195 protein-coding genes and 2 pseudogenes are annotated in these 230,686 nt (G+C 44.7%); 93 read left to right on the top strand and 104 right to left on the bottom strand.

Going from position 1 to position 230,686, the window contains the following annotated elements:
* Window positions 1–60: 60 nt before the first annotated feature.
* From fhuB to R7Z10_RS00970, 4 genes are read right to left on the bottom strand one after another with little or no spacing between them, the layout of a single operon-like run.
* Complete coding sequence (gene fhuB, locus R7Z10_RS00985) at window positions 61–2,028, bottom strand: Fe(3+)-hydroxamate ABC transporter permease FhuB (RefSeq protein ID WP_206959023.1); 1,968 nt, start codon at window positions 2,026–2,028, stop codon at window positions 61–63.
* Window positions 2,025–2,954: an iron-siderophore ABC transporter substrate-binding protein gene (locus tag R7Z10_RS00980; protein WP_206959020.1), complete on the bottom strand. Its 930-nt coding sequence runs from the start codon at window positions 2,952–2,954 to the stop codon at window positions 2,025–2,027. Before R7Z10_RS00980 ends, fhuB begins: the two co-directional genes overlap by 4 nt.
* Window positions 2,945–3,730 (bottom strand): ABC transporter ATP-binding protein, encoded by a 786-nt coding sequence (locus R7Z10_RS00975; RefSeq protein WP_206953489.1) that lies wholly within the window; start codon window positions 3,728–3,730, stop codon window positions 2,945–2,947. Before R7Z10_RS00975 ends, R7Z10_RS00980 begins: the two co-directional genes overlap by 10 nt.
* 51 nt (window positions 3,731–3,781) lie before the next feature.
* Window positions 3,782–5,884, bottom strand: coding sequence for a TonB-dependent siderophore receptor (locus R7Z10_RS00970; RefSeq protein WP_213871244.1), 2,103 nt, complete (start codon window positions 5,882–5,884; stop codon window positions 3,782–3,784).
* Window positions 5,885–6,029: 145 nt separating this feature from the next.
* Here R7Z10_RS00970 and R7Z10_RS00965 point away from each other — a divergent pair, with 145 nt between their 5' ends.
* The 6 genes from R7Z10_RS00965 to R7Z10_RS00940 all read left to right on the top strand — a co-directional run bounded on the left by R7Z10_RS00965 (window position 6,030) and on the right by R7Z10_RS00940 (window position 13,195).
* Window positions 6,030–7,883, top strand: coding sequence for an ABC transporter ATP-binding protein (locus R7Z10_RS00965; protein ID WP_033906862.1), 1,854 nt, complete (start codon window positions 6,030–6,032; stop codon window positions 7,881–7,883).
* Window positions 7,884–8,120: 237 nt separating this feature from the next.
* Window positions 8,121–9,155, top strand: a complete 1,035-nt coding sequence (locus R7Z10_RS00960; protein WP_169628842.1) for a DUF4118 domain-containing protein — start codon at window positions 8,121–8,123, stop codon at window positions 9,153–9,155.
* Entirely contained in the window at window positions 9,152–9,850 is a 699-nt protein-coding gene (locus R7Z10_RS00955) for a response regulator transcription factor (RefSeq protein WP_169628843.1), read from the top strand. The genes R7Z10_RS00960 and R7Z10_RS00955 overlap by 4 nt, the downstream gene beginning before the upstream one ends.
* Window positions 9,851–10,001: 151 nt before the next feature.
* Window positions 10,002–10,655, top strand: a complete 654-nt coding sequence (locus R7Z10_RS00950; protein ID WP_169628844.1) for a TrkA family potassium uptake protein — start codon at window positions 10,002–10,004, stop codon at window positions 10,653–10,655.
* 1 nt (window position 10,656) lies between these two features.
* Window positions 10,657–12,021, top strand: a complete 1,365-nt coding sequence (locus tag R7Z10_RS00945; protein WP_005375181.1) for a TrkH family potassium uptake protein — start codon at window positions 10,657–10,659, stop codon at window positions 12,019–12,021.
* A 247-nt stretch (window positions 12,022–12,268) separates the two neighbouring features.
* Window positions 12,269–13,195, top strand: a complete 927-nt coding sequence (locus tag R7Z10_RS00940) for a LysR substrate-binding domain-containing protein (RefSeq protein ID WP_115386780.1) — start codon at window positions 12,269–12,271, stop codon at window positions 13,193–13,195.
* 94 nt (window positions 13,196–13,289) lie between these two features.
* Here R7Z10_RS00940 and R7Z10_RS00935 read toward each other — a convergent pair whose 3' ends face one another.
* Window positions 13,290–15,026 carry a BCCT family transporter gene (locus tag R7Z10_RS00935; RefSeq protein ID WP_138939664.1) on the bottom strand — a complete coding sequence of 579 codons (1,737 nt, stop codon included), beginning with the start codon at window positions 15,024–15,026 and terminating at the stop codon, window positions 13,290–13,292.
* Between the two features lie 319 nt (window positions 15,027–15,345).
* Between R7Z10_RS00935 and R7Z10_RS00930 the strand changes: the two genes are divergently transcribed.
* The 6 genes and pseudogenes from R7Z10_RS00930 to R7Z10_RS00905 all read left to right on the top strand — a co-directional run bounded on the left by R7Z10_RS00930 (window position 15,346) and on the right by R7Z10_RS00905 (window position 21,223).
* Window positions 15,346–16,533 (top strand): aromatic ring-hydroxylating dioxygenase subunit alpha, encoded by a 1,188-nt coding sequence (locus R7Z10_RS00930; RefSeq protein WP_318103681.1) that lies wholly within the window; start codon window positions 15,346–15,348, stop codon window positions 16,531–16,533.
* A gap of 1 nt (window position 16,534) precedes the next feature.
* Window positions 16,535–17,971, top strand: coding sequence for an aldehyde dehydrogenase family protein (locus R7Z10_RS00925; RefSeq protein ID WP_104980126.1), 1,437 nt, complete (start codon window positions 16,535–16,537; stop codon window positions 17,969–17,971).
* A gap of 142 nt (window positions 17,972–18,113) precedes the next feature.
* A pseudogene (locus R7Z10_RS00920) lies at window positions 18,114–18,275 on the top strand (rubredoxin); the annotation flags it as partial.
* Complete coding sequence (locus R7Z10_RS00915) at window positions 18,264–19,547, top strand: NAD(P)/FAD-dependent oxidoreductase (RefSeq protein WP_239932691.1); 1,284 nt, start codon at window positions 18,264–18,266, stop codon at window positions 19,545–19,547. The pseudogene R7Z10_RS00920 and the gene R7Z10_RS00915, both read left to right, overlap by 12 nt.
* A gap of 12 nt (window positions 19,548–19,559) precedes the next feature.
* The gene (locus R7Z10_RS00910) at window positions 19,560–20,876 is read left to right on the top strand and encodes an FAD-binding oxidoreductase (RefSeq protein ID WP_193837289.1); all 1,317 of its coding nucleotides are present in this window, start codon (window positions 19,560–19,562) and stop codon (window positions 20,874–20,876) included.
* Entirely contained in the window at window positions 20,873–21,223 is a 351-nt protein-coding gene (locus R7Z10_RS00905) for an ethanolamine utilization protein EutQ (RefSeq protein ID WP_149191620.1), read from the top strand. Before R7Z10_RS00910 ends, R7Z10_RS00905 begins: the two co-directional genes overlap by 4 nt.
* 226 nt (window positions 21,224–21,449) lie before the next feature.
* Here the strand turns inward: R7Z10_RS00905 and azu are convergent, their stop codons facing one another.
* The 4 genes from azu to norR all read right to left on the bottom strand — a co-directional run bounded on the left by azu (window position 21,450) and on the right by norR (window position 25,606).
* On the bottom strand, window positions 21,450–21,902 hold the full coding sequence (azu, locus tag R7Z10_RS00900) for an azurin (protein WP_005375211.1): 453 nt from the start codon (window positions 21,900–21,902) through the stop codon (window positions 21,450–21,452).
* 335 nt (window positions 21,903–22,237) lie between these two features.
* Window positions 22,238–22,888: an HAD family phosphatase gene (locus R7Z10_RS00895; RefSeq protein ID WP_149191619.1), complete on the bottom strand. Its 651-nt coding sequence runs from the start codon at window positions 22,886–22,888 to the stop codon at window positions 22,238–22,240.
* 269 nt (window positions 22,889–23,157) lie between these two features.
* Window positions 23,158–23,676, bottom strand: a complete 519-nt coding sequence (locus R7Z10_RS00890) for a hypothetical protein (protein ID WP_053307894.1) — start codon at window positions 23,674–23,676, stop codon at window positions 23,158–23,160.
* 397 nt (window positions 23,677–24,073) lie between these two features.
* Window positions 24,074–25,606: a nitric oxide reductase transcriptional regulator NorR gene (gene norR, locus R7Z10_RS00885; protein WP_005375220.1), complete on the bottom strand. Its 1,533-nt coding sequence runs from the start codon at window positions 25,604–25,606 to the stop codon at window positions 24,074–24,076.
* 190 nt (window positions 25,607–25,796) lie between these two features.
* On the opposite strand from norR, the pseudogene norV reads away from it, so the two are divergent.
* The 4 genes and pseudogenes from norV to R7Z10_RS00865 all read left to right on the top strand — a co-directional run bounded on the left by norV (window position 25,797) and on the right by R7Z10_RS00865 (window position 29,900).
* Window positions 25,797–27,336, top strand: a pseudogene (norV, locus tag R7Z10_RS00880) (anaerobic nitric oxide reductase flavorubredoxin).
* Entirely contained in the window at window positions 27,308–28,456 is a 1,149-nt protein-coding gene (norW, locus tag R7Z10_RS00875; RefSeq protein ID WP_213906021.1) for an NADH:flavorubredoxin reductase NorW, read from the top strand. Before norV ends, norW begins: the two are co-directional and overlap by 29 nt.
* A gap of 42 nt (window positions 28,457–28,498) precedes the next feature.
* Window positions 28,499–28,837, top strand: a complete 339-nt coding sequence (locus R7Z10_RS00870; protein ID WP_318103678.1) for a DUF1971 domain-containing protein — start codon at window positions 28,499–28,501, stop codon at window positions 28,835–28,837.
* A 184-nt stretch (window positions 28,838–29,021) separates the two neighbouring features.
* Window positions 29,022–29,900, top strand: coding sequence for an NAD(P)-dependent oxidoreductase (locus R7Z10_RS00865; protein WP_318103676.1), 879 nt, complete (start codon window positions 29,022–29,024; stop codon window positions 29,898–29,900).
* 195 nt (window positions 29,901–30,095) lie between these two features.
* Here the strand turns inward: R7Z10_RS00865 and R7Z10_RS00860 are convergent, their stop codons facing one another.
* The 17 genes from R7Z10_RS00860 to malK form a co-directional block, all read right to left on the bottom strand.
* Complete coding sequence (locus R7Z10_RS00860; RefSeq protein WP_033906756.1) at window positions 30,096–31,535, bottom strand: catalase; 1,440 nt, start codon at window positions 31,533–31,535, stop codon at window positions 30,096–30,098.
* 290 nt (window positions 31,536–31,825) lie between these two features.
* Window positions 31,826–32,443, bottom strand: a complete 618-nt coding sequence (locus tag R7Z10_RS00855; RefSeq protein WP_005375238.1) for a glutathione S-transferase family protein — start codon at window positions 32,441–32,443, stop codon at window positions 31,826–31,828.
* A 14-nt stretch (window positions 32,444–32,457) separates the two neighbouring features.
* The gene (locus R7Z10_RS00850) at window positions 32,458–33,492 is read right to left on the bottom strand and encodes an NADP-dependent oxidoreductase (protein WP_213873852.1); all 1,035 of its coding nucleotides are present in this window, start codon (window positions 33,490–33,492) and stop codon (window positions 32,458–32,460) included.
* 151 nt (window positions 33,493–33,643) lie between these two features.
* Window positions 33,644–34,243 (bottom strand): TetR/AcrR family transcriptional regulator, encoded by a 600-nt coding sequence (locus R7Z10_RS00845; protein ID WP_318103674.1) that lies wholly within the window; start codon window positions 34,241–34,243, stop codon window positions 33,644–33,646.
* Between the two features lie 50 nt (window positions 34,244–34,293).
* Window positions 34,294–34,614, bottom strand: coding sequence for a N(4)-acetylcytidine aminohydrolase (yqfB, locus tag R7Z10_RS00840; protein WP_005385855.1), 321 nt, complete (start codon window positions 34,612–34,614; stop codon window positions 34,294–34,296).
* Window positions 34,615–34,681: 67 nt separating this feature from the next.
* Window positions 34,682–35,077, bottom strand: coding sequence for a VanZ family protein (locus R7Z10_RS00835; RefSeq protein WP_053350073.1), 396 nt, complete (start codon window positions 35,075–35,077; stop codon window positions 34,682–34,684).
* Between the two features lie 2 nt (window positions 35,078–35,079).
* Window positions 35,080–36,387: an oligosaccharide flippase family protein gene (locus R7Z10_RS00830; protein ID WP_021707644.1), complete on the bottom strand. Its 1,308-nt coding sequence runs from the start codon at window positions 36,385–36,387 to the stop codon at window positions 35,080–35,082.
* Window positions 36,388–36,395: 8 nt separating this feature from the next.
* A complete protein-coding gene (locus R7Z10_RS00825; protein ID WP_213870336.1) occupies window positions 36,396–37,427 on the bottom strand; it encodes a glycosyltransferase in 1,032 nt (343 codons plus the stop codon).
* Window positions 37,424–38,257, bottom strand: a complete 834-nt coding sequence (locus R7Z10_RS00820) for a putative capsular polysaccharide synthesis family protein (protein ID WP_017821256.1) — start codon at window positions 38,255–38,257, stop codon at window positions 37,424–37,426. The genes R7Z10_RS00825 and R7Z10_RS00820 overlap by 4 nt, the downstream gene beginning before the upstream one ends.
* Window positions 38,258–38,272: 15 nt before the next feature.
* Complete coding sequence (locus tag R7Z10_RS00815) at window positions 38,273–39,490, bottom strand: O-antigen ligase family protein (RefSeq protein ID WP_318103832.1); 1,218 nt, start codon at window positions 39,488–39,490, stop codon at window positions 38,273–38,275.
* Window positions 39,468–40,514: a glycosyltransferase gene (locus tag R7Z10_RS00810; RefSeq protein ID WP_318103671.1), complete on the bottom strand. Its 1,047-nt coding sequence runs from the start codon at window positions 40,512–40,514 to the stop codon at window positions 39,468–39,470. The genes R7Z10_RS00815 and R7Z10_RS00810 overlap by 23 nt, the downstream gene beginning before the upstream one ends.
* Window positions 40,489–41,316: a putative capsular polysaccharide synthesis family protein gene (locus R7Z10_RS00805; protein WP_206958994.1), complete on the bottom strand. Its 828-nt coding sequence runs from the start codon at window positions 41,314–41,316 to the stop codon at window positions 40,489–40,491. Before R7Z10_RS00805 ends, R7Z10_RS00810 begins: the two co-directional genes overlap by 26 nt.
* Window positions 41,294–43,474 (bottom strand): polysaccharide biosynthesis tyrosine autokinase, encoded by a 2,181-nt coding sequence (locus R7Z10_RS00800; RefSeq protein ID WP_005385847.1) that lies wholly within the window; start codon window positions 43,472–43,474, stop codon window positions 41,294–41,296. Before R7Z10_RS00800 ends, R7Z10_RS00805 begins: the two co-directional genes overlap by 23 nt.
* Window positions 43,475–43,489: 15 nt before the next feature.
* On the bottom strand, window positions 43,490–44,002 hold the full coding sequence (locus tag R7Z10_RS00795; RefSeq protein ID WP_005385846.1) for a polysaccharide biosynthesis/export family protein: 513 nt from the start codon (window positions 44,000–44,002) through the stop codon (window positions 43,490–43,492).
* 33 nt (window positions 44,003–44,035) lie between these two features.
* Window positions 44,036–45,241: an outer membrane beta-barrel protein gene (locus R7Z10_RS00790; RefSeq protein WP_017821252.1), complete on the bottom strand. Its 1,206-nt coding sequence runs from the start codon at window positions 45,239–45,241 to the stop codon at window positions 44,036–44,038.
* Window positions 45,242–45,251: 10 nt separating this feature from the next.
* Window positions 45,252–46,652: an undecaprenyl-phosphate glucose phosphotransferase gene (locus tag R7Z10_RS00785; RefSeq protein WP_170897546.1), complete on the bottom strand. Its 1,401-nt coding sequence runs from the start codon at window positions 46,650–46,652 to the stop codon at window positions 45,252–45,254.
* Window positions 46,653–47,074: 422 nt separating this feature from the next.
* Window positions 47,075–48,193, bottom strand: a complete 1,119-nt coding sequence (gene malK, locus R7Z10_RS00780) for a maltose/maltodextrin ABC transporter ATP-binding protein MalK (protein ID WP_005375271.1) — start codon at window positions 48,191–48,193, stop codon at window positions 47,075–47,077.
* Between the two features lie 672 nt (window positions 48,194–48,865).
* On the opposite strand from malK, the gene malE reads away from it, so the two are divergent.
* From malE to malG, 3 genes are all read left to right on the top strand, one after another.
* Entirely contained in the window at window positions 48,866–50,044 is a 1,179-nt protein-coding gene (malE, locus tag R7Z10_RS00775; RefSeq protein ID WP_005375272.1) for a maltose/maltodextrin ABC transporter substrate-binding protein MalE, read from the top strand.
* A 79-nt stretch (window positions 50,045–50,123) separates the two neighbouring features.
* On the top strand, window positions 50,124–51,698 hold the full coding sequence (malF, locus tag R7Z10_RS00770) for a maltose ABC transporter permease MalF (protein ID WP_005375273.1): 1,575 nt from the start codon (window positions 50,124–50,126) through the stop codon (window positions 51,696–51,698).
* Between the two features lie 12 nt (window positions 51,699–51,710).
* Window positions 51,711–52,601 (top strand): maltose ABC transporter permease MalG, encoded by an 891-nt coding sequence (malG, locus tag R7Z10_RS00765; RefSeq protein WP_005375275.1) that lies wholly within the window; start codon window positions 51,711–51,713, stop codon window positions 52,599–52,601.
* A 367-nt stretch (window positions 52,602–52,968) separates the two neighbouring features.
* Here malG and R7Z10_RS00760 read toward each other — a convergent pair whose 3' ends face one another.
* The 3 genes from R7Z10_RS00760 to R7Z10_RS00750 form a co-directional block, all read right to left on the bottom strand.
* Window positions 52,969–53,214, bottom strand: coding sequence for a hypothetical protein (locus R7Z10_RS00760; protein WP_005375277.1), 246 nt, complete (start codon window positions 53,212–53,214; stop codon window positions 52,969–52,971).
* A gap of 171 nt (window positions 53,215–53,385) precedes the next feature.
* On the bottom strand, window positions 53,386–53,871 hold the full coding sequence (locus R7Z10_RS00755) for an acyl-CoA thioesterase (RefSeq protein ID WP_005375279.1): 486 nt from the start codon (window positions 53,869–53,871) through the stop codon (window positions 53,386–53,388).
* A 145-nt stretch (window positions 53,872–54,016) separates the two neighbouring features.
* Window positions 54,017–54,922 (bottom strand): DMT family transporter, encoded by a 906-nt coding sequence (locus tag R7Z10_RS00750; protein ID WP_017821248.1) that lies wholly within the window; start codon window positions 54,920–54,922, stop codon window positions 54,017–54,019.
* A gap of 98 nt (window positions 54,923–55,020) precedes the next feature.
* Between R7Z10_RS00750 and R7Z10_RS00745 the strand changes: the two genes are divergently transcribed.
* Entirely contained in the window at window positions 55,021–55,809 is a 789-nt protein-coding gene (locus R7Z10_RS00745; protein ID WP_025768515.1) for a helix-turn-helix domain-containing protein, read from the top strand.
* Between the two features lie 203 nt (window positions 55,810–56,012).
* Here R7Z10_RS00745 and R7Z10_RS00740 read toward each other — a convergent pair whose 3' ends face one another.
* The 7 genes from R7Z10_RS00740 to R7Z10_RS00710 form a co-directional block, all read right to left on the bottom strand.
* On the bottom strand, window positions 56,013–57,704 hold the full coding sequence (locus tag R7Z10_RS00740; protein WP_318103666.1) for an ATP-binding cassette domain-containing protein: 1,692 nt from the start codon (window positions 57,702–57,704) through the stop codon (window positions 56,013–56,015).
* Window positions 57,701–59,311: an ABC transporter ATP-binding protein gene (locus R7Z10_RS00735; RefSeq protein ID WP_318103663.1), complete on the bottom strand. Its 1,611-nt coding sequence runs from the start codon at window positions 59,309–59,311 to the stop codon at window positions 57,701–57,703. Before R7Z10_RS00735 ends, R7Z10_RS00740 begins: the two co-directional genes overlap by 4 nt.
* A gap of 264 nt (window positions 59,312–59,575) precedes the next feature.
* Complete coding sequence (locus R7Z10_RS00730) at window positions 59,576–61,756, bottom strand: TonB-dependent receptor (RefSeq protein WP_318103661.1); 2,181 nt, start codon at window positions 61,754–61,756, stop codon at window positions 59,576–59,578.
* Between the two features lie 94 nt (window positions 61,757–61,850).
* Window positions 61,851–62,819 (bottom strand): siderophore ABC transporter substrate-binding protein, encoded by a 969-nt coding sequence (locus R7Z10_RS00725; protein WP_054701806.1) that lies wholly within the window; start codon window positions 62,817–62,819, stop codon window positions 61,851–61,853.
* Window positions 62,820–62,872: 53 nt separating this feature from the next.
* Window positions 62,873–63,826 carry an iron chelate uptake ABC transporter family permease subunit gene (locus tag R7Z10_RS00720; RefSeq protein WP_053307879.1) on the bottom strand — a complete coding sequence of 318 codons (954 nt, stop codon included), beginning with the start codon at window positions 63,824–63,826 and terminating at the stop codon, window positions 62,873–62,875.
* Window positions 63,823–64,767, bottom strand: coding sequence for an ABC transporter permease (locus R7Z10_RS00715; RefSeq protein WP_033906772.1), 945 nt, complete (start codon window positions 64,765–64,767; stop codon window positions 63,823–63,825). Before R7Z10_RS00715 ends, R7Z10_RS00720 begins: the two co-directional genes overlap by 4 nt.
* 760 nt (window positions 64,768–65,527) lie before the next feature.
* Window positions 65,528–66,448, bottom strand: coding sequence for a M14 family metallocarboxypeptidase (locus tag R7Z10_RS00710; protein WP_054578652.1), 921 nt, complete (start codon window positions 66,446–66,448; stop codon window positions 65,528–65,530).
* A gap of 172 nt (window positions 66,449–66,620) precedes the next feature.
* Between R7Z10_RS00710 and R7Z10_RS00705 the strand changes: the two genes are divergently transcribed.
* Window positions 66,621–67,526 (top strand): DUF808 domain-containing protein, encoded by a 906-nt coding sequence (locus R7Z10_RS00705; RefSeq protein WP_017821242.1) that lies wholly within the window; start codon window positions 66,621–66,623, stop codon window positions 67,524–67,526.
* A gap of 95 nt (window positions 67,527–67,621) precedes the next feature.
* On the opposite strand, the gene pyrC is transcribed toward R7Z10_RS00705, so the two are convergent.
* The gene (gene pyrC, locus R7Z10_RS00700; RefSeq protein ID WP_005385019.1) at window positions 67,622–68,650 is read right to left on the bottom strand and encodes a dihydroorotase; all 1,029 of its coding nucleotides are present in this window, start codon (window positions 68,648–68,650) and stop codon (window positions 67,622–67,624) included.
* 155 nt (window positions 68,651–68,805) lie between these two features.
* A complete protein-coding gene (locus tag R7Z10_RS00695; protein WP_005375297.1) occupies window positions 68,806–68,970 on the bottom strand; it encodes a YqaE/Pmp3 family membrane protein in 165 nt (54 codons plus the stop codon).
* A 267-nt stretch (window positions 68,971–69,237) separates the two neighbouring features.
* Between R7Z10_RS00695 and R7Z10_RS00690 the strand changes: the two genes are divergently transcribed.
* Complete coding sequence (locus R7Z10_RS00690; RefSeq protein ID WP_318103658.1) at window positions 69,238–71,055, top strand: hybrid-cluster NAD(P)-dependent oxidoreductase; 1,818 nt, start codon at window positions 69,238–69,240, stop codon at window positions 71,053–71,055.
* Window positions 71,056–71,155: 100 nt separating this feature from the next.
* On the opposite strand, the gene nadE is transcribed toward R7Z10_RS00690, so the two are convergent.
* Entirely contained in the window at window positions 71,156–71,986 is an 831-nt protein-coding gene (gene nadE / locus R7Z10_RS00685; protein WP_005375299.1) for an ammonia-dependent NAD(+) synthetase, read from the bottom strand.
* A 178-nt stretch (window positions 71,987–72,164) separates the two neighbouring features.
* Here nadE and R7Z10_RS00680 point away from each other — a divergent pair, with 178 nt between their 5' ends.
* Window positions 72,165–72,698, top strand: coding sequence for a nicotinate-nicotinamide nucleotide adenylyltransferase (locus tag R7Z10_RS00680; RefSeq protein WP_053307875.1), 534 nt, complete (start codon window positions 72,165–72,167; stop codon window positions 72,696–72,698).
* Window positions 72,699–72,712: 14 nt separating this feature from the next.
* Window positions 72,713–73,195, top strand: a complete 483-nt coding sequence (locus R7Z10_RS00675) for a hypothetical protein (RefSeq protein WP_017635276.1) — start codon at window positions 72,713–72,715, stop codon at window positions 73,193–73,195.
* 119 nt (window positions 73,196–73,314) lie between these two features.
* On the opposite strand, the gene R7Z10_RS00670 is transcribed toward R7Z10_RS00675, so the two are convergent.
* Window positions 73,315–73,923: an AraC family transcriptional regulator gene (locus R7Z10_RS00670; protein WP_170890005.1), complete on the bottom strand. Its 609-nt coding sequence runs from the start codon at window positions 73,921–73,923 to the stop codon at window positions 73,315–73,317.
* 191 nt (window positions 73,924–74,114) lie between these two features.
* Between R7Z10_RS00670 and R7Z10_RS00665 the strand changes: the two genes are divergently transcribed.
* Window positions 74,115–75,224 (top strand): 1-acyl-sn-glycerol-3-phosphate acyltransferase, encoded by a 1,110-nt coding sequence (locus R7Z10_RS00665; protein WP_005385027.1) that lies wholly within the window; start codon window positions 74,115–74,117, stop codon window positions 75,222–75,224.
* Window positions 75,225–75,297: 73 nt separating this feature from the next.
* Here R7Z10_RS00665 and R7Z10_RS00660 read toward each other — a convergent pair whose 3' ends face one another.
* Window positions 75,298–75,897, bottom strand: a complete 600-nt coding sequence (locus R7Z10_RS00660; RefSeq protein ID WP_042521566.1) for a hypothetical protein — start codon at window positions 75,895–75,897, stop codon at window positions 75,298–75,300.
* Window positions 75,898–76,214: 317 nt separating this feature from the next.
* Here R7Z10_RS00660 and R7Z10_RS00655 point away from each other — a divergent pair, with 317 nt between their 5' ends.
* The gene (locus R7Z10_RS00655) at window positions 76,215–76,487 is read left to right on the top strand and encodes a YnjH family protein (RefSeq protein WP_053307874.1); all 273 of its coding nucleotides are present in this window, start codon (window positions 76,215–76,217) and stop codon (window positions 76,485–76,487) included.
* Window positions 76,488–76,575: 88 nt separating this feature from the next.
* Here R7Z10_RS00655 and R7Z10_RS00650 read toward each other — a convergent pair whose 3' ends face one another.
* Window positions 76,576–76,875, bottom strand: coding sequence for a YfcZ/YiiS family protein (locus tag R7Z10_RS00650; RefSeq protein WP_005375307.1), 300 nt, complete (start codon window positions 76,873–76,875; stop codon window positions 76,576–76,578).
* 607 nt (window positions 76,876–77,482) lie between these two features.
* Here R7Z10_RS00650 and R7Z10_RS00645 point away from each other — a divergent pair.
* Window positions 77,483–77,944: a TetR/AcrR family transcriptional regulator gene (locus tag R7Z10_RS00645; RefSeq protein WP_005385033.1), complete on the top strand. Its 462-nt coding sequence runs from the start codon at window positions 77,483–77,485 to the stop codon at window positions 77,942–77,944.
* A gap of 112 nt (window positions 77,945–78,056) precedes the next feature.
* Here the strand turns inward: R7Z10_RS00645 and R7Z10_RS00640 are convergent, their stop codons facing one another.
* From R7Z10_RS00640 to R7Z10_RS00615, 6 genes are read right to left on the bottom strand one after another with little or no spacing between them, the layout of a single operon-like run.
* On the bottom strand, window positions 78,057–78,839 hold the full coding sequence (locus tag R7Z10_RS00640; protein ID WP_318103654.1) for a heme ABC transporter ATP-binding protein: 783 nt from the start codon (window positions 78,837–78,839) through the stop codon (window positions 78,057–78,059).
* Window positions 78,839–79,876, bottom strand: a complete 1,038-nt coding sequence (locus R7Z10_RS00635) for an iron ABC transporter permease (RefSeq protein WP_053350537.1) — start codon at window positions 79,874–79,876, stop codon at window positions 78,839–78,841. Before R7Z10_RS00635 ends, R7Z10_RS00640 begins: the two co-directional genes overlap by 1 nt.
* A gap of 9 nt (window positions 79,877–79,885) precedes the next feature.
* Window positions 79,886–80,755 carry a hemin ABC transporter substrate-binding protein gene (locus R7Z10_RS00630; RefSeq protein ID WP_005375320.1) on the bottom strand — a complete coding sequence of 290 codons (870 nt, stop codon included), beginning with the start codon at window positions 80,753–80,755 and terminating at the stop codon, window positions 79,886–79,888.
* A 28-nt stretch (window positions 80,756–80,783) separates the two neighbouring features.
* A complete protein-coding gene (locus R7Z10_RS00625; protein WP_005375322.1) occupies window positions 80,784–81,197 on the bottom strand; it encodes a biopolymer transporter ExbD in 414 nt (137 codons plus the stop codon).
* Complete coding sequence (locus tag R7Z10_RS00620) at window positions 81,194–81,892, bottom strand: MotA/TolQ/ExbB proton channel family protein (protein ID WP_005375324.1); 699 nt, start codon at window positions 81,890–81,892, stop codon at window positions 81,194–81,196. Before R7Z10_RS00620 ends, R7Z10_RS00625 begins: the two co-directional genes overlap by 4 nt.
* Entirely contained in the window at window positions 81,892–82,638 is a 747-nt protein-coding gene (locus tag R7Z10_RS00615) for an energy transducer TonB (RefSeq protein ID WP_104980097.1), read from the bottom strand. The genes R7Z10_RS00620 and R7Z10_RS00615 overlap by 1 nt, the downstream gene beginning before the upstream one ends.
* A gap of 160 nt (window positions 82,639–82,798) precedes the next feature.
* On the opposite strand from R7Z10_RS00615, the gene hutW reads away from it, so the two are divergent.
* From hutW to R7Z10_RS00595, 4 genes are all read left to right on the top strand, one after another.
* Entirely contained in the window at window positions 82,799–84,169 is a 1,371-nt protein-coding gene (hutW, locus tag R7Z10_RS00610) for a heme anaerobic degradation radical SAM methyltransferase ChuW/HutW (RefSeq protein WP_318103652.1), read from the top strand.
* A gap of 32 nt (window positions 84,170–84,201) precedes the next feature.
* Window positions 84,202–84,705, top strand: a complete 504-nt coding sequence (hutX, locus tag R7Z10_RS00605; RefSeq protein WP_005385051.1) for a heme utilization cystosolic carrier protein HutX — start codon at window positions 84,202–84,204, stop codon at window positions 84,703–84,705.
* Window positions 84,706–84,761: 56 nt separating this feature from the next.
* Window positions 84,762–85,292, top strand: a complete 531-nt coding sequence (hutZ, locus tag R7Z10_RS00600; RefSeq protein ID WP_017635270.1) for a heme utilization protein HutZ — start codon at window positions 84,762–84,764, stop codon at window positions 85,290–85,292.
* Between the two features lie 97 nt (window positions 85,293–85,389).
* Window positions 85,390–85,926: an ATP:cob(I)alamin adenosyltransferase gene (locus R7Z10_RS00595; protein WP_005375333.1), complete on the top strand. Its 537-nt coding sequence runs from the start codon at window positions 85,390–85,392 to the stop codon at window positions 85,924–85,926.
* An 80-nt stretch (window positions 85,927–86,006) separates the two neighbouring features.
* On the opposite strand, the gene R7Z10_RS00590 is transcribed toward R7Z10_RS00595, so the two are convergent.
* Entirely contained in the window at window positions 86,007–86,921 is a 915-nt protein-coding gene (locus tag R7Z10_RS00590) for a chemotaxis protein (RefSeq protein WP_005385059.1), read from the bottom strand.
* Window positions 86,922–87,136: 215 nt separating this feature from the next.
* Between R7Z10_RS00590 and ppiC the strand changes: the two genes are divergently transcribed.
* The 6 genes from ppiC (at window position 87,137) to R7Z10_RS00560 (ending at window position 94,191) form a co-directional block, all read left to right on the top strand.
* Window positions 87,137–87,478, top strand: a complete 342-nt coding sequence (gene ppiC, locus R7Z10_RS00585) for a peptidylprolyl isomerase PpiC (protein ID WP_081007916.1) — start codon at window positions 87,137–87,139, stop codon at window positions 87,476–87,478.
* 343 nt (window positions 87,479–87,821) lie between these two features.
* Window positions 87,822–89,126 (top strand): MATE family efflux transporter, encoded by a 1,305-nt coding sequence (locus tag R7Z10_RS00580; RefSeq protein ID WP_225491762.1) that lies wholly within the window; start codon window positions 87,822–87,824, stop codon window positions 89,124–89,126.
* 171 nt (window positions 89,127–89,297) lie between these two features.
* Window positions 89,298–90,059 (top strand): ATP-binding cassette domain-containing protein, encoded by a 762-nt coding sequence (locus R7Z10_RS00575; RefSeq protein WP_225491761.1) that lies wholly within the window; start codon window positions 89,298–89,300, stop codon window positions 90,057–90,059.
* Window positions 90,060–90,079: 20 nt separating this feature from the next.
* On the top strand, window positions 90,080–90,928 hold the full coding sequence (locus tag R7Z10_RS00570) for a dipeptide/oligopeptide/nickel ABC transporter ATP-binding protein (RefSeq protein WP_318103650.1): 849 nt from the start codon (window positions 90,080–90,082) through the stop codon (window positions 90,926–90,928).
* A complete protein-coding gene (locus tag R7Z10_RS00565) occupies window positions 90,918–92,432 on the top strand; it encodes an ABC transporter substrate-binding protein (RefSeq protein ID WP_025768505.1) in 1,515 nt (504 codons plus the stop codon). Before R7Z10_RS00570 ends, R7Z10_RS00565 begins: the two co-directional genes overlap by 11 nt.
* 46 nt (window positions 92,433–92,478) lie before the next feature.
* Window positions 92,479–94,191, top strand: coding sequence for an ABC transporter permease subunit (locus R7Z10_RS00560; protein ID WP_318103831.1), 1,713 nt, complete (start codon window positions 92,479–92,481; stop codon window positions 94,189–94,191).
* Between the two features lie 177 nt (window positions 94,192–94,368).
* Here the strand turns inward: R7Z10_RS00560 and R7Z10_RS00555 are convergent, their stop codons facing one another.
* Window positions 94,369–95,127, bottom strand: coding sequence for a DeoR/GlpR family DNA-binding transcription regulator (locus R7Z10_RS00555; RefSeq protein WP_005375354.1), 759 nt, complete (start codon window positions 95,125–95,127; stop codon window positions 94,369–94,371).
* 274 nt (window positions 95,128–95,401) lie between these two features.
* On the opposite strand from R7Z10_RS00555, the gene ltnD reads away from it, so the two are divergent.
* The 6 genes from ltnD (at window position 95,402) to R7Z10_RS00525 (ending at window position 101,541) form a co-directional block, all read left to right on the top strand.
* Entirely contained in the window at window positions 95,402–96,310 is a 909-nt protein-coding gene (ltnD, locus tag R7Z10_RS00550; protein WP_005375356.1) for an L-threonate dehydrogenase, read from the top strand.
* A gap of 25 nt (window positions 96,311–96,335) precedes the next feature.
* Complete coding sequence (otnK, locus tag R7Z10_RS00545) at window positions 96,336–97,592, top strand: 3-oxo-tetronate kinase (protein ID WP_318103829.1); 1,257 nt, start codon at window positions 96,336–96,338, stop codon at window positions 97,590–97,592.
* Between the two features lie 11 nt (window positions 97,593–97,603).
* A complete protein-coding gene (locus R7Z10_RS00540; RefSeq protein ID WP_005385078.1) occupies window positions 97,604–98,251 on the top strand; it encodes an aldolase in 648 nt (215 codons plus the stop codon).
* The gene (gene otnI / locus R7Z10_RS00535) at window positions 98,251–99,027 is read left to right on the top strand and encodes a 2-oxo-tetronate isomerase (protein WP_033906789.1); all 777 of its coding nucleotides are present in this window, start codon (window positions 98,251–98,253) and stop codon (window positions 99,025–99,027) included. The genes R7Z10_RS00540 and otnI overlap by 1 nt, the downstream gene beginning before the upstream one ends.
* A gap of 61 nt (window positions 99,028–99,088) precedes the next feature.
* On the top strand, window positions 99,089–100,048 hold the full coding sequence (denD, locus tag R7Z10_RS00530) for a D-erythronate dehydrogenase (protein WP_318103647.1): 960 nt from the start codon (window positions 99,089–99,091) through the stop codon (window positions 100,046–100,048).
* The gene (locus R7Z10_RS00525) at window positions 100,048–101,541 is read left to right on the top strand and encodes a GntP family permease (protein ID WP_005375369.1); all 1,494 of its coding nucleotides are present in this window, start codon (window positions 100,048–100,050) and stop codon (window positions 101,539–101,541) included. The genes denD and R7Z10_RS00525 overlap by 1 nt, the downstream gene beginning before the upstream one ends.
* Before the next feature lie 266 nt (window positions 101,542–101,807).
* Here R7Z10_RS00525 and rcnR read toward each other — a convergent pair whose 3' ends face one another.
* Complete coding sequence (gene rcnR / locus R7Z10_RS00520; RefSeq protein ID WP_005375370.1) at window positions 101,808–102,080, bottom strand: Ni(II)/Co(II)-binding transcriptional repressor RcnR; 273 nt, start codon at window positions 102,078–102,080, stop codon at window positions 101,808–101,810.
* Window positions 102,081–102,215: 135 nt separating this feature from the next.
* Between rcnR and R7Z10_RS00515 the strand changes: the two genes are divergently transcribed.
* Both R7Z10_RS00515 and R7Z10_RS00510 read left to right on the top strand, forming a co-directional pair.
* On the top strand, window positions 102,216–103,292 hold the full coding sequence (locus R7Z10_RS00515) for a nickel/cobalt efflux protein RcnA (protein WP_318103644.1): 1,077 nt from the start codon (window positions 102,216–102,218) through the stop codon (window positions 103,290–103,292).
* Window positions 103,293–103,842: 550 nt separating this feature from the next.
* Window positions 103,843–105,402 carry a methyl-accepting chemotaxis protein gene (locus R7Z10_RS00510; protein WP_031778895.1) on the top strand — a complete coding sequence of 520 codons (1,560 nt, stop codon included), beginning with the start codon at window positions 103,843–103,845 and terminating at the stop codon, window positions 105,400–105,402.
* Between the two features lie 148 nt (window positions 105,403–105,550).
* On the opposite strand, the gene R7Z10_RS00505 is transcribed toward R7Z10_RS00510, so the two are convergent.
* On the bottom strand, window positions 105,551–106,450 hold the full coding sequence (locus R7Z10_RS00505; protein WP_318103642.1) for a LysR family transcriptional regulator: 900 nt from the start codon (window positions 106,448–106,450) through the stop codon (window positions 105,551–105,553).
* A 141-nt stretch (window positions 106,451–106,591) separates the two neighbouring features.
* Between R7Z10_RS00505 and accD the strand changes: the two genes are divergently transcribed.
* Window positions 106,592–107,455, top strand: a complete 864-nt coding sequence (gene accD / locus R7Z10_RS00500) for an acetyl-CoA carboxylase, carboxyltransferase subunit beta (protein WP_017821534.1) — start codon at window positions 106,592–106,594, stop codon at window positions 107,453–107,455.
* Between the two features lie 31 nt (window positions 107,456–107,486).
* Here the strand turns inward: accD and R7Z10_RS00495 are convergent, their stop codons facing one another.
* The gene (locus R7Z10_RS00495) at window positions 107,487–108,464 is read right to left on the bottom strand and encodes a hypothetical protein (protein ID WP_065275418.1); all 978 of its coding nucleotides are present in this window, start codon (window positions 108,462–108,464) and stop codon (window positions 107,487–107,489) included.
* Window positions 108,465–108,912: 448 nt separating this feature from the next.
* Here R7Z10_RS00495 and R7Z10_RS00490 point away from each other — a divergent pair, with 448 nt between their 5' ends.
* Window positions 108,913–111,339: a M9 family metallopeptidase gene (locus R7Z10_RS00490; RefSeq protein ID WP_318103640.1), complete on the top strand. Its 2,427-nt coding sequence runs from the start codon at window positions 108,913–108,915 to the stop codon at window positions 111,337–111,339.
* A gap of 282 nt (window positions 111,340–111,621) precedes the next feature.
* Window positions 111,622–111,852 carry a PAS factor family protein gene (locus tag R7Z10_RS00485; RefSeq protein WP_005375384.1) on the top strand — a complete coding sequence of 77 codons (231 nt, stop codon included), beginning with the start codon at window positions 111,622–111,624 and terminating at the stop codon, window positions 111,850–111,852.
* Window positions 111,853–111,929: 77 nt separating this feature from the next.
* Here R7Z10_RS00485 and R7Z10_RS00480 read toward each other — a convergent pair whose 3' ends face one another.
* Both R7Z10_RS00480 and R7Z10_RS00475 read right to left on the bottom strand, forming a co-directional pair.
* A complete protein-coding gene (locus R7Z10_RS00480) occupies window positions 111,930–112,307 on the bottom strand; it encodes a carboxymuconolactone decarboxylase family protein (RefSeq protein WP_005375385.1) in 378 nt (125 codons plus the stop codon).
* 58 nt (window positions 112,308–112,365) lie between these two features.
* Window positions 112,366–112,722, bottom strand: coding sequence for a MerR family transcriptional regulator (locus R7Z10_RS00475; protein WP_005375386.1), 357 nt, complete (start codon window positions 112,720–112,722; stop codon window positions 112,366–112,368).
* Window positions 112,723–113,242: 520 nt separating this feature from the next.
* On the opposite strand from R7Z10_RS00475, the gene R7Z10_RS00470 reads away from it, so the two are divergent.
* Window positions 113,243–114,592: an alpha-amylase family protein gene (locus tag R7Z10_RS00470; RefSeq protein ID WP_017635250.1), complete on the top strand. Its 1,350-nt coding sequence runs from the start codon at window positions 113,243–113,245 to the stop codon at window positions 114,590–114,592.
* 108 nt (window positions 114,593–114,700) lie between these two features.
* On the opposite strand, the gene R7Z10_RS00465 is transcribed toward R7Z10_RS00470, so the two are convergent.
* Complete coding sequence (locus R7Z10_RS00465; protein ID WP_005375388.1) at window positions 114,701–114,994, bottom strand: helix-turn-helix transcriptional regulator; 294 nt, start codon at window positions 114,992–114,994, stop codon at window positions 114,701–114,703.
* A 245-nt stretch (window positions 114,995–115,239) separates the two neighbouring features.
* Here R7Z10_RS00465 and R7Z10_RS00460 point away from each other — a divergent pair, with 245 nt between their 5' ends.
* A complete protein-coding gene (locus tag R7Z10_RS00460) occupies window positions 115,240–115,533 on the top strand; it encodes a hypothetical protein (protein ID WP_005375389.1) in 294 nt (97 codons plus the stop codon).
* 92 nt (window positions 115,534–115,625) lie between these two features.
* Here R7Z10_RS00460 and R7Z10_RS00455 read toward each other — a convergent pair whose 3' ends face one another.
* The 3 genes from R7Z10_RS00455 to R7Z10_RS00445 form a co-directional block, all read right to left on the bottom strand.
* Window positions 115,626–117,590: a monovalent cation:proton antiporter-2 (CPA2) family protein gene (locus R7Z10_RS00455; RefSeq protein WP_206958965.1), complete on the bottom strand. Its 1,965-nt coding sequence runs from the start codon at window positions 117,588–117,590 to the stop codon at window positions 115,626–115,628.
* Window positions 117,587–118,204: an NAD(P)H-dependent oxidoreductase gene (locus tag R7Z10_RS00450; protein ID WP_005375391.1), complete on the bottom strand. Its 618-nt coding sequence runs from the start codon at window positions 118,202–118,204 to the stop codon at window positions 117,587–117,589. Before R7Z10_RS00450 ends, R7Z10_RS00455 begins: the two co-directional genes overlap by 4 nt.
* Before the next feature lie 166 nt (window positions 118,205–118,370).
* Window positions 118,371–118,796 (bottom strand): universal stress protein, encoded by a 426-nt coding sequence (locus tag R7Z10_RS00445; RefSeq protein WP_005375398.1) that lies wholly within the window; start codon window positions 118,794–118,796, stop codon window positions 118,371–118,373.
* A 445-nt stretch (window positions 118,797–119,241) separates the two neighbouring features.
* On the opposite strand from R7Z10_RS00445, the gene R7Z10_RS00440 reads away from it, so the two are divergent.
* The 7 genes from R7Z10_RS00440 (at window position 119,242) to R7Z10_RS00410 (ending at window position 131,062) form a co-directional block, all read left to right on the top strand.
* A complete protein-coding gene (locus R7Z10_RS00440) occupies window positions 119,242–120,813 on the top strand; it encodes an ATP-binding cassette domain-containing protein (protein WP_318103637.1) in 1,572 nt (523 codons plus the stop codon).
* A gap of 206 nt (window positions 120,814–121,019) precedes the next feature.
* On the top strand, window positions 121,020–123,179 hold the full coding sequence (locus R7Z10_RS00435; protein WP_234499273.1) for a prolyl oligopeptidase family protein: 2,160 nt from the start codon (window positions 121,020–121,022) through the stop codon (window positions 123,177–123,179).
* A gap of 527 nt (window positions 123,180–123,706) precedes the next feature.
* The gene (locus R7Z10_RS00430) at window positions 123,707–124,498 is read left to right on the top strand and encodes a hypothetical protein (RefSeq protein ID WP_213873891.1); all 792 of its coding nucleotides are present in this window, start codon (window positions 123,707–123,709) and stop codon (window positions 124,496–124,498) included.
* 90 nt (window positions 124,499–124,588) lie between these two features.
* Entirely contained in the window at window positions 124,589–125,731 is a 1,143-nt protein-coding gene (vmeP, locus tag R7Z10_RS00425; RefSeq protein WP_269334221.1) for an efflux RND transporter periplasmic adaptor subunit VmeP, read from the top strand.
* Between the two features lie 10 nt (window positions 125,732–125,741).
* Window positions 125,742–128,882: an efflux RND transporter permease subunit VmeQ gene (gene vmeQ, locus R7Z10_RS00420; protein ID WP_262659561.1), complete on the top strand. Its 3,141-nt coding sequence runs from the start codon at window positions 125,742–125,744 to the stop codon at window positions 128,880–128,882.
* Between the two features lie 120 nt (window positions 128,883–129,002).
* Window positions 129,003–130,088, top strand: coding sequence for an outer membrane protein transport protein (locus R7Z10_RS00415; RefSeq protein ID WP_318103634.1), 1,086 nt, complete (start codon window positions 129,003–129,005; stop codon window positions 130,086–130,088).
* 176 nt (window positions 130,089–130,264) lie between these two features.
* Complete coding sequence (locus R7Z10_RS00410; protein ID WP_318103632.1) at window positions 130,265–131,062, top strand: hypothetical protein; 798 nt, start codon at window positions 130,265–130,267, stop codon at window positions 131,060–131,062.
* Window positions 131,063–131,109: 47 nt separating this feature from the next.
* On the opposite strand, the gene speG is transcribed toward R7Z10_RS00410, so the two are convergent.
* Complete coding sequence (gene speG, locus R7Z10_RS00405) at window positions 131,110–131,649, bottom strand: spermidine N1-acetyltransferase (RefSeq protein WP_005375417.1); 540 nt, start codon at window positions 131,647–131,649, stop codon at window positions 131,110–131,112.
* Between the two features lie 246 nt (window positions 131,650–131,895).
* Here speG and R7Z10_RS00400 point away from each other — a divergent pair, with 246 nt between their 5' ends.
* A complete protein-coding gene (locus tag R7Z10_RS00400; protein ID WP_005375418.1) occupies window positions 131,896–132,048 on the top strand; it encodes a hypothetical protein in 153 nt (50 codons plus the stop codon).
* Window positions 132,049–132,160: 112 nt separating this feature from the next.
* Here the strand turns inward: R7Z10_RS00400 and R7Z10_RS00395 are convergent, their stop codons facing one another.
* The 7 genes from R7Z10_RS00395 to R7Z10_RS00365 all read right to left on the bottom strand — a co-directional run bounded on the left by R7Z10_RS00395 (window position 132,161) and on the right by R7Z10_RS00365 (window position 142,309).
* Window positions 132,161–133,210 (bottom strand): sensor domain-containing diguanylate cyclase, encoded by a 1,050-nt coding sequence (locus tag R7Z10_RS00395; RefSeq protein WP_025998663.1) that lies wholly within the window; start codon window positions 133,208–133,210, stop codon window positions 132,161–132,163.
* 282 nt (window positions 133,211–133,492) lie between these two features.
* On the bottom strand, window positions 133,493–134,344 hold the full coding sequence (locus tag R7Z10_RS00390) for a carbenicillin-hydrolyzing class A beta-lactamase CARB-42 (protein ID WP_005375420.1): 852 nt from the start codon (window positions 134,342–134,344) through the stop codon (window positions 133,493–133,495).
* A 324-nt stretch (window positions 134,345–134,668) separates the two neighbouring features.
* Entirely contained in the window at window positions 134,669–135,235 is a 567-nt protein-coding gene (locus R7Z10_RS00385; RefSeq protein ID WP_262659560.1) for a copper-binding protein, read from the bottom strand.
* Between the two features lie 77 nt (window positions 135,236–135,312).
* A complete protein-coding gene (locus R7Z10_RS00380; protein ID WP_318103629.1) occupies window positions 135,313–138,492 on the bottom strand; it encodes an efflux RND transporter permease subunit in 3,180 nt (1,059 codons plus the stop codon).
* Window positions 138,493–138,494: 2 nt separating this feature from the next.
* The gene (locus R7Z10_RS00375; protein ID WP_318103627.1) at window positions 138,495–140,213 is read right to left on the bottom strand and encodes an efflux RND transporter periplasmic adaptor subunit; all 1,719 of its coding nucleotides are present in this window, start codon (window positions 140,211–140,213) and stop codon (window positions 138,495–138,497) included.
* A 146-nt stretch (window positions 140,214–140,359) separates the two neighbouring features.
* A complete protein-coding gene (locus tag R7Z10_RS00370) occupies window positions 140,360–141,751 on the bottom strand; it encodes a TolC family protein (protein WP_269334226.1) in 1,392 nt (463 codons plus the stop codon).
* Window positions 141,752–141,886: 135 nt separating this feature from the next.
* Window positions 141,887–142,309, bottom strand: coding sequence for a hypothetical protein (locus R7Z10_RS00365; protein WP_262659554.1), 423 nt, complete (start codon window positions 142,307–142,309; stop codon window positions 141,887–141,889).
* 315 nt (window positions 142,310–142,624) lie between these two features.
* On the opposite strand from R7Z10_RS00365, the gene fdhF reads away from it, so the two are divergent.
* Both fdhF and R7Z10_RS00355 read left to right on the top strand, forming a co-directional pair.
* Window positions 142,625–146,863, top strand: a complete 4,239-nt coding sequence (gene fdhF, locus R7Z10_RS00360) for a formate dehydrogenase subunit alpha (protein WP_318103621.1) — start codon at window positions 142,625–142,627, stop codon at window positions 146,861–146,863.
* 370 nt (window positions 146,864–147,233) lie between these two features.
* Window positions 147,234–147,605 (top strand): hypothetical protein, encoded by a 372-nt coding sequence (locus tag R7Z10_RS00355; protein ID WP_017635234.1) that lies wholly within the window; start codon window positions 147,234–147,236, stop codon window positions 147,603–147,605.
* Window positions 147,606–147,714: 109 nt separating this feature from the next.
* Here the strand turns inward: R7Z10_RS00355 and R7Z10_RS00350 are convergent, their stop codons facing one another.
* The 4 genes from R7Z10_RS00350 to R7Z10_RS00335 form a co-directional block, all read right to left on the bottom strand.
* Window positions 147,715–148,812 (bottom strand): ABC transporter permease, encoded by a 1,098-nt coding sequence (locus R7Z10_RS00350; RefSeq protein WP_053303790.1) that lies wholly within the window; start codon window positions 148,810–148,812, stop codon window positions 147,715–147,717.
* On the bottom strand, window positions 148,812–149,738 hold the full coding sequence (locus R7Z10_RS00345) for an ABC transporter ATP-binding protein (RefSeq protein WP_203345636.1): 927 nt from the start codon (window positions 149,736–149,738) through the stop codon (window positions 148,812–148,814). The genes R7Z10_RS00350 and R7Z10_RS00345 overlap by 1 nt, the downstream gene beginning before the upstream one ends.
* Window positions 149,739–149,742: 4 nt before the next feature.
* Entirely contained in the window at window positions 149,743–150,690 is a 948-nt protein-coding gene (locus R7Z10_RS00340; protein ID WP_064354663.1) for an HlyD family secretion protein, read from the bottom strand.
* Window positions 150,691–150,900: 210 nt separating this feature from the next.
* Window positions 150,901–151,692: a PhzF family phenazine biosynthesis protein gene (locus R7Z10_RS00335; RefSeq protein ID WP_206225730.1), complete on the bottom strand. Its 792-nt coding sequence runs from the start codon at window positions 151,690–151,692 to the stop codon at window positions 150,901–150,903.
* Window positions 151,693–151,879: 187 nt separating this feature from the next.
* Here R7Z10_RS00335 and R7Z10_RS00330 point away from each other — a divergent pair, with 187 nt between their 5' ends.
* Together R7Z10_RS00330 and R7Z10_RS00325 are read left to right on the top strand one after the other, a co-directional pair.
* Window positions 151,880–152,413 carry a YbhB/YbcL family Raf kinase inhibitor-like protein gene (locus tag R7Z10_RS00330; RefSeq protein ID WP_318103618.1) on the top strand — a complete coding sequence of 178 codons (534 nt, stop codon included), beginning with the start codon at window positions 151,880–151,882 and terminating at the stop codon, window positions 152,411–152,413.
* A gap of 19 nt (window positions 152,414–152,432) precedes the next feature.
* A complete protein-coding gene (locus tag R7Z10_RS00325; protein ID WP_136976486.1) occupies window positions 152,433–153,212 on the top strand; it encodes an AraC family transcriptional regulator in 780 nt (259 codons plus the stop codon).
* 36 nt (window positions 153,213–153,248) lie between these two features.
* Here R7Z10_RS00325 and arsB read toward each other — a convergent pair whose 3' ends face one another.
* The gene (arsB, locus tag R7Z10_RS00320; RefSeq protein WP_005375449.1) at window positions 153,249–154,304 is read right to left on the bottom strand and encodes an ACR3 family arsenite efflux transporter; all 1,056 of its coding nucleotides are present in this window, start codon (window positions 154,302–154,304) and stop codon (window positions 153,249–153,251) included.
* An 85-nt stretch (window positions 154,305–154,389) separates the two neighbouring features.
* A complete protein-coding gene (locus tag R7Z10_RS00315) occupies window positions 154,390–154,731 on the bottom strand; it encodes a helix-turn-helix transcriptional regulator (RefSeq protein ID WP_005375451.1) in 342 nt (113 codons plus the stop codon).
* 270 nt (window positions 154,732–155,001) lie between these two features.
* Between R7Z10_RS00315 and R7Z10_RS00310 the strand changes: the two genes are divergently transcribed.
* Window positions 155,002–155,586, top strand: a complete 585-nt coding sequence (locus R7Z10_RS00310; protein WP_054730289.1) for an NAD(P)H-dependent oxidoreductase — start codon at window positions 155,002–155,004, stop codon at window positions 155,584–155,586.
* A gap of 167 nt (window positions 155,587–155,753) precedes the next feature.
* On the top strand, window positions 155,754–156,119 hold the full coding sequence (locus R7Z10_RS00305) for a helix-turn-helix domain-containing protein (RefSeq protein WP_005375456.1): 366 nt from the start codon (window positions 155,754–155,756) through the stop codon (window positions 156,117–156,119).
* 195 nt (window positions 156,120–156,314) lie between these two features.
* On the opposite strand, the gene R7Z10_RS00300 is transcribed toward R7Z10_RS00305, so the two are convergent.
* Together R7Z10_RS00300 and R7Z10_RS00295 are read right to left on the bottom strand one after the other, a co-directional pair.
* Window positions 156,315–156,998: a hypothetical protein gene (locus tag R7Z10_RS00300; RefSeq protein ID WP_017821619.1), complete on the bottom strand. Its 684-nt coding sequence runs from the start codon at window positions 156,996–156,998 to the stop codon at window positions 156,315–156,317.
* A 512-nt stretch (window positions 156,999–157,510) separates the two neighbouring features.
* Window positions 157,511–158,050 carry a redoxin domain-containing protein gene (locus R7Z10_RS00295; protein WP_318103615.1) on the bottom strand — a complete coding sequence of 180 codons (540 nt, stop codon included), beginning with the start codon at window positions 158,048–158,050 and terminating at the stop codon, window positions 157,511–157,513.
* 564 nt (window positions 158,051–158,614) lie between these two features.
* Here R7Z10_RS00295 and R7Z10_RS00290 point away from each other — a divergent pair.
* Window positions 158,615–160,372 (top strand): SgrR family transcriptional regulator, encoded by a 1,758-nt coding sequence (locus R7Z10_RS00290; protein WP_017635839.1) that lies wholly within the window; start codon window positions 158,615–158,617, stop codon window positions 160,370–160,372.
* 9 nt (window positions 160,373–160,381) lie between these two features.
* On the opposite strand, the gene R7Z10_RS00285 is transcribed toward R7Z10_RS00290, so the two are convergent.
* A complete protein-coding gene (locus R7Z10_RS00285) occupies window positions 160,382–161,257 on the bottom strand; it encodes a LysR family transcriptional regulator (protein WP_017635840.1) in 876 nt (291 codons plus the stop codon).
* Between the two features lie 154 nt (window positions 161,258–161,411).
* Here R7Z10_RS00285 and R7Z10_RS00280 point away from each other — a divergent pair, with 154 nt between their 5' ends.
* The 3 genes from R7Z10_RS00280 (at window position 161,412) to R7Z10_RS00270 (ending at window position 163,324) form a co-directional block, all read left to right on the top strand.
* The gene (locus tag R7Z10_RS00280) at window positions 161,412–162,380 is read left to right on the top strand and encodes an aldo/keto reductase (RefSeq protein ID WP_318103613.1); all 969 of its coding nucleotides are present in this window, start codon (window positions 161,412–161,414) and stop codon (window positions 162,378–162,380) included.
* 9 nt (window positions 162,381–162,389) lie between these two features.
* Entirely contained in the window at window positions 162,390–162,776 is a 387-nt protein-coding gene (locus tag R7Z10_RS00275; protein WP_042521512.1) for a heme-binding protein, read from the top strand.
* 167 nt (window positions 162,777–162,943) lie between these two features.
* A complete protein-coding gene (locus tag R7Z10_RS00270; protein ID WP_005375467.1) occupies window positions 162,944–163,324 on the top strand; it encodes a hypothetical protein in 381 nt (126 codons plus the stop codon).
* Window positions 163,325–163,435: 111 nt separating this feature from the next.
* Here R7Z10_RS00270 and R7Z10_RS00265 read toward each other — a convergent pair whose 3' ends face one another.
* Window positions 163,436–163,768 carry a helix-turn-helix transcriptional regulator gene (locus tag R7Z10_RS00265; protein ID WP_005375470.1) on the bottom strand — a complete coding sequence of 111 codons (333 nt, stop codon included), beginning with the start codon at window positions 163,766–163,768 and terminating at the stop codon, window positions 163,436–163,438.
* Between the two features lie 140 nt (window positions 163,769–163,908).
* Here R7Z10_RS00265 and R7Z10_RS00260 point away from each other — a divergent pair, with 140 nt between their 5' ends.
* From R7Z10_RS00260 to R7Z10_RS00250, 3 genes are all read left to right on the top strand, one after another.
* On the top strand, window positions 163,909–164,220 hold the full coding sequence (locus R7Z10_RS00260; protein ID WP_005375472.1) for a hypothetical protein: 312 nt from the start codon (window positions 163,909–163,911) through the stop codon (window positions 164,218–164,220).
* 723 nt (window positions 164,221–164,943) lie between these two features.
* A complete protein-coding gene (locus tag R7Z10_RS00255; RefSeq protein ID WP_054577106.1) occupies window positions 164,944–166,101 on the top strand; it encodes an amino acid permease in 1,158 nt (385 codons plus the stop codon).
* Window positions 166,102–166,333: 232 nt separating this feature from the next.
* On the top strand, window positions 166,334–166,669 hold the full coding sequence (locus R7Z10_RS00250) for a hypothetical protein (protein WP_080996217.1): 336 nt from the start codon (window positions 166,334–166,336) through the stop codon (window positions 166,667–166,669).
* 144 nt (window positions 166,670–166,813) lie between these two features.
* On the opposite strand, the gene R7Z10_RS00245 is transcribed toward R7Z10_RS00250, so the two are convergent.
* The 4 genes from R7Z10_RS00245 to R7Z10_RS00230 all read right to left on the bottom strand — a co-directional run bounded on the left by R7Z10_RS00245 (window position 166,814) and on the right by R7Z10_RS00230 (window position 172,168).
* The gene (locus R7Z10_RS00245; RefSeq protein WP_017821611.1) at window positions 166,814–168,685 is read right to left on the bottom strand and encodes a methyl-accepting chemotaxis protein; all 1,872 of its coding nucleotides are present in this window, start codon (window positions 168,683–168,685) and stop codon (window positions 166,814–166,816) included.
* Window positions 168,686–169,121: 436 nt separating this feature from the next.
* Window positions 169,122–170,486, bottom strand: coding sequence for a YjiH family protein (locus R7Z10_RS00240; RefSeq protein ID WP_017635848.1), 1,365 nt, complete (start codon window positions 170,484–170,486; stop codon window positions 169,122–169,124).
* A gap of 455 nt (window positions 170,487–170,941) precedes the next feature.
* Complete coding sequence (locus tag R7Z10_RS00235; RefSeq protein ID WP_047101645.1) at window positions 170,942–171,613, bottom strand: YoaK family protein; 672 nt, start codon at window positions 171,611–171,613, stop codon at window positions 170,942–170,944.
* Between the two features lie 153 nt (window positions 171,614–171,766).
* Window positions 171,767–172,168, bottom strand: coding sequence for a GFA family protein (locus R7Z10_RS00230; RefSeq protein ID WP_053350495.1), 402 nt, complete (start codon window positions 172,166–172,168; stop codon window positions 171,767–171,769).
* Window positions 172,169–172,368: 200 nt separating this feature from the next.
* Between R7Z10_RS00230 and R7Z10_RS00225 the strand changes: the two genes are divergently transcribed.
* Window positions 172,369–172,998, top strand: a complete 630-nt coding sequence (locus tag R7Z10_RS00225) for a hypothetical protein (protein ID WP_130545860.1) — start codon at window positions 172,369–172,371, stop codon at window positions 172,996–172,998.
* A 124-nt stretch (window positions 172,999–173,122) separates the two neighbouring features.
* Window positions 173,123–174,406, top strand: a complete 1,284-nt coding sequence (locus R7Z10_RS00220; RefSeq protein ID WP_318103609.1) for a peptidoglycan DD-metalloendopeptidase family protein — start codon at window positions 173,123–173,125, stop codon at window positions 174,404–174,406.
* A 106-nt stretch (window positions 174,407–174,512) separates the two neighbouring features.
* Here the strand turns inward: R7Z10_RS00220 and R7Z10_RS00215 are convergent, their stop codons facing one another.
* Together R7Z10_RS00215 and R7Z10_RS00210 are read right to left on the bottom strand one after the other, a co-directional pair.
* Entirely contained in the window at window positions 174,513–176,333 is a 1,821-nt protein-coding gene (locus R7Z10_RS00215) for a bifunctional diguanylate cyclase/phosphodiesterase (RefSeq protein WP_054577108.1), read from the bottom strand.
* A gap of 183 nt (window positions 176,334–176,516) precedes the next feature.
* Entirely contained in the window at window positions 176,517–177,404 is an 888-nt protein-coding gene (locus tag R7Z10_RS00210) for a LysR family transcriptional regulator (protein WP_318103606.1), read from the bottom strand.
* Window positions 177,405–177,509: 105 nt separating this feature from the next.
* On the opposite strand from R7Z10_RS00210, the gene R7Z10_RS00205 reads away from it, so the two are divergent.
* The 3 genes from R7Z10_RS00205 to R7Z10_RS00195 all read left to right on the top strand — a co-directional run bounded on the left by R7Z10_RS00205 (window position 177,510) and on the right by R7Z10_RS00195 (window position 179,495).
* Window positions 177,510–178,703, top strand: coding sequence for a multidrug effflux MFS transporter (locus R7Z10_RS00205; RefSeq protein WP_318103603.1), 1,194 nt, complete (start codon window positions 177,510–177,512; stop codon window positions 178,701–178,703).
* Between the two features lie 176 nt (window positions 178,704–178,879).
* Window positions 178,880–179,227, top strand: a complete 348-nt coding sequence (locus R7Z10_RS00200; protein ID WP_005375501.1) for a hypothetical protein — start codon at window positions 178,880–178,882, stop codon at window positions 179,225–179,227.
* 133 nt (window positions 179,228–179,360) lie between these two features.
* Window positions 179,361–179,495 carry a hypothetical protein gene (locus tag R7Z10_RS00195; RefSeq protein WP_017635854.1) on the top strand — a complete coding sequence of 45 codons (135 nt, stop codon included), beginning with the start codon at window positions 179,361–179,363 and terminating at the stop codon, window positions 179,493–179,495.
* A 127-nt stretch (window positions 179,496–179,622) separates the two neighbouring features.
* On the opposite strand, the gene R7Z10_RS00190 is transcribed toward R7Z10_RS00195, so the two are convergent.
* From R7Z10_RS00190 to R7Z10_RS00180, 3 genes are all read right to left on the bottom strand, one after another.
* The gene (locus R7Z10_RS00190) at window positions 179,623–180,237 is read right to left on the bottom strand and encodes a glutaredoxin (protein WP_258480905.1); all 615 of its coding nucleotides are present in this window, start codon (window positions 180,235–180,237) and stop codon (window positions 179,623–179,625) included.
* A gap of 43 nt (window positions 180,238–180,280) precedes the next feature.
* Entirely contained in the window at window positions 180,281–181,138 is an 858-nt protein-coding gene (locus R7Z10_RS00185) for a DMT family transporter (RefSeq protein WP_005375542.1), read from the bottom strand.
* 463 nt (window positions 181,139–181,601) lie between these two features.
* The gene (locus R7Z10_RS00180; protein ID WP_136976480.1) at window positions 181,602–182,573 is read right to left on the bottom strand and encodes a porin; all 972 of its coding nucleotides are present in this window, start codon (window positions 182,571–182,573) and stop codon (window positions 181,602–181,604) included.
* Between the two features lie 609 nt (window positions 182,574–183,182).
* Here R7Z10_RS00180 and R7Z10_RS00175 point away from each other — a divergent pair.
* Both R7Z10_RS00175 and R7Z10_RS00170 read left to right on the top strand, forming a co-directional pair.
* Entirely contained in the window at window positions 183,183–184,241 is a 1,059-nt protein-coding gene (locus tag R7Z10_RS00175; protein WP_017821605.1) for a porin, read from the top strand.
* Window positions 184,242–184,462: 221 nt separating this feature from the next.
* Complete coding sequence (locus R7Z10_RS00170) at window positions 184,463–185,077, top strand: fumarylacetoacetate hydrolase family protein (RefSeq protein ID WP_017635857.1); 615 nt, start codon at window positions 184,463–184,465, stop codon at window positions 185,075–185,077.
* On the opposite strand, the gene R7Z10_RS00165 is transcribed toward R7Z10_RS00170, so the two are convergent.
* From R7Z10_RS00165 to R7Z10_RS00155, 3 genes are all read right to left on the bottom strand, one after another.
* Window positions 185,074–185,385: an AzlD domain-containing protein gene (locus R7Z10_RS00165; protein ID WP_005385193.1), complete on the bottom strand. Its 312-nt coding sequence runs from the start codon at window positions 185,383–185,385 to the stop codon at window positions 185,074–185,076. The two genes, R7Z10_RS00170 and R7Z10_RS00165, sit on opposite strands and share 4 nt — an antisense overlap.
* Window positions 185,385–186,095, bottom strand: coding sequence for an AzlC family ABC transporter permease (locus tag R7Z10_RS00160; RefSeq protein ID WP_054574397.1), 711 nt, complete (start codon window positions 186,093–186,095; stop codon window positions 185,385–185,387). The genes R7Z10_RS00165 and R7Z10_RS00160 overlap by 1 nt, the downstream gene beginning before the upstream one ends.
* 79 nt (window positions 186,096–186,174) lie before the next feature.
* Complete coding sequence (locus R7Z10_RS00155) at window positions 186,175–187,002, bottom strand: AraC family transcriptional regulator (RefSeq protein WP_005385198.1); 828 nt, start codon at window positions 187,000–187,002, stop codon at window positions 186,175–186,177.
* A 229-nt stretch (window positions 187,003–187,231) separates the two neighbouring features.
* On the opposite strand from R7Z10_RS00155, the gene R7Z10_RS00150 reads away from it, so the two are divergent.
* Together R7Z10_RS00150 and R7Z10_RS00145 are read left to right on the top strand one after the other, a co-directional pair.
* Window positions 187,232–187,864 (top strand): LysE family translocator, encoded by a 633-nt coding sequence (locus R7Z10_RS00150; RefSeq protein WP_005375522.1) that lies wholly within the window; start codon window positions 187,232–187,234, stop codon window positions 187,862–187,864.
* Window positions 187,865–187,943: 79 nt separating this feature from the next.
* Window positions 187,944–188,366, top strand: coding sequence for a GNAT family N-acetyltransferase (locus R7Z10_RS00145; RefSeq protein WP_005375519.1), 423 nt, complete (start codon window positions 187,944–187,946; stop codon window positions 188,364–188,366).
* Between the two features lie 98 nt (window positions 188,367–188,464).
* Here the strand turns inward: R7Z10_RS00145 and R7Z10_RS00140 are convergent, their stop codons facing one another.
* The gene (locus R7Z10_RS00140; protein ID WP_017821603.1) at window positions 188,465–190,159 is read right to left on the bottom strand and encodes a phospho-sugar mutase; all 1,695 of its coding nucleotides are present in this window, start codon (window positions 190,157–190,159) and stop codon (window positions 188,465–188,467) included.
* A gap of 330 nt (window positions 190,160–190,489) precedes the next feature.
* Between R7Z10_RS00140 and coxB the strand changes: the two genes are divergently transcribed.
* Genes coxB through R7Z10_RS00120 form a run of 4 tightly spaced genes read left to right on the top strand, consistent with a single transcriptional unit; the run spans window position 190,490 to window position 194,777 of the window.
* A complete protein-coding gene (coxB, locus tag R7Z10_RS00135; protein WP_005385208.1) occupies window positions 190,490–191,653 on the top strand; it encodes a cytochrome c oxidase subunit II in 1,164 nt (387 codons plus the stop codon).
* Window positions 191,650–193,281, top strand: coding sequence for a cytochrome c oxidase subunit I (gene ctaD, locus R7Z10_RS00130; RefSeq protein ID WP_005375510.1), 1,632 nt, complete (start codon window positions 191,650–191,652; stop codon window positions 193,279–193,281). The genes coxB and ctaD overlap by 4 nt, the downstream gene beginning before the upstream one ends.
* Window positions 193,282–193,301: 20 nt before the next feature.
* Window positions 193,302–193,841, top strand: coding sequence for a cytochrome c oxidase assembly protein (locus tag R7Z10_RS00125; RefSeq protein WP_318103600.1), 540 nt, complete (start codon window positions 193,302–193,304; stop codon window positions 193,839–193,841).
* A 51-nt stretch (window positions 193,842–193,892) separates the two neighbouring features.
* A complete protein-coding gene (locus R7Z10_RS00120) occupies window positions 193,893–194,777 on the top strand; it encodes a cytochrome c oxidase subunit 3 (RefSeq protein ID WP_005385214.1) in 885 nt (294 codons plus the stop codon).
* Between the two features lie 24 nt (window positions 194,778–194,801).
* Here R7Z10_RS00120 and R7Z10_RS00115 read toward each other — a convergent pair whose 3' ends face one another.
* Complete coding sequence (locus R7Z10_RS00115; RefSeq protein WP_005375504.1) at window positions 194,802–195,038, bottom strand: DUF2909 domain-containing protein; 237 nt, start codon at window positions 195,036–195,038, stop codon at window positions 194,802–194,804.
* Between R7Z10_RS00115 and R7Z10_RS00110 the strand changes: the two genes are divergently transcribed.
* Genes R7Z10_RS00110 through cyoE form a run of 4 tightly spaced genes read left to right on the top strand, consistent with a single transcriptional unit; the run spans window position 195,037 to window position 198,278 of the window.
* On the top strand, window positions 195,037–195,822 hold the full coding sequence (locus R7Z10_RS00110) for an SURF1 family protein (protein ID WP_053303768.1): 786 nt from the start codon (window positions 195,037–195,039) through the stop codon (window positions 195,820–195,822). The genes R7Z10_RS00115 and R7Z10_RS00110 overlap by 2 nt on opposite strands.
* The gene (locus R7Z10_RS00105; protein WP_053350483.1) at window positions 195,819–196,355 is read left to right on the top strand and encodes a hypothetical protein; all 537 of its coding nucleotides are present in this window, start codon (window positions 195,819–195,821) and stop codon (window positions 196,353–196,355) included. The genes R7Z10_RS00110 and R7Z10_RS00105 overlap by 4 nt, the downstream gene beginning before the upstream one ends.
* A gap of 11 nt (window positions 196,356–196,366) precedes the next feature.
* Complete coding sequence (locus R7Z10_RS00100) at window positions 196,367–197,386, top strand: heme A synthase (protein WP_017635865.1); 1,020 nt, start codon at window positions 196,367–196,369, stop codon at window positions 197,384–197,386.
* Window positions 197,379–198,278 (top strand): heme o synthase, encoded by a 900-nt coding sequence (gene cyoE / locus R7Z10_RS00095; protein ID WP_042521489.1) that lies wholly within the window; start codon window positions 197,379–197,381, stop codon window positions 198,276–198,278. The genes R7Z10_RS00100 and cyoE overlap by 8 nt, the downstream gene beginning before the upstream one ends.
* 82 nt (window positions 198,279–198,360) lie before the next feature.
* On the opposite strand, the gene R7Z10_RS00090 is transcribed toward cyoE, so the two are convergent.
* Window positions 198,361–198,834 carry an FKBP-type peptidyl-prolyl cis-trans isomerase gene (locus tag R7Z10_RS00090; protein WP_005375638.1) on the bottom strand — a complete coding sequence of 158 codons (474 nt, stop codon included), beginning with the start codon at window positions 198,832–198,834 and terminating at the stop codon, window positions 198,361–198,363.
* 13 nt (window positions 198,835–198,847) lie between these two features.
* The gene (locus R7Z10_RS00085) at window positions 198,848–199,480 is read right to left on the bottom strand and encodes a thiol:disulfide interchange protein DsbA/DsbL (RefSeq protein ID WP_042521488.1); all 633 of its coding nucleotides are present in this window, start codon (window positions 199,478–199,480) and stop codon (window positions 198,848–198,850) included.
* A 282-nt stretch (window positions 199,481–199,762) separates the two neighbouring features.
* Here R7Z10_RS00085 and R7Z10_RS00080 point away from each other — a divergent pair, with 282 nt between their 5' ends.
* Window positions 199,763–200,389: an OmpA family protein gene (locus R7Z10_RS00080; protein ID WP_025768460.1), complete on the top strand. Its 627-nt coding sequence runs from the start codon at window positions 199,763–199,765 to the stop codon at window positions 200,387–200,389.
* 191 nt (window positions 200,390–200,580) lie between these two features.
* Here R7Z10_RS00080 and R7Z10_RS00075 read toward each other — a convergent pair whose 3' ends face one another.
* From R7Z10_RS00075 to R7Z10_RS00060, 4 genes are all read right to left on the bottom strand, one after another.
* Window positions 200,581–200,940 carry a glutaredoxin gene (locus tag R7Z10_RS00075; protein WP_005375631.1) on the bottom strand — a complete coding sequence of 120 codons (360 nt, stop codon included), beginning with the start codon at window positions 200,938–200,940 and terminating at the stop codon, window positions 200,581–200,583.
* A gap of 111 nt (window positions 200,941–201,051) precedes the next feature.
* The gene (locus R7Z10_RS00070) at window positions 201,052–201,594 is read right to left on the bottom strand and encodes a hypothetical protein (RefSeq protein ID WP_053303766.1); all 543 of its coding nucleotides are present in this window, start codon (window positions 201,592–201,594) and stop codon (window positions 201,052–201,054) included.
* Window positions 201,581–202,126, bottom strand: coding sequence for a YaeQ family protein (locus R7Z10_RS00065; protein ID WP_005375627.1), 546 nt, complete (start codon window positions 202,124–202,126; stop codon window positions 201,581–201,583). The genes R7Z10_RS00070 and R7Z10_RS00065 overlap by 14 nt, the downstream gene beginning before the upstream one ends.
* Window positions 202,127–202,215: 89 nt before the next feature.
* Entirely contained in the window at window positions 202,216–202,425 is a 210-nt protein-coding gene (locus R7Z10_RS00060) for a cold-shock protein (RefSeq protein ID WP_005375625.1), read from the bottom strand.
* A 365-nt stretch (window positions 202,426–202,790) separates the two neighbouring features.
* On the opposite strand from R7Z10_RS00060, the gene R7Z10_RS00055 reads away from it, so the two are divergent.
* The 3 genes from R7Z10_RS00055 (at window position 202,791) to R7Z10_RS00045 (ending at window position 205,947) form a co-directional block, all read left to right on the top strand.
* Window positions 202,791–203,087 carry an alternative ribosome-rescue factor A gene (locus R7Z10_RS00055; protein WP_042521482.1) on the top strand — a complete coding sequence of 99 codons (297 nt, stop codon included), beginning with the start codon at window positions 202,791–202,793 and terminating at the stop codon, window positions 203,085–203,087.
* A gap of 193 nt (window positions 203,088–203,280) precedes the next feature.
* Window positions 203,281–204,723 (top strand): diguanylate cyclase, encoded by a 1,443-nt coding sequence (locus R7Z10_RS00050; protein WP_042521481.1) that lies wholly within the window; start codon window positions 203,281–203,283, stop codon window positions 204,721–204,723.
* 333 nt (window positions 204,724–205,056) lie between these two features.
* Complete coding sequence (locus R7Z10_RS00045) at window positions 205,057–205,947, top strand: RNA polymerase sigma factor RpoD/SigA (protein WP_017635872.1); 891 nt, start codon at window positions 205,057–205,059, stop codon at window positions 205,945–205,947.
* A gap of 26 nt (window positions 205,948–205,973) precedes the next feature.
* Here the strand turns inward: R7Z10_RS00045 and R7Z10_RS00040 are convergent, their stop codons facing one another.
* The 7 genes from R7Z10_RS00040 to R7Z10_RS00010 all read right to left on the bottom strand — a co-directional run bounded on the left by R7Z10_RS00040 (window position 205,974) and on the right by R7Z10_RS00010 (window position 215,526).
* On the bottom strand, window positions 205,974–206,348 hold the full coding sequence (locus tag R7Z10_RS00040; protein ID WP_025768457.1) for a hypothetical protein: 375 nt from the start codon (window positions 206,346–206,348) through the stop codon (window positions 205,974–205,976).
* A 105-nt stretch (window positions 206,349–206,453) separates the two neighbouring features.
* The gene (locus R7Z10_RS00035; protein WP_053303764.1) at window positions 206,454–208,592 is read right to left on the bottom strand and encodes an ATP-binding cassette domain-containing protein; all 2,139 of its coding nucleotides are present in this window, start codon (window positions 208,590–208,592) and stop codon (window positions 206,454–206,456) included.
* Entirely contained in the window at window positions 208,589–210,175 is a 1,587-nt protein-coding gene (locus tag R7Z10_RS00030; RefSeq protein WP_053303763.1) for an ATP-binding cassette domain-containing protein, read from the bottom strand. The genes R7Z10_RS00035 and R7Z10_RS00030 overlap by 4 nt, the downstream gene beginning before the upstream one ends.
* Window positions 210,165–211,589 carry a TolC family protein gene (locus tag R7Z10_RS00025; protein ID WP_017821589.1) on the bottom strand — a complete coding sequence of 475 codons (1,425 nt, stop codon included), beginning with the start codon at window positions 211,587–211,589 and terminating at the stop codon, window positions 210,165–210,167. Before R7Z10_RS00025 ends, R7Z10_RS00030 begins: the two co-directional genes overlap by 11 nt.
* Window positions 211,564–213,795, bottom strand: a complete 2,232-nt coding sequence (locus R7Z10_RS00020; RefSeq protein WP_053303762.1) for a response regulator — start codon at window positions 213,793–213,795, stop codon at window positions 211,564–211,566. The genes R7Z10_RS00025 and R7Z10_RS00020 overlap by 26 nt, the downstream gene beginning before the upstream one ends.
* Before the next feature lie 3 nt (window positions 213,796–213,798).
* Complete coding sequence (locus R7Z10_RS00015; protein WP_017821587.1) at window positions 213,799–215,148, bottom strand: HlyD family type I secretion periplasmic adaptor subunit; 1,350 nt, start codon at window positions 215,146–215,148, stop codon at window positions 213,799–213,801.
* Window positions 215,149–215,157: 9 nt separating this feature from the next.
* Complete coding sequence (locus tag R7Z10_RS00010) at window positions 215,158–215,526, bottom strand: hypothetical protein (protein ID WP_053303761.1); 369 nt, start codon at window positions 215,524–215,526, stop codon at window positions 215,158–215,160.
* 182 nt (window positions 215,527–215,708) lie between these two features.
* On the opposite strand from R7Z10_RS00010, the gene R7Z10_RS00005 reads away from it, so the two are divergent.
* The coding region (locus tag R7Z10_RS00005) for a tandem-95 repeat protein (RefSeq protein WP_318103592.1) at window positions 215,709–230,686 on the top strand (14,978 nt) is incomplete at its 3' end.

Raw genomic sequence — 230,686 nt, 5'->3', positions numbered from 1 at the left:
ATCAAAATAGCGGGGTTTGTTTTTCTTAGCGTATTTTTAGGCTGTAACAATATTCCCAACTTAGCTGAATTTACTCTTCAGCATTAAAAATAGGAAGTAAGTGCTGCCTATAATAGCGACCAACGTGCCAGCTGCGACCTGACTTGGATAAATAGCGATTTGTCCTAGCCAATCTGCCCACAACATTAGGGTTGCGCCAATTAAGGCACCGACACACAGTTGCTCTTTCACTTTTCTTGCTCCTAACATCATCGCCATATGGGGAGCGACCAAGCCAACAAAAGATATTGGACCAACTGTAGCGGTAGAAAAGGCGCATAACAAAGCAACGATGGTGAGCATAAGCGTATTGGCTACGGTAGGGTTAAGCCCTCGTGCATTTGAGAATTGTCGCCCGATGGAAATTAGTGTTAGCCAACGAGAAATCGAGAATACAGCGGCAACCAGAACTATTATGGCCAAACATAGCATCAGTGCGGTGTCGGCTGTGACTCGATAAATAGAACCAGTTAGCCACAATAAAATTTTGTAACTGTCACCTGAGCCTTGAGCTAGCGAAAATTGAACGAGGGCTTCTAATAGTGCCGTTAGTGCGATGCCGGACAACACGAAGTTAGATGGATTAAAATGGCTTCGTTTACCGATAATCAGCAATAACATCAATACGGACATACTTCCGAAAAAAGCGATACCCCAGCTAAATGCGGAGAGAAGCGACCCAGCGATGACTCCTGTCGTAATAATGGCAAACGTGGCTCCGGAAGACACACCGAGAATATCGGGACTTGCCAGAGGGTTATAAACAATGCGTTGCAAAATGATTCCGGCAACGGATAGCGCAATACCGACAGAAAGTGCGGTTAACATTCGCGGCCAACGCAATTGCCATTGGAACTCACCTGGCACAGACCATTGAATTCCGTTTATACCATGGGTAACGAATGAGTAAGCTAGAATCCCAACCAGACTGAATAGCGCAATGCTGCATACCGCGCGTTTAGAAAGCGCCGTTTTTCCTTGGCTCATTGAAAGGTTAAGTTGATCGGTTGCCGTCAGCTTTTTACGAGTAAACCAAATTAAAGCGGGAGCGCCAATAGCTGCAGCCGCTACGCCGCTAGGAATGGTTTCCTCTAACCATAAGCTCAGCGAGATAGCGGCAGAGTCTGTGATGATTAGTAGCATTGCGCCCAAAAGCATGCTGCTGATCAATTCGTCGCGCGGTGTTCTTGCCCCCATCGCTCTGGCAATATTGGGTGTCAGTAATCCGATGAAGCTGATAATACCAACTGCGGTGATGGAGGCGGATACCAGCCAAATACCCATCACCATTAACGCACCAAACGCGGGTAATACCGCTAAGCCTCGGGCTGCTGCGCCTTCTTGTCCTAGTTTCATTAAGGTCAGAATACGTGGTGCGACGATCAAAATTACGATTGCGATAGCGCAGCGAGGCAATAACCACTCAAACCAATCCCAGCTGTATTGAGAGAGGTCTCCTGCTCCCCACATAAAAATATTCTGTGCGAACTGGGCGTTTAAAATAATAATGGCTGTGGCGATAGAACCGAGCAAGATATTGATCACCATCCCCGAAACGACCAACGGCAAACCTGTCATATTACGCACACCGGCAATTGATACGATCAGGCCAAACGCCACTAAAGCCCCAAACATTGCGGCTAATGCAGAGTAATCGGCGACCCAATCGACGAACCAAATGTTTACCACTACTAATGCAAGCCAAGCACCAGAAGAGGTGCCAAGAGTCAACGGCGAGGTGAGGTTATTCTGCGTTAATTGCTGCATTAAGCTGCCGGTGAGACCAAGCATGGCACCAACAAGCAGGGTCATACTTAACCTAGGAAGCTGCGCTTGCGTAAAGAATACATCACGAAACTCGGTTGCTACCTCTGGTTTTGTTAATAATTGCCATTGTTCGAAAAGTGATAAATTAGTATCAATTTGTAGGCTAAAGACGCTAAGTAACGTAATCAGCGCCAGATAACCAATATAATGTTTCGTTCTCATTGTTCTGGTGCCAACTCTATTAGACTGTCGGTAATCGCTTCAGCGGTGTATTGCAAAGACATGGCACCGCCATACGCCCACACTGCTCTGACTGAATTTACCCGCTGCTTTTTCACAAACGGCATCGCTTGCCAAAGTGGCGACTCTTTCAGTTTTCGTTCTTCTGGGAAAGGTTGTACGTAGAGAACGTAGCTGTTTTGAAGGCCCTGAAGCCGATTGATTCGATCTTGCTTTACTCCCCACGCTCGTGGGTCCTCTTTAATTGGAGCCTGTAATCCCAGTTTTCTAACCACGTAGTCAGTGGTGGAGTTTTCGGTTGCAAGTAATACAGTATTCGGAGTTGAAAATCGCATCACAAGAACGCTGAGTGGAGAAGAGTAATAGTGGCGAATTCGCTGGCGCATCTGCGCAAATGAAGCATCTAATTCTGCCAGTTTCTGTTCAGCAAGTGCCTCTTTATTGAATAGCTTGCTGAGCGTACGAAAGTGACGAATGGCCGTTTCAGCTGCGGCCTCATTTTCAGAAAAATTAGGTAAATAGATTACCGGAGCAATTTGTTTGAGTAACGGAATCAAGTCTTGCTGTGGAGACGCAGCAAGGATGACATCTGGTTTCAAACTGGCTATTTTTTCTAAGTTGGGTTCTGCTCGGGTTCCAATATCTTCAATTGACTCTGGTGCAGTTGGATTGACGACCCATTGGCGGTAGCCTGGTAAATTTGGGGCTGCGATTGGTTCTACGTTTAGCGCCAAAACTTGTTCTAAGATGTCCCAGTTTAAGGCTACAACGCGTTGAGGCGCTTGCTCAAAACTATGCTCGCCATATTCATCGGTAACGGTGATGACTGCATGTGCATTGGTCATAAAAAATGCGAGGAGAAAAGCAGATTGTGTAACCACGGTAAGTAAACGAGCCATTATGCGCATACAACAGCCACCTTTTGGCTCGCTAATGTGTTAGCCGGGCTTGGGTGCTCAATCAGCTTAATTGGTGACTCATATAGTTTAGAAAGGCGTGCCTCGTCTAACAACATGTCGGCGTTGCCTTCAAAGGCAATTTTACCTTTTTTGAGCGCAACAATGTGGGTGGCGTAGCGCAGGGCTAAGTTCAGATCGTGCAGGATCACGATAATGCCTACGTTCTCGGTTCGATTCAGTTCTGCCAGCAGCGCCATTAGTTGAAACTGATGGTGAACATCGAGCGCCGAGGTTGGCTCATCGAGAATTAAAATTGGCGATTGTTGAGCCAGTAGCATAGACACCCAAGCGCGTTGGCGCTCGCCGCCCGATAAGTCATCCGCCAAAGCTTGAGCAAAAGGTGTAACTCCTGTTCGTTCCATAGCCTGCGTGATGATTTGTTTGTCTTCAGTTTTCCAACGACCAAGTGCCCCACGCCACGGAAAGCGACCTAAGCGCACTAGCTCTTCTACCGTTAAACCAGCTGAAGAGGGCAGCTTTTGTGGCAAATAGGCGATCTGTTTTGCCAACTCTTTGGTTTTGAGTGATGAAAGGGAAGTATCGTTTAGTGTTACCATGCCTTTATCTGGTGGCATTTGACCAGAAAGCAGGTTCACCAGTGTCGACTTACCTGAACCGTTATGGCCTAAAACGACCGTTAGCTCATTTGTTGGGATGTTAAGTTGTTCGATGCCGAGGATCTGACGTCCACCTCGCACGATCTCAATATTAGACAGTTGAAACATGGATGGCTCTTAGGAGAAAACTCCCCTCAATAGAGGGGAGTAGAAGTACAATTACCAGCGGTAGTTTGCGTTTAGCATAACAGAGCGAGACTGGCCGTAGTAACACCAGTAATCGCAACCTGAAACAAACTCTTTATCTAGGATGTTGTTCACGTTTAGCTGTGCTTGCCACTGTGAAGTGATGTCGTAAGTGACTGACGCATCCCAAAGAGTGACTGAAGGAACCGTTAGGTTCGAGCTCTTAGGGTTATCTTTTGACTCACCTACGTAGCGCACACCAGTACCGATATTGAGGCCTGGAATCAGGCTGTAGGCGCTGTAGTCTACCCATGCAGAAGCTTGGTGCTCAGGAATAAGTGCGGCTTGTTTTTTACCTTGGCCAAAGCTCTCATCTGTTTTCGCTTTAGTGTAGGTGTAGCTTGCCATCAGTTTTAGATCGTCGGTTAGCTGCGCCGTGCTTTCTAGCTCAACACCTTGAGATGTCACTTCACCTGTTTGTGTCGCAATCCATGTTGATGGGTTTGTGACCAATGCATTCTTTTGCGTGATGTCGAACCATGCAAGGTTGATAAAGCCATCCATAAAGCTTGGCTCATACTTCACCCCCACTTCTACTTGCTCGCCTTCCAGCGGTTTGTAAAGTTCATTGGTTGCCGTATCAATAGTGCTGATCACTTCAAACGACTGAGAGTAGTTTGCGTAAGGTGACAGGCCATTGTTTGCAAGGTACATCACACCCGCACTTAGAGATAGCTGACCATCATCACGAGATTCACTTTGATCAACGGTAGCGCCTTTGCCAGAGTTTTCTGTTTTCACCCAGTCGTAACGAGCACCGATGTTACCAATCCACTGTTCATGCAGTTTCAATTGGTATTGTGAATAGAGACTTGCTTGAGATTTCTCAATCTCACGTTTCACGTTGTCGGCAGGATCAAGAGGGGTGAAGTTGCCGTAAACTGGGTTCCACGGGTTGATAGTGCCAAATGCATAGTTGTCTTGCTCGTCGCCATCGGTTTTGTGGAATTGCAGATCCATACCGATAAGCACTGTGTGCTCTGCGTTGTCTGTCATCCAGTTGCCGACAGCATTGTTATCGAACGTGATGCTCTGGTTTTTTCCGTCACGGAATACGATGCCTTGCGTTAACTCTTCTTTCGCTGGATCGTTGTTTGAGAACGCGTAAGAGCTGCGCAAGTACAACTCATTCGAACCGTAGTTGAGGTTTTGCGAGAGTGACCACGTGTCATTGATGTCGTGCTCTAGTAAGTAACCCAGAGAAAACTGCGTGCGTTCGTATTTATCGTAGTTTGGCTGACCAAGGTTAGTCGAAGGATCGATTTTGCCAAAGTTAGAACCAATCAGAGTACCTGCTGCTGGGAAGAATGGGTTAGTTGGTACACCGTCATCACGAAGGTAAGTTGCCAAAACGGTCAGCATTGTACGGTCAGAAATGTCGAACTCGACACTTGGCGCTAGGTAGAAACGCTCGTTGTTTGTGCCGTCCAGTTCACCATCTTGGCTTGTCATCAAGCCAACCAAACGATAGCGCACAGTGCCTGCGTCGTTTGCTTCGTCAGCAATGTCAAAACCTACGGATTGGTGTTGGTTGTTGCCAACTTCGACTTTTACTTCGCCTTGAGGCGTAAACGTTGGTTTTTTCTGCACCGCATTCACGATACCGCCTGGTGCCGATTCACCAAACAGAATAGCCGATGGACCTTTAACGACTTCTACACTTTCTAGGCCGTAAGGTTCGACCAACCATGTGTAGTAACCATCGCGGAATAGGCGGTTGCCGTTTAGGTAAGTCGCTGCATCAAATCCACGAACTTTGAACCAATCAGTGTCGTTGTCTGCGCCATAAGGCTGAGCGGTTACACCAGACGTGTAGCGTAACGCTTCATCTAGTTTTTTCGGTGCACGAACACGAAGTTCATCTTCAGAAATGATAGATACGCTGCGCGGCGTTTCTGCTGCCGGGGTTTCTACTTTAAGTGCTTGCGCGGTGACCGTTATGGTCTCCATGGCAATCACGTCACCTTGTACGACGTCTTCTTGAGCTTGTGCTGTGAATGCAACCACTGCAGTAGGTGCTAAAGCACAAACCAACGCGTTGCGGATCGCGATGGTCAGTGAGTTATTCTTTTGCATAAATCTATTCCTGATAATTATGATTAACACTAAGCTTAATTGTAATTATTATCATTTGAGCTTTTGTTTCGGTATTTTACTGACTTTTGTATCAAAAGATAGTAAAACGTTCGCAAATTCATTCGCGGTACCTAAAGTCATTGTTATGTTCAATTGGTTTGAAAAACTGACCCAACCCTTTCCCCAGATGGAAACCGAAAAGCCACCGAAGACGCTATTTGGCTTTTGTCGTTTTTACACTCGTGGCTTTGAAGCCCCTTTACTCGTTATGGCTGTGTTCAGTGCGCTTATTGCCATTACTGAGGTGACGCTGTTGCGTTATATGGGTGAGCTCGTCGATATTCTCTCTAATCAAGATCGCGCAACATTCTGGCAAGACCAGGGTGATCGCATGCTAATGATGCTGTTCTTAGTGGCGGTTGTGATGCCAGCTCTCGGTTTTGTCCACTCAATGGTGATGCACCAAACGTTATTGGGTAACTACCCGATGTCTATCCGTTGGTTGATTCACCGTTACTTGCTAAAACAAGCGGTTGGATTTTTCCAGCGTGACTTTGCAGGCCGAGTTGCGACCAAAGTGATGCAAAGTGCGTTAGCGGTACGAGAAACGGTCATGAAGCTGGTGGATGTACTGGTTTATATCAGCGTTTATTTTCTTTCGATGCTTTGGATGATGGGCGAAGCCGATGGTTTGCTAATGCTACCTATTGTGATTTGGATAGGAATGTACGCGGTTATCCAGTTCTACTTTATCCCTAAAATGAAACAAGTAGCGACAGAGCAAGCGGATGCTCGTTCTGTAATGACTGGGCGCATTGTCGATTCTTACACCAACATATCTACCGTAAAGCTATTCGCGCACTCGCAACGAGAGTTGGAATACGCAGAAAGCAGCATGAAGCAATTTTTGGTGACGGTTTACCGCCAAATGCGCATGGTGACTTGTTTACTGTTTAGTGTGGATGCCATCAACTATTTGCTGCTGATGTCTATTAGTGCCATTTCGGTTTATCTATGGCTAGATCACGCTGTAACAATTGGTGCTATTGCGATTGCCATCAGTATTGCATTGCGCGTACAAGGTATGTCGAAGTGGATCATGTGGGAAGTTAGCGCACTGTTTGAAAACATCGGTACAGTAGTAGACGGTATTAATACGATTTCAAACGATGTTGAAGTGAAAGACGTACCAAATGCTAAGCCTTTGCAAATCTCCCAAGGTGAGATCTGCTTTGATCACGTAGGTTTTAACTACAGTGACGAGAAGGCGGTATTTGAGAACTTGAACCTGACTATCAAACCGGGCGAAAAAGTCGGCATTGTCGGTCGTTCTGGGGCAGGTAAATCCACGTTGGTCAACTTGTTGCTGCGTTTTTACGACGTAAATACCGGTAAGATTTGTATTGATGGACAGGACATTTCTCAAGTCGAACAAGAGTCGCTTCGCCAACACATCGGTATGATCACGCAAGACACCTCTTTGCTGCATCGTTCAATTAAAGAGAACATTCTTTACGGTGATCCAGATGCTTCAATGGATGCCGTTATCGCAGCTGCTGAGAAAGCACATGCTCATGATTTCATTCAATCTCTACGAGACGAGCAAGGTAACGTTGGCTATGACGTTGAAGTGGGTGAACGCGGTGTGAAGCTGTCTGGTGGTCAGCGTCAACGTGTGGCGATTGCTCGCGTTCTGCTGAAAAACGCGCCAATTTTGATCATGGATGAAGCAACGTCTGCACTTGATTCAGAAGTAGAATCGGCAATTCAAGAAAACCTTGAAGTTCTGATGGAAGGAAAAACAGTGATTGCGATTGCTCACCGTTTATCAACGATTGCCGCGATGGATCGTTTGATTGTAATGGATGACGGCAAAATCATTGAGCAAGGCTCGCATTACGAGCTGCTGCAATTGGGTGGTGTTTACGCTCAGTTGTGGAAGCATCAAACCGGCGGATTTTTGTCTGAGCAAGGTGATGCTCAACTGCAAGTCATCTAATATGACGCTACACGAAAGAGGAGCAAATGCTCCTCTTTTTTGTGTCTGTCGTTTATACCGAGTAAGTAGGCGTTAATGGGCAACGTTAACTTGTGATTATTCATTGAGTTAGGCCAACTTAATGATGATTATGTTTATAACTCACTGTCGTTATTGAATTTTTTACGCTTTTTTTACGCGAACTCCGAATGGGCTTTTGCTAAAGTTTTCTACATCGAATTTTGGTTGATGTATTTTATGTTTGTTCAATGGCGAGATAACACCTTTCTCTTTTCTACTACCGTGATTGTTGGTGCGGTTGTCGTCTCATGGCTGTTAGACCAACTGTTTGGCTCTACAGCCGCAGTCCTGCTGATTTTACAGTTAGCGGTCGTGGTAGTGGCGTTTCAATGCAACTCGCGATTCGCTTATGCAGCGGCGGTGATCGAAGCGTTGAGCTTCAACTTCTTTTTCACGACGCCTCGTTACTCTTTGCAGATGTTTCGTCCGGAAGACATTTTTAATTTAGTCGTGTTTATGGTGGTGGCATTTATCACCAGCACCTTTGCGGATCTTTATCGTCGCCAGCAGGGAGAGTTAAAACAAACCAAGCTGCAAAACAGCATCCTGCTATCGGTGTCCCATGACCTACGCACGCCGCTGGCAACCATTATTGGAACATTGACCACACTCAACGAGTACATGCCCAAGCTCAATGACTTAGAGCGCAAAGAATTGCTCGACAGTGCGACTTCAGAAAGCCACCGTTTGCACCAATATATCGAGAACCTTTTACAGGCGACTAAGCTCCAGCATGGCACATTAAAAATTACCAAAAAAGATGAGCTGATTGCAGATATTGTGCGGGATGCGGTTTCTCGTTTGCCGAATTACACCGAGAAAGTTTCCATGAATATGGATGATTCCGTTGGTTATTTATCAGTAAGTCGTTCGCTAATCGAACAAGCGATTTTTAATGTGTTGGATAATGCCATGCGATTTTCACCAGAGAATGAATCTGTTGAGGTTTCACTTTCTAAGCAGGGTTCGTCGTGCGTGATTGATGTTCGGGACATGGGGATTGGCATCAAAGCTGAAGATGCGGAAAAAATATTCAGCCTTTTCTATTCCGGTGTGAACAACAAATCGGCCGATTCAGGCACCGGAATGGGACTCGCGGTTGCCAAAGGCATCATCACCGCACACCAAGGATATATTCAATCTATGCCAGTATCAGAAGGGACGCTGATCCGCATTCGACTTCCACTCAATCAAGGAGCAGAGCAGGCGTGAGTTACAAAGTTTTAGTCGTGGACGATGAGCCTCGCATTCATACCTTTATTCGAATTTCGCTGTCTGCTGAAGGGTTTGATTACATTGGCGCGAGTACCATTTCAGAAGCCAAAGCGTGTTTCGAAGCGCATTCGCCGCACGTCATTCTGCTAGATTTAGGCTTGCCCGACGGCGATGGGGCGGAGTTTCTCACTACGCTTCGTCAGACCTATAAAACGCCAGTGCTAGTGCTGACAGCTCGCGATCAAGAAGAGGAAAAAATCCGCCTTTTAGAAGCGGGCGCGAATGATTACTTGAGCAAGCCTTTTGGCGTAAAAGAGCTCATCGCGCGCATCAAAGTGCTGGTTCGAGATTTGGTGGATGAGCAAACCGTCGCTGATGAGCTGGTGGCTGGCCGAGTCAAAATCATCAAAAGTACTCACCAATTTTGGTTGGATCAGAGGGAAATTCCACTCACCAAGAAAGAGTTTTCTTTCATTGAACAGTTGATTCTCAAGCCGGGAAAACTCATTGAGCAAACTCATTTGCTAGCGGTGATTTGGGGAAAAAGTCATGTCGAAGACACTCACTACTTACGTGTGTTAGTGAGTCAACTACGCAAAAAACTGAACGATAGTGCTGACGAACAGCGGCTATTAAAAACCGAGCCGGGGCTGGGTTATCGTTTAGTGCTTGAGACGTCCAAGCACTACTAAATTCCAAATTTAATCAACGTTAATGCCAAGGTTTAGTGCTGGTTATCGGCACTCGAACAGGATTCGTGTTGCCTATTTTCCGTGACGGAAAATCAGTCTAGCCCTTAACGCATTAGCATGTTCTATACATAAAACACAGTTAGGTATTGATATGGCTCACTTTACAGTAATTGGTCTAGGGCGATTTGGCGTTGCCGCCAGCTTAGAACTTATTCATCTTGGACACACCGTAACGGGGGTGGATAGCGACCCGAAAATCGTCGAAAAATACGTCGAAGAGTTAACGCAAGCGGTCATATGTGACGCAACAGACGAAGGTGCACTCAGAGAGTTAGCGCTAGCGAACAGTGATGTGGTGTTGGTGGCGATTGGCGAAGACATGCAAGCCAGTTTGTTGTGTACGCTGGCGCTGAAAAATCTGGGTGTGAAATCCATTTGGGTCAAAGCGAGCACCAAAGCGCACCACACCATCGTGTCTAAGCTTGGCGTACAACGCATTATTCATCCGGAAGAGGAGATGGGCGTAAGAGTCGCGCAGGCACTCAACTATCCGATGGTGAACAACTATTTGGAAATGGGTCATGGTTTGTATGTGGTGGAAATCCACGTTAAATCCAATCTGCACGATATGCCGCTTTCTAAGTTGATCAGCCGAGGCAGTTACAACATTCAGCCTATCTTGGTGAAGCGCGAAGAAGCCGTCTACACCAATATCAATGATGAGTTTGTGCTTAATGAGTTCGACACGCTGTTGCTTTGTGGTAGTCGCGCTGAGCTGAAATACGTCGCTCCAAGGTTGGTGTAACATGGTTTTGTGGCATCCCTCTATTATCCCCATCGAGCGAAAACCCAAAGCGGGCAAAAAATTGTTGGGCGCACCGCCATTAATACTTAGCCTCAGCTTTGCGTGCTTGATCATGCTCGGCACGGTCTTACTCAAACTGCCGATTGCCACCACAGAGCCCATCACTTGGATTCAAAGCCTGTTTACAGCAACATCGGCCATTACGGTGACGGGATTAGTTGTGGTGGACACGGGCACGGCGTTTACGCCTTTTGGGCAAGTGGTTATTGCTTTCCTGATTCAATGTGGTGGCCTAGGTTTAATGACGTTTGCCATCGTGACCTTGCTGGCTCTGGGCGGAAAAATTGGCTTTTTGGAGCGAGCCGTCGCGAGAGAGGCGTTCAACCAAACTGACTCATCGACACTCATTGCCACTGCTAAATCTGTATTGATGTTCGCTCTGCTCGTTGAACTTATTGGTTTCACTATTTTGAGCGTTTATTGGAGTGAAGAGCTGGGTTGGAAAACCAGTTTGTTCCATGGTTTCTTCTACACCATCAGTGCGTTTAACAATGCAGGTTTTGCGTTGAGTGCCGATAGCTTAATGCCTTACGTGGACGACCCGGTCGTTAACTTCACCATTACCAGTTTGTTCATTATTGGTGGTTTAGGCTTCTCGGTTTGGATTGACTTAAAACGCAATCGCCGTTGGCACCGACTCACCGTTTACAGTCGAATGATGATCTTAGGCACGGTGATCATTAACGTGGTGGCACTTATCGCCATTTACCTGATTGAATATGATAACCCCAACACGCTTGGCCCTTTGAGCGAAGCAGGGAAATGGTGGGCATCGTGGTTTCAAGCGGTGACGCCAAGAACGGCAGGGTTCAACACTTTAGCTATCGATCAGTTGGAAGATGCCACAACGGCGATCATTCTGGTGTTGATGTTTATCGGCGGTGGATCATTGAGTACGGCAAGTGGCATTAAAGTTGTGACATTTATAGTGTTAGTCTTGGCGACTTACAGCTATTTGCGTCGCGATGAAGCAACCTATGCCTTTCAACGCAAGATTCCCAAAGAGACCATCAGCAAGGCATTGGCGCTGACTCTGATCTCGGTGGGCGTGACTTGGTTTGCCATATTCACGCTGTTACTGACAGAGAAAGCGTCTATGTTAGATATTATGTTCGAAGCGGTCTCGGCACTGGGTACGGTTGGTTTGTCGCGAGGCTTAACGGGCAGTTTGTCCGAACCGGGTGAGTTAGTGATCATCTTCATGATGTTTATGGGACGATTAGGGCCTCTTACATTAGCGTACTTCTTAGCCAGTCCAAGAAAGAAAAAAGCGCGTTACGCGAGTACTAAACTGGCAATAGGGTAGATGGGCTAACTCGAAGAAAGTGAGCAAAAGGCTAGGCAAAAGAGGAGTAACTGCTCCTCTTTTTGTGCTCGTTGTAGCCACGAAACTGTATACGGCAGTCTCTCTCACAACAATTTATGATTCATCTCTATTTTTTATCATTTATAAATTGTCGTTTTTGAGGTGTTGTCCAGAATGGCATTATCCACGTGCAACATAAGATTGCCGGGAATAAAAATAATTACAATACTGCCTTACTGGAAGATACATGAAAATCAAACCCCTCCCTCCTTTAAATAGCCTCGTTGCGTTTGAAGCGTCGGCGCGGCACTTGAGTTTTACGTTAGCCGCTGACGAGCTAAACGTGACCCAAGGTGCTATCAGTCGCCAAATTAGACAATTAGAAGAATACTTAGGCAAGGCTATGTTCACGCGAGCCAATCGAAGCATTAATTTAACGCCTACAGGTCTTCAATATTATCAAGCTGTCAGCCAATCTTTGCTCGATATTGCTCAAATCACGGGTGAAGTGAAGAAGTGGCAGGGCGAACAAAAGATCACGGTTGCGACGACAAATGCAATGGCAGCCTTGTGGTTGTTGCCTAAGGTTGCTCAATTTCAAAATGAACATGATGACATCGATATAAGAATATTGGCCTCAGATAATGTGTTGGACTTACGCCGATTAGATTGCGATCTCGCCTTGTTTTATTGTCGCACTCCACCTGCGGAAATGGATGTGACAACGCTATTTTCAGAAGAAGTATTCCCTGTGTGTAGCCCGCTTTATTTAGAGAAAATCGGCCAGCCTAGTAAGCCAGAAGAAATCTTCAATAAAACGTTACTCTATCTGGAGGAGTCTCAAAGAGATTGGGTGAATTGGGAGCAGTGGTTTGCGAGTGTAGGATTGCCAAATATTTCGCCTCGTAATCGCATGAACATCAATAACTATCCAATGCTGTTACAAGCGGCAATTAATGGTCAGGGAATCGCGTTAGCCTGGGGATCATTAGTGGACGACTATTTACAAAGCGGTGCTTTAGTTAGGCCAGTCGAACACGTGCTTTCAACACCTTCCAATTTCTCTATGCTTGAACCTAAAAATAGAGGTTTAATCCCAGCAAGCGTCAAGCGTTTTAGAGAGTGGCTTTTGCAACAGTTGCCAGATGAGGTGGGTGATCGAGGTTTAGCCTAAATCAATAAGCAGAGAAAATAACAGAGTTTGGTCATGTTAAAAAAGCGGGAGTACCAGTTCCCGCTTTGTTTTAATTGATTGATGAAACGACGCACTAACTTAGTACTGGTCCCTGATTGAGTGTGGAATCACTTTTTTGTGAGGATCTTGAAGCGATAGGCTCGGAAGCCACTGTTTTGCTTTCAACAAGCGGTTCAACAGGACCATCAAGTTTCTCTTGCTCTGGGTGAACATGCTCAGGAAGCATTGCCCATGGCTTAGGTTCGCGTCGAATACTATGGAACAGCGTTAAGCTCATCACCGCGATAAAAATCGCGATAGGGAAACCGGCAATAATGGAGGCCGTTTGCATTGCTTTTAACCCTCCGGCGTATAGAAGCACTCCCGCAATGGCGGCGATCATGATCCCCCACAATACGCGTATAGAGGTAGGAGGCTCACTGTGTCCAGCGGCATCGAGGGTACATAGAACTAAGGTACCTGAGTCAGCGGAGGTAATGAAATAAGTACCGAGTAATAAACACGCAAGCACGCTAAGGAGTTTACCAAACATACCTGTATCTAGGTTGTCGAATAGCGTAAACAAAGCGCGTGTCGTATCAGCTTTAGTCGCTTCAAGAATCGGGCCGCCAGAAAAATCCGCAGGTGGTGTCTGTTTGGCTTCTTGTGCCGCAGTGACTTGCTCTTGATGAGCAACACGAGCGTCTTGCTCTACCTTCAACGCTGCACCACCAAATACTGAAATCCATAAAAACGTGATCAGCGTGGGTACGATGAGAGCACCGCCGATAAGTTCACGTATTGTGCGTCCTTTAGAGATACGAGCCACAAACATGCCAACGAAAGGTGCCCAAGTCATCCACCAAGGCCAGTAATAAGCCGTCCACCAGTTTTGCCAGCCAGAGTCATTCTGTGCATCGCTCCATAAGCTCATACCGACAATGTTTTGTGCATAAAGCCCCGTACTTTCGAGTAGCGTATTTAAGATATAGCGAGTTGGACCAATGTAAAGTACGACTAGCACGAGTGCGAGTGAGAGCAGCATGTTCCATTCTGATAAACGGCGAATACCTTTTCCTACACCAGATAGCACCGACGCAACCGCACAAGTACAAAGGGAAACGATAATAAAGAGTTGAATCCCCAAACTAATATCTAGACCAAAGGCTTGATTCAAACCAGAGTTTATTTGGATAACTCCCATCCCCAAGGTTTGAGAGATACCGAAAGCAGTCACCGCGACTGTTAGGATATCAACCGTGTGTCCGATAGGCCCATAAATACGATCACCAATCAAAGGGTACAAGATAGAGCGTAGGGTAAAAGGCAGATCTTTACGGTAGGAAAAGTAAGCTAATGCGAGTGCAACAATGATAAAGACAGACCAAGGATGTAGACCCCAGTGAAAGAATGTCAGTTTCATTGATGTTGTTGCGGCTTCATTGGTCAGGCCTTGAGTAAATGGGTTGTCAGCGTAATGCCACATCGGTTCGGCGACCGACCAGAAAATTAAGCCTATCCCCATGCCTCCGGAAAAAAGCATGGATACCCAAGACAAATAACTAAACTCTGGTTTTTCGTCATCTTTACTCAAACGAATATGCCCATATCGACTAACCATAAGGTAAAGAAGAAAACCGACAACGAGTGAAACAAGTCCGATGTAAAACCACTTCATATTCTGTAGCAAAATGCCGGAAATCGTTTCGAAGTATTGGCCCGCTTGATTGGCGAGAATGGCGCAGAAAAGTACAAAACCGATAACGACGATCTTTGATGCGATAGTCACAGTCGGATTGAGTCCTTTCAATATCCCAGATGTTGCTCTCATAGGCATCCCTCACAGTGCGTTTGTTTTAGCGTTATTGTTTGTTGCGTTATTGTTAATTTTTGAAAGAGAGTAGAGAGAGGGCTTTTGTGTTTCAACTGATTAATACTCATCGGTTAATGAGTATTAATCATGACAAGAAGATCATTGTTAATTAAAAGGTTATTTTTTTGTTCGAGATCAATGCATGAATGACAAAAACTCATCCAAGCCCGGCGAAAAAGTCGTTTGTTTGTTGCCGGGTTGTTAATCAAAATCATCTCCACTAACACAACACGATGTTGTACGCACTGGATGCAACTCGACTCTCGGAGATAAGAATATGAGCAATGTCAACCAAACCATTATTCCTGTTGAACTTGTTGATAATGTACTGAACCCAATCAGTGAAGCAACAGGAATGCCGAATCAGGCCTACACCAGCGAAGAGTATTTTACTTTTGAGCGTGATCAGGTGTTTGGTAACACTTGGGTATGCATTGGTTTTGCATCAGACCTGCTTAAAAATGGCTATGTGATGCCACTTGATTTCATGCATCTTCCACTACTCATGATGAGAAATCGTCAAGGTGAAGTCCAAGTTTTCCACAACGTATGTAGTCATCGTGGTATGAAGCTGGTTCATGAGGCAGGCGAAGTTCAAGGAATGATTCGCTGTCCTTACCATTCATGGACGTACGATCTTGACGGCAATCTAAAAGGCACACCACACATTGGTGGTATCGCAAAACACAAAGATGATCGATTTAAGTGTGAAAAGCACGGCCTTAAGCCACTTCGTTCAGCCGTTTGGATGGACATGGTATTCGTCAACTTATCGGGCAATGCAGAAAGCTTTGAAGACCATATCGCGCCGCTAGAGCAACGTTGGCAGCAATTCTTAGGTGAAGAAGGATTAGGGCTTCTTCGCCGCGTGAACATGGGTGGCAACTTAGAGATAGAAGTGAAAAGTAACTGGAAGCTTGCCGTAGAAAACTACTGTGAAGCTTACCACTTACCTTGGGTGCATCCGAGTTTGAACAGTTATTCTCGCCTAGAGGATCACTACAACATCATGTTTGCAGAGCGTTTTTCTGGCCAAGGTAGTCTCGCATACAACCTCTCTGATACTGCAGGAACACACTTACCTAAATTTCCAAGCTGGCCAGAAGATAAACTGCGTCATGCAGAATATGTTGCACTCTTTCCAAACGTGTTGCTTGGTATTCAAGCCGATCATGCCTTTGCGATGATGATTGAACCAATCACTGCGAATAAGAGTGTTGAGCACCTACGTGTTTTCTATGTGGGTGATGAAGCAACGAAAGATGAGTTCGCTGCGTGCCGTACTGCTACCGTTGAGTCATGGCGAGTCGTATTCGGCGAAGATATTGGAGCGGTCGAGGGCATGCAGGAAGGTCGTTACTCACCTGGCTTTGGTGGTGGTGTGTTCTCACCAGAAATGGATGTTCCGACGCATTTCTTCCAAACCTGGTTGGCAAAGCAAGTGAAAGCGGCACTGGAGCAGTAATATGATGCATTACCTTAATTATATTGATGGTGAGTGGTGCGATTCAGAGCAAGCGCTGACCGTCATGAACCCTGGCACAGCCGAAGCGTATGCGACGATTGCAGAAGCCACTATCACCGATGCAGATCGCGCAATGGCAGCGGCACGCCGAGTGGTCAATCAAGGCCTTCTTTCGGACGTTCGTCCAGCCGTCAGAACCGAGTGGATGTTAAAAGCCGCCGCAGCTATTCGTGAAATGGTTGATGAAGGTGGGTTAGTTGCCTGTCGTGAAAATGGGAAATCTTTGCAAGATGCCAAAGATGAGTTTTTAGAGTCGGCACGTTACTTTGAATACTACGCAGGCATGGCCGACAAGCTGGAAGGCACGTCAATTCCGTTGGGTAAAGACTATGTCGACTTCACTCAATATGTGCCGTTTGGCGTGTCGGTGCAGATTGTGCCGTGGAATTTCCCTGTCTCTATTTGTGCACGCTCATTGGCACCTGCATTAGCCGCAGGTAACGCAGTGGTGATCAAATCGCCAGAGATTTCCCCACTTGCCATGACTCTGTTGATTCAAGCGATTGAAAAAGCGGGCTTCCCGAAAGGTACGATTAACCTTCTATGCGGTAAAGGCTCAGTCGTTGGCAGTCATTTGGTGCAGCACCAAGAGGTCGATCAAATTGTCTTTACGGGTTCCGTTCCAACCGGCCAACACATCCTGCAAGATTCAGCGCAACGCGCTACTCCATCGGTGATGGAGCTGGGTGGTAAATCGGCTGCTATCGCGCTGAAAGATGCGAACCTCGAAACACTTTTGAAAAGCGTTCAGGTCGGTATTTTCTTTAACGCTGGTCAAGTGTGTTCGGCAATGTCTCGTTTGCTGATTCAAAAAGAGCGTTATGAAGAAGTAAAAGCGGCAGTAGTGGAAATGGCAAAAAGCCTAACCATTGGCCAAGGCGAAAGCCAGCCGGACATCACACCGTTGGTATCTGCTGATCAACAAGCACGCGTGCTTGAAATGATAGAACAAGCAAAAGCCGACGGCGCGAACATCCTAACGGGTGGCTACGCACCTGATCTATCGGGTTACTTTGTGGCACCAACAGTGATTGAAGCCACGCCAGATATGCGCATTGCACAAGAAGAAGTGTTTGGTCCTGTATTGGTGATTACACCGTTTGAAACTGAGCAAGAAGCAATCGAGATCGCGAATGGCACCGATTTTGGCCTGGTCGCTGGTGTTTTTGGTGAAAGCCTAAACCAAACATTACATGTGGCACAGCAACTGCGTGGTGGACAAGTGTTCATCAATGAATGGTTTGCTGGTGGCATCGAAACACCATTTGGTGGCGTGGGCTTGTCCGGTTTTGGGCGAGAAAAAGGACAAGAAGCGATTTATAGCTATGTCCAGACACGCAATATTGCCATTCGTTTGCAGCAAGACAGCAACGTATAGCTACCGTGTAACTGTATTTTCATCACCTCGTACCGGCTTGGATTTCAGACCACAAGCTAGGGCGAGGTTGATGGAATCACAACAAATCTGACAGCGGTTTGTAAACACGGAAATTCTGAACAAGGTAGTTGGAGTATAAGTGATGAGAAAGTGGCTCTGTATTATTTGCGGCTTAATCTATGATGAAGCACAAGGTTGGCCATCCGATGGCATTGCACCAGGAACAGCATGGGAAGATGTGCCGGATGATTGGTTATGCCCCGATTGTTTAGTGGGTAAGGCCGATTTTGAAATGATCGAAATCACCGACGATGCGCCAGTAGAAGAGGTCGTGGCAGTGTCTTCGGTATCGGTAGGATCGTCTGTTCAGCCAAATACGGCTCAGCCACTTCCATCTGAAGTCACTCAACCTATATTTTCAGCTGACCCTATCGTTATCATCGGTAGTGGCCACAGTGGTTACCAGTTGGCGGCGGCACTTAGAGCGCAATCTGAGACGGTTCCGATCACTGTCTTTACCGCTGATGATGGCGCTTTGTACAGCAAACCAGCATTGTCTAATGCACTGGTCATGAATAAAGACGGCGACGCGCTACAAAGTGAGAGCGCGTTGGAGTGGGAAAGCCGTCTCAATATCCGAGTTTACCCGCATACCCGTGTTGAACAGATCGATCGTGCCAATTCAACGTTACATACCTCCATCGGTAAATACGCCTACAGCCGCTTGGTACTGGCAACAGGTGCATCACCGATTGAAATCCCAATTGAGGGCGATCGCTCTTGGGTTATGAGTGTGAACGACTTAGTTGATTACCGCCGTTTCAGAGCGGAGCTGCAAGACAAAAAGCGCATCGCGATCCTAGGTGATGGCTTAATTGGCTGTGAGTTCGCAAATGATCTGATCGAAAGCGGTTATGAAGTAACAGTTATCGGGTTGGGTCAATGGCCAATGGAGCGTTTGATCCCGCAACAGTTGGGTGAATCATTACAAAGCGCACTTGCCGATCGAGGCGTGCAATGGGCTCTACAAGACAGTATCACCAGAATCGAACCAAGGTCGGAATCTAGTGCGGTTTTACATCTAAACAGTGGCAAGCAGATTGAAGCAGATCTAGTGCTGAGCGCGGTTGGACTCAAGCCAAATGTTTCTCTGGCTGAGCAAGCAGGGCTCGAAGTGGGCCGTGGCATTAAAGTGAATCAATTCGGCCAGACGAGTGATGAGAATATTTACTCGCTAGGTGACTGTGTTGAAACTGAGCAAGGTTGGCAGCCCTATATTGCACCGATTAATCAAATGATCCCTTCTGTAGCGAAAAGCTTGCTAGGCGATGTCGCCCCTATCTCGTTAACACCAACTCCAGTGATTGTAAAAACGCCGATTCTTCCACTCACGATTTTCCCGGTAGCCGCTGAAGAACAGGGACAATGGTACATCGAGAACCAAGCAGATGAATTGACCGCTGCGTTTTATTCACCAGAAGGAGCAATGCTCGGTTTTGCGTTGCTAGGAAGAAAAGTACAGTCATTACGCGGCCCTTGGCTAGATCAATTGTCATTGAAACTGTCAGCAGCGTAGCGGAGAAAAAAGATGATTCATTTACCCAATGATGACGTGACGTGTGGTTGGTACCATGCGTTGCCAAGTATTCCAGAAAAATCGGCGTTAAAAGGTAAACAAAGTGCTGACTATGCCGTGTTAGGTGCCGGTTTCGCAGGCCTAGCTATGGCAAGACGTTTAGCTGAACTTATGCCTAATGCACGAATTATACTGATTGATGCGCAACGTATCGGCCAAGGGGCTTCAGGAAGAAATTCGGGCTTTGTTATCGATTTGCCTCATAAGTTTTCACTTGAGCATCCCGACCCTGAGCACAAGCAAAAGTTATTATCACTCAACCGTTCTGCGATTGCTCAGCTAAACACTTTAGTGTCGAAGCACAGTATTTCTTGTCAGTGGTCAGCAAAGGGCAAATATCAAGGAGCCGTAGGGGCGCGCGGTGAAGCGTATCTCGATCACTTTGAGCACCTAATGAAAGACCTTGGCGAACCATACTTCCATGTTAATGGCAGTGAGCTGGCGAGAGTCTTGGGAACAAACTACTACAGCCGCGCAATTTACACGCCAGGTGGTTATTTAATGCAACCTGCTGCTTTGGTGCGTGGGCTAGGGGAAAGCCTTCCAGAGAACGTCGAGGTGTTAGAGAACTCGCCAATCCGCAAGCTCAGTAAAGAAAACGGTTGCTGGGTATTACATGGAGATAGAGGCTCTGTTGAAGCCCCTGAACTGCTGCTTGGGACCAGCATTTTTACTCGGGAGTTTGGTTATCTTAAAAACAGACTACTTCCAGTGATGACGTTTGCAAGCTGGACGCGTCCATTAACCGACGCAGAAATGCAGCGATACGGAGGTGAGCTGAATTGGGGGTTAACTCCAGCTGATCATGCGGGAACGACGTTACGTATGACCGCCGATCGACGTATTTTGATCCGCAATACTTACAAACACGTGCCGAAATATGGCTCAAGCATGAACGATAAAGTCAGAGAACAAATTCGCGACGATCATCGTCAGGTCTTTCTGGCGCGTTATCCCGAGCTGGCCGACGTACCATTTACTCACACATGGGGTGGGGTGTATGCCATCTCTCGTAACTTTACTAACTTTTTCGGTCAATTAGATGAAGGTGTTTATGCCAGCGCTTGTGACAATGGTGTTGGTGCTGCGTGGGGAACCATTTCTGGAACACTGTTAGCTGACTATGTCGTTGGTGCGACATCTAAATCATTGGATGACATACAGCAAGTGACAGGAATGCCTTGTTTGAATCCGCCAGAGCCTTTTTTAGGTTTGGGAGTAAAAACGCGTATCCAATTAGCAAAATGGCAAAGCCGGAGTGAATTATGAAGCCAGTCAAACTTGTTGATAGTAAAAGTCTAGATTTCAATGTTCGTGGTGATACGCCAGGAATGGCGTATGTTGCCAGGGCGTTAAGCCCAGAAATTTCACCAAACATAGGCGTAGGCTTTGCTAAATGGGAAGGCGCTCAAGTGGCTTGGACAGTGCTTTATGATGAGGTTATTTTCGTGATTGAAGGCTGTTTCGAGCTGACCGCAAATGGTGAAACACATTTTGTGCACCCAGGTCAGATGCTGTGGATACCGGAAGGGACTGAATTGGTTTATGGTGGGCATGCTCTGTTCGGCTATGTGGTTCATCCAGGAAACTGGAAAGAGTTACATGGTATTGAATGACTTTTATCATTTAGTTGTGTTTCGGAAAGACAAAATAAAAATCTGATTTTTAACCATAACTTTTCGCAAAAGAACTTAATCTCAATGGAGCAAGGGTTTCATACTTGCTATGTTTCTTGGTCACGTTTCCAGACGTGTTAGACCTTTCTCAATTGCTATTTTATCTATCAAAAAGGGAAGCCTTGGCTTCCCTATAATGAGTCTTCTTTTGGCTTGGCTAAAGCTTTTATTTTAGCTCAAATTTACCCTGCATGATTGCCCAGTGACCCGGGAACGAACAGAAGAATGAATAGTCACCGCCGGCTTTCATTTTCTCAGTACTGAACGTAATGCTGGTGCTTTCACCGCCACCAATTACTTTTGTGTGAGCGTAGACGCGATCATCATTTGGTTTTACGTAGTTATTTTCTGCTCCAGCTGCCATGCCATCAGTACCGACTGCTTGTAGGTTGGCTGTGTCAGAGATGACCACGTTGTGACCCATCGATTGCGCTGGCATCTTACCTGTGTGATTCAGCGTTAGTTTTACCTCTTTACAAGTGGCTGGTACGCTCAATGTTTTAGTAGAAAACTGCATCATATCGTTAGCATCTAATGACACTTCACACTCGGCACTGGCTTGGGCACCAAAGCTCATTCCTACTAATGCGAAGGTTGTTGCTAATAAACGTAAAGACATATAACACTCTCCATTTTGTATTTTAGGCTGACTTGGATTGATCTTATCCAATAGTTCTCATTATCAGCCAATTTTCACTCCAAAAACGTGCTTCAATCGGTATATTGACGTTTTGTTGCAAGCTTGTACTGGTCAGTTCCGCTATTTGATCACTCAAATGCCTTATTTCATGCGATTGCGTGAGTTAAATCAAAAGTCGTGATTAGCCAGAGTTAAGGTGAAAATAATCTCTCTAAACGGGTGGCAGAATTGTTTGGTTTTACGGTATTGGAGAGGTTTCGAGAAAGAAGCTCAGCTAAATTGCTGAGCTTCTAGAGAACAGATGACAAGTAAACCTAGCGAGTTTGTTTTAACGTGTGCAACACATCATGCAGTGAAGGTGCGACGGTATGGCCTAATTGTTTTATTTCGTTGCAAGGCTCAACCAAATCAGGAATTTGATAAGTGATCATGTTCGCTGCTACCGCAGCACGTACGCCATTATTTGAATCTTCAAAAGCGAGACATTTGGTTGGATCTACGCTTAGACGACTTGCTGCAAGCAGGTAGATCTCTGGATCAGGTTTGCCGTGTGACACTTCACAGCCTGTCGTTAAGTTGTCGAAATACTTGCTTAGGCCCGCTAACTCCAACTTCTTCTGTGCCACTTCTTTTGCTGTAGAAGTGGCGACTGCAATTGGCAACCCTTGGCCTTTCAACCACTCAAGCAGCTCAATCACCCCTTCTTTTACCGGTATCGCTTGGTGCTTAACCACAGCGTCGTAACGGTCGCGCCACTCTTGGTGTAAGCGGTCAAGATCATCCCCATAAGCTTTACGAAAAATCACTTCAATGCCCGCTGCATTGCGACCAATGATTGAAAGGTAAACATCTTTATAGAAGGGTAGGTTCTGGGCTTCACATGCTTCTTGGAAAATATGCATACAGACGCGCTCAGTATCAAGGAGCAAACCATCCATATCAAAAATAGCAGCTTGGTAGTTCATTACATTAAGACTTTTTGGTTGGGATGGCGCATTTTGACACAAGCAGATCGTTTTTTCTTCTAAAAATTAGAACTTGATTTTGATCCTATGAGTTCACATTGCCTCTGAACACACTATACACAGAGTCTATAAATTAGGTGTGAAATATAATATTTTTAAAATTATAAAAATTTCAGTTAAATAGATAAAACTCTATCTTAATATAAGCTAGAGTTTTATTAATATTCTATTGTTATTTTAACTATTGGATAATTTATTAATAGTTAAAATTAATAATAAAATAATACCAAGTCACGATTGTTTACGACTGCATGAGTGTACCAGCTCTTGACTTCAGATATTTGTTGCTCTGATAAGCCTCCGAAGTCAACGTTATCTTGGTGAATATCTTGATTTTTTATCATAAAAACAACAGGGAAATCGTCAGGGAGTGGGAATTTTATGGGATAATCGGTATTAGTGAATGGAATATCGCAGAAATCGTTTACATCGCAAGGATACCAAGAGTTATTGGATAAGTAATAACCAGTGATCTTACATATAGCTTCAAGCAAGTAAGCATAGGCGTAACCCAAGTGACTGTATTTTATCTCTTCAGACAGCATCTGCATAAGAAGCTCTTCAGCTCGGATGCTTTCGCCACTACTTTCCAGCATTTCATTAATCACTTTAAAGGAGTCTTGACACCTTTCCATGATGGCTTTTTCTAGCTCTGGATTACGCTCATTCTTTAGTACGTTAAAAACCTTTTCAGTATCTAATGAATATACTGTCGCCCCATATCCCATATTTTATTCTCCTCACTTTTATACAGTTAAATTCATTTAAGTGTTTTTATCGCAGGGATTATATTTTGATGTTTTTTGAAGGTAAAGTGTATACATAGAGGTTGTATTTATTATGATGAACTTTGAAAGTTTAGATTCTTAAAATAAATACTATATATTTAATTTTATTAGATCTGGCTCATAAAAATACCTTAACTATTATTGTGTTTATTGTTAAGGGTTATTAAATCTGTGAGGTGGTTCAAGACAATAAAATTTAGAAGAAAATACCGTCAAACTTAGGTGGCTATTCTATCTGAGCACTCAGCTCACTACTTATAGTGGGCTGAGTGAGCGGTTGGGCATCGGCTCTTTATTTGGCGATGAATATGCCATATTAGGTGATATTCGTTAGTGTCTATTTTATCCCTAGCCGTTTTGCTAATCGGTGCAAATTGCCGTTATCTAATTCAAGCTGACGTGCCGTTGCTGCCCAGTTACCTTGGTTCTCTTCCAGAACTCGAACAATCATCGCTTTTTGGAAGGCGTCTGTGGCAGGCTTTAATCCGCCTTCTGGTAGCTCAAGCCGAGATTTTTGTTCCGTTTCTTCAACGTTCTTGATGTTCTGATTCGGCGTTCGGATGTCAAAATCTTGCTCAACTAACTCAATGTCCATGGCGTGGGTACGCGCTTTTGCCAAAACACCAGCACGTTTAATGACATGTTCAAGCTCTCGCACGTTGCCTGGCCATGAATAGTCTTTGAGTGCCTGCACCAAAGTGGGGGACAAACGAATGCTGTTCAATCCCAATTTGCTTCTTAAACGTTCGGCAAAAAAGCCTGCGAGTAACACCACATCGTCTTCACGTTCACGAAGAGGTGGAACATGAAGCGGGAAGACGCTTAGGCGGTGATATAAGTCGGCTCGGAAGCGACCAGCAGTCACTTCTTCATGCAATATACGGTTGGTGGCGGCGACAATGCGTGTATTGACTCGAATATGGCGGTCATCACCCACACGTTGAATGTCTCCATATTGTAGAGCTCGAAGTAACTTGGCTTGCAGCTCTAACGACAGTTCGCCGACTTCATCTAAAAACAGTGTGCCGCCATCGGCTTGTTCGAACTTACCCTTGCGATTGCTGATTGCGCCTGTAAATGCGCCTTTGATATGGCCGAACAACTCGCTTTCCGCGACTGATTCTGGCAGCGCCGCACAGTTGAGGTAAACCAAAGTATTGCTAGAGCGGCTAGAGCGATGGTGAATAGCGCTGGCAACCAACTCTTTACCTACGCCCGTTTCTCCCATGACCAATACAGACAACTCCGTATCGGCGACTGCATCAATCTGCTCTTGAAGATTCTTCATACCCTGAGAGTTGCCAATGATTTCATTACTTAAGGTGCGCTTCTCGGCGTAAGAATCACGTGGCAGGCTCGCTTGTGTCTCTAGTTGTTCTAGTAGGAGTGCTGTGTGTAGGCCACCTGCTGCCAACGCGCTGACAAAACGTAACTCTTGGTTGCGTAGCCCATCAAATTGGTTGGGGTCGAAGGCGTCAATAGTAATGGCACCAATCAGTTGATCGTCGATCAGCAAAGGTAAACCAATGCAGGAATGGACATGCAGTTTGTCATCGTGGTTTGGAATCAAGCCATCGTATGGATCAGGTAAGTCGCTGTCGGAGGGAAAGCGCACGATGTCGCCTGCTCGGGCAATGGCTTCTAATCTTGGGTGCTGCTCAATAGAGAAACGGCGTCCAAGCACTTCTTTCGCCAATCCATTGATTGCTAAAGGTTTAAAGTGCTGGTCTTCATATAAAAGAAGGGCAGAAGAGTCACACTTCAATACCTCTCGAATCGTGGTTAATAACGTATCGAAGCGAGCCTGTTGAGTGAGCGCCGAGTTAAGATCTTGCGTGATGTGTAGCCATTGCGCGATTAAAGAAGTCATAGCCAATACCGATTGTGTCAATATGACTATTGTAGTGTCTAAATGACTATTTTCAACTGTGTCTAAATGACAGTCATTAAAGTTGGGTTTTAATTAAGACATTGAAATATATAGCAATTAAAAGTTGGCACGCCCAGTGCAATACAAGAAGAAATTATTTTTGTTTATCCCGTCATTCAAGGTAGTAATTATGACAATTCACGTAAAAAACAACATCCACTGGGTAGGTCAACGCGATTGGGAAGTTCAAGACTTCCACGGTACAGAATACAAAATGACAAAAGGTACCAGCTACAACAGTTATTTAATTCGTGAAGAGAAAACCGTATTGATTGATACGGTCGATCATCGATTCAGTCAACAATTCATCCAAAATTTAGAGATGGAAATCGACCTTAAGTCTATCGACTTTATCGTAGTAAACCATGCTGAAGAAGATCACTCGGGCGCATTGTCGGCATTGATGGAGAAGATTCCGAACACGCCAATTTACTGTACAGAAGCGGCGATTGATTCGATTGTGGGTCATCACCACCATCCTGAGTGGAACTTCAAAACCGTAAAAACAGGCGACAGCATTGATATTGGCAACGGTAAGCAATTGGTGTTCGTGGAAGCGCCGATGCTACATTGGCCAGACAGCATGATGACTTACCTAACTGGCGATGCAGTGTTATTCAGCAATGACGCATTTGGTCAGCACTACTGCGATGAACGCTTATTCAATGATGAAGTGGATCAAAATGAGTTGATGGAACAGTGTTTGCGTTACTACTCAAACATCCTAACGCCATTCAGCAGCTTGGTAACCGCAAAAATCAAAGAAGTGCTGAGCTTTAATTTGCCTGTCGACATGATCGCAACGTCACACGGTATTGTATGGCGCGATAATCCAGTTCAAATCATCGAGCAATACTTGGCGTGGGCAGACAATTATCAAGAAGATCGCATTACGATTTTCTACGATTCTATGTCAAACAACACCCGAATGATGGCCGATGCAATCGCGCAGGGTATTCACGATGTCGATCCTGGCGTGGCGGTCAAAGTCTTTAATGTCTCTAAGCATGATAAGAATGAAATTCTCGCTAATGTATTCCGCTCAAAAGGCATCTTGGTTGGCTCTTCTACGATGAATAACGTCATGATGCCGAAGATCGCAGGCATGCTAGAAGAAATTACCGGTCTGCGCTTCAAAGCGAAGAAAGCCGCTGCGTTTGGTAGCTACGGTTGGAACGGTGGTGCGGTAGATCGTATCCATGCTCGATTGACTGACGCAGGCTTTGAAACCGCAGTGAGTTTGAAAACCAAATGGCGACCAGATGGTAAAGCGATGCGTGAATGTCGCGAACATGGTCAAAACATCGCGAAATTATGGGCAAAGCATGACCTGACAAGTCCTGTTATTTCTCCGGCAATTGCTGCGTCTGCACCACAAGTTCAATCACAACCTGCTGCGCCAGCTACAACACAGGCGGTAGTAGATGCTGCTCCTAGTAACCCTAGTACCGAGGCACATCCCGCAGATTGTCAATGCATGGTTTGTACGGTTTGCAATTGGGTGTACGACCCAGCTAAAGGTGAGCCTAACCAAGGTGTTGAACCGGGTACAGCTTGGTCGGAAGTGCCAGATTACTTCTTGTGCCCAGAATGTCACTTGGGTAAAGACGTTTTCGTTGAATACAACGGTTAGGAGGGAATATGCAAGCACCTATTGTGATTATTGGTAGCGGCTTTGCGGCTTACCAATTGGTGAAAACAGTGCGTCGAATGGACGCACATATTCCGCTGCAAGTGTTTACTGCTGATGATGGCGCGGAATACAACAAGCCCGATTTGAGTCATGTATTCAGTAACAAGCAAACTGCCCGAGACTTGGTAGTTAAAAGTGGTGAGGCGTTTGCACAGGAACACAACATCGAACTGTTCGCCCATACCAAGGTTGAGCATGTCGACGTGCAAGCTCAGCAAGTGGTCGCCAACGGCCAAACCTATCCTTATTCCAAACTGGTGTTTGCGACAGGCGCGAAAGCCTTTGTGCCGCCAATATCTGGTGGTGCAGCACCTGAGGTGATAACGCTGAACTCGCTACAAGAGTATCAATTAGCGGAAGAGCAAATTAGCCGCGCGGAACGAATTCTAGTAATGGGTGGTGGTTTGATCGGCGTCGAGATCGCCATGGATCTTGCAACCAGTGGTAAAGCCGTTACGGTGGTTGAGCCAAATCCCCGTTTGCTCGCTAACTTGATTCCTGAATTTGTTGCATTGCCGCTGGAGAATCAACTTAAGCAGCAAGGTATTCAACTTGCCTTAGAGACTGGAGTTGTCGCGATCAATCACTCGGATGATTCGCTGGTGGCAAGCTTGAGCAAAGGTAAGGAAATCGAAGCCGATGTAGTGATTTCAGCTGCGGGTTTACGTGCTAACACTTGGTTAGCGAAGGCTTGTGGGTTGAGTGTCAATAAAGGCATCGAGGTGGATGCTCGATTACAGGCATCAGCAGCCAATGTGTTCGCATTAGGCGATTGTGCTGAGATCCAAGGTCGAATGATGCCGTACCTCCAACCGATCGTGCTAAGTGCCAATGCTTTGGGCAAACAACTACTGGGGCAAGAAGCAGAGTTGAAACTACCGCCTATGATGGTAAAGGTCAAAACGCCGAGCTACCCAATTCAATTGGCAGGCGATTTTAGTTCGGTGACGAACTGGAGCGTGCAAATTTCTCAAACTGGCATTGCCGCGAAAGCAGAAGATGAAAATAGCCGACTCATGGGCTTCGTCGTGACGGGAGAACAAGTTACGCAAGCATTTCCATTGCTTCGAGAGTTGTCTCAAGCCGGTCAGGCTTAACCGATTTAAACGAAAAGAATTGTAATTAGAGAGGGTATTATTATGTCGCATCTACGAATTCCTAAAGACTGGACTGCTCAACGTTCAACGCCTTTCTTCACTAAAGACAATGTGCCACCAGCGCTACTGACTCATCACAATACCGCTGAGGGTGTGTTTGGGCAGCTGTGCGTCATGGAAGGGCAAGTGACTTACTACGGCTTTGCTGATGAAAATGCCACAGAAGCAGAAGTAGTGGTGGTGATTAATGCAGGCCAGTTTGCTACCAGTCCACCGCAGTACTGGCACCGCATTGAGATGAGCGATGATGCTCAGTTCAACATCAATTTCTGGTCGAACAAGGACAAGAGTGGGCAAGCGATGTTCCACGCTAAGCAGTAGTGAACCTTTGTAAGTGCTTTGACTGTTACGCTAATCGTCAAGTAAAGGGGGGTAGAAGGCGCAATAAACGGACTGCAATGCAGGATCATCGAGACCGAGGAAAGAGAAATCACGAGTAATGATTTCAATTCTTTAGTAGCATGTTACGAAACATTTCAGTCAGGTGAACTAAGGGAAGCGTGCAATGGAAAAACAACGAGTAGCATTTATTGGTCTGGGTGTGATGGGATACCCAATGGCTGGTTACCTAAGTAAAGCGGGCTTTGAAACCAAAGTATACAACCGCACAAAAGCGAAAGCCGACAAATGGGCTGAAGAATACCAAGGCATAGCTTGTGAAACACCACGTGAAGCGGCAGAAGGCTGTGACATCGTTTTTACCTGTGTGGGTAATGATGATGACGTTCGTAGCGTTGTTTACGGTGAAGAGGGCATTCTGGTCGGCTTGAAAGCGGACGCAGTGCTAGTCGATCACACGACCACTTCTGCAGACCTAGCGGTTGAGCTGGCTGAAGCGTGTGTTAAGTACGGTAATCACTTTATTGATGCGCCAGTTTCTGGTGGTCAAGCGGGCGCAGAAAATGGTGTTCTAACCATCATGTGTGGTGGTGAACAAAGCATTTTTGACCGTGTGTCTCCGGCGATGGATGTGTACGCGAAGCAGATGACGCTACTGGGTGAAAACGGTCAGGGTCAACGCTGTAAGATGGTAAACCAAATCTGTATTGGAGGCGTTTTACAAGGTCTGAGTGAAGCTTTGTTGCTAGCACAAAAATCAGGCTTGGACATTGCTCAAGTTGTAGAAACACTCAAGCATGGCGCTGCAGGTTCTTGGCAGATGGAAAACCGCGCAAATACGATGGCTGAAGACAAGTTCGATTTTGGCTTTGCTATTGATTGGATGCGCAAAGACTTAGGTTTCTGTCTGCAAGAAGCTGAGCGAGTGGGTCTAGAACTTCCACTGACTAAGAAAGTGGATGAGCAATACGCAGACCTTCAACGTGATGGTTTAGGTCGCATGGATACATCAGTACTGATCAAAGCGGTCGCTAAAAATCAGTAGTTGATGAATCAGTAATAGATAAACAGTTCTTTGGTATCAAAGAGCTTAAAGAAATCTAAGTTAATCATAATGAACCTCCTTGAGCATGGTTTATGACTTTTGATTAAGGATTAGTGATTTGAAATCAGGAGGTGCTGTAGAGCACCTCCTTTTTTATGTCTTTTAATCACACAGCGTGACGATCACAGCGTTCGCTTACTTGTTTAAGCCTAGTGCAATTTCAAGACCTTTGCCGTACGCTTCGTCCGCTTGGTATGCGTGTTGAACGTGGCGCTGTTGGATGAACTCTGGTACACCGTCCATTGCGCGAGCTGTGTTATCGAGCAGAGTTTGACGTTGCTCTTCGCTCATCAGACGGAATAGGTCACCCGCTTGGCTGAAGTAGTCTTCGTCTACACGATGATCGTAGTGATCAGCGTTGCCATTGATGCGTAGAGGTGGCTCAGAGTAATCTGGTTGCTCTGCCCATTCTTGTTTGTAGTTTGGCTCGTAACCCAGTGTTGAACCAAAGTTGCCATCAACGCGCATTGCGCCATCGCGGTGGTAGCTGTGAACAGGGCAACGAGGTGCGTTCACTGGGATTTGATGATGGTTCACACCTAGACGGTAACGCTGAGCATCGCCGTAAGCGAACAGACGACCTTGTAGCATTTTATCTGGAGAGAAGCCGATACCAGGTACGACTGCAGCTGGGTTGAACGCTGATTGCTCAACTTCTGCGTAGAAGTTTTCTGGGTTACGGTTCAGTTCGAACTCACCAACTGGGATCAGTGGGTAATCTTTTTGAGACCATACACGTGTTAGGTCGAATGGGTTGAAGTTGACTTCATCCGCTTCTAGCTCAGGCATGATCTGTACGTACATCTTCCATTTAGGGAAGTCTTGGCGCTCAATCGCTTCGTAAAGGTCACGGTGATGGCTTTCGCGGTCTTTACCTACGATCGCTTCTGCTTCTTGGTCAGTCAGGTTCTTGATGCCTTGCTGAGTTTTGAAGTGGAATTTCACCCAGTAACGCTCGTTTTCTGCGTTGATGAAGCTGAATGTGTGGCTACCAAACCCATGCATATGACGGTAAGAAGCTGGGATACCACGGTCACTCATTACGATAGTCACTTGGTGGAATGCTTCTGGTAGTGATGTCCAGAAATCCCAGTTGTTGGTAGAGCTACGCATGTTAGTGCGAGGGTCGCGTTTTACTGCGTGGTTTAGGTCTGGGAATTTTAGTGGGTCACGTAGGAAGAATACTGGTGTGTTGTTACCAACCAAGTCCCAGTTACCTTCTTCAGTATAGAATTTTAGTGCGAAACCACGGATGTCACGTTCTGCGTCTGCTGCACCGCGCTCACCAGCTACAGTAGTGAAGCGAGCGAATAGTTCTGTTTTTTTGCCGATGTCAGAGAAGATCTTAGCGCGAGTGTATTTTGTGATGTCGTGCGTTACTGTGAACGTACCGTAAGCACCAGAACCTTTTGCGTGCATACGACGCTCAGGGATCACTTCGCGGTCAAAGTGTGCCAATTTTTCAAGGAACCAAACGTCTTGTAATAGTTGAGGGCCACGAGGACCTGCAGTCATAACGTTTTGGTTATGTGCGACAGGGCAGCCTGCTGCTGTAGTCAATTTCTTGTTTGTCATTTTTCTTCCCCCTCCAGGGTTCAATACCTTAGAAACTGTAGAGGAGGTTATTACGGAAAAGCTGGGGGAGAAAACTGATATTGCTTATCAATTCAATAGATGGTGACTATGGTCGAAACTATATTAGAATCAGAAATTTACTACATTAGCTTGATTGACATAACAATCGGCGTTCTCGAAAGCGATTGACTGGGGGGAGCGCTATCCAGTTAGCGTGTCTGCGATGCTAGTAATATCGCCCCTTAAATGAAGTTTTACGTGTGATCAAAGGGGCGAAAGGGGGGAAGTAATTAAGAGTACTTCACTTCAAGTTGTTCAGCTTTTGCAAATGCTGGGTGTGTCGCGAGCTGTTTCCCATAACGTTCAATATTAGGGAAGTGATTAACTAAACCAAACTTTTGAACCAATTCGACAATGAAAGACATCATGATGTCAGCGCCAGTCAGACGCTCTTCTACTAGGTAAGTTTTGCCTTCTAAGGATTGCTCGAAGTAGCCTAGTACATTCATTGCTTCCTTGTCGGCATAGCCTGATAAAAACTGAGTTTCATTTGGCTCTTTGCTTACGAAGATTTTTAGCAGCATAGGTAAAATTGCAGAGCTTTCTGCAAAGTGCATCCATTGCAAATATTCTGTGTGTGCTTTTGTACCACGCTCAGGAGCAAAGGCTCCGTCACTGTATTTCTCAATCAAATATTCGGTCATTGCACCTGACTCAATGATAATCTCGCCGTTATCTTCAAGAACAGGTGACTTTCCTAATGGGTGAACACTTTTTAGTTCTGGCGGTGCCATGAAGGTCACGGAATCACGGACATAGGGTACAATCTCGTAATTTACATCTAGCTCTTCAAGTAACCAAATGATGCGCTTTGAACGAGACTGATTGAGGTGGTGAAGTTTAATCATTTACATATCCCTTTTTATAATGGGTCGTTAATCTGTACTACAAGCTTGCCGAAATTCTTACCTTCCAACAGACCGATGAATGCTTCTGGCGCATTATCCAGTCCTTGTACTAGATGTTCGCGGTATTGGATCTTTCCTTCTGCCAACCATTGATTAATATCTTGCGCAAATTCACCGTAACGATGTCCGTAATCATCAAAAATGATGAAGCCTTGCACCTTGATTCGTTTGGTCAGGAGCTTACCCATTAGTAATGGAAGATGGTCGGTACCTTCAGGCAGCTCTGTCGCGTTGTACTGAGAAATCAAACCACAAAGTGGGATACGCGCATTTGTATTCAGAAGTGGCATTACAGCCTCGAATACTTTGCCACCTACGTTTTCGAAGTAAACATCGATACCTTTGTCACAGGCATTTTTCAGTTGTTCTGCAAAGTCTTCAGCTCTGTGATCAATACACTCATCGAAACCAAGCACCTCTTTAGCGTAACGGCATTTTTCTTCTCCGCCTGCTATACCAACAACTCGACAACCTTTGATTTTACCAATTTGACCAACTGTTGCGCCTACAGGCCCCGTAGCAGCTGCTACCACGATGGTTTCCCCTGGTTTGGGCTGACCAATGTCGAGTAAACCCATGTACGCGGTAAATCCTGGCATACCTGCAACGCCCAACGCGTAAGAAGGGTTTTGCGGTTCTTTACCAAGTTTAATGACCATCTCACCAGTTGAGATAGCGTAGTCTTGCCAGCCAACAGTGTAAGCAAGAACCCATTCACCCGCTTCGTAATCTGGGTGGTTTGATGTTTCTACCTGACAAACTGTACCACCGACCATTACGTCATCAATTGCAACAGGGTCAGCGTATGATTCGGCATCACTCATGCGACCACGCATGTATGGATCTAGAGATAAATAAACCGTTCTCAATAGCATTTCACCCTCTCTCGGAGTCGGTTTCGTTACCTCTTCTAAACGAAAGTTTTCTTGTGTCGGTGCACCATGGGGACGTGACGCGAGTACGATTCTGCGATTTGTTGCGTTAGTCATATCTATCTCACTTGTTAATTAGACCGGTCGTCTAGTATTTGTTTCAAAATATCCCGCTTATTTAAAGCGGGAAGGTTTACTGTGTTAACACTGACGCTTTTTCTGACAGTGAAACGTGTGTAGGGTGTTCATTCTGCTTCCACGCCGCCTGTTATGGACAAGTGCGCGTATTCTGCAGTAAGTGTTGAGTATAGGTCAGACTTTGCGTCAATGCTGCCTGATCTTGATAAAGTTTGTTCAGCAAGCTAGCGCCATTCCAAAGGTAGTATATCTGCCTTGCTAATAACGCACTGTCACCATTGGGGATTGAGCCATCTTGAACGCCGATGTCTATGCAATCCGCTATCGCTTGAATGGTTTTGTCTGCTCCTTGGCGTAATGCCAAGCGCATTGACTCAGAGAGATCGGAGACTTCTGCACTTAACTTGACCAATAAACATTTGTTCGCATTACACACGTCGTCTTCTACTTTGACCATTTCTTCGAAATAGCTCATTAGGCGTTGGTAGCCACTCAATTCAGTATTGGTAAAGCGTGCGTTTAAACGCTCAAAATACTTAGTAAAGTAGTCTTGAATCATCGCTTCACCAAATTGTTCTTTGGACTTGAAGTAATGATAAAACGAGCCTTTTGGCACTGCGGCCTTTTTTAACAGCTCTGAAAGACCAACACTCGTGAACCCTCGGTTTACGATCAACTCGTATCCGACGTCGAGAATATGTTGGCGTGTGTCATTCGTCTTTGCGTTCATGGAGTGTACTATAGAATGAATTAGACCAGTCGTCTAGTATTTGTTGTGGGTTATTTAATCAGCTCATACTCAATAACAAAGAGCGTGTCGGTATTTGGGTAGATTTCTCGAATTAACTGCTTGAGTTTTGGTAGTTCGATGGCTTCTTGTTCTGCATGAAACTCATTAATATCTTCAAAGTGAAGTGGTTCTACAGAACGTATCTTGATATCGCAGACTTTACGATCCGTTTCTAAGGTAAAAACTTCGACTTCTGTATTGGGAACGTAATGGCTTTCTGATTCATCTCGAATCGTTATCGTCTTTTTGCCTGACGTGATCAACGGGGTTAAGAATTCAAAAAAAGTAATCTTGGTTGGATGAGATGGCATGATGTACTCGTTAGTCTGGTTGTTTGGCGTAATTATATACCCAAATCCCCCAGAGATTCCTGTATTACTAGAACGATCGAGTGCGGATGAAGCGAATTAACTTGGCACTAAAGTAACCTGAGATAACGCCTATCCAGTTGGTGCTGAGATCATCAAAACTAAATGATCGATTTGGAATAAAAAGTTGGCTTATTTCTTCCATTGAAACGATAGCCAACAGCAGTAGCAAAAGACGAATCCCAAAAACGTCGGTTTTATTCGAGCTCACCAGAGAAGGGAACGTGAAGACCGATAAAAAGCCGATCAATAAACTGAAAGTAAAGTGAAGCGTACTTGATCCGCCTAAGTAGGTTTCCATTTGCAGGTAAGCAGTATGGTGTAGGTCAGAGCTTTTCCACAAAGAGAGTGAAGCGGTTAGCATCAGGACTAAAACAAAACTCGTGCGTGCCAGTATTAAAGCCATAATTAACCTATTGGAAAGAAGCCTAAGTAACGTTTTACAAAGTACAGTGCAGCTAAATTCTGGATAGCCATGCCAATTGCCATTGCCCACGCTGCACCAATCACCCCAAACATTTGGCAAAGCGTAACAAGTAGGCAGATGGACACCGTGCCGGAGGAAATTGTAATGTATTTCATGGTTCTCTCATGACCACTCATTAATAATAAAAAACCTACTGAACCAGTCGCAACATTGACTAACTGCCCCAGAGAAAGGACGACTAATAGTGGCGCCGCGGCGAGAAACTCCTCACCAAAAAACTGCATTACAAACTCGGGGAAGAGGGTGCAAATAATTACGGGTACAATCGCTAAACCAACATTAGCTCGGCACGCCAAGCGGCTCAGGTTCTGCAGTTTGCGCATTTGACGCTCTTTGTAGAGAGAGGCAAACATCGGGGCGACCACAAAGTTAATGGTAATCAGCACGAAGCCAATCAGTAGTGATGTACGTTGGGCTGCGGCTAACAAACCGAGTTCCGCTGTTGAGATAAAAAAGCCCGTAATAACAAGGCTTCCCCATTGAAGAACATTCGTGAAGATACTGCCAACCCAGACTTGCTTGGCAGAAGAGACCATTTTTTTGTTTGGTACGAAAGCCGATGTTTGATATTGATCTGAGCCAAGCCAATTGGCACTAGATATGACCGCGACACCTATGCTCGCTAAAAGCAGTGCGGTCATTAGATTGTTGATATTTTGCTGACCGATATAGTCTAGGGCAAAGACAAAAATGACCATCAACATGCTTACCCCAAGCTGCAACGCAAACAGAGATGATACAACTTTTCTACATGCTTGAAGCACCCGACTGTTGGTTTGCGCAAGCACCAAGAAAGGTATGCAAAGCAAGCATAAAGTAATCGCATACATTGGTGATTGAGTCTGGTTTAGCTGTTCTGGAAACAGATTAAACCCTGCCAACAAAACGCCTATGGCGAGCAAGCAAAATGCCATACTTCGATAAAGTGCGGTTTTATAGTTTTGGCTTTGTTCAAGCTTCTCTTTGTTATTAAAAGCGATCGCATTGTAACGAACTAACGAGACATCAAAACCTAGCTGAGAAACGATAGCGAGTAGCGAGACTAGGTTGAATAAAAAGAAGAATTGACCGGCCGTCGAAGCGTCACTGGTCTTCGATACAATCAGAGTCAGTAAAAAAGCAAATAGCGCACTCAACACACGCGTGATTGCGGTTTTTAATCCGGTAGATAACAAGCTTTTTTTACCGCTGGGCATCAACAGTAATTTTTGTTGAACAGTGTGAAACATAGGGGCATTTAACCGTAAAGTTTATTGAGTGCGAGGCGCTGTTTTTCTTCACTGAAGGCATCGTTTAATTCTGCTGTATATTGGCGAAAATCGATGTCTTCATAATGATTGACACTATGCGCGATCTGCTTGGCCATTTCTTCAGGTGTGAGCGCTAAAAACGGGTAGTTGAGATCTTTGGTTGCGCCGATGCTCCGAATAACCATAGGAAGATGTAACTTGGATGCTTCTAGAATGGTTAACGGCATCCCTTCCCATGCTGCAGTGTGTAGATAAAGGTCTGAACCCTTGAGCTTTTCAACTACCTCATCGCGAGGCAGCATACCCGTTACATCCACATTTTCAGTACGTAATTTCTGTTCGAGTACGTGGTCACCGCCACCTATCCATGTGATCTCTATCGGGCGGTTAAGTGCATACCGATTAAGGAACTGCAATGTGCTGATAAGAAACTGAGGATCTTTTTGGGGCGCGACACGACCAAGTACAACGAGCTTCAGCGCTTCTTGCTTGTTTCGCTCTATACGATCTTCACTTTGATAAGACACGTAGTTGTTGAGCAGTTCGGCACGTTTCGCACCAATGCTAATGGCTAGGTCACACTCTCGTTGGCTACAGCCTGCAACCACATCAATTTTGCTCAGTTTTACTTTCTCTAGTGCTTTATAGATCTGGCGTGCAAGCTCTGAGATATCTTCACGTTCGAAGGCATAACAGTGCGGTGTGTAAACCAAGCGTGCCTTGCCAAGCTTTAGAAATCGGCCGAGAAATCCCGCTTTACTCGAGTGCAAATGCACGACGTCGGGAGCAAGTGATGCAATCATGTGGTTTGCATCGCGAATAAATTGAAGCAAGCCGCCTTCTACCCACTTTGTCTGTACGAAAATGTGGTGGTTGTTCTCATTGGTCAAGTCGTTTTCTCGGGCTCTGGCTAGCAAGAAATGTTGATATGGCTCGTCTCTGGATGAGTGAACATAACTATAGAGGGCGGTTTGAACGCCACCTCCAAACGCTTCTGTAACATGGAGTACTTTCTTCATGATGATTTTGTCCCTGGTGTTTGCATCCATTTGTGTTTAAAAGCATCACGCTCTTGCTCTGAATAAACGTGGCGATACAAGGGAAGATCGTACATATAGAACAGTTTTGAGAAGTCGTAGTGATTCTTAAAGTGTTGGTGGATATTGGAGTACCACTTGTTTTTCGCTTCGTTGCTGTTTTTTAGCACGAAGTCTTGCAACTCAAGAAACTCACCGATTTCTTTATCAAGAGAACTGAGCTGTTCGCATTTGATTAGCATGACGTTGGCCTGAGCGTTCTGGAATGTGAAGAAAGGTTGAGTGTTGTCCAGCTCTTGGCGCATCACATCGATATTGAAATTACGCTTTAACTCGTTGTCGAACCAGTCCGCAAAATAGTTGAGATTGATATAGTTATCAAAGCAATGCTCGAGGTGCTGATACGTGACTTCCATATCTCGGTGAATTGCATCGTTCTTTTTGCCTTCGATAAATTGCAAATGGAGATCTTGAAAGAAGCGAGAAAAGACAGTTGCGATTGGATCGCGGACCAGCGTAACGATTTTAATCTGCTCGCGTTTTTGTAAGATACGTTTTCGCTGCTTGAGCACTAAGCGATAGAGTGCGCGGTTTCGGAAGTCGAAGAATTTACTCACGTCTTTTTTATTGTGATACATGTGAAATTCTTCGTGATCATCAAAGGTGTGGATGTGATAGCTCGGGATATTTTTCTCCCCTAGCGTGTGCTCAATTGATGAGGAGCCAACTTTGCCCATTTGGTAAACTAAAACAAAATTATCAGCTTGGAGTTCTCGGTTCTTTTCAAATTGTCGAGAGATTGAATACTTCATCTATCCTATCCTTGATTATTCATATTCGTGGTGATGGTTTACCGGAAAAGTATGAGCAATGGCCCTTGAGTCGTTGCTCATGCTGATCATGACGGGTAATAAGAGTATTAAAATTATGGTGGTGTTTACCGCAACGAAAAACACCATGATGAGGGCGTATATCGCAAGTAATAGGCTTTTTCTGTTTTCATTAAGACTACGGAAGCAAAAGCGAATAAAAAGAAAATAACCACCAAACAGCAGACCGATACCAAGCAATCCGTATTCAATTGCGGTATCTAACACAAAGTTGTGGGTGTAGATCGCCAGCTCATCATAGTTAAAGTAACTGATCATAAAGTTGGGTAACATTTTCGCGCCGACACCTAACACCGGGTGTTGAAGTAAAATATCTAGCCCATTGGCAAGTAAAAGTTTTCTATGAAGATTCGATACCCAGCGCGCTTCACTTTGGTTGGCAAATAAGACGTCTTCTTGGGTTATTTCCAATGTGTCTGCTAGAGTTTCAAACCCAACGTAGAGTGTGGTTGTGACGGCAGTAAACACAATGAAGCTCAAGGCTAATAAAATCGCCCACGTGTACGTTTCGCTGAGCGATTTTCTCATTAAGTTTTTTACGAGCAGTTGGTCAAAGAAGAAAAGCAGACAAAAACCAAGTAGCGCTTTTCTTTCTTGTGATAACACCAGTAATACTAAAGCTACGAGCATCAAAAGGTGGAAAGCGCGAATTTTATCTCGATAAAGGTACAGTAGTGAGCACAGTACACCGAACCCGTATTTACTTACCCCGAGTAACTTAAACCCGCTTTGATAGCCCTGAGCAAAGTGCCATAAGGCAACGAGCGTACAGATGAAAAACAACAGATACGTGAAATAAACCATTACCCGTTCGTCATCAAACACGCCATAGGCGTACATTAGGCTCAGTAGGCACAAAATCGCTAACCATTGCACAGTTTCTATAACTAGCGGCATTAAAGGGACGCGATTTAGCAGACCATTTATGAACACATACCCAGTGAACAATAGGAGGAACCCCATACAGGGATGCATGAGTTTTTCAGCTTTTCCTTCCAATACCACTAATGCAGTAAAACCAATGGACAAAAGGCTTGCGATGTCAGAAGGGGCTAGCGCTATTCCTCCAGCACGAAACTTCATAGGAATAAAGAACAATGTTAGTAAGCACGCAGCTATTATCGGAGTTTGGTTATTTATCGGTACAAAGTTCATCATAAATTTTGTAATAGCTGTTCCTAAAGTTATTCAAAGTAAACTGGTTACAACGTTCGACAAAAAAACAGGAAGCAGCTTCATAGGAGCTTTTACTACCCACTATGTGAAGTATTTTTGTTATTAAGTCATCGGATTGACCTTGTTTAAATAAATAAGTTTTATCTCCGATTACTTCATTTAGTCCGGGGACGTCCGAGCCTAGAACTGGTAACCCTTCAGCCATAGCCTCTACAGCCGCAAGACCAAAACCTTCTACTTTTGAAGATTGCACATACAGATCGAGACTAGATAAGAATCGAGGAATGTCAGATGTGATACCATACCAATGTATACGATGATCGCAGTTCAAATCTTTTGCTTTTTTTCTAAGAACTTGTTTTTTTTCTCCGTCTCCAGCTAGATGGAGGTGGTAGTTTTCTGGTAATTTAGCTATTGCACATATTAATGTATCGTGGTCCTTATAGTGATGAAGCCTACCAACCATTCCTATGTTTATAACTCCTTTTTTTTCTAGCGCCTTATATAATTTAGGTTGTCTAGAGAATCGATGAAGATCTACACCATTGAATATTACTTCATAGCGGTCTTTGTATGCTGGTATGAATTTAACTAATGCTTCTTGAACCTTGTGAGTGATGCAAATAGTTTTGTCATTGCTCATATAAAGAAGGTGCTCCATAAACTTAAATAATGGATAGTCCCTGCGTCGATTAGTTGTGTTATGTTCTGTTTGTATTTTCCTTTTTCCAAAGGAAAATAGAGCGAGGTATATAGAAGGAAATAAATGACTATGTACCAAATCTGGCCATTGGAGTATTTTCCATTTTTCAATTAGAGACAGTGACTTCCAAACATAGCACGTCACTTCACTTTCTTTCAGTTTTTCCTCGAAATCATTGTCTGGATTAAGAATGAGAACTCGTATTTTATATTGAGGCATATGCTGGACTACTAGATCTACAAGAAAGCGCTGTGCTCCATCATTGCTAGATAAGTCATTGATTATGTGTAGTATTTTCATTTAAATACTTTTCCTTGAGTGATAGGATTTCAGAGTTTGAAAAGAAACGTTGTGCTAATTTTGATGAGAACATTTCTTCAACGTACTCGGGTGTAGGTTGAAATTGCGTTTTGAATTCTTTCATTAGTGGCGAGTACCATTTGTTGTCTGATTGATTTTCATAAACAACATCCACGGGGTAACCTAAAAAGTCTTCAACTGCGGAGTTAGCCTTCGTTAGCTTGTCACTTCGAATGACCAACAGTGAGAAGTTATTGTTATGGTATGTTTGATAGCCTACTTCGTGATTAAAAGACTCGTTAAACACATCAATCCCTGTTAGTTGTTTGATCTCGTTGTCAAACCACTGCAGCGCATATTGATGATTCATGTGCTTATCAAATGCTTCTTGGAGTAATTGCGGTCGTTCGGTACGTATTGCGCTGTCATCCTTTAGATATTTGTCCGCCATCCAAAAAGGAAGTGCTTGAAAGAACATTGAGACATTTCGTCCGATCGGTTCACGCACCAGCGAGATAATTCGAACTTTTTTCTTACGCTTTAACATGCGGCTCATCGTTATGCGCTTTAGTCGTCGCTTTAACGCATTGATCTGAGGCTTATGCAATTGCGCTCTAACGGGGGATATTTGTTTTTGCGCATCGACGGTCATAAGGTCGTGCAAGTGAATCGAGTCAGGAATGGAATGCTCTAATGCACTCGAACCTACTTTGCCCATTTGATAGATCAATACCGGTTGTTCTTGGCTTTTCAAGGTTTGGTACCAAGATAGGTTTACGTTAGTAGGCGTATTTCTGGACATAAAGCGTCTCTCCTTCCTTGGCCTTGGCTTGTGTGATTAAGACGCCAAGAGATGGAACTGAGTGTTGTATTTGTTTAGATAACGCAAGGTTAACCAGTGATGATTTTGTTGATTCTGAGCGAATGACGGTGATCAGACCATTGGCATACTGACCAAGAATAAGTGCGTCACTCACTGACAGTAGGGGCGGCGTATCGATAATGATCCGGTCATACTTATTTTGAAAATGTTCGAGCAACTTTTTAAAGCGATCAGAAGCCAGTAATTCCTGTGGGTTTGGCGGAATTAGGCCGGCCGATAATACATCTAAGTTGGCTTCTTTTATATGTGTAACACAATCTTTGATTGGCGTATCCATCGTCAGGATATGCGTTAAGCCAGGGCTTGATTCAGCAATACCGAATCGCTTTGCGATGGAAGGTCGACGTAAATCGCAGTCGATGATCAACACCTTTTCCATTTTTGAAAACGACACCGCCATATTGATACTGGTCGATGTTTTTCCTTCTTCTGGAATAGCAGAGGTAAAGGGCAATATCTTTTGCTTCGTGTTGGTTAATCTGAGCAGAAGCGAGGTTCTGACGGAGCGGCAAGCTTCACTAAATAGCTTTTCTTCATCATCTAAATACGCGGTATAACTGACGCCGTTTTTACGCAAATTGCGTTTTTTGACCATAGGAATCACACCTAAACACGTAACACCAAGTTTTTCCTGCACATCGGCTGTGCTTCGGATAACTTCTCGCATCGTTTCTAAGATGATGACCAGAGCGCAAGCAATGGCAAAGCCAAAAAAGGTGGCAATTAGTACCAGTTTGATTCGTTGTGGTGCCACCGGGAATAGAGGGATGATGGCTTTATCAGTAAAGCGAGCAGTGACATTCTTGTAGTCGCTGGTGGCGTTGGTCTCTTTCTCACGATTTAAGAACGCTTCATAGAGTGCCTTATTGGATTCAACCTCGCGTTTTAACTGTTCGTAACGCGCTTTTTGTGACCCTAACGATTGGAAGTCTGACTTTTTGTTATCGAGCTCTGCTCGAAGCATGTCCTCTTGCGCTTTTGCAGCAAGAAGGTCTTGTTGCTTACTGAAGGAAATGTCACGAATGAGTTGCTGGGTTCTTGATTGAATTTCAGCAAGCTGTGCTTTCGCCTGAATCATTCGATCATGCTTAGGTCCGTAGCGCTGTGCCAGTTCAGAGAGATTTTTGGCTGCCTGTGCTTCCGACAATTTTAGATCGCGGATTTGCGCTTGATTAGCGAATTCATCAATTGACAACAAGCTGTCTAAACTTTGCGAAGATTTACGTCGTAACAGTTGGATTAACGTCTGCGCTTCAATACGCTTATTAACAGCGATATTCAGCTTGCGAGTGAGTTCTTCTAGCTCATTTGCGTAAATTTCATCAATACCGTTGATATCGATCAACCCTTCTTTTAACAAGAATTCTTGCAGCGCTTGCTCCGAGTTACGTAATCGCTCCTCCAATTTTTGAGAGTTATTTGTCAACCAAGTAGCCGCATTTTGTGTAACGACCAATTTGGCTTCAAAATTTGCGTCAATGTAGGCTTGGCCGACCGCGTTGGCGATTGTCGTCGCAAGCTTAGGATCGGTAGAACGAAAGCGAATTCTGACTAATTGGGTGTTACGTACTGGCTCAATATCGAGTTTACTTCTGAAAGCTTGAAGTGCCTGATAATAGGACTCTGAAAACTGGGCGGTTTCTTTTGGGCTTGGTGCCACATTCAGTAGGTCTTGAACAAAAGGAATCGACTTTATTTGGTCGATTTTTTTATTTAACCCCCCTGAGCTTGTGAATTCAGGTAATTGGGTGAGGTTCAGCTCTCTAATGACCTTATCTGCAATATGATTCGATTTTAAAATGGCGATTTGCGTTTGAAAGTACTCTTTTTTTGTCGTGTCGACGCCATATACTTCCTCGATTGAAAGGGCGCTTTTTTGCTCCTCTTGGATGAGTAGCGTAGCTGTAGCTTGGTATATCGATGCTTTGGAGTAGATATACCAAGTACAAGTTAATGAGAACAGAAGCGTGAATGCTGCGATGCTTAGCCAATTCTTTTTAATCGCTTTGAAGTGATGGCCAAAACGAATCAGTTCTACTTTGTTCATCTGGAGATTATTTGGATGAGTCCCGTTCATTTGATTCCCTGTCACTTAAAAGAAGCTCTGGTCAATAAATACAATGTCACCAGGTTCAACGTTGCGGTGCATACTGACCCCTTCCATCGTTTGACCTGTTTTATGCTTGGTGAGGTTAATGCCTTTGCGTGAGGCTCTGTCGGTCAAGCCACCTGCTAGAGCGATGGCCTTCTCTATGGTTAACCCTGGACGGTACTCAAATCCACCAGGTTTCCTGACTTCGCCATTAACGTAAAACAGACGAAAGTTATTGATGGTGACCATCACTTTTGGATTGATGAGATAATCGCCTTTTAAGCCCGTTTCTATTTCGTACTTGAGTTGTTTTGGTGTTTTTTTGATTGCTTTGATTCGGCCAAGGTAGGGGTAATCAAAATAGCCATCTGACGTTATTAGAATATTTTTAATCGTAAGATCTTCTTCACCATAGACCTGCACGGAAATGGTATCGCCAGTATCGAGTAAGTAATCTTCCTCGTTTGAGTCAGCGTTGACCAAAGTGCTAAATAGCAACAACGCTACACTCATGAATTTGATGAATGCCTTCATTAATAATCCTTTTTACAGAGAAAACTGTGCGCTTAAAGTCCAAATGTTTTGTTCGAAGCTATAACCCGATCGGCTAGAGTTTTTATCTTGGTATTGCCAATCGGCTTGCAGCTGTATCCAACGTTTGATCTGATAATCGATACCAAAAGATAGAGTGTACCGATCGTCGTTTCTGGAGATTCCCGTGTAATCATCTTGTTGATAAACAGCACCTAAGCGAGTTGCAAGGTAACTATTCCAATCGTGCTTGAGGTTCAGTCGGTAACGAGTTTGTAGGTTGTAATCGCCATCTTGATCGGGGTTAACCGCCGCCTGAGTGGTTTTCACGCTGACTAGAGTTTGTTCTTGAGGCAACCATTCAAAGCCGATATCCCAACTAAAGCCTTTAAATGTCTCTCGTTGAGCGCTGTCAAAATCTTTGATTTGATAACCGAGTCGAGCGATGCCTTTGGTTTTTCCTGTGACTTCCCATTCGGCACCGGTGTAATAGAAACTGGTGTTGTTATCTTTCGATGGCTGCGCAGAATTTCGGTGCTGATACTCGGTTACGATTTGGTTTGTTCCGACTAACCAATAGGTTCTTGGCGTCGCTCTTAAATAGAACTCCAAATGTGCATTGGGAGCTCGAAAATCGTTGTATTTAGTTTTAGCGTTTGGGCGACCAGGCAAGCCGTCACGATAGTTTTGATAGGTTTTATCACTATAGCCTAAACCGAATTCGAGTCTGCCTTTGGCACCGTTAGATCCAAAGACATAATTGGTTTTTACATCGTTACGGTTGAACTCTATTGGTGAGTCGATTGCGCTACCATTACCTTCGGTAATATCTTCTCCTCGAACTTCATGCTGGGCGCGAAAACGGTAATCAACCACTAAACGATGACGATGATTAAATTCGAAAAAGTTGGAAAACTGAAAAGTGTGGTCGTCGAAGTCGTTGCGATCGTCAGATGAAAAGCCAGCTTTTAACTTATATAAAATATCTGCGCGATAGCGATTCCGTTCTATACGTGCTAGTAAGCTTGGTTCTATACCCCAAATATTGACTGACTCTACATTGCCGGATTTTTCCGCTTTATTGATGTTGTCATCTCCCTCGTAGAAAGTTTTTACGAGGGGAATCAACTCTATACCAGACTCGGTTTGGTAAGCCATCGGTTCTGCGAGCAAGTCAGTAGAAAACAGACTCAATGCTATTGCCATTGTCAGTTTCTTCATAATCTCAACCTTAGTAAGCGTTAGCACCAGTGAAGCCTTTGAAAACGGTCATAAAGATGATTTTGATGTCCATCCAAACCGACCAATGGTGGATGTAATCCAAATCAAACTCGACTCTCTTTTCCATTTTTTCTAAGGTGTCGGTTTCGCCGCGATAACCATTAATCTGCGCCCAGCCAGTAATGCCTGGTTTTACTTTGTGACGTAGCATGTAGCGATCCACGATCTGACGGTATTCTTCATTGTGTGCCACGGCATGAGGGCGTGGGCCGACAATAGACATGGTCCCTTGCAGTACATTGATAAATTGAGGTAGTTCGTCCAAAGAGGTGCGACGTAGAAATCCGCCAAAAGGCGTAATACGAGGATCGTTCTTTGTCGCCTGTTTCACGTTGGAACCTTGATCCATGGTTGTCATTGAACGGAACTTCCAGACTTCAATCTTGCGTCCATCAAGACCGTACCGATGTTGTTTAAAGATGACAGGGCCTTTAGACGTTGCCTTAATGCCAATCGCAATGACGAATAGAATAGGGGCGATTAAGACCAAAATAATGCTCGAAAACAAGATGTCTTCAAACCGTTTTACCCAAGAAGAAATTCCAGCAAAAGGTGTATCAAAGACACTTAGTGTTTGAACTTGGCCGATCTGCGCCCAACGAGAATGTAAAAGGTTATAAGTGAAGAAGTCGGGAATCAGATACGTATTTGCGGTGGTATCTGAGAATTGGTTAAGAAGTGACGCAATGCGCTCTTTTGCGTGCATTGGCATCGCGATATAGACGTAATCTACTTCCCCTTTTTTAGCTCGCTCAAGGGCGTGGTCAACAGCTCCTTTAATAGGATAATCAGAATTTGGCAATCTGTCGGAAGATCGTTCGTCGTAAAAGCCATCAAAAAGCACGCCGTGTTCTGTGTGGTTTTGAATTTCGTTAGCTAGGGTAATGCCGTGAGGAGTTTGGCCGATGATGATCGCAGTGCGAGTGTTGAATCCTTTTTTTCTCAAATAGGCTAATCCGGTACGGAATGTTACTCGCCATGCTAAGAGCAGAGCGGGCGTAATCGCAAACCACAGCACTAAAATTGTGTTATCAAATAAGGTATGGACTTCAGAAAAATACAGCACAATAAAGATAAGTGCAGAAGTCACCGCCCAAGAAACACAGACAATAAACATCTGCTCTTTAAACGAACTGGTTCGCCAAGAGCGATACAGATTGCCGCTTTCTGCCATAAATAGAAAAGAGATGCCTCCAACGAAAGCCAATATGACGTAATCTTTCCCCATCGCAGTATTCATGTCTTTGAACACTAAAAGCAGCATAAAAGAGACGATGACAGCAAGATCTGAGATGCGATATAAAAAAGCGAACTCCATCTCATGAGAGCGGATAAGTCCTTTTTGTTTCATGACTCAGTTTCCCTTCTGACACGCTACCGCCCTTGGGTGTCTTCCCCAATTGCCGTGTCGTGAACGTTATTAGTAGTTAGTGCACAGAGCATTCTGTAGAATGCTGCTGAGTTTTTTGTCACGTGTAATTTCGTTGATAAGTGTAAAAATTTGCTTTGTTGAGGTAAGTGGAAATAAGAATGATATTTAGCCCTTTGGCTAAGTTTGGCGGGTTAGGAAAAAGCTGGTACTTACTTATGAGGAATGAGGAAAAGTATTAAAAATGAAGTATCAGTACAAAGACAATGGTTTATGTGAGGGTAGAAGAAACGGGTGATTTGATTCGTTCACGATTAATGATTTAGTATCGAATTGCTGATATTTATTAAGATAAAAAAATCCCTCTCACTTGAGAGGGATTTTTTTGAGTAAGGACGAATGAATTATTCGACTTCTACGCCGTTTTCTTTGTATAGGCGGCGGCATGCGCGACCATCACTGTGGAACAGGTGACAACGATGAGCTGGAATACCGATCTCGATTTTATCGCCAGTGTCGACTGCAAGCGTGTCAGGCTGACGGAAAATAACGTCGGCGTCCGCACCTTCTAGGTTTAGGTATACTTGAGTTTCGTTACCTAGCTTCTCAACAATCATCACTTCACCGTGAATACTTGCATCAGCTTCAGAAGCGGATAATAGGTGCTCAGGGCGAATGCCTAAAGACATTCGGTCGCCGCGGTTAACTGTTGTACCATCCACCGGAATCCAGAAAGATACGCCGTTAGATAGTTGAACTTTGACGCGCTCTGCTTCTACTTCATCAATGAATACGCTCATGAAGTTCATTTTCGGAGAACCGATAAAGCCAGCTACAAAGCGGTTTTGTGGGTAATGGTAAAGCTCAAGCGGCTTACCAACTTGCGATACATAACCGCCGTCTAGTACAACGATTTTATCTGCCATTGTCATCGCTTCTACCTGATCGTGCGTTACGTAGATCATGGTACAACCAAGTTGGCGTTGTAGCTTAGTAATTTGTGCACGCATGTTTACACGCAGTGCCGCATCCAAGTTTGATAGTGGCTCGTCTAGAAGGAATACATTTGGCTGCGATACCAATGTTCGGCCAATCGCCACACGTTGACGCTGTCCACCAGAAAGTGCTTTTGGTTGGCGCTCAAGCAAGTGGCCTAGTTGTAGGATTTCTGCTGCTTGTTCAACACGCTTGTCGATTTCTGCTTTGTCTGCTTTTGCTAGTTTCAAGCCAAATGACATGTTGTCATATAAGTTAAGGTGCGGGTAAAGAGCGTAAGACTGGAATACCATACCAACACCACGTTTGGATGGTTCGACGTCATTCATGCGCTGGTCACCAATATACAAATCACCTGAAGTAATGTCTTCAAGACCGGCAATACAACGTAAAAGGGTAGATTTACCACAACCTGATGGACCTACAAAAACAACAAATTCACCTTCGTTGATTGTTAGGTCTACGTTCTTAGAAATCAGTACGTCGCCATACGCTTTACAAACATTTTTTAACGTGACACTCGCCATGTAGCTCGTCCTCGATCAATTTTTTATTATTCACCGCTCATCATTATATGAATTATCTAGCGAGCAGTAACAGTAGGAATCGGTAAGTTCTTGCGGTTGGTAAGAAAAGTAGGGTAGCACTTCAATAAAATGTCCTGAATAGAAGTGCTACCCATCATAGCCAAGTACGAGTTTCTCTCCCCCACATTATTCGTATTGTCTCCCCCGTGAAATAATTACCACAAACAACACTAATAATGACATTCCACTCGTCTGGCAATGCAAAACCAGCAAATCTTTTTCCTAATACGTAGGCACTGCTGGGAAAGGGTTCTTACCATCCACTCTTGGATGACTGCAGTTTCTAAGATTGTGCGTAGTGCGACATCCTCCTAATAGAAATAATTGTAGGGGGAGTAGAAAGGGAGGAGTAAAAAAGGAGGAGGAAGAAAGCAGTTGGTCGGAAATCACATTATTGCACCACCTAAAGTTGAAACCGATCACAGGAACTATCCATTTTGTGATTTGAGTCTCTTACCCTTGGCGATTTAGATCACGAAAATACGTCATAATTGTAAGGGCGTAGGGATTAGGAGGATGAGACATATTGGATTATTTCAGATGATATATGTCGAAATACGGCTGAACCTCAATGGACTAGCCCTACATCAAAAATATAAAAAGGATACGAACATGAAAAAGTTAAGCGCTGTAGCACTAGGTACTCTTGTTGCTTTGGGTTCTTTTGGTGCTAATGCTGCCATCGAAGAAGGACAACTTACTATCTGGATCAACGGTGATAAAGGCTACAACGGCCTTGCTGAAGTTGGTAAGAAATTTGAAGAAGACACAGGCATTAAAGTGACTGTGGCTCACCCAGATGGCCTTCAAGACAAATTCCCTCAAACTGCAGCGACTGGCGACGGTCCTGATATCGTATTCTGGGCTCACGACCGTTTCGGTGGTTACGCAGAAGCTGGCCTGCTAGCAGAAATTAAACCTTCTAAGAATATTCAAGAAGGTATCGTTGATTTCGCTTGGGATGCAGTACGTTACGACGGCAAATTGATCGGCTATCCAGTTGCGGTTGAGTCTCTATCTCTAATCTACAACAAAGACCTAGTTCCAAACCCACCAAAGTCTTGGGAAGAGGTTGCAGCATTAGATGCAAAACTTAAAAAAGACGGCAAGTCTGCAATCATGTGGAACCTAAAAGAACCGTACTTCACTTGGCCACTAATGGCGGCTGATGGCGGCTACGCGTTCAAATACACTTCTGAAGGTTACGATGTTAAAGACGCTGGTATCGCGAAAGAAGGCGTTAAAGACGCAATGAGCTTCGTAAAAGGCTTAGTTGATAAAGGCGTAATCTCTGCGGATATGGATTACTCAGTGTCTGAGTCTGCGTTCAACCAAGGCAAAACAGCGATGACGATCAACGGTCCATGGTCTTGGGGCAACATTGAGAAGTCTGGCGTTAACTACGGCGTGACTACGCTACCTAAGTTCCAAGGTCAATCTTCTAAGCCATTCGTTGGTGTTCTAACTGCTGGTATCAGCACTGCGTCTCCAAACAAAGATCTAGCAGTTGAGTTCATTGAGAACTACCTACTAACAAACGATGGCCTACGTATGGTTAACAACGATAAGCCTCTAGGTGCGGTAGCACTTAACTCGTTCCAACGTGAGCTAGATTCAGATACTCGTATCGCAGCAACAATGGACAATGCGATGAACGGCGAAATCATGCCAAATATCCCTCAAATGAACGCATTCTGGGGTGCGGCTAAGAACGCAATCATCAACGTAGTTGACGGTCGTCAAACTGTCGATGCAGCTCTTGCAGATGCAGAAAAACAAATGACTAAATAATTAAGTAAGACCTTTTTAAGGAGGAGGCAACTCCTCCTTACTTTTCTATATTTATTCTATATTCGCTAGCAGGTTCCCTATGCAGTCAGTTCAAGGTACAAATGCTATGACAGCACCAGAAGCCAGCCTTCCGAGCAGCAAAAAAGTGTTCATGAAATGGTCACTTTTAGGCACAGTCGGCATCATCAATGGCTACGCAACAATCCTTATGTATTCTCGCGGTGAGATTGCGTTTGCACTACTTACGCTCATTCTTACCGCTTTAGCGTTGTTCATCTTTGGTAGCAAAAAGACGTACGCACACCGTTACATCTACCCTGGTATAGCAGGGATGATCCTTTTCATTCTTTTTCCTTTGGCGTACACCATAGGTTTGGCGTTTACCAACTATAGCGCGAAGAACCAACTCTCTTTTGATCGCGCTCAGAACGTACTTTTGGACCGAACTTACCAAAGTGGTGATAGCTACCCGTTCACTTTGTATAAAACGGAGCAAGGCCATCAACTTGTGGTTGAAAAAGATGGTGAGCTACTTGCAAGCCCGACTTTTCAGCTTGATAACCTTTCAGCATCGGAGTTTGATCTTTCACCAATTGAAGAAGTGACGGGTGAAAAAGAATCAATCAAGGCGATTGTTAAGAACCGCAGTGCGTTGAGCAGTGTCGATTTACATTTGCCAAGCGGTGATGATATCCGTATGAGTGGGCTGCGCAAATTTGCTGCAGTTGTGCCTTTGTACACATTACAAGAAGATGGTGAAACGCTTTACAACAACCGGACTGAAGAAACGCTACGTCCAAATATGGAAGTAGGTTACTACCAGCCTGTCGATGAAAACGGTCAATTTGTTGGCAGCACAGTGTCACCAGGTTTCGTGGTGAACATTGGTACCCACAACTTTGAGCGTGTTTGGAAAGATGATGGTATCAAAGAGCCGTTTATCAGTATCTTTATCTGGACCATTGTTTTCTCTGCGCTAACCGTATTGTTTACGCTTGTTATTGGTCTTGTCCTTGCCAGTGTGGTTCAGTGGGAAGCACTTAAAGGTCGCTCAGTTTACCGTTTGTTGCTAATCCTGCCTTATGCAGTTCCGGCGTTTATTTCTATCTTGATCTTTAAAGGTTTGTTTAACCAAAGCTTTGGTGAGATCAACATGTTGTTGGAAGGCTTATTCGGCATTAGCCCGGCTTGGTTCTCTGATCCGTTCATGGCGAAAACCATGATCTTAATTGTTAACACTTGGCTTGGTTTCCCTTACATGATGATTTTGTGTATGGGCTTACTAAAAGCGATTCCAGACGATTTATATGAAGCATCAGCCATTGATGGTGCGAACTTTGTCACGAACTTCACACGTATCACACTACCAATGATGTTGAAGCCGTTAACACCATTGTTGATCGCGAGTTTTGCATTTAACTTCAACAACTTCGTACTTATCCAGTTGTTGACTGGCGGTGGTCCAAATATGATTGGTACATCAGAGCCTGCGGGTTACACCGACCTACTAGTAAGTTACACCTACCGAATCGCATTCGAAGGTGCTGGCGGTCAAGACTTCGGCCTAGCAAGTGCGGTAGCAACGCTTATCTTCCTATTGGTTGGCGCATTGGCACTTATCAACCTACGCGTAACTAAAGTAGCTCAGGACTAAGGAGAAATTACAATGGCAATGGTACAAGGTAAGTCATTAAAGTATCGTGTTTGGGCTACTCATATTGCAATGTGGGCATTCTTGGCACTGATTATTTTCCCTTTACTGATGATCATCGCGATTTCATTCCGTGAAGGTAACTTTGCAACGGGTAGCCTGATCCCAGACAACCCAACACTTGATCACTGGAAATTGGCATTAGGTTTCTCGGTGACTAATCCAGACGGTACAGTTACACCGCCACCATTCCCAGTAATGACATGGTTGTGGAACTCGGTAAAAGTGGGTGGTATTTCTGCAATCCTAATCGTGGCGCTATCAACCACATCGGCTTACGCGTTTGCTCGTATGAAGTTCAAAGGTAAGAACACCATTCTTAAAGCGATGATGATCTTCCAGATGTTCCCTGCGGTGTTGGCACTGGTTGCTCTGTACGCGTTGTTCGACAAACTGGGTCAGTACATTCCTTTCCTTGGTCTGAACACGCATGGCGGTCTGATCTTCGCTTACTTAGGCGGTATCGCACTGCACGTTTGGACCATTAAAGGCTACTTCGAAAGTATTGACTCGTCTCTAGAAGAAGCAGCGGCTCTTGATGGTGCTACACCATGGCAAGCATTCCGTTTGGTATTGCTGCCACTGTCTGTGCCAATCCTAGCGGTAGTCTTCATATTGTCGTTCATCATGGTAATTGGTGAAGTTCCTGTAGCGTCACTACTGCTTTCTGATGTAGACTCGTACACACTTGCAGTGGGTATGCAGCAATACCTATATCCACAAAACTACTTGTGGGGTGACTTTGCCGCAGCTGCTGTACTTTCAGCAGTGCCAATCACTGCCGTATTCTTACTTGCGCAGCGCTGGTTGGTTGGTGGTCTAACCGCTGGTGGTGTGAAAGGATAATCTCTTGTGGTCTGAGATTGATAAGAATAACTAGAAAAGGGCGACCACATGGTCGCCCTTATACTTAGCACGGATATTACACTTTTGGTTTGGCCGCCGATCAGTAATATCTTGGCTTTTATTGGCGTTACGCATAGCTGGCTGTTAGCTTAGTTCCTTACGATTCAATCACTAACAGTTTTTGTAACCATAACCTGAGTTTAGACTCAGGTTTTTTTATGCCTGTTAAAGGCAATTTTGCAATAAGTAGACAGAGACTAGCGGCTTTGCAATGGATTACACAGGGCTTGAATAATGCCCTGCGTAGCACTTCACATAAATAACTAGAGCTTAGTAAAAAGCTAAATTGAGGTAGGGAAGGAAGAGATTAAAACTCTCGGCTGGAAGGTGCGCATCCAACGTATTGAAGCAGCGTGTACAAACTTTCTTGCTGCAGTGCGACGCGACGAAATAGATTAGCAAAGGTAACGTCACCGCCAAAGCAAGTTTGAATGTAATGATTAATTTCTGTTTCGTTATACCCCTCGACGTACATGGTTCTCACCCACTGGTACTCGACCGCTTTTAAATTGGTCAACGTCTCTTCACTTAAGGTCGTTTCTTTTAGTCTCAAGATCCAAACTCTATCCAACTCTAAAATAATGGATGGATTTAAGCAAAGCTAGGTGAAGGATTTATGACAGAGAAGGGCGAGCGTGAAACAAATGGCAAAACCATGATGTTGCTCCACACTCTGGGTCTAGGTAACGTTGAGGTACTTAATAGCGTTCTTAACGGATGCCAGTTACTTGAGATATTTAACGTGTGCTTCCATTTCTTCCCCAATCTCTTTACGCATGTTCATAAGACGGATAGCGGATTGCTCTAAGGCTTTGTCTTCATCTGACTCTGGAATCCATTTCGGTACATCGGTTGGTTTTCCGTTTTCATCTACAGCAACCATGATAACGATACAGTGAGTGGTGAGTCTGTTTTTCATTTGCTTTGGATCACTAGCTTGCACGTCAATCGCAATGTGCATTGAGCTTCGTCCGGTATAAATGACTTTCGCGCTAACTTCGACTAAGTTGCCGACATGAATCGGCGCAACAAACCGAATGCCGCCAGCATATGCGGTAATGCAATATTTACCACTCCACGCTGCAGAGCAGGCGTACGCTGCCAAGTCGATCCATTTCATTACGGCGCCGCCGTGCACTTTTCCGCCAAAATTTACATCGCTGGGTTCTGCTAAAAAGCGAAGGGTAATGTCTCTTTGACCACTGCTCATCTGTCTTTCCTTGATGGGTTATTGTTTTCCCAATTTAGCAGCAAGATGAATTTTCGGGAATAGCGAATGAAACAAAATATTAACTTTTATTCGAACGCTGGAAGTGACAAGCCACAGCGTAGTTCTGTGGCTTGGGGTGTAGATGTTAATTGGCGGTAGAGGCAATCTCAGAATTGGATAATGGTTTTCTCTGTCTTACTTTTATTTGCGACAAGATAACGCCAGAGATGACTAACAACCCACCAATAATGTGGTAAGCGTAAATTTTCTCACCAATTAGTGTTGAAGCAAGTATGACGGAAACCACAGGCATTAGGTTCATGAACATAGCACTTGAATCAGCACCAATTGAATCAATCGCTTTGACCCACATCAGCGGCGCGAAAATGGAAGCAGCAATACCAGCATAAGCGATTAATGGTAGCGCGTCTTGGCTTGGTAACAGTTGCTCACTAGAGAGCCAAAGTGGTGTGAGCATCAAAACAGAAAAGAAGCCCTGCATGTAAACCAGAGTCAAACTACTGAATGGCATTTTCCAGCGTTTTAGCAGAACACAATAAGCCGCGTATACCATGGCAGCAACGAGCATTAAGCTGTCACCTTGCGTTAAGTCTTGATGTAAAAAGTAAGTGATATCACCGTGACCAAGCATAAATGCCAAGCCGCCGAGCGAAATGACACCACCGACGATACTTAACATTGATATAGATTTACCGAGCAATGGGACACTTAAAAACACACTGATCAAAGGAACTAAAGAGGTGATCAGGGCCATATTAGAGGCCGTTGTTGTTAAACCGGCATAGTATCCAAGTGACTGGTTGAGAACCATACCAAGTAACGCAAGAAACGCCAACTTAGCTAAGTAAGGTCGAATAATGTGTCGTTGTTTGATGATTGCAGGCAGGCAAAATGGCGTTAGGAGTACCATTGCGACAAACCAACGGTAGAAACTCATCGCACTTGGTTCAATGGCGCTCGCAGCCATCTTGTTCACAATTGAGTTACCACCCCAAATCATAACGGTGAAAAACGGAAGTAAATAAATCATGAGAACCCTATAGCACAATTATTGATGGCGCTAGTCTGGCAGGTCTTTATAATAAAAAGTATCTCTTAAAAGACATCGTAAGCGATAGGAAGACAATTTTGAAAAAGAGCGCCAGAAATCTTCACCCCTCCTTATCAATCGATCGTGCGCCATCAGATGTATTTATGAATTTCGAAGCGTTTCTCTCTAATACAGAAACACGAATTCATAGCCACCCTTGGGGGCAAGTGCAACTGATCAGCGGTGGGATTCTGGAGATGGATGCAGAAGACACAAGATTTCTAGCACCTCCACATCTTGCTATTTGGGTTCCCGCCGGAGTTCGTCACACTAGCTACAACCGTAAGCCAATCGAATATTGTTCTTTGAACATTGCCCCTGAATTGACGGCGCATTTTCCAACCAAAACCAGTTTAATCAAAGTCACCCCCATCGTTTCTGCCATCATTGAGGACTTTCGTCAGCGTGACATTAACGTCGCGCAGAGCGATGAAGACAAACGCTTGGTGCGAGTGTTGTTGGATCAACTGGCGAAACAAGAAGTGGAACATCACTTTTTACCGACAACCGACAACAAATATCTTCAGCCAATCTTAAAAGCAGTAGAAGAATCGCCAACCGATGAAATTAGTTTGGCGGAGTGGGCGGCAAAAGTGCATACTACAGAACGCACGTTAGCGAGACATTGCCAGAGTGAGTTGGGCATGAGCTTTACTGAGTGGCGCTTACGTGTGCGATATTTACATTCTATGGAGTTGCTGCGTAAAGGGCAGACCGTAAAAGAAGTCGCTCTGACGTTAGGTTATAACCAAGCTAGCCCTTTTATCGCGATGTTCAAGAAATACTCCGGCATGACACCGGAGCAATACAAGAATCGATTGTTGTAAAAGTGTAGAGTCTATTTTAAAAAAATTGACAATGCGCTGTATGATGACCGACTCGAAAAGCTGATGGTATTGGAAAGACTTACGTCTATCTTGTGTCAGATTGAGTCAGAATTATAACCTTGAGAATTCGCTTTATTATTATTGCTTTACAACATGCCTGTAAGATTCTTTAGATGATACAATGTGCTAAAGTGACAAAAAACTCAATTGACACCGCTTAGATTTAAGTATTGATTGTTATTAGTTTCTTCAGCCGCCAATTTGTCCCTACTTTTCAAGGAAGTAGAGTTGTACTGTGCAACTATAACTCTTCTACCCTCAATCGTGAGTTCCAATGTGGGTGACCATATATTCTGATCGCGATGCGTCACAATAATCACGGTCGAGTTCAATGTTTGAATATGTTGAGCAATACTTTTTTCGGTTGCTTCGTCTAATGCTGCCGTCGCTTCGTCGAAAATGAGGATTGGCGCCTTTTTAATGAGAGCTCGCGCAATTGCGACTCTCTGTCTTTCACCTCCTGACAACCCTGAGCCTCTTTGTCCTACTGTTTGATGTATTCCTTTAGGAGATGAGTCAATAAGTTTGTCCAATTGTGCGTGTCTTGCAAAGCTCTCAACTTCATAATCACTTGCATTGGGATTACCTAACCGAATGTTATCCGCCAATGTGCCAGTAAAAATGACCGGTTCTTGAGCAACATAGGCTATGTGCTGGGTGAGCACGTCATAAGGGATATTCTTTAGATCTATCCCTCCGAGCGAAATAAGACCTTGGTCAGGATCATCAAACCTTAGAAACAGGCCCAGTAAAGTGCTTTTGCCACTGCCACTGACTCCATTGATGACGACGGTATCACCTTGTTTGATCTCCGTGCTAGCATCTTCAAAGAGATCTAAATGGCCCACAAGGTTCAGTTCGAACTTATGGTTTTTGGGGGAGGTTGCAAATTGAGGATTAGGCTCAGGCAGAACAGGGACATTCGTTAACTGAGCGTAATTTTTATTTGAGGATTTTACGTCGTTAATCGCAAAGCCTGCCAACGCGAGTTCACCCAAAGGTGCAGCTGCACGGGTAATCAATATCAATAAAGCCAAGACTAATAAGGGTTGAGTAATCGGCTCTAAGACGAGATAGATGGCGATACCTGCAAGGGGTAAAATCGTTGCCAATCCTGATACTAAGGTTGCGATAGAAGCGTTACGATTAATAGTTGAATGAGCTTCTTCTTGTGCGTGCCAACTCTGTTCAATACGCTCGATTGAGCGCTCAGGCCCCGCTGTTGAGCGAAGTAACTCAAGGTGATCTATGAGCTCAAGTGTTGATTTAGTCGCTTGAAGCTCTGCGTCATGTCGGTCGCTATCTGAGCGACTTAGGTATCTTTGCGCCTTGTACTGAACGAGCAGTGCAACTAGTAACAGTACGGCACTGAGTAGTGCAATTTCACCTCCTCCAACGACCCCAATACCGATAATTAAAAATATGGGTAACATTGGAGCGTGTAAAAATGTTTGTAGCTGATGAGCAGGAATGGCCATAAAGCCAGGTATTCCTCGTTCTGCTAGTTGAGTGAGCTGAGTTCTATGCTGATCATTAAACCAAGCTAACTTTGCTTTACTGAGCGAATGACCTACTGATGAATAAAGATCCCCAGCCAGTTTCGCACCAGAGAGAAATCCAGAACGAGTTACAATAACGGTAACTATCACAGTTAGAACAGCAGCTATTATGACGTTCAATGGTGAAGCTTGTTCGACAATAGATATTGCAAGAAATGTGTAAGCCGTTGCCTCAAATAATGCAACTAGTCCCCAACCTATAGCGACTCGATATAGACGGTGCTTTGCACTTTGTGGAATTGTCGAATTGGAATAGAGGGTATTGTGAGCCGTCATACTTCTTCATCCTGTCGTTGAGCCTTTCTGTTGAGCATCAATGTAGTGTCTGCAAGTTTCGCGAGTTCTGAGTCGTGAGTAATTATGATCAATATCTTGTCTTGTGTTTTCGCAAACTTCGCGAGATTTCTGATCACAGTGAAGGCCGTATTTTTATCGAGAGCACTGGTTGGTTCATCCAGTAATAGAACGTTGGCTTGAGTTAGAAATGTGTTAGCTATTGCGACACGTTGTTGCTCGCCTCCTGAAAGCACGCTTGCATCAGAATTGAGGTCAATCTTTAATTGAGCTTGTTGCAAAGCTTGGTTCAGCTCGTCGTCACTTGAACTTGGCGTTGATAGTTTCAAATTCTGCCTAATGGTAGTTTTGAGTACACCGATATCTTGGGGTACATAGCGTATGGCGGAGTATCGGGATATCTCAGAGAGTTTAGACAGTTGATTGCCTCCTAAGGTAACGAAGCCTGAAAGAGGTGTTTCTTGACCTGCTAATAGACGTAGTAACGTACTTTTGCCTGCTCCGCTAGGCCCCATGATGGCTGTAAATGAACCCCGTGGGAAGTAGTGGGAGAAGTTATCAATAATATTAACAGTTCCATTAGCCACTACGATATTTGATGCTTGTAGTGATAGCGGTTTTTCTCCCGCGCTCAAACTGCCACTTTCTATTTGTGGTTGCTGTAAAAAGTCGCTGATGTTCTTTGCAGCATTCTTTCCTGCGTTAACGTAGTCCAATCCATGGTCAAGCTTCAGTGCGGGTGATACGACGGCCAAACCAAAAAAGAATAGCGACGCCATTGCCACGGGACTTAATTCATAGCCAATGGTATAGGCCATTGCGAAAGTCGAAACCGCTTGAAGTAATGCGGTAGCAATTGCTGCTGGAAGGGCAACGCTACCAACCCATTTCACTATGCCGTGAGTAAAGCGTCTTGTGGCATCATTATAGCTGTCGAGTGCTCCTGCTTGCGTGCCGTAAATTCGATTTACTCGGATACCTCTTGTGTAGTCGTTTACTGCGGTAACGATATCACCCATTATTGTCATGCGCTCTTTGCCATGTTTAGCGGCGAACCTAGGTAAAAAGAGTAGGTAGTACAATGATGCAATTAGACCAGGGAGCAGAGTAAGCATCGCTACCGGACCTGTGAGATTCAACATGATAAAAATAGAAGTTGCGGGTACGACAATGAATGTCACGAGTTCTGAAGGCAAATGCGCAACCATGTGGTGAAGCGTGCTGATGTCTTCGGAAACTATGCGACGCAGTTGATTATCACCATATTGAGAGATGGTCTTGCTTGGCAAGCGCGTCAAGTGCTGAGCAACTTGGCGACGTAATCGAGTGGAAAACTGCGACTCGGCATCATGAACTAACCACGAGCCCACTGATGAGGCAAGTGCGCTAGCCGCCCAAAGTCCTATGGCACCGTAAATCCATTGGTTTGCAAATTTATCGATAAGGTTTATCAAGCATAGCAGTGCACCAACTTTTGCCACAGCGGCAAGTGCTTCACAAAACGTTCCCAAAGCAAGCTTCTTAATCGATGGCTTTAAGGCTGGCATTAAGCTAGGCGTAACGTAATGTTGGCTGATTTTACTTATCATATTGTCACCTTATCTAGCCTATCAAGCGAAAATAAGGAGAACGTGGTAGAGCATATTGAGCTCTTATCGTTTTTCATATAAAGCCTATGGAAGTGGACGTTGATGGATTATGTTTTGAATTAACTTTGGCCGTAGGTGTTGCGAGCTCTTTGTCTGCTTGAATGTTGAAGATGAGTACTTCCTTTGATTTGTTGTGAATTTTCATGAACAGCCAAATGGGAGTAAGTCCCCCTTAGAAGGCAGGCTAAAGGGGAGGTGGAGGGATTAGAAATCCGCAGTAGCTGACAGCATCACTGTACGTGATGCGCCAAGAGCTAGGTCCGCATAGTGGGTGGTTGTCCAGTAATCTTCATCCAGTACATTGTTTACGCTAAGGCGCCAAACCACGCTTGTTTCAGCAATTTTTGAGTTGTAGCGTGCGCCAAGATCAAGAATAGTCTGTGCAGGTAATGCCTGAGTGTTTTGTGCATCAATGTATTGTTCAGACATATAGTTCGCTTGGCCGATAAGCGTGAGATCACGCATCGCAGGGAGGTTCCATTCTAATGCGAGTTTAGCTTGTAAATCGGGTAGCTTAGTTGCTTGTTTCCCCTCCTCTGTCACATCTGTTGCTTTTGTAATCTCTGCATCTGTATAGGCGATACCACCGATGAGTGTATAGTCCTTTGATAGTGTGCCGTAGAACCCCCATTCAATACCGCGATTGCGCTGTTCACCACCGAAAGAAAAAATGTTGGTATCCGGATCTTGGTACCCATTTGGCTTTTTAATCTCAAATAAACTGAACGTATGAGCAAAGCCGTCCAGGTCAAGCTTCACGCCTGCTTCAGTCTGTTTGGTTTTTTGGGGTTCAAAAGCCTCTCCTGCGTTTGCAGCGCTAGAGCCTACTGTTTTCCCATTCGTTAAGCCTTCGGTGTAGTTACCATAAAGCGAAACTGAGCTCGAAACTTTGTATAATGCTGCAAGTGCGGGAGTGTAAGTACTTTCCTTAAACTTGGTGGTAGGAAGCGACATTCCGTTCATTATTATTCCAGATTCATAATCAATGCTCTGGTAACGCAAGCCGAGCGTGATTTGGTATTTCCCATCAACAAAAGATAACGTATCGGCAATGCCATAGCTGACCTGAGTTGAATCGATAGGTAAACCATAGTAGTTGTCGTAAACTGAATTTTCTGGTCCCCAAACAGGATCATAAATATTCGAGTTCCAAGGGGCTGGATTATTATTACCTGTTGGAGAATCATTTTTATCTTCTCTAAAGTAAGTACTATTCAGTACAAGGTGGTGTTCTACTGGGCCAGTGTCAAAGTTGCTACGAACACCTATCTCACCTGAAGTCCGTTTGTTCTCAAGCTTAACTGATCCGAGAGATACCTCTAGGTTACCCTCGTTATCGATGATTTTGATTCGTTGCGGTACATTTGAATGAAAATCTGTACGGCTACCACCCAATGCGCTGTATACAGTTACAGAGTCACTAACGCTTAGCTCCCCGCGAATCATCATCCCTTTATCTTCGCTATCATTGTAGGCCCAACTTGGCGTCAATAATGTGTCAGATGGAGGAGGTGATGGGATTTTGAGACCAGAAGCGATGCTTAACCCACGGTTTGCACCTTCAACTCGCTCTGTACTGTAGTAAAAATCTGCTTCAAGGAAAGCAATGTCATTACGCCAATCAAGGCTTAATGATGCAAGTTGAGTTTTGTTGCTTTGGTTGTTTATCGCGGTGTCTCCATCTTTAAATGCACCGTTGAAACGAATACCAAATTCTTCATTTGTACCAAAGCGACGTCCAATATCGATATGTCCTCCGAATTGAGTGTCCGATAAGTAGCTGCCGGTGAAAGATGTGATTGGTGTTTCTTGTGCTCTTTTTGTCACTAAGTTGATGGTGCCACCAACAGATCCATTCGGTGGCATACCGTTGAGCAAAGAAGCAGGACCTTTAAGTACATCAATACGTTGATACATTTCAGGAGAGGTTCGGTAATAAGGAGCGATACCATACAATCCATTAAGCATAACGTCGCTAATGTCTGAGTTGAAACCTCTTATTTTGAAACTTTCTTTGTTTAAGCCGGTTTCACCGCTGGTGAAAACAGAGGGATCAGAAGCTGAGATTACATCTGAGATATCGCGTGCTTGTTGGTCTTGAATGTGTTTTTCTGTGTATCCAATCGTATTGAAAGGCGTTTCCATGAAGTTTTTGTCGCCAAGCATTCCTATATTACTCGCGTGAGAAACTTTGCCAGCGGCATAAACTCTGTTTGCTTCACCATAAACTGTCATTGATTCATCTACGACTTCTTCAGCTTGAGCGATACTAATTGGTACGACAAAAGTACTAAATTGAAGTGAAATAAAGAGGGCGATATGACATGGGCTTGGTTTGTTTTTCTGTGAAGAGTCCATCGCTATCTGATGATAGTCATGAGTCATTATAGATTCCTTTTCTTTGTTTGGGCTAGCTCACATCCGTTCTGACGTCGATTGAGTGTTGAATTACTTAAGATCCAACTCATTGTTATTAGATTTAGCTTTGGTAACCTTTTAGGATGTCTTCAATTATGATTTTCAGAGATGTGATGCTTGCTGAAGTGATGTACCAAGCATCGGCATCAACAAAAACGACGTTGTCGTTTTTCCATGCTTTGGTTTGACGGAGTAGTGGGTTTGCTAAGTGTTCCGCATCAATGACAGGCTTTCCTTCCATTACTGCTGTTCGATCAATGATGTAAAGAATGTCTGGATCAGCTTGGCTAATGAACTCGCTAGAAATTGGCTGACCATGCAAACCTGTCTCCACTTTTTCACTCGCTGGTTTTACCCCCAGAACATCGAAAACGAAGCCATAACGAGACTCAACGCCAAATGAGCTGAAAGCACCATTGTTATGCATGACAACCAAAGCTTTTTCAGAACGCTCTTTCGTAACAGCGCGCACTTCTGCGACTTTTGCATCGATTTCGGCAACTTTCTGTTGGGCTAGCTCCTGCTTTTCAAAGATCTCACCAAGCTCTACAAGGTGTTTCTTAATGGTATCGACGTGATGGTCACGACTATTACGGTAGTTGATGTCAAAATGTAAAGTCGGAGCGAGTTGAGAGAGTTCTTCATACTGATTAGCATGTAGCGGAGTCATCAATACGAGATCTGGTTTTAGGGCATAGATCTTTTCCATATTAGGCTGAACTATCGCACCAAGATCCGCTATCTCAGGTGTGTCTTTGTATTTCGCTAGAAAGTGAGGAACAAAGTCTTTCACCATTCCTGAGATTGGAACATTTAGCTGATCTAAAAAGTCCACTTCGTTCATATCTAATGCTGCCACTCGTTGAGGGCGATGAGAAATAGTAGTTGCTCCGAGATTGTGTTCAATCACGATGAGCTTTTCTAATGGCTGAGTATCTTCAATTTTAGTTATTTCCGGCTCGCAACCTGATAAGGTTCCTAGAGCGCAGCAAGCAAGCGCGATACTCAAACGTAGGGGGCTCTTAAACATGGGGTATTTCCTTTTTGTCAGTGAGTTGTCTTTAAACAGGCGAGTAACAGTTTTCATATTTGGCTTCTTGTTCTTATCGTGATGGCTAGGAAATATCCCCCACAAAGGACATTCACCAAAATAGAGACGGTGGTTTTAAAGTTAAATAAGTGCTCTACCAGAAGTTGACCAGACAAGAACATGACAATTGCAATAGCACAAGCAACGAGCAATATGTGTCTGTAGTTCGGTGCGCTAGTAACGGAATAAGCAATATTGGCAATAAAAATTCCCATAAAAGCCGTTGGGCCAATCAAGCTCGTCGAAATTGCTACTAAAATGGCGATTACAGCAAAGAACTTTGGTACATATTGCTTATCATTTAGTCCTAATGACATCGCTTGGTCTCGACCTAGACCTATCACATCTAGCTCGCGTGACCATCTGTTAGCAAAGAGTGCCAAAACGCTTAACGCAATACTGGAAAAAAGTAACGTAGAAGGTTTCGCTCGCTCAAACGAGGTATAGCTGAGCCCTTGAAGGATAGAGAATTCTCCAGGGCTTATTCTGAGCTGGATAAATTGAGCAAGAGTTGTCAGCACCATTGTCAAAACAAAGCCAATCAGCAGAACTTGGTGCATGTCATGTTTAAATCTATTGAGTACCCAAGATTGAATCGCTAAGGAATACAACAGAATGAGTATTGCAGAGACAGCGAAATTACCGACAACACCTAATGTAGCAATGCCAGAAGTGCCCCCTAGTAATAAGAGTAGGGTTTGCCAAACCAGATAAACCGACTCATATCCCATAATGGATGGCGTAAGAATACGATTACCAGCTAAAGCTTGGAAAATAACAGCAGAGATGGCCACGCAGCTGCCCCCAATAACTATGGCACCAAGTTTAATCAGCCTCTTAGGGATGACGTAATCAAAATCCCACCCAGAGCTTGTAAAGATAAAGGCGATAGACAGTATGCAAACGAGTATAATGCTCACTCGCATGTTTGAGTAATGTGATCTCATACTCGTGCTCCTTTCAAAAGAAACACAAGAAACATGACTCCCCCGATAGCACTGGCTGTTAATCCAATTGGGACTTCAAAAGGAAAGGCAACAACTCTGCCTATGACATCGCAAAAAATAAGTAACGAAGCGCCGCCTAGTGCAACGATTGGTAGGGTGTTTTTAAGGTGATCGCCATATTTTAGTGCGACTAGGTTAGGTATGACTAAACCGATAAAATGAATGGCACCTACGGTCACCACTGTTATAGCAACTGTCACGGAAACTAGCATTAGACCCAAGGCGGCAGTGAACGCAATATTAATTCCTAAGTTGGACGCAACATCTTCGCCCATTCCCATCACAGTAAACTTATGTGCATATAAGTAAGTCAGTAGGGTGATAGGTAAAATCAAGAAAATTATTTCATAGTGTTCTTGGACCACTTTGGAGAAATCTCCCATTAACCAACCGGACATACTCTGTAAGATGTTGTTTTGATAAGCATAAAACTCCGCTATAGCACTTAGTACACTACCAAACATAAGCCCAATCACAGGTATTAACGCAGAGTTACTGAATTTAATTTTTCGTACGATGGCAATGTAGATAAGGCCAGCGGCGAAGCAAAATAGTACGGCGAAGAGCATACGTTCAAGCTTGTCTGAGGATGGAAGCATGACGATAGATACCAAAATACCGAGCTTTGCCGCATCGATACCGCCTGTGGTGCCCGGCTCAACAAAACGATTTCTAACAATATGTTGAAGAATAACACCACATATTGCGAGACCAGATCCGGTAAGAATTAGTGCGATTAGCCTTGGTAATCTGCTAGCAGTAATCGGTAGCCAAGCTTTGTCATCCATGGTCAGCAATAACGACCAATCTAGTTGGTTTGCGCCGACGAAAATTGAAGTTAAGCACAGTATAAAAAACAGGCTTACTACGTGAATACTCATACAGAATCTGCCCCAAAATAAAGTGAGTTTCTCTTAACTTATGACTTGGGGATGGAATACGAATAATGAATATCTATTCGCATATAGGTTCTAAATTCCAACAAAACATAACCAAGTTATTTTTTATAAACATTAAGGTCACAATCCAGCCCTCAAAGTATCACTAGGCCATACCTAAAAATTCAACGTGCTGATTTGGCTTTAAAACTGGATTAACTAGCAAAAGAAAAGTGCCGCTTTCAATGCAAAGAGAAAGAGGTTCTCGATTTAAAATTAAAATGCAAATGATAATTATTTTCATTATATCTTTGTTTTTTCGGTTAAGCAATGAGGTTCATATGTGTTTCTCTAAAAAGATCAATCGCGTATAAAAACAAGGCAATGGCTAATGCATGTGCTTTTGGGTAAGTGATTAAAAAATAAAGCCAAAGAGCATTAAGCTTTCTTATTGTTTAAGGATGTTTTTCGCTTCAGAAGCTCGTTGGTTGAGGTTTGATTTAAATGGTATGACGATAGTTTGTTCAGGAAGAGGAGTTAGTAGTGACGATGATGTCTAGATGTCGTTTGTATTTTAGGATTTATTAGATACCGCATTAAAATAGCGTCATAAAGTCGTGATGCTTCGCATCTTCAGTGTTAGCGATGTTAATGCGGTAATTTCTAATAAACTAGCGGATTAATGTCTCAACTTGCTTTTGGAGCAAAGTAAAGCTGATTCACAATTCAAAGACATCGTCAGTTGCTTTATTGTTAACCTGTGTTATTCGAGCTTACTTAGTACGTAATTCAAACCACCAACTACGGCTGCAACTTGCGCATCGTTGCATTCTTCGTCGGTCACCGTTGGGCTGTCTGGGTACACTTCCGTTGTCGTGCCGTAAACGCAATTTGTTACGCCGCCACACAGGCCCAGTTTTACCATTGGGTAGTTGATAACGCCAAACTGTACGACGGGTGAACCAATGATTTCGCCGTTTTCATCTGCTGGTGCAATGTGAGTCACTTTTGCAACTGACTCAATGACCGCTTTTTGGAAGTCAGGCTGAGGGTTTTCACTATCTCCCACCGTGTAAAAGCCATCTGGGATCATACCTTCAATGTACTCAATACCATCACGAGCAGCTAAGGCTGGACGGAACTCAGTTTCGTCAGAATCTGTCGTTTCATGTAGATCAATGTGCATTAACACATCGCCTAAAGTTGCAACTAGCTTTATGAGGTTAGCGGATTCTTCGGCAGGACTATCCTTATAGAAAGAGCGGTTTGGATCAATCGCGTTTGGATTCCAGCGGTTGATCACCTCGTAACCCCAAGGGCTTACGCAGGGGGCAACGACAATATTGAAATGCTCTGCATAGCGCTCTGCTTCCGTTTCTACAAACTTTAATGCGCCATGTACACCGCTGGTTTCGTAACCGTGCACGCCGCCTGTGACCAACACAACAGGTTTAGTTGAATCCCAATTGCGTGTTTTGATACAAAACAGAGGGAAGCGTGCCTCGTTGTATGAGAGCGCACCATATTGTTCAACATCAAAATGCCCGCGTAGGGCATCGATTTTACTGACGACTTCATCTTGGTAGCTACGTTTTACTTCTTGCGTTGCTAACCAAGCTTTACGTTCTTCTTCGGTCCAAGGTTGGCCAGGAGTACCGATCGGGTAAATGTATCCACTTTTCATCTATACTTTTTCTTTTGACTGCTGAAAGGTATCACAAGACTAGACCTGTCTTATCTTTACGGCAATATAAAACACCATTTGGGGTGGTATTCTTTGCAAAATCATCACTTTGATGAGTGATTCATTGGTGTTACATTTTGTTACTTACTCAATTTCATATAAGAGACAAAAAATGGCTGGAGCAAGTTTACTCACACTGTTGGACGATATTGCCACGGTGCTTGATGATGTCGCCTTAATGTCAAAAATGGCGGCAAAGAAAACCGCAGGTGTATTGGGAGATGATCTAGCGTTAAACGCTCAACAAGTGTCTGGTGTTGCATCTGAGCGAGAGATTCCAGTGGTTTGGGCGGTTGCAAAAGGCTCATTCAAAAATAAATTGATTTTAGTTCCTTCAGCTTTACTTATTAGCGCGATTATTCCATGGCTTATTATGCCATTATTGCTAATTGGCGGCTTATTTCTCTGCTTTGAAGGGGCAGAGAAAGTACTTGAGAAAGTGTTTCCTCACTCGCATCCGCACGAAGAAAAAGAGGAGCTAGTTAATACTGGCGAGTCGATAGAAGAGTATGAAAAGCGTAAAGTTTCTGGTGCGATTCGAACAGACTTTATCCTTTCAGCAGAGATCATCGTGATTGCGTTAGGTACCGTGACAGGAGCCAGTCTTGTTACGCAAATTTTAGTTGTCAGTTTAATTGCAGTGATTATGACGGTTGGAGTTTATGGACTAGTCGCTGGGATTGTGAAGCTAGATGATTTAGGCCTTTACCTTGAAAGTCGCTCAAACGGTAAAGGTTGGGTAGCGAAAGTCGGAGGGGCCTTGGTCGCTTTTGCACCAAAGTTGATGAAGTTGTTAACCATTGTAGGAACTGCTGCGATGTTTTTGGTGGGTGGAGGAATTGTGGTGCACAACGTGCCAGCCATTCATCACTTTGTAGAGCCGATTATTATGAACTTTAGTGGTCATTCGGTTGCTACAGCCATTTTGCCTATTTTACTGAACGGTATTATCGGCTTTGTGGCGGGGTTGGTTGTGGTTGCGGTATGGACGATGGTTGAAAAGCTTCGTGGTCAATAATCACATCTAAAACATGAGACGATAATAACAAGGGTCATGACTTCTTTTTACAAAAAGCATGACCCTGTTTTATGGGTGAAACGTCAGTAAAGTACTTACTTCACTTTCCACTCGATCTGTTCATTTGCTCGAATAGGCACAACGATATCATTGCCAAATGGCATCGTTTCTGGCACATCCCAAGCGGATTTTTCTAACGTTACTGTATCTGTGTTACGTGCAATGCCGTAAAAATCAGGACCGTTGAAGCTTGCGAAAGCTTCCAAGTTTTCCAACTTGCCTTCTTTTTCGAAGACTTCTGCATAAAGCTCTAGCGCAGCGTGTGCAGTGTAAGAACCAGCACAACCGCAAGCCGATTCTTTTGCCCCTTTCGCATGTGGCGCTGAGTCTGTACCTAGGAAAAACTTCTTGCTACCACTAGTTGCTGCTTCGATCAGCGCTTGCTGGTGGGTTCCGCGCTTAAGAATTGGCAAACAGTAGAAATGAGGTTTAATACCACCCACAAGCATGTGGTTACGGTTGAAAAGAAGGTGGTGGGCAGTGATGGTAGCCGCTACGTTGTCTGAGGCATTGTTAACGAAGTTTGCTGCGTCGGCGGTGGTGATATGTTCTAGTACGATTTTAAGATTAGGGAAATCATTGACGATAGGAGCGAGGACGGTATCAAGGAATTCTTTTTCTCGGTCGAATATATCAACATCGTGATGTGTTACCTCCCCATGAACCAAAAGTAACATTCCTACTTCTTCCATTGCTTCTAAAACGTGATAAATGTTTTTCGCATTGGTCACACCGGAATCTGAGTTTGTTGTGGCGCCAGCAGGATAGAGCTTGGCAGCAACAATGTGTCCGGTTGCTTTAGCCTTACGTATTTCGTCTGGTGTCGTGTTATCTGTAAGGTAAAGCGCCATTAAAGGCTCAAACTGTTCGCCATGTTGCTCTTTGAGAATTCGGTCACGGTAGGCTAGGGCGAGCTCAGTTGTAGTAACAGGTGGGACGGTATTTGGCATAATCAGCGCACGGCCATTGTAGCGGCTGATGTCGCGAACGGTGTCTTTAAGAACTTCCCCATCGCGTAAGTGAACGTGCCAGTCGTCAGGACGAGTGATAGTCAGTGTTGTCATTAATTGCTCCCACCATTGAAAAGTTGTCTGATTGGAGCCTAAGCGCCGTATTTGCTTTTGAGCAAACGCTTGCGCTTAGGCGACAGGATGATAGAGGAATTGCCCTCATATTTCATCCCATTTTTCAATTTTATAAAGAGTGAGAGTGTAAGTGGTTACTTCATTGTTAACCAAAGCGCGTGGATCGTACCTGGTAGAAAGAAGAAACACGTCAATATTAGATTAATCAAAAAGTCTTTATTTAGACCTTTCTCCATAAACACCGCGACAGGCGGAAGAAAGATACATAACAAAATCAGAACCAGTTTTCTTGTATCCATAATTAAGCTCCAAATCGATAAATGGGAGTAGTGATAACTTGGGTGAATTATGTGTGTCGTATCACACTTTATCAAACGGTATTTGGTCAGAACGGTGTTAAAAAACGCGAATATTGAGTGTAGTAAATACTTGTCACTAAAACCAAATTTATAAGAATATGGTTTCGAGAAAGTTGCGATGGATGAAGAGGCAGTAGACTCTGCAACTTAATGTGATTTGAGTATACAATACCGCAACAAATAAAAAACACCCGTAGGAAGAAGGCCATGTCGCAACCCGTTTTATCCCAAATTAATGTTTTTCCGGTTAAGTCAGTTGGCGGATTATCGCTGTCGTCCGTATGGGTTGAGAAGCAAGGATTGAGCTTCGATCGTCGCTTTATGATTGCGAAAGCTGATGGCTCGATGATCACTGCGCGAAAGTATCCGCAAATGGTAACCATTAAGTCTGCCCTATTGTCCGATGGAGTGGTGTTTAGTAGTTTGGGTATGGAGCCACTTAAAATCCGTTACCAAGATTTCAAAATGCAGGAGACACCTGCAACGGTTTGGAAAGATACATTTACTGCCTATACCACGACAGATGATGCAGATGACTGGTTTAGTCGTGTGTTGGGGCTGCGCGTTGAGTTGTTATTTAGTGGTGAGCAATCGAATCGTGTCCGTGAAAAGCTAGGTCAAAACGTCAGTTTTGCTGATGGTTATCCGGTTTTAGTGATCAGTCAAGCTTCACTTGATGAGCTGAACCGAAGAAGTTCAGAACTACACTCAATGGATCAGTTTCGTACTAACTTAGTTGTCTCTGATACTAAACCATTTGAAGAAGATTCATGGAAGCGCATACGAATCGGTGAGGTAGAGTTTGAGTCTCTCAAACCTTGCGAGCGCTGTATCCTGACTACGGTGAATACCCAAAGAGGCACATTCCGTGAGAGCAAAGAGCCGCTCAAAACCTTGCAACAGTTCCGTGCAAACGATGTCGGTGGTGTGTTCTTTGGCCAGAATCTTGTCGCGCGAAATGAAGGCATTATTCGTCAAGGCGATAAAGTTGAAGTATTGGAGTACAAAGAGCCGGAGTTTTACGCAGATAACTCGCCAGTGCGCATGAAGCTTACATGTGTTGAGCGTGAAGAAATTGCCCAAGACTTTGTGACCTTATGGTTAGAGCCAAACAAAGGCTCGTTGCCTAATTACTTGCCAGGACAACACCTGCCAATAGAGGTGAATATTGATGGTAAGAAAGTGGGTCGACGCTATACCTTATCATCCAGTCCTTCTCGCCCGGGTCGTTATGCTATTTCTGTAAAGCGTATCGCGGGTGGAAGAGTCTCTAACTCACTCTTAGACAACTTACAAGTCGGTGATGTTTTAGAGGCAGAACAACCTGACGGTCAGTTCCACCTTAAAACGCATGAAGCGCAGCCTCTGCTGTTACTCTCTGCGGGTAGCGGAGTAACACCAATGTTATCAATGGTGCGTTACTTAGCGGATCACAATCAGTTGGATAACGTGGTTTTCTACCATCAATGTCGCACCGAGAATGCTATTCCTTGTCGCTCAGAGTTGGAGCAGTTAAAGCGTGAGCACCCAGGGCTAGAAGTAAAAGTCTGTTTAACGCAACCTGCTGTTGATTGGTTTGGTTTGAAAGGGCGTTTAAGTTTGTCACACATTAAGCAAATCAAAGATGTTGAACAGCGCCAAGTGTTTGTGTGTGGTCCTGATGGTTTTATGGAGAAAGCGAAAAATCTCCTGCTAAGAAAAGGCCTGCCAGAAGAAAACTACCATCAAGAAGCGTTTGGCGTATCTTCAGTCACTTCAAGACCAGAGAAGAGCATAGCGATCGATTTCAATGGGACGAAAGTTGTAGGGAATAATCAGAAAACGTTGTTAGATCAGCTTGAAGACGCAGGGAAGGTTGTTAGCAATAGCTGTCGTGCTGGCTTATGCGGCGCGTGTAAGGTTCAGCTTACGTCGGGTCAAGTACATCATCCGGACGTGCCTGCGTTGACAGATGAGGAACGTGCAATGGGAACCGTATTGGCGTGTTGTGCTGTGCCAGAGACGGACGTAACAGTAACCAACTAGGCGAGAACGTCTTTGTCCTTCGACAAAAACTGTTCCTAGACAAAAAAACGCTGCTATTTTTAGCAGCGTTTTGAGTTTTAAAGAGAGCTGAAAATATCGCTTAGTCGTAAATCGTCGGGATTGGCTGGCGTTTGTGCTGCGTTGCTTTGTAAATCGCTACCAGACGGTCACTTACTTGCTGTGGAACGGGTTTGCCCTCTAAGAAATCGTCGATTTGCTCGTAAGTTAAGCTTAGGGCATCTTCATCTGCTTTTTGTGGAGCAAGCTCTTCTAAGTCTGCTGTTGGCACTTTCTTCACTAGTTGCTCAGGTGCACCCAATGTAGCAGCCACTTCACGAACTTGGCGTTTACTTAATCCGAACAATGGTGCCATGTCACAAGCGCCATCACCAAATTTAGTGTAGAAACCAGTGATGTTTTCTGCTGAGTGATCAGTACCAAGAACAAGGCCGCCTACGTAGCCCGCGATCTCGTATTGAGCAACCATGCGAGCACGCGCTTTTACATTGCCTTTTACGAAGTCGACTTTTGCTGCATCAGTTGGTAGAAGGTCTGTGCCTTCTAATGCAACGTGAGAAGCCGAATGAAGCCCGTCAACACCTGCTTTGATGTTCACCGATACAGAATGGGTTGGCTGGATAAAAGACAGAGCGAGCTGAGCCTCATCTTCATCTTTTTGCTCCCCGTAAGGCAGACGAACTGCGATAAATTGGTAGCTATTGTTGCCCGCTTCTTCGTTTAGTTGGTCTACAGCCAACTGAGCTAAACGACCACATGTCGTTGAGTCAACGCCACCGCTGATGCCAAGAACAAGAGACTTACAGCCCGCTTCTTGCAATTTACGCTTAATAAAAGCGACACGGCGTTCAATTTCAAAATGCGGATCAATTGAAGGGAGTACGCGCATTTCGTCACGGATGGATTGTTCCATTTAGGGTTCCTTTTCCTGCAAATATTTCAGACTCTAAAGCACATTTGCTCAAATGGTGATAAACCATACAGTTGAGGCTCATTAAACGCGACTTTAGGGTCAAAAGCTGTAAAGATTAGTAGTATCATACCGAAATCATCAGATTAGAAAACTCTCTTCAACCAGGTAATCACCGGATATGAAAAAAATCGCCATTTTTGGTAGTGCATTTAACCCACCTAGTTTAGGGCATAAAAGTGTTATTGAGTCTTTGAGCCACTTTGATCTTGTGCTACTTGAGCCAAGCATTGCACACGCTTGGGGCAAGAACATGCTTGATTACCCAACTCGGTGCAAAATGGTTGATGTGTTCATCAAGGATATGGGGCTTTCTAATGTTCAGCGTTCTGATGCAGAGCAAGCTTTATACCAACCTGGACAAAGTGTGACGACCTATGCGTTGTTAGAAAAAATTCAAGAAATCTACCCAACTGCCGATATAACTTTTGTCATTGGTCCTGATAATTTCTTCAAATTTGCTAAATTTAGTAGAGCTGAAGAGATTACGGAACGTTGGACTGTTATGGCATGTCCTGAAAAAGTAAAAGTCAGAAGCACAGATATTCGCAAAGCATTGGCCGAGGGTGAAGATATCGGCGCCTATACAACACCTTCCGTACGTGATTTATTACTTAGTAAAGGCTTATACAGAGAAACATTGTCTGGGAACTGAGAGGTCAGATTTTCATGGTCAGAGTCGTTTTATTTAGTGCATGTGCGCTGCTTGTGGTGACACAAGCTCATTCCGCGTGTAACTATTTTTCTGATCGTTCCGTGGTGTTTGAAGATAACACTCTTCCTATCTGTGAAGAAATTTTAGATTCCATCGGCGTGTTAAGTACTGAAGCATTGATTTGGTATGCAGCGGAAGCGAAGCTTGAAGGACCAACAGAAAACTATTGGGAGGAGTGGGCGATTAAGCCGGAAGACACCCCACTTCTAACTCAAAACTTAGAAAAGAATTACTTTGGTCTTGGTTTTTGGATGCCGGAAGAGCTTCGAGACGAAGAGAGTAAAATGGATACAGAAGAGTGGCTTCGTAGTCACGGGTTGATGTTCAGCGTTGGTTTTGGTGATAAATCCGACGGACAGCCAAGAATGCGGTTTGATTATCGTTGGCACGAATATTATGACGCTGACTGGATGATGCAGATAGAGGTACCTTTCTAGACACCTCAAGCAAATGAAAAAAGGGCGTACATTATCAATGTACGCCCTTTTTGTTTTAATCTACTTTCTGTGTCCGTAATTCTACGTAATGCTGAACACGTAGCTTGTTAAAGAGCAAGTTATAGCACTTCTCCAAAGACTAAAAAGCAAAGCTGTTCATATTCTTCGGTGTTACCAGCAAAAAGAGAGTCAACAATTTGCTCTTCCTTCTTCCCCGACAGTTTCATTTTTCTTGCTTCACGTAGTGTTAGTACCAAGCAAAGCTCTTTAGAAATATTCATGTCACAGCCAGGAGTCCATTGATTGATGGTTCTCGTTAACGTTGAGTGCGCTAGTTTAGGAGACAGCGTCAATACTTCATGTCTTACTACTGTCAGTAGATCGGTTTGCAGATCCGAGCGTTCGGCAGTTGTTGCTAGCTTCTCGACGAGCGCTTTTAGTAGCGGTGAAGGCTTCACAAAGCCCGCCTGTTGTGAGAAGTCGTCATTTAAACGCACAGAAAAATCACAACGATATACACGAGAATTAGGTAAAAAGGTGAGGGAGCTCAAACATCCTTGAGGAATCCAAAAATATTGGCCTGGTTCAATGGCATACTCCTGCTTACCCAATTTAATGACGGCTAACCCTTCGATGACAGATAGTAGACTGTGCTTCAGTGCTTTTTTACGCGCAGCTACATCAAGAAAGGGGTATTTAGCGTCGTGAAATTCAATTGCGTAGTTCATTATGAGTACCAGTGTTTTTTGGCGCTAAGGGTAACGTTAAACCCATACGATTCCAACCGGCTGAGAGAATTTTTTAGCATGATAAATGGTGGCTTAACTGGTATGACCATGTTAAAAGTATGGGTTGAAATGCTGCTTGTCAGCAAAACTATGCGTAAAATGTGCCAGCTTTTTTTGATATGTAATGAACAATGACAGCCAATACCGATCCTTATATTGAAATTCGTCCTTACAACGACGAAGAAATTCCAGCAGCGCTGGATCGTCTAATCCAAGATGATGAATTTATCACTGCTATCCTAGAACATCGCTTTGCTAATAAAGCAGCATGGTTCAAAACGCTAATGAGCCCGATCCTGCGCATCTACCTGAAAGCCAAGTGGAGCAAGCTTGATTCTGTCGAAGCAATTCAGATTGAAGTGAAGAAGTATCTGAAAGATACATTGAATAAGACAACGGATGGCGTCACTTTTTCTGGTTTGGATAAGCTGGATAAAAACACGTCATACCTATTCGTTTCTAACCACCGTGATATTGCGATGGACCCTGCGCTCGTAAATTATGGCTTGTACCAAAGTGGGCACCGTACAGTTCGTATAGCGATTGGCGATAACCTGCTGAAGAAGCCATGTGCGACAGAATTGATGCGACTCAATAAGAGCTTCATCGTTAAGCGCTCTGCTAAAGCGCCTAGAGAAATGATGAAAGCATTGGGACAACTGTCAAGCTATATCAAACATTCGCTTGATACTGGCAATTCAATTTGGATTGCCCAAAAGGAAGGTCGTGCTAAAGATGGAAACGACTTTACTGATCCTGCGATTTTAAAAATGTTCCATGTTGAAGGTCGTAAACAAAAGATCAGCTTTGGTGAGTACACGCGTTCTCTGAAAATCGTTCCTGTCTCGATTGCCTATGAAAATGATCCATGTGACATTGCCAAAGCAAAAGAGCTGTACGAAAAAGCAGAAAATGGCCGCTATGAAAAAGGCGAATTTGAAGATATCGAAAGCATCATTCAAGGTATCGTTGGCTATAAAGGCCGTGTACATGTTGCGTTTGGTGATGTGATTGAGCAAGAGTTTGAAACGCCGGAATCTCTTGCTGGTGAAATCGACCGCCAAATTCACAACAACTACAAATTGTACCCAATCAACTTGTTAGCTGCTGGGCATGAAGATTCGAGCATCATTACGGAAGCGGTTAAGCGTCATCTCGCGGATAAGTTGGATCAGCTACCTGAAGGCGCAAGACCTTATTTGGTGGCGAGCTATGCTAATCCTGTGAATAACCAAGAGTAATCTTCGTCACTGAACTCGTTGATTCAGAATGCCTTAAAGCCTCGGTCTGACGGGGCTTTTGTTTATCTGCTCTTTAAGGTGCGACGGCGCCACCAAGGGTTAAATTGCTAGGCCATTTGGTGATCCTGTTACCACCTAAATAGATATTCCTTTTCACCGTCATTGTGTCTGGAAATACTTTCAGCGCTGATCCTCCAATATAAAGATTACCATCAACCACCAATCCTTCAGGAAGTTCAGAAATGGGAGTGCGAATAACACTTAGATCACCTTTTACTCGAAGTTTAGCTGGAAGCGCTTTTAACGGTGTATCTGTCAGATTTAGGTAACCGCCTAGTTTGATGCCTTTAGGCCAGTTTTCGATCTTACTACCTAGTAGGTTTGCATAGCCTTTTATCTTTGTTCCTGAGCGAATAACTTTGAGTGCGCTGTTAGTTGCTTCCAGACTGCCTTCAACATCAAGCCCTTTAGGCAAGGTTTTGATAGGGGTTTGTGAGATGTTTAAGTTGCCCTTTACCACTAGGCCAGAGGGTAGTTGGGTGTAAGGCTTGTTTCTAAGATCAAGATTGCCGTAATTATCGATGTGACCAAACTTAGAATAGTAATCTAGCTCATATGCCAAAGGAGACGAGCAGAGTAGGATTGAAGTAAGGCATAGGGAAACAAAACGCATAGTCAAAGAGTTAGTTAAATACCGAGATCAACAGGTGCTTATCTTATACTTAAATAAACCTATTATGCATTTTTTGCTCACAGTTTTTGATTCATAACTTAAATATTCAAATTAGAGATACACGTTAAAAGTGCGCTTCTTTACTGAGCTAAGTAACTTCAAGCTTACTAAAATGAGATAAATTAAATGATTGAATGTGAAGCAGACCCAAGTGTAGAGGTGAGAAAAATATCAGTAGATATTTGAATAATATGAGATTCTTCCAAGAACTTCACAAGGGTCCTTGTTAGTATTATTGAGGTTTGAGGGAGATTTTCATGAAGTTAAAAAGTGTATCTATTTTTACCGCTGGTGTTTTTGCAGTACTGCTGTCGGGTTCCGTTTTTGCTAAATCATACAGTACACCAGAAAACAAAGCGCTAATAGTTGCTGACGGTAAGGTAGGTCAGCGTATCTGTTACTACGATGATAAAGCCTACACCACAGGGGCCGTGATTAATGTTGAAGGCGTATTACTGATGTGTACCGCTGAGAACGATTTTGAAACCAATGGCTCGTTAAAGTGGGCCGTGTTCAAAAAAGATAAATAAACGCGCCGAAGTTGTCTGTTTCATTTAGAGCGGTTTAAGATTAAGAGATTGGAAAAATAAAAAGCGAGCATCATGCTCGCTTTTTTCATTAACGCGCGAGTGAGCGAGTTTTTAATTCAAAGATAAGTTTTTCAGCACTTACTTCAAATTTGAATCGAGCCGTCGCTTGGTTAGATTCTTCGGTTATTTCTGAAACATTGTATTCAACATCAGCACATACTGATTTAGCGAGCTCGATGTATTTTTGTAGTTCAGACTCTAGCTCTGTTTTTGTCTGTGCGAAAACCGTTACGTCGGCAACTTCGTCACCTTCTTTGATGATAAAGCCTATCTCGCCAGCACAGCCGCAGGCCTCACATACTTGGTTTTTTTCTAATTCGACACTCATAACGAATCCTCTTGTAAATACTAAGGGTATTCTATCAGGTATTTGATCTGTATCTACAAAAATGACGACTTTTGCGTAAAAAAGGAACAGAGTAGGCACTTGTTAAGTAAGGGTTAAAGATTGGATTACTAAATCATCAAGAACGTTAATGTGATATATATCAACATTTAAAATCAATTAACGAACATAGTGACGAGATTTTGCTCAGTCCAGTTGAACTAATGGTTAATTTATAAGACTATTTCTTGATTGATTATTTTTAATAATTATCATTCTTGGTCTTTGAATAGTTTCGATGAATAATTGGCGCAAGGTTTTGATGAGACTAACTTTTCGCCTTATTTTGAGTAGCATGTATTGACAAAAACATAACTGAAAATTACACATTACGCAGTGTAAAGACGTTATGGTTTGGAACTCGACATGATATTAAATAGTCGCAATACATATACCCAAAGCGCTTTCAAGTGCAGTGCTTAGCAACCTGATTTCTAGGTTTTCGCTAATCGAACCGCATCGGCGAGCCGGGTATAATGCTAAGAATGATTTCATTCTGGCCTCATTTAATAGTGAGTTAGATGGATTTACAAAGAGAAGAGCTTAAAATATGCCAAAGCGTAGTAAAGAAGATACCGAAATCACTATCCAAAAGATCATGGATGCCGTTATTGATCAGCTACTCAGATTAGGTTACGACAAAATGTCGTACACGACGCTAAGCCAGCAGACAGGTATATCGCGTACCGGTATTAGCCATCACTTCCCTAAGAAAACGGACTTCACCGCCGCACTGGATGGCCGTATCTTTAAAATGTTTATTGAACACTTAGAGTTTGATAAAGGATTAAATGCATTTTCACAAAGTTGGATTAAAGCGCTGGAAGATGCTGAGTTCCTCGCGATTTTACGACTGCTATTCCATCACATTGTCACCGCTGAAAATGCGCAAGAATTTGCTGCTAATGGTATTGACCGCTTATACAAAATGGTTGAAAGCCAGTTTGGTGCGGGTGGTGACAAAGAGCTTGAGTGGTTGATTGGTCGTTCATTGATCCAAATGAGCAAGTAATAGCTTTTAAAGCAACAAATTCTGCCAATATAAAAGCAAAGGCCCGCAACTCTCATATTGCGGGCCTTTGTCGTATCAAAGTGTTTTCGAGACGGCTTAGAGGAGATACGCTTTATGCTGCGGCATGCACTTGAGGGAAGTCTAGCGTCGGATGTTTTGTCACAATAGAGCGATAGCCATAAACTTGCTCAATGAGCTCTGACGTTAGTGCATTCCATGGCGTGTCATCACAAACTAGTTTCCCGTTATGCAAGAGTACAAGGCGGTCTGCGTACTGAGAGGCTAGATTCAAGTCATGTAACACCACAACCACCGCAGCGTTCTGTGCTTTTGCCGTTTCACGAGCAATTTTTAACGTGTTGTGTTGATGGGCGAGATCCAACGCTGAGGTAGGTTCATCAAGCATTAAGATTCGTTTTTCGCCAGATTGATGTAGTTGTGTCATCACTCGTGCTAGATGCAGTCGTTGCTTTTCTCCACCAGATAAAGACGGGTACAGGCTTTCTGCTAAATGCAATACGTCGGTTTGTTCCATGTAATGTAAAGCCAGTTTAGTGGTTTCTTTATTGGATAGTGATAGCGGTATTGCCCCCAGCTCTACTACTTCTCTGGCTAGAAATGGGAAGGTTAAGGTGCTGTGCTGCGGGAGCATTGCAATATGTTTGGCGCTTTTTTCAGGCTCCCAATCATGCTTTTGTTTACCGAAGTAGGTGATGTGATGATTCGAAGAGATCTCACCGCATAGAAGCTTGAGCAAAGTACTTTTACCTGCGCCATTGGGGCCGAGTAGGGCGGTCACTTCACCAGCTCGGATATCAATGTTGATGTCATCGAGCACCACACGGTTGCCATACGTCATCGAAATGTTTTTCCCCGATAAAACGATCTGGTTCATTACAAAATCTTCCCTTTTTGCTGGAACAATAAGTAGATGAAAAAGGGCGCGCCAATTAATGCGGTCACGATTCCAACTGGTAATTCAGCTGGTGCCACGGCAACACGAGCAAACATATCTGCGGCAGTAAGAAGCAGTGCTCCCATTAAGGCAGATATTGGTAATAGCGTTCGATGGTCAGGCCCAGCGAGCATGCGCCCTAAGTGAGGAATCACGAGCCCAATAAAGCCAATTGCACCACTGATGCTCACCGTAATACCAACACCCAGTGCAGAAAGTAAAATAAGCTGACGTTTGAGTTTTTGAACCGGAACTCCTAAGTGTCTTGCTTCTGATTCCCCTAACAACAGAGCATTCAGCGCCATCGACTTCTTCTGAAACCAGAGCAATAGGATGACGAGTGTTATAGCAGATAGAGCAATCCCTGACCAATTTGCACCAGCTAATGAGCCCATCGACCAAAGCGTCAAATCTCGCAGCATCTGATCATCTGCGATAAAGTTCATGTAGCCAATCGCAGCACCCGAGAGCGCACTGATGGCAACGCCGGCTAACAACATAATTGTAACTGAGGTACCAAACTTACTTGTGCCGAGTTTATAAACGAGAATAGTCGTTAGTGCACCGCCAAGGAAAGCAAAAAGAGGCAGAGCCGCTAAGTTCATTAGTTGCGGATAGTTTTGGCTAAATTCAGCAAATACAACAATAGCGAATGCACCACCAAGAGCAGCGCCAGCAGACACACCAATGATACCTGGCTCGGCTAATGGGTTACGGAACAAGCCCTGCATAACCACACCACAAATTGCCAAAATGGCGCCGATGAACATACACAAAATGGTGCGAGGCAATCGGATTTCGTTAATGACCAACTGAATGTGAGGAGCGAGATCAGAACTGCCTCCCGTTAGGCTACGCAAACTGTCAGCAAAGCTAATGTTCATTGGGCCAACGGTAATAGAGGCGATAGCAATAAATGCTAAAAATCCACTAAGCACTGATAACGTCGTTGAAAGGGGGATGCGTCTTAACAACATGTCATGTCTCTATGGGTAAAGCAGTGCATTCAAGCGTTTAGCTTCTGCAAGGCTTTTAAGGCCCAAACCACCTACCAGAGCATGGCCATCAATCGTTATGATGTCTTTGTTCTTCCCAGCGGGTGTTGCAGCAAGAAGCGGCATTGCTTTTAAAATTGCATCGGCACCACCCAACGTTTCATAGCTGCGACCACTAACAAGAATCACGTCAGGCTGCATCTCTACCATCGCTTCTGTGGATAGAGGCTTGTAAGACGAGAGTTGTGTAGCGGCTGGGTTTTGTCCGCCGGCGAGTTGAATAATTGCATCGGGTGTCGTTTGTGAGCCCGCAACATTTGCAGGTCGCCCTTCATGGATCAGCAGAAAGAGCACTTTCTTTTTCTTCGCTTGATCAGGTTGGTTTGCATTGAGTGCTTGTACTTGCGCCTGGACATCTTGCTTTAAGCTTTCAGCTTGAGCTTTGCGATCCATAAGGTTCGCAATTTGATCAATACGTTGATAAAGGCCCTCGACATTTGCATCAGTATTAACGATTTCTACATCTACGCCAGCCGATTTCAATTGGCTCAATGTTGTTTTCGGCCCCATCTCATCAGAACCAATGACTTTTGTCGGACGTAAGGCGAGCAACCCCTCCGCTGAAAGACGACGATGGTAGCCCACTTTAGGCAGTTCCATTCCTTTTGGTAATTGACTGGTGACGTCGATAGCAACCAAGCTATCTTTAGCGTCGAGTTCAAGCAAGAGTTCAGTGACGGCGCTGCCTGCGCTAACAACGCGCTCTGAGGATGGCGTTTCATTGGCAAAAAGTTGACTACTCGCAAGTAGGGAAATAGCTGCCGTGACAACAGCATGAATAGTGATGCGTGTGTTCTTCATTTTGAAAGGATCTCTATCTTACTTATTTTTATGATGGCTCTTCAGTGAGTAACTGAGTTGCTTGAATTCCGTTTTCTTGTAAAAAGCCGAGAAGTTGTACTAGCGACTGAATATTCGCGGTTTTTTCTGCTCCAATTACAATCGGTTTATCGCTTGACTTACTCTCTTCTAACAGCGCGAGGGTAAAGTTGTCCCAATCGATATATGTCTTGCCGTTAATAGCCCAGTAAGGCTCGTCTTTAAGAATATTTACCGTGATGGATTGCTTATCGACATCTGCAACAGCCTGAGATTCTGTGCTCGGTAAATTGACGTCTAATGAATCGAGTTTGACCGCTGCGGTTAACATCAGGAAAACCATGACGATAAAAATGATGTCTAACAGCGGTGTTAAATCGGGGGTTAAACCGTTACGACTATTTTCTTGTGGTGTTTTAATCATTTAGTTGCTGCCTCAATCTTCTCAGAAGAGCGCAGTGTTACTTTTGAGTGGTCTGGCGAGACATGCTGTAACGAGATACCTTCAAGCCATAAGTTGACGTAGTTTAAAGTGTGCTCAAGCTTGGCGATTACACGATCCGCCCACAAACCAATGATCTGCGCTCCTGAAATGGCAGGAAGTGCGATAATGAGACCCGCGGCAGTGGTGCGCATAGCAAGACCTAGGCCGTCAGCCAAATCATTCGGAGTGATATTCCCCGTTGAAACCGCGATGCCTTTAAACATGTCAATTAAGCCAAGTACCGTACCAAGCAAGCCAATTAAAGGGCTGATGACGCCAATCAGCGTCAGCAAACGAAGGCCGGAATGCAGCTGATGGCGTTTTTCTTGCAGCCAAATACCTGCGGCATCCTCTCTTAAAGATTTCGAGAAAGAATGATGAGCAAGCAACATCGCAACACCACGGTACAGAAGCGGCCGCTTATTCGACAACTCTTCAGCAAGTGCTTCAAGCTCGCTCCCATTTGTTGGGTCTAATCCTGTGAGCTTTTGGCGAATGGCTCGCTTTCCTACACCAAGGCTAATTAACACATGGAATAATCGCTCGGCGATGATCATCACCGTTAGAGCTGAGCAAATGATCAAAGGCCATGTCATCAGCCCAAATTGAGTTTGTAATTCTTGTAGTTGTTCCATTATCCATCCAACTTAAAACGAACAGGTACTTGTACTCGGTGAGCGACTTTTAGCCCACCTGAAATATGTGGTGTAAATTGCCACTGTTTGATCGCACGAAGTGCTGAGGCATCTAGCGACTCTGTGCCGGAAGACTCAATCAAAACCTGTTTAATCTGGTGACCATTCTCATCTAGCCATATCTCATACAAGGCTACACCCTCAATACCGCGTCTCTGTGCAGATCTTGGGTAACGGGGTTGTGTTGGTTGACTCACAAACGTTGGTTTGTCGACCAAGACAGGCTGAGACGTTGCCCCTTTGGATTGGCTCGCAGGTGCGGATTGTTGAGCTACCGTCTCTTTCTTCACTGGTTCCGTTTTTTTCTTTGGTTTCGCTTCGGGCTGAACCTTTTGCTTTGTTACGGTTTTGGTGGGCTCGACCGCTTTAGGTTTAGATTGTTTAACCGGTTCAGGTTTTTTCTCTACTACCTTCTTCTTAACAGCGTCTTTCTTGACGACCTGTTTTTTTACAATCTTCTTTTCTGGTTCAGGTTGGTCTTGAGGCTGCTGCTCTTTTGGTGGCGCTACATTTTCTGGTGTAGATTTTTCGACAGCGGGAGGAGCAGACACAAGATTTAGACTTACCGAACTTGCTGGGTTTCCAGCCGGCATCGCGAACACCTTTGTCTCTTGAGAAACAAAAAGAAGTGCGGCATGGATGGCAAGGGAAGCACCTCCTGCAATGACATATCTTTGTACGTTCACGGAATATCTCGGGAAACTATGAAAACTTGGGCAGATTATTACTTACAATGGAAATAAGATCAATTATCAATTGCATTATCATTACGCTCAAATTATGATTCTTGCAGAATTTTTAAGATCAGCTTCCATCCCTTACATGATGGGAGTTAAGCGAGTATATATGAGCGTCGATATCGATAAGCTTGATGAATCAGTGTTGGGCAGTGATAGTCCTGATCCATTGCGATTTGCTTTTGTTAAGAAGCATTCTGCACATGCCGGGGGAGCGAGCGTACCTGTGCCCTCGTCTCAACAACAGGCGATTTTTTCGAGTATTACGGCTAACTCAATTAAAGCGACCAATAAGCGCTGTCTTTATATTCATGTTCCGTTTTGTCGCGTTCGTTGCACTTTTTGTAACTTCTTTCAAAATGCTGCAAGTCGCACACTGGTTGATGAGTACTTTGAAGCATTAATGCAGGAGCTTAGAGAGAAAGCGGCATTACCTTGGACACAAAATGGTATTTTTCACGCCGTATATATCGGGGGCGGAACGCCAACGGATTTATCTCCAATACAGGTTCGTGTGTTAGGCCAGGCTATCCGAGACCACTTTCCTTTGGCCGCAGACTGCGAAATCACCTTAGAAGGTCGCATCAATCGTTTTTCTGATGAGTTGTATCAAGGCGCTTTAGACGGTGGGTTTAATCGTTTCTCTTTTGGTGTGCAAAGTTTTAATACACAAGTGCGCCGCAGCGCAAAACGTTTAGATGATAGAGAAGATGTCCTCAAACGGGTGAGCGAGATCGCCAAAGAAGACAAAATTCCGGTCATTATCGATTTACTCTATGGCTTACCTTATCAAACCAAAGAAGTGTTAGAGCAAGATTTAAATGATTTCCTCTCGACTGGCGCACACGGACTGGACTTGTATCAGTTAGTGGTTGGTGGGTCAGCTCCCATGCTCAACCTCGTAGAAAAGGGAAAAATCCCGCCACCTGCGACCACACCAGAAAAAGCGGGAATGTATGAGCTCGGTGTGAACTTTATGGCCAAACACCATATGAAGCAACTGAGTGTGAACCATTGGGCAATCGATAACCGCGAGCGTAGTTTATACAATAGTTTAGCCAAGACTTATGCAGAGGTATTGCCAATTGGCTGTGGTGCTGGAAGTAATATCGGTGGCTACGGGATGATGCAACACCGCACACTAGAGACCTATATTAAAGCGGTCAAAGAAGGTCAAAGCACCATCGCGATGATGATGAAGCAAAGCCCTCTAGAACCACTTTTTTCTGCACTCAAATCTGCGTTTGACCGTGGCATTGTTCAAGCAAATCAACTTCCATCATTTATGGGAGAGGACGCGTTCGGGTTTTTATTGCCTCTATTTAAAGTGTGGCAAGCGAAAGGCTTAGTACAACTACATGAACGTAGCGCAGTCCTTACTCTTGCAGGCAGCTTCTGGGCAGTGTCACTGGCTCAAAGTTGTATTCAGGTACTCACGTCAGAGATGCACGAAACCGTACCGAAAGCATCCAATAATTAATGAAAACAAATTGAACAAAAACGGAAGACACAATGGAATCAATCAAGCAACAAGTTGAAGTATTACTAGAGCAAGAACCACAATTATTGCCAGCTGCGATGGCAGAGCGTCTTGGCATTTCCGAGTTTGAGGTTGTTGCGGCTCTACCTCAGGAAATGGTGGCTATTGCACCAGGAGAGCAAGCGCAAAGCATCCTAGAAAGTTTGGTTGGTTTTGGCCCGGTGACGACCATCGTCCACTCTTTTGGTTCTATCTTTGAAGTTAAAGCGCCGTTTCCAAAAGGAAAAGTGGCGCGTGGCTATTACAATTTAATGGGTAGAGAAGGTGAACTGCACGGCCACCTTAAATTAGATAACGTTAAAAATGTCGCATTAGTCAGTAAACCGTTTATGGGTAGAGAGAGTCACTATTTTGGTTTTTTCTCGGAGTGCGGAAGCAATATTTTCAAGGTTTATTTAGGCCGTAACGAAAAGCGCGAGTTGATTGAAGAACAAGTAACCGCATTTCGCGCCCTACAAGCCGAATTAAAAAAGTAATCACAAACATAATCGAGGCTTAACTCGAATACTAATTAGTAAAGTCAGGTATCAATATGGATCAACAAGTTAAACAAGAGCGTTTGCAAGGTCGTTTAGGGCCAGAGATCAAAGAGTTTCGTCAGGAGCGCCGTACACTTCAGCTTGCAACTGTCGATGCAGAAGGTCGCCCGAATGTAAGCTACGCGCCTTATGTCCAAAACCAGGAAGGTTATTTCGTTCTCATTTCTAAAATCGCTCGTCATGCCCGTAACCTTTTAGAAAATCCAAATGTTTCATTGATGATGATCGAAGATGAAGAGTCTTCAAAGCAGCTGTTTGCTCGTAAGCGCTTAACTTTTGATGCGGTAGCAAATGTAGTTGAGCGAGACACAGAGATGTGGCAACAAGTTGTTGAACAAATGAAAGAGCGTTTTGGTGAGATTATTGATGGTCTAAGCCAGCTAGAGGATTTCGTTTTGTTTAACTTAAAGCCAGAATCGGGGCTATTTGTTAAAGGTTTTGGTCAGGCGTATCAAGTGTCTGGTGATGATTTAGTAGATTTTGTTCACCTTCAAGAAGGTCACAAGAAAGTCGAAAGTGCCTGATTGTAAACCGATCATATGAATGTCGATCATTTGGCATAATGAACGTTTAAAGGGAGTTAGGTTATACTGACTCCCTTTTTTATATTGGAACAAAAGCATGAAACCTGTAAGCAAGGAATTGAGCGAGATTTGCTATCCGTTTATTTACGAGGACAGTCCGGTTTGTGACTTTGAAATTACAGCAGATGAACTTTGTAGTCGTATTGGCCTTGTTCTCGCTATGGAGTTGGACGAGTTTAGCCGCGATATACTGACAAGAATGCAGCCTAATGTTTATCATCTAAATGGTTCGGTTCGCGGAAAATTAGCGATTACAGAGACGGAAGTTGAAGAGTTAAAGGCCGATTATGCTTTGCTCAAGCAACGCATTGATGGTGGCTTCAAAGGCTTTGTTCTACCCGGAGGACACCCGGCAGCCAGTCAATTGCATTTGTGCCGTTGCCAAGCGAAAAAAACGGTACGAGCATTAGTTGCCGTTGAACATACAGGTAAGAAGCAGCCCGCACCTATTTTGTTTCGTTACGCGAACTTATTAGCGAATGTACTTTACAGCCTAGCTTCTTATATTAATCATGCTCACCAAGTCAAAGAGACGGAATTCGTTTCTCGTAGTTACGCGATGCCAAAGAAGTGAGCTGAGAAATTAGCGGATGTGAGCATCAGGGATAGGACAAGTACTGCATTATATTCTCAAATCAACTCGTCCAATAAGAGTTAAGAAGTCATAGCTTTGGCTTCTAGCTCTTTTGCTCCGCGAAGCATCGCTTCGATTAGTTCTCCTGCATTGAATTTCTCAAGTGCCTCATGCGCGCCAACTTGGTGAGCTCTGTCTACACAGATTTCGCTCGATAACGATGTATGTAAAATGCGGTATGAATGGTTCAGAGAGGAATTATTCTGAACTTCAAATGCTAATTCATAACCGTCTAATCCGGGCATTTCAATATCGCTGACCAGAATATCAATTGGGCGATGAGCCGCAGCGTCACTTTTCATCAGTTCCAATGCATCTAAACCATTTTTACAGATTTGATACCCAATATTGATGCTATCGAGTGCGTCACACAGCTGTTTACGAGCGATGGAAGAGTCATCCACCAATAGAATACTGAGTGCTTTTAGGCGTTCTCGCTCAATATCTGTCAGCATTGGGATCTTTGAATTCTCGTACTGCGGATAAATTTTGGAAAGTAGCAGCTCCACATCCAGCATTTGAACAGTTTTGTCCTCGTAGCGAGTAATTCCAGTCACGAAAATATTTTTTCCAGCGCTCGGAGGTGGTGTTTCAATAGCTTTCCAATCGCACTCAATGATCTTCTCTATACTACGAACCATAAACGCAACCACGGTTCGCAAGCAATCTGTCACGATCAAGTAGCAGCTTTTATATTCTTCTTCACTAATAGGACGAAAGCCAACAGCCGCTGACATATCGATCACTGGTACTGTTAAGTTACGTATCGTAACGGTTCCAATGACGTGATGATGCGAGTAAGGGATCTTTGTCGTTGGCATGTACGGGACGATTTCACGGACTTTTAGCGTACCGATAGCGAAACTCTGTTGCAGGGTGAGCTTAAACATCAACATGCCCTGAGATTGATTCGCTTTGCTAACGACTTTTGCCATGAAAATAACCTTATAAACACCACCGAATTGTGTCTAATCTAATATTATCAGACGAAGGCTTCAACCATCGGAGAGACAAATGTGAGCTTTTTAGACAATCTTTTAGAGACATAGTGATTAACTGAGCAAAACTTGTTTGTATTTTAAACTCATTATGTAGACGATTTTATATTCCTCGTGTATTGGGGCCTTTACCGCTGAGCTATTATTAAGAAATGTTTGGTCTGTTAAAAAGGATTGGGTACACTTGCGCGACCAGAATAGTGAGAGATAGAACAATGGCAAATACAGCAGCCGCATTACATATTCTTGTGAAGCACAAAGAGCAAGCGGAAGACATAATCAAGCAACTGAAAAAAGGCGCAAAGTTTCAGACATTAGCGAAGAAGTATTCAACTTGCCCGTCAGGCAAACGCGGTGGTGACCTTGGTGAATTCCGCCGTGGTCAAATGGTACCTCAATTCGACAAAGTGTGCTTTTCTGGCGAAGTGTTAACGCCGCATTTAGTTAAAACCAAGTTCGGTTGGCATGTTGTGAAGGTGCTTTACAGAACATAAGGCTTGGTATCGACCTAAACATTGTCAGATGAAACCCACAAGCATTAAATATCATCTGTACGGTCTCTTTTCACCAATCACTACCGTTATGACATGGCAGATACATTCTGATTTGCCATGCTCCACCAAACGCTAATCTTTCCAAACTAGAAACTCATTTATATGCAGTTAACTTGGCTTTTCTCATAAGTCGTTATCCTATTTCAAGCTTTGGTATGAGAATACGTTTGCTGGTTGTATCAATTATCAATGCTATTCCTTGCTGGCGAACTTTGGTTCATGTTCGGGCGCCATTCGCATATGATAGCGACCTTATAAAAATTAACCCCGTTCATAATTTAAGATGTCCCTGACTCATAAAGACTATTTTAAAATCGCATTTCCTTTCATTGTTTCTACTGTTACCCAACCATTGTTGGGGGCGGTGGACACCGCGGTGATCGGTAAACTCGGTGTGGCTGAGATGATTGGTGGTGTGGCGATCGGCACCGTCATCATGAACACCTTGTATTGGTTGTTTGGCTTTTTCCGCGTAAGTACTACGGGGCAAAGTGCAATCGCATTAGGTAAAAATAGCCCAGAAGATCAAGCGAGCAGCTTATTTCGTCCTTTCGTGCTTTCGCTTTGCCTTGGCTTGATTTTCATTGCGTTGCAGTCCGTGATTTGGATGGGGGCAGAGCTGATTATCTCCCCTGATGCAGTCGTGGCCGAAAACGCGAAGATTTACTTCGATATCATGATCTTTGGTGCACCGTTTGTACTGCTGAACTACACCGTGATTGGTTGGCTGATGGGGCAGGCGAAAGCCAAAGAAACCTTGCTCACGCAAGTGTTTGGTAACGTGCTGAACATCGTGCTGGATATCGTCTTTGTGTTGTACTTCGATATGGGCATTGCTGGTGTTGCGGTGGCGACACTTATCGCGCAAATCTCGACGTTTGTTATTGGTGCGGTACTGGTGCTGAAAACTTGTCGCTTCCCGCTGTTTGATTACATTCAAACAGCAAAAATGACGCGTAAAGATCTCAAAGTTATCGCGTCTTCCAATATGGATCTGTTGCTTCGAACAGTGTGTCTATTGGTGTTCTTCAACATGATGGCGCGTGTGGGCTCTCAGCTAGGCTCTGATGTGCTCGCTGCGAACGCAATCTTGATGCAAGTGACCTTTATCGTCAGCTACATGTTCGACGGTGTGGCGAATGCGTCGAGCGTCTTCGCAGGTAAAGCCGTAGGGCAGAAGAATCCTACATTGCTTGATAACGTGATTAAGCTAAACACGCAATGGACCGCGGCGTTCGTTGTTGTCTTGACCTTGCTGCTGGTGCTGTTCAAACATCAAGTGGTGTCGTTATTTACCACTTTGCCAAACCTTGTTGAGCTGTATCTAGACATGAGCCCTTGGTTATTGGCATTCCCGTTGGTTGCTGGTTTTGGTCTTACGTTTTACGGCATCTTTACCGGTACAGGGACGACGCGACCAGTGCGTAACTCTACCTTTCTAACCATGGTGTTGTTCTTAGTGACCCAATTTATTGCGGTGCAATATTGGGGCAATCACGGTTTGTGGCTGGCATTCACTTTGTTCTACGTTGGGCGTTTTGTCTTCTTGTTCCCATACCTCGGTCAAGTTAAACAAAAGTGTCTTTAATTCACACTGTCACAAACGACCTAATTTAGATGTTCTTAAAACAAGGGTGGAGCCATCTGCCCTTGCTGATAAATCTGAAAAAGGTGATGAAATAACCTTTCCGACTGGTTTCCTTGCTTTAACCCGCATGATATTATCTGTGATGTTATATTATTACATTTAGTTTATGCCGTGATTTCTCAACCAATACTCTCCGTTAATAATCTCAGCCTTACAGACTCAGAACGCACACTCTTCAAAGACATTTCTTTTGAGCTGTTTCAAGGTGAAGTTCTTGCCATTATGGGACCTTCCGGCATTGGTAAATCCATGTTGTCGAAAGCCGTCGCAGGTTTTTTGCCGTCTGATATTTGGGTCGACGGAAGTATCCAGCTTAACAGCAGTGAAGTCGCACAAACTGCCATACTGCAACGTAGTCAACCGCAGCGCCCCGCGGTCATTTTCCAAGATGCACTTAAAGCACTGAATCCATTGGCCTCTGTCGAGCAACAACTGTGTTTGGCATGGACAGGCAACAAAACACGCTTGTCTTCAGCAAACCGAGAAACGGTGACGACCTTGTTGTCTCAACTCGGATTTACGGATCCAAAAGCAGCATTAGCGCAGCATCCAAGCCAGTTATCTGGTGGTCAGCGTCAGCGTATTTGTATTGCGATTGCGTTGCTTGGTAGTGCCAACTTGATCATCGCAGATGAGCCCACCAGTGCGCTCGATCCAATCACCGAAGCGGAGATCCTTGAGTTGTTCCGCAGCAGTGTTCAGCAACGCAACATCAGTGGTTTGTTGATCACGCACGATCTATCTGCGGCTTTGGCGTGTGACAAAGTCTTGGTGATTGCGGACAACACCATGGTGGCTTATGGCGCACCATGGCAAGCCATTCAGCAAAGTTCGCATCCTTTCTGTCAACAACTTGCGCAACTGCTGCCTTAACCTCATCTCTGGAGCCTATTTTGACTAAGCACAACTTGAGCGGGCACATGCAGCCTAAATCGGCGGAAGTTCGCTTTGCGCAAGCCAGTGTTCACTATTACTCCAAATCAAGTTGGTTAGGGGGCAAACCGTTTAAGGCGCTCGAACAATTGGATCTTGCCATTGATACACAGAACATTGCGATTGTTGGTCCTTCTGGTGCGGGTAAATCGACCTTGATTGAGCTTCTATTCGGTCTTCGTAAACCCACATCTGGTGAAGTGTATGTGTGTGGTTATCCGCTATCGCGTAGCTCGGCTAAGCAGCGCCAAGAGTTGTGTCAGCACATTCAATTGATTCCGCAAGAGCCGCAATCGAGCTTGAATCCTTATTACACCGTTCGCCAGATCTTACTGGAGCCTTTGAGCAACATTGGTTTAACGCAAGAACTTAACGAGAAGGTGGAAAAGGTCTTGGCGGATGTCGGTTTGGATCTCACATTGCTGGATCGTAACCCGCAGCAACTATCAGTTGGGCAAGCGCAACGTGTGGCTATCGCCAGAGCTTTAATTGTTGAGCCTTGTGTGTTGGTTGCCGATGAGCCAACCAGCAGCCTAGACCCCGTCAGTCGTAAACAGATTCTCGACTTGTTGGCAGGCATTCAAAAGAGTCGTCAGATGCGCCTGATTTTGGTGACACATGACCTCGATGCGGCACAAACCCTATGCGATGAAATCCTAGTGTTAGACAAAGGACGCGTTGTCGAGCACGGCACGGCACAAAACGTGACAAATAACCCATCACACTTGATCACGAGAGCCTTGATGAGCGCTCAACACAAAAGTAATGAATTCACAAAAACCATTGGAGAGGTTTCTTATGCACCTTAGTACTCCCAAGTTAGCTTTGTCGCTGGCTTTAAGCGCACTGCTGACCGGTTGTTTTGACTCTGGCGAAAGCAAGCCAGAAGCGGAAAAAGCAGCTGCACCGCAAGCAACGGAAATTCGCGTTGCCATGATGCAACCACCACGCACAGGTTTGTCACCACTTTCAGATGACGCGTTCAAACTGTCACGTTGGAGCACGGCAGAAACGCTAGTGAACCTAAACGATCAGTCGGTAGCAGAGCCTATGCTGGCAACAGAGTGGGAACAAGTTGACCCAATGACGTGGCAATTTAAGGTACGTAAAGGCGTGAAATTCCACGATGGTTCTGAGCTTGATGCCAACGCGGTTGTGAACTCTCTACAAAAAGCATTAGATGCCGCACCTAAACCACGCATCTTGGACGGTATCGAATGGCAAGTTCGCGCATTGGACGACTTCACTGTTGAAATCAAAACGACCTTTAACGATCCACTGTTGCCAAGCCGTCTTTCTAGCCCACAGCTAGCGATCCTTTCTGGTGCTGCATATCAAGAAAACGGTCGTGTTGTGCCAATCAAAGCAGGTACGGGCCCATTCGTTCTGACAGAAATCAACGGGACAACCAGCGCAAAACTGAAGCGTTTTGACGGTTACTGGGGTGAAAAAGCAAAAGTAGACAGTATCTTTGCTGAATACGTACCAAACGGTTTTGCTCGTGCTGCAGCACTGCGTACTGGTGAGGCGGATGTAGTGGAAGCCGTTCCTGTTTCGCAAATCGCGATGATGGAATCTTCACAGCTGCACGAAGTCGCAATGCCGCGTACCAACACGCTTTACCTAAACAATAAATCAGATGTGTTTAGCCAGTTCGGTTTGCGTAAAGCAGCGGCTCAAGCGGTTAACCGTGAGCAAATCATCAAAACGGTTTACGAGAACCACGCCGATTCAGCGAAAGGTCTGTTAGGTCCAGCATTGGCATGGGCTCAACCAATTCGTGACGCGAACCCTCGTATGGAAACCATGGAAATGCGCCACGCGAATGGGGAGAAGATCACCATTGGTACGTTTACCGACCGTGCTGAGTTGCCAGAAGTGGCGGTGCTGCTAAAGCAACAACTTGAAGCGGCTGGCTTTGTGGTTGAACTAGACGTTCGTGAATATGCACAAATCGAAAACGATGCACTAGCAGGTAAGTTCGATGCGTTCTTGTTGTCACGTGCAACGGTGCTGGATTCTGGTGACCCAGTGGCGTACATGCAAAGTGACTTTAGCTGTAAAGGTTCTTACAACCTAGGGCAGTTCTGCTCTGAAGAGGTGGACGCAGCATTGAAACACGCTGATCGTCAGCCATTGGGTGAGAAACGCCAACAAGCGATCATCGAAGCAGAAAGCAAAATCCTTGAGCAATACGCTGTGATTCCACTGCTTCACGAGCGTGTAATCCAAGGTGAGAGTGACCGCGTGAAGAACGCACAACGTGATCCACGTGAGCGTCGCCTGATCGACCAGTTTACTGAGGTGAACTAACTCGATGTCGTCTGTTGCCAACATGCGCTCTCGTTGGAGCGCTTGTATGCCTGAATGGTTTACGCGTTTTTTGTCACGCTTCCTGTCACTCGGGGTAGTGGTTGTGCTGGTGGGTTTGATGCCGGATATTGCAGGTATCGACCCAAGCCAATCAATCCTCCGTGCCCGTGCGGGTGCTCAACAATTGCTGACAGCAGAAGCTCTGCAAGCCATTCGAGAAGATCTTCAACTTGACCGCAGCGCTGCTGAGCGACTGTGGGATTGGTTGACGCTTGCCATGCAAGGTGACTTAGGTGTCTCTTGGGTGAGCGGGGCATCCGTCATGGAGAGCGTTCAACAAACCGCAAAAACGTCACTATTACTGATGCTTACAGCGTTAGGCATGGCATTTGTAATGTGCATGGCGAGTGTGCTTTACACCGTGCGTCGTTGGCAACAGAATCGTTTAGACAAGCATCATGACACGCTCAGTTCGGTGTTGGTTTCATTGCCTGAATACGTGATTGCTTCATTGCTGATCATGGTATTTTCCATCTGGTTGGGTTGGTTCCCACCTTATGGTTGGCAAGGCGTGCAAAACCTCTGGTTACCCAGTTTGGCAATGGCATTGCCTGCTGCTGGTTTGTTCGGTCGTTTGCTCAATGACAGCCTCAAGCGTGTATTAGATGAACCTTGGGTGATCACTTGGCTATCGGCGAACGTCAGTAAGTTTCAAATCTTACGCTTTGCCTTGTGGCGTGCCGTTAGTAACTTGATTCCTCAAATCGCAATGACGGTGATTGGTTTAACCGGCGGTGCGGTTGCTGTGGAGCAAGTGTTCTCCATTCCGGGTATCGGACGACTAATCTTAGGCGCAGCGAAATCACAAGATCTGCCGATGCTGCAAGGTGGCTTGTTGGTGTTGCTGGTGTTCTCGATGTTGATCAGCAGTGCGAGCATCTTATTGCAACGCTGGTTACTCGGGCACAGTGTCACAAGTGGCAAGCTGATCAGCAGTCACAGTACGTTCCGTTTTACCCAAAGCACCACCAAACGCATCGTCAGTGCGACAATCTTTGCCTTGCTGATTGGTTGTGCGGGATGGGCGTTAATGCGCGATCCTTACACCATCCAATTTACTCGCCTTGAATCGCCAAGCTTAGCAGCCCCGTTTGGTGCCGATGCGGTCGGGCGAGATCTGCTTGCTCGTGTTGGCGGGGGTATGATGTCGACAATCAAAATGGGCATCATCGCGACGTTCCTAAGTTTGGTGATTGGTTTGCTGCTCGGCTTTGTGACTCGTTATAGCCAAGGCTTAATTGAGATCACCAAAGGTGTGCCATACATTGTGGCGGGTCTGCTGATTGCGGGTCTAACGGGAATGAACCCAAACAGTGCCTTGATTGCGATTGTTATAGTGTCATGGGCACCATTAGCGGCGCACTGTGCGAGCTTGTTGATGGAAGCCAAAGCGCAGCCTTATACGCATCTTGCGCCCATTTGGGGAACCAATCAGTGGAGAGTACTCCGCTACTACTTGTTGCCTTATGTGCTGCCGCCATTGATTCGTCACGCGTTTCTGCGTTTGCCGTACATTACGCTCAGTCTGACGTCTCTGAGTTTTATCGGACTTGGCGTTAAGCCGCCAGAACCTGAGTGGGGCTTATTGATTGCGGAAAACTTGCCTTACATAGAGCGCTCACCATTAGGTGTCTTGCTGCCAATCTCAGGCTTAGTTTTGATGGCAATTGCGGTGAATTTGATTTTTGATGACAAGTGACGAGCAGCGATAAAGCGAAGTGAGCTTCCATATCCAGATGTAATCAGTAATTTGGTAATTTAGAAAACAAAAGGATGTGTTTTCTGCCAGAAAGTACACAGCACGGTCTATGTATATTGGAAGCACCTATAAATTAACGAGTATAAAAGTTACGCGAACTCAGATGTTTAGGTAGTGTTACTCTTTATACACACGTAATCCTTTATCCGTTAACTCTTGAGTGACCACTTCGGATAGGTTTCGATCGGTAATAATTCCGTCCAATTGCTCGATGTCTAATGCATGAAAGCTCGCTATCTGACCGTATTTAGTTGAGTCTGAGATCAGATAATTGGTTTGTGCCGCCTTGATGATTGCTTTTTTAACGAGAACTTTATTTTCATTAGGTGTTGATAAGCCTTTCAAGCTCCAAGATGAAGTCGAAATAAAGGCGATATCAATATTTAGCCCATTCAAGAACTCTGCGACTTTTCCTCCAATGGTGGATTGGTTCTCGCGGTCAATTTTTCCCCCTGTGTGGTAAAGCTCACATTCACTGTGCGTCATAAGGAAAGCAGCAATAGAGAAGTCATTGGTGATCACTAAAAGATCATTACGATTTGCTATTTGATGGGCGATTTCTAGAGAGGTTGTTCCCGCATCCAAGTAAATCGTAGCGTCTTGACCAATTAACGTAGCCGCCAGCTTACCAATTTGAATTTTTTCATCCGCTTGTTGCTCGACCTTCGCATCATGGGAAAGTTCGGAATGTAGAGCTTGAGCGAGTTGCACTCCACCAGAAACAGAAACGACTTTACCTGAGGATTCAAGCTTCACGATATCACGACGAATGGTCATATGTGATACGCCAAGGTGGTCGGTTAAATCTGAAATGCTTAACACTTCTTGATGTGATAACAGGGATAATATGGTTCTTTGACGTTCTGCTGGGATCATAGTTTTACTTCTATATTCTTGTTTTTCAGTATCCTACCAATCTTTTCATTTGTTGTGAATATCTGTGAATTATGTTCTCAACGTTGTAAGAACAGCCTTCGCTTGTGTTAACTGCTCGGATTATCTCTGCCCATAAAGAGGTATATATCACGACATTGTTAATTTGTGTGAAAAAATGTGATTCAAAGCGAGGTCTTAGTATTAATCTTCACATATAATCACATCAACCAAACAAGAATTAACAAAGTTTAATAGACCAGAAGGCATTGTTTTTATGAGTGAAGTTCAATCTGTAGGTGTTATCGGTTTAGGCTCTATGGGAATGGGCGCCGCAAAGTCATGTGTGCGTGCAGGCCTCGATGTCTATGGTTTCGATTTAAATTCTCAAGCGCTTGAAGAGTTAGGTTCATTCGGTGCAAAAGCTGTTTCTACAAATGCAGTTGAGTTTGCAGATAAGCTTGATTCGGTTCTAGTTCTTGTTGTGAACGCAGCTCAAGTTAACACGGTCTTGTTCAAAACCGGTCTTGCTACAGCGCTTAAGCCGAATACGCCAGTAATGGTTTCAGCAACCATCTCAGCAGAAGACGCAAAACAAATTGAAGCGAAATTGGCAGAACACAATCTTGTGATGCTTGATGCACCGGTATCTGGTGGTGCTGCAAAAGCAGAATTAGGTGAGATGACTATTATGGCGTCGGGAGCGCAAAGCACATTTGATGCACTTGAACCAGTACTCAACGCAACGGCAGCTAAAGTCTACAACATCGGTGAAGCGATTGGCCTAGGCGCAACTGTGAAGATTATCCACCAATTGCTAGCAGGTGTTCATATCGCAGCTGGTGCTGAAGCAATGGCATTAGCGGCACGTGCAAACATTCCTCTTGACCTGATGTACGACGTGGTGACGAATGCAGCGGGTAACTCTTGGATGTTTGAGAACCGCATGAAGCATGTAGTTGATGGTGATTACTCCCCTAAATCTATGGTCGACATCTTTGTGAAAGATTTAAACCTCGTATCGGACACAGCAAAAGATCTCAAATTTCCACTTCCTCTATCAAGCACAGCACTAAACATGTTTTTGAGTGCAAGCAATGCTGGTTTTGGCCAGGAGGACGACAGTGCCGTTATCAAGATTTTTGATGGTATTGAGCTTCCAGGTGTAGAAAACAAACAGAAGTAAGCGCACGTAAAACGGAGAAAAAATGATGTTATTAGGCGTTATCGCAGACGACTTTACTGGCGCAACAGACATCGCAGGTTTTCTTGTAGAAAACGGCATGCGCACAGTTCAGCTTAACGGTATTCCAAAAGAAGAGATTGATGTAAACGCAGATGCGGTCGTGATCAGTCTTAAATCTCGCTCCTGTCCTGTAGATGAGGCAATCGAGGATTCAGTAGCTGCGCTTAAGTGGCTGCAAGCAAATGGCTGTCAGCAGTTTTACTTCAAGTACTGCTCAACGTTTGACAGCACAGCAGAAGGTAACATTGGTCCTGTAACGGATGCACTGCTTGCAGAGCTAGGTGAAGCGTTCACCATTGTATGCCCATCATTACCAGTGAATGGTCGCACAGTTTACAACGGCCATCTATTTGTATTCCAAGACTTGCTAAGCGACTCAGGTATGCGTAATCACCCTGTGACACCAATGACTGATTCAAGCCTAGTTCGTATGATGGATGCTCAATCTCAAGGCAAATCTTGCCTGGTAAACTTCCAAATAATTGAACAAGGTCCAAAAGCGGTAATTGAGCGCTTTGAAGAGCTAAAAGTACAAGGCAACCGCTATGCAGTGGTTGATGCATTCAATGCAGAGCATCTTGTCACACTTGGCCAAGCGGCGAAGTCTCTAAAACTGGTAACTGGTGGTTCTGGTTTGGCTGCGGGTATTGCTAAGAACTGGATAGAGAGCCTTGAAGATCAAAGTGATGCGAAGCAAGAGGGGAACCCTAAAAAGGCACCAACCGTTGTGTTATCTGGATCTTGTTCTGTCATGACCAACCAACAGGTCGCTGTTTACAAAGAAAAAGCGCCACACTTTGCTATTGATGTGAAGGCGTGTCTGACGGAAGAAGATTACTCAAATCAAGTGTTTGATTGGGTCATGACCAACATCGAAAGCGAGTTCGCACCACTGGTTTACGCAACCGCAGATGCAGCGGCGTTAAAAGCGATTCAACAAGAGTTTGGCGCGCATGCTTCAAGTCACGCGGTTGAACAGTTCTTTAGCCAACTTGCAGTTAAACTTCAGCAGCACGGTGTGAAAAATTTCATCGTTGCGGGTGGGGAAACCTCAGGGGTTGTAACCCAAAGCCTAGCCGTAAAAGGTTTTCATATCGGTCCTCAAATCGCACCAGGTGTACCTTGGGTGAAGTCACTTGAAGGCGAGCTTTCTTTGGCTCTGAAATCGGGCAACTTCGGCGATGAACACTTCTTTGCCAAAGCACAGTCGTTTTTTGAATAGGTGACGTTGTGATGAATAAAGAATTGATGACAGAACAACAACTGCGAGAGCAAATGGTCACTATGGCTCGCTCTATGTTTGAACGTGGCTATGCGACTGGCGGCGCTGGCAATCTTTCTCTAAAACTGCCTAATGGACACTTTCTGGCAACGCCAACTGGTTCTTCGTTCGGCCGCTTGATTGCTGAAGAGCTTTCGGTTGTAGATATTGATGGCAACCATATCTCTGGTGAAAAGCCATCAAAAGAAGTGGCTTTTCATCTGGCGATTTATCGAAATAACTCAAAGTGTAATGCGATTGTGCATCTGCATTCTACTTACTTGACGGCGCTTTCTTGTCTTGAAGGTCTAGATCGCGAGAATGCCATCAAAGCTTTTACACCTTACTTTGTAATGCGCATTGGCGAACTGCCAGTGATTCCGTACCTGCGCCCGGGCGACCCTCAGATTGCTGAAGAACTTGCGCAACGGGCTAGTGACTACCGAGCTTTCCTCCTGGCGAACCATGGTCCAGTGATCACGGGTACGGACTTTGAAGATGCAGTGGATAACGCAGAAGAGCTAGAAGAGACAGCGAAGCTAGCGTTCATTCTTAAAGATAGCAACATCCGCTACTTAACGGATACTGAGATTCAAGACCTAAAAGGGAGAGGTAAGTAATGGCTAAATTTGCGGCAAATCTGACAATGTTATTCACAGAAGTTCCTTTTCTAGATCGTTTCGAAAAAGCACACCAAGCGGGCTTCAAAGCGGTGGAATACCTTTTTCCATACGCATTCGAAGCGCAAGAACTAGCAAGCAAGATACAGCAGTTTGGTTTTGAGCAAGCGTTATTCAACATGCCTCCAGGTGATTGGGATGCAGGTGAACGAGGTTTTGCAGCTATTCCGGGGCGTGAGGATGAATTTAAAACGAGCGTCGAGACTGCGCTGATGTACGCCAAGGCACTGAACTGTAAAAAGGTTCACGCTATGTCTGGCATTGTTGATTCACGCTTCACTCGTGATCAGCATATTGAAACCTTTATCTCAAACATTCGTTATGCAGCGGATAAGTTTGCCGAACAAGGTGTTGAGCTGATGATTGAGCCACTCAACAATCGCGATGTACCGAACTACTTTGTTGCACATCAACGTGAAGCGGTGGAACTCATCAAACAAGTGGCTCGTCCAAACGTGAAATTGCAGCTCGATCTCTATCACGCACAAGTTATGGACGGTGATCTGAGTACGTTGATTCGCGATGTGGCGCCATACACAGGCCATATTCAAATTGCTTCTGTGCCTGAAAGGCACGAACCATCGGAAGGCGAACTGAATTACCCACACCTATTCAATGTTTTGGATGACTCTGGTTACCAAGGCTGGATCGGTTGTGAATACAACCCAAGGCATAGCACGCAGCTGGGCCTTAGTTGGGTTAAACCATACCTATAACAATTTTAATTTCTATCCATAAATAACTTGAAACCAATTACAAAAACAAAGGGTCGTGACTATGAATATTATCATAACTGGAGGGGCGGGTTTTCTCGGAACCCTACTTGCCAAATCACTACTAAAAGAAAACAAAGCTGAAAGTATTACTATTGTCGACATTCAAAAGTCGCGCTTAGAGGGCATTGATGACCGAGTCGTTTCTTTAGTCATGGATATGACAAAGCGAGAAAATATAGACCAAGTTATTACTGCCGAAACGACACACATTTTTCATTTAGCGGCAATTGTATCGAGCCATGCTGAGCAAGATTTTGATTTAGGCGTAGCTGTAAATCTGACGACCACACAGTTATTGCTTGAGCGTTGCCGTAAAGTAAACCCTAATATTCGTTTTACGTTTGCTTCATCTTTAGCTGTATTTGGTGGTGATCTTCCGGAAACGATTACACCAATAACAGCACTTCATCCTCAGTCATCCTACGGGACGCAAAAAGCTATAGGTGAGTTATTGGTGAACGACTATGCCCGTAAAGGCTTTGTTAAAGCTGTATCCGTACGTTTACCGACTATTTGTATTCGCCCTGGGAAACCAAACCTTGCCGCTAGCTCTTTCGTAAGCGGAATTATTCGTGAGCCTTTGAATGCTCAAGAATCAAATTGTCCTGTAGACCCTACGCTAAAACTTTGGATATCGAGCCCGTCTAGAGTGGTGGACAATATTCAATATGCAGGGCTAATGCCTTATGAGCAGTTAAATAATCTGACCTATAGAACGCTTAATTTACCTGGTATTCAAACTACACCAGCTGAGATGATTCAAACAATGGACACTCTAATGGGTAAACAACTTTCTAATTATATTACCTATGAGCATGATGCGGGTATTGATCGTATTGTGAGTAGTTGGCCACAAAAAATTGATTGTACTAAAGAACTGGAGCTTGGATTTAAAGCAGACAGTAATTTCAAGGATGTATTACAACAATTTATTTCTGTTAACAATATGGAGATTGTCTAATGTTACCAACCTCAGTAATTGGACTAATAGTAGCCGTATCAGTCCTTGTTTTTCTTGTATTACGTACAAAAGTACATGTGTTAATTGCGATGTTAATTGCGGCATGTATCGCAGGTATTATTGGTGGGTTAAGTGTTGACGACACGATTGCGACCGTTAGCAAAGGATTTGGTGGAACATTAGGCGGTATAGGGATTGTCATCGGTCTCGGCGTTATGATGGGGGCTATTTTAGAGGCTTCTGGAGCAGGAGAAAGTATTGCCTATAATTTTATAAAGTGGTTAGGAAAAAAGAAAGAAGAGGCCGCTCTTGCTGTAACTGGCTATATTGTTAGCATCCCAATCTTTGTGGATAGCGCGCTTATCATTCTTTATCCAATAGCGAAGTCTTTGTCAAAAACGTCCAATCGCTCGATTTTAACGCTTACGGTTGCTCTGGCGGGCGGCTTGGTCGTAGCGCATCACGCTATTCCGCCGACTCCAGGGCCTTTGGGAGTTGCTGGTATCTTTGGTGTCGATCTTGCCAGCATGTTAGGTTTTGGTTTGATGATCGCAGCGCCTTGTGTCATGGGTATTGTTTGGTATGCAAGATGGTTAGAAAAGCAGTTTCCTGAATTCATTCCAACCGAACATTTCTCGAAGTCTAGTGAGCAACTGATTAATGATCACAAAGAGTACATTGCAAGTAAAGAAGCGAAAGACCTACCATCTTTAAGTAAATCTATCGCTCCAATTATTATCCCAATTTTACTTATACTTGCGAAATCAGTGATGGGTTTATTAGAGGGGACTTTCGGTTTCGAAGGGCTGACTGCAACAACATTTGGTCAATTTATCGCTTTTATCGGCAGCCCTACTATTGCACTATCAATAGCGACGTTATTAGCGGTTTACACATTGGGTAATAACCTTACCAAAGAAGAAGCGAATGAAAAGATGGAACAAGGAATCTCCACTTGTGGCATCATTTTGTTAGTAACAGGAGCTGGTGGCGCGTTAGGTGCCGTATTGCGTGAAACGGGTGCGGGCGCAGAGATTGCTAACCAAGTTGCAGGGCTTCCTATTTCTGCGGTTATGATTCCATTTATTATTGCGACGTTAGTTCGTATTATTCAGGGCTCTGGTACAGTCTCCATGATAACCGCTGCTTCTATATCTGCCCCAGTTTTAGTGAATATTCCTGACGTTAACCTTTTATTCGCAGCGACGGCAGCTACGATGGGATCTCTATTTGCTGGCTACTTTAATGACTCGCTATTCCATATTGTTAATCGATTAATGGGGGTGACTGAGGTTAAGAAACAACTCATTATTTGGACTATTCCAACAACAATTGCTTGGGCTATTGGTGGTTCATTAGTCATGATTCTTAACTTATTCTTCGGATCTCATGGTTCAATCTTTGATCCTGTGTTACCACTTGCTGTACTTTTGGGGTGTGTTGCATTTACAAAATCTTACAGCGCTAAGCACGTCGAATTACAAGAGGTATAAAGGTTTACTTGTACTCTTCCATAAAGTAAAAATCTATCACAATATGTATTTTTATCAGATAGTTTAGAGTTTTTTAATAATATGAACGGCCCTATGTTTGGGCCGTTTTAGTTCTTATAAATAAACTATTTAACTTGAACCGATATAGGTTCCATTTTCAACTTAATCAATATGAAATGGAATTGTTATTTCCCGCTTAGTAAGCGATTACATATAAAGGATATATTCGAGTGTAACCCTAGTGACTTTACTCTAGCGAAGTAGGGTTACTTTATATAAGAGTCCAGTACTTTTAATACGACTTCCATATCTTTTTCACGTTGAGTTTTGTCTTCCTCAAGTACAACGTGCTCAAGTAAGTGACCTTTAATTACTTCTCGCATCAAACCATTTACTGCTCCCCGAATAGCGGCAATCTGCTGCAACACATCTTGGCATTCATGCTCTTCTTCCAGCATTTTTTTAAGTCCATTCACCTGACCCTGTATTTTACTGACTCGAGTGTTGAGCTTCTTTTGATCTCTGGTTGTATGCGACATGTCTTATCTTCTTTAAGTTACGGGCCGAGTTATTCTAACTGATAATGTAGCACTCAATTTATACTGGGGGGTAGTATTTAATACTAGGGGGGAGTATAGTTTGCGATAAATTAGAATCAACAACAGAGAACAACAATGGATTTTGTCGCGTTACTACAACAAGGTAATGGGTGGTTCTTTATTCCCAGTGCCATTTTGCTTGGCGCTTTGCATGGTTTAGAACCTGGGCACTCTAAAACGATGATGGCGGCGTTCATTGTCGCTGTGAAAGGAACGGTCAAACAAGCCGTGATGCTGGGTTTAGCTGCCACACTTTCTCACACTGCAATTGTATGGTTAATCGCTGTTGGCGGGATGTATATTAGCCAGAAATTCACCGCTGAAGCGGCTGAACCATGGATGCAACTTATCTCTGGGGTCATTATCGTGACAACCGGCGTATGGATGTTTTGGCGGACATGGAGCGATGAGCGAGCTTGGAACAAAGCTCAGGATCATGCTCGCGATTGGACGACGCAAGTTGTGGATACAGGACATGGGCATGTTTCGCTTTCGATTACAGAGGAAGGGGAGCATCACCGTTTCCAGTTGCGAACACTCAGCGGTAAACCTTTAACTGCTGAAGGTATCAAGGTTTCGGTATTGAGTGATGGTTATCAACCTGCTGATATCTATCACTTTATAGAGCGTGATGGATACTTGGAATCGGCGTCTTGCATTGAAGTCTTTAATGGACTTTCTGTCACTTTGATCATCGGGCACCATGATCATACCCATGACTTTGATGTACATTTTCGTCCTGGTTCTCATTTAGAAAGCGAAGATAAGGAATATCAAGATGCTCACGAACGCGCTCACGCTTTAGACATTCAAAAACGCTTTGAGAATCGAGACGTGACGAATGGGCAAATTCTGCTGTTTGGATTAACGGGCGGTTTGATTCCATGCCCTGCTGCGGTAACGGTTTTGCTTATCTGTTTGCAGCTTAAGGCAATGACTCTTGGTGCGACTTTAGTTGTGTCATTCAGTATTGGCTTAGCCTTGACTCTGGTTGCTGTTGGCGTTGTGGCAGCAGTGGGCGTGCAAAAAGCGACATCTAAATGGAGCGGTTTGAATGATGTTGCACGTCGAGCTCCTTACTTATCGGGCGTCTTGATCAGTGCAGTTGGTTTATACATGGGTATGCATGGATACATATCGCTGACGAGTTAAACTCTGTGGTAAAGATTCTTTTTCTTTCTTTTTGCATTGGTAATGGCTTAATGCCTTGGTTTGCCTATTTTTCTGCCGATTTTTGATTGATAATCACTCGATCTGACATCGCTGCCATATCTACAAACCAAGTCATTCTCGCTTCATCAAGCATCTCGTATTACAACCGCTGCGATTGTGGCTCTAATATTCGAATCTGAGATACTAAATGATAAAACGGGAGCACTGACCAAAGCGATCCCGATAGTCAAAACGCTAATTAGAAGTCTTTTCTTTAATGTTCGATACCAATTTGGTCGCATAGTTAAATTTAACTATGCAAACGTTTCCTTTTGCGTACTCGTCCCTTCGCCAAACCTCGTAGAAATGTGACGTTTTGAAGACTTTTTTTCCTTCTGTCTAAAGTAATCGGGAACCAAGCAGATACATAGTTATAAAGTTATGTCTTGCTCTGCCAAACAGACCCAAAATGCAGTTTGGTTGGTTTTGGAGAAGAAAGGCTTAGCGCTCGATTAATGAGCATCAATTGAATTGTATTGAGACAATTATAATGAAAAGAATCATCTTATTAGCAGTCTGCGCCATGTTTGGTATTGCTGTCGTGGCGAGTATGGCATCAACGTACCTAATTTCGAGTCAGAAAATCGATGACATCATCTTAAACAAATCCCAAGTTCAAGCTGAGTTTCTAGCGGGAAATGCGAGTTATATTTTGGAGAACTCAGCCAATCCAATGCAAGATTTACAATCGCTTGTTGAGGGGCTGAAACAACGTTCAGACGTGAGTTATGCCGTTGTAATTGACCGTAACGTAACGGCAGTAGCCCACAGTGATAAGCACAAGCTGAACAAAACCTATAATGATGAATATACTGTTGAAGGCGCGACGAGAGGTGTTCAACAGTACTCAAAGTGGTATGCCGATGTCCAGAAAGTATGGGTGTTTGACATCATGGCACCAATTTATGTAGATGGTCAGTTATACGGTACTTTTGATATTGGTATTCCTATTACCGAAGTGAGCCAAGCGACGAATGGAATTATTACTTACCAGTTGATCTCTATGGTGGCGATCTTCGTTATGTGTGTTTTGATTCTGTCACTTCTGCTAAATAAGCTGATGAGACCGCTTTCTGCGCTTAAAGACGCTCTACAAGACATCTCAAAAGGAGACGGAGACTTAACCGTTCGTTTGCCAGCGAAAGGTAATGACGAAGTCGCGCAAATTTCTTCTGCTTTCAACGTTTTTGTTGGGAAAGTACATGAGATTATTACACAAGTTGTAAATACTGGTGTGGAGCTTAATAGTTCAGCTGTCGCTTTGCGTGGGCAATCTCAGCAAGCGCTCACAAGAGGGCAAGAGCAGAACGAGCAAACCATGCTGGTTGTCACATCCATGAACGAAATGATTGCGACGGTCAATGAAATTGCCTCCAATGCTGCCGGGGCGGCAAATGCTGCGAGTGCAGCAAGTAATGAAGCGCAAGATGGCTACACGACGCTAGAAAGAACCAAAACGGCGATGACTAATCTTGAAAACGAGATGAACAGCACTTCCAACATTATCGTGAGTCTTGCTGAAAATACTCAGTCGATTGGTAGTATTCTAGAGGTGATTAGAGGTATTTCGGAGCAAACCAATCTATTGGCTCTCAATGCGGCTATCGAAGCTGCACGCGCTGGTGATGCCGGCCGAGGTTTTGCAGTCGTAGCTGATGAAGTTCGCAACCTAGCGACTAAAACGGCTCATTCTACCGATGAAATTGACAACATGATTCACCAGCTACAAACTGAAGCTCAAAGTGCGGTGAATTCAATGAGCAATAGTAAGACTCTTATTGAAGAAGGAACGGCAGAAACCGAGTTAGCTCGACAGGCTTTAGAAGCAATAGCTGCACAAGTGACGACTATTTCAGATATCAATACTCAAGTAGCAACCGCAACAGAACAGCAATCAACGGTAGCAAACGAAATTAATATGAACATGGATACCGTCAGCCACTCAGTGAAAAGTGCGCTAACGGCGAGTGAGCAACTAGAAGCATCAAGTCAACAACTCGCGGAGCTATCGCGAACACTCGATCGTCACGTGGGAGCGTTTAGAATCTAAACGCCAACTGACCCTCTTTAATAAAAAGCCAGTAAATGTTAATTGCTGGCTTTTTTATTTGAAAAAATCGAGTCTCAAATCGCTTAGCGGTGTCTGTCCTTTCTAGACGATAAAACAAAATATGATAAATTAGTTGAGTAAAGCTTAGCTAAGCGTTAAGTTTCGCATTTTGCTTTAAATGTTCAACAAACATAGATATTTTCTTAGCTACATGTTTTCTAGACGAGTAAAAGGCGTAAAGCACTAAATCCTCAGGTTCGTACTCTAGAGTGACGATTTCTAGCTCACCATTTTTGATCTCATTTTGGCATGACTCAATTGGCAATATTGCGTACCCAAGCCCTGATAACGCGCCATATCTGGCGAGATGACCGCTGTTTACTTTGAATGAAGATTGCACAGTTTGAGTAATATGGCCCCCAGCAGGGCTTCTGAATACCCATGGTGCACCATTTACTGCGGTAAGCGTCGTGATGCAGGGAACATGACTTAGATCCGTAATTTTGTAAGGGGTGGCGTATTTCTCAATTAGTTGAGGCGCGGCTAAAATGGCACTGGGCCAGCGTTTTATCTCTCTCGCCACCCAGTTACTGTCTGACAAAGTCCCTCTATGAAAACTCAAAATGACATCAAAGCTGTCAATAACATCATCTTTAGGGTTTAGCGTTGTATCGCAAGACAAAGAGATTGACGGGTATTGCGTGCAAAAGGTGACAACCGCTTTGGCGAGTACAGGTGTGTCTGGCATAAGAATTCGCAGTTCCCCTGTTACCGTGTGTGAGTGGCGCGTTACCGTTTCTAGTGCGGCGTTGAGTTGATCCAATAACGGACGAGTGCTGCTATAGAGCTCTTCTCCAGCCTCGGTAGGCGTCATTCGCCTTGTTGTTCTATTGAACAACCTAATGTTTAACTTTTCTTCAAGCAGGGCAATGTGTCGGCTGATATTTGATGTTGGTATATTCAAACACTCAGCGGCTCGCTTAAAGCTGTTGTTCTCATAAACACAGTGAAAACTTTTTAACCAGATTTGGTCAACGTTATCAAACATTTCATTATCCCACTTTATTGGATTATCAAGCCAGCATATCGCACTTTATCCCTGTACTAAGTTACATACAATTTTATTTACAAGTTTAAGCGAACAAACAACGAGATATCGCGCTAGGACGTAATCAATAGTGGTGAATTTATGAGCTGGTTAGAACGGTTATTTGAGAATAAAAATATAATAGGTTCGCGCAAAGCGTCTATCCCTGAGGGCGTTTGGACAAAGTGTCCTGAGTGTGAACAAATACTTTATCGTGCCGCGTTAAAAGAAAATTTGGAAGTATGCCCTAAATGCTCATATCACATGAGAATGGCTGCGCGTCAAAGGTTGATCTCTTTTCTGGACCATGGAACACAACAAGAGTTGGCAAGTGAGTTGGAGCCACAAGATATTTTGGGTTTTAAAGACTTAAAGCGATATAAAGAGCGAATTGCTTTAGCACAGAAAACGACTGGAGAAAAAGATGCGTTGGTGGTGATGGAGGGCAAGTTATTGGGGCTGCCTGTTGTTGCGTGTGCATTCGAATTCTCTTTCATGGCAGGCTCGATGGGCGCAGTGGTTGGCGAGAAGTTTGTCCGAGCAGTTGAAAGCGCAATTAATACAAAATCTGGGTTAGTATGTTTTTCCGCTTGCGGAGGGGCGCGCATGCAAGAGTCTTTGGTGGCACTAATGCAAATGTCAAAAACCAGCGCCGCGTTAAACCACTTATCTGAGCACAGATTACCCTATATCTCAGTATTGACGGACCAAACTTATGGTGGCGTCTCGGCGAGTTTAGCCATGTTAGGAGACATCAATATTGGTGAACCTAAAGCAAGTATTGGCTTTGCGGGAAGACGTGTCATTGAGCAAACGGTACGTGAAAAGTTACCAGACGAGTTTCAGCGAAGTGAATTTTTACTAGCGCATGGTGCGCTAGATATGATTGTCGATAGACGTGAAATGCGCGATCGCGTTGGCCGCTTACTGGCTAAGTTAACCAACGCGAGGGTGGTCTCAGAATAGGTTGTATTAAAATTAGACTTAGTACTTGCGTTTATTGAGCCGTAATCATTACAAACCGTTCATTTTGCCCCCATCTTGGTTCCGCATTCATTAGGCTGAGATCCAACGCCGTTTGGTATGGGTCAACAGCAAAATGGTTGCTTACTAACCCCCAGAGCATCCAGTTGATTGCGGTTTCATTCTCGGTAAGCTCTTCGAGTGGCGCTTGGAGGAAAAAGTACTCATCTTCGCCATCGTAACCGAGCCGATCATAGATAATGTTGCGTAGCTCTCGATCCAAATCATGTTGGAGGTTGATTGAGTCGTACAGTTGCTCTTCTGTTGGGCCATTCTCATGGTGATAAACATTGCGTTTTGACTCTTTGTGTAAAGTACCTGCGCCAGTTTCAATGCTTACTTTCTTTTGCGAGTGTTGCTCAAGAACTTGAATGATTTCATCCTCTAGTTGATCGAGTTTACTCAGCAAAACTTGATTGTTTATGTCACCAGCGGGGGAGGCCATCGTTTGGAAGGCTTTCACTCTCTCGTAGACTGCTTTCCCGTGAGGAAGGGCTGCAAAACACTGTTCTTGGAGCGCTTCATTGGCTTGCCAAATGCCCGAGTAGAGCTCGTAATCATGTGTATATGGTGGAAGCTCTTCAGTATCTTCCCCTAATAATTCTCGCCAGTGCTTTTGCCACTGTTCTTCTTTTGCGTGTTTTACACGCGCGTATTGCTTAACCCAGCGGTTACGAAGTTTTACCCCAAAAATGGCAAGTCCCCATGGAGCGAGCAAATAAAAATAATAGTGAGAAGAGTTATCCCAAAAGTAACCGTAAACGTAAACACCAAAAGCAAGCACCCAAGTTCCAATAGTACAAGCAATAACCCCGGACATTATTGATGATTGGCGCTTTGTTTCTCTTAATGTATTACCTTCAGAACATAACCAAAAAATGCCGCCAAAAACAAAGGCAAACGTTGTCATGAAGTAGGCAATCCCCGCTCCCCAAAATCCCCAAAGTGACATGTATTATCCCTAGCCAAATATCTGCTTTATTCACTCATCAATGACTGGAGGAGTAAATGTGTTTGATTTAGCGGAGAATTTACCATTAATGCCAACCTTTTGATATGCACTCTATGACTCATTGGGTATGAGTCACAAATAAAAATAGATGGTATCAAGCATCAAAATTTAATTTAGAACCTTTGATTGTCGTGAACTCTATCTGGAAGAGTTAAGGGGGGCGTTTAAGGGCAATTTTCCTCATAAAGTCGTTATTTAGAAAAAGGTAAATTAATGTTTTTATTGATAATTGTGAGTTTTTTTGGAGTGGGATTGCTCCCATTTAATTAGAGTAAAAAACCTATTTTTGGGAGCGGTTTCATAAATTTTATGACACTGATTTCACTGTTTGAGCTGTAAAGAATATAAACCCCCACTCAATGTATGTTAATAATCAATGAGTGTTGTTATGTCTCATATCCGTTTTTTCCCGCGCCATCGTTTGGCGCTTGCTTGTATGCTAGCGAGTGTGTCTGGCTTCTCTTTTGCACAAAATCAGTGTGCTGTTGCTGATTTACAACAATCGCGAGATCTGGCTACTGCCGTTTCTGGTGCTGAGTATGATTGCTACCACGCATGGTTTTCAGCACCTTCAGAAACGCTGAATGATATCTATAGTGAAGCGAGCCTAAGCCGTATCCAAGTCGCGCTGGATCAAGAAATCGCTCGCTATCGTGGTGAAGCAGATCAAGCTCGTATTCTAGAGAACCTAGGCGAATTTATTCGAGCGGCCTACTACGTTCGCTACAACGCTGGTACTGGTACACCTGAGTTTTCGCAAGCGTTGAGTCAGCGTTTTGCTCAGTCGACGAACCTATTCCTAAACAACCCTCATGCTTTGGATCAAGGTCGTGAACAAGTTGGTGTAATGAAGAGCCTGACTTTGATGGTTGATAACGTTAAGCAGTTGCCGCTGACCATGGATAGCATGATGGCCGCGTTGATGCACTTTAATCGTGAAACCGCACAGGACACGCAATGGGTCGATGGTTTAAACAACTTGTTCCGCTCTATGGCAGGCCATGCGGCGAACGATGCGTTCTACCGATACATGGCAAACAATACACACCATATTGATACGTTGGTGAAATTCGCATCTGATAATGCTTGGGCATTAGATACGGATGCAAGCTTTATCGTTTTCAATGCATTACGTGAAACTGGTCGTTTGCTCGCGAGCCCAGATCAGGAGACCAAACGCAAAGCATTGGCAGTAATGCAACAGGTGATGCAGCGTTATCCACTGGGTAGTGAGCATGACAAACTATGGCTTGCTGCCGTTGAAATGATGAGCTACTACGCACCAGAAGGCCTAAATGGTCTGAATATTGAGCAAGCCAAGCAAGATTTAGCTGCACGTGTAATGCCAAATCGTTTTGAATGTCAGGGACCTGCCATTATTCGCTCTGAAGATCTGACCGATGCTCAAGCAGCGAAAGCGTGTGAAGTGCTAGCGGCAAAAGAAGCCGACTTCCATCGAGTTGCGAATACGGGTAATCAACCTGTCGCTGATGATTTGAATGATCGTGTTGAAGTGGCGGTATTCGCGAGTAACGCTAGTTACGTTGATTACTCTTCATTCCTATTTGGTAATACAACGGACAACGGTGGTCAGTACCTAGAAGGTGACCCTTCAAAAGCGGACAATACTGCGCGTTTCGTCGCTTATCGCTACGCGAATGGTGAAGATCTCTCTATCTTGAACCTAGAACATGAATACACGCACTATTTAGATGCACGATTTAACCAATACGGTTCGTTCAGCGATAACTTGGCTCATGGTCATATTGTTTGGTGGCTAGAAGGTTTTGCTGAATACATGCATTACAAGCAAGGTTACCAAGCTGCGATTGAGCTGATTGCAGATGGTAAACTGAGCCTTTCCACTGTGTTTGATACCACGTACTCTCACGATACCAATCGTATCTATCGTTGGGGTTATCTAGCTGTTCGATTCATGTTAGAAAATCATCCACAAGACGTCGAAAGCTTGTTGGCATTGTCGCGCTCTGGCCAGTTCGAACAATGGGCACAGCAGGTGACGTCTTTAGGTCAACAATACGATGCTGAGTTTGAACGTTGGTTGGACACATTAAAAGTGGAACCTGAGCAACCTGATACAGACCCAGAAGAACCAACAGAACCAACAAGCCCTGAAGCAAAAGTGACTGAATTGACGGCGAACCAAAGCCTTCAGCTCAGTGGCGAAGCATACAGCGAAAAACTGTTCTACGTTGATGTTCCAGCCAACACCGTTAACTTCAATGTATCTATTGAGGGTGCGGGTGATGCGGATCTTTACATGAGCTACAACAAAGTCGCGCATTACTATGATTTCGAAATGAGTCAATATGCTGATGGCAGCAATGAAGAGATTGTGTTTGAACCAAAGCAAGATGGTTACGTTAAAGCGGGTCGTTACTACATCAGCTTAACTGGACGTGATAGCTATGACTCAGTGAATCTTGTGGCTGCGTTAGAAGTGGAAGCGCAAACACCGCCAACCCAAGTGCAAGATGATTTAGCACCTGTGGTATTAGAGTCTGGTGAAGCCAAAATGCTTACCGTTCACAAGCAGCGTTATGCAGCAGTTTATGTGCCTGAAGGTGTTGAAGAGGTTCGTGTATGGCTAACGGCTCACTCTCAAACTGGTAATGTCGATCTATACGCGAGTAGGGAACATTGGCCTACAGTAGAGCAGCACGAGTATGCGTCCAACTATGCAGGCAGCAATGAATACCTTGCGATTCCTGTTACTGAAGCAGGGTACGTGTACTTCGCTCTTCAGGCTCCAGAGCAAGGTGATGACGTTGAAATGCTAGTGCACTTCAACTAAACAGGTTCGATTAGCTAAAGTCGAGATAAAACGTCGCTGATACAGCGACGTTTTTGTTTATATCGGACACGATTATAAACAAACAGCGGCGAATGCTAGTTAATCGGCTGATCTATCGAGTTATCAGTTGCCCTTTTTCTAAACGGCTTTAGGTTTGTATTGCAATTTACCGCGCACATAAACTTTTTTAGCGACGCGTTCTGTGACCTAGCTTCTGATTTGTGATTCCCAAATGGATACAATATATATGCACCCCGTGCAATAAAGTGAAAAGGGAAAGACATGAAAACGCTTATTTATGAAACGTTGATTAGCCTTGCTAACCAAGAACCAGAACAACATGCAAGAATCCGACAAAATCTCTATGAACAGTTGGATCTGCCGTTCGATAAGCAGCTGGCTTTGTATTCTTGTGCCCTTGGTCCTGCAAGTTCAGGCAAGTTGGAGAGCAGTCAAGGCATTAACAACGCGGTAGATTGCGCGGTTAAACTGCTTGAAACTCCTGAGCGCTAATTCACTCGTTGTTTTAATCACGGCCCGAACCCCAAGGGCCGTTTTTAACTGCGGTTAAATTGATTTCAACGTTGTTATTACTCTGCTCTTTCCGCTAACACTTCTTTGAATGCAAACATGCCGTTTAATGCCGCGGGAAACCCTGCGTAGACGGACATCTGCAAAATGATCTCTTTAATCTCATCCTCGCTACAGCCTACATTCAGCGCTGCATTTAAGTGCACTTTTAGTTGCGGCGCGCAATTCCCCATTGCCGTTAGCGCGGCGACGGTTGCGATTTCTCTCGATTTTAGGTCTAAGCCCGGGCGAGCATAAATATCGCCAAACGGATACTCAATGGTGTACTGAGCTAAATCTGGACAAATATCTTGTAAGGTTTCGATGACATTATGACCAGCGTCGCCATCAATTTGAGAGAGTAGTTCTAATCCTTTGTTAAAGCGTGATTGTTCCATCGGTATGTTCCTAGTGAATAAACGTAAACACACCTTAATCGTTAGAGTTAACTCTAAGTCAACGAACTTTTCCGCTTTTATACAAGGCAATTTTTTCTTCTAGAGCCGATAAGTGCTTTTTCTGTTGCTCAATGTGGCGTTTGAGGTTTTCTTGGTGTTGTTCTAACAGGGCTTGACGTTGTGGTACAGATTGAGAGCCGACTTCCCTTAATTTGGCATATTCTAGAATCTCTTCAAGTGGCATTGCAGTTTCTTTTAAACGTTTAACAAAGCTTATCCAGTTTAGATCTTTCGAACTATACATTCGATGTCCACTCGCGTTTCTATGGACATGTTTAAGTAAACCGATTTTTTCATAGTATCGAAGTGTATGAGCAGATAGCCCGACGAGGTCAGAAAATTCTTTGATATTCATTATTATCCTCCAAGGTAGAGCATACCCCATAGAGATAAGCTAAGTTTCGCATTTTGAAGTCATTTCGGGACAGATACAAACAGAAATCTTTAGTCTTTTAACGCTAGGTATGGTGATTTACTGGATTTTTGAAACGCGCCAAACGTGATCCACCTGCCAGTTTCGTTTTATTAACAATTGATTACTAAACGGGTTGGCTTGGCTATTTTTATCCTTTGGGCCTATTTTAGGGCGTACGTAGGTCTTATGTTGCATCTTTTTTGATTGATGTTTTTGCCAATAAAAACAATATTTTAGGTTTGTGTTGGGCTGTTTGGGTTGTATGTTGTGTGCCCGTTATTCACTCAGAACGATTTATCGCTGTGCAATGGATGAGTTGCTACGCCTTCGATTTCAGCCTTGAGTTAGTGCTAAAAGGGTGAGTGCCTCTGATGAATAGCTTTTATAATTTCGATTATTGAATTCACTCACAAAAAAATGCAAACAAGTAATCGTGAGTGGAAACGAGCAGGAGAACAACATGAGTGGCTCACAGGAAACACAATCATTCGGTGCAAACGTTATCTTACATGCGTTTGATTGGAAGTATGCTGACATTGCCCAACGAGCAAAAGAAATCCGCGAGCTTGGTTATGGCTCTGTGTTGGTTTCGCCACCAATGAAAAGCGCACACGATGAGCGCTGGTGGCAGCGTTATCAACCACAGGATTATCGTGTTATCGATAATGCCTTGGGTGATACCAAAGATTTTATTCATATGGTTCGTGAACTGGAGCAAGTTGGTGTGTGGGTTTATGCCGACGTAGTGTTTAACCATATGGCAAATGAGGCCCACCTTCGCAGAGACCTTCAGTACCCAAGACAAGAGGTCTTGGAGGAATACCAGAACAACAAACAGAAATATCAGTCGCTAGCGTTGTTTGGCGATCTATCTCAACCACTTTTTGATGAAGAGGACTTTGTTGAAGCATTCGGCATCAAAGACTGGAAAGATAAGTGGCAGGTTCAAAACGGACGTATCACAGGTGGGCCAACCGATCCTGGCTTGCCAACTCTTCGTGTTTGTGACCATGTTGTTGAGCAGCAGCGAGCGTACCTAAAGGCGCTGAAAGCTATTGGTGTGAAAGGTTTTCGTATTGACGCTGCGAAACACATGACGTTAGAGCATCTTAAGCGTGTTTGGACAGACGACATCACGCGGGATGTGCATATATTTGGTGAAATTATTACCGATGGCGGTGCGACGGAAGAAGAGTATCAGCTGTTTCTTGAGCCGTATCTACAGGAAACTCGCCTAGGTGCGTACGATTTCCCTTTGTTCTCAACCATGTTTAAGGCGTTTGCTAAAAAGGGCAGCTTCAAGTCTCTGATTGATCCCTATTGTTTTGGTCAGGCTCTGTCCCCCGGTCGTGCGATTACATTTGCTATCACACATGATATTCCTAACAATGATGTCTTTCTTGATCTCATCATGGACGAGGAAAACGAATGGTTAGCTTATGCCTATATTCTAGGCCGAGATGGTGGTGTGCCGTTGATTTATACCGACTTAAACACCAGCGGTATTAAAGGTAAAAATGGTCAGCCAAGATGGCAAGGTGCATGGAGCGATCCGAGAATGGCAAAAATGATCCAGTTCCATAATATGACGCATGGCGAGCCGATGAGTGTTCTTGAAGGTAACGATGACATGCTCGTACTTAAGCGAGGTGACAAAGGTATTGTGGTGCTTAATAAATCACAGCGTCAACAGTCTTTGACATTAAAAATCGATGGTAATTGGGTTGATTTGATGACAGAACAAATCATTCCAACTGACGGTAAGTTAATCGTACCATCTAAGTCGTCGATGTTACTCGTCGCGAAGTAGAAGATGTACACACCGAGGTTAGCAACTTCGGTGTGTATGTTTTTCATCGTCATTCACGTTCTGCTGAAGTTCAATATAAACTCAAACTCTCTCGTTTTTGCTAGAAATTTATGAGCACTCGTTAACGCAACATTCTGCTTTTAAAAAACCAATTACGTCATCTAAGCACTGATACTCTGCAACACAAAAAAGGGTTCTACCCTCACGGCGCTGGGTGAGAAGACCGGCTGAAGCAAGGCTCGAGATATGATGAGAGAGAGTGGATGCTGGAATGCCAAGCTTTTCTTGTACGCCGCCTACCGCGATACCTTTGTATCCCGCTTTGACGACTTCTTTGTAAATACTTAAACGAGTCGGATGCCCTAACTCTTTTAGTGCTTTAGCAACGGCTTCAAGCTCCATACTGACCTCTAAAGAATGACCACAGTAATTTTGTTTCGATAATAGGGAAAGTCTCGGTAAATGCCAACTATTACGATCTCAGAACAATTTAAATCAGATGAGATTCATGCTGGCTAATGCCTTCATGACAACAATTGTCTGTTCTAATGAGACAGATCAATCTTCATTATTATTTCACGCCACGTTCAAAATCCCTCGTCTACACTCAATGTTGAGTTGTCAGTTGGCAGACCAAGGAGGCGGCCATGATTGCGGTTCATAGAGATTATTGTTTGTCTAACAGTTCGGAGTTACATGCCCACGTTAAAGTCAACCCTGTTGGTAAATTAGAAGTTGAGATTGTTGAACTTCAAGAGCGCCACACCACAGAGTTTGATGATTTGTCTTTTGAGAGTCGTGGGTGTGAAACTCGAATCTGTGGTAAAGAAGACACAACTCCGTGGCAGTTCAATCTTGCAGTTACTGATGCGTTAGAGCTTTCTCATTTAGTGGAAGAAGCAAACGAAGAGTATGAGATTTTAATGAATGATCTTATGTAATATCGAGAAGATCATTTTATCCTGCACGGCGTGTGGCTCTGTACTGAAAAAATAAAAACCTCCCAAGCGGGAGGTTTTTAATATGGAGTGCGTTATCGTTGGATAGGCTCTTCTCTTGGTGGTGTTAGCTCTTGGACGTTATCTTCATTAAAGTCATCGGCGTAACCTTTAGGTGGCGGTGTCCAACCACGTTCTGACCGCGATAGTTTGTCATGACGATCTTTTTGCATCTCTTCCGCCATTTTCTCCTCTAACTGAATAAACAGTTGTCGGAAATTGTTGTCATAGCGTTCACCTTCAGAATCATCCTCCCAAGCTTTGTAAAGTATTTCTGACTTACGTGCTTCAACACGCTTATATGTCGCCTTCTGTTGTTCAACAAAGAAGGGGTGAATGCCAAGGGCTTTCATTGTGTGACCGCCCATCTCCAATGCAGAATGGTAGGTCTCTGATTCAATAATATCAGCCCCCGCTTGACGCAAAAGATAGCCATGTCCACGGTCAAAGGCACGTGCAATCACTGTTACTTTTGGGTACGTGTGCTTAACGTACTTCACCAGTTCTACACTCGATTCTTGGTTATCAATCGCCACAACCAAAGCAGCGGCGTGCTCAATGCCGGCTGTATGTAGCATATCTGGTCGAGTCGCGTCGCCAAAATAGGCGCGAGTGCCAATTTGGCGCATGTTATCGACTTGGTCAGATTGATGGTCAAGTACCACGGTAGTCACGCCGTTTGATACCAATAGGCGATTCACTATTTGTCCAAAGCGGCCGATGCCGGCGATGATCACCGTGCCTGTTTCCTCAATCGTATCGCTTTCGCGTTCATTTGACTGGCTTTCAAAGCGCGGCAGAATCACTCTATCAAACAGAATAAACAAACCTGGTGTCAGGAACATCGAAATCGCAACCACTAACGCAAGAGTTTGTGAGAGTTCAAATGGGATGACGTGGTTTTGCACTGAAAAGCTTAGAAGCACAAAGCCGAATTCACCTGCTTGAGCCAAGCTTAGGGTAAACAGCCAGCGGTTGCTGCCTTTCACTCTAAATATCAGCGCGAGAATAAACAGCACTAAGGCTTTCAATACCATCACGCCAATGGTCAGCGCCATGATCAGCCAGAAATCACCAAATAGAACCGAGAAGTTGATCCCTGCGCCAACGGTAATAAAGAACAGACCTAACAATAGGCCTTTAAATGGTTCGATATTGGATTCTAACTCGTGGCGGAATTCACTGTTCGCCAATACAACGCCAGCCAAGAAGGTTCCTAAGGCAGGAGATAAGCCCACTAAACTCATCAGTGCAGCGATACCAATGACAAGCATGAGTGCAGTTGCGGTAAAGATTTCTCGCAAACCAGAGCTAGCCACATAATTGAGCAGCGGTCGACTTAAAAAGTGTCCACCAACGACGACGATTGCTATCGATGCTGTGATTACGATGCCGTATGCCCAGCCTGGCAACCCCGCAACGAGGCTTAATTCTTCATGGTGCGCTGCGGCTGTTTGTGCTGCGGACTGTGCCTGTTCAATTAATTCAGGTAAGGCCAATAGGGGAATGAACGCCAACATTGGTATCACTGCAATATCTTGAAAAAGCAACACGGAGAAAGCGTTTTGTCCACCTTCCGTCTTCGTTAATCCTTTTTCGCTAAAAGTTTGCAAAACAATCGCAGTAGAAGAGAGGGCGAAGATCAAACCTATGGCTAAGGCTATGGTCCAAGGCTGGTCAAAGTACAAGGCAATACCCATAATCGCTGCGACGGTACCGCCGACTTGCAGACCTCCTAAACCCATTAAGCGATTGCGCATCGCCCACAACATTTTGGGTTCGAGCTCTAAACCAACGAGAAACAGCATCATCACCACGCCAAACTCGGCAAAGTGCTGGATTGTTGTTGTTTCTTCACCGACTAAACCGATAATTGGGCCAATGACCACACCTGCGATGAGATAGCCTAAAACGGACCCAAGTCCCAAACGCTTAGCAAGTGGGACTGCAATTACAGCAGCAATCAAATATACGAAGGCTTGTAAGAATATCCCTGTCATGAAGCCTCCTTAATGAGCTCTGGCAATGCGCTGTTAAGCTTGATTAATGACGCCGCAGCTTCAACATCCAACCTATCTTCGACTAAAGCTGTTAGCAGGCTCTTGTACCGCTCAACATGACGAGGGATTCGCCCTTCTTCATCTGCTGTACGTGCGCCAAACATCGCGAGAGGGGCAATGTAGTTCATGCCGGTCAGTGCGGACATTTGTTCAATAGGCGCAAGCAGTTGACGAATCGTAAAGTGGTTGTAGCCCTCTGCCTTATAAGCTTCTTCTTTGCCCCCCGCAGACAGCACACAAAGCATGGTCTTGCCTTGCAGTGCTGTGCCATCTGTACCGTAAGCAAAGCCATATTCCAAAACCAGATCTTGCCACTCTTTTAAAATCGCAGGCGTTGAATACCAATATAGTGGGAATTGGAAAATCACCACGTCATGCTCACGTAAGCGTTGCTGCTCACGGTCGATATTAATATCGAAACGAGGGTATTCGCCATAGAGATCAACACATGTCACGCCTTCAATTTTTTGAGCTTCTTTGAAAAGTGGAGTATTCACTTCTGAACGATGCTGGGAAGGATGAGCAAAGAGAATGAGTACTTTTTTATTTGCCATAGGGATCCTTGCTATCTAAATAACCATGCCCAGTAGGAGCGCGGGTTGGTTAGAAAATGTAACTCATAATTGATCGCCAAGCTAGTTTGGAAAACTGTTTAAGCTGTTTCAATATCAATAAAAAACCACCAAATAAATTGGTGGTTTTGGGAAGCGTTACGTTTTACTAATCATGAATAGGGACGACTAGAATATCCACCGGTGATTTGTTAATTAAGTGTCTGGAGTAAGAAATAATCTTGCTCCAGAAATCTTGGTGGTGACCACAAATCAGAAGATCCACTTCTTGCTCTTTAATGGTGACCTCTAATTTATCAGCCAAGTCGCCAGTACCTACGAAGAAATGTTTAAGTGGGTAATCCATGTAATCACTAAATGTTTTTAAACATTCCATTGAATGCTCATTCAACGGCCTTTGATCCGGGTTTTCTTTAATGTCTACAAGCTCACGATAGATTTCTCCGTGCGTACCATCAATATGAATAAAGGAGATATCGGAGTCGAGATAGTTTGCCATTGATACCGCTCTGTCGATAAGCACGGTGCTTTCATCTGACAGTTCGAGTGCAACAAGGATATGTTTGTATTTCATAACCACGCCCTTATGTGGATTATCTTTACCCTAAGCATAGTATGGCTTGGATAAAAATTGTGTTGCTAAGATCTCGAAATTGTTCAAAGACTTGTTAAAAAGTTAATGTGATATAACAACTTACTGTGAAACTTTCTTTTTGTTCACATTTGGTTAGAAAGCTTGCTTCTTGAACAAAAAAGCGGCTACACTCTGCGCATCATTTCTCTAGGAGATTACGCCAACATGAAGAACTAAACCTGTTATCCATATTTTTACTTATTTTTTGGATCTGCAGGGTTAGTAGGCGTAGCTCACTTTCCGATATTTCTTTGCAACAAGACGACTTTTTGATTTGACGTATATCGTCGAACTTTACATAGAGCTTAATGCGTTTGTGCAAGCGTTTTGTTGCAATTTCAAATCATAGCTACGGCTGTTGTCCCTGTCATACAGGAGGCAAATTATGCCAGTTTTACAAGCTTTTAATGTTAGCCATCAGTTTGATAATGGCGATACGCTATTCCAGTCTATTTCTTGTTCCATGACTAAACGACGTGTTGGTTTGGTTGGGCGCAATGGCATCGGCAAGTCGCTTTTGGCTTCCATTTTAGCGGGAGAAATTCAGCCTGCCAGCGGTGTTGTGACTGCTCCCTCTTCTTTCATGATGTATTGCCAGCAGCCGTCTGATCTGCTTTCAGGTCAGCAATCGATCGCCCAGTTTCTGGGCAAAGATGCGGTCTTACATGCTTTGAAGCAGATTGAACAAGGTGATGTTTCTGAGCATTGGTTCGAACTGGTTGGCGAACAGTGGGATATTGAACTGAAACTCAAACAGCAGCTCGCTGCGATGGGATTACCGCAAGACCCTGATTTCTCTTGTGCTCGGCTCAGTGGTGGTCAGTTGGCACGTTTGCAGTTATGGCAGTTGTTTGAAAACGAAACGGAGCTTTTGATTCTCGATGAGCCATCCAATCACCTTGATACTGAGGCGAAACAATGGCTGATAGAGTTTATGACGCATTTCAGCGGCGCGATTTTACTCATCAGTCACGATCGTGAGCTGCTGCGAGAGATGGAGGAAATTTGGGAGCTATCGGGCCTAGGTTTACAGGCTTTTGGTGGAAATTACGATGTGTACGCCGAGAAAAAACGCACTGAACTGCAAGCGGTCGAGAGGCTGTTAGCGCAAGTCGATAAACAGAAAAAACGGTTAGCCGAGCAAGCCCAGAAAAATCGCGAAAAAGCAGACCAACGCGCCGCGCAAGGGAACAAACTGCGCAAAGACGGCAGTCAGCCCAAAATTTTGCTTGATGGAAAAAAGGATAGCGCGACCGCCAGCGCTTCAAATCGCAATAAGAATGAGCAACTCAGACAAGCGCATTTACAAGCCAAAGAACAGGCGTTGAAATCGCGACATGAGCAACTCAAGGCGCAAAAGCTTTATCTTACAGATAATCCGAACCGTTCGCGAAAAGTGTTGTCGATACAAGAAGGTATATTACCTTTTGGGAATTCTACGCCTATCACGTTGCAGATTTTTGCGAACGACAAAGTCCATCTCAAAGGGAGAAATGGCTGCGGAAAATCAACCTTGTTAAAGACGTTGCTTGGCGAGTTATCGTTGCAGAGTGGTGAGTTGCAAGTGAATACGCCTTTGTACTATCTCGACCAACATTTTGGTGCAGTGAATCCAAATCTTTCGTTACTTGAGAACGTAATGGAGAGCTGCCAAGAGATGACGGAAAGTGAAGCGAGGACCTTATTGGCCGGGATCGGTTTTCGTCGAGATGCTGTGTTTCGATTGGGGCGCCTACTGAGCGGTGGCGAGAAGATGAAGCTCGCGATGCTGATAGTCAGCAACCAAAATTCTCAGCCTTTGCTGCTGCTTGATGAACCAGATAACCATCTCGACCTCGAGTCAAAAATAATGCTTAGTCAGGCGTTAAATGTATACAAAGGTGGATTTGTTCTGATTAGTCACGACCAAGATTTCGCTTCTGAGTCTGGGGTTTTGCGCCAAATCGAGCTGACTTAGACGAAAGAGAGTAAACGCCATCGTGGCTCTTCAGTATTGTTCCCAAGTTCTACACTTCCACTTACTAGTTTGTAGAACTGGAAGGAAATGAGGGAGTTAGGATGGCTTTCACAACTCGTTTAATGAAATTAGATTCATTTTGTCGATATATAGTAGAGTTCTGATGTATTGCACAAAAAGACAACAGAAAAATAAAAAGGAATTTCATGAAAAAGAACACCCTAGCACTCACAACGGCTCTCGCACTCGGAAGTGTGTTGTCGGTGGCGTATGCAAATGAAGCGGCGCAATCGTCGGTTGAACAGGTAACCCCGAAAACCATCACGTATCCAACCACACAAAAAGTGGATGTTGTCGATGACTACTTTGGTACAAAAGTGAGTGATCCTTATCGCTGGTTGGAAGACGATCTCAGCCCAGAAACCGCAGAATGGGTGAAGGCGCAAAATGCAGTGACGTTTGATTATCTGGCGAAAATCCCTTACCGCGAGCAGATTGAAGAGCGCATTACTAAGCTCATGGATTACGAAAAACAAAGCCAGCCGTTCAAAGAGGGTAAGTTCACTTACTTCTACAAAAATGACGGGTTACAAAACCAAGACGTGCTTTATCGGCAGCTAGGTGATGGTGAAGCAGAAATTTTCCTCGATCCAAATACTTTTAGTGAAGATGGCACCACATCGTTAGCGGGAGTGAGCTTTTCACGAGATGGATCTTTGGTTGCATACAGCATTTCGGAAGGCGGTAGCGATTGGCGCAAAGTCATTGTGTTAGACACAGAAACCAAAAAGCCCGTCGGTGAAACGCTGGTGGATATTAAGTTCAGTGGCATCAGTTGGCTCGGCAATCAAGGCTTCTATTACTCAAGTTATGACAAGCCAAAAGGGAGTGAACTTTCCGCGAAGACAGACCAACACAAGCTCTACTTTCATAAACTAGGGACGAAACAAAGTGAAGACCAATTAATTTTCGGTGGTGTAAAGGACGAAAAGTATCGCTACGTTGGGGGTTACACGTCGGAAGATGAACGCTACTTGTTTATCTCAGCCAGCGTATCGACGTCGGGCAACAAACTGTTCTTCAAAGACCTGAGTAAGCCAAATAGCCCGCTGAAAACCATTTTAGATAACACCAGTTCTGATACTTGGGTGATAGACAACCAAGGCACGAAACTGTACTTGGTTACGAACCTTAATGCACCGAACAAACGCGTCGTGACGGTGGATGCAAGTCAGCCGCAGCCCAAAAACTGGAAAGATTTGATTCCTGAAACAAAGAACGTGTTACGTGTTTCTACCGCGGGTGGCAATTTGTTTGCGAGCTATATTGTTGATGCGATCTCGATGGTGAAGCAATACGACATGAACGGCAAACTCATCCGAGAAATCAAATTGCCTGATATTGGCAGCGCATACGGTTTCTCGGGGAAAAAAGAAGAAACCGAAGTCTACTATTCTTTCACCAACTACAAGATGCCAAGCACTACCTATCGTCTGAACATCAAAGACGGTGATAGCGAGGTGTACTACAAATCTAAAGCGCCATTTGACCCTGTTTTGTATGAATCTCGCCAGGTGTTTTACACCTCAAAAGACGGAACAAAAGTGCCGATGATCATCACCTATAAAAAAGGGACACCGATGGACGGCAGTGCACCAACCATCCTATATGGTTATGGCGGTTTCAACATTAGCCTCACGCCATCTTTTAGTCCGACACGTGCGGCTTGGTTAGAGCTTGGTGGTGTTTACGCGGTAGCGAACATTCGTGGTGGTGGGGAATATGGCAAAGAATGGCACAACGCTGGCATTCAAATGCAAAAGCAAAATGTGTTTGATGACTTTATTGCTGCGGCTGAATTCCTAATTGATGAAAAGGTAACGTCATCAAACAAGTTAGCCATTAACGGTGGATCGAATGGTGGCTTGTTAGTAGGGGCCGTTATGACGCAACGTCCAGAGCTGTTTAAAGTGGCGCTGCCAGCAGTCGGCGTACTGGATATGCTGCGTTACCATACTTTTACCGCAGGTGCTGGTTGGGCGTATGACTACGGCACGGCAGAGCAAAGTAAAGAGATGTTCCAATATCTGAAAAGTTATTCGCCGGTGCACAATGTAAAAGCAGGGGTGGAATACCCAGCAACATTGATTACAACCGGTGATCATGATGACCGTGTTGTTCCTGCTCACTCATACAAATTTGCTGCTGAGTTGCAATCGAAGCAAGCGGGTTCAAATCCGACCTTAATTCGCATCGAAACCAATGCAGGACATGGTGCAGGCACACCAACGCGTAAAATAATTGAGACAAATGCAGATATTTATAGTTTTGCACTGTTCAATATGGGAATAGAGAAACTGCAATAGTGCGAATTGTTTGCGTTTTAGTTATCGAAACGCATCGGCGATTTATCGCTCGATAATAAAAGGGAATCACAGAGAGTGATTCCCTTTTTATTTATTATAGGCCTACTATTCTAATCTGATGCTAGGCTAATCAAACTAAGGTTTTTAAATTATTATAATGTTCTAATTAATCTGAAGAGTGTTGTACGATCGAAATGAAACATTGATCGCGATCACCTAAATCCATTGCACTCTCTATTCATATGGTAAAATTAATTAATCATTTGTTCTAATGATAATTGAATTTTCATAAGTTTTAATATTTCCTTCTTCATTGGTATTACCAAATTTCAAGTTATATAAGATATAAGTAGCGGTGATTGAACTTTTACGATGCTTTATTTTATTTTAATTAAAACGTCGAATGTTTCGTCATTATTGAATTTGCTTTGATAATTTATGTTATCCAAAGCGAGTTGTGTTGCTTGCTATTTATGATGACCTCATGACGTGAATAATTTTATAATCATTAAAATGGATACAGTTTTATGAATTTAGTGAAACCGTCTGTTGCCATTATGGTTGCAGCCCTACAACTCGCGTCTTCTGCCTATGCGCAGACAAACAATAACGAAGAACTACAAGATATGTCTGACCCACTTGCGGTATACACCCAAGCTGGCTTTGGTATTACTGATAAAGGCGCGAACATCAAAATCGGTCAAACTTACCAATCTAGCCAGCCTGGTACCATGGCGATGAACATCATTGAAATGAAAGGCATTGGTGGTGAGCTATTTGGCATTCGCGACAATGACGATCCAATATATGGCAACGTTGATGACAGCATTGACTCTTTCCGACTACGTAATTTCCAAGTAGAAGTCGCAAAAGGTCTAGGCCGTCAATTAGATGTAAACTACGACGTTGATAACGATAAATTAGATGCATCTTATAGCTTTATTCAAGGTCTACCTAAGTTTGGTATGTTGCAGCTATTTCCTTTAGCTGGTGCGGGTGTCACTATTGCTAATGATTTTAGTGGTGATGACAAAGGTTATGAAATTCCAGGTACTTTCACCGTTGTCGGTATGTACTCAAAAATTGAATTAACCGATAAAATCTGGATTAACTACAACCCAATGTATATGCATACATTGTCAGGGTCTAGTCAATATAAAGATACTTATTACGCGGGTGAAGATAATATCTTGGCTCATGAGTTTGCGTTGTCTTATCAAATTAATCCTCGCGCAAATATTCGTTACTTTGCAAACTGGAATGATCACGTTAATTTCGGTGATGGTGATCACCGTATCGAATTTAACTACCAATTCTAACTCCCTCGTTTATTTCCAGAATAGAAAGTGTGTTTATCCATATATTTAAATATTTAGGCTAGGGCACTTTCTAAATAAAGTAGGTTTATCATGAAAGCCAAATATAAATTTGCGTTGGTATCTATTGCTATATCTTCTGCATTACTAACAGGATGCAAAACTGGCGATATCGCAACGAAAACTGCCCAAGCACCCTCTGTTGAAACCGTTACCCTAACCGAAACAAAAATCACTCCTTATCATACTTTTATCGGTCGAACTGAAGCGGTAAATGACGTTGATATTATGCCGCGAGTCGGTGGAGAATTAACCGCGATTTATTTTAAAGATGGCGATATGGTCGAAAAAGGCCAATTGTTGTTTGAAATCGACGACCGTCCTTACAAAGCGGCACTGGCGTATGCAAAAGCGTCGTTGCAAAAAGCAAAAGCGCAACTCGTTCAAACTACGCGTGATGCAGAACGTGTGAAGAAACTCATCAAAGATAAAAGCATCAGTGAGCAGCAATACGATGACGCCATTGCCGCGCAAGCCGCAGCGATTGCTTCGGTAGAAGAGGCGAAGGCGACGCTGGTTTCAGCAAGGCTCGATCTTGAATTTAGCTCTGTGCGTGCTCCTTTCTCTGGTCGCGTGGGTTTCAGCAACTTCCGAGTGGGTGACCGTATTTCGAAAATTCAACTCGTTCCTCTTGTTTCGATCACTCAAGTAGACCCAATTCGCTTTGGCTTTGATGTGGATGAGAAGCTCTACCGCCGCGTAAGAAGTGCGATTGATGTGGCTCATCGTAACGATGATAAACTGGATGTTGATTTAACACTGACGCTTTCAGACGGTTCATTGTATCCGCTTGATGGCAAGATCTACGCCGTTGGTAATAAGATCGATTTAGAAACAGGCTCAATTCGAGCAGAAGCACAATTCGATAACCCAACTTACGCGCTTATGCCGGGTGAATATGGCAACTTGACCATCAAGCTGCGCAACAAAACCATTGATGGTTTGCTTATCCCATCGGTGGCTGTTCAGCAAGACCAAGCGGGTGACTACGTCATGGTGGTTGGTGATGATCACGTGGTGTCTCGTCGTAACGTTGAGCTCGGTCAGACCTACGGTGTGAAACGTGCTGTACTGACTGGTTTGGCGGCTAACGAAAAAGTCATCGTCAATGGTCTACAAAAAGTGCGCCCGGGTGCAACGGTGAAAGACGTTGAGCTACAGAGTGAACAAGGCTGAGTGAGTACTGATGTTAAGTAAATTTTTCATTCACCGGCCGAAGTTTGCTTTGGTGATCTCACTGGCGATGACATTGATGGGTATGATCGCCCTGAAAGTCTTGCCAATTTCTGAGTATCCTCAAATCTCTCCAACGGTAATTACGGTGAGCACCATGTATCCGGGTGCAAACGCGGACGTGGTTAAAAAGACGGTAGCACAACCGATAGAAGCCAAAGTCAACGGCGTTGAAGACATGATTTACATGTCTTCTGTGATTGGTAACGATGGCTCATACACACTGCGTATCTACTTCCGAGTGGGCGCAGATGGCGATATGGCGCAGGTTCGTGTGAACAACTTGGTGGCACAGGCGACGTCATCTCTACCACAAGAAGTAAACCAAATCGGTGTGACGGTTAAGAAGAAATCTTCCGACATGCTGGGCGTTATCACACTGCGTTCTCCGAAACAGTCTCACGACAGTATCTACCTTTCTAACTACGCGGATCTCAATATCGTTGAGCGTCTAAAACGTATCGAAGGTATGAGTGACATTACGCTGCTGGGTAAGAAAGACTACTCAATGCGTATTTGGTTGAACCCAAATAAACTGGCCACCTTGAAGCTTTCTGCTAGCGATGTTATTGGCGCAATTAAAACGCAAAACATCCAAGTGGCGGCGGGTAAGATCGGTGGTATGCCAGCTCCGGGTGATCAGCAATATCAATATGTTTTGCAAACCAAAGGCCGCCTTACTTCTGCGAAAGAGTTTGAGAACATCATCATCCGCGCGAGCAAGAAAGGTTCTTTGATTCGCTTGAAAGATGTGGCTCGTGTGGAAGTTGGCGCACAAGGTTACGAAGCTGATGGTCGTATGAATAACGAACCAGCCGCCGTTCTGGCATTGTACCAGTTGCCGACAGCGAACGCGCTAGACGTGATGGAACGCGTGAAAGAGGCCATGAAAGAGTACGAGAAATCGTTCCCAGATGATTTGGTTTACGACATCGCTTATGACTCTACCGAATACGTAGAGACGTCGATTGATGAAGTGTATGAGACGCTGGTGATTGCGGTACTTCTTGTCACCTTCGTTGTGTACGTTTTCTTGCAGAACTGGCGAGCGACCATCATTCCAACCTTAGCGATTCCGGTTTCCATCATTGCGACGTTCGCAATCATGGGCGTGATGGGCATTACCATTAACACGATCTCGTTGTTTGGCTTGATCCTCGCCATCGGTATCGTGGTGGACGATGCGATCATCGTGGTAGAGAACGTGGAACGGGTTATCCATGAAGAGCATTTAGACCCGATTCCGGCCACTATCCAAGCTATGAAAGAAGTGACGGGGCCAGTATTGGCAACGACGCTTATTTTGTTGGCGGTATTCGTACCGGTTGCGCTATTGCCGGGTATTTCTGGTCGAATGTTCAACCAGTTCGCGGTCACCATCTGTGTGTCGGTGCTGATCTCTGCGATCAACGCATTAACGTTAACGCCAGCGCTTTGTGCGTTGATGTTGAAATCTACTCACTCGCAACCTATTGCGCCTTTGCGTGCGTTTAACCGAGGTTTTGAAGCAATAACGCGCAAATACCAAGGTTTAGTTGGCTTCTTGAGCCGTCGTATTGTGCTGAGTATCGGTGTGTATGGCGCGCTTATTGCGGTGCTGGCGTTTGCGTTCATGACCGTACCTTCCTCTTTCGTACCGAACGAAGATAAAGGCGTGTTCATGGTCGAAATGCGTTTGCCAGACGCAGCAGCATTGCAGCGTACTGCACCATTAATGAAGAAGTACGTTGATGAACTAAAACAGATGGAAGGTGTGGAGAACGTGGTTTCGGTTGCGGGCTTCTCGGTAATTAACATGGCGTCGATTCCAAACTCGGGCATGTTGATCATCAAACTGGATAACTGGAGCAAACGTAAAGACCCTGAGCTACACCAACGCGCATTGATGAATAAAGTTAACCAAATGCTGAACTCAACGCCAGATGCCGCTTCGTTCGTTTTCGCGACGCCGGCAATCAAAGGTATGGGTGCGGTGGATGGTTTCAACCTTGTGCTGCAAGACAACTTGGGCCGTTCTCCACAAGAGTTGGCAAAAACAACCGCTGATTTTGTTGGCCAAATCAATCAACTGCCTGAAGTGGCGCGTGCGTTCTCGATTTTCCGTGCGAATATTCCGCAACGTTACATCGATATTGACCGCGATAAAGCGATTTCGATGGGCGTACCGTTGAATGAAATCTTCAGCACACTGCAAGCACAGTTGGGCGGCGCTTACATTTCTGACTTCAACTTGTTTGGTCGTTCGTACCAAGTGAAAGTGCAAGCAGAAGAGCAATACCGTGACAACATCGACGACATCGACCATCTGTTTGTTCGCTCAAGCTCTGGAAAAATGGTGTCACTGGCAACGCTAGTGAAAGTGAAGCCGATCTTCGGCCCTGATACCTTATCGAACTACAACATGTTCAGTTCTGCAACCGTGAACGGTGCGCCAGCGCCAGGTTACAGCTCGGGTGATGTTGTAAAAGCCATTGAAAAACTGGCTGCGGAATCTTTGCCAAGTGGTTACTCGTACGAGTGGTCAGGCATGACTTACCAAGAGATGAAAGCAGGCAACATGGCGCCAATCGCGTTCGCATTGTCTTTGCTGTTCACCTACTTGTTCTTGGTGGCTCAGTACGAAAGTTGGACTATTCCTGCTGCGGTAATGATGGCGGTTCCAGTCGCGATTCTCGGCGCAATGGGCACGCTACTGCTGGTGGGACAACCGTTCGACTTGTACGTGCAGATTGGTGTGGTCATCTTGATCGGTATGTCCGCCAAAGTGGCGATTCTTATCGTGGAATTTGCCAAAGTTCTGCGAGAAGAAAAGGGCTTATCCATCATTGATTCTGCCAAAGAAGCTGCTCGAATCCGTTTCCGTGCAGTACAGATGACCGCATTCGCCTTCATCTGGGGGGTATTCCCGTTGGTGATTGCATCGGGTGCCGGTGCGGCATCTCGTCACTCACTGGGCTTTGCAGTATTCGGCGGCATGATTCTCTCTACGTTTGTAGGCACGTTACTGACGCCAGTGTTCTTCGTGATGATGCAATCTCTGCGCGAGAAGTTTAAGCGAAAGAAACCCACTGAACTTGAGGTGAGCGAGCAATAACGCTGATTTCAACCGACTGACTCCACAACACCCCCACGCTGTGTACGATTGGCCAATGCCTTTCATTGATATACAACCACCGTCGCAGCGTGGGTTCCCCTAACAATAATAGGTTTTAGCATGAAAAATCTTTCAAAAATCGTCGTAGCGAGCTCTCTACTGACGTGTGCTGCTGCGCAAGCGGGTGGATTATACCTTTACGAAACTACAGCATCGGATATTGGTTTGGCATCCGCTGGTATGGCGGCTCGTGCGCAAGATGCCTCAGTAATGGCTGCAAACCCAGCTGGTCTGGCGAATGTTTCTGGTAAATCTTTCTCTGGTAACCTGATTGGCCTTTACGGTGACGCGCAACTAGACACGATGACTGGCGATGCGGGCAACGTGATTGGTTTTGTTCCTATGGCGTCGGCATTTTACAGCCAACAAGTAAACGACAAATGGACGCTGGGTATTGGTCTGTATGGCAACTACGGCCTTGGCCTCGAGTACGAAGGTCTTTTGGATAATCATTTAGATATTCCTACAGCAACGACGCAAGCCTTAACCATTCAACCTTCCGCTTCTTACCGCATCAATGATCACTGGTCTGTGGGTGCGGCGCTTGGTATTCAGTACGGTATGTATGAAGTGGAAACGAAGGGAGTCTTGAACTTCAATGACGAAGACCAAGATACTCAGGTCAACGGCCGAGTAGGTGTGCTTTATGAGGCAACATCAGGCACGCGTCTTGGTCTGTCTTACTCTTCTGAAGCCGAATTTGAATTCGACAAGAGTAACTCCATTGCTCCACAACAACTGATCTTCAGTGCTTACCACGAAGTGAATGATGACCTAGCGGTGATGTGGAACGTGAACTGGCAAGACTGGAGCGAATACACAACCACGCTGAACGTAGAGACACAAGACACTTACCAAATCGCATTAGGTACTCAGTACAAACTGAATGAAAAAATGATGTGGAATGCAGGTTTTGCATTCGATACCAGCATGTATGAAAGTCAATCAAACGGTGACATTACCGTTCCTACTGGCAAGGCGTACCGCATTGGTACAGGCATTGATTACAAATTGGATTCAGAAAACTCAATTGGTTTCGCGTTGGAAGCGATCTTGATGGAATCGTCGGAAACGCGACGCTTACAAGCTGGCTTTGATGAGCCTGCTCTGTACTTCATGAGCATGAGCTACAACTGGAAAAACTAATCATTCCTAATCGCTAAAACGCCTTCCTTACAGGCCATTCCACCCTAACTACCTGCACTGGATGCTGTCACACCATCTAAGGTAGTTAGGGCGCTTCTGTCACATCCAGTGAGTGATGATTCAAAAAGTCTCTGCGCAGCTAAGTGCGGGTATTCAACATCTCAAAGGACTAAAAAATGAAAAATAAACTAGCGTTAGTGTGTACGACTTTGTTGGTCAGTACGCTGACTCATGGTGCCGAGCATCGAGTAAAAGACAATAAAAACAAGTTGGCGGATGACCCAACAAAAGTCATCACGAAATTTGGCGCCTCATACGCAAACAACTACGATTTTGATGATCAAAACATCTCATTCTCGGGCTCACTTGCGCTTGACCAAGCGCGCAAAATCAACCTGCGTATCAATGATGATGCGAGCGAGTGGCGTATTGGTGGCTCGTGGTTGTTTCCGGTCGGTATCGTGAACTTCAACTTCGGTAAAAATGAATACGTAAACGGCGCGGATCAAACCAACTACAGCGTTGGTACCTTTATGCCGCTAAGTTATTTCGGGATTGAGCCAGCAGGCTTCCAAATTTTCCCAATGGCAGGCTATACGTACAACACTGGTGATGTTCCTGTTTGTGACGGTGCAGAAAGTAGTCTCTGTAGCGAGCCTAACTTTACGGGTACGCCAAGTGCAGAGAATGGCTTCAATATGATGAGCTCTTCAGGCAGTAGCGGTTACGTTGGTGCATTTGCGCTGAAATCGTTTACCAAAGAGCTGACGTTAATCAGCTTCGCAGCAGGCACTTACGGCTCAGAAAACAGTGAAGGAGAGAACTACAAAGGCTTCTTTGGTGGTATTGGTCTTGGTTACCTCGTGAGCAAACGCCACTCTTTTAACGTAATGACGTTTGTCATGGACAACAACACCTATTTGGATGAAGCAGACAAGCGCATCGTATTATCATATCAATATCAATTTGAATAAATAAAAACGCAGCCCAAATAGCTGCGTTTTTACTTTGATAGAATGAACTAGTGAATTGAGTTGTTTTCTTCGATCTTTTTCTGGTATTGGTGTTTTAATATATACATGCGCTTAACATCGCTGTAAGCGCCGTTAATAAAGTATTCTTCTACAAGGTGACCTTCTTCGATAAAGCCGCATTTTTTGTATAAGTGAATAGCGACTTCGTTATCCACTGCGACTAATAAGTAGATTTTACGTAGATTAAGAATTGAGAATGAGTAATCTAACGCACGATTAATCATCTCTGTCGCATAACCTCTGCCTTGATGCTCTGGGGCGATGATTATCTGAAATTCCGCGCTGCGGTGAATGTAGTTAATCTCGATCAGCTCAACTAAGCCAATTACGATGCCGTCTTCATCTTCGACGACAAAACGCCTTTCAGCGTCATCATGTATATGTTTTCGATAAAGTTCTTCGAGCTCGTCATAAGACTCGTAAGGTTCTTCGAACCAGTAGGCCATGATATTTCGGTTGTTATTCAGTTCATGAATAAAGCGCAAATCAGAACGCTCTAATGCACGCATTTTTAGGCCTTTCTTCATCATTTTTCTCCAATGAGGGCGGAGAATACCTCCGCACTTGATGCTAGAAAATATTACCGTATTTCACAAGAATAGCGCATCTTTTTTTGGAAAATATCCTGTGATTTTCAATGTGGAAACTTAGAGTTCACGACAAATATAAATTAATCTTTACGATAAAAAACTCGATTAGGTGCTTTGCCTAATATCGTATTAAATACCGCGCAACGACTTAGTGTCTTAATCTAAACAAACAAGGTATTCAATATGTTTTCAATCGGTGACGTAGTAGTAGCGACTAAAGGTATCGATCTTGGCGAAATGGTTGTTACAGGTTTAAGCAGTGGCGGTTTTTACACACATGTAAAAGCAGGCGAAAAAACACTAACTTACCCAGCTAAAGATCTTAAGAAAGCATAATTAAATTTGCTCACTCTTATTTTTAACTGGCTTAAAGTTCGTACTAGTTATTTTAAGCGGGTTAGAATCGATAAAAGGTAGCGCAATGAGTCGCTACCTTTTTTTATTTTTTCTACCTTTCTTCACCAATATGAAACTCAACGCGATTTCTTCCAGTTTCTTTTGCCTTGTAAAGTGCTAAGTCGGCGCGTTTAACTAATGGTTCAAATGAGTCGTCGAGACGACAGACTTGAGTTACCCCAATACTCGCGGTGAAGCTCATATCACAACCTGAATGTTGAACGGTCGTCGTTTCTAGTGCATTACGAATTGTTTCTAATGTGTCTAGAGCTTGCTGTGATGAGCGACTTCTTAATACGATGGCAAACTCTTCACCGCCAACTCTGGCAAGTAAGTCACAATCAAGTAGATGACTTTTAATAGTATTGACTGCATGGATCAGTGATTTATCGCCTGCGTCATGACCAAATCGGTCATTGAGGCTTTTAAAATTGTCGAGATCTAAAATAGCAACATGGAAGTCAATGCCCAGGGTTCGGTATTCATTTAGGCGGCTTTCGATTTGTCGCATGAACTCTCTGCGGTTTGGAATACCTGTTAGATCATCCGTCGTGGCGAGGTGTTCCATTTTCATAATCTGTATATGAAGGGCAATGTTTAAAGCAATCCAATTAGCGATGCACTGAAGCTGTGCCGCTTGTTCGTTTGTGTAAATGTGCGTTTGATGATGCGCAACATTAAGCGTTCCTAGGCAGACTTTACCGTGCATTAAAGGCGCGTCCATACACGTACCCATACCATTGGATGCGAGCATCACACAATCGATCTCATCAGATTGCGTAACATCGTCGCAGATCATCAGTTGTTGCTTTTTGAACACTCGGCCAACAAACGCTTGATGAATGGGCACTAAAAATTCAGCGGGAATCGCTTTACTACCAGAGAAAGAGTAGACCTTTAAATGATCATTGTTTTCATAAAGTGTGATACTCGCACGGTCAGAATTAAATATACGATTTATCCATTCTGCCACCGTATCAAGTACTTGCTGTAGTGTTTCCGATTGAGCTAAAAAGTGAACAAACCCTATCGGCATACATATCGGACTTTCCATGTTTTGCATCGATAAGTCATCAGGGTTAAAAGTTCTTTCAAGTCTCAATAGACATCTCCTTGGCAATGTTGCAAATACCAACAATAAATTACGTGAAGCTATTTTGTAGAAAATGTGCTTCTTGGTAAAAGTATGGTTCAATTATCGCCGTTTGTGTGCATTTGGTTGCTTAATGTGGGCGTTAACTCACCCTAAATAAGTAAATCTTATACCTATTTATAAGTAAGTCATTACTCAATAAGTGGTGTTTTTAAGATGGAAGTACAGAATGAGCCCTTCTGGAATAGAAGGGCTAGAAAAGGATACAAATAGGGTCAGGTGAGTGGTGACTTAATTGTCTTTGTACTTTTGTAAAATCAACTGACTTATCTGCGCAACGAGTTGGTCCCTAGCTTGAAGTGAGAGCTCGGTTTCTGTGACATAAATACTAATGTAAACAGGTCGATGATTTTCCTTCCATATAATCGCGTTAATGCCACGCGAACCATGACCTCCCGCACCAGAACGGTCTGCAATAGACCAACCTGTTGGTAATACAGAACGCATTAACGAGTCTGAAACTTTGTTGTCCTGCATCCAGATTTTTAATTGTACACGAGACTCATAAGACAACGTTTCGCCTTCGACCAAAGTTCGAAGAGTGTTTAGTATGGCGTTAGGTGTGGTTGTGTCGCGGCTGTCGCCTGGTGTGGCTTCGTTCAAGCGAGGTTCTATTCTGTCTAGGCGCGTTGCTTTATCTCCAATTGTTCGCAGAAACATTGTTACGGCCTTAGGGCCGCCAATTTCATTTAATACTAAGTTGGCTGCGGTATTATCACTCATTAACATAGCGGCTTCACACGCGTGCTCTATGCGTGTGTTTTGGCCTGCGAGCTTATCCATCACTGGAGACCATACAACAATACTGCGCTCATCGACTTTTGCGGTCGCATTTTTACTTAGCTTACCGCTGTCCATATCACTTAGCATTTTGGCACAAGCTAGGGTTTTGAATGTGCTCATGAGTGGGAAGCGTTCATCGCCGCGGTAATCCCAACGCTCGTCTGCTTGGGTATCCCAAACTGACACCCCAATTCTGCTTGAGGTTTGTTGCTCGAGGAGAGAAATGTCCTCATTCAGTTGGGACGCGTAACTTAGGGTTGAGCAAACCATTAGCCCAGCCAACAAAAATAACTTTTTCATGGATCGTGTTCTTCAATTTTAGTTTTAGTTCGCACGGTAGCGATGTCACGTAAACTATAACGAGCCAATACTCTAAACACTGTTAAATCTATGTCTATTTTATGTAGGATTCTTTGCAATACGCTAATACGGTCTCAATATGAGGAGAAGAGTGTTGCTATCAAGGCCCGTAGTTTGGCTTATATATTACGTCGGTGATTCGGTCACAAAAATATCTTAGCGAGAGACACTGGCTCAGAATTTCTTATCATGAGCTAACGAATAGTTTGATCCAGAAATAAAAGGAGCTGAATCATCAGCTCCTTTGTCTATTTGGATAATTACTTACAGTTCAATCTTTTTAACCATGCCCGATTCTGCATGGCCCGGAATGTTGCACGCGAACTCAACCTTGTTGTCACCGTGGAAGTGCCACAGTAATTGCTTCGCTTTACCTGGTTCCACCGTAACTGCGTTGCCTGAGTCATGCATGTGATCGCCGCTCATTGTCTTCATCATTTCACGATGTTCTAGCTGCTCTTTAGCCGAACCAATCGTAAACTCGTGGTTGATCTTACCGGTGTTCATGACTACAAACTGCACCACATCGTTTGGCTCAATCTTAACGTCTTTCTTGAACTTGATGGTCATGTCATCACCCAAGATAACGTGTACCACCTTGTCTGGCTTTGCCCCTTTTGCTGGCATACCAACAGTCGACATGCCCGGCATATCCATCATGTTTGAATGGTCCATTTTACTGTGGTCCATCTTCATGCTGCCGTGGTCCATATTTTCATGCTTCATGTTGCTATGATCCATGTTTGCGTGGTCCATGTTTGAATGATCCATTTGCGCAAACACAGTCGTTGTTGTTAGAGCTAGAGCAAGAGTGATTAGTGTCTTTTTCATTTTCATATCCTTGTTTTAATTCATTAATAACTTGGTTGCTTCCCCTCAAAACGACATGTTTGAGGGGAAGGTAGGGATTAAGCGTTGTTGTTTACATCACTAGCTTGTGTGCCAGCTTGGTGATTAGTTGCATTGCTTTGGCGCAACTCGCGTTGTTTCCACAGCTTGAAGATGGCTGGAAGTACCAACAGTGTCAGCAGCAGTGCCGATGCCATACCGCCAATCATTGGCGCGGCGATACGTTGCATTACTTCTGATCCTGTACCTTTGCCGTACATGATCGGAATCAGACCAATAATGACCGTCAGTACCGTCATCATTACTGGGCGAACACGAAGGCCTGCACCTTCACGAATGGCATCAGTTAGGTCTTTCGCTTCAAGCTTCTGTTGGCTCTCTTCCGCATCCAGCTTTTTGTAGTGCCACGCTTGGTTGAGGTAGACGAGCATGATGACCCCAATTTCAACCGCGACGCCTGCTAGGGCAATAAAGCCGACCCCAACGGCAATCGAGAAGTTGTAGTTGAGGATATGCATGAGCCACAAACCACCAACCATAGCGAGTGGTAGCGTAAGCATGATGATCATCACTTCGCCAACGCGACGGAAGCTGAAGTAAAGCAGCAGCATAATGATGGCGATGGTGATTGGTACCACGACGCTCAAGCGGTCTTTCGCACGCTCCATGTATTCGTATTGACCAGACAAAGCCAGTGAGTAACCCGCAGGAAGTTCCAATTGATCAGCAACAACCTGTTGCGCTTCTACGACGTAAGAGCCAAGGTCACGACCATCGATGTCGACAAATACCCAGCCGTTTGGACGTGCGTTTTCCGTCTTGATCATTGGAGGACCGTCTTCGTAACGAATGTCCGCTACGTCAGCCAGCGCAATACGAGCGCCATTTGGTGTCACCAATGGTAGGTTTTGCAGTTTAACCACTGAATCTCGGTAGTCTTGTGGGTAACGAACGTTGATTGGGTAACGCTCCAAGCCTTCGATGGTTTCACCCACATTCATGCCGCCCACCGCAGTAGAGATCACCTGCTGAACGTCTTTGATGCTCAAGCCATAACGCGCTGCGGCACGACGTTTAATGTCGATCGTGACATAACGACCACCTGCTACACGTTCTGCGTAAACCGATGCTGTACCCTGAACGCCATTAAGAATTGGTTCCAACTGAGAACCGATCTTCTCAATCATTTTCAGATCAGGTCCGGCGATCTTGATACCGATAGGGGTTTTAATGCCCGTTGCCAGCATGTCGATACGCGTTTTGATCGGCATTACCCAAGCGTTAGTAAGACCAGGGAACTGAACCAGTTTGTCGAACTCTTTGCGTAGTGACTCGGTTGTAACCCCTTCACGCCATTGATCGCGTGGCTTCAACTGAATCACGGTTTCAATCATGGTGAGTGGCGCTGGATCGGTTGCGGTCTCAGCTCGGCCAATCTTGCCCCATACGGTTTTCACTTCTGGAACGGTTTTGATCAGCTTGTTGGTTTGTTGTAGAAGCTCGCGCGCTTTACCAATTGAGATACCCGGATAGGTCGTTGGCATGTACATCAAGTCGCCTTCATCCAGCGGCGGGATGAACTCGCTACCCAGTTTACTGGTTGGGTAGTAAGCCGATGCCATTAGACCTAATGCGATAACAATCATGGTCTTAGGGTATTTTAAGCTGGTGTTCAACAGCGGGCGGTACAGCGCGACCAAGCCACGGTTAACTGGGTTTTTGTGTTCCGGTAACACCTTACCGCGAATTAAGTAGCCCATAAGTACAGGCACGAGCGTGATTGCCAAACCTGCTGCCGCTGCCATGGCGTACGTCTTAGTGAACGCAAGCGGCGAGAACATCTTGCCTTCTTGGCCTTCCAAGGCGAACACCGGTACGAAGCTAAGAGTAATGATCAGCAACGAGAAGAACAGCGGTGCGCCAACCTCTTCTGCGGCTTTGCCAATCACTTGCCAGCGGTTTTTATCGGTCAGTGGCGTTCGTTCAATGTGCTTATGAACGTTTTCAATCATCACGATTGCACCATCCACCATGGCACCGATGGCAATTGCGATACCACCAAGGGACATGATGTTGGCGTTGATGCCTTGCCAATGCATCACGATAAACGCACTAAGAATACCGACCGGTAGGCTCAGAGCGATAACCAATGAAGAACGAATGTGGAACAGGAACAACGCACACACAATCGCAACAACGATGAACTCTTCTGCAAGCTTCTTCCATAGGTTTTCTACCGCTGAATCGATAAGGGTAGAGCGGTCGTAGGTTGCAACAATTTCCACGCCTTCTGGCAGGCTGCGTTGTAGGTCTGCGAGTTTGTCTTTGACTTTCGCAATCACTTCACTGGCGTTTTCACCAAAGCGCATCACGATAACGCCACCGACCGCTTCACCTTCGCCATTCAGCTCTGAGATACCACGGCGCATTTGTGGACCAAGGTTAATGTCTGCGATGTCCCCTAGTAGCAACGGCGTGCCTTTCTCAGTGACTTTGAGAGGCAGTGACTTGATGTCTTCAATGCTGGTTAGGTAACCCGTGGTACGAACCATGTGCTCTGCTTCAGCCACTTCGATAACAGACGCGCCGGTTTCTTGGTTACCGTTTTGGATTGCCATGTTCACTTGTTGCAGAGTGAGGTTGTAAGCACGCAGCTTGGCAGGATCAATCTGCACTTGATACTGCTTCACCATACCGCCGACGGTAGCGACTTCAGAAACGCCATCAACGGTTTGCAATTCGTACTTCAAGAACCAGTCTTGCAGGCTGCGAAGATCCGCCAAATCATGCTTGCCAGTTTTGTCTTGTAATACGTAGCTGTAAACCCAGCCCACGCCCGTTGCATCAGGACCTAGGGTTGGTTTTGCGTTCGGTGGCAGCTTTGGTGCTACTTGGCTTAAGTACTCCAACACGCGTGAACGTGCCCAGTACATGTCGGTATCATCGTTGAAAATGATATAAACGTAAGAGTCACCAAAGAAAGAGTAGCCACGAACCGTCTCAGCACCCGGCACGGCAAGCATGGCGGTGGTGAGTGGGTAAGTAACTTGATCCTCGACGACTTGAGGAGCTTGACCCGGATAGCTTGTCTTGATGATCACTTGCACATCAGAAAGATCCGGAATCGCATCAACAGACGTATTCTTTACACTGTAAAGTCCGCCTAACACAAGGGCTAAGGTCGCGACCAACACTAGGAATCGGTTGCTCAGTGACCAACGAATAATAGCATTGATCATAATTAACCCTCGACGGCTGTTGTTGCAGGAACTAGCTGTTTAAGAACGTAGTCAGATCCTTGTTTTTCAACTAGAAACCGAACTTTCTGTCCTTCTTCAAAACCCGATAGATCAACGTCTTCACCCACAGAGAAGTTCATCTCACCTGCATCCCAGTTCCATTCTGCAACCGGTAGGTGGTTTAAGGTGATCATGCCAAAATCAGCCATCAGCATGCTAATGTCACCAGTTAGCCAAACTTCTGCGGCAATGACGCTGTTGTCTGCCTTATAGTCAACGATTTGGTACTGACCGGACTCCGTCTTTTGCATTTCAAATTCGATAGCCTGACCTTTTTTCAAGTCACCCATCTCAACGCCATCTGCGAAAGTGAAGTTCATTACCATGCCCGGCCAATCCCATTCTGGTACGGGTTGGTGGTTGATGGTCAGCATTCGGTGATCTTTCATCACATCCGTGATCTCACCTTTAGCCCATGCCGTTTCTACTGCCGCTTCTACACCATTGATGCGAGACAGATCCGCCGACTGGCTTGATTCAGAATCGAGCATGAAGTGAGATGAAGTAACGATCTTGTCGCCTTGCTTAAGCCCTTGTAATACTTCGATTTGTTCTCCAGCTTCGCGGCCAACTTCAATTCGAGCAGAACGGTATTTGCCATCACCTTCCGCCAGAACAACGCGAGTCATACCGCCAGAGCGAATAACAGATGATTTAGGAATCGTTAATACTGCGTCGTCAGTAACAGGCTGCAAGGCAATATTGGCGAACATGTTTGGCTTCAATGCGCCATCTGGGTTAGGGAATTTAAGGCGCACACGCAACGTACGTGTTTTCGGATCAAGGATTGGGTACACGTAATCGACAACACCTTGCCATTCATTGCCCGGAATCGCGTCAAGGGTCATCGTGGCTTGAGAACCCGCTTTCATCCAGTGCGCTTGACGCTCAAAGACTTCAGCATCAACCCAAACATTGTCCAAAGGACCTGCACTGATCACCGCTTGAGCAGGGGACAAATAGCCACCTTCACGCACGTTTAAGCTCGCGATAACACCATCAGCAGGCGCTTTGACTTCAATGGTTTGCGATGCTTTACCACTACGAGTAATGGATTGGATTTGAGCGCGGTCAACACCAAGCGTTACCAAGCGTTCGGTCGCGCCTTTTACCAGACCTTTGCGGCCAGTGCGGTACGCATTCAGCAATTCTTCTTGTGCTTTAACCAGTTCTGGAGAGTAGAGCGTGAAAAGCACATCGCCTTTCTTCACTTTCTCACCCACGGCATTGATGTAGAGTTTTTCTACCCAACCCGCCACACGAACGTTGGTTTGCCATAACAGACTTTCATCAAAGGCAATATAGCCAACCGTTTCGATGCGTGGTGATAGCTGTTGTAGTGTCGCGTTTGCGGTTTTAACCCCGAGGTTGTTCTCTACTGAAGGGTCAATAGTCACTGTACCCGGTGCGTCTTGTTCACCGGATAGGTCTTCTGCGTAAACAGGAATCAAATCCATGCCCATTGGGGACTTACCCGGCTTGTCGCGTTTGTAATTCGGATCCATTGGGGCAACCCAGTAAAGCGGATCATTAGAGCTTGCAGCAGATTCGCCACCCATCGCACTCATGTCGTGAGTCGAGCCCGTAAGAAAATGATTAGCACCAAACCCTAAAGCACCACCAACAATCAGCGCGATGGTTGCAATTTTTAATTTTTTCATTGTTTTACCTTATTTTCCCCTTCACATTTGACGCTACAGCGTTGTTACCTACTCTCGTTCGCCCAAATCACATAGAGGATCTATGCTCATGGGATTCTCTCGTTTGCCGCCTAGCTGTAGCCCCAACTGTCTTGGGGAATCACAAATTAATATGTCGAAATAGAGCGAGCTTCCGGTGAAGCCACTTGATAGTCGAAACCACCGAGTAGGGTGGCTAAATTGCTGTTTGCGATGTTGAGATCGGTCAGCAGACGTTGTTGCTCTAATTGCAGAGCCAACTCGTCAGTCGTGGCAGAAATCACATCGTTAAACTGAGCTGTGTTGTTTTGATAACCCCGCTCAACGGCTTGAATGCGCGCTTTCGCTTGAGGCAATAAGGTGGATTGATAACGTTCTAAGCGTTGGGTTAAGTTGCCGCGATCAACCAGCAAAGTGTTCACCTTGGCATTCATCTGCGTTAGTAAGGTGTCTTTTTGCGATTGTGCCGCGCCAACTTGGTATTGAGCGGCCGCGAGATTGCGATCTTGGCGGTCACCCGTAAACAACGGAATGTCCATGGTGAGGTAAGCGCTGACCAAGTCTGATGCGGGTTCACCCATCATGTTGTCGGCTTGGCGGTAGGCGTACATTACTTCGACGCCAAACTGCGGGTTGTAGGCTTGCTCAGCAATTTCCACCTGAGTTTTATTGGCAGAAATGCTGACGTCGGCCATCTTAACCATCGGGTGTTGGCTGAGTTGCTGATAATGCTTGGTGGAACCCTGACTGGCGGCAAGTTTGCTGTTCAGTGTGTCCCAATTAAGTTGATTGCTCGCATGCAGGGCCTGTTCATTCGCCAACCAATCTGACCCCAACCATTCGGAGAGTTGAGAGATAAGACGACGTTGCATTTGTGCATTGGCCTGCAGTTTCTCATCCAACTTGCTGACTTGAAGTTGGGCGTTAAGCAGATCTTGCGCTTCGCTCTTACCAATCGAGTAGTTGGTTTGAATAAAGCTTTCCATCTCCTTCATCAACTTGCGGTTCTCAAGCATGATTTGCTCAGCGCGTTGCTGGTAACCAAGTTCTAACCAAAGTTGAGTCATGCTGTTGGCTACCTCAAGCTCACGAGCATGCACTTGAATCCCAAGGCCGTCAGCTTGTTGGTTGGCTTTCTTCTGTTGCAAATCAAGGGTAGAGCCACGCTCAAACTGTTGCATTAAACCAACGGAGATGTTGGTCATTGGGTCTTCATCGAATTTGAAGCTGTCGACAGGCAAGCCACCAAAACCCACTTTCAGTTTTGGGTCCATCAAGGTCGCGCTCGCGACGCCCGTTTCACGCATGGCAGCAGATTGCGCTGAGTATTGCTTACGATTGCCATCGTTACTCAAAGCGACGTTGATCAGTTGGGCAAGCTTGGTCGTCGAAGCTCGCTCACTTGATGCGGAATTTTGTGCTGCGTGCGTCTCTTTACCAGCGGCGTTAACCAAGGTTGGTGCAGCGACCAGAGCCACCATAAAAATAGGTGCAGCTAAGCGGTATGGTTTGATATCCATAATCTAAATCCAGTGTTCGCCGGATCGATGGAGGTGCGGATTTTATTGCGGGAACAGTAAAGCCTTGTTACCTCATCGTTCAGGCGCATTAAAACAACCTGCGATAGATGTGCAGGGTCGAATGCTAGGACGGATTTAGGCTATAGGAGGTCGGTACAGGTCGCGGCCGACGTGTACGACTGGGGAAGCAACTTCAGGAGTAATAGTTGCGCGATAGACGACGGGCATTGGGCTATTGATAGGATTCGGTAGGGGGACGAAAACTATCGTACACGCGGCAGTACAGCAGGTATGAACCATGCCGGAGCCTCCACCACAGTTCATGCTGGTTTCTCTTGCATCGCCATCTTCGGACATAGAAGCGTCAGTCATGGATACGTCCATCATGCCAGGCATACCGCAGTGTTCGCTGTCACTCATCATCGAAGGATGGTGAGCCATGCCAGTAGACATCATTTGAATATTCATCAACGGCTCACTGTTCGCCACACTAGATACCAATAGCACTAGCGTCGTGAAAAGAGTTAACCAGATTGTATGCAGCGATTTTAAGTGCATACCCTTTCCCATGTGTTTGATGAAAATGATGAAAACCCTTCGATTCTAAAGGTTAACCTAAGGGTAAGGTCAATCATTTATTACTCTTATTATCAAAATAGTCCAACCCTACAGTTTTCGCACTTTCGAGGGAGTAAAACGTTTGTTAAACACCGAGTGTTGAAAGTTAGCGAAAGAAGCCCTCGCTTTTTATGACACGTGAAAAATGTGGTTTATAAGTTTTACATCACACTAACTTGTCTTACAAATGATTATCCTTATAGAATGCATGGTTTTACTTGTGCAGATTTGGATTTGCTTTGCTGCGGGGGTTGCATGATAGAAATTGTCATCGATGGAAAATATAGAATTGTAGAAGAGGGTCTAACCCTTTTAGAAGCAGCAAAAGTGTGTGGGGTCGAGATCCCATCGCTGTGCGGAATGAACAAAAGTAATGAAAAAGTACCGTGTGACTTGTGTGTAGTTGAAGTCGAAAGTGGCGGTACTAAGCGTGCGTGTGAAATCGAAGTTTACCGCGGCCTTAATGTGGTCACGCAATCAGAACAATTAAGCGAGCACCGCAGAAAAGCACTCAACCGCATCATGACGGACCATTACGCCGATTGTGAAGCGCCATGTAAAACCGCGTGTCCAGCGGGCGTTGATATCCAATCGTACCTTTATCACATCGCACAGAACGATCATCAAAAAGCGATTGAAGTGATTAAGCGTACGCTCCCTATGCCGTTATCGATTGGCCGCGTGTGCCCAGCATTTTGTGAAAGTGAATGTCGCCGTTCGTTAGTCGATGAGCCTATTGCAATTCGCCAGCTAAAACGTCATGCCGCGGATGCGGATTTGTCTGCGCATGAAGCCTATTTACCAGAAAAGAAACCAAGCAAAGGTTTGAACATTGCCGTCGTCGGCAGTGGTCCTGGTGGTCTAACGGCTGGCTACTACCTATCGAACGAAGGCTATGACGTTACGGTCTTTGAATCCATGCCAAAAGCGGGCGGTTGGTTGCGTTATGGCATTCCTGAATACCGTTTGCCAAAAGACATTCTCGATAAAGAAATCGAACTGATGTGCCGTAATGGTATGCAAGTTCACACTAATCAAAAGCTGGGTGTGGATTTCACGCTTTCTCAATTGAGCGAAGAATACGATGCGGTGTGTTTAGCTGTCGGCGCGTCTCAAGCGGTTGAAATGCATTACACAGGCAGTGACCTTGAAGGTTGCTACTTAGGTGTTGATTACCTCAAAGATTACGTGACTGAGCAAAATTACGTCACGGGTCAGAAAGTCGCGGTGATCGGTGGTGGTAACACGGCAATTGACTGTGCTCGTACTGCGCGTCGTGCTGGTGCCGACACCACGTTGATTTACCGTCGTACCCGTGACGAAATGCCGGCAGAAGACTACGAGATTGTCGAAGCGGAACACGAAGGGGTGAAATTCCACTTCTTGACCAACCCTGCAGAAAACCTTGCCGATGAAACCGGACGCGTGAATGCGATTCGTCTAGAGCGCATGGCGTTGGGTGAGCCGGATGCATCTGGTCGTCGAAGCCCAAAACCAACCGGCGAGTTCTTTACCGAAGAGTTCGACACCGTGATTGCGGCAGTATCGCAAAAGCCAGATCTGAGCTTCCTCGAAGGCGAAGATTTGTCGATTCCGCTTACGCGTTGGAACACCTCTGATGCCGATGAAAAGACCATGCACACCGGCACGGGCAATATCTTCAGTATTGGTGATTTCCGCCGTGGTCCAGCAACGGCAGTTGAAGCGGTGGGTGATGGCCGCGTTGCGGCAAAAGCGATTGACCTGTTTTTGAATGGTGATATGGCGGATATGCCAAAGGCAGCGTTCAACTCGCGTAAAGAGAAGAAGCTCTCTCAAGTCGATCCGCTTCACTTCGAGAACATCCAGAAAGTCGCTCGCTCTATCATGCCTGAGCTGACTCCAGCACAACGCGAGCAAAGCTTCGCTGAAGTGGAGTTGGGCTTTGATAACGAAGAAGCGATGAAGGAAGCGGCGCGCTGCCTTGAATGTGGCTGTCAGGCAAATACCGATTGTGCGCTGCGTGATTACTCCACCGAATATGAAGCTGAGCAAAGCTTTGACTTCTCCTTACAGATTAAATCGCATCAAGATTGGTTAGATCTTCGTGCGAAAGACTTGCGTCATAAGTACGAAGTTGACCGTAGCTCTGAGTTTATTGAGTTTGATGCCAACCGCTGTATTAGCTGTGGTCAGTGTATCCAAGCGTGTCGTGACAAAGCCGTGCACGGCGTACTGAACTTTGTGTGCGACAAACAAGGTCGTCCTGCATTACGTCCTGACGACCGTCCACACTTTGGAAGTAACAAGAATGGCTTAACCCTAATGGGCGATTCGAACTGCGTGCAATGTGGCGCGTGCGTTCAAGTGTGTCCAACGGGCGCGATGGTCGATAGTCGCGACCGCTCACAGGGTCGTACTGAAGATCTGAAAGCGGTCGACACCATTTGTACGTACTGTGGTGTGGGTTGTAAGTTGACTATGTTCGTGGACGAAGCAACCAATACGATTCGTTACGTGAAGGGCGGTGACTCGCCAGTGAACCAAGGCATGCTGTGTGTGAAAGGGCGCTTTGGTTTTGATTTCATCGGCAGTGAAGAGCGTCTTACCACGCCTTTGATTCGTAAAGACGGTTGGTTGCAGCCTGCAAGTTGGGAAGAGGCGATTCAACTGATTGCGAGCAAGTTCTCTGGCATCAAGCAAGATTTTGGCAGCAACGCATTGGCGGGTTTCTCTTCAGCGAAAACCACCAACGAAGACAACTACGCGTTCCAAAAATTTGTCCGTCGTGAACTAGGCACCAATAACGTCGATCATTGTGCGCGCTTGTGTCACGCATCGAGTGTAACCGGTCTTGAGGCATCACTCGGTAGTGGTGCAATGACCAACGACATTCCAAGCATTAAGCACTCTGATGTGATCTTTATTATTGGTTCGGATACCACATCGGCGCACCCGATTATCGCTTCACACATCAAACAAGCAATTCGTCACCACGGCGCTCGCTTGATTGTGGCTGACCCGAAACGTGTCGATATGGCAGAGCATGCTGAGTTGTACATGGCGCACCGTCCGGGTACAGATGTGATGCTTTTAAATGGCGTCATGCAGCAGATCATCAAGAACGGTTGGTACGATCAAGAGTACATTGAAGAACGTGTCGACGGCTTTGATACCTTGTTCCAAGAGGTGATGTCGCCAGCTTACAACCTCGATAAAGTGGAGTTGGTTACGGGTGTTAAAGCCGAAGACATTCAAGCAATGGCGCGCATGATCGGTACGGCAGATCGTACAGCTGTGTACTACTCGATGGGTATTACTCAGCACACGACAGGTCATGACAACGTGCGTTCTATCGCTAACCTGCAATTACTGTGTGGCAACATCGGTATTGAAGGTGGTGGTATCAATCCGCTGCGTGGTCAATCAAACGTGCAAGGCGCGTGTGATATGGGGGCTTTGCCAAACAGTTTCCCAGGCTACCAAAAGGTATACAACCCAATTGTGCGTCAGAAGTTTGCGATTGAATGGAATGCGCCAAATCTGCCTTCTGAGCAAGGTCTAACCCTGACAGAAATCATTGATGCGGCTTGCCATCGTGACGTTCGTGGTATGTACATCATGGGTGAGAACCCAGTGTTGAGTGACCCGAACCAAGCGCATGTGATTGAAGGTTTAGAAGCACTCGACTTCTTGGTTGTTCAAGACATCTTCCTAACGGAGACTGCGCAATACGCGGATGTGGTTCTGCCTTCTTGCTCGTTTGCAGAGAAAGCGGGTCACTTCACCAATACAGAACGTCGTGTACAGCGTGTGAATCCGGTTGTCACGGCACCGGGTGAAGCGAAAGAAGATTGGTGGATTATTCAAGAAATTGCCAATGCCATGGGCAGTGATTGGGATTACCACTGCGTGTCTGATATCACCAATGAAATCGCACGAGTGACACCTCAATACGCGGGTCTTCGTTGGGATGCCATTACGCCAAACGGTGTGCAATGGCCTAGCAACAAGAACAACCCTGCGGGTACTCGCATCATGCACCAAACCCAGTTTACTCGTGGTAAAGGGCAGATGGTGGGTGTACCGTTCCGTTATGCGGCTGAGCTGCCAGATGAAGAGTACCCACTTGTGTTAACGACGGGTCGCGTACTTGAGCAGTTCCACACTGGCACCATGACGCGCAAAACCAAAGGGTTGGATAATCTTGCTGGCCCACGAGCGATGGTGAGCGTGGAAGACGCAGAAGCACTTGGCATCAGTAATGGTCAGCGTCTGACGGTGTCTACACGTCGTGGCAGCATTGAGATTGATGCCTTTGTGACTAAGCGGATTCAAAGAGGTGTGGTGTTCATTCCTTTCCACTTTGTTGAATCGCCAGTCAACCGCCTAACGACAATGGCAACTGACCCGCATGCGAAGATCCCTGAGTTCAAGGTCGCTGCGGTTAAAGTGGAAGTGAGCGAGAAAACAACGCAGACAGAGTCTCTCGAAGATAGTTACCAACACGTTTAAATTCGGTGAGTCGCGTTGTTGTGGTCACTGACAATTTGAGCCTAGTTGATGGGCGGATAATCTAATCTTGATTTCCGCTCTCACTACATTCACTCGGATTGTCTTTTTCTTCAAACTCCTTTTACTTTTCTGTTATCACCGCGCTCCGGTTAGTTTTCCCTTCTTACTTCTTACTTCTTACTGTCTCTATGGCGTATTTTTGTTCAAGCCCATGATGAGAGTGCAATAAAGTTTGTTGTTGAGCTTGTCATAGAATTGACTGTCTCTGACTGTCCTCTGTTATTTGGGCAAGTTCTATAACCTAAACTTTGCTCGCTTCCTATACTGAATTAACGAAGCAAGATTTTTATAACAACAAGAGGAAGCTTGTATGACAAGAACAACCTCATTTGCACTCGTTTTATTACTTATGTGCGCATACTTTGGTTACAACCGTTATTATTTATACCCCCAGCAGTTGGAAACACAGGCGAAGTCCATGCTAATACAAATGGCAAATCGCGAAGAGTGGGTCGATGTGTTTGAGATGATGAATCGCGTAGACGCGCATAAGGGCCATTTGGAACTTGTTGCTGACGTGACATCCTCTGATGGTCAGCGTGCGTACAGTGAAGGTATTATCACGTACACGGATCGCGAAGGCGTTGTCTGTAAACAGGTAGTGTTCAACTTTAAAATAAACTCTTTGAAAAACTACAATATTTCCGATTTACGAGATTGTTCCTACGGTGAGTACTATTAATATTGTCTGAGAGTTGAGCTCGATAGCACAGTGTATGAATACAGAAACAAAAAATAGCCCTTCGTTGGGGCTATTTTTGTTTTTAAGGAATGAACGTAATATCGTGGAATTAGTCGAGTGATTTTTTGAAGCGAAATGAAGCGACAATAAGGCCGATAACGGTGAATCCAAGTAACCAAACTGTATCTCGCCATAGCTCTATTAGGTCTGCACCACGCAGCACCACACCACGAATAATTCGCATAAAGTGGGTGGCAGGCAGCGCTTCGGATATCCATTGTGCCGCGATGGGCATTCCTTCATAAGGGAACATAAATCCGGACAGAAGAATCGATGGCAAAAGAATAAACACCGTCATCTGCATTGCTTGAAGCTGCGTCGTCGCAATGGTGGATATCACCAAACCTAAGGTTAAACTCGCGGCGATAAACAGCAGCGTACCAAACAGTATCTGACTAATGGCGCCGTTTATCGGCACACCAAATATCCAGTGCCCCAAGCCTAAAATGATAAACACCTGTATCAGACCAACAAAGATGTAAGGGATGATCTTCGCCACCATGAGTTCTATGGAGTGGATTGGCGTAGTAATCAGTAACTCTAAATTGCCACGCTCCCGTTCTCGAACAATGGCTGCACTGGTGAACAAGATCATCGTCATGGTTAGAATCACGCCCAACAAACCAGGGACAATGTTCACCGCTGAGCGCCGACTCGGGTTGTAATACAGCGCAACTTCAAAGGTTTTGGTTGGAGCAGGACGTATCTCAAAATCAAAATCCGTTAACGGCATGGTTTGTAGCGAGAGAATCGCAGAACTGATCATGGTGTCTGAACCATCCACAATCCACTGGCCAAGTTCTCGACCTTGCACCATACGTTGGGTTAAGTCGCTAGGTAGAATTAAAGCCGCTCGCACCAAACCGTCTTGAATGGCTTGTTCGGCTTCTGAAGCGGTAGCAAAGGTTTCAACCACATCGACCACTTGCGTTACTTTAACGGACTCGGTAATCACGCGCCCGGCGGTACTGCCACTTTGATCAACGACACCAACGGGAATATTGCGAATATCGGTATTAATAGCGAAGCCGAACAGCAGAAGCTGAATTAGCGGGATCATCACGACCATGCCAAAGGTAATGCGGTCACGTGAAAGCTGACGGATCTCTTTGATCATTACCGCTTTCATACGGGCAATAGATTTCATCATTGGCGACCTTCTCCCGTCACGCTGACAAACACATCTTCCAAGCTAGGACGAGCAATGTTCATCTCGCAGCCCTCAAGCTCTGGAAAGGTTTGGGTTAACCATTCGATCGGTTGTTCGATGTGCTGGTGGATCAAAATGCGTAAGCGAATGCCGAGCTGTGCGGCTGAGCGTACCTCTTCACGCTGAATGACTTTCTCTTTGAGCTCGCGTAAGTTATCCGCTTTGACTTCGACGATGTTAACGCCCATTTGCGCCATGAGTTCTTCTGGCTCACCATCGGCGCGGATTTCCCCGGCTTCCATAATAGCCAGACGATGACAGCGCTCTGCTTCGTCCATGTAGTGCGTTGTGACCAAAATCGTGGTGCCTTGGTCAGAGAGATCAAACAATTGCTCCCAGAAATCGCGTCGGTTCTCTGGGTCAACCGCAGATGTGGGTTCATCGAGAAACAACAGTTCTGGTTTGTGCATGGTCGCTGCGGCGAGAGACAAGCGTTGTTTCTGGCCGCCACTCATTCCGCCGACGCGCTGTTTACGCAACTGGTCGAGACCGTAGGTGGATAGTTGTTCTTCGATGCGAGCTTTTAGGGCCTTGGTTTCCATACCAAAGATTTGTCCAATAAACTCAAGATTCTCTTGAACCGTCAGATCATCATAAAGCGAGAACTTTTGCGTCATGTAGCCAATCTTGAGGCGCAGAAGCTCAGATTGTTTTGGGATCTCTAGCCCGAGTACATCGACATTGCCTTCGCTTGGGCTAAGTAAGCCAGTTAACACACGAATAGTTGTCGATTTGCCACAGCCGTTAGGACCAAGAAAACCATAAATACTGCCTTTGGGCACATTAAGCGTGATGTTGTTGATGGCGGTGAAGTCACCAAACTTCTTCACCACATTTTCAGCTTGAATCACGTATTCGGTCATTGGCTTACTCCACCAAATCCACTTGCGCTGGAATACCCGAAGGCAAGGATTGTGCGGAGTCTTGTAGGTCGACTTCTGCTAGGTACATCAAACGCGAGCGTTCTTCCTCGGTGAGCGCGAAATAAGGCGTGAATGAAGGTTCAGTCGCTACCCAACGAACGGTGCCACTATATGGTTGCTCAACGCCATCTACATGCACGTTAACCGTTTTACCCGGCACAAAGTTGACTCGATAATTGGCAGGAACATAAACACGGGCGTATGGGACGCGGCTCGCTTGAATTACTGCAACAATGCCATTGACAGGAACGCGTTCACCAAGGTTAAACGGTAGGTTATCTAACAAGCCATCTCGCGTGGCCGTGATGGTGAGTTCTGCCAGTTTCTGTTCTTGTAGTGCTACATCGGCTTTTGCAGCCATGAGTGCGGCTTTCGCTTGTTCAATATCTTCAGGACGAGAGCCAGCGGTCAGTTTGCTGAACTCTTCTTGTGAGGAGTCTAGCTCTGCACGGGCAGAATCTCTGGCTGCTAAAGCGGTGTCTTTCTCTGATTGGCTGATGAGTTTTTTACGAACTAACTCCGCTTTACGTTGGTAGTTCTTTTGCGCTTCAACCAATTGAGCTTCCGCTCTGGCAACACGTGCTTGCGCTGCGGCAATGTCTTCTGGTCGCTCACCATTGGTCAATTTCAAAAGATAAGCGTCAGCCTTGGCTTGTTCGGCTACGGCGTGAGCTAAAACGGCTTCTTGGTTCTTTGTATCGAGCTGAACCAGCACTTCTCCTTCGGTGACTTGGCTGCCTTCCTTAATGGGTAGGGCACGAATTATCTCGCTAGAGGTAGCAGTAAAGGTTACGCGGTCACGTTCCAGTGTGCCAAGGGCTTGCTGTCCGTCATCTTTGGAACAGGCAGTTAAAAGAGTCAGGGCTAGGGTGCCAAGAATGATTCGCTTCATCATGCGACGCTTCCTCTAAGAAGGTGAACTCGAATTCGTATCAAGCTATAGAAGAGTGTGGGACTGCATTCAGTGTAACGTGAGTCAGTTTTGTCCGGCTAGGAAGTTAATTCCTTCAATATTCATCAATTGATTAATTATTGAAGCTGGCTTGATCCTGCGGAAGCCGTGCTTTACTTGGCTCTTTTAAGTTGATTACATGAATATCATTTAAACAAAAATCTTGCGTTTCATGTAGAGCACGCCGTCGCCAGATACTCTTACTTGTTCGCCAGTAACTTCACAGTGCAAAATGCCTCCGCGCTGAGAAGCTTGGTAAGCGACCAGTGATGTTTTGCCTAACGCTTCTGCCCAGAACGGTGCTAACCCAGCGTGAATCGAGCCAGTTACGGGGTCTTCGTCACCACCATTTGCAGGCCAAAAGTAACGCGATACAAAGTCTTGTTGATCACCTTTCGCGGTAACGACCACATCGTAAGGAGCGAGTGTCTTGAGGTGCTCTGAACGGTATTGAACCTCAAGTACCTCCTGCTGGTTGCCGACCACCACGAAATACGCTTGAGGGCTAAGCAGTACGCGTTCCACATCGCAACTTAGGCCATCAATCAATGCCGAGGGAATATCAGAAACGGCTTTTGGAGGACGAGCAGGGAACGTCATCTCGATCTTACCTTGCGCATTCTTCTCTACGGTGAGGGTCCCTACTTCCAGAGTATGAAATTCAATCGTGCCATTAATGCCAAACTCATCAAACAGAACTAACGAAGAGGCCAGTGTTGCGTGTCCACAGAAATCGATTTCAGTAATCGGAGAGAACCAACGAATCTCATATTGGTTTGCGCCAATGGACTTTAGGAAAGCCGTCTCTGATAAGTTGTTTTCTGTCGCGATATTTTGCATCAATTCTGGGGTTAGCCATTCCTCTAACGGTATCACCGCTGCTGAGTTGCCTTTGAATTGCGTATCGGTGAAGGCGTCCACCACGTAGATATCCAATTCCATTTTCCTTCCTTGTTCCGTGAGCGATTAATTAGCATAAACCAAGTGCAATTAAGAGAGTAAGAAATTTGTGTTAGAATCTTAAAGTGTCAAAATTATAGATTATTTTGTGTTTTTTGATACTTACTGACAAGGATTCGGACTGCTGGGTACTTACACTAGTGTTGAATTCATTGAAAGGAAGAAAAACATGAAAGCGATCTACAAATCAGTTTTGGCATTGATTGTTTTTGCGGTCGGTTCTGCCCATGCATTTGAACTCGTGAGTAGAGATATTCAAGAAGGCCACCCGATGGCGAAGACATTTGAATACTCTGGTTGGGGATGTGATGGCGGGAATCAATCACCACAATTGATGTGGAAAGAAGCTCCAAAGGGCACAAAAAGTTTTGCGATCACCGTGTATGACCCCGATGCGCCAACAGGCAGTGGTTTTTGGCATTGGATAGCGTTTAATATTCCATCCACCGTTAGCGAGCTGCCTCGAGGCATTGATATGAACAAGTTAGGCGGCAAAGAATCTCGTATTGACTACGGCACAACGGGGTTCGGCGGCGCGTGTCCTCCAAAGAATGATGGGATGCATCGTTACCAGTTTACGGTGTGGGCATTGCCAACTGAAGAACTGAATTTGGATGAAAACACGCCACCAGCCATTGTAGGGTTTACTTTGAATAGTGTTGCTTTGGGTAAAGCGACATTAACCACGACTTACACGCGATAATTGAATATAAGGGGAGAGAATGGGTCACCAATATCAGGTTACGCTGTTTCGTGCGGAGCAGCAGCAGAAGCTTCGTAATGTCAGGATTCACTCCCCAAGCATTATTCAGATTGTTAAGGGGAGTAAACATCTTTTCTGGAAAGACGAAGTACTCGACATCCATCATCCAAATATCATGCTTTGTGAAGCAAATGCATCCCTAAATTTTGAAAATCTTCCTCTACAAGGGCGATTTCTTTCTCGAATGTTCAGTTTTCACTGTGTGCCTAGCGATGAAATGTTGGAGCTAAGCATGAGCAACGCATTAGGAAACTATGTACCCGTTGTTGAGACAGATAAAGCATTGCAAGCGACGTTAAATGCTTTGTTTTCGTTTGAGCGGGAAAGCTTAAGTGAAGCGACACAACGCTATTGGATTATGGGCCTATATCAGCAGCTAGCTGAGAGAGGGTTATTGCATCGGTTGTTCTCGAGTTCACATATCTCTTTTAGTCAGAAACTTAGTCGTTACTTATCGCGCTCTCCAGGGGAGGAGCATTCATTAGACATGGTCGCGGGGCACTTTTCTATGAGCCGAGCAACATTGATACGAAAACTGAAACAAGAAGGTACCCAGTATCGCGAAGTATTGGCAGAAGTGCGCTTAAATCACGCACTTTACTTGATGCAAAATGGCTCGTATAACGTTGCGCTGCTTGCACAGTTGTGTGGTTATCAGTCAGAGGGGCGTTTTAGCCAACGCTTTAAAAGTAAGTTCGGCCTAACGCCCAGTGAGTATATTAAAACGGTGGTGAGTTAATGTTTTACCGCTTTTGTATTTTTTGTGCTTTTTAGGTTAACCATAATATTTGGTTTTCATTCGCAATGCTACGTTCACCAAAGCAATCAATACCGGCACTTCGATCAGCGGGCCAATGACACCAGCAAAAGCTTGGTCTGAGTTTAGGCCAAACACCGCGATAGAAACCGCAATTGCCAATTCAAAGTTGTTGCCTGTTGCCGTGAAAGCAATCGACGCGTTTTTGTCGTAGTCAATGCCCATTTTCTTACCAACGAAGAAGCTGACAAAGAACATCAACACAAAGTAGATAGCCAGTGGAATTGCTACACGGAATACATCCATTGGCAGTTCAAGAATCATTTCACCTTTCAAGCTGAACATCAGTACGATGGTCGCAAGCAGGGCGATAAGCGTAATTGGTGAAATGCGTGGGATGAACACGTCGTTGTACCATTGTTCACCTTTCGCAGCGACCAGCCATTTGCGGCTTAGGAAGCCCGCTAGGAATGGGATACCAAGGTAAATCAGAACGCTTTCCGCGATGTCCATCATCGAGATATCAACCACGAAACCTTCGTAACCAAAGACTGGTGGCAACACAGTGATGAACAACCATGCCATCACACTGTAAGTCACGATTTGGAAAGCGCTGTTTAGTGCAACTAGGGCTGCACCGTATTCTTTGTTACCGCCACCGATATCGTTCCATACCAATACCATGGCAATACAACGAGCAAGACCAATCAGAATGATACCAACCATGTAACCCGGATGATCACCTAGGAAAGTCAATGCAAGGATGAACATCAAAATAGGGCCGACAATCCAGTTCATGACTAAAGACAGCGTGATCGCTTTTTTATCTTTCGTCACTGTGCCTAGCAAGTTGTAGTTCACCTTTGCGAGTGGCGGGTACATCATCAAAATCAAACCAATCGCTAGCGGTACGTTTGTGCTACCAACTGACATTGACTCGTTCCACTCAGCAACTTGAGGGAATGCTGCGCCAATACCTACACCGATTGCCATTGCCACAAAAATCCACACCGTTAGGTAACGGTCCAAGAAGCTCATTTTGTCGCTGGCACTATTTAAAACTTGAGTAGTCATAGTGTTCTCTTATTCGTTTATCGTCGAAAGGCGATATTTAAAGGTATAGTTTATCTCTGCACGCCTGAACAGCGTGCAAAGGGCATTAATCAAATAACTTGGAAAATCCTAGATTGAACTGATCAAACGCGTCGCGTTGAATGCGGTAACACACCTTAGGTGGGTTTGGCTCGGCGCTGATAAAGCCTGCTTGCTTGAGAATACGCAAGTGCTCGGAAACAGTAGATTGCGCAAGACCCAGTTCAGAAACCAAATCACTGTTCAAACAACCGCCCATGGTATCGAGCGTGTGCAGGATATGCAGAATGCGCAAACGTGCTGGATGCGACAAAGCTTTTGCTTGTGCTGCGAGAGTTTGTTCTTTCTCGAGCTGTTGTTGCGTTGTCTGAAAAACAACTTCGCACGTGTCCTTGCACTTATCACTCATTCGCTGGCCTTAATAGTTAATCGTCGAATTGCGATAAAGTGTACGCCTGCTCTGTGGAAGATGCAACAACTCGATGAAAAAATTAATCGTAAAATAACGATGAATAAAAAATTGAAAAAATATATGTTTTAAAAACAGTGATATAATAAAAAATTAAGTAGGTTACTAAAAGTTAACTAATTGCACTATATTTCTAGGTTACCATAATAAACCACACCCGACGCACAATGGTTACTGCGTCATCTTGTGAACTTATTTAAAGGTAATCCCATGAGCAACGTACTGATCATCAATGCACACGAACCATCACCATATTCAGAAGGTCGTCTAAATGCTTCTCTTGTCGACAAAGCACAGACGCTTCTGCAAGCAAAAGGCCATGAGGTTCGCGTTGTGACAATGCAAGATGAGATCAACGTAGATGAGCAACTCGCACACTTTGAGTGGGCAGATCGCGTGATCATCCAAAGCCCAATCAACTGGATGTCTGTGCCTTGGTCATTCAAAAAATACATGGACGAAGTGTTTACTGCGGGTATGGGCGGCGCACTATGTGCATTCGATGGCCGTAGCGCAGAAGAACCAAAGAAAAACTATGGTACAGGCGGCACTCAAACCAACAGCAAATACATGCTGTCACTGACATTCAACGCGCCAGAAGAATCGTTTGATGATGAGAGCGAATACCTATTCCAAGGTAAAGGCGTGGACGATTTGATGTTCCACATGCATGCTAACTTCCGCTTCTTTGGTATGTCAGCATTACCTACATTCGCTTGCTACGACGTGATGAAGAACGCAGATATCGAAAACGATTTTGTTCGTTTCGAAGCTCACATTAACGAAAACTTCTAATCCTTTTAGAAAGATAGTGCGAACTGAATGATGAATTGAGATGGACTGCTGTACGCGGTCCATTTTTATTTGTTTGCGGCGAGGTGACGTTTTTATTACTCTAAAGCACTAAATGTATCTAGCTTACTTTTCGTTACCTAGATTAGGTGCGTATCTTGAGGTGTATTGTGGAAAGCAGAATCAGTGTAGATAGCAAAGGTCGTAAGTCAGTGGCGAACGTATGTGCGGAGCCATGTGCTATCGAGAAAGGGATGCGTTTAATTGGTGGTAAATGGAAAGGTTCTCTGATTTATCATTTGAAAGACGGCCCAGTTCGTTTCAATGACTTAGCACGCATGCTAGGCGGTGCAAGTAAAAAGATGATCGACCAACGTCTTAAAGAGCTAGAAGCGGAAGGTATGGTGGTGCGTAAAGTGATCAGCGACCGCCCAATTGCAGTCAGCTATGAACTAACAGAGTTCGGCCGTACCGCACTTAAGATTCTTGATGATTTGCGAATTTGGTCTGAAAAGCATCAAATTGAGCTTCGTTAAGACCAAAGTAGTTAATCGCAAACGTCACTCTCTTTTGAAAGCTGATTAACAATACATCGCCGTTTATACCCAAGTAACTTAGATGTGCTTCATTCAAATCGTAATTTGTTTCGTAAAACAACGTACTCTTTCGAGTCAGGCATATCGAAGCTACTTGAGCATAATCGTACTTTTTAAGTTTTTGATTTTTAGTTATTATTTTATCATACTTAATAAGTTGTAGAATAAATCACTCACTTCAGTTGAATTTAAAAAAGCACTATTTAATTCCAGTTTCTTTTCAAAATCGGAATATTTATCGAATTCCTCTTTCTCAACTAAACCTATTGGTGAGTTGTCGTTAACGTGGCTTTCATATTTTTTGATGGTATATAATTTAGACTTTTCGTCAAAATATTGAATTATCTTAATGTTAACGTCAGGTCTCTCCGTATTATACGTGATCGTAATTTTTTCATAATCTTTATTAATCGGAGTCGTAAGCCCTGTAGGGTAGATGATTTTAAACCTATTAATGTCATTCTTCTTCGTGCTTTTATAATGTTTTGAGTATGAAAAGTTTTCAATTGCACTTTTAGTGACGATAATTGACTCACCTTTCTTTAAACCGTATTCGGTACATTCATAATCGTCGACAACCGTAGAATTTCTTTTCTTTTCAATCAGGTAGGACATAGTTGCAGATGTCCCTCCGTGTTCCAGTTTTTGTTGGTTTACAGAACAATAGAAATGACCTTTGTCCACCGTCATTGCGTTGACTTGTTCCGGATTTGAAATGGTGGGATGTATATCTTTTGCTGGATCGTTGTCGCTTCCTCCTGAACCGCATCCAACTAATCCGATACAAACGGCCATATAAAGCAAAGAGATTTTATTCATACTGTATTTCTCAATTAAGATGTGTGATTGCAAATAACGATTAATTACATTTTTATAAAGTGAAATGTTTTTTATTTTAATTGAACGGTGTTTTATTGGTAATTTAATCGTTTGCTTTTATTTTGTCTCTTACGGTATCTATGTTTTCATTTATGGTATGAATTATTAGAATTGCACAATTTTGAGTTGCAATAGGATAATAATCGCTAGCCAACTACTTGTGTAGGTACCGTTATGATTTATATATCCGTTAAGTCTAAGTTTTTAGTCTTAATTTCATGTATTTATCGTGAAAGTGACTTAGAAGTAAATACTTAACGTCGTTTGAGGGGAGCCTGAGCTTCACTGATCTTGTTTTTCATCAAGGCGTTGTATAATGAACAAGGACTCTATTTCCAACTTGTTGATACATATCAGATCTCACGGATCTGATATGCATTCCAAGTTATTCTCACTGAGGCAAGAATCCTAGCTTATTTAAGGATAGAAAGTTTACTTGGGTGTAGAAGATATTAGTAATCCAATGTGCCACGGATAGGGTAGTTATTGTTTGGATCGCGAATCCATGCCAATCCGCGTGATAGTGCGCCAAGCTCAGGGCGAACAAACGGGTTGTTTGAAATATCCACCACGTGTAAGTCGCCGTGTTCATTCACCACAAACAGACCTGGTTCTGCGAAATTATGATCGGTTTCCTGTTCAGATCGAGGAATAGATACATACAAGCCTAGCGTTTTCATTTGTTCTTCGGTCAGGCCGTAAGCGATAGGGAAGCTGATTTCGAGTTTCTCTAGATGCCCCTCTAGCTGTGCTTTTGAATCGCCAGAAACGGCAAGAATATCGACGCCAGCATCAGAGAAAGCCTGTTTGTAACTCTCAAGCTCGTTGAGGTACTTAGTACAAAGAGGGCAGTGTTTACCACGATAAACGAATACTGCTTGCCAAGTCGCATCACCTTGCGGCTGACCCAATGTTACGCTTGAACCATCTAGCAAAGTGGCTTGAAGATGAGGGAAGCTGTCGCCCGCTTTAAGTTTCACTGAAGTTGCCATATTGACTCCCGAATTGGTGGTGTATATCCATGAATGCCCCTTTCTCAACAAAGCGATTGGGGGATGAGACTTCAATGTAGACTCTGTTTTGCGGTGTTTCAACTAGTTAACTTTTAGTAACCTGCAATAAGGTAGTAGAGTGCAAAAGATGAAAAAGCAGAACTTAAGATACAACGAAGTGGGGGTGTAGTATCAGGAGCTAAGTTCTGCTTGAGGTTAGGCTATGACCACTGGAACATATCGTTAAGATAAACCAGAGTCATCACTTCTATTTTATTACTCGATTGAGCTAGGCGTTGCTGAAAAAAGTACGCCATCATTGGCTTCTTCATTTTTTCCTCCTTTAGCTGACGAGTAAATTATGTGTATAAAAGGGGATATAAAAAAGAGAGTGCTTTTGTTGGCTTTTTTCCTAATAACGTAAATATATGGGGCTTTAAAGCCGAATTTGGAGGTTAATTGTGGAAAAGGGGAACAGATAATTAGGAAGTTTTCTTATTTTATTACCGCCAACTTAAGTAAACTATTCCTATCCACAAACTTCACAGATCTAAGGTTGATTCAGTGTCTGATCTCAATTTGTTTCGCTATTACCAACGATTACTCTCGTTTAGCGTTGGTGATGAAACAAAAACCACGTTACAGGACATTGCCGACATAATGTTCACTTCTTCTCGGCATGCTCGTAGCCTGCTAACGCAAATGCAGCAGAAGGCGTGGTTGAGCTGGCATCCGAAAGCTGGGCGGAACCAACGATCGACTCTCATTCTGAATATGGAGTTAGACGTTTTAAAAGAGAGCTTGGCTCTTGAACGTATCAAGTTAGGCAAGTATGAAAAAGCGCTGGCGATATTAGATGAAGACGAACTGGCATTTGGCCGTTTGTTAAAAACAACGTCTGGTGCTTCTGTGCAAGAAGGACAGCTCAATATTCAATTAACCTATAAGCGAATGTTTGAGCGCGTCGTTCCACATCAACTTCAGCGTAGCAGCGAACGTTTCTTATTAAGGCAAATCTATTGTTGCTTAGTTTCGAGTGATAACAATGGGAAAGTGCAACCAGAACTCGCACATCACTGGCGTTATGACGAAGACACCTACGAATGGACTTTCTACCTTCGTCCAGGTCTGACTTTTCATAATGGTAATTCCATTGATGCAGAAACAGTGGTTAGCTTGTTTGCAAAGTTGAGTTCACTACAGTACTACGAAAAAGAGTTGGCACATGTTGCTAACATTACTGCGCCAACGCCACTGAAAGTTGTTTTTAAGCTTAATCGAGCTGACTTGGGCTTTGCTGGACTTATTTCTGGGGTGAAATACGGCATTCAACCAGTAAGCCAAGTTAACGTAGCGAATAACAAGCTGGTGGTCGGAAGTGGCCCATTCTCTGTTGTCGAGCACAATGAAAGTCGTTTAAAACTGCAAGCATTTAATGGTTACTACGCATGTAGAGTTCTAACGGATTTGGTGACTATCTGGATTGTTAATGACGAGCAGATGGAGAACCCGTCATTGGCAGCAAATACGTTGCAAAGGGATGCTTCGCCCGAGGAGGATTTGTGTGGACACTATATGTCGACGCAAAACCGAGAAAACTCATCGGCGAGCAAGCGTAGTCGAATAGAAGATGGTTGCTTATTCGCCTTATTTAATCAGCACGCTAAGCACAAACTCTCTTTAGCGCAGCGCCGTTATATTAGTGAGCTAATTCAACCTGAGCACTTGGCCGAAGTGATGCGCCGCGAGAATATTGTATTTGGGAGTATACCCGCTTATAACCTGCTACCAGGTTGGAAGCCAGTGCTCCGTCCGTTCAGTGAGCCGCTTAAGTTACCTAAACACATTACGATAGCCGGATATAACTATACCGCGTTGCGTCGCTGTGCGCGGGCTATTTCTAATCGTTTGGTGAGTGTTGGCAGTAAAGTAGAAATTGTTATGTATTCCTATCGTGAGCTGAACGAGAAAGCTAAGAATGGTGAGCTAAATGAGACGATGGTCGTGACGAACATAAACCTAGATGATAATCGTCATGCCTCAGCGTTCACGAACTTCTTCAGCAACGCTGTGCTATTCCACACTTTGGGAGAGAAGAACGCACAATGGTTAGATGAACAACTACAGAGAGTCAGATCTTTCGTTCCACTTGAGGACTACCTTAATGCATTGGAGCCAATTGCATCGACGTTGATCAGCGAATACTGGATTGCACCTATGTTCCACCATACACAAACTTTGCGCTTCCAAGGTGTGTTAGAAGACGTCGCTCTTACTAACTGGGGTTGGCCAGATATTCGCTCGGTGTGGTCTGCGGATTAACTGCCTTAGTTATATAGCAAAGTGCTGCTTCACGAATTCAATGAAGGCTCTGGTTTTCGCTGATTGATAGATAAGTTGTGGGTACACCAAGTAAACCGCGTTGTGCTGGTGGTCAGTTTCTTCCGATAGAACCTGCACTAGACGGCCGTGCTCAACGTCTTGTTCGACAAAGTAACTTGCTAACCGAGCAATGCCATTGCCAGACAGGGCTGATTCTTTGAGTAAGCGGTTTTCATTGCTTGAAAGCCAACCTTGGGTTTGAACTGTTCCCGTTTTTAACGGCCACTCTTTTTGATGCAATGTGGTTAAGCATTGATGCTCTTGTAAATCATCTAATGTCTCCGGCGTACCTTCTTCTTGCAGATACTGAGGAGAGGCAACCAGCCAGTGGTGGTAGTCCAAAAGGTGATGAGCAATCATATTCTCTGGCGGCGTTCTTGTCGCTCGAAACGCAAAATCAACGCTGGTTTCTGTCAGATTAAACGCTTGATAGCTAGAAAGGATCTCGAACTCTACGTTTGGATGTAAAGCGCGAAACGCTACGCACAAATCATGCAGCACCGCTTCAGCAAACATCTTGGGAGCGGTAAGACGAATCAGACCGTCTATTTGTTCAGATCGCTGACTTAAACTCTTTTCCATTTCCATTACGCGGCGTTTGAGATCTTCCGCTTGTGCAAAGATCGATTCACCTTCTGCCGTCAATCTCACGCTGCGTGTAGTTCGAACAATCAAAGGCGTGGCGAGTTCCGATTCCAATCGCTTGATTTGTTCTGACAGGTAACTTTTAGAAATGCCAAGTTGCTCCGCTGCCCTAGAAAAGTTAAGTGTTTGAGCCACTTCGGCAAACAGCATCAGTTTTTCGATTCTCTTATAATCTGCCATCTTGATTGCTCGTCTTTATTGTTCGCTTTAATTGTTCGGTAACGAGGATAATGAATTCGATTTTACGGTATTAAACTAATTTTTACGAACGGTAAGATGGTTAGAGTTAACTTAAGAAATTGAAGATGCAGAAATCGGAAAAGTGAGAATAACGATGAACAATCCAACACTACCGCTCGCCAAAACCTTACCTAACGTTAGCCGCTTGGTCTTCGGCTGCATGGGGCTTGGAGGGGAGTGGAATCGCAACCCATTAACCGCCCAAGATGAAAACCAAGCTTATGCCGCTGTAGAGGTAGTATTAGAGGTGGGCATCAATCTCTTTGATCATGCGGATATCTACAAATTCGGTAAGGCAGAAGAAGTGTTTGGGTGCATCTTAGCCAATGACTCAACCTTACGAGAGCGAATTTATCTGCAATCCAAGTGCGGCATCCGTCTAGGAGATGAGCAAGGTGTTAAGCAGTATGACTTCTCTGCCAAATGGGTGACGGCTTCTGTTGAGGGCATTCTTGAGCGCCTTGGCGTGGAAAACCTTGATGTTTTGATGCTGCATCGTCCTGATCCTCTGGTTGAATTTGAAGAACTGGGCACAGCGCTCCAAGCACTGAAACAAGCTGGCAAAGTTAACCACTTCGGTGTTTCTAACATGAACAGTGCTCAAATTGATCTTCTTCAACAAGCAACGGGCGAAGTTATTGTGGCGAACCAGCTGGAAATGAGTCTGGCTAAGTCTGACTTCATAAAGCAAGGCATGGGGCTTCCTTCGTCTGCATCTGACTACGTTGTAGGAACACTGGAGCATGCCCGTAAGCACAATATCCAACTGCAAGCGTGGGGCAGTATGGCGCAAGGAAGATTCTCAGAGCGTGGCTTACATTCTGATGATCACAACACCAGACAGACGTCGGAGATGGTGATGGCGCTGGCAGCTGAATATGACGTGCCGTCAGAGGCGATTGTTTTAGCCTTCTTGACGCGTCATCCAAACCAAATTCAGCCTGTTATTGGGACTGCAAACCCACAGCGTATTCGCGCTTGTGCTCAAGTAGAGAACGTCACGCTATCACGTAGCCATTGGTATGGCTTGTTCGAGAAAACCCTTGGTCATGAGATCCCGTAGGAGAGAAAAATGAAATACGTACAAGTTCAAACTCTGATTCAAACGGCATTGGAAATTGCGACTGCTCGCAAGCAAAACATTGCGGTTGCCGTGGTTGATACACATGGAGAATTGCTCGGTTTTGCCCGAATGGATGATGTGAGTGTGCAAGCAGGTTTGTTGGCACAGAACAAAGCTTACACCTCGGCTAGAGACCGTCAGCCTAGCGGCAATCTGGGTGCTTGGGCTCGTGAGACGGGTAAGCAGTTGAGTTATTGGACTGACCCGAAGATCACAGGCTTTATGGGTGGTGTGCCTATAGAACAAGAGGGGAAAATCGTCGGTGCAATTGGTATCAGTGGTTTGGCTGAGCAAGATGATGAAGCACTTGCGATGGAAGTATTAAACGCGCGTTGAGTATAATGTTTATCAGTAGGTGTGATGCTTTGTCCAGCTTTGTACTCACTGTAGGGACTCAAGTTCACAGGCTTCGTCGAGTCACAATGCTATCTAATAGCCTGAAGTAAGCAGAAGTTGAAATCGCGAACTATGATTAATTTATTTGAAAGCTTTGAGGCCTAAATATGTTTCATAAGGTATTCGTTTCGCTATTTTTTGTTCTCCTCTCAGGCTGTGGTACGAGTGACAGCGCGTTAAAAGAGAGCGGTTATGATGAAGCTTATATTCAAGGCTTTCATGACGGTCGGCATAGTGGTATGCAAGAGGCAGGGAATGATTTTGAACACTATATTAAGGACGAAACAAGGTATCAAACCGACTCAGATTATCGGCAAGGCTGGGATGCTGGTGAGGTAGAGGGTAACAAGTTACAAAAGCAGGCGACCGCGATAGGACAAGGCATGATTGATAATTCATATGAAGAACGTGATGTCTTTGATCCTGATAAAGTGGCGAAAGATGCGATAAAAGGCGTTGATACATCGGAATTGAAAAGCCTAGAGTAACGGACTGATATAAAGAATAAAACTCGTCATTTGACGAGTTTTATTTTTGTCTAAACGATTCATGTTTCAACGCTCAACAGGGCATTCATCGTTTGGGTATGAGTAATGTCGTTAATCACCTTTCTTGTTCTTTTGTTCAAGGATTAACGATAACAGGCGAACGAGCAGGGACTGAGCTTCCGGTGAGAGCAATCGCGCCACGGCCGTTAAGTCATTTGCTGTGACATGCTGAACATCACGTACATCTAAAGCAATATCTAGGTCAGTCAAATGAAGCGAACGCAATATGGCACGATATTGTGAGAGTTTAAGATCGGACTCTCCGCGCTCGATCCTTTGATATGTTTTTACGCTCATTCCAGCGATGTTTGCCATTTGCTCACGGGAGAGGCCATTCGATTTTCGTCTTGCAATCAGTGCTTGAATTATAGGGTCTACCTGCATGTGCTCTCCTGAAAGGACAGTTTTGACCTAAACGGAGCAAGAAGTGGACCAGTTTAACCACCACATATTTACCTGCTTTGCAATCAGTATAAAAATAACTGTCTTATAAAACGTAAATATTTTAGTCAGTTATTAACTCAATGGAAAAGTATCAATCATACAAATCAATAGAAACGAAAGCTTCTATTCGCAAAATGCAACGCATTTTAGATCATTTATTTAGTGAAATTGATCAGCAACATCGTGAGACTAAAGAGAATGTTGTGACACTGATTCAACAGTCACAACAGCGATTGATGAACTACAAAGAGCTTTACCTTCACAAAGAATCGATAAGTGAAGTAGAGCTGCGGATGGCGCATGAAAACATGAGTGAGACTGAGAAGCAGGTCGCCGATATGGGTATTCCAGTGTTAACTTATATCATTGGCGCGCTAGATAAAGCGTATTAACACAATCGTAAAGTCGGGCGATACAAGATTTATGCAATTTCGATCAATTGATGACATCTAAAAGAAAGGATGCAAATGCTGGGGAACCACACCCAGCATTCGGACACTCATTTACCTATATTTTCGAACCGTAAATCAGTGTTTAGAGGTATGTGAACCGAACAGTGTCGGTACGCAGCGAATAATAGCGATATTGTCCGATCTAGGCTACGTCCTTGGAATCTAACACCTTCACTTAAACTGTAAATTAATCTGTACACCCAGCCAAATTGAGCCATTGAGCACGTTCTTCCTTCTCTTTTAGCGATAAAAGACTAATTAGTGACGAAAAAAACAACACATCTTAGGTAAAAGATAAGAGTTGTTAAAATATATCGCTATAAGATTGACCTTTTGCTTTTCAATCGTCCTGCTTATGCCTTACAATCTTTTCGAACCAAATCCATTCATAACGAATGGGGTTGATGAATTAAGATGAACAATTTTGCTTCGAACCCAAAGTTGCGCACATTTCATCAGCGATGACATCGCCAAAAACGACTCTCAAGTGTTCATGTGCAAATGATTAACTACCTTTTGTTGCGTGTTTTCTTAGCCATACAGGGCTCTTGTAACATAGTGCTCTTGTAACCAAATTTTGACTAAGTCGGAGCGTTTTGTTGTGTGCTTTAGATAAAGCACAACTGGCGAGAAATTAACGGATTGAATTTAGAGGTATTAACCGTGAACCTAAAACTTGTCGGCAGCTCCCTGATCGTTGCAGGTACTGCTCTTGGCGCTGGTATGCTTGCTATACCAATGGTGCTTGCTCAATTTGGCCTCCTTTGGGGCACTCTTCTTATGTTGTTCATCTGGGCTGGAACGACTTATGCTGCGCTGCTCCTTCTTGAAGCCAGTTGCAAAGTAGGTGGTGGTGTGAGCATGAATGCAATTGCTCGCGAAACGCTTGGTAAAGGAGGCCAGTTGGTAACCAACAGCTTGCTTTACGCCCTGTTAGTTTGTCTATTAATGGCTTACATCATTGGTGCGGGTGATCTCGTACAAAAAGTAACAGCCTCAATTGGGCTTCCAACATCTACGATCTCAAGCCAAGTCGGTTTTACTCTTTTAGTTGGTATCATTGTTTCGGCAGGTACAGGGGTAGTAGATAAGCTGAATCGCGGTTTGTTCCTAGGCATGATCGTAGCGCTGATCCTGACACTTTTTGCGCTTGCACCAAGCGTCTCGTTTGAAGGACTTGATGAGGTTGTGAGCGACGATAAAATGGCACTTATCAAAACCAGTTCGGTGCTTTTCACCAGTTTCGGTTTTATGGTCGTGATCCCATCGCTTGTAACTTACAACAAAGAAGCGAGTAAAATACAGCTGCGTAATATGATTATCGTGGGCTCAACTATTCCGCTTGTTTGTTACCTATTATGGTTGTTAGCGGTTGTCGGCAACCTACCACCTCATGAGCTTGTTCAATACTCCAACGTAACAGAGTTGATATCGGTACTAGGTCAGCAATACGAGGGCTTAGAGTTCATCCTATCCATGTTTACTGGTTTGGCACTACTAACGTCGTTCTTAGGTGTTGCAATGGCGCTATACGATCAAAATGCAGACCTACTGAAAGCAAGTAGGCCAGTGATTTTTGTTACTACTTTTGTGCTACCACTATTAGGTGCTGTATTTGCGCCAGAACACTTCCTAGCTATTCTTAGCTACGCGGGGATTATTCTTGTGTTTCTCGCGGTCTTTGTTCCATTATCAATGACCATGAAAGTGCGCCGAGTGCCGGTAGAAGATGACAATATTTATGAAGCTGGTGGCGGCGCAATGGGAATGAGCATGATCTTCCTATTCGGCTGTTTCTTGCTGTTTGCCCAAGCAGTATAAAATCACGCTAGCTTATTTAAAAACTGAGCCGCTCGTAGTCAAACGGGCGGCTTTTTTGTATTCATAGCCGAACCCAGGCCACTCGAAGTCATCAGCATTTGTGGTGTTTGACGTTTCTCTGATAATCACGGTTAGCGCTGACTTTTTAGTAAAACTCCTTAGCGAAAGGCTGACATGTACAGTGATTCACCCTTCTATTATATCGATGTTGATATGAATAAGAGGCTCTGTTGTGTCAAAGCAATTATCTTTTGCCATGGTTGGCGTTATGTTGTCTTTAGGTGTGTTGAGTACAGAAGCGGTGGCTGACCCGAAGCATAAGCATGGACATCGGTACGATCACCATCATGCGCATCACCACCATCATAAACACAAGCGCAAGCATAAACACAAACATCGTGACGTTATTTATGTGGAGACCCGACGACCAAGGCGCAGTTACTATTACCATGACCGAATTCCTCGGAATAGTACCTACATAAAGATTGGAGATTTCACTTATCTAAAAGTGGACGACCGTTATTATCGTCGTTCTAATGATCGCTATATCCATGTCGAGTTCAATTAAACTTGAAAGGGTACATAGTCGGCGTTCTTGTAATGTTGAGCTTAATAGCAACAACATGGCACATGTAACATCGACCAATACTAGGGTAGAGGGTTAAAAACAAAAACAGCGAGCCGGTGCTCGCTGTTTTTGCTTAGATGAGTGTTAGACAGTAAATCTATTTAAGATTTGATCTTGTTTATGTACATCTTCTTGTTGCGCCTGCATCGCGTCGTTGGTTCGATTTGCCGATTCGGCGACTTGAGTCGATAGGTCTTTAATATTCACCGTATTGTTGTTGATCTCTTCAGCGACAAGACTTTGCTCTTCCGCCGCTGAGGCAATTTGCAAGTTCATATCGGAAATACGCTGAATCGCATCACGAATGCGTTGTAACGCACTATTTGCCAAACCCGCTTTTTCAACGGCCTCTATAGCACTACCTTTGCTTTGATGCATGGCATTTGCCACAGATGAAGCGCCAGATTGTAGTTGCTCAATCATAGTACGAATCTCTGTTGTCGACTCTTGAGTACGTTGTGCCAGTGTACGTACTTCATCTGCAACAACGGCGAAGCCTCGGCCAGATTCTCCCGCACGTGCAGCCTCGATTGCGGCATTCAACGCGAGTAAGTTTGTTTGGTCCGCAATATCGTTGATGACTTTTAGAATCGTTTCGATATTGGCGGTAGCAGATTCCAACACTTGTACTTCTTCGACTGCAAGGTCAATGCTATCGGAAAGCATGTTTATCGTTTGTGTCGATTCACCAACGATAGAAGACCCCTCAACCGTTGCTTGGTCGGCTTCTTTAGCTGCACTTGCCGCACCTTGCGCATTATTAGCAACCTCTGTCGCGGTGACAGACATCTCATGCATCGCGGTAGCAAGTTGTTCTAGCTCTTGCAGCTGAGTGTGAATTGCGCCTGCCGAGTCTTTTGCGCCCTCAGCGGTGATTTGAGTTCCGTTTAAAATTTGATCAGAAATACGTTTCGACTCAATGATTTGCTGTTGTAAGTTCTCCATGAACGTATTGAAGTTTGTGGCAAGCTCAGAAAACTCTTGGTCAGTATCTGTTTCGAGGCGTTGTGTAAGGTCGCCTTTCCCTGATGCTACATCTTTAATCGCATTGTTTAGCGTGTCCAAAGGACGCATGAGAGTGCGAATCAACAGAGTTAGGGCGATAATAGATGCAATCACGGCAATGATTGAATAAATAATAGCGTTGTTACGAAGCTCTCCTACGGCAGAATAGGCAACAGCTTCATCGATCACCGAACCTACGTACCAGTTCTCGCCAGGAATGTGAGTCAGGTTAACCATGTAGCGGTTGCCATCAATCTCAACATGTTGTGCTGATTGCGTAAGTTCGATTTGTGGGAGGTAGCTACCGACTTTCTCACCGTTGTATTTACTTTGAGGGTGAGCAATGGTTGTGCCATCAGCGGTGACCAAAAATAAGTAACCAGCATCAAACAGATTCACTTGGTTGACGAGATCAGAAAGGGTAGTTAATTCGAGGTCATAAAACATACCGGCTAAAAACTGGCCATTTTCTTTTACTGGCGTACCAACAGAGATGATAACGTTTTTCGAAGACGCATCGACGTACGGATCGGTTACGACCAAATCGCCTTTGCTCTTAGCTGCAATAAACCAAGGACGCTGACGTGGGTCGTAGTCTGGACCCGCATCCCAGCCGTCGTCATTTTCAATCACAAAGCCATTACTTTCATAACCAAAACCGATGGCAAGGAAGCTGCTTTTTGGCGTGGGTCTTTCAAGTATGTTTTGAACATAGCTATGTGAACTGGGGTCAAGCTCAATCACTTCAGTAATGGAGCGAGCGAGATCCTTCTTTGCATTCATTTCTGATTGCACAGTGTTACCAACACTGGTCAATATCTCGTTTACACTTGAGTCGATTTGCTCCTGAGTTTGGGAGCGGATGGTCATAACTTGTTGTGTCGACAATAACGACACGGTAATTAGCAGCAAAAATGAAGAGGCTGTGACAACCTTATGTCTGAATTTCATGAGCTTTCCTCTGATTCTCCCGGTTGGTTCCACTTTGCTTTCGCCTCTTTTAAACCGAGCGAATTGGGCATAAAGAGAAACCTATTGTGTTTGGTTATATTTTTATCGACATCTTTGTCAAAAACATGAACTCATTTGCCGTCTTTTTTAACTAAATTTAAACAAACCGACAATTTACGTTAAAACTTGTGAGTGTGATCATGTTTGCGATCTCAATTAATGAAATCGTCATAATGAAAAGAATTGCTTAACAAACAGTGGCATCAACTGGCTTTACAGGTGAGGTGATGAAAATTTTGTTGGTGCTGACAGGTGTTTTGTTGAAGTTTTGTCTTTGTAAATTATGAGCTTTTTACTAAAAGCCTAATGTGGACGGAGTTTTAGGTATAAAAAAGGCCCCGACGATGCGGAGCCTTTGTTAATTGACGTCTCGATTTTAGAAAATAAGATGAGCAACGCCAGCAATCACAGGTAACGTGATTAACGTACGTAAAATGAAAATTACGAAGAGCTCTACAATGTTTACTGGAATTTTGCTGCCTAACAGTAGGGCACCTACTTCCGACATGTAGATAAGCTGAGTTACTGACATTGCTGCAATAACAAAACGTGTCATTTCGTTATCGATTGAGGCCGCTAAAATTGCTGGAATAAACATATCCGCAAAGCCAACAACGATTGTCTGTGATGCTGCAACAGCTTCAGGGACTTGCAGTAGCTCTAGGTATGGGATAAACGGTTGACCCAGAATTGCAAATACAGGCGTGTATTCTGCAATCACTAGTGCAACGGTACCAAGCCCCATCACTACAGGTAATACGCCAAATACCATGTCGACTGCGTTGTGTACGCCTTCTTTAAATACAGACTGAACCGATGTGACTTGACCAGCACGCTTAAGAGCTAGATCCATACCCCAAGAGAATGTGGTGTGGCCTTCTGGCACTGCATCTGCGTCTTTATCTGGGTTGCTGCCGTCAATGTAGCGATCTTTCTTCAGACTAAGCGGAGGCAGGCGAGGAATGATAATCGCGGCTACGATACCAGCTAGACAGATAGCGCCGTAGAAAGGCAAAAATAAGTGCTCTAGTTTTACCTGAGCGATAACAACTAAGCTAAACGTGATCGATACTGCTGAGAAAGTGGTCCCGACAACAGCCGCTTCACGCTGAGTATAGAACTTATTTTCGTATTGCTTGCTGGTTAGCAAGATACCAACACTTCCGTCGCCTAACCAAGATGCCATACAGTCAATTGCACTGCGGCCAGGTAGGTTGAATACCGGACGCATTATTTTACTGAGTAACGCACCAAATAGCTCCAGAAGACCGAAGTTCAAAAGAAGCGGAAGCAGTAAACCCGCGAAAATGAAAACGGCAAACAGAGTAGGTAGGAGACCAGTAAGAACAAGCCCGCCAGTGTTCTCTTCCCAAATTGCTTTTGGACCCACTTGAAAGAACGTCATTAACACGGCAGCGCCGCCGATTAAACGAACAACGAGCCAAAGTGGAGATGGGTTGAAGAGACCGTTTAAAAAACCATTACGTAAAATTGCAGCTGGCTTAAAAATTTTGCAAAGAACAGAAGCAACGGCCATGAAAGCGATGATACTGGTGACGATAGCAATCAAGGTATCGCCTAACACCGCTGGGATGACTTTTGCCATCACGGCAACGGGAATGGTTAGGCCGCCATCGTAAGAGATCGGAGCCATAAAGAGTAGAAGACCAATTAGGGAAGGGATGAAAAACATCCAAAAGTTGCCCTTAGGAGCTTCAGTAGCATTAGTGGTGTTATGCATAGTTGTCTCGTGTTACTACTAGTCAATACTTGCCATTTCCATGACATAAATATTCACTAAACATCCGTATTTAATCACAGTTTTGCGGAGGGTACCCGCAAACTGCATCCATTGCAATACTATTCATTAAATACATCTAGTTATTCAGCCGATTTGTCGGGTAATTGGTCAAATAACGTCTAAGTGTATGCGAATATGTTGCTTGTGTTAGAAAATTGTAGCACGAGAGGCGAATTGCGCAGTGAATTATGGGGCGCATTGTGACTGGAATAATAAAATGGTAAACAAATGTGATTTTGATCTGACTAACTTCTTAGCCAGAAATTCAGTTAGCCTTATCTATTCTAAGGTTTTTAGTGGTGTCAAAATACCGTTCAGCGTTTCTTGTACCGTTGCAGTGTGAACCTATTGAGCCAAATCCGATTGAAGCATGTCGCTTCAATCGGATCGAAATTTTATGCTTTTTGTTGACGGCTAAGTATGTATAGGTAACTCCAGTAAATCAGAGCCGTAGAAAAAGCCAATATTGCTGGGAAAACCAGCGTATATAAACCATATACCGTAAATAGAGCCGCTCCCGCGACGCCGCCAAACAAAAAGCCAAAGAAAATGAATAGGAATAATTTTGCTTTACGTCGGTCAAATTGACGACCTCTCAAGCTTTCTCCAATCATAATCCCTAGATCGGTGATGATTCCGGTCATATGTGTGGTTCTGACTACTGCGCCGCTAAACGTGGTGATCATTGCGTTTTGTAATCCACATGCTGCTGATGCTAGATATTGGCCGTACAAATCCCCTTGCACCAAAAAGCCCAAGCTGAGTAAGAGCAAGCTCCCTTCTATGCACAGTGCAACACCATATCTTCGCCCTAGTTTTAACGCACTGCTTTCAATAAAAAAGCCGCTAAAGGCAGCGCCAATCAAAAAGCTAAATACGATGAAGAGCAGGTGAATGGAGCTCTCCACACCTGTTAGCAAGCTGTTCCCTAGCTGAGTTACGGTTCCCGAAAGATGAGTTATCGCTTGGTGTTGAAAGCCGAGAAGACCAACGGCGTTGACGCAGCCCGCGAGAAGAGCTAGTAGAAACGCGCCATATTCCACCCAACGAGGAAGTCTGGAAATCACAATAAACCCCCACCAAATATTAGGAGCCGATTATAACGCTCACACCGAGTTACGAAACCCTTTACAGTAAAACTCGATTGATCATTCTCAAAAAAATCTCACTTATAGGGTGTTTGTCCGAGCCAAAGTAAATACGTGAACGTGGATTGCCCGCTAGCAGATGTGTTCCGTTGTGCATTCGAAACTCACCCACCCGTGTTTCATTTGTTCATAGACTGAAACGGTAGGTTGGTGGAACTCTTTATTGGTAAATAGACCGACGGGAATGATCATGATTTCTGGGTATGCAGCAACGAACAACCTCATTGTCGTGCCGCAGGATGGACAAAAGTCATACTGAACCTCACTGCCATCATCGCCAATTCGGGTATAGCTAGTGACTTCACCGTTTAAAGTGACGTGCTCTTTTTCAAAGCGAGCTTGTACCCCAAAAACACTGCCAGTTCGTTTTTGGCATTCGAAGCAATGGCAGACAGACGTGTGGGTGGGCTCTCCCTTACAACGGATCTCAACTAAACCGCAGGCGCACTCGCATGTATGAATGGTTTTTGTCATCGTGATTACCTATTTGTCCCAATACACCAATAGACCTAGAGCACAGAGCTTGTGTCACTAGCTCGTTATGAGCTCTGGACTTGAAACTATTTGGATACAATCAGTTTAGTTTAATTTTGAAACACTTGAAGAGGTGAAATCATTTGGGTATACAATGGTATACTCGCTTTTCGTTTATACCTTGAAACAAGGAAGTCTTCATGACTCACAAAAAAATCCTGCCGATACCACTTATTCTACTTATTCCAATCGTTTTATTAGTTGTGGTTGTGATCGCAGGTGTTTATCGTTTTAGTTTGTCTGATGACGAGATCATGGCTAAGTTTCCTCAAACAGAAGTAGAAACTAACGTTATTGTGCAAGAGACGCTTGGGATCACTGCACGTAACCCTTGGACGATCCAAGTACCCGAGCAGGGTGCGGTCACTTTTCTTGATGAGTGGGATAAAGAAAACGGCTATTTGATAGGTGACTATGATGCAGGTGCGACAAAAGGTCAGGTACTTGTCCCAACTGCGTCGATTAGTCAGCGTGAGATTGAAGGTGTTTCATGGGTTGTTGCACCGATGATTGTAACGACACAAGGTAGCGGTTCGTTTAACTATGTTGGCTTGTTCAAGTTTGACCCCGTGCCGAGCCGAGTTGTACTTTTAGACAGTATTTTTGTTGGTGACCGCGTGAAATTTACTCAGCTCGAATGGAAAAGTGATACAACTATCACGCTTTCATATTTAGCGCACGGTGACGATCAAGCAATGGCAGACAAGCCAAATCAATTCAATTCATCCACATTACAGCGTGTAGGGAATAACTTACATATGCAACAGTGATGAATTTTTTTTGAGTTCTGTAAAAATTCAGTATTTTCTGCGCTAGATCTCGAAATTTCCTAGTGATTTCTTATTCGGGAATGCATAAGCTATGAGCCTTGTTTGAAAGGAGATAGTAATTCCCGTGTCTACAAATGAAATTACAAGACGGTTGCCGAATCTGACAAGTCGTAGAGCGCTGCTGTTATACTCCTTGCCAGTTTTAGTTGCGATTGGTGTTTCTCACTCTCTCAAAGAGTCATCTTTAACCAAAACCATCGCATTGAACCTACCTGAATCTCAGGTCGTTGAAAAAATTCTTGATGCGACAACTGCCGAAGTTGTCACTCCCCCGAACTTCGAATATCAAATCCAAGCAGGTGACAACCTAAGCACTATTTTTAGTCAGCTCGGTTTCGGTTACAGCTCGTTAATGAAAGTAATGGAAACGGATTTGAACTACTTGGCACTTGATACACTTAAGCCGGGCAATACGCTCCGTTTCTGGCGTGATGATGCGACAGGCGAGTTAGCGAAAATGGAACTGCAATTTTCTATTGCAGATAAAGTGGTCTACAAGCTGAATAGTGATGGTAGCTATGACTTTACTGATATTTCCATTCCTGGCGTGTGGAGCCAAGAACCTTTAGTTGGCGTTATTCAAGGCAGTTTTTCTTCTTCTGCGAGTCGTTTAGGTTTAACGTCGGCGGAAGTGAGTCAAGTCGTAAGCTTACTCAAAGAACAACTTAACTTTGGACGTGATCTTCGTGCAGGTGATCGATTTGAAGTTGTTCGCCGCTCACAAAGCATCAATGTTGTACCAACAGGTAAGAACGAAATTGAGGCGATTAAGATTTATAATCGCGGCCGCGAGATCACCGCTTACCTTCATACTGATGGTCAATTCTACAATGCCAAAGGTGAAAGCTTACAGCGCGCATTCCAGCGTTACCCTGTAAGTAGTCGTTGGCGTATCAGTTCTGGCTTCAACCCTAATCGTTTACATCCAGTAACGGGGCGTGTTGCGCCGCACAACGGCACTGACTTTGCTGTACCAACCGGTACACCAGTCGTTTCTACTGGTGATGGTACAGTGATCATGACTCGTAAACACCCCTATGCGGGTAACTACGTGGTTGTTGAGCACGGCAGCAAATACAAAACCCGTTACTTACACCTAAGTAAGATTTTGGTGAAGAAAGGGCAAAAGGTTTCTCGAGGCCAGCGTATCGGTCTTTCTGGTAAAACAGGTCGAGTGACTGGGCCACACCTTCACTATGAGTTGATTGAATACGGCCGTCCAGTTAACGCTATGCGAGCAAATATCCCAATGGCGAGTTCTGTTCCTAAGAAAGAGATGGCTACTTTTGTCGCGAACAGAGATGAAATGGATAGACTATTACGCGATAAAGAGAAAGCAGTGCTGTAATAAAGTACTTCGCTTAAAAAACAAAAAGAGACTAAGCATAGCTTGGTCTCTTTTACTTTGTGCATTAACTAGATTTGAATTCTATGACAGCAGTTTGTTCAGTACGTTAGGCACTCCGCACTTCACGTTCATTTATCAGGTGTACGATTTCTTCAACACTGTGTGGACGAGAGTAAAAATAACCTTGGATGTAGTGGCAGCCCATTTCAATTAACTTTTGTAGTGCTCTATCGTCTTCTACGCCTTCGGCAATCAAATCCACATCAAGCAGCTCTGCCAATTGTGCTATCAAAAACACTACTTGTTCAGAGGTTGTATTTGAGAGCATGTTCTGCACAAAGGTAGCATCGATTTTGATGCTATCAATCGGATAATTGTGTATATAGTTCAAGCTTGAGTATCCCGTACCAAAATCATCCAGTGCGACTTTAAAACCCAAGTATCGCAACGAGTTAAGTACCATCTGTTCACGGCCACTTTGTGAGAGTAAGACGGTCTCGGTGAGCTCTATAACAAAGTCTTTTGCTTCGTGCTGATACTTTTCAACCATGTTGGTTAAGTGATTAATATAACGGTTGGAATCAACCAGCTCATACGCTGAGCAATTGATGGAGAGTTTTACTTTATAGCCTAGGTTCGCTTCGAGTTCTTGCTTTGCGATACACGCGAGTTCAATAATCCGTTCTCCTAACTCGATAATCAGGCCTGATTGTTCGGCAGCTTCAATGAACTCCGCTGGAGAGATATTTCCATAGATATTGCTATTCCAACGAGTCAAAATTTCAAAGTAATTCCAGCGGTCGCTCGCGATATCGACGATCGGTTGAACCACTACATACAACTCATCGCTGTCTTGTATATCAGTACTTAGCTGGATTCGCATTGCCTCAATAAGCTGCGTCCTACGGTGGTATAAAGCACTAAGGTGTGTGTCGTAATGCTGAATCCGTGTATCGCGGTGTTTTTTACAATCTTTGAGAGCGAGACTGGCATTCAAAATCAGCTCATCGCTGTTCAACATATGTACTGGGGCACGCGCAATCCCAATACTAACGGTGAAAGAAATCCGGTTAGATTTGTCGCTGTAGCCGCTTTCAATTTTGTCGAGTACTTCCTGACACACGGCGACAGGATCTTCGTCGTACGTGATGAAGGCGAATTCATCTCCTGCAACACGGAACGCATTGTTTGGCGACGACAAGCTCTGTTGAATGGCGTTAGCTGTGAACTTAATGATTTGGTCGCCGATATAGTTTCCGTTGATATCATTGATCGATTTGAAATTATCGATATCAAGATACGCCAAACTGAATGGGCGAGTCGCCTGCTGCGTTAATGTCTCCAAGGTATCAGCTAAACAGCTACGGTTGAGCAGTCCAGTTAGGTTATCATGCGATACCTCATAGCTAAGCTGATTAAGAAGCTTATCTGAACGTTCACTGACCCACTTTTCACGTAAGCTATGAATAATGACATTGGCATAAAATCGGTGGAAGTCGAGGATATCTTGCGCTTCTTTCGCGTGGATGCTTCGGGTAAAGGTAGACAGTAAAATTCCCAGAACTTCGCCATTTTGTGTCTTCAATGGCAGGCCAATGTATGCTTGAATGCCATCTTCTTGAAACATCTTATCTTCAGGAAAACGCTTGTATACCTGGTCTTGATAGAAAATATGTTCGCCAATGTCTTTCGCCACTTTTTCACAGGGGGTGCCTGAAAGGTGGTAGCTTAGATTGTCTGTAATTTTTCCATTGCTGGCGAAGGAAATGGTATGAGCCGAATGCTGAAGATGCGCAACTTCTACAACGCAAGTGCAATGGCTCTGTAAGTGTTGATGAATATCTAGCGTGACTCGGTTTAGCTGAGCCGTGCCGTTTAGCTTCAATATCTCATCAATTTTGTGGAAACTGATTTGTACCTGACCCATCGAGCATTTCACCTAGCGTTGTTATTAACATATCGTGTAAGACACGACGAATTATTATTTGATATGCATCAAATAAACTATCGGTTACTAAGGCAGATTTTTCAAATTTTATGAACGAACAAATCATTATTTTCATGTTTTTATGCTTGAACTTTTTAAAGGTATAGCGATAAAAACGCTAAGCTAGGCGCGCTTTTCCTCTTCTAATCGTGATTTGAGATAATCGAGGAATAGCTTAGTTCGGGTATGCTGATAATCCAGCTTTGGATAGTAGGCATATACAGTAGCTTTATCCGCTGTGATCTCGGACAGGATAGGGACTAACGCGCCGGATTTGAGATCATCTTTGATCATGACGTTGTTCGTCATCAAAATACCCATGCCTCTTTTGGCACCATGAAACAGCGCTTCTGGGTTGGTCGTGGCAAAGTTACCGGACAAGTTGATACGCTTACCTCGATTTGTTTTGATTTCTCGTGAGGGTTTTTCACCCCAAATCAGGACATTATGCTCTGTCAGATCCTCAACGCATTGTGGGGTGCCGTATTTTTTTAGGTAACTAGGCGCAGCGTAAAACTGGGCTTTATGTTCGAAAAGCGCAGTGGCTTTGAAACTCAGAGAGTTCAGTTGCTCTAATTCCCGGCTAATAAACAGGTCTAAGCTTAGCTCTGGCAATTGGCCTGGTAGCGTTGTCGTTAATTGAAGCGTGATGTCTGGATATTTCTCAAGAAAATCATCAAGATAATGAACTAGAAATTTAGAACCAACGGCCAGCGTTGCCCCAATTTTTAATAGCCCCGCTGGTGATTGGTTGACTGAGCGAGTTTCATCTAATACCGATTGCCATGAATCAAGCTGACTTTTTGCTCGTTGATAAAACAGCGCACCAGCTTCAGTTTGGCTAATTGAGCGGGTCGTACGTTTGAGTAGTTGAACGCCAATTTTATCTTCTAGCCATTGAACTCGCTTACTGATAGCTGAGCTGGTGGTATTGAGTTTCCGCGCTGCTGCATTAAAGCTACCTTCTTCGACCACACGAATATAACTCTTCACGCTTTGAATCCAGTCCATTGTATCTCCTTGGGAATTAATTCCTTTCCAACTTAGCTGATTATCATCTTTGAGTATCAAATATACACTGTTTGCCATCAATCTGTCACAAAGTAGGAGGAACGTTTGCGTAAAACACCATTGTTATTAGCGATGATGATCATTGCCACAGGCCAAGTTGGCGTTAGTATTTATCTTCCTTCTTTGCCGTTGATTGGTCATGACTTGAATTTGCCGCAACATTCGATTCAGAATCTCGTCACGCTATTTCTCGTTGGCTTCGGTATCTCTCAGCTTTTTTACGGCCCATTGTCTGATGCGATTGGTCGTCGGCCGGTGTTTATTCTGGGGCAAAGTGTATATCTAGTTGGTACGGTTATTTGCATCGCGTTTTCGGACAACATTGTTGCCCTTGAAGCGGGACGGTTACTGCAAGGCCTAGGAGCGGGCAGCGCTTCGGTACTTGGTCGGTCAGTACTGCGTGATAGTTATGACGGTATGCAATTAACCAAAGCGCTATCTTATATTTCAGTCACTGCTTCAGTGATGCCAATTATTGCTCCGCTGTTTGGTGGCTGGATTGCTTTTCACCTGAGTTGGCATGCTGTCTTCGTGTTTGTACTGATTTACTTAATGGCAATTTTTACACTTGGTTTATTGGTGCTGCCAGAAACGCTGCCTTATCCGAAGAGAAAATTTAAAGTAGGCGAAGTAAGCGCGAACTATTTGCGTCTGTTAACGAATACACAAGTGATTGGTAGTGCGAGCTACAACTGGCTTAGTTATTTATCGGCTCTGGTTACTCTCTCCTTGTATCCATTTTTAATGCAACAAGAGTTAGGATTAACGGCGGCAGATTACGGCTCTTTGATGATCATGCCATCAGTTGGTTTGCTGACGGGTAGCTTAGTGCTGAACTTGATCAATGCTCGTTACAAAGCTCAGCAAATCTTGCTGATGAGTTTCGCGATTGTTGCTGTTGCTGGCTTCATGTTGTTGGTTACCCCCTTCAGTGTATTTTCATTGCTGACGGCATTCACGTGTTTAAGTTTTGCTCAAGGCATGTCATTCCCAGTATCGATCAGTTTGCTACTTTCACCACATAAGCAACAGGCAGGCGCGGTTTCTGCGCTATCTGGTTCTATTCAAATGTGTTTAGCAGGTTTGTTTGGTGGGTACTTAGTAGACTCATGGGTTACGAATCAGCAGCAGCTTGGGGTGTTTTATTTGTTTATTGCGTTACTTTCTTGCTTTGTTCTTGTACTAAGCCAATTTCGTAAAGTGCCAGAAGGGACGGTTCAAGCAGAAACTTCCATCTGAATATACTTGCAACCAGAAGGTCGGCTTTCTAAAATGCGCAGCTAAATTAAGTCTGGCTTGTTGTGTATACTGAATGACTTGGTTTGAAAGGAAGAGGGCGAACCTTGATACTTCTCTCAAGCTTGGAATACATTTCTGCCCAATGGCTATCCGATCTCTAATCGTTAGGTGAAAGAATGCAACAAAACGAATTTGAAACACTGGTAAAAGAAATTACTCAGCAAGAAAGCATGCCAAAGGCACTTGAAATCTTGAAGGCGTGTGAGGAAGAAGAAGTTGCACAAGCGGCGCAATCCCTAACGGGTCAGTTTGGCCTTGCAGAAGTTGATGGTGAGAAACGTATTTACCATATTACCACTCAAGAAGATGAGTCCGGAGAAGAGCAAGAATACGTAGAGCACGTCATGAATGAAGGCGATCACTTGATCAAGTTTGCTGCGTGGTTCTTTGAAACATTCTTTGAAATCAAACAGAAAGATACGTACGTCGCAGCGGGAAAAACATACCAACAACCTAAGCGATAGACGCTCATTTCAAGAAATCCACGAAAATCAAACTGAAAGCTAATTACAAAATAAATGTGACTGGAGTCTTGTTTTTATCTAATTGTGGTGTAAAATTACAACATAGTTAAGTCAATACATTCAGGAGAAGGTCATGGGTAACGAACTTGGTGGTGCTTATATTGGCCAGATGATTGCAAAAGACGCGATGCACAAAGCGCTTTACGGTAAAGCGAAGAAGAAAAAAGCTTCTGTTTTTGCTCGTGTTATTAAAAAACTGGCGAAATAATTTAAAAAGCCCTGATTGAAAAATCAGGGCTTTTTGCTTTTCTCTGTTTTGTTGTTAGTAAGTAGCCAACATATTGCACAACATTGGCAAAACGCTACTCAAAGACTGATGACATTTAAATCTAGAATTACGCGGATTGGCTTGGTATCTCCACAACATTGTTAGGCACTTTATCTAGCCCCTTTGCTGATAACCACTTTTCTAAATCGTCAGCGCCTCCAATATATTTTCCATCTAACCAGATTTGCGGCACTGTTACCGGTGTTTTTTCGCCAATGATGGCTTTTACTTCAGGAATCATGCGGTATAAGGCGGCGCTGTCTTTAACTACATCATGGTACTCATACTGAACGCCAGCCTCGTCAAGTAATTGTTTGGCTTTGACACAGTAAGGGCAAGTTGCTTTACCATAAACAATGTTGCCTTTTAGCTCATCGCGTTTTACCCACTCAGCAATAACAGACTGTACAAGCACACCCCGATTCAATGCTTCTCCTTGGCTGATAACTTTCCCTTCGACAAGAAGAATGGGTGCATGCCAAGCACCAGCTTTTAATGGTCCCCACCAGTGCGATAACCAATCTTTTACTTCAAGTTCAACGGGCACATCGGCTAGTTCGTTTTCAAAAGTATCCTTTAAAATATCCTTGGTTAATGTACATTCACCACAAGGAATATTGACTTTGAATGGGCCCCAACTACCAGCCCAGCGATACAGTGTAATTTTGATTGGTTGACTCATATGGGTTCCTCATTTCCTTTCCTGAAAATATAGAACTTTTAAATTAGATTTTTCTTTCAACTAACTTTGTCTTTTTCGCTTCCCAATGCGTAATAAACGCAATAGATGCAATAATAATCGCAGCACCTAACCATAAACGACCAGGTGGCACCCAACCAAACACCAACCAACCAGCAACAACATTCAAAGGCAGTTTGGCGTGATCAAATGGTTGCACAAATGAGGCGTCTGCTACTGCATATGCTTTAACGATTGCCCATTGAGCGAGTGCTGTAAGTGCACCTGCGGCTAAAAGCACACCCCATATCGTCCACGTATCTGGCATAGTAAACGTCGGTATCGCTAACAAGATATTAAATGGTGTTATCAGCAGCAATAAATAGACAACCATGGTTGAAGGCGGATCGTTTACCGACATTTTTTTAACCATTAATGAATACGCTGCCCAGAAAAATGCGGCGCCAACAGGGAGCAGGGTCGCCCATGTAAATGAGTCTGCCCAAGGCTCAAGAATGATCATGGCACCAACAAACCCCGTCAATGTCGCTAACCAGCGTGCAGTACCTACTTTCTCTTTGAGTAACAAGCCAGAACCAACTGTGGCAAATAACGGAGAGGTCATGAGAAGTGCAATGCCTTGCCAAATTGGAACGGGGTAAGCGAGAGCCCATAACCAAAGTTGAATCCCGATAACAGAGAGAAAAATGCGGAATGCATGCCAGCCAAAGTGTTGGGTTCTTAAAGAACGTCTAATCCCAAGTGTACGTAGGTAGGGCAGAATAACAAATAAGGCGATTGCATATTGGAATAACGCAAATGTGGTAGAGGAGACACCAAAGTTGATGCTAGCAATTTGGGCGAAGCTGTTCACTATGGCGAATGCCAAGCCAGCTGTTAGCATCCAGGACGCACCTTGAACAGGATGATGATTCAATTGAAAAATTCCAGTTTGATAGAGGTGGCGGGATCATACGTCCTATTGTTTTTCGCGCCAATAAAAAAATGCCTCCCAGAGGGAGGCGACATTACCAATTCAAAGGACGTGCCTGTTATAACAGGTACAAAGAACGAGAAGCACAAACGCTGCCATGCATTTGCATAAATAATATTGCAGAACACGTGCCAACTTTTATGTGTTTGATTTTAAATGGTTTTTTGGTTTTTCTGTGTTGTCGATTAGATGAAATGCACTAACTTAGTGATCAATCGCATTAAAAGAGGGCAGAAGTAGGCGTCGTTACGCTCGTTTTTCATTGCTGAGCGATGCTTGGATAGTGTGAAAACTTATCGAGTTGTGTTGGGTTAAATAAAAATGGCCAGCAAAGGTGCTGGCCAAGTGGACTCGCTCTTAGGACAAGAGTGAATTAGAAATCGTAACGTACGCCTAGGCGCAGTGTATCTTCGCCTTCTGTTACTAGACCTGTTGTTGCATCTTTTGCTTCATCAAGTTGGTTGATGTAGTAAGACAGGTAAGTACGGAAGTTGCTGTTTAGTTTGTAGTAACCAACAAGCTCGATACCTTCAACTGTGTCGTACTTTGAACCGTTGTCTGGATCATTCTCTTGAGCTGTGTATAGAGCTGCAAGTGTCACTTTGCTTGCTACTTTGTAGCTTGCGACTAGCTCGTAAGCCGTAAAGTCTTCAGAGTCAGTCAGGGAACCTTGAGAATAAGTACCTGCTAGGTAAAGGTTGTCCATCGAGTAAGCGATACCACCTAGAATTTGATCTTCAGAGTTATCTTTATCTACATCGCCACCAGAGTATGCAAGACCAAAGTCGAGGCCCATTGGTAGTGAGTACATTCCAGAGATGCCGTATTTATCTTCGTTATCGCTAGAGTTTGCTTGGTAGGTTGCTTGAAGTTGTAGTGCATCAAACGCACCACGGTATGCGAAAACGCTGTCTTGCTTATCAGACGACGAATCAATAACTTGCTGAACACCAGAGAATTCTGTGATATCCGTCATGTCAGAGATGATGACTGCAGCCATGTCTTGACGACCTACAGAGAAAGCACCGATATCAGAGTCGACGCCTGCATACATGTAGCGGTTTTTGAATTCACTCTTGCCCGTTTTTTGTTCGGCTTCGTAAACACCGAAAGCAGAAAGGCCGTTGCCGATGTCTGTTTTACCTTTTAGGTTAAGACGAGCACGGCTTTTATCTTCCATGGAACCTTCAATTTCAGCACCGTCTGAACCGATGAAGTCACCACGAAACTCAACGCGGCCGCCAACTTTTAATTCAGTACCGTCGTTTTTGTATACAGTTGCTGCGAATGATGGTGCTGATACCAATGCTGTAAGAATTGCAGTAGTTAGTGCTGCCTTTTTCATTTTCTTATTACCCTAGTTGTAATCGATGGGCTTTCTTGCCCGATGTGTTGATGACGCTAAGGTAAAGGCTGAAAATGAAAGATAGATTTCTGTTAAGTTATGATTTGATTGCACTTTTATTGCTGGAAAGAATAAGTTCCCCTTCTCATACCACTTATAAAAAGAAAGGTTTATCTTTTTTGAGGTTTTTTCCTCTCCGTTAAAGACTGTGTTTTTTTCAAAAAGTTCCTGAATTGCTTCTTGACCCTAAATGTAAGTAAACATTTCAATTTGGCAGGGAAGTTTGGCCTAAAAATAGCGAATCATCAGCTATTTGTGAGCTAACTCTCTCTAAAGCATTTCTTATTGTAAGGTTTTTATTTCTCGATTTCTTGAAGACTAAGTAAACGATTGCTTTTTAGGTTTTGTCTGAGATCTTTTCACTCGGTTGTCAGGAACTAATCAAATAAAGTGTCGGCAGTTGTTACACAAAGGTAAAACTAATCTGGTGGAAACGATGCCTCGGATAGCCTTTGTATTCCTCTCTTTGTTCATCATTTCGTTTTTACGAAAGTGAACCAAAGCCGGGTCTAAAACTGACTAACCAACTAATAAGTAATGGATTTAGAAATGAATAAAAAATTATTAGCAGCGGCAATCGCGGCAGCAACCTTCGGTACTCAAGCAGTTGCAGTGGAACTATATAATAACGATGGCACAACATTTTCGATGGGCGGCCACGTTTCTGTTAATTTAAATGGATCAGAGCAAGGTGACACGGATGTGGGTACTAACTCTCCTCGTATCAATATCTCTGCGACACAGGATTTGGGTAATGGCTTCACCGCAGACGCACGTGGTGAATGGGCGCTAAACTACTTAGACGGTGGTGAAGAGTCGTTTAAAACTCGTCTAGGTTACTTAGGTATAACGCATGAGGTTTATGGTCGTGCAGTAGGTGGTACGCAATGGTCACCTTACTACGATGTCGCAGGTATTGCAGATATGCCAATCGCGTTTGCCAACGACTTCATCTATGACGATCATGGAAACCTTGGCACTGGCCGTGCGGATAAAATGCTTTCTTACCGTAATGCCATCGAGCTGGGTGAAGCGGGTGTGATCAACTTTGGTCTTGGTTGGCAGGGTGCAAACGATGATTACACGCGCAACGATGCTGGAGTTATAACTGGCGGTGCTAAATACGATGACCGTGTGCAAGCTGCGCTTTCTTACTCAATCATGGGCGCTAAAATCGGTTACTCTTACAATGGCGGCGATTTCCAGCACCCTGCATATGCAGGTAAGCACACGGCGGAATCACACGTTGTATCAGCATCTTACGGTGCGTACGGCCAAGGCCTATTCCTTGCTGCGGTTTATGGTTCAAACGAAAACATGAACTTCAGTGCAAAAGGCGACCGTTTAGAAGAAAGTGATGCATACGAAGCGATCATCGCGTACGCTCTAGCAAACAGCCTAAACTTGAGTGTTAACTATGAGATGGTGGAAGGTAAAGAGTTTAAGAACTCTAAAACAGAAACTGCTCGTGAAGAAATGGCACTACAAGCAGAATACAACTTCACGCCTAAATTTGTTGGTTACGCGGGTTACCAGTTTGACCTAAATGACGACAATGGTCGTGAAACTGATGACAAATGGGCGTTAGGTGCTCGTTACTACCTATAATAGGGTTTAGCGAGAACTATTATTCAAGCTCATTGATCTAAAGCCAGCCTCGTGCTGGCTTTTTTGTCTATTTGTTTTACAAATACTTTGCTGTTTCAATTAGATGATACAAAACTCAAAACGGGGTGAATGTCTTATTTTTTACACTAGAGGTTGCTATTTAGTGTCGTTAAGTCAATAGGTTAGATTATGATGGGATTTTTGTTTTGCAGGGAAGAATGATGAGTGTTATTCAAGTTGAAGAAAAGAAAGTAGAAGTGGGTAAAGTGCTTTGTGTTGGACGAAATTACGTTGAACACATTCATGAGCTTAATAATGCAATGCCTGAGCAAATGGTTGTATTTAATAAACCCGCAACTTCCGTATCAACAACTCTGCGTTCATTCCATCAAGAGCCCCTTCATTATGAGGCTGAAATCTGCTTTTTGATCAAGGATGGACGTTATTCAGCGGTTGGTTTGGGATTGGATCTGACCAAGCGTGGTTTGCAATCCTCGCTTAAAAATCAGGGGTTGCCGTGGGAGCGAGCTAAGGCATTTGATGGCTCTGCTGTGTTTAGTCGGTTTGTCTCTTTGGATAACATTGATATCAATGATCTTAACCTTGAGCTCTTAATCAACTGTGTTCGTGTACAAAAAGGTCACGTTAACCAAATGCTCTATCCGCCGCTAACTATCCTGGATGAATTAACCAGTTACACAACACTTCAAGATGGCGATGTAGTGATGACTGGTACACCAAAGGGCGTTGGTGAGGTACATGAAGGTGACATCTTCCTTGGTCGATTAAAGTGTGGCGATGTCACCTTGTTGGAGATTGAGTGGTTGGCGGATTAAAGCCAAATTCGTAGAACGAGAAATACCACCATACTGATAACCGTCGTTAAAAGAACATTTTTAGTAAAATACGCGATTAAAGCAGCCAGTACGGCAGCCAGTAAAAATGGGTTTTGCACATTGACGCTGAGCTCCCCATCGGGAATGAAAACGATCGGTGCCCAGATCGCAGTCAGTACTGCGGGGCTAGCGTAATTGAGTACTTTTTGAGTGCGCGTCCCTAATCGCAATGGTAGCTTGGGTTCTAAAAACAAGTAGCGGCTGGTGAAAACAAGTACCGTCATCAGCAAAATAGCCAACATGATCATTAGCGTTTCTCCTTTACTTGTTCCACAAAGTAACCAGTAAGCATGGCTAAAATGCTCGAAATCATCAAACTTCCCTCAATTTGATAATAGGTTAGGGCAACTGAGCTCACCAAAGACACAATAACACTCGCGAGCACCGCTGCATTTTTAATGGTGGGTACTACTATCGCGATAAAAGTAGCGGCTACAGCAAATTCCAAACCCATTTCGTTCAGTTCAGGGATTAGACTTCCCGCAATAATGCCCGTCAATGTCGCGACATTCCAAAACAGGTAAAAACTCAGACCAGCCCCAAGTGCATACCAGCGATTAAATTGTTTATCGGAATGGTGGCCTACAATCGCAAACAGCTCGTCAGTAAGTAAGAAGCCGAGTGATAATCGCCATTTTAGAGGGAGCGGTGCAATTTTACTGCGCATCGATACACTGTAGAGGAAGTGTCGAGAGGTGATAAAAAACGTTGTCAGTAACATGGTCACTAGACCTGCTCCCGTTTTAATCATACCCATCGCGACGAGCTGTGCAGAACCTGCGAACAGAATGGCGGATAGTGCTTGTCCTTCCAAAGGGTGAAGCCCAGTATCAATTGCGAATGAGCCTGCGAGTAAGCCCCAAGGGAGCACTGCGATACTCAGAGGCATCATCGCAAGTGTACCTTGCCAAAATAGCGTGGCTTTTGATTCTTTTTGTAACGGCAAAGTGTGGTCCATAGTTTCTTCTTATTTATTCCTAAATCAGATTACCAAGATAGCTCGGTAGTCGCATAACGCCTTGTACAATATTGCTGCTTTAGCTGTGACGGACGTATTGGCCGGGAGTGACGCCCATGGCTTTTTTAAAGTGTCGATGCAGATGGCTTTGATCATGGAAGCCGCATTCTTGTGCCACGTCTGAAATTTTTTGTCCCATTTTTAGTAGCTTCTTCGCCATACGTAAACGTTGCTGAATTTGATAGGCATGAGGCGGAAAGCCAAATTGCTTTTGAAACTCTCTCAGCAGATGAAAAGGGCTTAATCCAGACAGTTTGGCGAGTTCTTCTAGTGAGACGTCCGTTTGTGGAAAGTCTTCCAAAAATTCTCTGACGAGCTGCACTTGTCGCTGAGCTCTGGTTGACTCTTTCAGTGGTGCCCGATGAGTGCTGTGTTTACTGGCTAGCTTGATCAACGTGCCGTAAACCAAAGTTTCTCTCAATAAACGGTTGTCTGATTTTTCTAGTGTTTCAAATACCAATCGTAACTGACTAGCCAGCTCAGGATCGTAAACCACAGGTTGAGGGAAATAGGGCAGAGCTACATTTGGTGAACCAAGCTCTTGTCCTAAAGTTTGAAACTGCTGAGGTACAGGGTACATTGCTTTGTATTCCCAACCGCCTTCCGAGGCTGAATGCCCGTTGTGTACTTCATCTGCATTAACAAGGATGATGCTGTCCTGTGGCGCGATATGATTCCCGCCCGTCCTAAAAAATTGTTGTGCCCCTTTTTCGATGACACCAATAGTGTAACCTTCGTGGCTATGGCGTGAAAAATTCTGCTTCTCATACTTTGCATCGAGAAGTTCTAAACCGCCGAGCTCTTGAGCTATCTTGAAGGTAGCGATTTCCTTATTCTTTTCTTTCATCTTTATCCGGTCTGCTCAAGAAAATCATTTTAGAAGTGTAACGGATCCATCGTGCTTATTTTTGTACAAAATTGCTATTCGATTTTGATAAACAGGCGAATTGATTGCTACTTTTCAACTGGGCAAACTATGATTTTTATTTTTTGACTTATCTTGGCTATTTTGGGCTGGATGATGTTATTTTGTTGGTATAACATTCGCCGCCTTGTTGTAGAAAAGCGGTTCCATCATGATTGATTTATCTGTACTTCCTGTTTATCTCACCGCAGTAGTGGCTTTGTTGCTGTTACCAGGGCCCGATATGTTGCTGATAGCGAGCTCTAGTATGAGTTACGGTAAGAAGGTCGGTCTTTTTGCTAGCTTAGGCAATGCGACGTCTGGTGTTATTCTTACTTTGCTTGCTGCGATGGGAGTATCTACCCTGATTGCCATGAGCCCAATAGCCCTTAAAGTCCTTCATCTACTAGGTGGCGCTTACTTGTTAAAAATGGGTTGGGACTGCTTACGAGCTGAGGCATCTTCGGCTCCAGAGCTTGATGGTCAAAACAAAATGGCATCAACTTATTATCAACGTGCTTTGATGAGTAATTTGCTCAACCCTAAAGCCTTGGTCTTTTTTGTGATGTTTTTGCCGCAGTTTGTCTCAAGCAATATCACGGCATCTTCCGGTGAGCAGATGCTAGCGCTAGGGTTATTGTTGAACGTTCTTGGCTTGTCATTCAATTTATTACTTGTTGGGTTAGCAGGCACATTGGGCAAAGGGCTGCTCGAGAACGAAAAATTCCGCACGTATCAACATAAACTAATGGGGTTAGTGTTTGTTATTCTGGCGTTGTGGATGCTGAGTAGTTTCGCCTTGTAAAGTTATCATATTCCATCAGAAAGCCAGCAATTGCTGGCTTTTTGTTTTAGGATATTGGTGTTTCCTAAGGAGAGGATATATGAAGCTTGAATTTTGTTTAAATCCAGATCAAACAGACCTTGATTTTGTTCGTGAAGGTATTCGATCTTATAACCGACTGCATTTACCTGAAGGGGAAGTGCATGCTGTAGGCTGTTTCGCAAAAGATGAGAATGGCAAGATCATGGGTGGCTTGACTGGCGAAATGTTTAAAAATACGGTGTTTGTGGAGTTTTTGTGGGTAGACGCTGAAAGTCGAACCTCTGGTCTCGGTAGTCAATTAATGTCGATGCTAGAACAAAAAGTAAAGCCTCATGGGGTTACCCATGTTTATTTGGATACCTACAGCTTTCAAGCTCTTGAGTTCTATCTCAAATTGGGTTTTGAGAAAGTGGGGCAGTACTCAGGCTATCCTGCAGAGGGCATCCACAAGTACTTTCTACAAAAGGAAATTGTAGGCTAGGGAAAGCACGGGTTAGCTTGACTTGTTCTAGTGAAAATCAAAAAAGAGGCGCGAATTTGCGCCTCTTGTTGTATCAAATATCTATGTTTCTCTTTGACTTACAAACTTTGCTGGTGCGCGTCGATAAGTTCGTTCATCTTCGCTTCTGCTGCTTGCTGTGCTTGCTCATAGCTCATATCCGCAGGGAAGAGGTTGATGACTTCGTAGTAACATTTTAGTTTTGGCTCAGTACCAGAAGGACGAACAATCACGCGTGATTGATCTTCTAGGTGATAAATCAATACGTCACTTGCCGGTAAGTCAATGGATTCTTCAGAGCCGTCGTCAAACATGCGAACCGATGTTTTTAGATCTTCGGTTACTGCAACTTTTTTACCAGCAATCTCTGTTGGTGGATTTGCTCGGAGTTTGTCGCCGATTGGTGGAGAGTTCGGGTCGAGAGCGATGCTGCGTTGTGCGTTGAAGTAGAAACCGTGCTCGCGGTACAGCTCTTCCAGTTTATCCCACAGTGTTTTGCCTTGCGCTTTAAGCTTGCCTGTTAGCTGTGAAAACGCGACGATTGCAGATAAACCATCTTTATCCCACACCTTGTTACCCACGGTATAACCGAGCGCTTCCTCATAAGCAAACAAGAATGGGTTGGTTTCTGTCTCTTGTTCCATGGCAACGTTAGTAAGCCATTTAAAGCCAGTTAATGTTTGATAGTATTGTGCGCCATGCGCCTTAGCGATGCTGCTCAGCATTCTTGAGGATACGATGGTGTTGCCAACCAAAGCGTTAGGTTGCTGTTCCAACAAGTAATCGCCAAACAGTGAGCCCACCTGATCACCCGTTAGCATTTGATACTCGCCATCTGGGCGTTTAACTGCCACGGCAAAACGGTCCGCATCTGGATCGTTAGCGCAAGCGATATCGGCATCTACGGACTTACCTAACGCCATCACCATATCCATTGCACCGGCTTCTTCAGGGTTTGGGAAGTTGACGGTTGGGAAGCTTCCATCAGGTTCGCGCTGTTCCTTAACACTTGCCACTTTTTGGAAGCCTGCGTCGGCAAGTAGCGTTTCCGCCATATTCGCGCCAACGCCATGCATCGCAGTGTAAGCGATAGAAATATCGGTGTTGTTGTCAGGAGTAAGCAGCGCGTTTTCATTCATTGTCTTACGGTAAGTTTGGTAGTAGTCGTCTTCCAACCAAACTAACAAACCGTGCTGTTTTGCATCATCGAGAGACATTAAAGGTAATGGCTTCGTTGTTGCGTCATCAATTTTCGCTGCGATTCCAGAGTCGTGCGGAGGAATAATCTGTGCGCCATTCTCCCAATATACTTTAAAGCCATTGTATTCTGGTGGATTGTGACTGGCAGTAACAACAACAGCGGCCGCCGCATTCAATGTACGGACACCAAACGCGACAATTGGGGTTGCTGCAACGTCATACGTTAGGTAAACCTTGATACCAAGGGCCGTCAGTACGGATGCGGTATCATGCGCGAATTGTTTTGAATCGGGACGACCGTCGTAGCCAATAACGACACCACGACTCGCGGCATCTTTGACTTGCTCAAGCAAATAGTGCCCTAAACCAGTGGCGGTCTCTTGAATCACCAAGCGGTTCATTCGGTTTGGACCTGCGCCCACTTTGCCACGTAAGCCTGCAGTACCAAAGGCAAGGCGTGAGCCAAAGCGATCAGTAAGTTCTTGTTCATTGTTCGTATCGACGAGGTGTTGTAGCTCTTCACGAGTCTTAGGATCAGGGTCTCGTTCTAGCCATTGAGTAATTAGTGCTGTCATATCAGTCATTCCTTAGTAGGTGGAGCCTACTTTCTTGGACACTTCGTTTGGTAAGTATCTCAATGTTTTCTTTTAAATCAATGTAAATGGTTCTCAATTACATTTCAAAGAGGGCAATCGATAAACCGAATTAATTTTTCTTATCCGAACAAAATTTAATCATATTTAATTTCTTGAAGAACCTTGGAACTATAACTAGCCTTTTAACATAAATATAACAAACCGTGTCGAAATCGTAGTTTTTGTGATTTTTCGTAAAGTTGTTTGATATTTGCATCGGGACGCAAGGAAGCTCGCGTAGGCGCAGCGGCTGAGCAGAGGAGAGATCTTTTGAAAAGATTAACGACTACTCTAGCCTTATCACTGAATGTGATTTTAATCACATTTTCCTCTTTTGGTTGGTCAAAGGAAAATGACTACAACATGACAAAAGGGGTCACAGAGATAAGTGGGCAAGTGTATGAATTACATATGCTGATTTTCTATATCTGCTGTGTAATTGCTTTGATTGTTTTTGGTGTGATGTTCTATTCCATCTTCCGTCATCGCAAGTCAAAAGGAGCAGTTGCCGCACATTTCCATGAAAGTACAAAAGTGGAAATTATTTGGACGGTCATACCCATCATCATTCTTGTCGCTATGGCGATTCCCGCAACAAAAACTCTAGTAGCAATGGAAGATACAAGCCAATCGGATATCACGGTCAAGATCACAGGCTCGCAATGGAAATGGCATTACAGCTATTTTGGCGAAGATGTTGAGTTTTTTAGTTTGCTTGCCACCAGCCAAAAACAAATTGATGGAATCGAAGCTAAAGGCGCACATTACTTACTGGAAGTAGACAACCCTTTGGTGTTGCCTGTGAATCGCAAAGTGCGTTTTTTGATGACTTCTGATGATGTCATTCACTCTTGGTGGGTACCGGACTTTGCCGTCAAGAAAGACACCATTCCAGGTTTTATTAATGAAGCATGGACAAGAATTGATGAGCCAGGCGTATATCGCGGTCAGTGTGCGGAGCTATGTGGTCGTGCACATGGATTTATGCCAGTGGTGGTGCATGCGATGGAAGAAGAAAAGTTCGATGAATGGCTAGCGAGTAAGAAAGAAGAACTCGCACTTCAAAAAGCGGCGGCACAAGAAGCGCTCTCTCAAGACTTATCTATGGACGAATTGATGTCGCAAGGCGAATCGATATACACGGCGCGTTGCGCTGTGTGTCATCAGGCAAATGGTGAGGGGATTCCGGGTGCATTTCCCGCGATTAAAGGCAGTCCTATTGCAACCGGAGATGTTACTGAGCACATAGATATTATTGTCAACGGTCGACCGGGCACCGCAATGCAGGCTTTTTCTAATCAGTTAAGTGACAAAGAAATTGGCGCGGTTATCACATATCAACGAAATGCATGGGGCAACGATACTGGCGATACAGTGCAAGCATCCGATGTGAATGCCTTTAAGGCACAAGGCAGTGCTAAGGAGGAAATATGAGTAAGCCAATAGATAAGGCAGTGAAGTCTGCGCCAGCAGAAGCCAGTGCGAACAGTACCATTGCGATTGATGATGGTCACGAGCATCATGCACCCCAGGGCATCACTCGTTGGTTGTATTCTACAAGCCATAAAGACATAGGCACCCTCTACCTTTGGTTTAGCTTTGCGATGTTTCTAACAGGTGGTGCGATGGCTATGATCATTCGTGCCGAACTGTTCCAGCCAGGGCTACAGCTAGTCGATCCGCAGTTTTTTAATCAAATGACCACGGTACACGGTTTAGTGATGGTATTTGGTGCGGTGATGCCAGCATTTACGGGTCTTGCTAACTGGATGATCCCGATGATGATCGGCGCTCCTGATATGGCGCTGCCGCGCATGAACAACTTGAGCTTTTGGATCTTACCTTTTGCATTTCTTATTTTGTTGAGCTCGTTGTTTTTACCTGGCGGCGGTCCTGATTTTGGTTGGACGTTTTATGCTCCGCTGTCCACGACTTATGGACCAGATAGCACTGCGCTGTTTGTATTCTCTGTGCATATCATGGGTATCAGCTCCATTATGGGCGCGATCAACGTTATCGTGACGATCGTAAATATGCGAGCTCCGGGAATGACTTGGTTCAAGTTACCAATGTTTGTTTGGACTTGGTTAATTACCGCTTTCTTGTTGATCGCGGTTATGCCGGTACTAGCGGGGGCAGTGACCATGGTTCTTACTGACAAATATTTCGGGACTAGCTTCTTTGACGCAGCTGGTGGTGGTGACCCGGTAATGTTCCAACACATCTTTTGGTTCTTTGGTCACCCAGAAGTGTACATCATGATTTTACCGTCGTTTGGAATCATTTCCGCCATTCTGCCTGCTTTCAGTGGTAAGAAGCTGTTTGGTTATCATTCGATGGTTTACGCGACGTGCAGCATTGCATTGTTATCTTTCCTTGTGTGGGCGCACCACATGTTTACCACGGGGATGCCAGTTTTTGCTGAGCTCTTCTTCATGTATTGCACTATGCTGATTGCGGTACCAACGGGGGTTAAAGTCTTTAACTGGGTTGCCACCATGTGGCGTGGAGCTCTGACATTTGAAACGCCAATGTTGTTTGCCATTGCCTTTATTGTGCTTTTTACTATTGGCGGCTTCTCGGGACTGATGTTGGCGATTGTGCCGGCGGATTTCCAATATCATGACACTTACTTCGTGGTTGCCCATTTCCATTATGTGTTGGTATCTGGTGCGGTATTCTCGATCATGGCAGCAGCATACTACTGGCTACCTAAGTGGACGGGCAATATGTACGACCACAAGCTGAGTTTATGGCATTTCTGGTGCTCAATTATTTCCGTCAATGTCCTGTTTTTCCCAATGCACTTCCTAGGCTTAGCAGGCATGCCAAGGCGCATACCGGATTACGCCATTCAGTTTGCTGATGTTAATCAAATAGTATCAATTGGTGGGTTTGCATTTGGGTTGTCACAACTGATCTTCTTATGGTTGGTGATCAAGTGTATTCGTGGCGGGGAGAAGGCTTCTGCAAAACCGTGGGAACGTGCGGAAGGCTTAGAGTGGACAGTGCCAAGCCCTGCGCCGCATCATACGTTTACTACACCGCCTAAGATTGACTAGCAAAGAGTGGGGTGAGTGACATGAAACCGAATCCATCAAACAAGAAGCTCACAGTGAAGTTGCTTTTGGCGACCCTGTTAATGTTTGGCTTCGGCTATGCACTGGTCCCACTTTATGACGTGATGTGCGACGCACTGGGAATCAATGGAAAGACAAGTGAAGTAGCCGCCATTCAACCGACAGGTATGCAACCGGACATGAGCAGAACTGTTCGCGTGGAGTTTATGGCGCATGTCAGCCCAGCTATGCCTTGGGAGTTTAGACCCAAAGTGATTTCGATGGATGTTCACCCAGGTGAAGTCGTACAAACCGAATACCTTGCATTTAATGAAAGCGGGCAGAAGTTGGTGGGGCAAGCCGTTCCTTCTGTTTCTCCCGGGACTGGAGCTGCTTACTTCAATAAGATTGAGTGTTTTTGCTTTAACCAGCAGCCTCTGGATGGTAAACAGCAAGCTCAAATGCCGTTGATTTTTTATATCGAACCGGACTTGCCGGAGTCTATACACACGTTAACGCTGTCTTACACACTCTATAAACTTCCCCCTCCTACAGGCTCTTAGCCACTCAGGGAGAGAGATACAGACCAAGGTTGGTCAGTAAGGAGAGAAATTATGAGTAACAAGCCAGGAACATATTATGTTCCCGCTCAAAGTAGCTGGCCGATCATCGGTGCATTTGCTCTGTTTTTGGTTGCTGTTGGCGCAGGCATGACCGTCCAGGGGACACAAAGTGACGGTGCAGTGGGAACCATTGGTGGCATTGTGCTAGCGGTGGGCTTCTTGTTCTTGCTTTACATGTTGGCGGGTTGGTTTAGTAATGTGATTACTGAATCACTGAGTGGAAAATACAGCTCGCAAATTACTCGTTCTTTTCGCCAAGGAATGAGCTGGTTTATCTTTTCTGAAGTGATGTTTTTTGGTGCCTTTTTTGGTGCCTTGTTCTACGCCAGAATGATTTCTGTGCCTTGGTTAGGTGGGGCAGATAATAACTTCATGACTAACGAAGTCCTGTGGCCAACCTTCGAAGCGATGTGGCCACTCACACTGACACCGGGGGGAGAAACAACACAAGCTATGCCGTGGCAGGGCATACCCCTTACCAATACTATCTTGCTGCTATTGTCGTCTATTACGCTACATATGGCGCATATAAGCCTTGAACAAGACAAAAGAACGGCACTGATTGTTTGGTTAGAGATAACCATCGTACTTGCTGGCTTTTTCCTATATTACCAAGCGGTTGAGTATGTTCATGCTTATCAAGACATAGGGCTCACGTTGCAGTCCGGTATTTACGGTAACACGTTCTTCATGTTGACGGGGTTCCACGGTTTACACGTTTGTCTTGGGACTATCTTCTTGATCGTGCTGCTGTTCAGAATCGCTAAAGATCACTTTTCGCCAAAGAACCATTTTGCCTTTCAAGCGGGCAGCTGGTATTGGCATTTCGTGGATGTGGTTTGGTTATGTCTGTTTGTGTTTGTTTACGTACTTTAGGCGCACTGTGAACTCTTGGTTCGACTAATAAGGGCGAGGGTTTGGTGCTAGCCAACCCGAGCTGAGCGCAATAAGCAAAAGGACGACCACCAAAGCGGAGAACATGACTCGACGGCCTAAGTAATGACTCATGGGTTTGTCTCTTTTTTCAGGATTATCTGGGTCTTCACGAACCATTTCGATAAGCGCTTTTGCGAGGTTGAAGATAATGAAAAGCAGCAAAAGGACAAGCGTCAGTTTGAATAGAAATACGGTGGACATGGCACCTCCGGTTTCATCATTGTTGTTATCAAGACAATTATGGCTATCGAAACGGTTTTGGGTTGCAGTTGGTTTAACTGTGGTTGTGTTTTCTCTTTTGGTCAAACTGGGTTTTTGGCAGTTTGAGAGAGGGCAAGAAAAACAAGCATTGGAACAAGCCATTCTCGCGCGTGCGGATAGTGCGTACCAAGCACTAAGCGTCGTTCTTGAAGACAACGACTGGCGAGAGGAAAGTATCCTCGGGAAAAAAGTGGAAGTTAATGTTGTTCCTCAGGCGTTTCCCGTAATTTTGTTAGACAACCAAACGCATAAAGGCAGTGTGGGATATTTAGCATTTCAGATTGTATTGACGAGCGATGAGCCTAGTGCCTATGCGTTATTGGAGCTTGGTTTTGTCGAGGGAAGAGCAGAACGCTCAGTGTTACCAACGGTCACCAAACTCGATAATTCGACTTTCATCACAGGACGCCTGTACCGAAAATCTACTAATCCACTGAGTTCAGAGTTAATGCCGGAAGTTGGCGATGTTATTCGCGTGCAAAACCTAAACATCGCGCAATTGAATCAGCTACTGAATATTGAACTTATGCCCGCAGTCTTGCAGCCAGACAATTTAACTCGTTGGCCCTATGACTTTCCTTGGAATCCATTGCCACTCAATAGTGCCAAACATTTTGGCTACTCGATTCAATGGTTTTCGATGGCAGGTGTTTTCTTATTACTGACTTTAATTGTTTTTGTTCGTTGGCAAAAAAAAGTTGCGTCACATGGAGGTGAAGCATGACATCTAAAGTAACCAAAGGACGACTAATGTTGATTGCGCTGGTTTGTACGTTCGCGCTTCCCGCTGTCATTGCAAAAGTCATTCTCACACAAGGGTGGTATCAAAGCGGAGTGACCAATAGAGGCGAGTTAGTCGAACCATACACGACGTTAGAGCAACTTGGTCAAGAGTCACCTCTCAAAGACCATGGTTGGCAACTCGCTTATGTATTGCCTAACGAATGCACTGAAGAGTGTAAACAGCAGCTTTACCTGCTTCAGCAAAGCCATGTTGCTTTAGGTAAGTATCAAGAGCGAGTAGTGCCAGTCGTTTGGCAGACTGAGCATTCAGATCCCATGGAAGTATCGATGTTAGCGATGCAAATGAATGAATTGGTTACCTCTAAAGTGAAACCTGGGCAAATGTTGATCGTTGATCCTCTTGGGCAGCTGGTGATGTCTTACTCGCCGAAACCAAATGAGGACTTAGTCCTATTGAATAAAGGTATGTTGGCGGACTTACGCAAGCTCTTAAAACTGTCACGAGTCGGTTAGAGGAAGTGCATATGAAATTAATTCAGTTGGTGAGATTCAGTTTGCTCCTAACTCTCGTGGTGATCATGTTAGGGGCATATACTCGCCTTTCAGATGCAGGGTTAGGTTGCCCGGACTGGCCTGGTTGTTATGGGCACTTTTCTGTGCCGCATCAAGAAGAAGACGTCATACGTGCTAACCTGAACTTCCCCGAGCGGGCAGTAGAGCATGAGAAAGCATGGCTTGAGATGATTCATCGCTATTTTGCAGGAACGTTAGGTTTAGTCATTTTTGCGATGGCAGCGATATCAGTAAGGTCTGAGCGTGTAAATTCAACCATTCCGATGTTGCTAAGCGTATTGGTGATTGGGCAGGCACTTTTGGGAATGTGGACAGTTACTCTTAAATTAATGCCCGTCATCGTGATGCTTCACTTGCTCGGTGGTTTTGTTTTATTGGCGTTACAGGCGATTTTTTACTGCCAATTAAAAGCGCAAAACAATCTCTATTTCTCTCCATCTTCTAGCTCTCTGAGAGGCTTTTCATTGTTGGTTTTCCTGGTTGTTTTGGTGCAAGTGCTCCTTGGAGGATGGACTTCGTCAAATTATGCTGCGCTGATGTGTACCACACTGCCGATTTGTGAGGGAGACTGGATGAGCCATCTCTCATGGAAAGAAGCGTTTTCTTTCTGGCAAACTGGATTCGAGAATTATGAATTTGGTGTCTTGGAGTATCCGGCAAGAATGACTATACACGTCACTCATCGTATAGGCGCTATTGTTACCGCCACCGTGGTATTGGCTTATAGTATTGGGCTTATGAGGCAAGATTCTCATCATTCACAGAGAATTGGAGGGTGGTTGTTATTCACTCTGGTGTGCCAAATTATGCTGGGTGTAAGCAACGTAGTATTTCAACTTCCTATCTATGTCGCGGTGGCGCACAACCTTGGTGCCGCTGTTATGTTGAGTCTCGTTTGTGTTAGCCAGTTTTACTTGTGGCAGGGTAAAACGGCTTGGAATTACACCGCGAAAGGAGTTCGCTATGAGTAAAGAAATCGCGCTGTCGTTAAATGGGCGAAAGCGACTAAGTTCCGTTTATTTGAAGTTAACGAAACCTAAAGTGGTGGCGTTAATGTTGGTGACGGCAGTAGTAGGTATGAGCTTAGCCCCGGTTGATGATTTCCCCTGGTTGCAGGCGGTAGTTGGCCTAACGGGGATTGGTCTGATGGCAGGGTCTGCGGCAGCGTTTAATCATCTAATTGACCGCCGAATTGATGCGAGAATGGCACGTACACACAAACGACCATTGCCATCGGGTGAGACTAAACCATCATCGGTGATAGCCTTCGCTACAGTTTTAGGTGTCTTAGGGTTTGTACTTCTCTATGCGATAGTCAACCCGCTGACGGCATGGTTGACTTTGATGAGTTTGCTCGGCTATGCGATGGTATACACAATGTACCTCAAACGTGCTACGCCCCAAAATATCGTCATTGCAGGGATTGCCGGTGCGATGCCGCCTCTTCTCGGTTGGACTGCTGTAACAGGGCAATTACATGCGAATGCCTGGCTGCTCGTAATGATCATTTTTATCTGGACGCCACCACATTTTTGGGCTCTGGCTATTCATCGTGTCGAGGATTACCGCAAGGTAGATATTCCCATGCTGCCAGTGACACACGGCATTGAGTACACCAAAACTTCTATTCTGTTGTATACGGTGCTATTGACTTTGGTTTGTGTCCTACCGGTTTTGGTTGGTATGGTCGGCGTGGTGTATCTTTTTGCCTCGCTACTCCTCAATGCTGGCTTTATGTACCATGCATGGAAGCTAAAATATGCACCAGAGCCAAATACCGCGATGGAGACGTTTAAATTCTCTATCTATCATCTTTTGGCGTTGTTCATTGCATTGCTTTCGGATCACTATATTGGTTTTTAACCTTTCTTAAAACAGAAAACGCCGCGTGGTTCGCGGCGTTTTTGGTTTTGATACTTTGGCTTTAAGACAAAGCTTTCTAGATTTATTGAATTTCTAGCAGTTCAACATCAAAGATCAAAACACTTGCTGGTGGAATTGGGCCAGAGCCACTCTTACCATAGCCAAGCGTGCTTGGTACGAAAAGGCGGATTTTCTCACCTTCTACCATGTATTGTAGACCTTCTTGCCAGCCTTTAATGACTTGGTTAAGACCAAATGAAATCGGCTCACCACGATTAACAGAGCTATCGAATACCGTGCCATCAATCAAGGTGCCGTGGTAGTGTACTTTTACTTTACTTGTTGCCGTTGGGTGAACCTCACCTTCGCCTTTTTCAAGAACCATGTATTGAAGGCCACTTTCTGTTGTGATGACGCCTTCTTTTTTCGCATTTTCTAGTAAGAATGCTTGGCCTTTGGCAAAGTTTTCATCTGCTACTTTATGGTTTGTCCAAGTACGGTAAATGAAAAAGCCCGCCAAAATAAAAATAATAAGAGGAAACAAAAATTTAGACACGTAATCTCCTTGTCTATTTAGGTTGTTTTAGCAAAAAGTTGATGGTTTCTGCCATGGCTTCAACGCTGTCATGACCACCAGTAATTACTTGATATTTTCCGTTTACGATAAAGGCTGGAACGGAGTTAATTTGGCCTCGCGTGGTGATCGCTTCTGCCTTAGTGATGTACTCAAACAGCGCTTTTTGCTGTGCTTCATCTAAATGGTAAGGGCTGATAAGGTTGCGAGACTCAAAGGCTTTCTCAACAGCGATTTGGCGTTCCTCAGCCGTTGCATCGGCACCCATTTGCACAGCAGTAAAAAGATCTGCCATAAACGCTTTATCTGGTGTTGATTCAAGCTGCATTACGGCAGTATAAAAGATGATGGCGCTCACTTGTGCACTTTCATTGAACGTTACATGCATTTTTTCAACGCTTTGATCGGTCAATGATTCAATTTGAGGGACAAACTCTTCCATTGAGCGGCAGTGGCCACAAGTTAAAGAGAATGCTTCAGTCAGGGGAGCTAAATCATATTCTTCAAGGGATACTGGCAAAACTTCGTATTGTTTGCCTTGCTGAGGCTGACTCTTGCCGCTATCGCATGCCGACAAAGCCATTACGGCAACAACAACAGCAAAGCCTTTCGATATGGTTTTTAACATAGTAGTGCTCTAAATGAGAAATTTGCGTTAGTTTATCGGTTAACGATAGTGACTAAAACCATTAAATAACAATAAAGTGAGACCATTGGTAACAGACTTAGCCTGACGTATGGGCTGTAAGGGTAGGGTATTTTAGTGTTGCTTTTTATTTGAGAGATGATTTGGCATTGACTCCAGTGGCATGAACGCTGCATAGACAAACCAATCGGTGGACAAAAGCGCTAAAGATTCGGCGTGTTTTGTCGACACAATGAACAAGAGTTTTTCTACGTTGGTAATGGTATGAAGCATTGGTTTTTAATTGTTTGTGGCATTCTGGCCGGGTGCAGTAGCCTCGATCAAGATATGGTCCCAGGTGGGAACATTTTAGATACAGCTCCTAAATCAAACACTGAGCTGAGACACCCAGAATGGGGATACCCGAGCGCATCCAATGTGGCTTCTTCCCCTCGTTCATATCAAACGGCGAGGGCGTCAGTAAAAAAGTCGCAAAACGTGACCTCTCTGGAAATGTTCCTGAGCAGGCATAACATTCCTCACGAGACGCTCAGTGGTGGTCACCTGATGATACGTTTGAAAGAGCAAGTGCATTTTCAAACGGGCTCTGCACGGTTATCTGCTCAATCTCAAGACTGGATTCGAAACATTGGTCACTATCTGGCGGGAAGAACTGATGTTGATGTCGTGATTGATGGTCATGCGGATAGTACGGGAGCTGAAAGTTTCAACGACACGCTATCTGAAAAGCGAGCTCGTGAAGTAGAAAAACAATTATTGGCGACGAGTATTCCACGTCAACGAGTGTTTTCTAGAGGCTTCGGAGAGTATGTACCGAAGTGCAGCAATGCGACAGCGAGTGGTAAAGCTTGCAATCGGCGCGTAGAGCTAACATTGATCGTGGATGAATAACGCAGACGTTGGGTGGTAATCTTCGTTGTGTTGTTCTTGCATACCCGTTATTTGCTTAGTGGAGTTTAAGTTCGGAGTTGAGCAAGAAGACTGAATAAGGAAAGCTCGCACGGCAACATTTAGCTAGAAAAAATAGAAAAGAGGCACCGTTAGGTGCCTCTTTTACATCCGCCAATGTTCATAGGGGGAACTTAGGCAAATTCTTTTTCAACGTAAGCGACGATGTCAGATGACTCGTATAACCACTGTGTTTCGCCATCTTTTTCGATACGAAGGCAAGGGACTTTAACTCGCCCACCACCTTGCTCTAGTTCAGCTCGATGAGTAGGATTATTTTTTGCATCACGTAGCTCAATGTTCACCGATTGACGCTTCATTGCACGGCGGACCTTTACGCAAAAAGGGCAGGCTTCAAATTGGTAAAGTGCGTATTGTTTCGCTTTTTCATCAATACGTTGCTGTTCTTCTGCGGTGCGCTTAATACCACGAGGTGAGAACACCGCGTTCAGCAATAAGATAACCTTGCCTAAAATCCAACGGATAAACTTCATAATGATCCCTTGATGTTCATTGGGTAACTGTCCTTTAAGAATGCAATCATGATGCTTGTTGCACTGAGCGTGAAGTCTATCAGTTGTTTGAAATGGATAAAACCATGTATTTTATGCGGAAAATAGACGTTTAAACCAACCCCAAAAGCCACTTGCTGAAGCCGGACGGGCTTCTTTACCTTGATAAAAACTTTGCATGAGTTCGGTTCTGAATGCATCAACGTCCATGCGTTTTATGACAAGCTCATGCTGCAATGTATTTTGAGTCTGCTCGGCATGATCGTGCGCCAAGCTGAAATCCATATTTAAATAGCCTTGCGTGTATAACCAAAGGTGGGTGACTAAGATTAGGTCTTCAGCAGATTGGTTAGTAAACTTATCCGCGAGCTCATTACCCAAGGAGTCAGTCAGAACTTGCTGCATACGCTGGGTAGAGTGAGCATGTTGCTCGTAGTTAGCACTTGCTTCAATATGTGATTTGGTCAAAAGGCCAAGCAGGTGAAGAGTAGGTGCTGTTGTGGGTTTGTTCTCACAAACTTTTGTAAATAGTTGTGACTGTTCTTTTAACCAACGCCGCTTTGCTGCTTTATGTTCTTTAACAAAGGGGATTTCTTCAAATCCCATCTCTTGACTCAGTTCACTAAGAGACGTCATGGTTTTTTAGTTCCTTCACCGTTACTTCGATATGTTGATCATTGATATCAACAAAAATTGAGCTGCCAGTAATCATAACAGAAAGGCTAGTACCTCGGTCAAGATGCTGACAAATCAAGTCGATAGCGTCATAGTCAAAGCTCTCTACGTTGACGGGAAGCATTGAGAACTTTCCTGACATTTTGTCCCACCAGACAGCCGCTTTGGTGTTATAAGTGTAAACTTTTACATGCTTTGCGAGGCGAGAAGCTTTCTTAATTCTGTCTGGTTCTGGTTCGCCAATTTCAATCCAGTGAGTAATGCTTTGATCATCGCCAACATGCCATAAATCAGGCTCTTCAATCGTAGAGAGTCCTTTTGTAAACTCCAGATTGCTTTGAGCATTTAAACAGTAAGCTAGAATGCGAGCCAACATTCGTTGCGGCTTTTCAGAAGGATGAAGGGCGATAGTTAGATTTTTAGAATCGTAATAGTCATTATTCATATCGGAAATGGCGATACGAAATTTGTAAATGGTTGGTTTAAGAGCCATAGATTTATATCGTTTTGTTGGCAAAATAAGTTTTAGGCAAAAAAATAGCCAGCTTTAAAAGCTGGCTATCGTATCAAATTCTTTAAGAATTAAAGTACTTTGATTTGCTCTGCTTGAGGGCCTTTTTGACCTTGAGAGATAACAAATTCTACTTTCTGGCCTTCAACTAGAGTACGGAAGCCGTCACCAGTGATTGCAGAGAAGTGAGCAAATACGTCAGGACCGTTTTCTTGTTGAATGAAACCGAAGCCTTTAGTTTCGTTGAACCACTTAACTGTGCCAGTAGCTGTGTTAGACATGTCTATTTCCTAAATATCTAAATAATGTAATCTTTCGCCTCAACGGCGCTTATAGCGTGGAAAAATAAATTGCTATTGCGTACCACAGGACGACGGGTTACAAGTAATCCAACGAAATGTGAAAACAAAGAACTTTCTTTCTAGCCGTGTTTGAGTCTAGGTTAATTCCACGAAGAGTCAACATATATTAGTGCTTTATGGACAAATATTTGTATTTAGTCACTATTTAACCAGCATGTTTTTGATTAAATTTCAAATAAATGACGGTGATGTGAAGTTTTTTAGCATAAAATTCAACTAAATCTATAAATTTGACTTATTTATATAATTATTGTCCAATCTGGTTCGACCATTAAGGAGGATTTATGGCAAAGCGTAAAATCAGTCCTCAACCGAGTGGCTCACAACATGAGACCGACTTCGGCAGAGGTGAAATCAAAGACAACGCGTTAAAAGCGGTTGTTACCAGTCAGCTGTTCCAAACACGAGTCGTTAAAGCGAAAAAAGGTAAAGGTAGCTTCAGCCGTAAAATGAAGCATAGAGGCAAAGAGCCCTATTCAAAGTTCTCCCCAAGGTGGATTTTGAATAGGGCTTTTTTGTTGGTACTAGGTATTTGCAAAACTGATGATATTCAATTTTTAGTACCAGATAAGTTTTCCTAATTTATCATGTACTGCTTCAACTGCTTCAACTGCTTCAGCGAACTAGGCGTTGAAAGTACCAATTAAGTACTAAAACTTACTAAGTTAGATTCATATCAATAAGCGTCACTTCCTGTCTTATGCAAGTCTACTATATCTTTAGTCTAATCAAACAGCCGAGATTATGGTTTAAAAAGACTGGTGAGAAGTAGGTATGTCATCGACGAGTTATGGTACTTATGGTTGCAAATGTAAAAAAGCGTGTGCTTCTTTATTACTACTGTGGCTGTCCATTTGTCCGATGGCGCATGCGCACAAATCAGAGTCTCATTCTTTAATTGTTGCTAACTCCAAAGCGTGGAAGCCGCTCTCTTACCTTAGCCCAGATGGTGAACCTAAAGGTATTTTAATCGACTTTTGGAAAGAGTACGCGGCGAACAACCAAATCGACGTTCAGTTTCTCCTTTTGGATTGGGATGCTTCTTTGCAAGCCGTAAAAGAGGGTAAGGCTGACTTTCACGGAGGACTTGTCTACTCGCCCGAAAGAGCGAAGTATATGGACTTTGGCGCAGTCATAATGCCTATCCAAACCAAATTGTACGTAAATAAAGATGTACTTTCGGTTGATATCAGGAGTGTTTTAACTGGCGAAATGACGCTGCCAATTGGCGTTGTTAAAGGAAGTTACGAGTCTGAGTTTGTTCAGACGAATTACCCGAATGCACCTATCGCAGAATACATTAACAATGATTCGATGATACAAGCCGCCGTCGATAAAAAGGTGCTGTACTTCGTTGCAGACCTGCAAGTTGCTAACTTTTATATGGCAACCACGCCGGGAGCGGGTATGTTTGTCCCGACAATTAGCTTATATAGTAAAGATCTTCGGATTGCAGCAGGAATGCACAGTGCAACTTCCATTTTAGAGGTATCACGAGCGTTTGAAAAAGTCATCGATACGGATCGTGAGCGGATCCTCACCCGTTGGAGTGTGGTGAAAACGGTTTATCCACTTTATCTTTTCCCTATTGCTATTTTCATTATGGCGGTCGCAACGCTTTATCATATTTTTGCCCTCAAACGTATGGTTGCTCTTCGGACAAGGCAATTAACGATTGCCAATCAGCAATTGCTGGAGATGACGTTGACGGATTCTCTCACAAAGCTATACAACCGTAGACACCTGATTGAGCAATTGGCGCTACTGAATCATTTGAAGCGAAACTTAACGGTGATGGTGTTTGATATTGATGATTTTAAATCAATCAATGATCGATATGGCCACCTTGCTGGAGACCGAGCAATAGTTGCCATCGCAGAAGCCGCTAAGTCGATGACTGATGACCGAATGACATTGGCGAGAATTGGAGGAGAAGAGTTCGCACTCGTTACGTCGTCTCTGTCAGAGCGAGAAGCGCTCAATTTTGCCAATATGCTTTGTAAAGCCGTTTACGATCAGCCTGTTATACTGGGCGGACAAGCAATTCATTTGAGTATCAGTTTGGGCTGTGCTTACTATCCTGAGTTTACCCACATCGTGAGCTTGCAAGATGCTGACGAGTTGATGTATCAAGGTAAGTCTGAAGGAAAGAATCGTGCAGTTTTCCAAGTTATAACAGACTGTCAGCTTCAACCTGCGCTTCGTCAAGTGAATTAGATCTCGCTAATTCAACTGATACTTCAAACCATCCTCAAGCCTCAAAGTTTTAGTCAGAGTAAGGTGGTAAGCGTTGACGATCACGTTGCGTTGTTTTCTTTGAGGCCAATTTGCGTACAAATACTATCACTTTCATATATATAAACCCCCGCTTGCTCACGTTTTTATCATAGAAGCAGTAATTGTTTTAAAGTGATAAGTGATTTCTTGGTAAAGATCAGAACCCCTGTCTACACTCAGTGTAAAGTAATGCATATAAAGCATGATGCATACAGTGTTGTACAAAAACAATTAAAGAAGATAAGAAATAAGTTGGCTTGAGAAGGACGGGGAATGAACAACGAATGCTTTGCTAGGTTCCGAGCTGTCACGGATGAACTGTCAATGAAAGAATCGTTGTCAGTTGGGAAAGACCCTTATGCTCACTATCTCAAAGATATTGTGGGCATTGATTTGTTGTCTCGTGAAGAGGAGTTGCATTACGCCAAACTTAATCGAGCTGGTGATGAAGAAGCGCGCGAAATGTTGATTGAGTCTAATCTTCGACTTGTTGTGAAAATCGCAAAAGGCTACCTCAAACGGCCAGGCAATAACTTTACTCTGCTCGATTTAATAGAAGAAGGTAATATTGGTTTGATAAAAGCGGTCGATAAGTTCGATCCTGAGCCAGGCTACCGTTTTTCTACTTATGCGGTATGGTGGATTCGCGAGAATATAGAAGCGGCATTAATGAACAATGGCCGCACGGTACGTTTACCTGCTCATGTGTGCAAAGAGATAAATAGCCTGGCTTTAAAAAAGCTCGATGCGTCAAAAAGTGAGAGCAAGGAGTTGTCTATTTCTGAACTCTCACGCTGCTCAGGGGTGAAAGCAGAGCGTATAGATGAACTTGTTGCGCTTAGTGGCTTTATTGATGTATCGACCACTGCGGACCTACATCGCGTTCCATTTGTTCTTGAACTGTGTGAAAGTGAGTATACGCCAGATCCACAACAAGACTGTGAAAATCAGTGCTTTACTCAAGCTATTGAAAATATTATTAAAACCTTGCCAACTAAGTTGCAGAAAGTCTTAATCCATCGATTCGGATTATTTGACCAGAGAGTGAAAACCTTGTCGGAAATAGGCCTGTTGTTAAACGTGTCTAACGAGCGTGTTCGTCAGATGCAGATAGAGGCGGTTGAACGCGTGCAGAAACGTCTCCGATTCGATGGTTGGGTTTAAGATTTTTAGCCCCTTATCCTAGCCGATTAATTTACTGGCTTGCTACTCTGTTCTTCCGTAAGTAACAGCAGCTCAAGCTGTGCTTTAGCTGCTGCCTCCAATCTCCATACACTCAATAATCGGTTAAGTGCTGCGCGATAAGCACGACTTTTGAGTAAAAAAGCGAGCGTACTTGTGTAGTTGTTTACGACTTGCGCTTGTGTCTCGACTAATGCGGTTTTGTTTTCGATGTCGATGTGTTGAAGGTTAAAGTCAGGAAGAAACGCACACTCATACCATACCTCTACAATTTCACGAATTTCGAGTTCTTCTTCAGGCACGTCGAAGTCTTGTAACTGGTAGTTTTCTGGTATCGTTGATAAATAAACCACATCCAATTTGTCTGCAACAAATGTATACATCGGATTCCTTAGTGTACGCGCTTACAGAGTAAATAGTCTCATCGTTTACATTTTTGTCAATGACCGTGCTCAAGTATGAATGATGAACCACACCACATTCCGAACTTAACTTAGACTTTTTAAGTACTTATCGGTTAACCCGAAATATTTCAGGTTGCCATCTGGCTCCAAGACTAAGCTCATGTTGGATGTAGAGATCATGCCCGGATCATTCGTTGAGAAAATAACGGTCTTATTGAGTAGTTTGTCGCTGAATAACCGCTTGAAGTAGTGCGAGTTTTCTTGCTCAGCACCATTAAATGGCTCGTCAATGATAATCAAAGATTGTTCGCAGTTACCTAGCCCTAATGCGAGCCGCAGTCTTTGTTGAATACCATTTGGTAAACTTTTACAGATATCAACGCTCAATTGAGTGTCCAGGCCTTGTGGCAACCATGTATCGAGCTCAAAGAAACTCACCATTTCACGCATTTTTTCTGTTGGGATTAACCCATTATGCAAGATGAAGTTAGTCTCCAAGGAGCCTTCAAAAATATGCAGGTTAAACGGGACGTAGTTAATCGAGGTTCGATAGCGGTAACTGTTGAATTGTTTGATGTTATAACCGTCCACCGAAACTGAGCCTTGATAGCGTTCCTCTAGCCCAGCGATAATAGAAATGAGCGTCGTTTTACCGCAACCTGTTGGTCCACAAATCACAACTTTTGCGCCCGGTGGAATTTTAAAACCAAGATTAGTTAAGCCTGTTGCCGCACCACTATAACGATGGCTCACACCAGAGCCGACGATACTACCTTGAAATAGGCGAATAGGGGGGCTTTTCTCTAACGTTAGCTTATCGTCATTCATCGCCATAAGGTTGTTGATTTGCGCAGAAGACGCCTTAATGGATTGGAACTTAGAAATAGAGTTGTAGATGCCCATAATAGGCCCCAACGCCTTCCAGACTAAAATTACGGTAGCAAGCATTGCACCTGCATCGGAGGTGCCGTCCATCACGCCGATAACGGCCGCGACGATACTTGCGGTACCAATAACCTGAATCAAACTCCCGCCTGCTGCCTGAACCCTGCTATTAGTCACTGAAACATGTTCTGCATCGTTGGTGCTTTGTAAATGCGATGCGCTAAAGCGGGACTGGATAACACGCAACAATGGCAAGCCTTGGATGGTTTTTATACCACGAAGAATCTCATTCCATTGGTAAGAAACCATGGCGTTGGCGCGAGAGCTCTTGGACGTGGCTTGCGAGTAGATGTAACGAGAATAAACACAGAACACCAACATTAGAATCAACCCCGCCATAACGACTAGCGCCGCGGTACCAGACATAAGAGCAATGGCAATAATGAATACGATAACAAACGGCATGTCGAAGTAGCTTAATGTTGACTCTGCGGTTACCAAACGGCGGAAAGTGTCGATGTCTTTCAAACGTGCTAACTGAGAAGAGACACCAGCGGTAGATGTCATCGAATAAGGAAGCCACAACAGTTTGGATATTACGTTTTGAGAAATATGCACCGCCAAATCCTTCCCTGATGTGGCGATGATGTTGACCCGCATTTTCTTGAAAAAGTATTCCGAAAACCCAACAATCACGGCAAACAACGTGAGCCAATAGAGCGTGGCTTGCGAGCTAGACGTCAAGGCGAAGTTGTACACACTCATAATAAAAAAGGGCTGGAGTGCGCCGAGAATACTGACCACGAAGCTGAGGATAATCAGGCTCTTGAGTTCATTGTTGTAGCGATAAAACGCGTATTTAATCCAGTTACTGCGGTCTTGAGATTCAGGTGGCGGCTCTCGGAACAAGCGCGAGTATTCGCTGATCGAGACCAACAAACATGGCTTCTTGCAGAGCGGGTATTCAATGGTGTTGTTATTGGTGTAATCAAACAGGATCAGTTTGCCGTCTTTGGTGCCCAAGAAAATCGCAGTGAGGTTTTCGATCTCGATAAAACAAGGATGAGGGTGCCCCTCGATGTGTTCCAACGTTTTTAATTTGGTGACGTCACAACGGTAACCAAGGCGTTCAATCGTGGCAACAAAACTGTCGCTGTCTTTTGGTTTAGGGATAAAAGCGTCACTGAGGATAGAAGGTGTGCCTTCCCATTCAAGCGCAATGAGGGTGTAAGCTAAACCACGAATCAAAGGTGACTGATTGTATCGCTCGTCATAACTGCGAGCCTCAAAGTCCAACAAGCGCTGAGGGACATTATTAAAATCAACCAAAATACTCATTGGTCACCTCCGGTAAGTTTGACGCGTTTGAGGCGATGATTGAGCTTGTCCATCTTATTGCTGACGATGATGAGTATTTTGTCGTTGGCGCGATAGGCAGTACTGGTCAAAACCAATCGAGCAAAGTCGTCATCATAAACACAGTCGATGTCGTCGAAGATCAACACACGTTTGTTCGCGAGTAAGGCACGCACCAACAACAGGGCATAAGCGACTTGGCGAGAGAATGGGTTGCGTAAATGTCCTTTAAGCTCGGTGTAAAAACCAGCGGGAAGGGCATCGATTTGTGCTTTGATGTTCATGGTTTCGCAAAGCGCAAATGCCGTGTTATTTAAGCTTGGGCGGAAACAAGTCAAGTTGTCGATGATGGTGCCTTCGACGAACGAACTGGTTTTGTCGACCATGAGCACGCTATTACGCCAGACGTTGTAGTTGACGTCATCGAGTGGTGTCTCGTTGATCTTAATGTCCAGTTTGTTGTCGGTGTTTTGCCGCGTAATGCAATTGGCAAGATGGGTTTTGCCTGCGCCGCTTTTCCCCGTCAGCAAGTAAGCCTGACCACGTTCAAACTCGATGCGTTGCTTTTCCGAATACTTCACCGAGATGCGCTCGACTTCTGTCGTATCATTTTGTTGTTCTACAGATGCCGCAAGCTCAAGCAGCTCGGCGATACGTTGAATATGAAGCTTGTTCAACTCCCATCGACTCACCGTGCGCATTACTTGCTGGTATGGCGCGAAGTAGCGGTTGGTAAGCATGATGATGGCAGCCATGATGCCTTGGCTCGATTGCATGTTGATAACTGCCGTTGCCAAAACTACCACCACACAAGCAATGGAGAGCTGTTGTATGAGCGACAAGATAAGGCTGAAGTTCGATTCAATTTGCTCGTATTTGATGTTCTCGACTTCACGCTCTTCCACCATTTGTGTCATGAGGCTCTCAACGCGATATTCCATATTGCGCGCTTTGATATCGAGTGGGCTAGAGATGATCTCGATGATTTTAGAAGTAGTTAAGCCTTCGATGTCGGATTTGTTTTCTAAGCTGTTGATTTTCTGCTTAGATAGGCTCAGTGCGAACACCGCCAAAATGATGGAGGCGAGCAAGATGGTCACTCCCGCCCAAATGTTGATCACACCGATAATCAGAATGGTCAGTATGCTGACGGCAAGGTTGATCAATGCCCGTACAGATTCTCCGCCAAAGAAGGATTTAATCTCGGGAATGGTGGCAATACGCTCTAAGTATTCACCGGGTTCTAGGCGACGAAACTTCGATATCTCAGCCAAACAGATGGATTGAAACACTTTGTTGGTTAAGTTGGTTTCGAATTGCTTCATGATCACCGACGAAATCTTCTCTTCCTGATTCTTTAAGTGATAGTCGAGGAAGATGGTGATCAAGATAATGGCAAACAGAAGAAACAGCGTGTCTTTAGCTTGGTTAGGTAAAACACGGTCAAAGATAATCAGAATCGAAAAGGGCAACACTAAACCAAACAGTGTTGAGATGACCGTTGAGAAAGTCAGATAACACTTGTCAGCAAAGTTAATCTTCTGGGAAAAATGCTCAGTTTGCATTGCGACCTCCTTTCTTAATCGATGGTTTGGAGAGAAGGTGTTTTGGAACTAAGTCTTGATTGCTTCTGCCTTCGATATCGCTCATCAACTGCATGATGCTTTCGATGGATTGCACCGACAGCATGCCTTTGATTTGCTCAAGATTGATCGATTCAATGATGTAGTCATAACGCGCGCTCTCGTAATCACGTAGCGCGCTAAACAGTTTACTTTCTGCTGCCAGTAAGTCGGTAATGGTTCGCGTACCAAGCTGGTAAGCGCGCTGAATGCCTTTGTAGGAGGCGTAGTTAGCTCGGATGATATTCTCGTAACTGCTAATAGCGCGGGAGAAGTCATTAATGTTGAGTACCGAGGTGTTAACGCTATTGCGCGTCGTGAACAATGAATCTTGGTACAGTAGCTCGGTTCGCTCGATGGCAGTCGACGATTTTTGATAACCGTAGTAATCCGAACCGCCGGAGAAAATCGGCACATTCAAGTTCAAACCGACGCTGGTGGAGTTACTGTCCCCTGTTGCGGTGGGGTCGGTTCGGTCATAGTTGTTCGCATCGTCATAACGGTAACTGGCAGAGAGTGACACGGTCGGCACAAAGTTTGAACCGCTTTCTTTCAACCCTCTTCGGCTGCGTTCTACGGTTTTCTTCGCAACCAATAAATCGTTATTGAGCTTCAAAGCTTGTTCAAGAATCGCGCGTTGTTCGGATTCGCTGATTTCCGCCAAGGGCACGCTTTCGTAGATGTCCTGCGATGGGGTGACTGGATATTGAACTTGAATCTCTAAACCGTTCAAAATCACACGTCGATCTTTCTCTAAGGTTCTTAAGCGGTTGGCAATGCCTTCTTTCTGAGCAATTACCTCATACAACTCGCTCGCCGCAGTGTTGCCAAGCTCCACGTTGCGACGCATTTGGCGCTCACGTGTTTCAGACGATTTAAGCTCGACTTTGGTGGCTTTGATTTGCGCGTTGTTTTTCAGGTACTCGAAATATTGCGTCGCGATTTCAGAAATGGTGCTCTGGATTTTGTTCTCGTGTTTGATTTCTTCAATGTTGAAATCAAGTTTCGCGGTGCCGTATTTGAAGATGTCGCCAAGGTTAAACACTGATTGAGATAAAGACACGCTGTAGCTGTTTGAGTTGTAGCTAGAACGCGTATCCGGTGTTCCCGTTAATATGGTCTCGTTTTCATTCCATGTGGTATCAGCAGCACCGTTTAAAGAGGGTAGGAACTTAGAGCGGCTAATGTCGATGTTGTATTCGTTTTCTTCCACGCCTTTGTCACTAGCGCGCAGAGATAAGTTGTTTTCCAAGCCGAGTTTGACCGCCTCAAGCAAGGTGGTCGCCATTGCCGAAGGAGCATTGCTCAATGTAAGCGCTGCCAATACGCAGCTAGTTAAGTTTCTGTACCGCCACATACTTGTTGATCACCTTGATGATTTCGTCGTTTTTATAAGGTTTGCTGATCACGTAATCCATTCCAGCTTCGATACAAGCTTGGTGTTCATTACTGCTGGTCAATGCTGTCGCACCTATGATGGTGCAGGGGTTTTGTCCGTTCTCTTGTTCGTATTGTCGAATGCGTTTGGTTGCTTCAATACCGCCCATGCCTGGCATGATGCAGTCCATAAAAATGATATCCGAGCGCTGATTCATGAAGTGCTGAACGGCGTCTGCGCCATCGCCAACGGTATCGGCTTCGTATTCTTGCTTGCTCAAAATACGTTTGAGTAGAATCTGTTGAACACGGTCATCCTCAACAATCAGGAATGAGCTGTTCTCCATCTGATCTTCTGAGGCTTCCGCTTCCATGATTGCTAAAAGATTGGGGATGAACTCATACGGAATCGCAGGAGAGTTCAGAATCTTGTCGACAAAGGTATGGCTCTCTTGTGCTTGCTGAGTGCTAGTGACTGAAAGCAGCAATTTAGTATTCGGGTGATTGCGCAGTTGCGATTTCACCGTTTTGCTCAGTGAGGGCAGCTTGTTTGGCTCGAACGTGTCGGTCAGCATGATGGCATCGTATTCGCCAAAGGTTTTTGCCGCAGAGAAGAGTTCGTTCGGCGTTCGAATTGGCGTAATCTCTAAGCCCAAGTTGACTAACATTTTGTTCATCACATCAATGCGCAGCTGAGAGTTGGCACACAGTAATAGGCGCTTATTGTCGAAGCGAGTTTTCTCGGTGTGGAAGCTTTTGGCTTTCAAATCGAGCTGAATTTGAAAACGTTCCTGATTGCCCGATTGATACCAATGGCTCTCGTAATAGCCATAATCTTTCAACACGCTTTTCGCCAAATCGTCTTTGGTTGCAGTGTGCTGTTTATGGTCGCTCCAGTGTAGGGTATTGAGCTTGGCAAGCGGCACATCCAGCGTGGTTAAGAAGTTTAGATTGATGGTCAGGCGGGTATTTTCAATGTCTGACGCCGCACCTGATTCAATGGTGACAAACAGTTTCTTGTCGGCTTTGAGTTGGATGGCATTTGATAGCTGTAGGAACAACACCCAGAATAAGCTGGTGGATTGTCCTTCAACACGGTTTGGTAAGTTATCTGAGATAAAGCAGTCTAGCTCACCTTCATTGCGCTGCACTTTTGAACTGATGTGAATCATCAATTCAGACAGTACATTCAGCAGTGAAAACTCTTTCGATTTGCTCTCGGTCCCTTGTGAAATGAGTCGGTTGTAGTTCTCTGCCAATTCAGACAGGGTATTGGCAGCCGAGGTTATATCTTGCGCCATCAACACTCCGCTCTCATCGGTCTCTTGAACGAGATATTGCACGCCGCCGTTAATGGTGTTGGTGATGCCACGAATCTCGTAACCAATCAGAGCATAGAGCTGCTTGTAGAGATCGTTATTGCGTTTTTGCTCTTCGAGTTTGCTGAAAATCAGTTTTAGGTGTGAGTAGATCTGACGCTGCTTCGGATTGATGCTCACTTCATTCAGCAACTCTTCCAGCCTTTGTAAATCCAGTTGTTTGAGTTCTTGATAAAGCTCATCGAATTCTTGGTCAATGTCACGCTCATTCGAGCTGGATTTTTTCAGTTTAAGGATTGCCACCAAGTTCGATAGCACTGCGATACCAACCAGTACGACAACGACCACAAACAACCAAATGAAGAACTCGTTTTTCTCCATCATTAGGTCGCTCGCATGGTTGTTAAATATGGTCCTGTAGTTGTCGTCCATTTGTAGGTAGTTATTGGTGAGCGAGAGGTACAGTGCCAACACATCGTCGCGTGTTTTTTGGCTGTCTGAGAAGCGATTGATTGCCAGTTCAAGCTGCGTGTATTCGGTCGCGCCCACCAAGCTAAACTCGGTTTTGTTGAGTGACGCGAGCGACTTAAATTGGTCAATTTCGTCTTTCAGAACCTCAAAATCAAGCTCTGTTGTACTGCAATAACGTGCGCTTAAACAGCGTTGAAGCGTTTGAATATCAAACTCGATAGTTTGGTTGAGCTGTTGAGCTTGAACCAAAAGAGGCGCGTTTTGCACTTTCTCGACTGAATCCACTTTTTCCCAAGAGATATACAAATAAAAGGCGAGGGCAGCCAGCATCAAGCTGAAAGCGATGCTTAGGCGCATAACAGGAACGGAAATATTGTAAGAAGGTTTGCTACTCATCCATCACCTCTCATCGAATGCGTCTTCGATAGCCGACATAACCGGCTTCGCTGCGTATTCGATCACCCGGCGTGAACCTGTTTTCACGTCTGCGGTAAACTCCATATAAGGGGACAGCTTGTATTGTGTGCCTCCGCGCTCTAGATAGTTTTGACTGATTTGGATTTCCGCGAGGTAGAATTCAGCGTCTTCTTCTTCATAAGAAGAACGGCTGATCGATGCAATTCGACCTTCCAAAAATCCGTATTTGGCAAAGTTGTAGGTATCCATCTTCACTTTGACCGCTTGTCCGATTTCTACAAAACCCATGTCTTTACGCGGGATCTTCGCCTCTCCGTGAAGGGCGTTATTGATCGGTGCAATGTCCGCGATGCTTTCACCTGGCGGTATCACAGCGGAGCGGAAGTTGAAGTGCACTTTATCTACTACACCGTCAATAGGGGCGTAAACCACGAGGCGATCCACTTTATCTGAGTGTTGAGGACGTAATATACGTTTCAACTTTAAGTCCTTGTTTGCTTGAATGATTTGTGCTTGATACTCGGCATTACGATTCTCCACCAAGTCTCGGTACTGCTTCTCTAGTTTGTCGAGTTGGAAGCGCTCATTCATGACCGACTCATCAAGGTTTTCTATCTCACGCACCATGTTTGACTCTTGAACCTGCATATTCAGAACATCGACGTAAGACGCCATTTCCTCTTTGTACAAGGTGTTCTTAATATTGAGCTGCTTGCGTATCAAGGAGAGCTGGTTCTCGGAGCTTTTACGGCGCTTGAGCATTGAATCAATAAGCGAATTCTTATGTTGGATATCGTGAGTGATCAACTCTTCATTGGAACGGTTTTTAGAAAATTCTTGCTGCCAGGTATTCATGTTGACTTGCACTAATTCTGGGTACTTTTCGATGTAGGAAGAAAAATCGGGTTCCACCATATCGCGCAGGCTTTCGTAACGAATCTTGTCTAGCTCAAGCTGAATGATCTCTGTGTTTACCGTATCAAGTTGAGTGTTTCTATCCAGAGAGCGAAGGCGTGCAATAGGTTGACCTTCATAAACCACTTCGCCTTTGCGCACTAGCATTTCTTCTAGAATACCGCCTTCAAGGTGTTGCACTTTTTCGATGTCAGATTCGAGCAATAGCTCACCGCGCACCGACACCACAATGTCGATACGAGCCTGAGATGCCACGGCGATAGCCACCATGGAAAGCAAAAAGATAACCAGCAAGGTTTTGTGTACGCTGGTCATTGCACTTGCTAGCACGATTGTATCGTCTGCTGTTACTTTCGAAGCTTCGTTGTTCGAAACAAGCGCCTTTTTGAGGTGATGTTCTATTTGCTTATTACTCATGAGCCACCCCTATGATTCACTACCTGTGCGGCTATCGATTGAATTTTCGATTTTTAACAGCTGGCTAATTTGTCTGTTTACGTTGTTAAGCTCGGTTTTAACGTCCTCGATCAATTCATTAGGAGCAGGGAAATGGTGTTTGTTTAAGTGTTCAAGCTTTGCCAATTTTGGTGGTAAGTCGTCATCACATAACAAGACGAGAATGGTCTTTAGTCTTTTTGAATAACATCTGAGTGCTTCAAAACGGTTTTGTTTATGCAGCATCTCAATATCAATCCCTGCATCACTGAAATCTTGGTAAAAATCGCCTAATAGCAATTGCAGCCCTTTATGGCTGTTGTCGACTGAGCGCAACAGATTTGTCATATTTATCATTATCCCACCGCACTAATTGCTTTAATGACAACAAGTAAGGATCTTTATACTGGGTTTTCAAATTTTTTTGTTTTTATAGAACTCGAAAGGTATGAAAAAAGTTGTATAAAAAAGTTGGTTTCTAAAAATGGTGTCCTTTACTGCCTCTAAATACGATCAGTTAGCTAAAAGCAACGGAGGCTGTAATGGCAGGCGACACTAATCAAGAAAAAGACAATGAAAAGCTTAACGATGCGGTAGAGCAAACAGAAACGAAGGATACGGGGACAAAAGAAGAAAAACAGCAGTCGACCGTCTCTTCGACTGTAGCGACCGGTGCTGAAAGTGCAGATGCTGTTGATGAAGCCAATCGTGCGATGGAAGAAAATCCTAGTGGCGCGGGTACGGAAGAAGAAGCAGTGAGCTCGGGTGGCGCAGTTCAAGAAGAGGATACTGAAAGTAGCAGCGACTCTGACGCTGCACAATCCAATGTTGTTGATAGTGTAGCTTCTAGCGGAGAATCAGGTGACGAGGCTCTGGGCAGCGGTGGTTCGGATTCTGGGGCGGGTGCCCAAGCGGTCGGTGGTGGTGATGCCTCTGGCTCTGAAGGTGGTTCGGACGCAGAAGGCAATGAAGCGCAAGGACAAGCGGTACAAACTTCATCTGCGCCAAGTGCTTCTTCAGACTCTGAAGGTTCTCAAGGTGGTGACGAGCTAGATTCAGAAACCACTGAAGAGAGCTTCGCGGTGGATGTACAAGACACCAGCGAAGAAACCACGACGCAAGTAGAAGACGATTTCGACTCCGAAACTACGAGCGAGACGTTCCAAATTAAAGTCGAAGGTGAAAATGACGCGCCAGAAGTAGGGCAAGATCTGGCATACATCATGGATGAAGATGGCACTATTACCTTCACTCAAGAACAACTTCTCGGGTACGCGAGTGATGTTGATGGCGATGATCTTGCCGCATTCAACGTGCAAGTGGGTGCTAATGCATCGGTTGTGGATAATGGTGATGGCACTTATACCGTCACACCTGATACTGATTTTAATGGTGAACTCGGCTTAACGTTTGATATCAGTGATGGTCAAGAAACCATTTCTAGCTCGATTGATTTAACTGTTCGTCCAATCAATGACGCACCAGTGCCGGAAGATAAAACCTTTGAGGTGGAAGAAGACGGCACGCTGATCTTCACCGATGCTGACCTGCTTGCTGGTGCAACGGATATTGAAGGCGATAACCTAACAGTTGAGGGCGTAAGCTACGACGGTGGCGACGGCATCCTGACCGACAACGGTAATGGGACTTACACTTTTGCGCCAAATGAAAACTTCAATGGCGATGTGAACTTTAGCTTTGATGTGTCCGACGGCACGGATACGGTTTCTGCCAACATTGATGTAAGCGTTACGCCAGTCGACGATGCACCAGTATCTGGCAATCTTGCATACTCGGTGGATGAAGATGGCTCGATTCGTTTGAGCCAAGAGCAGTTGTTGTCGCAAGCTTCCGATGTGGAAGGCGATGCACTGACGGCATCTAATCTTTCGGTAGATGGCAACGCGACGGTAACTCAAAATGACGATGGTAGCTTCACCATCACGCCGGACGCAGATTTTAATGGTGATATCGACATCAGCTTTGATATCTCAGATGGCACGAATACCGTTCAAGCAACCGCTGACCTAACCGTTAATCCAATCAACGATCTGCCTGTTCCTCAAGACCAACAGTTCAGCGTGGAAGAAGATGGCACGCTGATCTTTACGGACGCAGACCTGCTCAGTGGTGCAACGGATATTGAAGGCGATAACCTAACGGTTGAGGGCGTAAGCTACGACGGTGGTGACGGCATCCTGACCGACAACGGTAATGGGACCTACACTTTTGCGCCAAATGAAAACTTCAATGGCGATGTGAACTTTAGCTTTGATGTGTCCGATGGCACAGATACGGTTTCTGCCAACATTGATGTTAACGTTACGCCAGTTGATGATGCGCCAGTATCTGGCAATCTTGCTTACTCAGTGGATGAAGATGGCTCGATTCGTTTGAGCCAAGAACAGTTGTTGTCGCAAGCTTCTGACGTGGAAGGCGATGCACTGACGGCTTCTAACCTTTCGGTAGATGGCAACGCGACGGTGACTCAAAATGACGATGGTAGCTTCACCATCACGCCGGACGCAGATTTCAACGGTGATATCGACATTAGCTTTGATATTTCAGATGGCACGAATACCGTTCAAGCAACCGCTGACCTAACCGTTAATCCAATCAACGATCTGCCTGTTCCTCAAGACCAACAATTCAGTGTGGAAGAGGACGGCACGCTACAATTTACCGATGCGGATCTGCTTGCAGGTGCGACCGACATTGAAGGCGATGACCTTTCTGTAACGGGAATCAGCTACGAAGGAACCGACGGCGTTCTAACTGACAATGGCGATGGCACGTATAGCTTTGCGCCAAATGAGAACTTCAACGGTGATGTAAACTTCAGCTTCGACGTATCTGATGGCACAGATACAGTTTCAGCGAATGTGGATGTGAGCGTTACGCCGGTGAATGATCCTCCTGTGGCTGGTTCAACGTCTTACACGGTTCACGAAGACAACTCTATTACCATTTCTGACGCGCAACTGTTGGCAAACTCTTCGGATTTAGAAGGGGATGTATCGATTGATAGCGTGAGCTACTCTGGCAGCGATGGTGTGTTGCAAATCAATGGTGACGGTACGTACACCTTCTCTCCAAATGAAAACTTTAATGGTGAAGTGACGCTTGATGTTGTCGTCGCTGATGAAGAAGGCGCAACGGATGTCACCACTGCTGGCATTACAGTACTGGAAGTGAACGATCCACCAGTCGCTGGACCAACTTCTTACACTATTGATGAAGATTCAGTTCTGACGTTTAGTGAGTCGCAAGTGCTGTTGAATGCCTCTGATGTGGAAGGCGATGTAGAGCTTGTTGGCATTAGTTACGATGGGCCGGATGGCATTTTCACCGTTAACGATGATGGCACGTGCAGCTTCGCGCCAAACGAGAACTTTAACGGACAAGTTCAACTTGATGTCACCATTCGAGATGAAGATGGAGCAAAAGTTGATACCGTCATCAATGTGAATGTATTGCCAATCAATGATGCGCCAGTATCGGGTGATTTGGCTTACAGTGTTGATGAAGACGGTGCGATTACACTCAGCCAAGAGCAACTTCTTTCTCAAGCGTCTGATATTGAGGGCGATGACCTGACTGCTAGTGATTTGACGGTGGATGGAAACGCAACCGTTACAGCGAACGATGATGGCAGCTTCACGATTACACCAGATGCGGACTTTAATGGTGACATTGATATCCAATTCAACATTACGGACGGCACAGACACTATCCAAGCAACGGCAGATCTAACGGTTAATCCGGTTAATGATCTTCCTGTTCCTCAAGACCAGCAGTTTAGTGTTGAAGAAGACGGCACGCTTCAGTTTACTGACGCAGACCTGCTTGCAGGGGCGACCGACATCGATGGCGATAACTTAACGGTTGATGGCATTAGCTACACAGGCAGCGATGGTGTGCTGACTGACCACGGCGATGGTACTTACACCTTTGCACCAAACGAAAACTTCAACGGCGATGTCAGCTTTAGCTTTGGTGTTTCTGACGGCACTGAGACCGTACCTGCCAATGTGGATGTGAGCGTCACTCCAGTGAACGATCCTCCGGTTGCGGGTTCAACGTCTTACACGGTTGATGAAGATAATGCGATTACGATTTCCGACGAGCAGCTTCTGGCTAACTCTTCGGATGTGGAAGGCGCGGTGTCCATCGATAGCGTGACCTATTCAGGCACCGATGGCGTATTCCAAGACAACGGTGACGGTACTTACACCTTCATGCCGAATGAGAACTTCAGTGGTGATATCAGCCTTGATGTGATTGTGGCGGATGAGCAAGGTGCGATTGACGAAACGACCGCAGGCATTACCGTCATTGAAGTGAATGATCCTCCAGTTGCCGGTCCAACGTCTTACACGATTGATGAAGATTCAGTACTGACATTCAGTGAGTCACAAATTCTTGCCAACGCATCTGATATTGAGGGCGATGTAGAGCTTGTTGGCATCAGCTATGAAGGCTCGGATGGTATCTTTACCGTCAATGGTGATGGTACTTGCAGCTTTGCACCAAACGAGAACTTCAATGGTCAAGTTCAGTTGGATGTGACCATTCAAGATGAAAATGGGGCAACCGTTGATACGCACATCAATGTCGACGTATTGCCAATCAACGATCCACCAGTATCGGGTGATTTGGCTTACACCATCAACGAAGACAGCTCAATCACGCTAAGCCAAGAGCAGCTGCTTGCCAAAGCGGGCGATATTGATAGCGAGAACCTTGAAGCCATCAATCTATCGACAGATGACAACGCGACGATTCAATACAACGATGATGGCAGCTACACCATCACACCGGATGAAAACTACAACGGTGACCTAGATCTGACCTTCGATATCATTGATAACGATGGCGGCTCGGTACAAGTTGGTCTGGATATTACGGTTAATCCTGTGAATGACTTGCCACAAGCGCAAGATCAACAGTTCACGGTAGAAGAAGACGGCACCTTGCTTTTCACGGATGCAGACCTATTGGAAGGCGCATCGGATATTGACGGCGATGATCTGTCTATCGAAAATGTTCTCTACACAGGTGCGGACGGCGTGCTTACCGATAATGGTGATGGCACTTACAGCTTCGCGCCGAATGAGAACTTCAACGGTGATGTTCAGTTCACATTCGATGTGTCTGACGGCACAGGTTCAACACCAGCATTCATTGATGTCAGCGTGACACCAGTGAACGATCCACCGGTGGCAGGTTCTACGTCTTACACGGTTCAAGAAGATGGTCAAATCACCATTAGTGACGAGCAGTTGTTAGCCAACTCTTCTGATGTGGAAGGCGACGTAGCCTTGGCGAATGTTAGCTACTCTGGTAACGACGGTAGCTTCGTGGACAATGGCGACGGCACATATACCTTTACGCCAAATGAGAACTTTGACGGTAACATTTCGCTCGACGTTACGGTTATTGACCAAGATGGTGCAACGGATACAACAACCGCAGGCATCGATGTTATCGCGATGAATGACGCACCAGAAACGTCAGGCATTCAAGCTGAAGTGGATGAAGATAATGCCATCACCATCACGCAAGAACAGTTGCTTGCGAATGCGACAGACATTGAAGGTGATGACCTTGTTGCCAGCAATCTACAAACCAATGACCCAGATGCGACGATCGTAGCCAACGATGATGGTTCTTTCACCATTACGCATACGGAAAACTTTAACGGTGAGTTGGACTTCACTTACAACATCAGCGATGGCGAAAATGATGTTCTGACCACGTTGGATCTGACCGTTAATCCTGTCAACGATGCGCCAGAAGCGGGCGACGAGATCTTTATTCAAGCAGAAGAAGATCAAACCGTGGGTGTTTCTCTGCGTGAAGAGCCTGCGTTACGTCTCGACCAAGCCCCTGAAAACGGCATCATTGAAGCAAATCTAAATGACGAATGGGTACAGCTAGAAGTCGGGCAGGAGGTGCCTGCAGATACGGAAGTGCGCTTCATTCCAAATGATGACGCATTGGCAAACGGTACGCACACGAGTCAAATTGGTACCTTTGATGACAACGCTAGCCTCGATGATTGGGGTACTGCTGTTGACCCTTACACACGTGAGTTTGTTGATGGTGATTTGAAAGTTACCGTTCAAAGTAATGATGACCCACTCGGTGCGTGGAATGGTAAAACACACATCGGTCACGGTATTGGTGATACTGACCGTCAAGGCTTGAGTGGTGATGAAAAACTGACTGTGAGCGTTGAAGGTCAAGACATCAACGAAATCAGCTTCCACCTAGACGGTCTAGGTGGCTGGTTTATGGAAGAGTCTCGCCACTTTACCGAAGTCGAAATTCGTGCATTCAACTCCGATGGTGACTTGATCGACTCGATGACTTACCACAAAGAAGATCGTGGTAGCTATGAGACGGATTACACCCTAACGGTGAACGAGCCAGTGTCTTACTTTGAGCTAGGAACAATTCAAGGTAACGGTACTTACGTGGTTCAAAACATGACGGTATCGCAAACTTGTCATGATGAAGCAGTGTTCACATCTATTGGCGTGGACGGCACGGAAATCACGGAGACGGTAGAACTGAATATCCGAGAAGGTGACAGTGAAATCGAACTGACCGCTGACTTGCCAAATGTGACCATCGATACCGAAGGTTCTACGCAGTTTGCCTCTGTGGTTATCACAGAAGAGCAGCTTCTCGCACAAGCGAGTGATATCGATAGCGATGTTCTTGATATTCAAAACCTAGAGCTGGTGGGGGATAACGCGGAGCACGCTACGTTAACTGACAACGGCGATGGTACATGGACAGTCACACCAGATGAGAACTTCTACGGTGAGATTGAGCTGGGTTACCAAGTTACGGATGGTGAACTCACTGACGACAACATCATCAACATCAACTTCGAAGCAGTAAACGATGCGCCAATCGTTTCTGGTCCGATTGTGTTGTCGACTGATGAGGATGTGGGCATTACGTTTAGCGCGGACGATCTGCTTGCCAATGCAAGTGATGTGGAAGGCGATGCGCTGTCTATCTCTGATATCTCTTACAGCGGTGATAACGGTGAGCTTGTCGACAATGGCGACGGCACTTACACCTTTATGCCGAATGAAAACTTCAATGGTGAAGTCGATATCGATTACAAAGTCTTCGATGGCACCGATGAAGTCGATACCCATCTAGATCTGACCGTTATTCCGGTCAACGATGTGCCAGTTCCTGGTGCACCGCTGCATACTCAAATGCTAGAAAACGGCACCATCATCATCGAAGCAAAAGACCTGTTATCAGGTGCGACCGATGTGGATGGCGACATTCTTCATATCGAGAATCTACTGCTTGTTGACCAGTCACAAGGTACGTTGACAGACAACGGCGACAACACCTTTACCTTCGAGCCAACTTCGAACTTCTACGGTGAAGTGAACCTGACCTTCGATATCAGCGACGGTCAAGCAAGTGCACCAAGCACTGCGAAGATCGATGTTGAGATCGTCAACGAAGGTCCAGAGGTCAGCGGTCCTGTTGATGCGGTCGTTGATGAAGATGGCTCAATTACCATCACTCAAGAAGACTTGTTAGCGAACGCGACGGACGTGGATGGTGACAACCTTGAAGCGGTGAACCTGTCGACCAACGATCCTAATGCAACCATCGTTGAGAACGCTGATGGTAGCTTCACGATTACGCCTAGTGAAAACTTCTTTGGTGAAATCGAATTTACTTATGACGTAACTGACGCGATCGAAACCGTCGCCGCGGATCTAAACCTCACTGTTAACCCAGTGAACGACCTGCCAGATGTACCTGATTTGTCCTTCACCACAGAAGACGGTGAAGCCATCACGATTACTGAAGCAGAGCTGCTGGCTCAAGCGACGGACATCGAAGGCGATGACTTATCTGTTGTGAACGTGACGAGCTCAAGCGATACGGTTCAAGTGACAGACAATGGCGATGGCACCTACACGTTAACGCCAGAGCAGGGCTTCTTTGGTAATGTTGACCTCACGTTTGATGTGAGTGATGGCACCGATGTGGTGGCGGCAAACATCGACTTGAAAGTTGAGTTCGTCAACGACGCACCAGAAGCAGCGCCAATCGTGGCAGACGTGGACGAGGATGGCTCTATCCTCGTGACACAAGAAATGCTGCTTGAAAATGCCAGCGATCAAGATGGTGATGACCTATACGCAACGGCACTAGAAACCAATGATCCGAATGCCTCTATCGTGGATAACGGCGACGGCACCTTCACGGTGACACCGTCGGAAAACTTCAATGGTGACATTGCATTCACTTATGAAGTGAGTGACGGTGAACTAAGTGTTGCTAATGAAATGACATTGACGGTGAATCCAGTCAATGACATTCCAATTGTTGCGCCTGGCATGTACCAAATTGAAGAGGATGGCAGCATCCTGTTCACGCAAGAAGATCTGCTAAGTGGCGCGATTGATATTGATGGTGATGACCTCACCGTTACCAGCATTAACTACTCCGGTGATGAAGGTACTGTAACGGACAACGGTGACGGTACATTTAGCTTCGTACCAGAAGAGCACTTCAGTGGTGACTTGCAGTTCAGCTTTACGGTTTCTGACGGTACGGATGAAGTTGAGCAAGACATTAATGTCCATATCGAAGCCGTGGCAGATGCGCCAGACCTAGTCATCACTGATGGCGACGGTCGAAACGTGGATGACCAAGCGATCTTGGTTGAGCCAGGCGGTATTGTTGAAGTGAACATCGCCGCAGCATTGGTTGACCAAGACTTGTCAGAAACGCTGACTGTGACCGTTGATGGCGTTCCAGAAGGTTCGGTGATCAGCTACGACAACGAAGGGGTACTTAACGATCAAGACAACGGTATCACCAGTTTTAACGATACTGAAATCACGGTTACCTTTGAAGGTGAAACCGCGGGTTACCAAAACGCAGCTGGCTATTACAAAGTTGATGAAGACGGCAATATCACGGGCGTTGAAGTGGTGTACGAAAACGCCTCTCAAGTTGGCGGAGGCGGTGACCTCATTCCGGGACAAGATCAGTTCAGCTTCCAAATCTCGGAAGGGGAAAGCTTCAACCTATTCTTGATTCCTAACGGTCATAACTTCAATGACTTTGCGTCCATGCAAGATGGTCAGTATGAGTTCCGTGCGGCAGATGGCTCTCCTGCGAACATGGATACGGTCGACCCACAACTCGTGTTTGTGGGTGCTGATGGTTCTGAAACCGTGATTCAAAGCCAATTTGGTGATGCAGTCTTCCATGGCGGCACAAGCTCAGAGCTCAACCAAGATGGCATTGAACATACTCGAACTACTGTGAACGAAGACGGTGAACTGGTTTACGGCTTTGAAGATCTCTACGGTGGCGGCGATGCCGATTATAGTGACTTCAACTTCACCATTGATGTAGGTGAAGTGAACAGCCAGATCTACAGCGGTGAAGTAACAGTCGGTCCAGATGGTTCTGTAACGCTTCCAACCACAGCAATTGAACAAGAGCTACAGATTCAATTGCCAGAAGACTTTAACCAACAGCTAGAAATCAATGTAACGGCAACGGCGACAGAGCTATCAAATAATGATTCTGAAACCGTTTCTCAAACCATCTACGTCAATGCAACGGGTGCTCACATTGAACATACGCCTGAAGCATTGCCTGTTTCTGCTGTGGTTGAAGAAGATGGTTCAATCCTAATCACGCAAGAAGATTTGCTCGCTAATGCGCGTGACTTGGATGGAGACCAACTGACAGCACTGAACTTGGCAACGGATGATGAAAACATCACCATCACAGACAATGGTGACGGTACTTACACCTTAACGCCAGATGCGGACTTTAATGGTGACATCACCTTTACGTTCGATGTGTCTGACGGCGATGATGTTGTCTCAACCAACCTTGAGTTATTGGTGTCACCAGTTAACGATGCGCCTGAACCACAAGATCAAGCGTTCACCATTGGTGAAGATGGTGTGCTGACCTTTACTGATGCGGATCTCCTAACAGGCGCTACCGATATTGAAGGGGATGACTTATCTGTTGAGGGCGTCACTTACACAGGCGCGGACGGTGTTCTTACTGACAATGGTGATGGCACATATAGCTTCGCACCAAACGAGAACTTTAATGGCGACGTGAACTTCACTTTCGATGTTTCCGATGGCACGGATACCGTGACGGCGAATATCGACGTAAGCGTGACGCCGGAGAACGATCCACCGGTTGCAGGCAGCACGGCTTACACCGTTCATGAAGACAATTCGATTACCATTAGTAACGAACAGCTGTTGGCTAACTCGTCTGATATAGAAGGCGAAGTGGCGATTGATAGCGTGAGCTACAGCGGTAACGATGGCGTGCTGGAAATCAACGGTGATGGTACGTACACCTTCTCACCAAACGAAAATTTCAGCGGCGAGGTGAGCCTAGATGTTGTCGTTGTTGATGAAGAAGGTGCAACGGATTCTACCACTGCTGGCATTACTGTGATTGAGGTAAATGACCCACCAATCGCAGGTCCTACCGCATACACTATCGATGAAGACCAAGTTCTAACCTTTAGTGAATCTCAAGTGCTACTGAATGCTTCGGATGTTGAAGGGGATGTTGAGCTAGTAGGCATCAGCTACGACGGTCCAGATGGTATCTTCTCAGTAAACGGCGATGGTACTTGTAGCTTTGCTCCGAATGAAAACTTCAATGGTCAAGTGCAGTTGGATGTGACCATTCGTGATGAAGACGGCGCAGAGGTCGATACTTACATCACAGTCGATGTCTTACCAATCAATGATGCACCAGTTTCGGGTAACTTGGCGTACAGCGTCGACGAAGACAACTCAATCACGTTGAGTCAAGAGCAGCTTCTTGCTCAAGCATCGGATGTAGAAGGCGACGCGCTAACCGCATCTAATCTAATGGTTGACGGTGATGCAAGGGTTACGGCAAACGACGATGGTAGCTTCACTATCACGCCAGATGCGAACTTTAATGGCGACATTGATATCACGTTCGATATCAACGACGGCAGCGACACTATTGTTGCAACAGCGGACCTAACCGTTAACCCAATTAATGATTTGCCGCAGCCAGAAGATCAAGCGTTCACCATTGGTGAAGATGGTGTGTTGACCTTCACTGACCAAGACCTGCTTGATGGTGCAACGGACATTGATGGCGATGACCTATCGGTAGAGGGCGTCACTTACACAGGCGCAGATGGTGTCCTAACTGACAATGGCGATGGTACGTATAGCTTTGCACCGAATGAGAACTTCAATGGGGATGTGAACTTTACCTTCGATGTTTCTGATGGCACGGATACCGTGACCGCGAATATCGATGTGACAGTCACTCCAGAGAACGATCCACCGGTGGCAGGCAGCACGTCTTACACAGTGCATGAAGACAACTCGATCACCATTAGTGACGAGCAGTTACTGGCGAATTCATCTGACGTCGAAGGAGATGTCGCGGTTGATAGCGTTAGCTACAGCGGCACAGATGGTGTGTTCCAAGACAATGGTGACGGTACGTACACCTTCTCGCCAAACGAGAACTTCAATGGCGAAGTGAGCCTAGATGTTGTCGTGGTCGATGAAGATGGTGCGACGGATTCGACTACCGCAGGTATTACAGTACTTGAGGTGAACGATCCACCAATTGCAGGCGCGACCAGCTACTCAGTGAACGAAGACGAAGTCATCACCATTAGCTCTGAGCAGTTATTGGCGAACGCTTCTGACGTTGAAGGTGAAGTTGCGATTGATAGCGTAAGCTATAGCGGCTCTGACGGTATCTTTACTGATAACGGTGACGGCACATTCAGCTTCGCACCAAACGCAAACTTCGATGGCGATGTGAGCCTAGATGTTGTGGTTGTTGATGAAGACGGTGCAACTGCGTCAACTAATGCAAACATCGATGTATTGCCAATCAACGATGCGCCAGTATCGGGCAACTTGGCTTACAGTGTCGATGAAGACAATTCAATTACGCTTAGCCAAGAGCAGCTTCTTGCTCAAGCATCGGATGTAGAAGGCGACGCGCTAACCGCATCTAACCTAGTGGTTGACGGTGATGCAACGGTTACGGCAAACGATGATGGCAGCTTTACCATTACGCCTGATGCGAACTTCAATGGTGACATTGATATCACGTTCGATATCAACGATGGCAGCGACACTATTGTTGCAACGGCTGACCTAACGGTTAATCCAGTTAACGACTTACCACAGCCAGAAGATCGAGCGTTTACCATTGGTGAAGATGGCGTCTTGCTGTTCACTGATGAAGATCTGCTTGATGGTGCAACGGATATCGATGGCGATAATCTATCGGTTGAAGGTGTCACTTACACAGGTGCAGACGGTGTCCTAACCGACAATGGTGATGGCACTTACAGCTTCGCGCCAAACGAAAACTTCAATGGCGACGTGAACTTTACCTTCGATGTTTCTGATGGCACGGATACCGTGACGGCGAATATCGATGTAAGCGTGACGCCAGAGAACGATCCTCCGGTTGCAGGCAGCACGTCTTACACGGTGCATGAAGATAATTCGATCACCATCAGTAACGAACAACTATTGGCTAACTCATCTGACGTAGAAGGCGAAGTAGCAATCGACAGCGTGAGCTACAGTGGCGCAGATGGCGTGTTCCAAGACAATGGTGATGGTACTTACACCTTCTCGCCAAACGAGAACTTCAATGGTGAAGTGAGCCTTGACGTTGTGGTTGTCGATGAAGACGGTGCAACAGATTCAACCACTGCGGGTATTACCGTTCTTGAGGTGAACGATCCACCAATTGCCGGTGCAACTAGCTACTCAGTCAACGAAGACGAAGTGATCACCATTAGCTCTGAGCAGCTATTGGCGAACGCATCTGATGTTGAAGGTGACGTCGCGATTGATAGTGTCAGCTACAGCGGCTCCGACGGTATCTTTACTGACAACGGCGACGGTACATTCAGCTTCGCACCAAACGAAAACTTCAACGGTGATGTCAGCCTAGATGTTGTCGTGACCGATGAAGATGGTGCAACGGTAGCAACCAATGCAAACATTGATGTATTGCCAGTCAACGATGCTCCAGTATCAGGTGATTTGGCTTACAGCGTGGATGAAGATGGTTCTATCACTCTCAGCCAAGAGCAGCTTCTTGCGCAAGCAGGCGACGTAGATGGCGATGACCTAACCGCAGCGAACCTCACTGTTGACGGCAATGCGACCGTTGTTGCGAACGATGACGGCAGCTTCACTATCACACCAGATGCGGACTTCAATGGCGACATTGATCTGAGCTTCAACATTACGGACGGCGATGCCACCATTCAAGCCACTGCCGATCTGACTGTGAACCCAGTGAATGACTTGCCAACGGTTGGTCAGCCACAGTTTGTTACGCAAGAAGACACAAGCTTCACCTTCACCGAAGAGCAATTGCTGCAAAATGCAGGTGATATCGATGGTGATAACCTAACGGTTGAAAACGTTGCTTCTGACAGTGGTACGTTAGTCGATAACGGTGACGGCACGTACACCTTCGCGCCAAACGAAAACTTCGATGGCAACGTGAACGTGACGTTTGACGTCAACGATGGCACTGCAACGGTTCCTGCTGAAGCGAACATTGATGTTCAATCTGTGGTTGATATGCCAGAGCTGTCGATTGCTTCAGACTTGGTGATTGCCTCTGATAACTTCGAGTCTGGCTCGAACGGTTGGAACGCAAACACCGAAAGTTCACAAGGCTTCGAAACGGGCGACATGTTGGGTCGTATTGGTGGCACTGGCGGTGATGAAGCGGTCAGCAAAACCTACGAGATCCCAAGCGATGTCAACGAAGTGAATATCTCGTTTAGCTTCTACGAAATCGATTCTTGGGATGGCGAGTCGTTCCAAATCTTTGTAGGTGGCGAACAGCTAACCACCTTGGAGAACTCCGCGTTCCGTACTCAAGATGGTACGACAACGCTTTACGACTCAGATGGTAATGAAGTGGGTGAAGTGATCCACGGAGCCTCTCAACGTGAAGGCTTCAGTGGTTGGAACGACCAAGCACACCAAGTGAACTTAACCGTTCCGGTGGAAGATGGTCAGCTTCAGTTAGGCTTTGGTTCTACGCTAAACCAAAGTATTCCTGACGAGTCATTCGGCATCGACAACATCGAAATCACGGTAGCGGACGCGGATTACCAAATCATTGGTACCGAAGATACACCAGTGCCGCTTGATATCGATGCAGCGTTAACCGATACCGATGGTTCAGAAAACCTCTCAATCTTGATTGAAGATGTGCCAGAGGGCAGCGCACTATCAGCGGGTGTTGATAATGGCGACGGCACTTGGTCACTACAACCAGGCGAGCTAGAAGGATTAGAGTTTATCCCTTCTGCGGACTTCAATGGCGATGTGACGCTAACCGTGAACGCAACTTCTACCGATGTGGATACAGGTACAACGGCGACAGCGACGCAAGATGTGACGATTCATATCTCGCCAACCAATGATGCACCAGAAGTAACGGGTGATATCAGTGCCGTTACCGCCGAAGACAACAGCATTACGCTAACTCAAGAGCAGTTACTGGAGCATGCCGTTGATATTGATGGTGACGACCTAAGTGCAATCAACCTGAGCACCAATGATGAAAATGCGACGGTTGAAATGAACGAGGATGGCAGCTTCACCATTACACCGAGCGAGAACTTCTACGGTGACATCGAGTTCACCTACGATGTGACTGACGGGGCAGAAGTGGTTGCGGCTGGTCTCGACTTAACGGTAACGCCAGTCAATGACGCACCAGAGCCACAAGATCAAGCGTTCACTGTGGGTGAGGACGGTCTTCTTACCTTCACCGATGCTGACTTGTTAACAGGCGCGACGGATGTAGAAGGTGACAACCTAACCGTTGAAGGTGTGACTTACACTGGCACGGACGGTGTCCTAACCGACAATGGCGATGGCACGTACAGCTTCGCACCGAATGAGAACTTCAATGGCGATGTGAACTTTACGTTCGATGTGTCAGACGGTACGGATACGACCTCTGCCAACATTGATGTGAGTGTGACGCCAGAGAACGATCCTCCAGTTGCGGGCAGCACGTCCTACACAGTACATGAAGACAACTCGATCACCATTAGTGATGAGCAACTACTGGCTAATTCGTCGGATATCGAGGGTGATGTTGCGATCAGCAGCGTGAGTTACAGCGGTAACGACGGTGTGCTAGAAATTAATGGCGATGGTACTTACACCTTCTCACCAAACGAAAACTTTACAGGCGATGTTAGCCTTGATGTTGTCGTGGTTGACGAGGACGGCGCGGTTGATACAACAACAGCGGGAATTACCGTTCTTGAGGTGAACGATCCACCAATCGCAGGCGTAACCAGTTACACCATTGATGAAGATGAAGTCATTACCATCAGTGCAGAACAGTTGTTGGCAAACTCTTCCGATATTGAAGGTGAGGTAGCACTAGATAGCGTGAGCTACAG

Source organism: Vibrio sp. Vb1018, assembly GCF_033338775.1.
In the GTDB taxonomy this organism is placed as follows: Bacteria; Pseudomonadota; Gammaproteobacteria; order Enterobacterales; family Vibrionaceae; genus Vibrio; species Vibrio alginolyticus.
Note: the sequence above shows the minus strand (reverse complement) of the source record. Positions and strands in the feature narration are given on the sequence as shown.

What these genes read in the sequence shown, in the direction of transcription:
- R7Z10_RS00555 (WP_005375354.1), bottom strand. Translation starts at nt 95,127, where the DNA reads ATGATCCCAGCAGAACGTCAAAGAACCATATTATCCCTGTTATCACAT.
- R7Z10_RS00115 (WP_005375504.1), bottom strand. Translation starts at nt 195,038, where the DNA reads ATGTCCACCGTATTTCTATTCAAACTGACGCTTGTCCTTTTGCTGCTT.
- R7Z10_RS00835 (WP_053350073.1), bottom strand. Translation starts at nt 35,077, where the DNA reads ATGGCTTTAATACTGGCACGCACGAGTTTTGTTTTAGTCCTGATGCTA.
- R7Z10_RS00190 (WP_258480905.1), bottom strand. Translation starts at nt 180,237, where the DNA reads ATGAGTCAACCAATCAAAATTACACTGTATCGCTGGGCTGGTAGTTGG.
- malG (WP_005375275.1), top strand. Translation starts at nt 51,711, where the DNA reads ATGGCAATGGTACAAGGTAAGTCATTAAAGTATCGTGTTTGGGCTACT.
- R7Z10_RS00930 (WP_318103681.1), top strand. Translation starts at nt 15,346, where the DNA reads ATGAGCAATGTCAACCAAACCATTATTCCTGTTGAACTTGTTGATAAT.
- R7Z10_RS00805 (WP_206958994.1), bottom strand. Translation starts at nt 41,316, where the DNA reads ATGTCCAGAAATACGCCTACTAACGTAAACCTATCTTGGTACCAAACC.
- R7Z10_RS00330 (WP_318103618.1), top strand. Translation starts at nt 151,880, where the DNA reads ATGAAAGCGATCTACAAATCAGTTTTGGCATTGATTGTTTTTGCGGTC.
- R7Z10_RS00390 (WP_005375420.1), bottom strand. Translation starts at nt 134,344, where the DNA reads ATGAAAAAGTTATTTTTGTTGGCTGGGCTAATGGTTTGCTCAACCCTA.
- R7Z10_RS00230 (WP_053350495.1), bottom strand. Translation starts at nt 172,168, where the DNA reads ATGACAAAAACCATTCATACATGCGAGTGCGCCTGCGGTTTAGTTGAG.
- R7Z10_RS00025 (WP_017821589.1), bottom strand. Translation starts at nt 211,589, where the DNA reads ATGTGGCGGTACAGAAACTTAACTAGCTGCGTATTGGCAGCGCTTACA.
- R7Z10_RS00415 (WP_318103634.1), top strand. Translation starts at nt 129,003, where the DNA reads ATGAAAAATCTTTCAAAAATCGTCGTAGCGAGCTCTCTACTGACGTGT.
- arsB (WP_005375449.1), bottom strand. Translation starts at nt 154,304, where the DNA reads ATGACTACTCAAGTTTTAAATAGTGCCAGCGACAAAATGAGCTTCTTG.
- R7Z10_RS00470 (WP_017635250.1), top strand. Translation starts at nt 113,243, where the DNA reads ATGAGTGGCTCACAGGAAACACAATCATTCGGTGCAAACGTTATCTTA.
- R7Z10_RS00225 (WP_130545860.1), top strand. Translation starts at nt 172,369, where the DNA reads ATGACTCACAAAAAAATCCTGCCGATACCACTTATTCTACTTATTCCA.
- R7Z10_RS00590 (WP_005385059.1), bottom strand. Translation starts at nt 86,921, where the DNA reads ATGGCAAAAGTCGTTAGCAAAGCGAATCAATCTCAGGGCATGTTGATG.
- R7Z10_RS00105 (WP_053350483.1), top strand. Translation starts at nt 195,819, where the DNA reads ATGACATCTAAAGTAACCAAAGGACGACTAATGTTGATTGCGCTGGTT.
- hutX (WP_005385051.1), top strand. Translation starts at nt 84,202, where the DNA reads ATGGAATCAATCAAGCAACAAGTTGAAGTATTACTAGAGCAAGAACCA.
- R7Z10_RS00215 (WP_054577108.1), bottom strand. Translation starts at nt 176,333, where the DNA reads ATGGGTCAGGTACAAATCAGTTTCCACAAAATTGATGAGATATTGAAG.
- R7Z10_RS00645 (WP_005385033.1), top strand. Translation starts at nt 77,483, where the DNA reads ATGCCAAAGCGTAGTAAAGAAGATACCGAAATCACTATCCAAAAGATC.
- R7Z10_RS00750 (WP_017821248.1), bottom strand. Translation starts at nt 54,922, where the DNA reads ATGATTTATTTACTTCCGTTTTTCACCGTTATGATTTGGGGTGGTAAC.
- R7Z10_RS00580 (WP_225491762.1), top strand. Translation starts at nt 87,822, where the DNA reads ATGTCCCTGACTCATAAAGACTATTTTAAAATCGCATTTCCTTTCATT.
- R7Z10_RS00565 (WP_025768505.1), top strand. Translation starts at nt 90,918, where the DNA reads ATGCACCTTAGTACTCCCAAGTTAGCTTTGTCGCTGGCTTTAAGCGCA.
- R7Z10_RS00060 (WP_005375625.1), bottom strand. Translation starts at nt 202,425, where the DNA reads ATGTCTAACACAGCTACTGGCACAGTTAAGTGGTTCAACGAAACTAAA.
- denD (WP_318103647.1), top strand. Translation starts at nt 99,089, where the DNA reads ATGAATATTATCATAACTGGAGGGGCGGGTTTTCTCGGAACCCTACTT.
- R7Z10_RS00145 (WP_005375519.1), top strand. Translation starts at nt 187,944, where the DNA reads ATGAAGCTTGAATTTTGTTTAAATCCAGATCAAACAGACCTTGATTTT.
- R7Z10_RS00400 (WP_005375418.1), top strand. Translation starts at nt 131,896, where the DNA reads ATGTTTTCAATCGGTGACGTAGTAGTAGCGACTAAAGGTATCGATCTT.
- R7Z10_RS00030 (WP_053303763.1), bottom strand. Translation starts at nt 210,175, where the DNA reads ATGCAAACTGAGCATTTTTCCCAGAAGATTAACTTTGCTGACAAGTGT.
- R7Z10_RS00735 (WP_318103663.1), bottom strand. Translation starts at nt 59,311, where the DNA reads ATGATAAGTAAAATCAGCCAACATTACGTTACGCCTAGCTTAATGCCA.
- R7Z10_RS00830 (WP_021707644.1), bottom strand. Translation starts at nt 36,387, where the DNA reads ATGTTTCACACTGTTCAACAAAAATTACTGTTGATGCCCAGCGGTAAA.
- ppiC (WP_081007916.1), top strand. Translation starts at nt 87,137, where the DNA reads ATGTTTGGTCTGTTAAAAAGGATTGGGTACACTTGCGCGACCAGAATA.
- R7Z10_RS00370 (WP_269334226.1), bottom strand. Translation starts at nt 141,751, where the DNA reads ATGGATATCAAACCATACCGCTTAGCTGCACCTATTTTTATGGTGGCT.
- R7Z10_RS00640 (WP_318103654.1), bottom strand. Translation starts at nt 78,839, where the DNA reads ATGAACCAGATCGTTTTATCGGGGAAAAACATTTCGATGACGTATGGC.
- R7Z10_RS00965 (WP_033906862.1), top strand. Translation starts at nt 6,030, where the DNA reads ATGTTCAATTGGTTTGAAAAACTGACCCAACCCTTTCCCCAGATGGAA.
- R7Z10_RS00070 (WP_053303766.1), bottom strand. Translation starts at nt 201,594, where the DNA reads ATGACGTCTCTTAGTGAACTGAGTCAAGAGATGGGATTTGAAGAAATC.
- azu (WP_005375211.1), bottom strand. Translation starts at nt 21,902, where the DNA reads ATGTCTTTACGTTTATTAGCAACAACCTTCGCATTAGTAGGAATGAGC.
- malE (WP_005375272.1), top strand. Translation starts at nt 48,866, where the DNA reads ATGAAAAAGTTAAGCGCTGTAGCACTAGGTACTCTTGTTGCTTTGGGT.
- R7Z10_RS00945 (WP_005375181.1), top strand. Translation starts at nt 10,657, where the DNA reads ATGGTTTTGTGGCATCCCTCTATTATCCCCATCGAGCGAAAACCCAAA.
- R7Z10_RS00085 (WP_042521488.1), bottom strand. Translation starts at nt 199,480, where the DNA reads ATGTTAAAAACCATATCGAAAGGCTTTGCTGTTGTTGTTGCCGTAATG.
- R7Z10_RS00705 (WP_017821242.1), top strand. Translation starts at nt 66,621, where the DNA reads ATGGCTGGAGCAAGTTTACTCACACTGTTGGACGATATTGCCACGGTG.
- R7Z10_RS00080 (WP_025768460.1), top strand. Translation starts at nt 199,763, where the DNA reads ATGAAGCATTGGTTTTTAATTGTTTGTGGCATTCTGGCCGGGTGCAGT.
- R7Z10_RS00170 (WP_017635857.1), top strand. Translation starts at nt 184,463, where the DNA reads ATGAGTGTTATTCAAGTTGAAGAAAAGAAAGTAGAAGTGGGTAAAGTG.
- R7Z10_RS00630 (WP_005375320.1), bottom strand. Translation starts at nt 80,755, where the DNA reads ATGAAGAACACACGCATCACTATTCATGCTGTTGTCACGGCAGCTATT.
- R7Z10_RS00260 (WP_005375472.1), top strand. Translation starts at nt 163,909, where the DNA reads ATGGAAAAGTATCAATCATACAAATCAATAGAAACGAAAGCTTCTATT.
- R7Z10_RS00635 (WP_053350537.1), bottom strand. Translation starts at nt 79,876, where the DNA reads ATGTTGTTAAGACGCATCCCCCTTTCAACGACGTTATCAGTGCTTAGT.
- R7Z10_RS00065 (WP_005375627.1), bottom strand. Translation starts at nt 202,126, where the DNA reads ATGGCTCTTAAACCAACCATTTACAAATTTCGTATCGCCATTTCCGAT.
- R7Z10_RS00620 (WP_005375324.1), bottom strand. Translation starts at nt 81,892, where the DNA reads ATGGAACAACTACAAGAATTACAAACTCAATTTGGGCTGATGACATGG.
- pyrC (WP_005385019.1), bottom strand. Translation starts at nt 68,650, where the DNA reads ATGACAACACTGACTATCACTCGTCCTGACGACTGGCACGTTCACTTA.
- R7Z10_RS00175 (WP_017821605.1), top strand. Translation starts at nt 183,183, where the DNA reads ATGAATAAAAAATTATTAGCAGCGGCAATCGCGGCAGCAACCTTCGGT.
- hutZ (WP_017635270.1), top strand. Translation starts at nt 84,762, where the DNA reads ATGGATCAACAAGTTAAACAAGAGCGTTTGCAAGGTCGTTTAGGGCCA.
- R7Z10_RS00950 (WP_169628844.1), top strand. Translation starts at nt 10,002, where the DNA reads ATGGCTCACTTTACAGTAATTGGTCTAGGGCGATTTGGCGTTGCCGCC.
- R7Z10_RS00195 (WP_017635854.1), top strand. Translation starts at nt 179,361, where the DNA reads ATGGGTAACGAACTTGGTGGTGCTTATATTGGCCAGATGATTGCAAAA.
- R7Z10_RS00725 (WP_054701806.1), bottom strand. Translation starts at nt 62,819, where the DNA reads ATGTTTAAGAGCCCCCTACGTTTGAGTATCGCGCTTGCTTGCTGCGCT.
- R7Z10_RS00275 (WP_042521512.1), top strand. Translation starts at nt 162,390, where the DNA reads ATGAAATACGTACAAGTTCAAACTCTGATTCAAACGGCATTGGAAATT.
- R7Z10_RS00125 (WP_318103600.1), top strand. Translation starts at nt 193,302, where the DNA reads ATGAAACCGAATCCATCAAACAAGAAGCTCACAGTGAAGTTGCTTTTG.
- R7Z10_RS00680 (WP_053307875.1), top strand. Translation starts at nt 72,165, where the DNA reads ATGAAAAAAATCGCCATTTTTGGTAGTGCATTTAACCCACCTAGTTTA.
- R7Z10_RS00375 (WP_318103627.1), bottom strand. Translation starts at nt 140,213, where the DNA reads ATGAAAAAATTAAAAATTGCAACCATCGCGCTGATTGTTGGTGGTGCT.
- R7Z10_RS00015 (WP_017821587.1), bottom strand. Translation starts at nt 215,148, where the DNA reads ATGAGTAATAAGCAAATAGAACATCACCTCAAAAAGGCGCTTGTTTCG.
- R7Z10_RS00455 (WP_206958965.1), bottom strand. Translation starts at nt 117,590, where the DNA reads ATGACAGGGATATTCTTACAAGCCTTCGTATATTTGATTGCTGCTGTA.
- R7Z10_RS00910 (WP_193837289.1), top strand. Translation starts at nt 19,560, where the DNA reads ATGATTCATTTACCCAATGATGACGTGACGTGTGGTTGGTACCATGCG.
- malK (WP_005375271.1), bottom strand. Translation starts at nt 48,193, where the DNA reads ATGGCGAGTGTCACGTTAAAAAATGTTTGTAAAGCGTATGGCGACGTA.
- R7Z10_RS00515 (WP_318103644.1), top strand. Translation starts at nt 102,216, where the DNA reads ATGGATTTTGTCGCGTTACTACAACAAGGTAATGGGTGGTTCTTTATT.
- R7Z10_RS00385 (WP_262659560.1), bottom strand. Translation starts at nt 135,235, where the DNA reads ATGAAAAAGACACTAATCACTCTTGCTCTAGCTCTAACAACAACGACT.
- R7Z10_RS00410 (WP_318103632.1), top strand. Translation starts at nt 130,265, where the DNA reads ATGAAAAATAAACTAGCGTTAGTGTGTACGACTTTGTTGGTCAGTACG.
- R7Z10_RS00710 (WP_054578652.1), bottom strand. Translation starts at nt 66,448, where the DNA reads ATGAAAAGTGGATACATTTACCCGATCGGTACTCCTGGCCAACCTTGG.
- R7Z10_RS00355 (WP_017635234.1), top strand. Translation starts at nt 147,234, where the DNA reads ATGACAAGAACAACCTCATTTGCACTCGTTTTATTACTTATGTGCGCA.
- ctaD (WP_005375510.1), top strand. Translation starts at nt 191,650, where the DNA reads ATGAGTAAGCCAATAGATAAGGCAGTGAAGTCTGCGCCAGCAGAAGCC.
- R7Z10_RS00870 (WP_318103678.1), top strand. Translation starts at nt 28,499, where the DNA reads ATGTCGCATCTACGAATTCCTAAAGACTGGACTGCTCAACGTTCAACG.
- R7Z10_RS00490 (WP_318103640.1), top strand. Translation starts at nt 108,913, where the DNA reads ATGTCTCATATCCGTTTTTTCCCGCGCCATCGTTTGGCGCTTGCTTGT.
- R7Z10_RS00200 (WP_005375501.1), top strand. Translation starts at nt 178,880, where the DNA reads ATGCAACAAAACGAATTTGAAACACTGGTAAAAGAAATTACTCAGCAA.
- R7Z10_RS00655 (WP_053307874.1), top strand. Translation starts at nt 76,215, where the DNA reads ATGAAGTTAAAAAGTGTATCTATTTTTACCGCTGGTGTTTTTGCAGTA.
- yqfB (WP_005385855.1), bottom strand. Translation starts at nt 34,614, where the DNA reads ATGCCATCTCATCCAACCAAGATTACTTTTTTTGAATTCTTAACCCCG.
- R7Z10_RS00860 (WP_033906756.1), bottom strand. Translation starts at nt 31,535, where the DNA reads ATGACAAACAAGAAATTGACTACAGCAGCAGGCTGCCCTGTCGCACAT.
- otnI (WP_033906789.1), top strand. Translation starts at nt 98,251, where the DNA reads ATGGCTAAATTTGCGGCAAATCTGACAATGTTATTCACAGAAGTTCCT.
- R7Z10_RS00810 (WP_318103671.1), bottom strand. Translation starts at nt 40,514, where the DNA reads ATGAAAATACTACACATAATCAATGACTTATCTAGCAATGATGGAGCA.
- R7Z10_RS00480 (WP_005375385.1), bottom strand. Translation starts at nt 112,307, where the DNA reads ATGGAACAATCACGCTTTAACAAAGGATTAGAACTACTCTCTCAAATT.
- R7Z10_RS00790 (WP_017821252.1), bottom strand. Translation starts at nt 45,241, where the DNA reads ATGAAGAAACTGACAATGGCAATAGCATTGAGTCTGTTTTCTACTGAC.
- R7Z10_RS00240 (WP_017635848.1), bottom strand. Translation starts at nt 170,486, where the DNA reads ATGCATAACACCACTAATGCTACTGAAGCTCCTAAGGGCAACTTTTGG.
- R7Z10_RS00730 (WP_318103661.1), bottom strand. Translation starts at nt 61,756, where the DNA reads ATGACTCATGACTATCATCAGATAGCGATGGACTCTTCACAGAAAAAC.
- R7Z10_RS00335 (WP_206225730.1), bottom strand. Translation starts at nt 151,692, where the DNA reads ATGGAATTGGATATCTACGTGGTGGACGCCTTCACCGATACGCAATTC.
- otnK (WP_318103829.1), top strand. Translation starts at nt 96,336, where the DNA reads ATGTTATTAGGCGTTATCGCAGACGACTTTACTGGCGCAACAGACATC.
- R7Z10_RS00310 (WP_054730289.1), top strand. Translation starts at nt 155,002, where the DNA reads ATGAGCAACGTACTGATCATCAATGCACACGAACCATCACCATATTCA.
- R7Z10_RS00445 (WP_005375398.1), bottom strand. Translation starts at nt 118,796, where the DNA reads ATGAAATACAAACATATCCTTGTTGCACTCGAACTGTCAGATGAAAGC.
- vmeP (WP_269334221.1), top strand. Translation starts at nt 124,589, where the DNA reads ATGAAAGCCAAATATAAATTTGCGTTGGTATCTATTGCTATATCTTCT.
- R7Z10_RS00465 (WP_005375388.1), bottom strand. Translation starts at nt 114,994, where the DNA reads ATGGAGCTTGAAGCCGTTGCTAAAGCACTAAAAGAGTTAGGGCATCCG.
- nadE (WP_005375299.1), bottom strand. Translation starts at nt 71,986, where the DNA reads ATGGAACAATCCATCCGTGACGAAATGCGCGTACTCCCTTCAATTGAT.
- R7Z10_RS00340 (WP_064354663.1), bottom strand. Translation starts at nt 150,690, where the DNA reads ATGAAGCGAATCATTCTTGGCACCCTAGCCCTGACTCTTTTAACTGCC.
- R7Z10_RS00850 (WP_213873852.1), bottom strand. Translation starts at nt 33,492, where the DNA reads ATGACTAACGCAACAAATCGCAGAATCGTACTCGCGTCACGTCCCCAT.
- R7Z10_RS00845 (WP_318103674.1), bottom strand. Translation starts at nt 34,243, where the DNA reads ATGAACGCAAAGACGAATGACACACGCCAACATATTCTCGACGTCGGA.
- R7Z10_RS00560 (WP_318103831.1), top strand. Translation starts at nt 92,479, where the DNA reads ATGCCTGAATGGTTTACGCGTTTTTTGTCACGCTTCCTGTCACTCGGG.
- R7Z10_RS00715 (WP_033906772.1), bottom strand. Translation starts at nt 64,767, where the DNA reads ATGAGTATTCACGTAGTAAGCCTGTTTTTTATACTGTGCTTAACTTCA.
- R7Z10_RS00350 (WP_053303790.1), bottom strand. Translation starts at nt 148,812, where the DNA reads ATGAAATCTATTGCCCGTATGAAAGCGGTAATGATCAAAGAGATCCGT.
- R7Z10_RS00100 (WP_017635865.1), top strand. Translation starts at nt 196,367, where the DNA reads ATGAAATTAATTCAGTTGGTGAGATTCAGTTTGCTCCTAACTCTCGTG.
- R7Z10_RS00935 (WP_138939664.1), bottom strand. Translation starts at nt 15,026, where the DNA reads ATGAGAGCAACATCTGGGATATTGAAAGGACTCAATCCGACTGTGACT.
- R7Z10_RS00295 (WP_318103615.1), bottom strand. Translation starts at nt 158,050, where the DNA reads ATGGCAACTTCAGTGAAACTTAAAGCGGGCGACAGCTTCCCTCATCTT.
- R7Z10_RS00960 (WP_169628842.1), top strand. Translation starts at nt 8,121, where the DNA reads ATGTTTGTTCAATGGCGAGATAACACCTTTCTCTTTTCTACTACCGTG.
- R7Z10_RS00595 (WP_005375333.1), top strand. Translation starts at nt 85,390, where the DNA reads ATGAAACCTGTAAGCAAGGAATTGAGCGAGATTTGCTATCCGTTTATT.
- R7Z10_RS00155 (WP_005385198.1), bottom strand. Translation starts at nt 187,002, where the DNA reads ATGAAAGAAAAGAATAAGGAAATCGCTACCTTCAAGATAGCTCAAGAG.
- accD (WP_017821534.1), top strand. Translation starts at nt 106,592, where the DNA reads ATGAGCTGGTTAGAACGGTTATTTGAGAATAAAAATATAATAGGTTCG.
- R7Z10_RS00475 (WP_005375386.1), bottom strand. Translation starts at nt 112,722, where the DNA reads ATGAATATCAAAGAATTTTCTGACCTCGTCGGGCTATCTGCTCATACA.
- R7Z10_RS00940 (WP_115386780.1), top strand. Translation starts at nt 12,269, where the DNA reads ATGAAAATCAAACCCCTCCCTCCTTTAAATAGCCTCGTTGCGTTTGAA.
- R7Z10_RS00785 (WP_170897546.1), bottom strand. Translation starts at nt 46,652, where the DNA reads ATGAAACAAAAAGGACTTATCCGCTCTCATGAGATGGAGTTCGCTTTT.
- R7Z10_RS00660 (WP_042521566.1), bottom strand. Translation starts at nt 75,897, where the DNA reads ATGCGTTTTGTTTCCCTATGCCTTACTTCAATCCTACTCTGCTCGTCT.
- R7Z10_RS00325 (WP_136976486.1), top strand. Translation starts at nt 152,433, where the DNA reads ATGGGTCACCAATATCAGGTTACGCTGTTTCGTGCGGAGCAGCAGCAG.
- R7Z10_RS00865 (WP_318103676.1), top strand. Translation starts at nt 29,022, where the DNA reads ATGGAAAAACAACGAGTAGCATTTATTGGTCTGGGTGTGATGGGATAC.
- hutW (WP_318103652.1), top strand. Translation starts at nt 82,799, where the DNA reads ATGAGCGTCGATATCGATAAGCTTGATGAATCAGTGTTGGGCAGTGAT.
- R7Z10_RS00525 (WP_005375369.1), top strand. Translation starts at nt 100,048, where the DNA reads ATGTTACCAACCTCAGTAATTGGACTAATAGTAGCCGTATCAGTCCTT.
- R7Z10_RS00140 (WP_017821603.1), bottom strand. Translation starts at nt 190,159, where the DNA reads ATGACAGCACTAATTACTCAATGGCTAGAACGAGACCCTGATCCTAAG.
- R7Z10_RS00040 (WP_025768457.1), bottom strand. Translation starts at nt 206,348, where the DNA reads ATGTATACATTTGTTGCAGACAAATTGGATGTGGTTTATTTATCAACG.
- R7Z10_RS00315 (WP_005375451.1), bottom strand. Translation starts at nt 154,731, where the DNA reads ATGAGTGATAAGTGCAAGGACACGTGCGAAGTTGTTTTTCAGACAACG.
- R7Z10_RS00625 (WP_005375322.1), bottom strand. Translation starts at nt 81,197, where the DNA reads ATGATTAAAACACCACAAGAAAATAGTCGTAACGGTTTAACCCCCGAT.
- fhuB (WP_206959023.1), bottom strand. Translation starts at nt 2,028, where the DNA reads ATGAGAACGAAACATTATATTGGTTATCTGGCGCTGATTACGTTACTT.
- R7Z10_RS00815 (WP_318103832.1), bottom strand. Translation starts at nt 39,490, where the DNA reads ATGAACTTTGTACCGATAAATAACCAAACTCCGATAATAGCTGCGTGC.
- R7Z10_RS00450 (WP_005375391.1), bottom strand. Translation starts at nt 118,204, where the DNA reads ATGGCAAATAAAAAAGTACTCATTCTCTTTGCTCATCCTTCCCAGCAT.
- R7Z10_RS00345 (WP_203345636.1), bottom strand. Translation starts at nt 149,738, where the DNA reads ATGACCGAATACGTGATTCAAGCTGAAAATGTGGTGAAGAAGTTTGGT.
- R7Z10_RS00180 (WP_136976480.1), bottom strand. Translation starts at nt 182,573, where the DNA reads ATGAAAAAGGCAGCACTAACTACTGCAATTCTTACAGCATTGGTATCA.
- R7Z10_RS00855 (WP_005375238.1), bottom strand. Translation starts at nt 32,443, where the DNA reads ATGATTAAACTTCACCACCTCAATCAGTCTCGTTCAAAGCGCATCATT.
- R7Z10_RS00915 (WP_239932691.1), top strand. Translation starts at nt 18,264, where the DNA reads ATGATCGAAATCACCGACGATGCGCCAGTAGAAGAGGTCGTGGCAGTG.
- cyoE (WP_042521489.1), top strand. Translation starts at nt 197,379, where the DNA reads ATGAGTAAAGAAATCGCGCTGTCGTTAAATGGGCGAAAGCGACTAAGT.
- R7Z10_RS00020 (WP_053303762.1), bottom strand. Translation starts at nt 213,795, where the DNA reads ATGAGTAGCAAACCTTCTTACAATATTTCCGTTCCTGTTATGCGCCTA.
- R7Z10_RS00045 (WP_017635872.1), top strand. Translation starts at nt 205,057, where the DNA reads ATGAACAACGAATGCTTTGCTAGGTTCCGAGCTGTCACGGATGAACTG.
- ltnD (WP_005375356.1), top strand. Translation starts at nt 95,402, where the DNA reads ATGAGTGAAGTTCAATCTGTAGGTGTTATCGGTTTAGGCTCTATGGGA.
- R7Z10_RS00495 (WP_065275418.1), bottom strand. Translation starts at nt 108,464, where the DNA reads ATGTCACTTTGGGGATTTTGGGGAGCGGGGATTGCCTACTTCATGACA.
- R7Z10_RS00110 (WP_053303768.1), top strand. Translation starts at nt 195,037, where the DNA reads ATGGCACCTCCGGTTTCATCATTGTTGTTATCAAGACAATTATGGCTA.
- R7Z10_RS00285 (WP_017635840.1), bottom strand. Translation starts at nt 161,257, where the DNA reads ATGGCAGATTATAAGAGAATCGAAAAACTGATGCTGTTTGCCGAAGTG.
- norW (WP_213906021.1), top strand. Translation starts at nt 27,308, where the DNA reads ATGCAAGCACCTATTGTGATTATTGGTAGCGGCTTTGCGGCTTACCAA.
- vmeQ (WP_262659561.1), top strand. Translation starts at nt 125,742, where the DNA reads ATGTTAAGTAAATTTTTCATTCACCGGCCGAAGTTTGCTTTGGTGATC.
- malF (WP_005375273.1), top strand. Translation starts at nt 50,124, where the DNA reads ATGCAGTCAGTTCAAGGTACAAATGCTATGACAGCACCAGAAGCCAGC.
- R7Z10_RS00160 (WP_054574397.1), bottom strand. Translation starts at nt 186,095, where the DNA reads ATGGACCACACTTTGCCGTTACAAAAAGAATCAAAAGCCACGCTATTT.
- R7Z10_RS00185 (WP_005375542.1), bottom strand. Translation starts at nt 181,138, where the DNA reads ATGCTAACAGCTGGCTTGGCATTCGCCATAGTGAACAGCTTCGCCCAA.
- R7Z10_RS00755 (WP_005375279.1), bottom strand. Translation starts at nt 53,871, where the DNA reads ATGAGCAGTGGTCAAAGAGACATTACCCTTCGCTTTTTAGCAGAACCC.
- R7Z10_RS00540 (WP_005385078.1), top strand. Translation starts at nt 97,604, where the DNA reads ATGAATAAAGAATTGATGACAGAACAACAACTGCGAGAGCAAATGGTC.
- R7Z10_RS00430 (WP_213873891.1), top strand. Translation starts at nt 123,707, where the DNA reads ATGAATTTAGTGAAACCGTCTGTTGCCATTATGGTTGCAGCCCTACAA.
- R7Z10_RS00380 (WP_318103629.1), bottom strand. Translation starts at nt 138,492, where the DNA reads ATGATCAATGCTATTATTCGTTGGTCACTGAGCAACCGATTCCTAGTG.
- R7Z10_RS00695 (WP_005375297.1), bottom strand. Translation starts at nt 68,970, where the DNA reads ATGGATACAAGAAAACTGGTTCTGATTTTGTTATGTATCTTTCTTCCG.
- R7Z10_RS00440 (WP_318103637.1), top strand. Translation starts at nt 119,242, where the DNA reads ATGCCAGTTTTACAAGCTTTTAATGTTAGCCATCAGTTTGATAATGGC.
- R7Z10_RS00720 (WP_053307879.1), bottom strand. Translation starts at nt 63,826, where the DNA reads ATGAGATCACATTACTCAAACATGCGAGTGAGCATTATACTCGTTTGC.
- R7Z10_RS00460 (WP_005375389.1), top strand. Translation starts at nt 115,240, where the DNA reads ATGATTGCGGTTCATAGAGATTATTGTTTGTCTAACAGTTCGGAGTTA.
- R7Z10_RS00280 (WP_318103613.1), top strand. Translation starts at nt 161,412, where the DNA reads ATGAACAATCCAACACTACCGCTCGCCAAAACCTTACCTAACGTTAGC.
- R7Z10_RS00970 (WP_213871244.1), bottom strand. Translation starts at nt 5,884, where the DNA reads ATGCAAAAGAATAACTCACTGACCATCGCGATCCGCAACGCGTTGGTT.
- R7Z10_RS00740 (WP_318103666.1), bottom strand. Translation starts at nt 57,704, where the DNA reads ATGACGGCTCACAATACCCTCTATTCCAATTCGACAATTCCACAAAGT.
- R7Z10_RS00120 (WP_005385214.1), top strand. Translation starts at nt 193,893, where the DNA reads ATGAGTAACAAGCCAGGAACATATTATGTTCCCGCTCAAAGTAGCTGG.
- R7Z10_RS00165 (WP_005385193.1), bottom strand. Translation starts at nt 185,385, where the DNA reads ATGATCATGTTGGCTATTTTGCTGATGACGGTACTTGTTTTCACCAGC.
- R7Z10_RS00800 (WP_005385847.1), bottom strand. Translation starts at nt 43,474, where the DNA reads ATGAACGGGACTCATCCAAATAATCTCCAGATGAACAAAGTAGAACTG.
- R7Z10_RS00055 (WP_042521482.1), top strand. Translation starts at nt 202,791, where the DNA reads ATGGCAAAGCGTAAAATCAGTCCTCAACCGAGTGGCTCACAACATGAG.
- R7Z10_RS00075 (WP_005375631.1), bottom strand. Translation starts at nt 200,940, where the DNA reads ATGAAGTTTATCCGTTGGATTTTAGGCAAGGTTATCTTATTGCTGAAC.
- R7Z10_RS00245 (WP_017821611.1), bottom strand. Translation starts at nt 168,685, where the DNA reads ATGAAATTCAGACATAAGGTTGTCACAGCCTCTTCATTTTTGCTGCTA.
- R7Z10_RS00690 (WP_318103658.1), top strand. Translation starts at nt 69,238, where the DNA reads ATGTCGCAACCCGTTTTATCCCAAATTAATGTTTTTCCGGTTAAGTCA.
- R7Z10_RS00510 (WP_031778895.1), top strand. Translation starts at nt 103,843, where the DNA reads ATGAAAAGAATCATCTTATTAGCAGTCTGCGCCATGTTTGGTATTGCT.
- R7Z10_RS00050 (WP_042521481.1), top strand. Translation starts at nt 203,281, where the DNA reads ATGTCATCGACGAGTTATGGTACTTATGGTTGCAAATGTAAAAAAGCG.
- R7Z10_RS00365 (WP_262659554.1), bottom strand. Translation starts at nt 142,309, where the DNA reads ATGCACTTAAAATCGCTGCATACAATCTGGTTAACTCTTTTCACGACG.
- R7Z10_RS00265 (WP_005375470.1), bottom strand. Translation starts at nt 163,768, where the DNA reads ATGCAGGTAGACCCTATAATTCAAGCACTGATTGCAAGACGAAAATCG.
- R7Z10_RS00210 (WP_318103606.1), bottom strand. Translation starts at nt 177,404, where the DNA reads ATGGACTGGATTCAAAGCGTGAAGAGTTATATTCGTGTGGTCGAAGAA.
- R7Z10_RS00975 (WP_206953489.1), bottom strand. Translation starts at nt 3,730, where the DNA reads ATGTTTCAACTGTCTAATATTGAGATCGTGCGAGGTGGACGTCAGATC.
- norR (WP_005375220.1), bottom strand. Translation starts at nt 25,606, where the DNA reads ATGACTTCTTTAATCGCGCAATGGCTACACATCACGCAAGATCTTAAC.
- R7Z10_RS00650 (WP_005375307.1), bottom strand. Translation starts at nt 76,875, where the DNA reads ATGAGTGTCGAATTAGAAAAAAACCAAGTATGTGAGGCCTGCGGCTGT.
- R7Z10_RS00670 (WP_170890005.1), bottom strand. Translation starts at nt 73,923, where the DNA reads ATGAACTACGCAATTGAATTTCACGACGCTAAATACCCCTTTCTTGAT.
- R7Z10_RS00505 (WP_318103642.1), bottom strand. Translation starts at nt 106,450, where the DNA reads ATGTTTGATAACGTTGACCAAATCTGGTTAAAAAGTTTTCACTGTGTT.
- R7Z10_RS00270 (WP_005375467.1), top strand. Translation starts at nt 162,944, where the DNA reads ATGTTTCATAAGGTATTCGTTTCGCTATTTTTTGTTCTCCTCTCAGGC.
- R7Z10_RS00795 (WP_005385846.1), bottom strand. Translation starts at nt 44,002, where the DNA reads ATGAGTGTAGCGTTGTTGCTATTTAGCACTTTGGTCAACGCTGACTCA.
- R7Z10_RS00825 (WP_213870336.1), bottom strand. Translation starts at nt 37,427, where the DNA reads ATGAAGAAAGTACTCCATGTTACAGAAGCGTTTGGAGGTGGCGTTCAA.
- fdhF (WP_318103621.1), top strand. Translation starts at nt 142,625, where the DNA reads ATGATAGAAATTGTCATCGATGGAAAATATAGAATTGTAGAAGAGGGT.
- R7Z10_RS00895 (WP_149191619.1), bottom strand. Translation starts at nt 22,888, where the DNA reads ATGAACTACCAAGCTGCTATTTTTGATATGGATGGTTTGCTCCTTGAT.
- R7Z10_RS00150 (WP_005375522.1), top strand. Translation starts at nt 187,232, where the DNA reads ATGATTGATTTATCTGTACTTCCTGTTTATCTCACCGCAGTAGTGGCT.
- R7Z10_RS00435 (WP_234499273.1), top strand. Translation starts at nt 121,020, where the DNA reads ATGAAAAAGAACACCCTAGCACTCACAACGGCTCTCGCACTCGGAAGT.
- R7Z10_RS00665 (WP_005385027.1), top strand. Translation starts at nt 74,115, where the DNA reads ATGACAGCCAATACCGATCCTTATATTGAAATTCGTCCTTACAACGAC.
- R7Z10_RS00925 (WP_104980126.1), top strand. Translation starts at nt 16,535, where the DNA reads ATGATGCATTACCTTAATTATATTGATGGTGAGTGGTGCGATTCAGAG.
- R7Z10_RS00035 (WP_053303764.1), bottom strand. Translation starts at nt 208,592, where the DNA reads ATGAGTATTTTGGTTGATTTTAATAATGTCCCTCAGCGCTTGTTGGAC.
- R7Z10_RS00905 (WP_149191620.1), top strand. Translation starts at nt 20,873, where the DNA reads ATGAAGCCAGTCAAACTTGTTGATAGTAAAAGTCTAGATTTCAATGTT.
- rcnR (WP_005375370.1), bottom strand. Translation starts at nt 102,080, where the DNA reads ATGTCGCATACAACCAGAGATCAAAAGAAGCTCAACACTCGAGTCAGT.
- R7Z10_RS00980 (WP_206959020.1), bottom strand. Translation starts at nt 2,954, where the DNA reads ATGCGCATAATGGCTCGTTTACTTACCGTGGTTACACAATCTGCTTTT.
- R7Z10_RS00485 (WP_005375384.1), top strand. Translation starts at nt 111,622, where the DNA reads ATGAAAACGCTTATTTATGAAACGTTGATTAGCCTTGCTAACCAAGAA.
- R7Z10_RS00675 (WP_017635276.1), top strand. Translation starts at nt 72,713, where the DNA reads ATGGTCAGAGTCGTTTTATTTAGTGCATGTGCGCTGCTTGTGGTGACA.
- R7Z10_RS00300 (WP_017821619.1), bottom strand. Translation starts at nt 156,998, where the DNA reads ATGAATAAAATCTCTTTGCTTTATATGGCCGTTTGTATCGGATTAGTT.
- R7Z10_RS00820 (WP_017821256.1), bottom strand. Translation starts at nt 38,257, where the DNA reads ATGAAGTATTCAATCTCTCGACAATTTGAAAAGAACCGAGAACTCCAA.
- speG (WP_005375417.1), bottom strand. Translation starts at nt 131,649, where the DNA reads ATGAAGAAAGGCCTAAAAATGCGTGCATTAGAGCGTTCTGATTTGCGC.
- R7Z10_RS00890 (WP_053307894.1), bottom strand. Translation starts at nt 23,676, where the DNA reads ATGGGATATGGGGCGACAGTATATTCATTAGATACTGAAAAGGTTTTT.